A 230,686-nucleotide genomic window follows, 5' to 3' on the forward strand; every position below is an offset into this window, starting at 1 on the left:
CATGTTTGCACTGCCTGCTTTGTACGGGCCCATTCTTGTCGGGTGGTGTAGTTTGGTAGATAATGGATGCTACGGTGATGGATGGACCGATTTGTGGATCGTATTATGGACTTCAGCGGCTGCTCTAGTCGTTTTAATAATCGTTAGTGCAATAGCGATTTTCCAATATTCAGATACTGACTCATAGCTAGGCTCTGGAAACATAACAAGAAGATCACGGTTGCGACGAGAGCGATGGCCGAAAGGAAGACCTTGGGGCTTCGGTCGTAACGCGTGGCGACGCACCGCCAGTCCTTTAGACGTCCGAACATGATTTCGATCCGGTTGCGCTTTCTGTCGTTTCCTTTGCTGGGCGGTAGCAACGACTTCAAATTTCTTATCGCGAGACTTACTCGGGATTTTCTTGAATAAAATTCCTGTCATAAAGCTTGTTTGAGAGAGGACGGTCGAGGGAAACGACACCGGCAACCCCATCAATCGATGACGTTTGAAGTGTCGTCAGCCAAGGCAGGATATCAAGGATTTTCTGTGTTGTTGGTGTCTCATCAAGGACTTCGATCTCTACCCCCGTCAGCGCATACGCACCGTCTTTCTCTGGAAAAATATCATCTCGCTCTGCGCGTCGCACACTGAGAGGATCCAACGGATCTTCAAACACAACCAACTGCGGCCAAAATCGCTTTGGAACACTGCGTATTGAAAACAAGTCTGGTGTCTGGGCGAGCGCTTCGAGAGTGGCGGCCGGGTCTTTGTCATACTCTGCATCGAACGCCCCATATGCTACAACGTGGCCAATGCCTCGCGGAATTAAGGCGAACGTTGTGCGCTCTGGCCCGAAATCGATCACGATGGCCTCACCCCCGAAAGAGGACGTAAGTTCCGTGTTGGTAAGTGGCAGACGCTCCGAATAATATCTATACGTCTTAACGCCAACGCCGAAAGCCGTAGTCGGTCCATCAGGTGTTTGAAAGTGAAGGGTCAAGCGTTCATAAACACGATATGTCTGTTTGGGGAGACACCCTGCCAAAGTTGCAACCATTAAGATCAGAAGAAAGGCACTTATTATTTTCAATTTTCATACCGTATATTGGATATCGGGCTATTTGACGACAGTGTTCCATAATTTAGAAAATTACGCAGCAATAAATTTTCACGACCCCTTTACCTGTTATCCGCCACGAAAGAGGACATTCAGACGAAGTGCAGCATCCGACACTTTGGGCTCTGTGCGGACGAATGCACTGGCAGAGAAACAGGGTTCCAACAACTTCGGATAACGGCCATTCAGCTGGATGCTATGCTCTCTTTGTCAGCGCGGTGCTGATGTCTGGGTTTGGAGGGAGGATTGGAGGGCATATTATGCCAAGAGTCCAACTTCCCGCAGTTACCCCAAAACACAAAGCCTGGAACAAGGGCCGGATCATCGGCCAAAAACGTCCCCTTCTGCCTAAACAAGTGTGGGCCATCCGGGCGCGGCTTGAACTTTCGGGTTATCTTCGTGACCTTGCGCTGTTTAACGTTGCGATTGATAGCAAACTGCGCGGCTGTGATCTGGTCAAACTCGCTGTGGCCGATTTGGTCAAAGATGACCGCGTTCGCGAACGCGTTTCAATAGTCCAGAGTAAAACCAAGAAACCCGTTCAGTTCGAACTCACTGAAAACACAAGAGATACCGTCATTGCGTGGGTGCGATCACCTGAGATGATCGGGTGCCGGTTCATGTTTCCGAGCCGTTTCCACGACCGCCCGCATATCTCAACACGTCAATATGGTCGACTTGTTCGTGACTGGGTTACAGCGATTGGCCTGGAACCCAGCGGATACGGAACACACTCGATGCGCCGAACCAAAGCTGCGGAGATTTACCGCAAGACGGGGAACCTCCGCGCCGTGCAACTTTTGTTAGGCCATACGAAAGTCGATAGCACAGTGCGTTATCTGGGCGTTGAGCTGGAAGATGCGCTAAGCATTGCTGAACGGATCGACATCTGAACGAAGTTGGCGTGCGGCTATTGCCGTTCGCCAATCAAGACCAGGCCTTCATGGTTCCCGCAGCGGTCGGCAGGACGGAGCCCATATTGACCGATGCTGCACGCTGTGCGAATGGCGGCTTTTCGAAGAATGTACCATTTTTTGGGGATAACTAACCTTAGCCCAATTGTTGTTCAAATGTCTCCCTCTTTCTATACTGTAGGGGCATTCGGGTCGTCATAGAACTGAGCCAACCGACGTATAGTGGCTTGGCTCGCGCCGGGGCCAGGTTTGGGCTTCAAACGTTCCAAGGGAATTTCTACGTCGTCAGCATCAAAAAAGCGCAGGCTTTGTAGAGGTGATCCGGTCTCACCGTCTATCTGCAAGACAGGTTCCTTGCCTATGCCATACTCAAAGGCATTCGCCCACTGCCCCATGGCAACCATAACAGGTAGCAGCGCTTGGCCTTTTTTGGTCAAGCCGTATGCGGTCCTCTTCCCATGCACGCCCACGTCGCGCGTTTCAAAGATGCCGTTTTCGACAAGGACGCTCAGCCTGTCAGTTAGGATATTGCGCGATGCACCAGTGTTGCGTTGAAACTCAGTGAAACGGCTTGCGCCGTAGAAGGCTTCACGCACGAGCAGCCAAGTCCAGCGGTCGCCGAAAATGTTCATCATCGCCGCGATGCCGCAGGTTTGAGTATGTTGGTTCGCCATTCTCGGTTTCCATCTTTGATCCTTTCATCCGTCTATCACTATTTTGGTTGCCATTCGAGACCAAATAAGTTTAGTCTCGAAATGAGACTGAATGAATCTGGATACGCAAGGGAGCGAGCGATGTCACGCAAACAAACATGTTTGATCATTGGTGCGGGGGACGACACGGGCGCTGCCATCGCTCGGGCCTTTGCTCGCGAGGGCATGACTGTGTGCCTGGTGCGAAGGGAGCGGCATGCGAATGCGTTAGAAGCATTGGCGCAGTCCATCCGCGACAGTGGTGGTGATGCGGTTGCCATGCCTGCCGATGCGCGCGACGAGGACGAAATGATCGCCTTGATTGATCGGATCGAAACAGAAGTTGGCCCGTTGGAAGTAGCGGTGTTCAACATCGGAGCCAATGTGCGCTTCGGGATCAAGGAAACTACTGCGCGCGTTTATCGAAAAGTCTGGGAAATGGCATGTTTTGCGGGCTTTCTTATGGGGCGTGAGGCCGCCAAACGGATGGAGCCGCGCGAGCGAGGCACAATCATCTTTACCGGCGCGACTGCCAGCATGCGAGGCGGCGTCGGCTATTCCGCATTTGCAGGGGCCAAACATGCCCTGCGCGCTCTGGCGCAGTCCATGGGTCGCGAGCTTGGCCCCAAAAATATCCACGTCGTTCATACGTTGATAGATGGGGCAATCGATTCCAACTTTATCCGCGAAAACGTGCCGAACGTTGATGATCTACGCGATCAGGATGCACTGCTGAACCCTGACCATATCGCACAGACCTATGTGATGCTTCACAATCAACCCCGGACAGCTTGGACACACGAGCTGGACATGCGCCCCTGGACCGAAAAGTGGTAGGAGAACCTCATGCAAGATATTGAGTTTATTTTCGACTTCGCCAGCCCCAATGCATACCTCGCTCACAAGGTCTTGCCTGCGTTAGCGGCAGAAGCGGGTGCCAAAATCAGCTATACGCCATGCCTTCTCGGCGGCATCTTCAAGTTGACTAACAATCAGGCTCCCATGATTGCCTATTCCAACATCAACAACAAACTGAACTATGAACGGCTTGAGTTCGCACGGTTTGTCAAGCGGCATGCATTGACGGAGTTCGTTTTCAACCCGCACTTCCCCGTGACGACTGTATTGCTGATGCGTGGCGCTGTTGCGGCACAAGAAGAGGGAAAGCTGGACAGCTACATCGCAGCTGGACTTCGGGCCATGTGGGAAGAAGGTGAAAACATGTCAGACCCGGAAATTTTTGTAGCAGCCATGGACCGTCACGGTCTGGATGGTTCGCATTTCGTGGCCCGCGCGCAGGAGCCCAAGATCAAGCGAAAGCTCATGGAAAACACAGATCACGCGGTGGCACGGGGTGCTTTTGGCGTGCCTAAATTCTTTGTCGGTGATGAGATGTTTTTTGGGAAAGAACGGCTTGGGCAGGTCGAGGCGGCAGTTCGTGAAACTGTATAGAAGCAGCGTTGGTTTTTAACGACCGGCATTCATCAAGACCGGACCTTCAAGCATATGTGGTAAAAGAGTACTTTGTCCGCGTCTTTCGAGTTCAAGCAAAGCGCAGCGAAAGGACGGTTTAGTTCCCATCTATTTTTGCCCATTTGAATGGCCGGTTTGGTGGAAATTGCTGCACCGCTGAAATTCCTGTGCCGCGCGCGCGAGCAAATGCTGCATGAGCAAAAGCTGAGCCTGCACAAGTCCGGTTTGTCCCGCCACTCTGACGTTTCAGCCGCAAAATGCTGCTCAATGCACGAATGGCCGCAATGACGAGCTGCACTGCGGCATTTTGCAGTAGCGGTGAAAGGCCGGTTAGGGCCGAAAGTCACTCCGAGCGCCTCAAAGGCAGCCCGATCAAACCGAGCAAAGCGACGTATCTAAATCGATAGCAATCGATGGAGGTTTCAGATGTTTTCCCAACCCTTTAGTCTACCGAAGACCCCCCGCAACACGCAGACGCTGTTCTTCACTGCTTGGTTCGATTGAGCCATGGAACTGCAAGAAGGCACCGTGGTCGTCATCCACGCCTTTGACGACATCCCAGAGCACCTGTTTCGCATCTCGGAAGTCTATGAAGACTGCGTTGGCGGCTACTCGACCACCGGACCACTGGCAGGCGAATACGGCGAACCGTCGTTCGATCTGATCCTGAAGGTTCACGAGGGTTAGGCCCTTTCCCCCACAATCAAAACTGAAAAGGAGGAGACGCATGTCTGCTCAGATTAAGTATGCGTACTTGAAGGGTCACACGTGGCTCTACCGTCGCCACTACCCGCAGGACGTTGCTCTGGTTCTTGGCCAACCCGTCCTGAAACAATCCCTGAAGACGGGCGATCCGACTGCTGCGAGGGCGCGGGCCGCTGAACTGAACGCCCAGTTCGAGAAGACAGTATCTCAAGCCCGATCGGTGACCGAGTGTCTCGGAGTTGGCCCAGAGAGCGCCAGTGAGGTGTTGCCATGGGCTCAGTCGTCCACCGACGCAATAGGTCACCTACGGGCCGCTCTGGAGGCCTCTGGTGGCGTCACCTTTCAAGCCAAGGCGCGCCGACCCGTACCCGCCGTGAAGGAGGTGGGGCGCACCTATCTGGACCTGAGAAGCAATCAACTCAGACCCAGCGGGTTCAAGAGCGTTCGCTATTCAGTCGGGTTATTCCTTAGCAAGTATGGTCGACTGCCAGTGACCGACCTGAACCGCGACGTTGGCAAGGAGTTCCTAGGGCTGGTGGCGCAGTTGTCTCCAGTTATCGGGAAGTCCGAGACAACACGGGGGCTGACGCTGACCCAGTTGGTTATCTTCTCCAACCAAGCCAACGTAACGATCACGCCGCGCACCCAGCGCCGTATCTGGTCTCAGGTTAACCACTTCATCGACTGGCTGGTCTATGAAGGGCAGCTTGAGGTTAATCCGTTTCGTTCGGTCCGCTTCGAACCAAAGGTGCGCCAGCGACCCTACGCCGTGCCCACCGATGCCGAGGTGCGTCGCCTGCTGGACCACAATGACCCGGTGCTACAACCCGTGCTGCTGACCTGTCTCCTGACGGGAATGCGTGTGGGAGAGGCGGTCGGACTGCTTCGCGCTGATCTGGTGAACAAGGCCAACCTAGGGTCTTTCGTCCACATCAGACCCAACGCGGTGCGCCTGCTGAAGACCGATGCGGCGGAAAGACTGATACCGCTGCATTCTGCTCTGGACGCTGTGTTTGATCGGCTGCCCGCTGAGGGGCCTCTGTTTTCTGACTTGACCGTCAACCTTGTGACCAAGCGGTTCGCTCGGGTGCGAGGCTGGTTAGCTCTGGATCGGTTGGTTTTCCACTCTACCCGCAAGTGGTTTATCACTCAGTGCGAAAGAACAGGAGTACCTGAGCATTGGACGGCATCACTGGTTGGGCACAAGTCAGCCCGGTCAGAGAATGGGATCACCTACGGTATCTATTCCGCTGGCATCTCTGACGAGCAGAAGCGGGCCATCGTCGACCAGATACGGCTGCCGTCATGATCGTCCCCCCAGACATCGAGGCGTTTGAGGAGCGGGCAGCCATAGCGCAGTTTGACGGTGGGTTGACCCGTCGAGAGGCGGAGGACGTGGCCGCTCAAGATCAGGGGTTCATTAACGCGAACTACTACTGGCAGTGGCTTGCTGACTACGTCGTCAACCGGCGTTTCTCTTGACAAACCCCTCGGCTGGTTGATGCTGGCCGAGGCCCTTCCTATTAGAAAGGTACTTCAATTTGAAAAAGTTAAAATTCCTGGCTCTTGCCTTGGCGCTGCTGTCGTCGTTGGCGCTGAACGTTGCGACAGTGGCCTTTAGTACAGTAGCGTTGGCGCTTTCGACGGTGTTCGAGGCGGTAACAGGAGCTTCAGCAGTAGCCTCTGAACTTCGACGCAACAACGCTCTGAACGAGAAGAAGATCAAGAGCCTGACGACTGATCTGGATGTGAAGGACAGAAGAGCGGCTAAACTAAGCGGGGAACTGGCTCAGGAAAAGCGGCGCGTTTCGTCGTTATCTGATGATCTTGCTACCTCCAAAACAAAGCAAAAGGTCTCCGATAAAACGGTGGCTCAAAGCAGAGGGCGAATTTCCTCGTTGTCCGGCGACCTTGCCACTTCGGAGACAAAGCGAAAGGCGCTGAGCAACGATTTGACGGCCAAGACTAAACAGGTCTCATCCTTAACTGACGACCTCGCCGTTCGTGATCGACGTATTGCCAGTCTTTCAGCCACGATCAAGAACCCCAAGGTGACCTACCGGAACGAGACGAAACCGCTCAGTCATGCCGTCGAACATACGGTCGATCGGATAACCGCCCGGACCACTCTTGGAGCAAAGAGGAACGTGGCTGCGATGTTTGGTGAAAGTATTCCTTTCATTGGCGTGGGTGTTGCCGTCGCCGTCACTGGCTACGAGTTGAAGGACAACTGCGATAACCTGAAAGACCTCCGCGAACTCGAACTTTCGATAAACCCGTCACTTGCATACGCAGAGGGTTCGCATGAGGTCTGCGGCATGCAGGTCCCATCGAAAGCGGAAGTTTGGGGAACAGTTTATAACTCCCCCGCCGCTGCATGGGAAACGACCAGAGAATACATGCCCGACTTTGGAGAGTGGCACATTCCGGAGATGCCAGTCGGCGAGGCTTGGGATAAGGCGAAGGACGGTGGTGGTGTCCTTTGGGGAGCGACCAAGGAAACGGCTGACACGATGAAGCTCGGCTGGGACTATAACATGCAAATGCTGAGAGACGCGTTCGATCAAAGCGTCGACCCTGAATAATCGTCCTCAGCTGGCTCGCGCTGGCTGGGGGCCCCATGCTTTGCTTTTTTTATCTGGTTTTGTCTTGATCAGGTTTGCCGAAGAGCGGGGGAGCACTCTGGAATGGCCAATGCGATGCGGCCAAACATCTAGATCGCAGCGAACGGCAGCTACGAGCCCTCTTTGACCAATGCTGCATTGTGAACAAATGGCTGCTATCATCAGTGACGCAGAACCGTCCAACAGTTGCATGGGTTTTGAACTGGGCTTGTGGCAGCGTCAAACGCGGCGGTTTTTAGGTGTGCCAAAAACGAGCGTTTTAGCTCGCGTCCAAAGGTCTTTTGTGCGGATTAAGTTGTTTAGGTCCTTACCAGCAAATCATCCTTCATAACTTAACGCTGCCTTCCACTTGCAATGCCGAGAAATGTGCCCGCAACGATCAGCCCTGCACCGCAAAGCGCTGCCGGAGTGGCAGGTTCGGACAGAAGCGCCCATGCAAGTGCGAAACCGAACAACGGCTCGGTTCCCATCAGAAAACCGACACGCGTGGGGCTGGTGCGCCGCACCGCCATGTTTTGCACATAGAAAGCGCCAACGGTGCAAAACAGGGATAAAAAAGCCACCGAAGCCCAGCCATTTATATCTGCGCTGACCAAAAGCCCCTGCGGCCCAGACTGTGCCAGAAGAAGCGTCAAGATCACCCCCGCAACGGTGGCGGCCTGCACGGCAGTCAGTGCGGCGGAAGAAAGGCGGCTACCTTCCATCAGGCGTTTGGTTGATACCACCATCACCGCCCGCAAGCCTGCGGCGCAAAGAACCAGAAGATCTCCGAACCCGAGCGCGCCCATTCCACCTGACAGCACCATGACGCCAATCACCGCGACGACGCCGCCACACATAATTCCGGCAGGAGGTAGCCTGCGCTGAAGCCCGAATTCGAGAAAGGGCGTAAGGATCGTGCAGAGTGAGATGATCAGCGCCGTGTTCGTGGCTGTGGTCATCGACACACCCCATGTCTCAGCGAGGAAAATTGCGCTGAGAATGCCTCCAAGCAGCGCTCCTGCCCGAAGATCTGCAGGGCATGCCGCGCGCAGGTCGCGGAAAGCCACCGCACTCATGAGCAACGCGGTCAGAGTGAAGCGATAGAAGAGCAGTACGAGCACCGGCATATACTCCAGCGCTCCCTTGGCGACCGGGTAGCTTGCGCCCCATACCACAGCAACACCCAGCACTGCCAAATCCGCCCAAAGCGTCGTGCGCCGTGCCATGATACTTTCTGATACCGCCATCGTGGCCCCCGTATTCCGCATGAACTTACGGCGAGTTAGGCCATGCGGCGCATCGTGATATAGAATGAAAGTGCGGTGTCAGCTTTTCGCGAAAGCGGCTGGGGTGATGCCGACAATCGCCCGGAAATGGCGACCCATGTGGCTTTGGTCTGCGAAGCCCGCCTGCGCTGCGGCCTCCGCCAAGGGCATGCCCGCGCGAAGGAGGCGCTTCACGAGTAAAATTTTTCTTTGCAAATGCCAGGCATGAGGAGGCAGGCCAGTTGCTTGACGGAAAGCCGCGATGGTCTGCCTGCGGCGCAGGCCGGTAACCCGGCATAGATCTTCCAGCGAGACATCCTGTTCAACGCAGCTGTCAAGATAATCCATCGCATCTGCAATCCGCCCTCTTCCTTGCCGTTCGGGGGCGGAAAACTGAGGCATCAGTTCGCGGAAGAGCGCTCCAAGAAGTGTATCAAGCGCCACTTCGCGCGACAGCCGCTGAACCGATGCATGCAGAACCTCGTGCAGGATGGAAAATCTCCGTGTCAGGTCAGGGCGCGCGTGAAAGGCCGCGCCAAAATCAAGCGTTCCTGCGAGGGTATGCCCTGTCATGTCTTCCAAAAGCGTGACAATCCCCGCCTCGGGAATATAAAGCATTCGCTGCCGCCAGCCGATCTCACTTCCTGCGCCACCATGATGGATATCGCCCGGACGCATCGTGACCACCGTACCCAATGGCACTTGGTTCATCTCGCCACGACACCAGACAGCATGAGTGCCGCCTTCGATCACTCCGAAGATATATTCGTTATGAGCGTGGGGTTTGAACCTCTGCTTCAGATAAGATGCAGAGCTGGTTTCGATGCCATAGAAATCGGGCTGGGACCGTAGGGATACCTGTTCGCAGCTCAGTTGTAGATCTATTTTTTGCAAGCAGGGGTTCCTCAGTCGTCGGATTGACCCTTAGTGTCGAAACTATACCGCGTCAAATTAAGCAGTGTTATATTGGTCTCTAACATTGCTTTCGATATGCCGGTCCAAACCGTTCAAGGACCGCCGTTTGTTGAACGGTTCAATCCGAAAGCAGTCTTTGGGCTAGATTTAACGAACGGCGGCTAGGTCCGCACACCGGACCTCAATGCAAGACGCAGCGAAGGGCCGGTTTCCGCCCACACCGGTCACCCCCTCCGGAGCCAGAACCGCCAGCGACGTCAGCAGCCGTAGCCAGATGATGCAGGTGGCAGTGTGGTGGGGCGGTGACCTGTTGAAAGCGGACGGTGAACAGTGGCAGCCTACTGCCATCGGGAGCCACAGTGTTGCAGCAGGTGGAGCGCTGGGCACCGTCGTCTGCACCACTACAGCCGCACCCGTCGCACCCAGTCGCCCCAGAAGCTGCCCCAGTTTCGGTTGGTAGCGGAGAAAGTTGATAGAGATCAGGGGGAGGCAAGGTTTCCTACCATCCCAGCCACTACTCTTCTGACATTGTTGTAGGCACCCGAGCCACCCGCTCGCGCTGTTTCTGCCCCAGTTTTCGCCCCGGTTCGCCATCGCAACCTATGCGGGTGCATCGGGTGACCCCTCCCAAGGTCTGGGAGAGGTCGTGTGCATAGCCACAGGCCTAGAGCAGAGCCCTCCAGTCTACCCCGTTGGCCCTTCTATCGCGGTCATCGTTCAGATTATCCCTCCTGTCCCCAATAGCTAGGTGGCGCGGATTAACGCAGCGGCGATTATGGCAGAGGTGTCGGACGACCTGATCTCGATTGGTGGCTACTTGGCTTTGTTGCACAAATCCTCGGATGGGATTCACTGTATGAATCCAGCGTGATAACTGGAAGGCATGAGCAGTTGGACCCCTACCAAATATAAGACCACGAATTGGTCATCCTACAATGACAGCTTGAAGCAACGTGGATCGTTGTCGATCTGGTTTGATCCAGAGATGGTTTGGACGCCGCCGCCAAGCGGCAAGCGCGGTCGGCAGCAACAATTCAGTGACGCCGCCATTCAGACCTGCTTGACGCTGAAAGTCCTGTTTGGCCTGCCGCTTCGACAGACAACTGGGTTCGTCCAGAGCCTGCTGCGACTGGTCGGGCTGGATTGGGCCGCGCCGGATTTCAGCACCTTATGTCGACGTCAGAAAACACTGAACGTGAGCTTGCCGTATCGCGGGTCCAAAGGACCGCTGAACCTGCTCATCGACAGCACCGGTATCAAAGCCGAAGGAGAGGGCGAATGGAATGCCCGTAAGCATGGTGTCTCCAAACGACGCATCTGGCGCAAGATTCATATTGGAATCGATGAGGAAACACTGGAGGTTCGGACGGTTGAGGTCACCAGCAGCAACGTCGGAGACGCTCCCATTCTGCCCGAACTTCTGAACCAAATCCCGCCCGATCAAGACATCGGCAGCGTCACCGCAGATGGGGCGTATGACACGCGTAAATGCCACGAGGCGATTGCCGCCAGAGAGGCCCATGCAGTGATCCCGCCACGCAAGAATGCCAAGCCCTGGAAACCGACGAGCGCCGGAGCTATTGCCCGAAATGACGCGGTCAGTGCGCAGCGATACTTGGGTCGCACTCTGTGGCGACGCTGGAGTGGATACCATCGCCGAAGCCGCGTCGAAACGAAGATGCATTGTATAAAACTACTCGGCCAATCGCTAATGGCCAGGGACTTCGAAAGGCAGGTCGCGGAAATCCAAGTCCGTATCGCCGTCCTCAACCGCTACACCGCTCTTGGCATACCCATCACTGAGCCTGTAAGCTAAGTCCGTCTGGGGGAAGGGGAAAAACGTCCTTCACCCGATTTGTGCAACAAAGCCAATTTGAATAGTAAAATCACACAATCCCCGCCATTTCATCGCTTACATGAACAATCGCCCTATTCCCAGGCAAGGGGAAACACGGAAATTGGTTTAACCAAAGGACCTTTAGTTTTTTTTGTTGCACTATTGTCCGTCGTCAGACGGTTTTGGGACCAAAGGCAGCCTAAACCAAGAGAGAATCCGGCTCATCTTGTGGTTGCATTATGCAGCGCGCTGGCGATGTCGCACGCGGCGCGCTTCAAGGGTCTTTCGTTTGATTCTTTCTCTTTGCTGTAAAATGGCCCTGTGACGCCCCAAGTAGACGTCAGACAGACGAGGCATCAGTTAAGAACGTCCGGCCCCACCTGCCCCGCGCCGAAGTCGTAATTCCGATCGACACTTCAGTTTCGACTGCAACCGGTCCTTCTCGGGCACCGCATCGAGGATCTATTATTGTTTTTGGCTAAAACACACGTTCAATTCGGACTTAATCTAACAGAAACAATACCGAACATAAATTTTAATGACGTCAAGACGCTGATATGATGGCGGAAACCCCTACCACCCCGGCCAGTTATCTCAGAATTATCAAATGAACATGTCTGGCACGGTAAATCAGGCTATTCGAAGCCAACCCGCCTGACACCCTACAGAACCTTTCGTGCCGATTGATCAAAATCAACCCTTCCGCTTTGGAATGGGGCGAAAGTGAGGGTGCCCGATCAGAAAGCACAGCAATCGCTGTGATTAATTCGGGCGCGCTGGCCAGACACATCCCTGTTTTGGACTGACGCTTTGGTCTCGCAACCCGACAAAAGGAAAATGACATGAGAAAATATTTGGCTTTGATAGCCCTTATTGTACCGATTTCTGCCTGCCAAACCCAGCAAGACGCAACCATTGCAGGTGCGGCTACCGGGGCATTGATCGGGGCGGCCGTATCCGGCGACGATGACAAGGTGCTTGGCGCAGTCATCGGTGGCGCGGCTGGGGCTTATGCGGGCAGTTACATTGGCCGTACACAAAGCGGTTCCTGCGTTTATCAACGCACGGACGGCACGCGCTATGTCGCTGCCTGCCCCTAAATAGATCAGGCCGATCAAGACCATCTCGGCCCCGTTCACGCGGCTGACGTGGTTGTGCAGGGATCGGAATTTCAGGGCATTGGCAGGGGTTAAAGTAGGTGAAACCGGCTTTCGCTCAGCGCGCCCGTTTCATCCACGCCTGCTTGCATGATGTTCTTGTGCTGCGATGCTGCATCAAAGCGCATCACGCTCGTTATCAAAGCACCCCGCGCCACCCGTTTGGGCAGCGCGGGGTTATTATTTGGCGTTAGGCCGCGACGTCAAAGCGATCCGCGTTCATGACCTTGACCCAAGCCGCCACAAAATCCTTTACGAATTTTTCGGCGTTGTCGTCTTGTGCATAGACTTCAGCATAAGACCGCAGGATCGAGTTGGAGCCAAAGACCAGGTCCGCGCGTGTTGCGGTCCATTTTACGTTGGCCGTGCCCCGTTCCCGGATCTCGTAGATGCCACCGTCAACCGGATGCCACGAATACTGCATGTCGGTCAGGTTCACAAAGAAGTCGGTCGTCAACGCGCCGACCCGATCCGTAAAGACGCCATGCTTGGTGCCGCCATGGTTCGTGCCCATTGCGCGCATGCCGCCAACCAGAACGGTCATTTCATGGGCCGTCAGACCCATCAATTGCGTCCGGTCAAGCATCATTTCCTCTGGGCTGACAATATAGTCCTTTTTGGACCAGTTGCGGTACCCGTCGGCCAGGGGCTCAAGCGGCTCAAAGCTTGCTGCGTCGGTCATCTCGGCAGTGGCGTCGCCGCGGCCTTTCAGGAACGGTACTGACACATCAAACCCGGCTGCTTTGGCAGCTTGCTCAACGCCAAGGTTACCGGCCAGAACGATCACATCGGCAAGGCTCGCGCCTGTGTCATTTGCGATGCCTTCCAAGACGGACAATACCCGTGCCAGCTTTTGCGGCTCGTTGCCTTCCCAGTCTTTCTGGGGGGCCAGACGGATGCGCGCGCCATTGGCACCGCCCCGCATGTCGGAACCACGGAAAGTGCGCGCACTGTCCCAAGCTGTGGAAACCATGTCGCTCAGGGACAAACCGCTGGTGCTGATACGTGCCTTGACGGCATCGACATCGTAACCGGTGTTGCCCGCTGGTACAGGATCTTGCCACAGCAGATCCTCTGCCGGCACATCGGGGCCGATATAGCGGGCTTTGGGGCCCATATCGCGGTGCGTCAGCTTGAACCATGCCCGGGCAAAAGTATCCGAGAAATACGCAGGGTCAGCCATAAACCGTTCGCAGATTTCGCGATAGATAGGGTCCATTTTCATGGCCATATCCGCATCTGTCATGATCGGGTTGTGGCGGATCGAGGGATCGGAGGAATCGACAGGTTTGTCTTCTTCCTTGATGTTGATCGGTTCCCACTGGTTGGCACCTGCCGGGCTTTTCCTGAGCTCCCAGTCATAGCCGAACAACAGTTTGAAATAGCCCATGTCGAACTTCGTTGGCTCTGTGGTCCACGCGCCTTCGATGCCGCTGCTGATCGCCATGTTCGCAGCTTTGGTCCCTGCGGGATTGGTCCAGCCAAAGCCTTGCTCTTCAACACCTGCCGCTTCCGGCTCTGGACCCAGAGTGTTCGCATCGCCATTGCCGTGGCATTTGCCAACGGTGTGACCACCGGCGGTCAAAGCGGCAGTTTCTTCGTCGTTCATCGCCATACGCGCAAATGTTTCACGCACATGCAACGCAGACCGCAGCGGATCGGATTGGCCGTTCACACCTTCGGGGTTCACATAGATCAGGCCCATCTGCACAGCAGCAAGCGGGTTTTCCATGGTGGCCGGATTTTCAAGGTCGCCGTAGCGGTTGGTGCTATCTGCCAGCCATTCCTTTTCCGACCCCCAATAGGTGTCGATTTCAGGGGCCCAGATGTCTTCGCGGCCAAAGGCAAAACCAAATGTCTTCAGACCCATTGATTCATAGGCAATGTTGCCCGCAAGGATCATCAGATCGGCCCAGCTCAGCTTGTTGCCGTATTTCTTTTTGATCGGCCACAGCAAGCGGCGCGCTTTATCCAGACTGACGTTGTCGGGCCACGAGTTCAAAGGCGCGAAACGCTGGCTGCCTGTGCCGCCGCCGCCACGGCCATCGGCCAAACGGTATGTGCCTGCCGAATGCCACGCCATACGGATCATAAAGCCGCCATAGTGGCCCCAGTCGGCTGGCCACCATTCCTGGCTGTCTGTCATCAACGCGTGCAGGTCTTGCTTGAGCGCGTCGACATCGATTTTCTTGACCTCTTCGCGATAGTCAAAGTCAGCGCCCATCGGGTTGGTCTTTGTGTCGTGCTGGTGCAAAATATCCAGCTTCAGCGCGTTGGGCCACCACTCCATCACGGATGATTTATTGGCAGTGTTTCCGCCATGCATAACCGGGCATTTGCCCATTGAACCGTTATCGTTGCCGTCCATTTTGATCTCCCATCGTGGTTTCACGTATCATTATACTGCCGACTATATCCGAGTCCTACCTGCCATTTCGATATTGGCAGCAAGCAGCCTGTGACAATGCCTATGGCATCGCCCATTGGCTTGGGTCCTACACCATCAGCAGCATTAAGAAAAATTGCATTTTCTAATCGGCATGATAATCAAAGGTTATGGACTTTACACTGAAACACCTTCGATATTTCGAAGCTTTGGCCCGCCATCGCCATTTTGGCCGCGCGGCCGACGATTGCGGCGTTTCGCAGCCTGCCTTGTCGGTGCAGATCAAGGCATTGGAAGATCTGGTCGGGACGCGGCTGGTTGAACGATCCGCAAAACAGCTGCAACTGACGGGCTTTGGCGAAACCTTTGTGGCGCGCGCCCGCGAGATTTTGCAGTCGGTGGATGAACTGGGCGATCTGGCCCGCGCCTCGCATAATCCGTTGATCGGGCGCTTGCGGTTTGGCATCATTCCCACGGTCGCACCCTATTTTCTGCCCCGGTTTATCAAATGCCTGTCCCAGGATTATGCAGGGCTGGATCTGCGCCCGCGCGAAGCGGTCACACAAAAGCTGATCGAGGGGCTGTTGGGCGGGCAGCTTGATACCGCCATCGTCGCCTTGCCGATTTCCGAACCGACCTTGCACGAAGAAATGCTGCTGGACGAGGAATTCGTGTTGGTGCGCCAGATCGAAGATCAGGACAAACCCGTGCCAAATTCGAAATTGCTGCGCGAAATGCGTCTGTTATTGCTGGAGGAAGGGCATTGTTTTCGCGATCAGGCCCTGTCGTATTGCAGCATGTCATCCGCCATGCCCCGCGACCTGATGGAGGGCAGTTCCCTGTCTACATTGGTGCAGATGGTCAGTGCGGGGATCGGGGTTACGTTGATTCCCGATATGGCCGTTCCGATTGAAACCCGATCGGCTGCGGTATCGGTCGCGCGGTTGCCGGCACCGCGGCCCTCGCGGACAATCGGCATGGTCTGGCGAAAAACCAACCCGCTGGCCGGACAGCTGAAACAAATTGCGCAAACCGTCCGCGATACCTGCCTGACTGCGTGATCCTAGTGGGGCTTTGGCGGCGTGTTCAGCGCTGCCTCGGCCGCATCAATCGCGGCCTCTATGTCTTCGGGATCGCGGCTTGGCGTGGCATAGCTGCCATTGAACCACTTGGCCAAATCAATGTCGGCACAGCGTCGAGAACAGAACGGGCGGTAGGCAGGCGATGTTTCGTCAGAACAGATCGGGCAGCTCACTTTAGGACCTCGGCTATGGGCAGGCGGGCGCGTTTGCGTTGCAGTTCATAATGGCCCAAAGGGGTCCATCCGATCAAGGTGGTTTCAACGTCATCCGCACGGAACGCCTGACGCAAGGCGGTCTCGAAGGGGCGGCGGTCTTTCTTGGGCATGGGTGCCAGATCAAGGGTGATCTGCCCCCCCAAACCGCGCAGACGCAATGCACGGGGCAAGGCGCGCGCGCAGGACATATTGGCCTTGATACCCGCAGCAAGGGATACATCAGCGCCGGTGTTTACATCCACTGCCACCAAGGCGCGGGTCGGCTCGACATACATCGACGCCCCGCCCTCAAGCTGAACCCGGGCCTGTTGCAGCTCTTCGACAATATCCAGCACGCCGTGGGTTTCAAAGCTGCCGGGGTCGGTCACGACATCAGCGGGTGCCACCCAATCGCGCCATGCCATGATATGCGGGCCATCGCCTTCGGAAAGCAGTTCCATCTCTGTCGCTTCATCGCCCAACACCTTGTCGGCAAGCGTCAGCATGGCATCAATGTCATCGGCGATATCATCGCCATCAGCACCCGCACAAGACGACCGCAAGATCAGACCGTGGGTCGCCCCTTGGGCGGCTTCATGGGCGACCTCAAGCAGACGGTCGCGTTCTTCCTCGTCGCGGATGGAGCGTGAAATATTGGTGCCGGGCGCGCCGGGCGTGACGATCGCATAGCGGCTTTTGAACAATATCTTTTGCGTAACAGGGATCGCCTTGCCGGGTTCGGCATAGCCCGACACCTGAACCAGGATCGGCTGACCGGGGGCAAGCCCCTTGATCTGGCGCAGAAACGCGGACCCGTCGGGGGTTTTCAGAAACATGCCGCCCTGCCCTTTGACAGGCCGGTCAGCGATGGCGCGATAGATCGTACCGGGGCGCGGGCCGTCGCTGTCGATCAGCAGATCGTCCAGCTTGCCATCCACCATCAAAGCAGCCGCCTCGACCTCGCCCAAGTGGTCCAGAATGATCGTACGACCCTTCATGATGTCTCTCCGTCAAAAATATAGCCTGCTGCGCGCAGCAGGTTTGCGGTTTCGGCAAGGGGCAGCCCCACGATGCCGGTAAATGATCCGCTGATCCACGGGATCAACGCGCCTGCTGGCCCCTGAATACCATAACCGCCCGCCTTACCGTGCCAGTCGCCGGTGGCAAGATAGGCGGCCAGTTCGGCATCCGACAGCCGCTTCATGCGCACGGTGCTGACAACATCGCGTTCCCACAGCCTGTCACCGCGTTTTACCGCAACGGCCGTGATCACCTTGTGACGACGCCCCGACATCAGTCGCAAGAAACCCGCCGCCTCTTCGGCGCTTTCGGGTTTGCCCAAAATGCGCCGGCCAACAGCAACTGTGGTATCAGCGCAAAGCACGATATCATCAGGGCCAACCTGCACGGCGGCGACCTTTTCACGGGCCATGCGCGCGCAATAGGGGCGCGGCAATTCGGCTTTTTGCGGGGTTTCGTCAATATCGGGCGCACGAATTTCATCGGCCACAACGCCGATTTGCGCCAGCAATTCCTTGCGGCGCGGACTGCCTGATCCGAGGATAAAGGTCATATGCAAACCCAAAGCGCAGACCGAAGATCGTGAAACCTTCGGTAAAGCGCGTTATTTAAAGCGATAATTGATCCGGCCCTTGGTCAGATCGTAGGGGGTCATTTCCACCTGTACTTTGTCGCCTGCCAGAACACGAATGCGGTTTTTACGCATTTTGCCTGCCGTATGTGCGATAATCTCATGGCCGTTTTCAAGCTCGACCCGGAATGTCGCATTCGGCAGGAGTTCCTTGACGATACCGGGGAATTCGAGCGTGTCTTCCTTAGCCATGGTCTCTCCTTGAACACTTTGCCCTGCAAATGCAGAGCGCAGGCTTAAATGGGCGCAATTTTCCCCTTTTTCAAGACCTATTCACAGCAAAGACGTGTTTATCGCAACGCTATCGCGGCCTGCCTGATCTGCCCAATGGGTTCGGTTCAATACCACGCCCTGCGAACGCACATTGGCGATCTGCGCGATATCGACATCGGCATAGGTCCAGCCCGGCACGTTTATCTCCGCCGCAGCCAGCACACCCGTTGACGGGAAACCAATATCGGGCGGGCAAAAGATGCCCCCCGCCCCATAGGAATCGCCCAAAGCGTCCGACCAGTCGGCAGGCCCCACACAAGACGACATTGCCGTGATGCACTGATTCTCAAGCGCGCGGGCCATCGACCCGATGCGCACACGCCAGTATCCGGCCAGGGCTTCGGTCACGCTGGGCACGGCGATGACATCGCAATCAGCCAATGCGCGACCCAAAAGCGGGAATTCGCTGTCATAGCAGATCAGAATGCCGATCTTGCCAATCGCGGTTTCAAAGACCTGCAAGGCATTGCCGCCGATCACACCCCAAACCTCGCGCTCGAAACGGGTCATGATCTGCTTGTCTTGCACACCGATCTTGCCGTCGGGCGTGATCAGCCTTGCGCGGTTGACGGGACGCGTGGCTGTGGCCGCTGGCCCTGACGCCGCGACGATGTGCACTCCGTATTCTGCCGCCAGTCTTTGATGCACTGCATCTGCATCCGCCAACCGGTCCGACACCGCGAAAAGCGACGCCTCCAGATCTGCGGCAACGTCCAGACCGGCCAATGTCGCCAGCTCCATCGCGCCGTATTCGGGAAAGACCAGCAAATCGGCCCCATTGGCAGCGGCCGTTGCGACCCAACTGGCCAGTTTATCCTCGTAATGGGCCCAACTGGTCAGGATATCCTGGGTATAGGCGGCTGTGGCAATCTTCATCACTTGCGTCTCTGTCTGGTTTCGCGCCAATCGTGCGCTTGTTATGCGCCCGCTTCAATGGTCAAATAAGCAGGCACGCCCTATTTTGATTTGTTGAATCTATCGGCCGGACGGGGCCACCTGTGCGAAGCCGATCCAACCGTGATATTGAGAAACTGGAAACTGCCAAAAGGCGTCTGTGATGTTCAAAAAAGGTGTGACCCTGCGCGGGATCGAAGTGTTCGAGGCATTGGCGCGCTCCGGTTCAGTGGCGCAAGCAGCAGCGGCAACAGGGCTGAGCCAACCTGCGGTCAGCCAGCAAATGTCCAACCTTGAGGCCGCCATCGGCACCGACCTGATTGATCACAGCCGTCGACCGATGCGCCTGACCCCGCAGGGTGAAAACTTCTTGCGACACGCAACTGCGGCACTGGCCCAGTTGCGATTGGCGCAGACCGAACTGACGGTGATGGACCTTGCCAATCTGTCCGATCTGAGCCTCGGGGTGATTGATGATTTCGACAACGATCTTACCCCCCGTCTGGCGACGATACTGGCCGACAGCATGGCGGGGTGCCGGTTTCGGATGATCACCGATGGCAGCAAGGACTTGATACAAGCCGTTCAGGACAAGGCGCTGCACATAGCAATCGCAGCCACCGGCGGTGATGCCAAAAGCGGGCTGACCGAAATCCCGCTGGCCCGTGACCCGTTTATCATTGTCACACCCGTTGATACCGACCAGACGCCTGCTGTTTTGCTCTCCGGTCGGTCCGCCCTGCCATTCCTGCGGTACGAGGCCGACCAGATGATTGCCGGCCAGATCAACAATCACCTGACCCGAAACAACATCAATCTGGCCTCGCAATTCGAGATCGGCAGCCATCTGGCATTGATGGCGATGGTGGCGCGGGGCATTGGCTGGGCGATCACGACGCCCTTTGGCTATGGCCGCGCAGAGCGTTTTCACGCGGAGCTTACCGCGCACCCGTTGCCCGCGCCGGGGGTATCGCGGCAGATATCGCTGTTTGCAGGGGCTGATTGGACAGGCCCTGTGCCCCAAAACATCGCCACCACCATGCGCCAGCTGCTGCAAACCCATATGATCGCGCCAACGCTGGTGCAGATGCCGTGGCTATCGGGCAGTTTTCACACCCTTGAAGGGTAAGACATCACACAGACTTGGGAAGGCCGTAAACATGAGCAAGATTGTCATTCTGACCGGCGCAGGCATTTCGGCAGAAAGCGGGATCGAAACCTTTCGCGCCGCAGACGGGTTGTGGGCGCAGCACCGCGTCGAAGACGTCGCCACCCCCGAAGGATTCGCCCGCGACCCCAAGCTGGTCGTCGATTTCTATAATGCCCGCCGCAAACAGGCCGCAGAGGTCGCACCAAATGCGGCGCACAAGGCGTTGGCCAAGTTGCAAAGGCACTTTGGCGACCAAGTGGTGATCGTGACCCAAAACGTGGATGATCTGCATGAACAGGGGGGCGCGTTGGACGTGATGCATATGCATGGTGCCCTGAATTCGGCGCTATGTGCGGCCTGTGATCATCGCTGGCCCGCGCCAATGGTCATGGCCCCCGGTGATGCCTGCCCGAAATGCAGCGCACCTGCGGCCCGGCCCGACATCGTCTGGTTCGGCGAAATGCCCTATGACATGGATGTGATCTTTGACCATCTGGCCGAGGCGGATATTTTCGCTGCCATTGGCACATCAGGCAATGTTTACCCCGCAGCAGGGTTTGTCGCAGATGCGCGGCGCAACGGGGCGCATACGATTGAAATGAACCTCGAACGGTCGGCCGTGGGGAATCAGTTCGCAGAACACCGCACCGGCCCCGCCACACGCATTGTCACCGATTGGGTCGAGGAATTGCTGGGCAACAGCAGCGTGCCGCAGCGGCCAGAGCTTAGGTAGCGCCTTTGCCCTGACCGCCGATGATAGCTGCCTTATTCGGAGGCCTTGGTATCGTCCGAGCGTTTCATGCTGTCATGGCCCATTTTGCTATGATCCATGGTGCCGTGGTTCATCGCGCCCTCATCCGGCTGGCGTTCCTGATCCACGATGATGTCGATTTCGACCGCGCCGGCCTTTTCGAACTCAAGCGTCACCCTGATTACGTCGCCTTGGGTCAATGGCTGCTTGAGCCCCATGAACATCAGGTGATCGCCGCCACGTTCAAAGACATGAGCCTCGTCATTGGCGACCGGAACGCCGCCTTCGATCTCGCCCATGCGCATCACGCCATTGGCGTCTTCGGCGTGCTGGTGGAGTTCGACCTTTTCAGCCACATCCGACGATGCACCAATCAGGCGGTCATCGGCACCTGAATGGTTCATCAGCACCATAAACGCCGCGCCGGATGTCGATGACGCGGTGGAACTGCGGGCATAGGCGTCATGAACCACCATGCCTTGGGCCGCCAAAGGGCCAGCAGACAGCAGAAGGATCGCGCAGACCGCGCGGGTAAAAGAAGCAAGTTTCATTGGGTATTCCTGTGTTTTGATATGTCTAGAAAGGATTGGTTTTCAGACAGTCACAGGGGGCGCGCGCGTATCGGGGCGCAGCTTGGGCCGCGCGATTTCCTGCACCTTGGGGTGGCCCACAAAGCGGCGAAACACGATCAGGCGCGCAGGCGCATCAAGCAGGGCGACAGGACCCGCGACCGAAATGTTTAACGCAGAATCAGGGCAAATATGCGGGGCCGATGTCGGCTGCCCCTTGGCATCCAGATAGACCGCGACCGGCCCTGCCCCTGTACACAGAACCATCTGCCCCGTTGCCGCAGACGCGCCGCGCGCGACGGCCATGCTTTGGCTGGTCAGCCCCAATACCAAGGCAAGCAAGACAGCAATGAAGGAACGGTTCAACATATCGGCAATAATAACAAAGCTGCAAAAGAGTTTCGACAGGTTAAAACGACGCAACCCCGGCGGTTAAGCCAGGGTTGCGTGAATAAACTTTAGAAGGTCTTAGGAAAGAGCGTCAGCAGTCGCGCTGGACTTTGCAATCGCCTTTTTCACTTTCAAAGCGTTGCCGGACAGCTCTGTGTCCTTTGCTTTGGCCATGAACGCGTCCAGACCACCGCGGTGGTCGACTGTGCGCAAAGCAGCCGCAGAAATGCGGAACTTGAAGCTGCGACCCAGTGCTTCGGACTGCAAAGTCACATCGTTCAGGTTCGGCAAGAACCGGCGACGTGTGCGGTTTTTGGCGTGGCTTACGTTGTTGCCCGACATCGGGCCTTTTCCGGTCAATTCGCAAACGCGCGACATGGGTTCATCCTTTTGCTACAGAGGTGTAATCGGCGATCCGACCCAACACCCGAATGGGCTGCACAAGGGCAACCCTGAAATTGGTTGTCAGGCTTTAGGCGGAATCACAAGCGGGGTCAACCCAAGCCTAACCAGTTCCTTGCGCTTTTCCTTTTGCACTTACCAGAAAGATTTGGCATCTGTGATGAATGAGTATCCAGTCACGCGCCCTTCTTGTTCATTTGTTCACTGCAACCGGCGCGATATTTGCCATGTTGGCGATGCTGGCGGCTGTCGACCAGAAATGGGATTTGATGTTCCTATGGCTGGTTGTTGCCTTTTTTGTTGATGGTATCGACGGCCCATTGGCCCGCAAATACGACGTCAAAACAAATGCGCCGCAGTTTGACGGGGTCCTTTTGGACCTGATTATCGACTATCTTACCTATGTTTTCATCCCTGCCTTTGCCCTGTTCAAATCGGGCCTGATGGACGGCTGGAGCGGCTGGGTCATGATCATCATCATCACTTTCGCAAGTGCGATGTATTTCTGTGACACCCGGATGAAGACGAAAGACAATTCGTTCTGGGGCTTTCCGGGGTGCTGGAACATGCTGGTGCTGGTGCTGTTTGCATTGTCGCCGCCATGGTGGGTGTCGTTGATTTTGGTCACCTTCCTTGCAGTCACCATGTTTGCGCCGCTCAAATTCGTGCATCCCGTGCGCACCGAACGCTGGCGGCCGGTTACCTTGCCAATGGCGCTGGCGTGGACATTTTTCGCAGGATGGGCCGCCTGGGTCGATTTTCACCCTGAAAGCTGGGCACATTGGGGTCTGGTCCTGACCAGCCTTTACCTGACCTTTGCCGGTGTCGCGCAACAGTTTCTGTACGAACGGGATATATAGGGTAGGTTTCTAACCCACGCTTTGCGCCGCTCAACACAATTGCCCTATATCAACAATCCTGCCGCCCCTTCATGGCGCAGCAAGGCGATTTTCGTTTCGATCCCCCCTGCCCCTGAATAGCCGGTCAGGCCCTTGGCCCCCATCACGCGGTGGCACGGGATGATGACGGGAATCGGATTTTGCCCGCAGGCCTGCCCCACCGCCTGCGCGGGGGCATTCAGATCCTTGGCGATCTCGCCATAGGTGCGGGTTTCACCAAAGGGAATCGCGCATATCGCATCGCACACCGCCCTTAGAAAACCGCTGCCCCCGACCCGCAGGGGAAGCGTGAATTCGGTCAACGCGCCTGTGTCAAAGCTGGCAAGCTGACGGGTAGCGGCATCCAGAAGATCACTGCGGTGTTGATCCCGAGCAGCCCCCCAAGACAGGCGCGTGATTGCGCCTGCCTCTTCGGTCACCGTCAGCATCCCGAATTGCGTCTGGATGGACTGTTGCAGAGCCACCTAGACGCAACCGGGGTGCAACCCCGCCTTAGGACACTGCATCGTCACACCGCTTGCACACGGCCGGGTGCGCATGGGTACCAACGTCTGGCAGCACTTTCCAGCACCGCGCGCATTTCTCGCCCTCGGCCTTGGCAAAGACCACGGCAACCCCTGCCACATCATCAGATGTCCATGCGCCCTCGGGGGCATCCCCGGTCGTCAGGGTGATCTGGCTGGTGATGCACAAATCAGCAAAGGTTTCCGGGTCAGTGATGATCTCGGCATATTCGGGCGCAAGATAGACGGTTGGCGATGCTTCCAGCGATGAACCGATCACCTTGGCTGTACGCTGCTCTTCCAACGCCCCCGTTACGACGCGGCGCACGGCACGCAGCTTTTCCGCACGGGCGGCCAACACATCGTCGCGCCATGCGGCAGGCGTTTCGGGGAAGTCCTGCAAATGCACCGACGTGTTTTCATCTGCATGACGCTCCAGCCAGACTTCCTCCATCGTGAAGACAAGGATCGGGGCCAGCCAGATGGTCAGACGGTTGTACAGGTGATCCAGCACGGTCAAAGCGGCCAGTTTGCGGGTCGTGTCACCGTCGCAATACAACGCATCCTTGCGGATATCAAAATAGAAGGACGACAGATCAAGCGTCGCAAATTCGAACACCGCGCGGAAGACACCCTGGAAGTCGAACTTGGCATAGCCTTCGCGCACAACGCCATCCAGAACGGCCAGCTTGTGCAGGATCAGACGCTCCAGCTCGGGCATGTCCTCGATTGCGACAGCTTTGGACTTGTCGAAATCCGTGAGCGACCCCAGCATATAGCGCATCGTGTTGCGCAACCGGCGATAGCTGTCCGCGACACCTTTGAGGATCTCATCCCCGATCCGCTGGTCCGCCGTGTAATCGGTCTGCGCCACCCAAAGCCGCAGGATATCCGCGCCATATTGCTGCACGATCTTTTCCGGCACGATGGTGTTGCCGATGGATTTGGACATTTTCATGCCCTTGGCATCCAGCGTGAAACCATGCGTTACCACATTGCGATAAGGCGCGTGGCCCGTGGTGCCAACCGATTGCAGCAGCGACGAATGGAACCAGCCCCGGTGCTGGTCGGTGCCTTCCATATAGACATCAGCGATGCCGTCTTTGGTGCCGTCGGGGCGGTCGCGCAGAACGAATGCATGGGTCGAACCCGAATCAAACCAAACGTCCAGAATGTCGAACACCTGATTATAATCGTTAGGGTTCACGATCCCGCCCAGGAACCGCTCTTTCGCGCCATCCTCGTACCAGACATCTGCACCGTCTGCCTCGAAGGCCTCGACGACGCGCTTGTTAACGTCGGGGTTGCGCAGCAGGAAATCAGCATCAGTCGGCAGCGCACCTTTCTTGGTAAAGCAGGTCAGTGGCACACCCCACGCACGTTGACGCGACAACACCCAGTCAGGCCGTGCCTCCATCATCGAATACAGTCGGTTGCGGCCCTTTTTCGGCACCCAGTTTACGTTATCAATCTCGGTCAGGGCACGTTCGCGGATGGTCTTGCCAAAGGTATCCAACCCGTCACCAACGGGCTTGTCGATGGCGGCAAACCACTGCGGCGTGTTGCGATAGATCACCGGTGCCTTGGACCGCCAGCTGTGCGGATAGCTGTGCTTGATCTTGCCACGTGCCAGCAAACCGCCCACCTCGACCAGCTTGTTGATCACGGCGGTGTTCGCGTCACCTTCCTTACCATTGGGCTTCAGGATCGCCTTGCCGCCAAAGAACGGCAGGTCCGTGCGGAACGACCCGTCTTCGACCACGTTATAGGTGATCACCTGCTCCAACATGCCCAGATCGCGGTAAAGCTCATATTCCTCAAGACCGTGGCTTGGCGCGCAATGCACAAAACCCGTGCCTTCGGTATCGGTCACGAAATCTGCAGCGCGGAAGTCGCGCAGATCATCCCACTCGCCATTGCCGCCCTCAGCCCCGGCCAGCGGATGCTGCAAGCTGATCTTGGCCAGATCATCCTGCGTCACATCAGACAGGCGGCGCACCTGTGTCTCGTCCAGACGCGCACGCCCGAAAACCTCCATCGCCATAGCGTCGGACAGGATATAGCGATCCCCGACCGTGACCCAGGATTCCTCAGGGCAACCCGTCACTTCGTACAGGCCATAGGAAATGCCTTCGCCATAAACGACGGCCTTGTTGCTCGGCATGGTCCAGGGCGTCGTGGTCCAGATCACGACCTGCGCCCCGTCCAGCCCGGCATCGCCCGTGCCCACAACCTTGAACTTCACCCAGATGGTAAAGCTTTCCTTGTCGTGATACTCGACCTCGGCCTCGGCCAAGGCGGTCTTCTCAACTGGCGACCACATCACCGGCTTTGAGCCCTGATACAGCGTGCCGTTCATCAGGAACTTCATGAATTCCTCGGCGATCACACGCTCGGCGTGGAAATCCATCGTCAGATACGGATCGGCCCAATTGCCGGTGATGCCCAGACGCTTGAATTCCTCGCGCTGGATGTCCACCCAACCGGCGGCAAACTTGCGGCACTCGGCGCGGAAATCATTGATCGGCACGTCGTCCTTGTTCTTGCCCTTCTGGCGGTACTGTTCCTCGATCTTCCATTCGATCGGCAGACCGTGACAATCCCAACCGGGGATATAGCGCGCGTCAAAACCCATCATCTGGTGGCTGCGCACGATCATGTCCTTGATCGTCTTGTTCAGCGCGTGACCGATGTGCAGATGCCCGTTGGCATAGGGCGGGCCATCATGCAGCGTAAACGGCGTGCGGCCCTCTTTTTCACGCAACCGGTCATAGACGCCGATCTTCTCCCACCGCGCCAGCCACTCGGGCTCGCGCTTGGGCAGGCCCGCGCGCATCGGGAAATCGGTCTTGGGCAGGTTCAGCGTGGATTTATAATCAACTGTTTCAGGCGTGTCGGCGCACATGGTGGGCGTCCTTTGGCAAACGGAATTGGGGAATAGATGTTCAGGTGCGGTGCGAGTATCTCAAACACCTCTGCCCGGCGTCTCGTGCATTCAGAGCGCCGGGAAAATAATTCGAATAATGATCGCGGATATCCGGCTCATGACGCGCCTTATAAGCCCCCCACCCACAAGCGACAAGCCCCTACGCCCCTCGTTCTCTGGCTCTTAAATATCCCGGGGTTTGGGGCAGCGCCCCAATCCGTTGGTCCGATCACTCCTGCGCCTGCGCCCCCTTGCCAAACAACCCCGACAAGGCCCGCTTGATGATGCTGCGCACCTTCGGTCTGCGCCCTTGCGAAAACGGCATCGGGCGACAGACTTCCATCGCGGCAACACCGACCCGCGCCGTCAGCGCACCGTTCACCAGCCCTTCGCCAAAACGCCGCGACAGCTTGGCCAGCATCGTGCCGCCCAAAATCGGCTCCAGCATGTCGTCGCCCACCGCCACGGCCCCCGTCGCCACCAAATGCGACAACACCGCCCGCGTCAGCCGCCACGACCCGAAAAACCCCGATCGCCCGCCATAAATCTCGGCGACACGGCGGATCATGCGCAGGTTGCTGGTCAGGGCGGCGGCCACATCGGCCAGCGCCAAAGGCACCAGCGCTGTCACCGTTGCCACCTGCCGCGCGGCGGCTTCGACCTCGCGGCTGGCGGCGATGTCCAGCGGGCCCAGTAATTCGGCCTCGGCCAGCGCCAGCAAACTATGTGCGTCCAGTTGATCTTCGCGCAGCTCGGCCAGCCGGTCGCGGCCCCAGCGGGTATCTTCGCGCCCTTTGTACAGCGCGACCAGCCGGTCGGTCACCGACCGCGCCGCTTTCAGATCATCTTGCGCCAAGGCCTGACCAACGTCGTGGTGCAGGCCGTCCAGCCGCGCGAGCCTGCTGAACGCCGCAAGTTCTCGCAGGCACAGCAGGGCGACCACCACCAGCAACGCCCCCATCAGAACGCTCATTGCCAGCCCGATCACCGGATAGCTGGCCATCAATCCGGTGATGAAATTCCACGCGGTGATCGACACCAGCGCCCCGATAAAGGCCGTCAGCAGCCACCAGAACAGCCTGACCAGTTTCGACGGTTTACGCGCCGCCAGACGTGCCGCGATTTGCATCGCCTGACCTTGGGGGGCGACCATTCCGACATCCGGAACGGGCGGAGCCTCGGATACAGACGGGCGCGGTGCCGCGTCTTCTTCCAGATCAAACAATACCGGACCCTTAGCCATTACATCGCCCCCCGCTGCCATTCATATTTGATGTCCGGCAATTTCTCATCGCTGTTGCTGCCATCGCTACGCTGCACTTCTGCAAAGCCTTGGCGCAGATAAAACCGCTGGGCACCTGAATTGGCCTGAAACGTCCAAAGCGCCAGACGGTCCACCGCGTCTTGCGCATGGCGAAGCAACGCTGCCCCCACACCCTGCCCGCGATTTGCCGCAGCAACATAAAGCGCATCCATATCTTCGCCGTTCAATGCGTAAAACCCGACAATTGCGCCTTCCTGCTCGGCCACATGGACCCGCCCCAAATCAATCATACGCGCGGCATGGGCGATGTCTTGGGCGCGGCTGTGTATCCGCGGCATCCACGCCGTTGTATCCACGAATTCGGACAGGATCGCGCCAACAGTGCCGGCGTCCATATCCCGCGCCCTGCGTAGTTTTATCACAACCGGTCCCCGATCAGGAATTCAGCCGCCTTGTCCAACCGGATGTGCGGTGGCCCGTCACCGGGGCGCAGGTTCAGCTTGGCCGGGGCAAAGCGCATGATTTTGTAATCCTGATCCAGCCATTTTTCCGCCCCCGCCCGTGCGGGGCTCAGCAGATGCGCGGGGTCTTTGGGCAGCTCGCCGGGATAGAAAGCCGCTTCTTTACCGGTCTCAAGCAAGCTGCCGCGCACAACATCCAAGGTTTCGCCGTCATGCTCCATCGACGCCTCGGTCGTGGCGCGCAGCGATGCCAGCGACATCGCGGATGTGCCTGCCCCTGCGAACCGCGCACGGTCGCGGGCCTCGCGGGTCAATGCCTCCATGATCGCGGTCAGGCTGGCGTGTTGGGAATGGTGCAGATGGTCGGCCTTGGTCGCGGCGAACAATATCTTTTCGACCCGTTTGCCGCGCAGGAGCTGCGTCAGAAACCCGTTGCGACCGGGCTTGAAACTGCTGAGGATTTCGCTCATTGCGGCGCGCAGGTCCTCGACCGCACGGGGGCCCTGATTGATCGCGCCAAGCGCATCGACCAGCACAACCTGACGGTCGATCTTGGCAAAGTGGTCGCGGAAAAACGGCTGCACGACCTTGCGTTTATACGCCTCAAAGCGCCGCGCCATTTCACGCAGCAACGACCCGCGCGGGCCGTCGCCACCGGGCAAGGGCGCAAAGGTCAGCACAGGTGATCCCGCCAGATCACCGGGCAAAAGGAACCGCCCCGGCGTGCAATCGGAATAGCCATTGGCACGCGCCGTTTGCAGATAGTCAGCAAAGCTGGCGGCAAGGGTTTGGGCCGTGGGCTCGTTCAGGCTGGCCATGGGATCAGTGTCAGCGACCAATGCGCGATAGCCTGCCGCCTCTTCGCGGTTTCCGATCCGCTTGAGAACCTGCGCGGACCATTCTGCGTAATCGACATCCATCAACGCCAGATCCAGCAGCCATTCACCGGGGTAATCGACAATATCCAGATGGATCGTGCGCGGCCCCTGAAACCCCGCCAGCAGCCCGTTGGGACGCACACGCAACGAAAGGCGCAGTTCGGAGATCGCGCGGGTGCTGTCGGGCCAATGGGGTGTCGGGCCTGTCAACGCGGCTAGGTGGTTTTCATAATCAAAGCGCGGCACGGTATCATCAGGCTGGGGTTGCAGGAATGCGGCCTCTATCCGGCCCTCGGACGCGGCCAGCAGCCCCGGCATCCGGCCCCGGTCCAGCAGGTTCGCCACCAGTGAGGTGATGAACACCGTCTTGCCCGACCGCGCCAATCCGGTGACGCCCAGACGGATGACCGGCTCAAAGAACACCTCGGACACGCCGTCCTGTACATTTTCGACCTGCCGCCAAATACCATCGGCAATTTTTGAAAGTACCAAAGCCCGCGCCCGCCTTATCTTGCTGTTGAAACCGAACATAAGCATGGGGTGCAGGGATTGCCAGAAGCCACCGCCCGCGCTAAGCCCGCGCCATGTATCGCTATGCCCTGAAAATCGAATACCACGGCGGCCCGTTTCACGGCTGGCAACGTCAGAATGATGTGCCCTCGGTTCAGGGCGTGATCGAGGCTGCGCTGGCCAAAATCGAACCGCGCGACCACAATATCGCAGCCGCCGGGCGCACGGACGCAGGCGTTCACGCGATGGCGCAGGTCGCCCATTGCGAGATGGCGCGCGAGTGGACGCCCTTCCGGCTGTCCGAAGCGTTGAACTATCACATGAAGCCGCATCCGGTGGCGATCGTGGATTGCGTACAGGTCGACGAGACGTTTCACGCCCGTTTTTCCGCACAGGAACGGCGCTATCTTTTCCGCATCCTCGTGCGGCGGGCCCCTGTGACCCATCAGGCGGGGTTGGTCTGGAACGTCAAGAAACCACTGGATCTGGATGCCATGCGCGAAGGTGCCAGCCATTTGCTGGGCAAGCATGATTTCACGACATTCCGGTCAACGATCTGCCAGTCAATGACCCCAATCAAAACCGTTGACCGGCTGGACATGACATGGGTCGATACCCTTGGCGGGCCAGAGCTGCATTTCGATGTGCGTGCGCGGTCGTTTCTGCACAATCAGGTGCGCAGTTTCGTCGGCACACTGGAACGGGTCGGCGCAGGGTCGTTTCGCCCCGATGATGTGAAAACGATGCTTGAGGCGCGCGACCGTCAGGCCTGCGGCCCCGTGTCGCCGCCGCATGGGTTGTACCTGTCCCATGTCGGCTATCCGGTTGATCCCTTCGCGGGCTAGCTTTTTGCGGTTGCCCCCGACCCAAAAGCGGTTTTGTCAGGGTTGGTTTTGCGGCTAACCCTGCTTATGTAGTTTGTCAAAGACATGGTTTTATGGCCACAAGCACCGACCGGCTTGACCAGCCCGTGGGGGCCTTTCGGCTATGGAATTGATTTCTTTTGTAAAATCGTTTACTGATTACGCATAAAATCAAAAAACAGACCTATTTGGCAGGTGATCCAAGATGATGCACGTATTTAAACGCGCGTGGAGCGACATGTTCCTTCCTATGTGGCAACGGCCGAAACGGCTGCAGGTTGCCGCCCTATGCTATCGCGAAACCCCCAAGGGAAAACAGGTGTTGCTGATCACGAGCCGCGACACCGGACGGTGGATCGTGCCGAAAGGCTGGCCCGTAGACGGGCTGGACGGTGCCGAGGCCGCCTTGCAAGAAGCATGGGAAGAAGCCGGCGTTTCAAAAGCCGACATCGAGAGCGCACCGATGGGGTATTACGACTATAACAAGCGTCTGGACCACGGGCTGACCACGCCTGTGAATGCGCAGGTGTATCTGACGCGTGTGCGCAACCTCGAGGACGAGTACCCAGAGGTGAATGAACGCAAACGTAAATGGTTCGCACCCGCCGAAGCTGCCGAGTTGGTGGACGAACCCGACCTCCAAGAAATTCTGCGGTCGCTATAAACTGCACCCCGATAGCGGTCCGGTTTTTCCGGTCTGACTTGTATAGCTGCCGCGTTTCTGGCAGGACGCGCCAATTATCACGATTGGAGCAGCTATGAGTGACGCCCCCAAAGGCCAGCAGTGGAAGACCCTAGACACCGATTTGCACCGCATTTCCCGTGTTGAACAGGCCGCGACCTATGCCGCACGCCCGATGGTCGGTTTCGGGATAGCGCTGGCATTCATTGTGCTTGCTGCGCTCTCTGCTGGGATTTTCCTTGGCTATTCCTCCTCCAACTATGTGGTGATCGCCGCTGCGGCCTTTGGTGCCTATATGGCGGTCAACATCGGGGCCAATGACGTTGCCAACAATATGGGCCCTGCTGTGGGGGCCAAAGCGCTGAGCATGGGCGGCGCGATCCTGATCGCGGCGATCTGCGAAAGCGCGGGTGCCTTGCTGGCCGGGGGCGATGTTGTATCGACCATCTCAAAGGGGATCATTGACCCCAATTCGGTTGCGGATTCGCAGGTGTTTATCTGGGCCATGATGGCCGCGCTGATTTCTTCTGCGCTATGGGTCAACCTGGCCACATGGGTCGGCGCGCCCGTGTCCACGACCCATTCGGTCGTCGGTGGCGTTTTGGGGGCGGGCATCGCGGCCGCCGGCCTTACGGCCGTCAACTGGTCATCCATGAGCATGATTGCCGCAAGCTGGGTTATCTCCCCCGTCTTGGGCGGTGTTGTCGCCGCCGGTTTTCTGGCGCTGATCAAAGCTAAAATCCTGTACCAGGAAGACAAGATCGCCGCCTCGCGCCGGTGGGTCCCCATTCTGATCGGCGTCATGGCTGGCGTTTTCGCCACCTATCTGGCGCTGAAGGGTCTGAAAAAGATCGTTCACATCGATATGGGCATGGCCCTGTTCATCGGGCTGGTTCTGGGGCTTATCTCCTACGCTGTGTCGCGCCCGGCCATTTTCCGCGCCTCCGAAGGGCTGGAAAACCGCAACAAATCGGTCAAGGTTCTGTTTGGTCTGCCGCTGGTGTTTTCGGCTGGTTTGCTGAGCTTTGCCCACGGGGCCAACGACGTGGCCAATGCGGTTGGCCCCTTGGCCGCGATTGTGCACGCCTCTGAATTTGGCGGCTTCGAGGCCAAAGTATCAATTCCCACCTGGGTCATGGTGATCGGTGCCTTTGGTATCTCGTTCGGGTTGTTCCTGTTCGGGCCAAAACTGATCCGCATGGTCGGCAGCCAGATTACCAAGCTGAACCCGATGCGCGCCTATTGTGTGGCCTTGTCAGCGGCGATCACGGTGATTGTGGCGTCGTGGCTGGGGCTGCCGGTCAGTTCCACCCATATCGCCGTTGGTGGCGTGTTCGGTGTGGGCTTTTACCGCGAATGGCACATGGAACGCCGGTTGCGCAAACCTGATGCTACCGTTGGTAACGTCAAACGGATCGCCGTCGAGGAACGCCGCCGCCGCAAGCTGGTCCGGCGGTCGCATTTCATGACCATCATCGCTGCCTGGGTGATTACCGTTCCCGCAGCGGCAACCATGTCAGCGCTGATCTTTGTCTTGCTGACCTCGATCGTTACCTAAATTGATCATCCCCCAAGCCGCTTGCCCCTTCAAATATCAGTCGGGGATAGACAGGGCAGCCCCTGCCCTGCGGCTTGGGCTTGGTTAACGTGGTGCAGAACGCGGGCGCACAACGGTGTGGGCACCGACTTTTCCGCACCCATCGTGATGATCAGCCCTTGCAGGGCGTCAATCTCTGTCGGTTTTCCGGCCTCAAGATCATAGGACATCGAGGTGCGCGCCGTCGGGTCGATGGTCAACATCTTGGCGGCGATCCGTTGGAAGATCGGCGTAGGTAGGCGCAGCACCCAAGGGATCAACTCTGATGGCAAAGGCGTCGTGGATTGTGGCCGGATGCCATGCGCCTTTAGCACCTTCAATGCCTCGGTCATCTGTGCTGCCATCAGGCCGCGCCAAGGGCGGCTGAGCAGTTGCGCCTGAAGCGTCACTCCCGACAAGGCATTCAACGCATTGTTCAAGTTGATCAGCAGCTTGCCCCATTGGACGGCTGCAATATCACCGCTGTCCACAAACACCAGATCCGGTTGCGACAAGAGGTCGGCAAGGGGTTTCTGGCCCGCTTCGATCACGATGTCACCGCTGGTGGACCGGTGATAGGCCGCGGGGCCAACGGGTACCACGTTGAAAGGCACCATGCCCGCGCGCACATCGTGACCCGGCAAAATATCCCGCAGGGTTTGTGCCGCCTCCATCCCGTTTTGCAGGCTGATCACAACCGTATTCCGGGGGGTGTTTTTACGGATTTCCCGCGCTATCGCGGCTGTGTCTGATGTCTTGACCGTCACGAGTACAATCGCCGCCTGTTTCAGGCAGGCCGGATCATCTGTCAGCGTCAGGTCTTGTGCTGGAATACGGCGATCCATCCCGCCGAAATCGGTCAGCTGCAGGCCATGTTCGTTGATCTGGTCAATGACGCGGGCGCGGGCGAGCAGCGTCACATCATGCCCGCGCGCCGCCAAAAGCCCGCCCACAAAGCAGCCTATCGCCCCTGCACCTGCAACGACGACGGGCTGCTTGCCGGTCACTTGCCCAGACACCAGCGCATGATCGACTTTTGCGCGTGCAGCCGGTTTTCGGCCTCGTCGAAAATCACCGACCGCGGGCCATCCATGACCGAGCTTGTGACCTCGTCATCGCGGTGCGCAGGCAGACAGTGCATGAACAATGCGTCGGGCTTTGCCTTGTTCATCAGCGCATCATTGACCTGATAGCCGCGCAGCTGGTTGTGGCGGCGTTCGCGTGCGGATTGCGGATCATGCATGGAGACCCATGTATCGGTCACCACCAGATCGGCACCCTCGACGGCTTTGTTCGGGTCGCGCTCGATTGTGTAGAGACCATTCAAGGCGGCTTCGGGATCAAGGGTGGGCGGACCGGTGAAAACCAGATCGAAGTCAAAGCTCTTGGCCGCATGGGCAAAGCTGGCAAAGACGTTGTTGCCGTCACCGGACCACACGACTTTCTTGCCTTTGATCGGGCCGCTGTGTTCTTCGAAGGTCATGATATCTGCCATGATCTGGCAAGGATGGGTGCGGTTTGTCAGCCCGTTGATCACCGGAACCGAGGCGTATTCCGCCATCTCGAGAAGGGTTGCTTCCTCGAATGTGCGGATCATGATCAGATCGACATAGCGCGACAGGACGCGGGCGGTGTCGGCGATGGTTTCACCGTGGCCCAGTTGCATGTCGGCACCCGACAGCACCATGGTTTGCCCGCCCATCTGGCGCACGCCCACATCAAAACTGACGCGGGTGCGGGTTGATGGTTTTTCGAAAATCAGCGCGACCATGTGGTCTTTTAGCGGCTGGTCATCATCAGGCGCGCCGCGCGGGCGGCCGTTGCGCTGCGCCTTCATTGCGGCGGCATTGTCGATGATGCCGCGCAGATCGGCGGGATCGGTTTGATTGATGTCGAGAAAATGTTTCATAGGTAATTCTTCTGTTTGAAAGGACGGGGGGCCAGCCCCCCGAGCCCCCCGGAGTTTATTCTGCAAAATGAAGATCAGGCAGAGGTGAGGCTGCTTGCAGCTTTGTCGAGTCGTGCGACCGCTTCGGCGATTTCTTCATCGGTGATGGTGAGCGGGGGAAGCAGGCGGATCACATTGTCGCCAGCCGGGACGGTGATGACTTCGTGTTGATAACCCGCCGCGACCACATCGCTGTTGATTGCCTTGCATTTGAGGCCGAGCATCAGGCCGCTGCCGCGCACGGCTTCGAAGACATCGGGATGGCTGGCCACAAGGCCTTCGAGCTTTTGGCGGATCAGGCTGGCTTTGCGGTTCACTTCGGCCAGAAAGGCCGGGTCGCCGATGATGTCGATCACGGCATTACCGACGGCACAGCCCAGCGGGTTGCCGCCATAGGTCGACCCGTGGGTGCCCGCCGTCATGCCTGATGCCGCATCTTCGGTCGCCAGAACAGCGCCCAAGGGAAAGCCCCCGCCGATGCCTTTGGCGACCATCATGATATCGGGGGTGATGCCGGACCATTCATGGGCAAACAGCTTGCCCGTCCGGCCGACGCCGCACTGGACCTCGTCCATGATCAGAAGGATGCCATGTTCGTCACACAGATCGCGCAGACCTTTCAGGCATTGGTCGGGGACCGGGCGGATTCCGCCTTCGCCCTGTACGGGTTCAATCAGGATGGCAGCCGTGGTGTCGGTAATCGCGGCATGCAACCCGTCATGGTCGCCAAATTCCACATGCACGAAGCCGGGCAGCAACGGGCCAAACCCTTTGGTCATTTTTTCGGATCCGGCAGCGGCAATACCTGCTGACGAACGCCCGTGGAAGGAACCGGAGAAGGTTATGATATCAACCCGGTCCGGCTGGCCTTTTTCATAGAAATACTTGCGGGCCATTTTCACGGCCAGTTCACAGGATTCCGTGCCCGAGTTGGTGAAGAACACCGTATCGGCAAAGCTGAGGGCGACCAGTTTGTCGGCCAGCGCCTGTTGCTGCGGGATTTGATAGAGATTCGATGTATGCCACAATTTGCCGGCCTGTTCTGTCAGCGCGGCGACCAACGCAGGGTGGGCGTGGCCCAATGCGTTCACTGCGATACCCGCCCCCAGATCCAGAAATCGGCGGCCGTCTTCCTCGATCAGCCAGCTGCCTTCGCCTTTGACAAAGCTGAGGGGCGCGCGAGAATAGGTCGGCAGAACAGATGGGATCATCAGGATCATCCTTATGGGGTTGGCCGCATCAAAGCCACAAAAGGCCATGAGAGGCGGAGAGGGTCAATGGATTTCAGGGGGTTTTTGCGGATTATTACCGCATATGATCAGACACACCCCAAGAAGGGGTGCTTAGGCCAGGTCAGCTTTGGCGTCGTCGCGACAGATGGGCTGCGTTTTTGATCATGGGGTTTGGATACTGCCACAGTGCCGTTTTGCCTAGTACAAACTTTGCCCCACCGGGCGGTTTGCGGTCAGTTTATGCCAAAGCGATCAGTTTTGATGTGTTTTTAAGGCCCCGAATAGTACGACAACCCGCCCAATCGCTGCTTCGCGCCTTGCACCCAAGCTGTCAGTGATTAGTATAGGGCCTTGAGATTTTCCAAGGCGGTCCGGAATGGGGCCGCTTTTTAGCTAAGGACGCCAAATGTCTTGGACTGATGACCGCGTAGAGATTTTGAAGAAAATGTGGGGCGAGGGCCAATCTGCCAGCCAGATCGCAAAAGAACTGGGCGGCGTCACCCGTAATGCCGTGATTGGCAAGGTTCACCGTCTGGGCCTGTCAAACCGCACAACAACCGGTGCCGCGGCCCCCGCTGCCCCCAAGGCAGAGGCCAAGCCAAAGCCCGCCGCAAAGGCTGCTGCCAAGCCGAAGGCCGAACCGAAAGAGGAAGAAGTCGAAGCCGCCCCCGCGCCCCGGCCGAACCTGCCTGCACGTGCCAAGATCATTCCGGCGGGTCAGCCCCTGCCCCCGCAACCGTCGGCGAACGAAATCAGCCCCGAGGCCCTGGCAAAGGTCAGCGAGATCGAGAAGAAGTCGAAGAAGATCGGCCTGATGGATCTGACAGAGCGCACATGCAAATGGCCGGTCGGTGACCCTGCTACGGATGATTTCTGGTTCTGCGGTCTGCCCGTGCAGCAAGGCAAGCCCTATTGCGAGGCGCATGTTGGTGTCGCGTTCCAACCGATGAGCGCGCGTCGCGATCGTCGTCGGTAAAGATCGTATCGCATCGGTTTGAGATCAGGGGGCTTCGGCCCCCTTTCTTTTTGCCGATCAGGTTTCTGCGGGGGTGGGCCCGAAATCAACCAACGGCTGTTTTGCCACGTCTGTCATTGCGCAGCTGTGCATAAAGCACGTGATTGCGCCAGCGGCCGTCGATCTGCAAATAGCTTTGCGCGACGCCTTCGTATTTGAAGCCGGTCTTTTCCAACAACCCGCGAGAGGCGGCGTTTTCCGGCAGGCAGGCCGCTTCGATCCGGCTTAGGTCCAGCCGCGTGAACGCGTGGTGCACTGTCGCCTCGATCGCCTCGCGCATATAGCCACGGCGGGCAAAGCTTTCGCCAGTCCAATAGCCAAGCGTTCCAGCCTGCGCCGGCCCTCTGCGGATGTTATCAAGGGTGATGGCCCCGATCAGCGTATTGTCTTTGCGCCGGATCAGGAACAACGGTAACGCCGTGCCCCCCGAAACCGAGCGGGACGCCCAATAGACACGATTAGTGAAGGCCTTGCGCGAGAGATGATCGCTGGCCCAGGAGGGTTCCCACATCCTGAGGTAGTCGATGCTGTCGGCGCGCAATGCGGCCCAGGCGCGGAAATCCGAATGGATCGGAGCGCGCAAGGTGAGCCGCTCCGTCTCGATTGCGAGTTTCCGTCTGACCAGGATCATCAGGCGGCGCGACGCTCTTGCAGGGCTTCGAGGGTTGGTGCGGCGTCGACCGGGCCATATAGGGCCAAGGCTGCCGGTGCGGTGGCCGCCATTGTCTGGGCAAAATCGCGCACATCGCCTGTGGTCACGGCATCAATCTGCGCGATCGTTTCTTCCAGCGGCGGGATACGGTCCCAAATCTGGATAAGACGCGCCAGCCGTTCGGCACGGTTCGACGGGCTTTCCAGCCCCATCAACAATCCGGCTTTCATCTGCGCCCGTGCGCGGGCGACCTCGGCGGGTGACATGTCAGATGCCGCGCGCTTCATCTCGTCGATGGTGATGCCGGCCAGTTCAGGCAGCTGTTCGCCGCTGGTGCCCGCATAGATCGTCATCATGCCTGTGTCGGCATAGGCCCCCGCCTGGGCAAAGATCGTATAGCACAGCCCGCGGTTTTCGCGGATTTCCTGGAACAGGCGGCTCGACATACCGCCGCCAAGCGCCGAGGCGTAAATTTGAGCGACATAGATATCATCGGCGCGGTAGCCGGGGGATTCAAAGCCAAGCGCGAAATGGGCTTGCTCAAGCGGTTTGATCTGGCGGATTTCACCCCCCGAAAATTTTGCCGCATCCACATCGAACAACGGCTTTGGTGGCATGTCACCGAACAGCTTTTCCGCCAGCCGTACGATTTCATCATGATCCACCGCCCCTGCCGCTGACAGGATCATCTGTTCAGGGCCGTAATGCTGCGCGATAAAGCCCGACAGGTCTTCGCGGGTAAAGTTGGAAACGCGTTCATGGGGGCCCAGAATGGTGCGGCCCAGCGGCTGGTTTGGATACGCCTCTTCCTGCAACCAGTCAAAAATCACATCATCCGGTGTATCAAGCGCCTGACCGATCTCTTGCAGGATCACGCCGCGTTCGACCTCGATCTCGTTTTTATCCAGCACAGGGTTGCGCAGGATATCCGCGATCACATCCAGCCCAAGGGCCACGTCGTTTTCCAGCACACGCACATAATAGGCCGTCACCTCGCGCGAGGTATAGGCATTGATATAGCCGCCAACGTCTTCGATCGCTTCGGCAATTTGCAGCGATGTGCGTTTGGCTGTCCCCTTGAACGCCATATGCTCAAGGAAATGCGCGATGCCGTTCTGATTGGGTGTCTCGTGGCGCGCACCTGCGGTGACCCACACCCCGATGGAGGCAGAAGCCAGACCCGGCATGTGTTCGGTTACAATGCGAAACCCGTTGGACAGGCGATGTTGCTGCAGGCTCACTGGCTGATGCCCCCTTTGATCATGTCTTTGAGGGCTGCCAGATCGTTCGGCACACGGGTCATGCGTTCTTCGCGATCAAACAGGTCGGCCATATGGGCTGGCAATGGCGGGCGCACACCGGTTGCGGCTTCGACCGCATCGGGGAATTTTGCCGGATGCGCTGTGGCCAATGTGATCATCGGCGTCGCCGGATCACGCAGCGCTTGGGCCACACGGACACCGATGGCCGAATGCGGGCACAGCAGTTCGTTTGTATTGGCGTAAAATTCCTTGATCGTGGCCGATGTTTCCTCTTCCGAGACACGGCCGGACTTGTAGGTGTTTTTCAGATCGCGCAGGGCATTGTCGCCCACGTCAAAGCCACCTTTGGCCAGATCATCCATCAAGCCGTTGATCGCGTCACTGTCCTGCCCATAGGCGAAATACAACGCACGTTCAAAGTTGGAGCTGACCTGAATATCCATCGACGGGCTGATTGACGGATGAACCTCGCCCTTGTGATAGCCACCTGTGGTCAGGCAGCGGTGCAGGATGTCGTTCTGGTTTGTCGCCACCACGAGGTCGGCGATCGGCAGACCCATCTCGCGGGCGATGTAGCCTGCAAAGATATCGCCGAAGTTGCCGGTTGGTACGGTAAAGCTGACCTTGCGGTCCAGCGCGCCCATCGCCAGACCGGCGGTAAAGTAATAGACGACCTGCGCCAAAACGCGGCCCCAGTTGATGCTGTTCACTCCGGCCAGTTTCACGCCATCGCGGAATTCGTGGTCGTTGAACATATCCTTGAGGCGGGCCTGACAATCGTCGAAATCACCGTCCAGCGCCAAGGCGTGCACGTTGCTTTCGGATGGGGTGGTCATCTGGCGGCGCTGCACGTCGGACACGCGGCCATGCGGGTACAAGATGAACACATCGACATTGTCCAAGCCCCGAAATGCCTCGATCGCGGCGGACCCTGTATCGCCAGAGGTCGCGCCGACGATGGTCACGCGGTCGCCCTTGCGCGACAACACGGCCTGAAACATCTGGCCGATCAATTGCATCGCGAAATCTTTGAACGCAAGGGTCGGGCCGTGGAACAGCTCAAGCAGGAAATGCCCCTGATCCAGCTGCACCAATGGCGCGCGCACCGTGTGATTAAACCCTGCATAGGCATTGGCGATCAACTGCTTGAATTCGGCATCTGTGAACGTGTCGCCGATAAAGGGGCGCATGACTTTGAATGCAACGTCCTCGTAGGACATCGTTGCCATCTCGGCCAGGTCTTCGCGCGACAGGGTCGGGATGGTTTCAGGCACATACAGCCCGCCGTCACGGGCAAGCCCTGTCAGCAACGCTTCTTCGAAATTCAGAACGGGGGCAGATCCACGAGTAGAGACATAACGCATAAGAAGGTCAGCTTTCGGCTTTGGACGCGCCGCGGCGGCGCAGGAAAAAGAGGCTCATGCCGAGCCAGATGGCGGCAAGAGAAAACCAGGTGATGGCGTATTGCAGATGGTCATTCGGGATACGAGCAGTATCCACAGGCAAGGCGCTCACATTAGGGTCATCAGGTGAACTGGTCCGCGCCACCAGCAGAATCGGAAGGGTCTGCAAGGCACGGGCCATTGCATCGACATCGCGGGCGAACCAGATATTGGCGTTCATATCGGGTGCGGGCGTATAGCCGTCGGTTTCCTGGGGCCATTGCAAATTGCCGATGATGGTCACCGGACCAATGGCGCGGTCGGTGTCTTTGGTATCGGCAAGGGCAAAACCGCGGTCGACCATGATCTGGCGGCCGTCCTGCAAATCGAACGGGGCGATAATGCGGTAACCGGCCCCTACGTCCTTTTGCGAAACCAGCACGTGAATTTCGCCATCCCCGATGACACCGTCAGCAACAACCGGCAGATACGCATCAGATTGCGGATCGACAGTGTCGGGCAAAGCGACGGGTGTTGCGATGATCCGTGCATTGATGTCAGCGATGATCGCTTGTTTCCAAGCAAGCCGTTGAACCTGCCAGACCCCGAGCGAGATCAGGATTGCAGCCCCCCCAAGGCCGATAATCAGCAGGAATAGCGTGCGGCGCATAAGGCTCTCTTGAGGTTGGTTACAACGAGGTAACTTCAAGGCAAAGGCGCGCAAGGTTCCCCTAGCGCGCCCGTTGCTTTTAGTGATTGCGTGCAGGTTTGCAAGCAGGTGGGAAGCTTAGATGCCCCACATGTAGACGGCGAAGAACAAAAACAGCCATACCACGTCAACAAAGTGCCAGTACCATGCCGCCGCTTCGAAACCGACGTGCTGTTCTGGGGTAAAGTCGCCTCTGATCGCGCGGATAAGGCATACCGTCAGAAAGATCGTACCGATCAGAACGTGGAAACCGTGAAAGCCCGTTGCCATAAAGAAGCTGGAAAAGAACAGATCGCCGCCGAATGTCCAACCGGTATGGGCAATCAATTCGTAATATTCAAAGGCTTGAAACGCTGTAAACATCACACCCAGACCAATGGCAATCGCCAGACCCGAGATCAGGTCCTTGCGGTTGTTTTCATGTACCAAAGCGTGGTGCGCCCATGTGACGGCACAACCCGACAGCAGCAGAATCAACGTGTTGATCAGCGGCAGGTGAAAGGCGTCGACAGGGATGATGTCTGGCTGAACATAGGTGGAGCCGGGGAAGGCATCCATCGGGTACAGCGCTTCTTTGAAGAAGGTCCAGAACCAAGCAACAAAGAACATCACCTCGGACATGATGAACAGGATAAAGCCATAGCGCAGGCCGATCCGGACAACCTTGGTGTGATCGCCGATCTTGCTTTCCGCGACAACTTCGGACCACCAGCCAAACATGCAGTACAAAACGCCGGCCAAGCCCGCGAAGAACAAGAATGGCGTGATATCATGCATCCACAGGATGATGCCAACCAGCATGGCACAGCCAGCCAAGGAGCTGAGCAGCGGCCATGTGGAGGGCGCTAGAATGTGGTAATCGTGGTTCTTTTCATGGGCCATGGTGGCGTCCCTCACCTTTTTCTTAATTCAGGTTTGTCTGGCTGTCCTGATCAAGGGCGGCATAGCCCTCGGGCAGATCAATTTCATAGAACGTATAAGATAGTGTGATGGTATGTACATACTTGCCATCAACGTCTTTGACGATTTCCGGATCAACAAAGAAGCTGACCGGCATCTGAACACGCTCGCCGGGGGCAAGCACCTGCTCAGTAAAGCAGAAACATTCGATTTTCTCAAAGAACGGGCCAGCGGCATAGGGCGTCACATTATAAGACGCCTGACCGGCAATCGGCTTGTCCGTGGGGTTGTATGCTTCATAGAAAGCAAGCCCCGTCTCGCCGATGCGCAGTTCCATTTCAGTCACGACCGGCTTGAATTCCCACGCCATGCCCTGATTCAGGCTGCCATCAAAACGCACCTTGATCGTCTGATCCAGGATATCGCCGGCGTTTGCGCTGACCTGGCCAGGCGTGCCGCCAAATCCGGTGACCTGACAAAACCAGTTGTAAAAAGGCACGGAGGCCCAAGCAAGCCCGCCCATCAGCACCACGACTGACACGGTTTGCGCCACCGTTTTTGCCGGACCGGACATTGCCATTACTTGCTCTCCTGCGTCTGGATCGCGCCACCGGGGAGGTTGTTGAAATCGATGTTGGTAATCTTCACAAAGGTCAGCACCATGACCAAAAGCACGAATGCCCCCAGCATCAGACCGATACCCAGATTACGGCCACGGCGCCGTGTGTGAAGCTCGTGTTCAACTCGAATGCTCATGACCACCCTCCAAAGCCGTAGGGACGCAAGGTCGCCTCGGCCAGAATCGCACCGAAGTGCAGGAACAGATACCAAAGCGACAGCCGGAAGAACTTGCGCTCCACCAGGAAATTGTCGGCTTCGCTGTCGTCTTCGTTACGCTTCCAGATCCGCACAGCGCCGATCAGGAACAGGGCGTTCAACACCACTGCTGTCGCCAGATAGATCGGCCCACCGATCGAAGTGAAACCGGTGCCAATCGCAAGGATCACCAGCAAAACGGTATAGGCAAGGATATGACGGCGGGTGGAGGGGCGACCGTGGGTCACGGTCAACATCGGCACCTTTGCATCATCATAATCGTTGCGCATGAACAGCGCCAGCGCCCAGAAATGCGGTGGCGTCCACATAAAGATCAGCGCGAACATCAACCATGCTTCGACAGAGAAACTGCCCGTGGCGATAATCCAGCCGATGACAGGCGGGAACGCACCGGCGGCACCGCCGATAACAATGTTCTGCGGCGTCGCACGTTTTAGCCACATGCTGTAGAAAACGGCGTAAAACAGGATTGTGAAAAGCAGCATACCGGCTGCCAGCAAATTCGCGGCCAGCCCCAGCATCATCACGGACAAACCGGACAGCGCAACGCCAATGGCCAAAGCTTCGCCCGGTTGAACGCGGCCCGAAGGGATCGGGCGGCCTGCTGTGCGGCGCATGATGGCGTCGATGTCGGCATCCCACCACATGTTCAATGCCCCCGACGCGCCCGCGCCAATCGCAACAAACAGGATCGACGCGAAAGCGACGACCGGATGTACAGAAACAGGTGCGGCCAACATGCCAACCAGCGCTGTGAAAACGACCAACTGCATGACGCGCGGCTTCAACAGCGCGAAGTAATCGCCCAGTTGCGCCTCGTAGTCGCCAGAAGTTGTTGTACTGGTGTCTGCCATGTCAAAACTCATATACAAAGGTCGGGCCACGCAACGCGCGACCCGACGTTTTACATTTCGTTACTTCGAAGCGACGGTCAAAGGCTGCGCGATACCTGCGTATTCAGCTTTCGCTTTGCCCAGCCATTCAGCATAGGCCGCTTCGGATACGACTTTTACCGTGATCGGCATGTAAGCGTGTGCGTTGCCGCAAAGCTCGGAACACTGGCCAAAGTAAACGCCTTCTTTTTCGGCCTTGAACCATGTTTCAGCCAAACGACCCGGAACCGCGTCCTGCTTTACGCCGAATGCCGGCATTGCCCAAGCGTGGATCACGTCGGAGCCAGTCACCTGAACCACAATCGTTTTACCCACTGGGATCACAACGGATGTGTCGGTTGCCAAAAGGAACTGCTGCTCGGTGTAACCGGCTGCTTCCAGCTCCGCGATGACTTCGGGTGTTTTGCGGTTTTCGCCACCCAGTGCCGGGGCACCGATCATGTAGCTGTCAAAGCCGAAACCGTCGTCAACATATTCGTAGGACCAGTACCACTGGTTGCCTGTTGCCTTGATCGTCAGGTCAGCCTGCGGGATTTCCTGCTGGCGGAAAAGAATCGGCAGCGAATAGGCACCGATCAGAACAAGGATAAGGATCGGCACGATCGTCCAGGCGATCTCGACCGGGGTGTGATGCGTAAAGGACGCTGCGGTCGGGTTGCGTTTTTTATTGTAACGGAACGCGACCCAAAGGATCAGGGCCGTCACGAACAAGGTGATCAAGGTGATGATCACCAGGATCAAGTAATCGAGATCGTGAATATCCTGTGCAACACGTGTCACAGCAGGCTGAAAGCCCATCTGAGCGTCTACAGGTTCGCCGATGATTTCGAGACCATCGATGCGAAGGTTTTCCTGCGCCCACACGGGAGCTGCAGAGAAGGCGGCCATGAGACCTGAAAGTTTAAGAAGATGTTTCATATGTCGTCCTGATCTTGTGACCATTGATATCGAATCCTACCGGCATGTGCCGTTTCGGACCACGCGCCGTTGTAATCTGTACGCTTACAATCATATTCTAACTTCAAGATAAAGACTTCTGCTTGCGTCAAACAGACGCGAAGCGATCTTTTTAACACGATTCAGGGAACATCTTGATGAGCCAACCACCTTTTAACCCGTTTGAGGGTGACCTTGACCGTGACGCGGCCCTTTCAATTCTGAAAGATGCGGTCGCGGGCGCTGATGACGGAGAGCTGTTCTTTGAACGCCGCCGCTCCGAAGGGCTGATGTTTGATGACGGCCGCCTCAAGACCGCAAGCTATGATGCTTCTGAGGGGTTTGGCCTGCGTGCAGTACGCGGTGAAGTTGCGGGTTATGCGCATTCGTCCCAGATCACCGAATCTGCATTGCGCCGCGCTGCCGAAACGGCGCGACTGGCCGTCGGTGACGGGGGCGGCACATGGGCTGACGGGCCGGTTGCAACCAACCGTCACCTTTATACCGACGAAGATCCAATCGCCGGGGCAAGTTTTTCTGTAAAAGTCGAAACGCTTCGTGAAATCGATGATTTTGCCCGCAGCCTGGATAAACGGGTCGTCCAGGTCTCCGCTTCCATCTCGGCATCCATCCAAGAAGTCGAGATTTTGCGCCCCGAAGGCATTTCGGTGCGCGATATCCGCCCCATGACCCGCGTTAACGTGTCGGTGATTGTCGAACAAAACGGACGACGCGAAAGCGGGAGTGCCGGTGGCGGTGGACGTGTCGGGCTGGACGGGTTGATTGATCGCGCGGATTGGCAGGCCAAAACCCGCGAGGCATTGCGCATAGCCTGCGTGAACCTTGATGCTGTCCCTGCGCCTGCGGGCATGATGGACGTGGTGTTGGGCCCGGGCTGGCCCGGTATTTTGCTGCACGAGGCCATCGGCCACGGCCTTGAGGGTGATTTCAATCGCAAAGGGTCGAGTGCATTTGCAGGTCTCATGGGCCAGCAGATTGCCGCCAAAGGGGTGACAGTTCTGGATGACGGCACCATCCCGGACCGCCGCGGGTCGATCACCATTGATGACGAAGGGACACCTTCGGCCAAAAACACCCTGATCGAAGATGGCGTATTGGTCGGCTATATGCAGGACCGGCAGAACGCGCGCCTGATGGGGGTTCAGTCTACCGGCAACGGGCGGCGCGAATCTTATGCGCATATTCCGATGCCGCGCATGACCAACACATATATGCTGGGCGGCAATGTTGCGCCGGGTGATATCGTGGCCGACCTCAAGGATGGCATCTATGCTGTCGGATTTGGCGGCGGGCAGGTCGATATCACCAACGGCAAGTTCGTGTTCTCTTGTACCGAAGCATATCGCGTTCAAAACGGTATCGTCGGGGCACCGGTGAAAGGTGCAACATTGATCGGCGACGGCGCAACCGCGCTCAAGCAGATCCGCGCCATCGGCAATGATCCGACGCTGGACCCCGGCATGGGGAATTGCGGCAAGGCGGGGCAATGGGTGCCAGTCGGTGTGGGGCAACCGACACTGATGATCGGTGGCCTTACCGTTGGCGGTGCAGCGACATAAAAGACGGTCCCCGCCCTATTTGACAAAAATGGGCGGGGAAGCCTTCATCCGTTGTTAACCAGGTCTGCCTATACCTGATTCTAGCAACAGACGGAGATACGGGATGACTGACAAGGACCACAATCCTTCTTCCACTCACCCCCCAATCCCACCCACCTCGGAAGACGAATGTTTTGCCCGTCTTCGTTTGTTGCGCTCGCGCCGGGTTGGCGTTTCGACGTATAAACGACTGCTGACCGAACATGGCACTGCGCAGAATGCGCTGGCCGCGCTGCCGACGGTGGCGCGCGCCGCGGGCGTCGCGAATTACGAGGTTTGCCCCGAAGGGGTGGTGCGCGCCGAACTGCGTGCTGGCAAAGACGCAAGCGCGCGTCTGATCATGCATGGCACTGCGGAATACCCACAAACCCTTGCTGAACTTGACGATGCGCCCCCCTTCCTTTGGGTGATTGGCAATACCCAGCTGTTAAACCGCCCCACAATATCAATGGTCGGGGCGCGGAATGCATCCTCGCTGGGCACGCGCATGGCCAAGGCACTGGCCCAAGGCTTGGGCGAGGCCGGTTTCGTTGTCGTATCAGGGCTGGCGCGCGGTATTGATGCGGCGGCCCATCTGGCGGCGCTTGCCACTGGCACGATTGCGGTTCAGGCGGGCGGCGTTGACGTGATGTACCCCGCCGAAAACACCCAACTGGCCCAGGATATCGCCAAGACGGGCCTGCGCGTTTCAGAACAACCCATGGGCCTGCAACCGATGGCCCGCCATTTTCCGAGCCGGAACAGGATCATCGCCGGATTAAGCCGCGCAACCATCGTGGTAGAGGCCGCTGCCAGATCAGGCAGCCTGATCACCGCGCGCGATGCCTTGGATCAGGGCCGCGACGTGCTGGCCGTGCCCGGTCACCCCTTTGATGCGCCCGCAGCCGGATGTAACATGCTGATCCGCGATGGCGCGGCTTTGGTGCGCAATGCCGCAGATGTTATCGAGGTTCTGGGAAAAGCATGTTTGTCGGTACCCGCCCAGCCCGAGCTTGATCTTGCGGCAGCAGAAAAAGCCCCCGCCCCGCGAAGAACGCTTCGGGAAACTGCGGCGCTTCATCTGCAAATCCTGTCGCGGCTGGGGCCCAGCCCCATCGCCGAGGATCAATTGATCAGGGATTTAAACACCCCCTCCTCCAAGGTTGCGCCCGTCCTGATCGATCTTGAGCTGGAAGGCCATGTGCGACGCCAGCCCGGTGGTCTTGTCTCTCGTGCCTAAGGGCGGTTTTATCCAAAGCTCCTAACGCGCATTCCGCGAAACACCTCCCCCCGATTCTCCTAAAACGAACATTGGTACCGGGCAGTAGGTTTGGAATAATCCTGCCCCCCAAAGTCAGCCCGCCTTGTGCCACTGGCCGGCAAGCGGCCTAGTTTCGCCCGACCTGCGCATTGACAAAACAACCGCTACGCCACATGTCACAGCACAAGCAGACCTATTTCAATTGATCCAAGGTACGGAAATTTATGCCAGTTGTTGTCGTCGAATCACCTGCCAAGGCCAAAACGATCAACTCTTACCTGGGCAGCAACTACACTGTTCTAGCGTCTTACGGTCACGTGCGTGACCTTCCTCCGAAAGATGGGTCGGTTGATCCGGACAATGATTTTGAAATGCTTTGGGAGGTCGCTTCGACCAGCAAAAAGCACGTCAAAGCAATTGCCGACGCGTTGAAAGACGATAACGAACTGATCCTCGCGACCGACCCCGACCGCGAAGGGGAAGCGATCAGCTGGCACCTGCAAGAGGCGCTGACTGCCCGCAAATCGATCAAGAAGGATACGCCGGTCAGCCGGGTTGTTTTCAACGCGATTACAAAATCCGCCGTGACCGAAGCGATGAAAAACCCGCGCCAGGTCGACATGCCACTGGTCGAAGCCTATTTGGCCCGGCGTGCGCTGGACTATCTTGTCGGCTTTAACCTGTCGCCGGTTTTGTGGCGCAAGCTGCCCGGTGCGAAATCGGCAGGTCGCGTGCAATCGGTGACACTGCGGTTGATCGTAGAGCGCGAAATGGAAATCGAAGCGTTCCGCAACCGCGAGTATTGGAGCGTGAAAGCATTGGTCGCCACCCCGCGCGGCCAGGAATTCGAAGCACGCCTTGTCACCCTTGCCGGCAAAAAGCTGGATCGCTTTGATCTGGCGAATGGCACGCAGGCCGAAATGGCGGTGCAGGCGATCACCAGCCGCGATCTGACAGTCACAAGCGTCGAGGCAAAGCCCGCCAGCCGGAACCCTTCGGCCCCCTTCATGACCTCGACCCTGCAACAAGAAGCCAGCCGCAAATTCGGCATGGGTGCGCGCCAGACCATGAGCACCGCCCAGCGTTTGTATGAGGCCGGTCACATTACTTATATGCGGACCGATGGTATCGACATGGCCCCCGAGGCGATGACAATGGCCCGCGATGCGATCAAAGACCGGTTTGGCGCGGAATACGTGCCATCGGCCCCGCGTATCTATAAAAACAAGGCCAAGAACGCCCAGGAAGCGCATGAATGTATCCGGCCCACGGACATGTCCAAGGATGCCGCCGCGCTGAAACTGACCGAACCGGACCAGCGCAAGCTGTATGATCTGATCTGGAAGCGCACGCTGGCCTGTCAGATGGAAAGCGCCCGTCTTGAACGGACAACTGTCGAAATCGGCAGCAAGGATGAACAGGTCGGCCTGCGCGCCACCGGTCAGGTCGTGCAATTCGACGGCTTCTTGCGGGTCTACGAGGAAGGCCGTGACGATGTGGTGGACGAGGACGACAAGCGCCTGCCCCAGATCAATCAGGGCGACAAGATGGACAAGCGGTCGGTCACGCCCGAACAGCATTTCACACAACCGCCGCCGCGCTATACCGAAGCGACATTGGTCAAGCGTATGGAAGAGTTGGGGATCGGTCGGCCATCGACCTATGCAAGCGTCGTCACCACCATCCAGGACCGAGAATATGTCCGCAAGGAAGGCAACCGTCTGTTCCCCGAGGACAAAGGCCGGCTGGTTACCGCGTTTCTTGAAAACTATTTCCGCAAATATATCGGCTATGATTTCACCGCCGATCTGGAAGACCAGCTGGACAAGGTCAGTGCTGCTGATGCGAATTACAAAGACGTTCTAAGCCGTTTCTGGAAAGATTTTTCGGCAGCGATTGCCGAGACAGCCGATCTGCGCATCACCGAGGTGTTGGAAAAGATCAACGAGGTTCTGGAACCGCATCTTTTCCCGGCGACCGAAGATGGCAAAGACCCGCGTCTGTGCCCCAATTGCGAGGTCGGTCGTTTGTCGATGCGCACCGCACGCTCGGGCGGCGCATTCATTGGCTGCTCCAACTACCCTGAATGTCGCTATACGCGCCCCTTTGGCCCGCCAGACCCCGAAGCGGAAAAATCTGCGATCCCGCCGGATGGCAAGCTGTTGGGCGAAGACAACGGTGACGAAATTCGCGTGTTCAAAGGCCGCTTTGGCCCCTACGTCCAGCGCGGGCCCGTCACCGAAGAAAACAAAAAGCCGCCGCGTCAGTCTGTGCCAAAAGACTGGCCCGCAGAGGAGCTGGAGCTGGACCGCGCCTTGATGCTGCTTTCATTGCCGCGCGAGATTGGCCCCCACCCCGAAGACGGGATTATGGTTTGGGCCAACATCGGACGCTACGGCCCCTATATCAAACACGCGGCCAGCACATCGGATCGCGGCGGAACAAATGCCAACCTCGAAGGGTTGGACGAAGTGTTTACCGTTGGCATGAACCGTGCTGTGCAATTGCTGGCCGAAAAAGTCGCCAGCCGTGGTGGCCGTGGCAAGGCGGCGAAACCGATCCGCGAGATGGGCGAACACCCTGATCTGGGCGGCGACGTGCATATCATGGAAGGCAAATACGGGCCCTATGTGAAATGGGAAAAGGTCAACGCGACCCTTCCCAAGGAAATCGAGCCTGCCGATCTGACCATGGAACGCGCTGTCGAGTTGATCGAGGAAAAGCTGGCCAAGTCACCGGCCAAGCGCAAAGCGGCGACCAAAAAGGCACCGGTCAAGAAAGCGGCAGCCACAAAGCCCGCTGCAAAGAAGCCTGCTGCTAAAAAACCCGCTGCAAAGAAGAAAGCGCCGGCTAAAAAGGCCGCGGCCAAGGAAACAGAATAACCATTTCGTGAACGTATGGTAATTCATGAATATGTGAATTGCCGCGAGGCCATCCAAGTGTCACCTGTGCAGCGAATGCCACAGCATAAGGAGCACAAGGATGGCCGAGCAGAAGATTTCACGTCGCATGTTGATGACGGTGGCGGGTGCCACGTTATTCATGCCCTCTATCCTGCGCGCCCAAACGGCAGAGCCTGAACGGCAGGGCGCAGCGGTACGTCACAACACATCCAGCTTTACCCAACAGCGCTGGCAGGATCACTTTGACGATCTGGGCAAAGCGGCAATTGTTGCCGACACAACATCACGCGCCCTGCATTTCTGGAGCGGTGATGGCGAGACCTACAACATCTACCCCACCTCGGTACCGCGCAGCGACGAGCTGACCAAACGGGGGTACACCAAGATCATGCGCAAACGTGTCGGCCCCGACTGGACCCCGACCTCCAGCATGATCGAACGCGATCCCGACCTGAAATACATGCCCCCCGGCCCCGATAACCCGTTGGGCACGCACGCCATGTATCTGGGCTGGCCCGCCTATCTGATCCACGGCACCCACGACACCCGCAAGATCGGACGGCAAAGCTCGGACGGGTGTATCGGTCTGTATAACCACATGATCGAGGCACTGTTCCAGATCGCGCCGGTTGGGACGCAAGTGCGGATCATCTGACGAGAATCTGTGGCTGCATTGCGGTCTCGCGCCCTCCAATGGGAACACTGCGCGAGATTGGATTGATCAAGGGGCGCGGCCTGGCAGGTAAATTGGCCACGCCACAGCGGGGGTATTTACCGGCTTGATCACAAGCGGGATTCAGGGGCTGACCTTTGGCAACAAGGCACCCCCTGCCATCCGGATCGACGGCGCGGAAATACGCATCTGAAATGCCAGCATTCGATTTACAGCTATTTTCAGGCGCATCTTTACGGGTGCGCCTGAGGCCTATTTGACACCCGCCTAACGTGGCGTCATAGAAGTTGGCATGCATGTAGACGAGCGGGGTAACCCCGCGATCGAAAGGACCCGGAATGAAGAAAATATATGGAAGTGCTGCTGAAGCGCTGGATGGTGTGCTGCACGATGGCATGTTGATTGCGGCCGGTGGTTTCGGCTTGTGCGGCATCCCTGAACTGCTGCTTTCAGCGATCCGCGATGCGGGCACCAAGGACCTGACCTTTGCATCAAACAACGCTGGTGTTGATGATTTCGGGATCGGCATCTTGTTGCAGACAAAGCAGGTCAAGAAAATGATCAGCTCTTATGTCGGTGAAAACAAAGAATTCATGCGCCAGTATCTTGGCGGCGAGCTTGAGCTTGAATTCAACCCCCAAGGCACTTTGGCAGAGCGCATGCGTGCCGGTGGTGCGGGCATCCCCGGTTTCTATACCAAAACCGGCGTGGGTACCGTGATTGCCGATGGCAAAGAGCACAAGGATTTCAACGGTGAAACCTATATCATGGAAGAAGGCATCTTTGCCGATCTGTCCATCGTGAAGGCGTGGAAGGCTGATGCGACCGGCAACCTTGTGTTCCGCAAGACAGCCCGCAATTTTAACCCGCCCGCCGCGATGTGTGGCAAAATCTGCATCGCTGAAGTCGAAGAGATCGTCCCGACAGGCAGCCTTGACCCCGATACAATCCACCTGCCCGGCATCTATGTGCATCGCATTGTTCAGGGCGAACATGAAAAGCGGATCGAACAACGCACGGTAAGGAGCGCATAATATGTGGGATCGCAATCAAATGGCGGCGCGCGCCGCGTTGGAACTGCAAGACGGCTGGTATGTGAACTTGGGCATCGGGATTCCGACGCTGGTGTCGAACTACATCCCTGAAGGCGTCGAAGTGACCCTGCAATCCGAAAACGGGATGCTGGGCATGGGCCCTTTCCCGATTGAGGGGACCGAGGATGCCGACCTGATCAACGCAGGCAAGCAGACCATTACCGAACTGCCCCAGACCGCGTATTTCGACAGTGCGACATCCTTCGGGATGATCCGCGGTGGCAAGATCGCAATGGCGATCCTTGGCGCGATGGAAGTTGCCGAAAACGGCGATCTGGCGAACTGGATGATTCCGGGCAAGCTGGTCAAAGGTATGGGCGGCGCGATGGATCTGGTGGCCGGTGTTGGCCGCGTGGTTGTCGTGATGGATCACACCAACAAGCACGGCGAAAGCAAAGTGCTGAAAGAATGCACCCTGCCCCTGACCGGCAAAGCAGTGGTTGACCGCATCATCACCAACCTTGGTGTGCTGGATGTGGTCGAAGGCGGGCTGAAGATCGTGGAATGCGCCGATGGCGTGTCTGAGGAAGAGCTGCGCGCAGCGACCTTCGCCACCATCGTCTGACCGTTTCGCGATACGAAAGTGAAAGAGCACCCCCGTCAGGGTTGGTGCCCTTTTTCGTACCTTGAACCATTTGCGGGGCCACCAGAGCCCAAGAATGGATGCGCCGGCATACCAGACCGGAAAAAGCAGCAGCACAGCCGCCGTTTGTACCCGATGGCCTTATGGCGAATCGCCTGCGGGGCCGTTCCCTAATTCATTGCCGCAAAAACGCAGCCGTCGGAAATCAGTTCGGGCGGCGTCTGGCACAGCCCTTTGGCCACTTGAAAGGCCGCAAGAACCTTGGGCACATAATCGCGCGTCTCGGCAAAGGGCGGCACGCCCGCATGTTGGCGCACATTCCCTTCGCCGGCATTATATCCGGCCAGCACCAGAATGGGGTCGCTGTCGAACTGCCCCATCAACCAATCAAGATACTTTACGCCGCCCTGGATGTTCTGGGTCGGCATCATACTGTCATCGACACCAAAGCGCGCGGCCGTGTCCGGCATCAGCTGCATCAGCCCTTGAGCCCCTGCCCCGCTCACGGCATCTGCGCGCCCTGCGGATTCAACGGTGATCACGGCCAGAACCAGTGCCGGCGAAACCTTGGTCCCGATGGTTGAGCGCAAGATATCAACACCGTTGGCTTTCGCGATCTCTTGCATCTGCTGCATCCGGGGGGCGGGTACTTTGTTTGTTGCGGTGGCAAGCGTGATCATCGCCACCTCGAGCCTGCCGGGCCCTGATTTGGCGACCTCGGGCGATACGCGTTCCCAGAACCAGTCAAACTGACCGGGTGCTGCCGGGGCAATGGCACCCGATGGGGTCGCCACAACCTGAGGCAAGGACGCCTGTGGTTCAATGAACACGTCAATTCTGTTGACGCTGCCCGGCTTGGGCGGTTTCACCCGTTTTGCTTCGAACTTGGGAAAGGGTTTAGGCGCATCAGCATAGAGCATTGACCCCGCCAATGCCCCCGCTACCAGCGAGACCGTCAATAATCGAAACATCTTTGCCTGCTTTTTTATGCTTATTCTGCTCGATACGCGGAATATCACATGAAAACGGTCCCAAAACCAGCCAATCGTGGCATGGATTGTGTCCAAAACGCCTTAATTCAAGTTCAAACCGGCGCGCTTTATAATGATTTTTAAAAAGTTAAGATTTTTTAAGCATTAAAATCAAGGAGCTAGTGCCATTTGGCGGCCAATCCGCGAGAAAAGTACAAATGTCACAATTGTCGCCAAATTCATGCCCCATTCAGACGGCTATATAGCGTCATACCAAGTCGAACAGGCGCTTAATTGAGAGATACAGCGCTACACACGGTCGACAGGGTTGAGATTGAAAAACCTAATGATCCTTGGAGGGACATACCATGATGAACTTTATCAAAAACTTCAACAAAGACGAATCCGGCGCCGTAACAGTTGACTGGGTTGTTTTGACAGCCGCAGTTGTTGGCCTGGCCGTTGCAGCTTACTCGTCGATCGAAACTGGCGCGTCGAACCTGACAAGCAACACCAAGAGCTACATGGGCACCGTTACTCCTGGTTCCGTTTGATCCTAAGATCTTTAGCTAACTTAGCTTAGTCTTAGTTCGCTAAGATACGATTGGCCGCATTCTGCACGACAGGGTGCGGCCATTTTCAATGCAACCACCTTAACGCCGAAAGGCGCAAAGCATGTATCTAAAATTCAAAGAATTTATGTCCAAAGACGATGGTGCAATTACCGTTGACTGGGTTGTACTTTGCGCTGCCGTGGTTGGCCTCGCGATCGCTCTGGTGACTTCCACCCGTGACGGCGCTGTTGAACTGGCCGACCGGACAATTGTCTTCACCCCTGGTGAATTCTAATTGAGAATATCGCTTCCCGTCACGCGACAGGCCTTTGAGGCCCCCGAAAAGCTGCGCCGTGGATTTGGGCGTTACCTTGACTTTCCATCGGCCCGGTATTGACGCCGACGTTCCATATTCAGGCCATATTCGACCTGTAGGCTGGGAACTGAACAAGCGCCAGACACACTCTGGCGGATGAATACATGAGGTAAACAAAATGCGGATGTTATTTGGACTGGTCCTGTTGGCTGGCATCGCCCTCGCTGGTGGCGCTGTCTATCTCGCCAAAGATCGCATTGGTGAATATCAGATGGCGAACGCCCAGGCGCAAGCCGCTTTGGCGCAGATCGTCCCCACTGTGAATGTCTTTGTTGCCGACAAACCTTTGAAATACGGCCAGCAACTTAAACGTGATGATGTCCGTCAGGTGGCCTGGCCGCAGAATGCCATTCCAGAAGGGGCGTTTATTGATCCCGAAATCCTGTTCCCCGAAAATAACGACGAATTGCGCGTGGTCCTGCGCGCCATCGAAAAAGACGAAGCAATCATGGCCGTCAAGGTTACCGAACCGGGCCAAGACACCGGCCTGACATCACGGCTGGAACGCGGAACACGCGCCTTTACCATCAAGGTCGACGTTTCCAGCGGTGTTTCGGGCTTTTTGCGCCCCGGCGACCGGGTTGACGTCTATTGGACAGGCCGGATCAACATCGAAGGTGCCAGCCAGCGCGGATCTGGTGATGTTACCAAGCTGATCCAGGCAGGTATCCAGCTGATCGCGATCGACCAAAGTGCGGGCGGCGAACGCAGCGAGGCGGCGATTGCGCAGACTGTCACCGTTGCGGTCAAGCCAAACCAGGTTGCCGCATTGGCTCAGGCGCAATCCACCGGCAAACTGTCCCTGTCGCTGGTGGGTGCCGAAGACGACACCATCGCGTCCAGCATTGAAGTCGACCAACGCAGCCTTCTGGGCATTCAAAATGAAACCGTGAAGGTCGAAATCGAAAAAGAAAAGGTCTGTACGATCCGTACCCGCCGCGGTGCCGAGGTCATGGAAATTCCTATCCCCTGCACGAATTGACCCTTAAAACGTCACAAAAAAAGGCCGCACAGCAATGTGCGGCCTTTGGCGTAGATGTAATATGTTGCTCTTAATCCACAGGTTATCACCTGCTCGCTTCATTGATTCTTGCAAAAAAAGTCAATTGCACTCAAGGTGTTCCAAACGGCGGGCGCTAAGACCCTACCTTGAGGCGTGATCACAAAGGCAGGTCACATGAAAATCGATAGATTTCTTACAGCGGCCCTATTGGGGCTGACGTTAAGTGCAATGCCATTGATGATGGCCGCCCCGACTGCAGTGCAGGCTGATACCTTGCGCGTGGTCAAAAAGGGTACGAACCGCACGCTTGAGGTTCCGATGAACCGCGCGGTTGTTGTCGAAAGCGATATTCCCTTTGCTGAACTCAGCATTGCGAACCCCGGCATCGCAGATATTTCTTCTTTGTCCGAACGTACGATCTATGTTTTGGGCAAATCCCCTGGGCTGACGACGCTGACCTTGCTGGATGCAGCGGGCCAGTTGATCACCAACGTGGATGTCAGGGTCGCATCGGACATTACCGAGTTCAAAGAACGGTTGCGCCAGATTCTGCCCGGTGAAAAAATCGAAGTTCGCACGGCGAATGACGGTATTGTTTTGTCCGGCATCGTTTCATCGACACAGCGCCTGCAACGCGCGCTGGATTTGGCCGAACGCTATGCGCCGGAACGTGTGTCAAACCTGATGAGCGTGGGGGGCATTCAACAGGTCATGTTGAAAGTCCGCTTTGCCGAAATGCAACGGTCAGTGTCCAAGTCGCTTAGCGCCTCTTTGGCGTTGAACGGCTTGCTGGGCAGCGACCTTGCTTTGAACGGCGGTACGAACACCACCAACACATCCGGAGCGATTACAAATTCGCTTTCCGGATCAACCCCGGGGACCAACACCAACGCGGGTGCAATGCTGTTCGGCTTTAACGCCGGTTCCACTCAAGTCGGTCTGTTGCTTGAGGCGCTTGAACAAAAAGGCGCGGTTCGTTTCCTTGCTGAACCCAACCTTGTTGCCTTGTCCGGTCAGGAAGCAAAATTCCTGGCGGGTGGCGAATATCCTGTCCCTGTGTCCCAAACCGGCGATCGTATTTCGGTGGAATACAAACCCTTCGGCGTCGAGATGAGCTTTATCCCGCGTGTCGTGGACAAGGATTTGATCAATCTTGAACTGAACGCTGCCGTGTCTGCCATTGACCCGTCTAACGCGGTATCTTTGGGCAACGGCTTTAACATCTCCGCCTTCACCCGCCGCGAAACTTCAACCACGGTCGAGATGCGCGATGGCGAAAGCTTTGCGATTGCGGGTCTGTTGGAAGACGACTTTACCGACACGTCCAGCCAGTTGCCCTGGATCGGCGACGTGCCTGTTCTGGGTGCCTTGTTTCGCAGTGCTAATTACCAACGCAAACAGACAGAGCTTGTGATCATCATCACAGCCCATCTGGTGACCCCGACCCGTGGCGAAGCATTGGCATTGCCGACCGACCGGATCACCCCCCCTTCCGAGAAAGACCTGTTTCTGAGTGGTCGTGTAACTGCCGGCACGCGCGCGCCCACAAAAGGTGCTGCAGGCGAAGTTGCCAAGCAGGATTTCAGTGGCTCTTATGGCTATGTACTGGATTGATCAGATGAACACGCGGATCACAGCAAAAATCAGTTCTGCCGGCCTGATCGCAACCCTTGCGATGCTGGCAGCCTGCGGGCAAAGTTCAGATCCCGTCTATACCCAGTTTTACCGCGAAGCCGGTTCAATCACCGATGTCGGCACTTTCGGGGATGCGACCCTGAACAACCGTCTGGTTATGACGGGCGAGAAACAATATACCTTTGATTTGGCCAACCGCTTTGCGAGCGAAGTGCAGTCGACGGTAACATTCGCATTCAACTCGGCCCAGTTGGACGGAAACGCACAAGCCGTTCTGCGCCAGCAAGCCAGCTGGATTCGTCAATTCCCCGAAGTGCGTTTCCGCGTCTATGGCCACACCGATGCCGTAGGGTCGAACCGCTATAACAAATCCCTGGGTTTGCGCCGTGCGCAGGCTGTGGTCAGCTATCTGGCGACACAGGGAATCGGGCGTAGCCGTTTGGAAGCCGTTGTTTCCTTTGGTGAAACGCAGCCTTTGGTCGTTTCCCAAGGCCGCGAACGGGCAAACCGGCGGACCGTCACCGAAGTGAACGGTTTTGTGGAGCGCCATCCGACCGTTCTTGACGGAAAATACGCACAAATCATCTATCGTGATTATGTCGCCAGCGCCGTTCCACCGACTCAGCTGACAGGTAACGCGACCGCAATTGCGAGCGAATAACCCTATTTATTAACGACTTGCCCCGTTTTAAAAGTAAACGGGGCGGAAAATCCGTCGTTAATACCCAACGATCCGCAGTGATCGTTTCAAAAAATCCTACAATCGAAACTTTTTAGCCCCAATCCTGCCCCAGTTGACTGGGATATTCTTTGCAAGAGGACAACTGCGACTGGTCGTTTGACCCGCCGCACGCGACCGCAGAGATGCCTGTCTCGGCCATCGGCCCCGACAGCGTTCTGCCAAGCATCGAGTATTGAAGGAAGTTAAGGCTATGAGCAGCACAATGCCACAAATCGAAGCGCCACAAATTGTCGCTTGCACGGTAAGCCGTGATGTCCAGAATTTCGACCTTTTGATTGAAGATATGGAGGATGCCTTGGGCGAAAGCTGGGGTGATCTCAGCTTTGCCGAGGCGCTTTCGTTCTTTGGCCAACCCGAATCCCAATCGCTTGAACTGATCGCTTTGGCGGTCGATGCCACGGACGAGGAAAACCTTGTTCTGATGGGTGAAATCATCACCCAGGCCAAGGCGCAGGGACTCAAGGTGATCCTGATCGCAGAGGACATGAGCCCGGCTGCGCTTCACTCCTTGCTGCGCCAGGGCGCTGATGAATTTGTGCCCTACCCCCTTCCCGAGGGTGAGCTGTCAGCGGCCATCGACCGGTTGCGTGCCGACCCCGAGGAAACGCTAACACCCGCGCCACATGCCCCGCAGCTCAAATCCGGCACCAACAAAGATGGCGCGCTGATCGTTGTGCACGGGTTGGCAGGTGGCACAGGTGCGACAACAATGGCGGTGAACCTTGCTTGGGAACTGGCCAATGCCGACAAGAAACACCCGCCCAAGGTCTGTATTCTGGATCTGGATTTGCAGTTCGGGTCGATTGCGACCTTCCTTGATCTGCCGCGGCGCGAAGTCGTTTATGACATGCTGTCAGAGACAGAAACCATGGACGAAGAAAGTTTCGGGCAGGCGCTGCTGACCTATGAAGACCGGCTTCATGTCTTGACCGCCCCGCCGGAAATCCTGCCGCTTGATATTATCACCTCAGAGGATGTGAAACGGGTCCTGGATGTGGCGCGCAATCAGTTCGACTATGTGATTGTCGATATGCCGTCGACGCTGGTTCAATGGACCGAAACAGTGCTCAGCAACGCGCATGTCTACTTTGCCATGCTCGAACTGGACATGCGCTGCGCCCAGAATGCGTTGCGCTTCAAACGTGCTTTGCAATCCGAAGAGCTGCCTGTTGAAAAACTGCGCTATGTTTTGAACCGTGCGCCAAAGTTCACCGATCTGAACGCAAAAAGCCGCGTAAAACGTATGGCTGAAAGCCTGGGTCTCTCGATTGATGTGCACCTGCCCGACGGGGGCAAACAGGTGACTCAGGCAAATGACCACGGCACACCCTTGTCCGTTTCTGCACCCAAAAGCCCGTTGCGCCGCGAATTCGCAAAGCTGGCCGCCTCTATTCACGACCTGAAAAATGACGAAGCCAAAGCCGCATAAGACCTCCCAAGCGCAAGCTTAACCAGAAAGTTGCCACATGTTTTCCAAGTATAAAAAGTCTAACGCGGCGGTCCCTTCAAAACAGGCGGCCCCCGCAACGGTGACACCGATCAAACCGGCTGAGCCATCTGCAAGCAGACCCGTATCAATGCGCCGCGCCTCGCAGCCGGCGGCGGTTGCACCACTGGACAAGGAACTCAAGCGCAAGCAGCGGATGAGCGAGATCAAACTTGAACTCCACCGGTCGCTTCTGGACAACCTGAACCTGGCGGCGCTTGAACACGCGACCGAACAGGACCTGCGGCAGGAAATCAACGACATCTCGGCAGAAATCCTGTCCGAGAAATCCATCGTCTTGAACCGCGAAGACCGCATCCAGCTCAACTCCGAGCTTTATGACGAAGTCACCGGTCTGGGCCCGCTTGAGACATTGCTAAAAGACGACACGGTCAACGATATTCTGGTCAACGGCCCGCAACAGATCTTTGTGGAACGTGCGGGTAAACTGCAACTGACGGACATCACGTTCAAAGATGAAAAGCACCTGTTGCGGATCATCGACAAGATCGTTTCGGCCGTGGGTCGCCGCGTTGACGAAAGCAACCCCTACGTCGATGCGCGGCTGAAGGACGGGTCGCGTTTCAACGCAATGGTGCCGCCGATTGCGGTGGATGGCAGCCTCGTTTCCATTCGTAAATTCAAAAAGGACAAGCTGGGCATTGATGATCTGGTGTCCTTTGGCGCGTTTTCCGAAGAAATGGCCGCCTATTTGCAGGCAGCCGTTGCGACACGGCTGAACATCATCGTGTCGGGCGGTACCGGTTCGGGTAAAACGACCACGCTGAACGCATTGTCATCGTTTATCGACAACGATGAACGCATCCTGACCATCGAAGACACTGCCGAACTTCAACTGCAACAGACCCATGTGGGCCGGATGGAAAGCCGCCCGCCCAACGTGGAAGGCAAAGGCGAGGTTTCCCCGCGCGACTGTCTGAAAAACGCCCTGCGGATGCGCCCTGACCGGATTATCGTCGGCGAAACCCGTGGCGAGGAAGTTATCGACATGTTGCAGGCCATGAACACCGGCCACGACGGTTCCATGACCACGATCCACGCCAACTCTGCGCGCGATGGTGTCAGCCGTTTGGAAAACATGATCGCCATGGCCGGGATCGAAATGCCGCTCAAGGCGGTGCGGTCCCAGATTTCAAGCGCTGTGAACCTGATCGTGCAGGCCTCGCGTTTGCAAGACGGCTCGCGGCGCATGACGTCGATCACCGAAATCACCGGCATGGAGGGCGATGTGATTTCGATGCAGGAATTGTTCCGCTACCAGCGCGTCGGCCTGACGCCCGAAAACAAGATCATCGGCCATTTCACCGCCACCGGTGTGCGCAGCCATTATTCCGAACGGTTCAAGATGTGGGGCTATGATCTGCCAGCCTCCATCTATGATCCCATCGCAGCCCAGTAAGGATACCCCTCATGAGTATTGAACCGATTATCTATGGTCTTATCTTTATCGGCGTTCTTGTGCTGGTCGAGGGTCTGTATCTTGTCGCTTTTGGTAAATCCATCAGCCTCAACAGCCGCGTGAACCGCCGGCTCGAGATGCTGGAAAAAGGTACCCGCCGCGAGGAAGTGCTGGATAAGCTGCGCAAGGAAATGCAGCAGCATATGGATAGGAAATCCGTCCCCATCTATTCCTTGCTGGCTGAAAAAGCGCAAAAAGCGGCCATCGCCTTTACGCCCCAGCAGTTGATGATGATCATGGCCGGCCTGTCTGTTGTCGCGTTTTTGGGCCTGACCATCGGCACCAGCACCGAACCGCCGGTGCGCGCGGTGATTTCGATCGGGATCGGCATTGGTGCCGTCTATTTCTGGATCTCGGCCAAGGCGAAAAAACGCATGAGCATGATCGAAGAACAACTGCCCGATGCCGTTGAACTGATGGTGCGGTCGCTGCGTGTGGGTCACCCGTTCACCAGTGCCATTTCCATTGTGGCCAAAGAAATCCAGGATCCGCTGGCGTCGGAATTTGGCGTTATCGCAGACGAGGCCGCGTATGGTCGCGATGTGGGTGAGGCGCTCAAGGACATGGCCGAACGTCTGGACATGCAGGATTTGCGCTTTCTTGCCGTGGCCGTGACCATTCAGCAGCAATCAGGGGGTAACCTTGCGGAAATCCTGGCCGGTCTGGCCAAGGTGATCCGCGCGCGTTTCCGGCTGTTCCGCCGCGTGAACGCCATCACCGCCGAGGCGAAATGGTCCGGCAAGTTTCTGTCAGCCTTCCCGATTGTCGCATTGATCGTGATCAAGCTGGGTGACCCGCATTACTACGACGAGGTCATGTTGCATGAAATGTTCATTCCGGGTTGTATCGCAGTCGTCCTGTTTCTGGGGGCGAACCTGCTGGTGATGCGCAACCTTACAGACATCAAGGTTTAGGGGGATATCGTGAGTATTTTTTCTTCGATCAACGACATGATGGGGCCGCTTGGCTGGATTGTCTTGCTGGGCGTTATGGGGCTGACGATGATCGGCCTGACCATTCTGTTCATCGCGCGCCAGCCCGAAGACCCGCTGACCAAGCTCAAGCGCACCCAGTCGGGGGCGTCCGATGGCCGTCCGTCACAACAGCGCTTGCGCCAAACCGACCGCAACGAGCAGCTTCAGAAATTCGCAAAGTTCCTTGAACCCGAAAACATCGAGGAACTGAGCGCGAAAGAACTGATGCTGCGTCAGGCGGGCTATTCCTCGCGCGATGCGGTGCGGTTCTTCCACTTTGCCCAGATGATCCTTGGCATACTCGGCCTTGTGGTCGGTATTGTTTATGTCAACTTTCTGGGGGGCGGCGAAGGTCTGACCACACAAAAGATGATGATCTATACCGTTGGGCCGGGTGGCTTGGGCTATTACCTGCCGCGCTATTGGGTGAACAAACGCGTCGCAAAGCGCAAAGAGGAAATCACCCGCGGCTTTCCCGATGCGCTGGATATGATGCTGGTCTGCGTCGAAGCGGGGCAATCACTGGATCAATGTATCGTACGTGTTGCCCACGAACTTCACGCGTCATACCCGGCCCTGGCAGAGGAATTCGAAGTCGTCGCTTATGAAATGAAAGCGGGCAAAGACAAGATCAACGTCTTGAACGATATGGGTGAGCGCTGCGGCATTCAGGATATTTCGTCCTTCGTGACCGTTCTGGTTCAATCCGCTGCCTTTGGTACGTCGATTTCGGATGCGCTTCGGGTTTATGCGGATGAAATGCGGGATAAACGCGTGATGCGTGCCGAAGAAGCCGCAAACAAGTTGCCAACCAAGATGACCCTTGCCACAATGATGCTCACAGTACCGCCTTTGCTCATCATTCTGGTAGCACCGTCGGTCATTGGCATTACCCAGCTAGGTGAAGGTACAAGATGATCAAGCACCAAAGTCTCAAGCGTCTTCCAACGCTTGTACTTTGTTTGACAATCACCACCGGATTAACCGCCTGTTCAACAGGCGGTTTTCCCGCGTTCGGGGTATCGCGTACCGACGCCAACCCCTTTGCCCCCGGCGTGAACCAACGCAAGGACGCCGAAGACGGTGTCGAGGTCGCCCATCGCCTGATGAAGGCCGGTGAATACGAGCTGGCCATCCGCGCCTTTAACCGTGCGGCCCTGGCCACCGAATTGAACGCCGAAATCCTGTCAGGTCTGGGCAGTGCCAATCTGGGTCTGGGGCGTCTGGGTCAGGCGGAAAAGCTGCTTCGCGAGGCCGTGGCCAAAGACGATACACAGCCCGAAGTCTGGAACAATCTGGGCGTTGTTTTGATGGAACGTGGCAAATTAGCCGAGGCAAATCTGACATTTCGCAAGGCGTATGCGCTGGATAATGGCGAAAGTGACGCAATCCGCGACAATTTACGCTTAGCACTCGCAAAATCAGAAAACTCTGCTACGATCCCATCTCAAGAAGAAGATTATAAATTGGTACGGCGCGGTTCGGGTGACTACCTACTCCGGCCGGTACCATGACCGAGGCAGAGCAGTAAAAGGACGCAAAAATGCGCCACCCCATGATTTTGGCCGCCTGCATTGCAGGCGTCACCGCTGTTGCAGGCTGTGGAGACAAATCCGGTGACAACACCGTTTCACGCGCGTTTCAAGACGTGAACGTGATTGATGAAACAAATCTGAATGATGTCATGCTGACGGTCGCGGACCCGAACGAGGCGGTGAATTATTTCGCCCGCACCGAAAAGGAAAGCCCCGAGCGGATTGATATCAAACGTGGTTTGGCGAAATCTCTGGTCCGTGCAAAACGGTATACCGAAGCCGCCGCCGTCTGGGCAAAGATTGTAAAGATGGAAGACACCACCTCCGACGACAGCGTTGACTATGCCGATGCGCTGATCCGCTCTGGCGACTGGGCAAGGGCCGAAAAGACCCTTGATGCGGTGCCCCCGACCCATGAAACCTATAACCGCTACCGTCTCGAGGCGATCGTCGCCGACAGCAAGCAGGAATGGGAAAAGGCCGACAGCTTTTATGAAATCGCAATCGGTCTGACCACGAAACCCGCATCGGTTATGAACAACTGGGGCTATTCCAAGCTGACACGCGGCGAATACAAAGCTGCCGAATGGTTGTTTGGCGATGCGATCCGCCAAGACCCGACCTTGTTCACCGCCAAGAACAACCTGATCCTTGCCCGTGGCGCACAGCGTGAATACACCCTGCCCCCGATCGAGATGGACCAGACCGAACGCGCCCAGCTGTTGCACACGCTTGCCCTGTCCGCGATCAAAAAAGGCGATGTGGAAACCGGCAAGGGGTTGCTTCAAGACGCAATCAACACCCATCCGCAGCATTTTGAAACAGCCGTCCGGTCGCTTCGTGCGCTGGAAAACGCGGGCTGACGGGGGATGTCGATCACCGTCTATGCCGCGGTTTGGTTCTTACCCTTTGTCCTGCCACTGTGCCTTTATGCAGCCTACACCGATTTGGCATCCATGCGGATCACCAACCCGACAGTGCTGGCATTGGGTGCCGTCTTCTTGATCATCGGCCCGATTGCCCTGCCGCTCGAAACGTACCTCTGGCATCTGCTCGCCATGGTCGTCACCTTGATCATCGGCATCTTCTTGAATGCCGTCGGGGCGATGGGGGCGGGTGACGCGAAATTCATTGCCGCCGGCGTGCCTTTCATTGCCTTGGGTGATTTGCGGCTGATGATGGCATTGTTCATGGCGACGCTATTGGCGGCAGCCGTCACGCACCGCGGTGTAAAATATACCCCCCTGCGCAAACTAGCACCCGATTGGACCAGCTGGGATCAAACCAGGAAATTCCCCATGGGGCTGGCGCTCGGTCCTGCTCTTGCCATATATTTGATCCTCGGCGCGCTGTTCGGAGCCTGAATTACGCCATATTCGCCTGCTAGTTTGATCTCCAGTCAACGATCATTCGACCCAGAGGGCCTTTTCATGAACATGCAAAACTCTACCGTGCTGGCACCGCCGCCACCGCGCACCATCGAAGACATGAAACTGCCCGTCGTCATGATGCGCGATATCATGATCAAAACCATGTACCGCAAGAATGTCACGATGGTCAGCGAAGTCGCAAAAGCGATTTGTCTGCCCATTCAGGTCACCCAGGAACTGGTCGACATGGCCCGCGACCAACGCCTTCTGGAGGCAACAGGCACGCTGAACGCCAATAACGGCAATGAAATGGGCTATCAACTGACCGATTTGGGCAAGGCGCGCGCGCTTGATGCCCTTGCCCAGTCCGAATATTTCGGCCCCATGCAGGTCCCGCTCGAGGTCTACCGCGAGCAGGTTGAGCGCCAGTCGGTGCGCAACATGCAAATCACCCGCGCCCAGCTCGAAGGGGCAATGGGCCATCTGGTATTGCCCGACGCATTGATCGGCAACCTCGGGCCTGCCGTGTCTGCCGGCCGCTCGATCCTGATGTACGGCCCACCCGGCAACGGTAAATCCAGCATCTCGAATGGCATCCGCGACGCGCTTGGCGACAAGATATTCGTCCCCCGCGCGATCGAATATGCGTCGCAGGTCATCACCGTCTATGATCCCATCGTGCATTCCGCCGCCTCGGACGAGGAACAAGACCCCAATTCCCTGCGCCGCGTGACCCGCTATGACAGCCGCTATGTCAAATGCGAACGCCCCACGGTCATCACGGGTGGCGAATTGTCCCTTGATATGCTCGATCTGGTCTACAACCCCACGGCGCGCACCTATCAGGCCCCGCTTCAGCTGAAATCGACAGGTGGCATCTTCATCGTCGATGACCTTGGCCGCCAGAAGGAACCACCCCAAAGCATCGTCAACCGCTGGATCGTTCCGCTTGAGGAAAGCAAGGATATCCTGGCCCTGCAATCGGGCGAGAAATTCGAGGTGCCTTTTGACACGCTGGTGATCTTCTCGACCAACTTCCACCCGAACGAAATCTTTGACCAAGCCGCCTTGCGCCGCATCTTCTTCAAGATCAAGATCGACGGGCCGAACCAGAAAAACTTCCTCAAGATCTTTGCGATGGTTGCAAAAAAGCGCAAGATGCCCTTGGATGAACCAACCCTGATCCACCTGCTCAAGAATAAATACCCCACGATCGACAATACATTCGCGAACTATCAGCCGATCTTCCTGATCGACCAGATCATCGCAATCTGCGAATTCGAAGGAATACCCTACCAAATGACCCCCGAATTGATGGACCGCGCCTGGGCCAACATGTTCGTCAAAGACGAACACATCGTGAAATGATGCAATGCGGTCTTTGATCGGTGTCGCAGGCTGTGGCCGCATGGGCGCGCCTATGCTGGCCGCGCTGCGGGCGGCTGACCTGCCCGCGCGGGGCTATGACGTGGTGCCCTCCGATCTGGCACACATCACCGACGACATCGCCGTCTTCTCCGAAGACCTCCATACGCTGATCACCGTCGTGCGTGACATCGACCAGACCGATGCGGTGCTATTCGGCGATCAGAATTTCACCGCCATTCCCAGCCTGCGCCGGATCATCGTCTGCTCGACCCTCAGCCCGCGCTACGTGCTTGGCCTGCGCGACCGAGTGCCACCTCATATCACCCTGATCGACGCCCCCATGTCCGGTGCCCAGATCGCGGCCGAACAGGCGCGCCTCAGCTTCATGCTGGGCGGGGACAGCGATGATCTGGAAAACGCGCAACCCCTGCTCAACGCCATGGGCAAACATTTCCACCATATGGGCGACTTCGGTGCAGGCATGCAGGCCAAGGTTCTCAACAACCTGCTAGCCGCCTCAAACACCGCCATGACCCGCCTCGTGCTGGATTGGGCCGATCAGGCCGGACTGGATGAAAGAAAACTCCTCAAGCTCATTCACACATCCTCCGGCCAGAACTGGCTGGCCTCGGGCTTCAATGACATCGAATTCGCCCGCGACGGTTTTGCCGCCGATAACACCATCGGTATTCTTGTCAAAGACGTTGCCAGCGCCCTCGATGCCGCCCCGACGAATGCCGACACAGCGCTGCCCGAACTCGTTCAATCCGCGATTAGAAGCCTGACACCCCGCCCCTGATTTCATTTTGCCATGTAAACTCCGGGGGTTTGGGGGCTGGCCCCCAATCTTATTGCCGGGCCCGGGGCTGTTTCCTGCGCAATCGCACCCTATCTTACCTCCCATGCACATCCTTCCGCCCCAATTCACCACATGGTTCGACAGCAAAGGCTGGACAGTCCATCCGCACCAGCAAGCCATGCTGGACCGCGCAGACGCCCCCGCCCTTCTGCTGATCGCCCCCACAGGCGGTGGTAAAACCCTGTCCGGCTTCCTGCCCACGCTGGTCGATCTGGCCGATGGTGACCACAAGGGGATGCACACGCTTTATATTTCCCCGCTCAAAGCCCTTGCCGCCGACATCAAACGCAATCTCACGACGCCGGTCACCGAAATGGACCTGCCAATCCGGATCGAAGACCGCACGGGCGACACCTCACAAACCCGCAAACGCCGCCAACGGGCCGACCCGCCCCATATCCTGCTGACCACCCCCGAAAGCCTGGCCCTGCTGACCTCTTACGAGGACGCGCCGCGCATGTTCAAAGGCCTCAAACGGGTTGTGATTGATGAAATCCACGCCTTGGCAGAAAGCAAACGTGGCGACCAGTTGATGCTGGCGCTGGCGCGGCTGCAAACCCTTTGCCCCGATCTCAAACGGGTTGGCCTGTCTGCCACGGTCGAAGACCCGGCCGCCATCGCGCATTTCATGGCGCGTCACCCTGACCCCTGCCCGATCCTTCTGGCCGATCCCGGCCCGCCCCCCGACATCCAGATGCTGCGCACTGCTGAGGCCCCGCCGTGGTCGGGCGGCGGCGCGGCCTATGCAATTCCGGCAGTTCTTGATCAAATCCAGCAGCATAAAACGACGCTGATTTTCCACAACACCCGCGCCCAGGCCGAGATTTTCTTTCACAACCTGTGGCTGGCGAATGACGACAGCTTGCCCATCGGCATCCATCACGGGTCGCTGGACCGCACCCAACGCGAACGCGTCGAAGCCGCAATGGTGCGTGGCGACCTGCGGGCGATCGTCTGTACCGGCAGCCTTGATCTGGGCATCGACTGGGGCGATGTGGATCTGGTCATCCAGATCGGCGCGCCCAAGAATGTGAAACGCCTTGTTCAACGCATTGGCCGCGCCAATCATCGCTACAACGCCCCGTCCAAGGCCCTGCTGGTCCCCGCCAACCGCTTCGAAGTCGTCGAATGCGTGGCGGCTCTCGAAGCGGTCTTGGCCGGAGAGCTGGACGGCGACCCGCGCGGCCCCGGCCCCCGCGACGTGCTGTGCCAGCACATCCTGATCACGGCCTGCGCCGGCCCGTTTGATGCAGACACGCTCTTTGCCGAAGTCACCTCCGCCGGCGCATATGCGGCACTGACCCGCCCCGAGTTCGACGCCTGCCTCGATTTCTGCGCGACCGGTGGCTACGCTCTGCGGGCCTATGACAAATGGCAACGCCTGATGCTGCGGGACGGGCTCTGGACCCTGCGCGACCCGCGCAGCAGCCAACGCATCCGCATGAACATCGGCACGATCCAGGACACCGATACACTCAAGGTCCGCATGAAACGCAACCGGGGCGGCAAACCTCTGGGCGAAATCGAAGAAGCCTTCGCCGCGACCCTAACGGCAGGCGATACGTTTCTGATCGGCGGGCAGATCGTCAAATACGAAGGCCTGCGCGAAATGACTGTTGAAGTCAGCCGCGATTCCGCGAAAAAGCCGCGCATCGCATCTTTCATGGGCACGAAATTCGCGACCTCGACGCAGCTATCAGAACGGGTGCAACGGATGTTCACCCAAGAAAGCTGGCCCGACTTGCCCGAGCACACAGCGCAGTGGCTGGCCCTGCAACGCGAGGTCAGCCAACTGCCCCAACCCGGCCGCCTACTGGTCGAAAGCTTTCCCCACGACGGGCGCGCGCAAACCGTGATTTACGGCTTCGCAGGGCGCAACGGCCAGCAAACCCTCGGGCTTCTTTTGACCAAACGCATGGAAGAACTTGGGCTCAACCCGCTTGGATTTGTGGCAACCGATTATGCCACATTGATCTGGGGCCTGGACCCCGTGCAAGATCCGGCACCGCTTTTTGACCCAATCGCATTACACGACGGGCTGGATCTTTGGTTGGCCGGAAACGCCGTGATGAAACGTACCTTCCGCGCGTCAGCCACAATCGCCGGACTGATTGAACGCAACACGCCACAGGCCCGGAAATCCGGCAGACAAGCGACCTTCAGCTCTGACATTCTTTACGACACGCTCATGAAATACGACCCCGACCACCTGATGCTCGACATCACCCGCCAAGAGGCCCTGCGCGGGTTGGTTGATTTTGGGCGGATCGAAGAAATGTTGTCACGTATTGGCAGCCGGATCGACCACCGCGTCTTAGATAAAGTCACCCCCCTTTCGGCACCGCTTTTTCTGGAAGCAGGGCGTGTCCCCGTCAAAGGCGACGCCGAGGAACGATTGCTGGCGCAAGAAGCGGCGCGTCTGATGGAAGCCTCCGGATTGGCCAACATAACGCCCGCCCCCTCCAATACCCCACGGTGGAGGGTAGGCTGGTAACCACATCCGTCGCCTTTGGTTTCGATCGCGGTCTTTTTGAGTATTTTTAAAAGGGTGAAGCCAAAGTCGTTCATCCCTTGTTAACCAGGTGAGCCGTACAACGTTAAGGCGGTACAGGCTGGAGAGCCGATGGCCGTAAAGGGTGAAGGCGTTCCGGCTGGTTCAAAGACTTCTGCTGGGACGTCTTCCGTTCTTCACCCTTTTAAAAATACTCAAAATTCGAACATCTCTGCGAATGAAGCGCCTGCAAACCTCTTGCAGTCCATGCCTCTATACCCCATGAACGAAACATGAACTTAGGCCATAACTTCACATTGTTCGGGGCGCGGCTTACCGCGCTTGGCTCTGGCGCGCTATGGTGGGCCGAACACCGTTTGCTTTGTGTTTCTGACCTGCATTTGGGAAAATCAGAGCGCATCGCCCGCTGCGGCGGCACCCCGTTACCGCCTTACGAGAGCCAGGATACTCTGACACGGTTGGCGCATGATCTTGAACGGTGTAATGCGCAGACAGTGGTCGCTTTGGGCGATAGTTTTGATGACCTTGGGGCGGCCCAAGCATTGCCGGAGGCGGCGCGTCTGTGGATTGCAAAGCTGCAGGCGGGTCGAAAATGGGTTTGGATAGAAGGCAATCACGATCCCGGCCCTGTTGGCCTTGGGGGCGTGCATCTGGGCGAAATCGCATGCGATGCCTTAACCTTTCGACACATCGCGCAGCCCGGCGCACAGGGGGAGGTTTCTGGGCATTATCACCCCAAAGCATCCGTTTCCCTGAAGGGGCGTACGATATCGCGTCCGGCTTTTATCTATGACCACGCACGGCTGATCCTGCCGGCCTATGGCACCTATACGGGGGGCTTGCGGACAAGTTCGGAACCCATCCGGTCGCTCATGTCCCCCCAGGCGTGTGCAATCTTGACTGGACCAGCCCCTGTTGTCGTCCCGATGCCGCGCTAGGCATTTTCATGTGTTTTGAAATGTGCCAGCCTGACCAAAACAAGGAGCGCCCCATGGACGAAGCGAAACGGATCCGGATATACGACAGCTTTGCGGCGCAATCGATGATGGCGACCTTGGGGGCCAAGTTGTGCGATGTTTCAGATGGCAGCGTCAGGATCGAAGCCCCTATTCTGCCGGGGGCGCTGCAACAACAGGGGTTCGGCCACGCCGGCCTGACGTTTTCCATTGGCGACAGTGCGGCAGGGTATGCGGCTTTGACCTGTCTGTCGCTGGACATGGAAGTTGTCACAGCCGAGATCAAGATCAACCTGATGGCCCCCGCCCGCGGTGAGAAACTGATCGCGGTTGGCAAGCTGGTCAAACCCGGCAAAAGGCTGTGTGTCGTCACATCCGAAGTGTTTGCGGTCGAAAATGGCGAGGAAAAACTGATCGCGATCCTGCAAGGCACGATGGTGCCGGTCCCTGCCTAGATCAATCCGGCCTCTTGGACCAAGGGCCGGTAACTCCGGCTGACAGGAACCTCCTCCCCCGAGGCAAGTATCAGGAAATCGCGCCCCTGCACCCGCCGGTGCCGGACCACAGCCCCCGTTGCAACCCAATGCGAGCGGTGAACCTGCAAGCCATCCAAGTCCTTCAGCGCCTCGACAGCATCCTGAAGGCGCAGCAGAACAAGCGTGCTCCCGTTCTGCGTAACCACATTCAAATAGTGATCCTGCGCCTCGAGCCTGATCAGTTTTCCACGCCGGTCCAGGGGAAGCCGTCGCAGGAAGCTTGCCTCTGTATCCTCTGTCGATATTTCAGCAGGCGGCACGAATACAGTGCGGGCAAGCGCCAGCGTTCCATGCACAACGACCACCGTCATGGCGATGATCCCGATCAGATAGAGCAATTGCCCAACGCCCTGCCAGCCCGGAAACAGCCAGCTGTTTACGCCATGGATGATGCCAGACAGAACGAGTGTGAAACCGACCCAAAACAGCAGGGCCTTCCAGACATCCGCCTTTTTTGCCAGACGCAGGCTTAACGTCGTGCCAAACACTGACAGCGCTATGATGCCCGCCCAATAGAAAAACCTCGGCACTATCGTCAACGCATCATGGGTGCCAAACGGGCCCGCAAAGGTGCAGAACACAGTCGCCAGCAGCCAGACCGCCAGCAAGACCAACCCGCGTTTTCGTTCACGAAGCGTCGATGACATTCCCTGATCCGACCCCTGATCCAACCTGTTATTCACGAAGCCCCGGCGGCATTCGCGTAAACCCACTTGGGGGCAACCACCAAAGTTTGGCACGCATTGGGCGGTAAACACAACGGAGTTTCCCCATGTCCCTTTCCCCGCTTTTGAATGCCGCCCCGATCATCCAGATTCACGCTTTCATGGCGATTGCCGCCTCCATTTTGACCATCGCCATCTTCACCCTGCGACGCGGGACCATCGCCCATCGCTGGATGGGGTGGTCATGGGTCATCCTTATGGCGGTCGTAGCGCTTAGCAGTTTTGGCATTCACGGGATCGCGATGTTTGGCACCTTCAGCCCCATCCACCTTTTATCGGCCTTTGTTCTGTTCCAACTTGTGGTGAATATCCGCGCGGCCCGGTCGAAACGCATCCACACCCACGCCCGCAACATGAAGCTGCTGACGTTGGGCGCACTTGTCGGGGCAGGTGCGTTCACCTTCCTGCCCGGTCGCATCATGTATCAGGTGGTGACGGGGGGTTAGGCCGTTAGCCCCTCAGGCTCGTCCAGCCCATTGGCGCGACAGCAGGCGGTGACCGTGTTGGCCAACAGACAGGCAATGGTCATCGGCCCCACGCCGCCAGGCACCGGTGTAATCGCCCCGGCAACTTCCGAACAGCTGGCGAAATCCACATCGCCCACAAGGCGGGTCTTGCCCTCGCCGTTTTCAGGCGCATCCAAGCGGTTGATACCGACGTCAATCACGGTTGCACCGGGCTTGATCCAATCGCCCGGCACCATCTCTGGGCGTCCGACTGCGGCGACAACAATGTCGGCGCGGCGCACGACATCTGCCAGATCCTTGGTCCGCGAATGGGCAATCGTCACGGTACAGCTGTCATTCAACAGCAGCTGCGCCATAGGCTTGCCGACAATATTGCTGCGGCCGATGATGACCGCGTCCATGCCGGACAGACTGCCGTGATGATCCCGCAACATCATCAGACATCCCAGCGGCGTGCAGGGCACCATCGATTTTTGCCCGGTCCCCAACAACCCGACGTTCGAGATATGAAACCCGTCGACATCCTTGCCGGGATCAATCGCATTGATCACCAGATCCTCGTTCAGATGCTGGGGCAAAGGCAGTTGCACCAATATACCGTGAATTTCCGGATCAGCGTTCAGATCAGCAATCAACGTCAGCAAATCGGCCTCGGATGTATCCGCCTGCAACCGGTGCTCCACCGATTTCATGCCAACCTCGACCGTCATCTTCCCCTTGGAACGGACATAGACCTCGGATGCAGGATCAGCCCCGACCAGCACAACGGCCAGCCCTGGCGTAATGCCGTGCTCCGCCTTCAATCGGGCCACATGCTCAGCTACCTGCCCCCGCACGCGGGCTGCAAACGCTTTGCCGTCAATGATTGTCGCTGTCATGGGTTCCGTCCTTCATCTTCTCTGGCTCTTAAATATCCCTGCCAGAGGCAGGAAAGGGCGCGGGGGTCTTCCCCCGCGCCCTTTTCATACGCCCTTAGAACAGACCTTCAACATCCCCATTGGCATTCAGGCGAATATTTTCAGCCGATGGCACCCGTGGCAGGCCCGGCATGGTCATGATTTCACCGCAGATCGCCACGACGAACCCTGCGCCCGCTGACAAACGCACCTCGCGCACAGGGATGTTAAAGCCCGTGGGCGCGCCACGGCGTTCCGGATCGGTGGTAAAGCTGTATTGCGTCTTGGCCATACAGACCGGCAAATTGCCGTAGCCCTGATCTTCCCAATCCTTCAACTGGTTCAGGATTTTCTGATCAATCATCGCAGCATCCGCGCGGTAGATCTTGGTCGCAATGGTGTTGATCTTATCGGCAAGGCTCATTTCATCCGGATAGATCGGTGCAAAATTCGCCTCACCCTTTTCGATCACTTCCACAACCTTGGTTGCCAGATCGGCAGAGCCTTCGCTGCCCAGTTCCCAATGCCGGGACAGGACCGCTTCGGACCCCTGAGAGGCGACATAATCCTTTACCGCCTGCACTTCGGCATCCGTATCGGTGACAAAATGGTTAATCGCCACGACCACTGGCACGCCAAAGGATTTCAGGTTCTCGATATGACGGCCAAGGTTGGGACAGCCCGCCTGAACCGCCTCGACATTCTCGGCCCCCAGATCGGCCTTGGCCACACCACCGTTCATCTTCATGGCGCGCACGGTGGCCACAACGACCACGCAAGACGGTGCCAGACCGGCCTTGCGGCATTTGATGTTCAGGAACTTCTCGGCCCCTAGATCGGCACCAAAGCCCGCTTCGGTCACGACATAATCCGCCAGTTTCAGCGCTGTCGTCGTCGCAATAACCGAGTTGCAGCCATGCGCGATATTCGCGAACGGGCCACCGTGTACAAAGGCGGGGTTGTTTTCAAGCGTCTGCACCAGGTTCGGCTGCATCGCGTCTTTCAGCAGCACGGTCATCGCGCCGTCTGCCTTGATGTCGCGGGCATAGATCGGTTTGCGCTCGCGGGTATAGGCGACGATCATATCGCCAAGACGCTTTTGCAGATCGGTCAGATTGCGGGCCAGACACAAGATCGCCATGACCTCGGATGCTACGGTAATGTCGAACCCTGCTTCGCGCGGGAAACCGTTGGATACGCCGCCCAGCGACGCCGTGATCTGGCGCAGCGCGCGGTCGTTCATGTCAACGACACGGCGCCACACGACACGGCGCAGGTCGATCTCAAGCTCGTTGCCCCAGTAGATGTGGTTGTCGATCATCGCGCTTAGCAGGTTATGCGCCGAGGTGATCGCGTGAAAGTCGCCGGTGAAATGCAGGTTCATTTCTTCCATCGGCACGATCTGCGCATAGCCACCGCCAGCGGCACCGCCCTTCATGCCAAAGTTAGGCCCCAGCGATGCCTCGCGGATACACACGGCGGCGTTCTTGCCGATGCGGTTCAGACCGTCACCCAGACCGACGGTGGTGGTTGTCTTGCCTTCGCCCGCAGGTGTCGGGTTGATCGCGGTCACAAGGATCAGCTTGCCATCAGGGCGGTCCTGTACCGAGTTGATGAAGGACTGCGACACTTTCGCTTTGTCGTGGCCATAGGGCAGCAGATCGTCGCTGCTGATGCCCAGCTTTGCACCAATCTCTTGAATGGGTTTCTTGGACGCTTCGCGTGCGATTTGGATGTCAGTTTTAAAAGCCATGGTATCCCCCATTCAGTGCCGCTGCGGCATGTTGTAGCGGATTCATACAGCGATGCACTGCTAATCCGGGTCAGATTTACGACATTTCCAACGCGCCTTGCGGCGTAGCCCCGACACGCAGCTTTCTTTTAAGATACGGCGGGGTTCCTGATAGAGGACGGCCCTGCGCGACGCAGACCTCACATCCACGAATGCGCGCGGGACAAACGAACCGGCAGCGTCAGCTTGAACCGCGTAACTGCCCGTTCTTTTTCATTCGAAGAAAGCGAAGCGGGCCAAATCTGTCGGCAGTCTCTCGGCTCAGATCATCCCCGGTGCCCAAGGGCGCTGATCGGGCACATGCAGGCGCATCCGCTCTCCCAGCGTCAGGATGCCTTCACGCTCTACCCATGCGGTCACGCCGCGGCGGTCTTTGGCTGCCGGTTTGAACGCTTTGCCGCGCCCCGGCATATCGGCTTCGATCTCGCGCGCGGGCAAGGTGCAGGGGCGGTTTTCCATGTCGATCACAAGGGTCGCACCCGATTCAGCCTGAAGCCGCGAGGACGGCGGCACATGGGTGAAATCAGAAATCCCTTCAATCACCAGACTTGCCCCCAAATAGCTGGGGTCCAGCGCGTCAATGCCCATAGTGGCGGCGATGGCGGCGATTTCCTCGGCGCTCATCACGCACAGCTGACGGGTGTTCCGGATCACCGTGTCGCGCGGGTATTGTGACAGCACGCGGCTGCAAGACGGGCGCGTCAACCCGCCATGGGTTTCGCCTTCGGCACCGGCAAAGCTTAGGGCAAGGGACTGTCTCGCGTGGGCTTTGAGCCCGGCTGCGCGGTCGGGTACGGTACCAAGCCAGGTGATCGTGGCGTAATGGTCGGTCGGGACGAGGGCTGGCATAGGTTTTCTCCTTGTTGCGGCAACTTGCGCAAAACCGCCCAAAAAGAAAAGGCCCCGCAGATGCAGGGCCTTGTGATTTATTTTGATGGGTCCATCAGCGATGCTGATCAGGCCATTGGCTCCGGTTCCATATCACCAGAGGGGGGCGATTTCTTGCCCTTTGCCTTGGGGATCGCCGTTACACTTGGCTTGTCCATCCCGCTGGTGTCTTCACCATCGGGGTCCTGGGGTGGCTTGCCATCCATGATGCGCTGGATTTCTTCACCGGTGAGGGTTTCATATTCCAGCAGACCTTGGGCCAGACGCTCGAATTCGACCTCATGTTCGGAAATCATCTTGAAGGCCACATCATAGCCGGTGTCGATGATGGCTTTGACTTCGCTTTCGATCAGTTCCTTGGTCGCGGCGGAGACGCTAAAGCCTCCTGCCCCGCCATTGGCCTGATACCCGGCAGCCGCTTCGGAATAGTCGATGTTGCCGACCTTGTCCGACATGCCCATGCGCATCACCATACCGCGCGCCAGTTGGCTGGCTTGCATGATGTCACCCATTGGGCCGGAAGACACACTGTCAGGGCCGTATTTAAAGATTTCAGCCGCTTTGCCCGCCATGGTCATGGCGATCTTTTGTTCGGCTTCGTCCTTGAACATTTGCAGCTTGTCCATTTCAGGCAGGCTCATCACCATGCCCAAGGCACCACCGCGCGGGATGATTGTGGCCTTGTAGACGGGGTCACATTTGTCGAGCTTCATACCAACGATGGCATGGCCCGCTTCGTGATAGGCGGTCTTTTCTTTCTGGTCCTGGGTCAGAACCATCGAACGCCGCTCGGCCCCCATCATGATCTTGTCCTTGGCAGATTCGAAATCCATCATCGCGACGAAACGACGGCCGACACGCGCAGCCGTCAACGCGGCCTCGTTTACCAGGTTCGCCAGATCGGCACCCGAGAAACCGGGTGTACCACGGGCGATGATGCGCAGATCAACGTCGGGGCCCAGCGGTGTCTTGCGCGCATGCACGCCCAGGATTTTCTCGCGGCCTTTGATGTCGGGGTTGCCGACAGTCACCTGACGGTCAAAACGGCCCGGACGAAGCAAGGCAGGGTCCAACACATCTTTGCGGTTTGTGGCCGCGATGATGATGACACCTTCGTTGGCTTCAAAGCCGTCCATTTCGACCAGCAACTGGTTTAGCGTCTGTTCGCGTTCATCGTTGCCGCCACCATAGCCGGCCCCACGCGAGCGGCCCACGGCGTCGATTTCGTCGATAAACACAATACACGGTGCGTTCTTTTTGGCTTGCTCGAACATGTCGCGCACACGCGATGCACCAACACCTACGAACATTTCAACAAAGTCGGAGCCCGAGATGGTAAAGAACGGAACACCCGCTTCGCCCGCGATAGCACGCGCCAGCAGGGTTTTACCGGTACCGGGAGGGCCCTCAAGCAACGCGCCTTTGGGGATCTTGCCACCAAGACGGCTGAACTTTTGCGGGTTGCGCAGGAATTCAACGATCTCTTCCAGTTCTTCCTTGGCCTCGTCGATGCCTGCAACGTCATCAAACGTCACACGACCGTGCTTTTCGGTCAGCATCTTGGCCTTGGATTTGCCAAAGCCCATGGCACCGCCTTTGCCGCCACCTTGCATCCGGTTCATGAAATAAATCCACACACCGATCAGCAGCAGGATTGGCAACAGCGACATCAGAAAGGTCTGGAAACCGGACTGCTGCTGCGGCTCGGCGCGCACGGGCACGTCATTGGCCATCAGCATCGCAGTCACTTCGGCGTCTTGCGGCATGATCGTGACATAGTCGGAGCCATCAGCGCGACGGAAACGAACCTGTTCACCATCCAGCGTGACGTTGCGAACATCGCCCGCCTCAACCGCTGTTACAAATTCGGAATAGCTGATTTCGCGGCTTTGCAGACCGTTGGTTGACCCGCTGAACAGATTGAACAGCGCCAATACCAGCAGCATCAAAACGACCCAAAAGGCGAGATTACGCATATTACCCAAGGAAACTCTCCTAAATCCGGGGGACGACATCAAGACAATGTGCCCGTTGCCTATAAGATAGAGACGATGGGCGTATGTTCAATGCGTTATGTGTGCGGCAAAAAAGGTATCTTCACCGCGATTAAGCCGTGCTTGCCAGTTTTGCGGCCAACCAGCAAGGGGGGCAGCGACCAGGTGCGTGCCATTCCAGACAGCAGGTGTCGATAAAAGCGCGCCGCGCGGGATATCCAAGGCCCGCCAGTCTTTGCATTGGCTTAATCCTTTGGCACCCAGGGCCTGAACGGTCAGATGCCCCGTTTCACCGGTTTGATCAGGTGGTGGCGTCAGAACCCAACGGCCATCCCAGATATCGCCCACAGCGGCCTTTAGGTCTGCGATGGCGTTCAACTCTCTGAAAATCCAGAGGGTTTTCCCCTTTCGGCGCAATTCGCAGCCCTGCAAGGTCGCAGAAGGGCCATGTTCAAGCGCCTCGAATACGGATGCAATGGCGCTGCTGCGGGGGGCGTAATAGGCACCGTTCAGCCATTTCAGCGCATGTACGACCAGACGGCGGCGCAATTCGGGATGCTGGGCGGCCAAGCCTTCGGCGTCGATTGCGATGGCACCGGCACGCAGCGTGACAATGTTTCGCGCAATCTCCAGCATCTGATGGTTCAATGCGTCTTTTGCAGCGGAAAGGTTGTGCGAAACATCGCTTATGGCCTCTGCGTCGATCCCCAGATCCGACAGAATCGCAAGCGCCTTGCGGGTCCGGACACGGGCAAAACGGTCGTCCTCATTGCTGGGGTCATCGACCCAAGTGACATTCCGCGCGGTCAGATAATCGCGCAGCCCGGCCCTGCGGGCCTGCAAAAGCGGCCTGACCCACTGCATTCCTTCGCGGTCAAACCGGCGGGGCATGGCGGCCAAACCGTCAACGCCCGCACGCCGCCCGACGCGCATCAGAAAACTTTCGGCCTGATCGTCCATGGTGTGTCCAAGGGCGATGCAGTCCACGCCCAGATCGCGCCCCCATTGCGCCAACAACCCATAGCGCGCCTTGCGGGCTTCATCCTGCAGATTGCCGCTATGATCCCAGTTTTTCCAGTCGAGAATGCTGTGACCCACCCCAAGGCCTGCGCAAACGGAAGCTACCATTGCGGCCTCGTCTGCGGCCTCGGGGCGCAGGCCATGATTGACTGTCGCGACCGCAAGCGTGACGTCACGGGTTTGTGCAAACGCGTGCAGTAAATGCAGCAAAGCCATGGAATCGCTGCCGCCGGAAACGGCAACGCCCATGGTTTTCGGGGGATCAGCCGGAAACTGGTCAGCAATCAGCCGCGCCAGATCAGCCGTCATCGACTTACTGGCAGTTCAGCGCAGCACGCTCGTTTGCGGCTTGCGGCACAAAGGGGCTGGTCGGGAAACGGGTTGCGACCTCGCCCAAGGTCACACATGCCTCTTGGCGTTGTTCAAGCGCACCAAGGGATTTGCCCAGCTGGTACAAGGCTTCGGGGGCCACCGGGCCAACCGGATCAGAGCTGAAGCTGGCAAGATAGGCACGCGCCGCTTCGCGGGTGTCGCCCAGACCGCTGAGGGCATCACCGCGCCGCAGTTCTGCCTCGGGGCCTAGCGGGCCACCAGGGTAGGTCTGATTAAAGGTCGCAAACTGGTCAGCGGCGGTGCGAAAGTCACCGGTGGCGAGCGCCGCCTTCGCCCGCTCAAAATCATCCGCTTCACCGATGGCAAGTTCGGCCGTGTTGGTGGAAGGGGCCGTCGGGGCAATCGGGGCGGTGTTGGTGGCGGGCATATCACCGCCGCCAAGCGTCGAGGTTTCGCCAATAGCGCCCACATCGCCACCCTCAAGCTCCACAAGGCGGAACTCAAGATCGCCGATGCGGTTGGTGCCATCGGTGACAACACGGTTGATCCGGTTCTCAAGCTCTTCGGTTTTCGATGTCAGGCGCTGCAATTCGCTTTCCATTGCGTTCATACGGTCCAAAACGGAATTGCCGCTCAGGTTCAAGGACGCACCACCCGTTGTCGACAGTTCACGCCGCAGCTTTTGCACTTCGACGTTCAACACGGTCAGTTCCTGACGCACATCCGCCAGAGTTTGCGCATCCTGCGCCTGTACGGCGACCGGCCCAAAGGCCAGCCCCAGTACCATCATCATTGCAAACCGCATCATAACATTCCTAACCGTTTCGTTCTTTCTTAGCTCGACAGACCGCCAGCCAGTACGGTGACCGCACGGCGGTTTTTGGCATAGCATGCTTCTTGCGAACACACTTCGATCGGGCGTTCCTTGCCATAGCTGACGGTGCGCAGACGGTTGCCGGAAATGCCGCGCGACACCAGATATTCGCGCGCCGCGTTTGCGCGACGGGCACCAAGGGCGACGTTGTATTCACGTGTGCCTTGCTCGTCCGCATGGCCTTCGATGATGGCCTGATAGTCGGTGTTCTGGTTCAGCCAGTTGGCCTGACCGTCCAACGTCGCCTGACCTGCCGGGGTCAATGTCGACTGGTCGACCTCGAACAACACACGGTCGCCGATGGACTGCTGGAAATAGGCCGTCGATGCAGGGTCATTGGCGCTGCCGGGGATGATCCCGCCGTTCAGGTTTGCCATGTTGCCCGATCCGTCCATACCGTCCGCGCCAAAGCGGTTGGGGTTGGTACAGGCCGATACGGCGAGGGCGGCGATCAAAAGAGTGCTGGTCAGGATGCGGTTCATAGGGCTGCCTTTATAAAGCTGGCGTTAATTCTGGTTTCTTTGGTGTTAACACAGCGCCGTGGCCTTGGGAATCACCAAGGCGCTGCGGTGATCAGTTCTGAAGCGGCGACCACGACGGGTCGGACCCGCCTTCTTGGGTGCGTACGGGTTTCAGGTTCCGGCCCGAAATATCCACGGAATACAGCGAGGATGACCCGCCGGTCCCTTGGGTTTCGCGCGCAAACATGATGACGCGGCCATTGGGGGCCCATGTCGGACCTTCGTCCAGAAACGATGCGGTGAGCAGACGCTCTTCGGACCCGTCCAGACGCATGACACCGATATGAAAACGGCCCTTGTTCTGCTTGGTGAACGCCACCAGATCGCCACGCGGGGACCAGACAGGCGTGCCATAACGGCCTTCGCCAAAGGAAATACGCTGCGCTTCGCCGCCGCTGGCCGACATCACATACAGCTGTTGGCTGCCCGAACGGTCGCTTTCAAACACGATCCGGCTGCCGTCGGGTGAATAGCTGGGCGCCGTTTCGATCGCCGGTGTATTTGTCAGACGCACGGATTGCCCGCTGCCGATATCCATTGTGTAGATGTCGGTATTGCCGCCTTGGGTCAGCGAATAAATAACCGTGTTACCTGAGGGAGAGAAACGCGGCGCAAAGCTCATCGTGCCATCCGCGCTTTCCAACACGCGGCGCTGCACCGATCCGATATCCAGAACATAGATACGGGGGAAACCGCTTTCATAGCTGGTATAAAGGATGCGATCACCGGTGGGCGAGAAACGCGGTGCCAACACGATGGACGCACTATCCGTCAGATAACGGACATTCGCGCCATCATAATCCATCACGGCCAACCGCTTTTGACGGTTATCTTTCGGCCCGGTCTCGGACACATAGACGACGCGGCTGTCGAAATATCCGCCCTCGCCTGTGATCCGGGAGTAAACCGCATCGGAGACCTTGTGCGCCATGCGACGCCAGCCATCAACGGTACCCGAAAATTGCAACCCCGAACCAAGCTCGGCCCCCGAGAACACATCATACAGGCGGAATTTCACGTTCAATGTGTTGCCCGAAACGCTGACCGCGCCGGTAATCAGCGCTTGGGCGTTGATCGCTTTCCAGTCGGCATATTGCACAGGCGCGTTGAAATCGCTGACCGTGGAAATGAATGCGCTTGCCGGGATTTCGCGGAACAGGCCGGAGCCGACCAGATCTTCGGAAACCACGCGCGCCAGATCAACGGCCATCTGCCCCGCATCGCCGCTTTCGGGCTGAAAGCTGGGCACCGCAAAGGGCAAAGGTTCGATCACGCCTTCGGTGATTTCGATCCGCAACGGGCCCTGCTGGGCCTGAGCGGTTCCCGCGACGGCACAGATCAGCGCCAGACATATGCTCACTACTCTTAAAATCATTTGATGCGCATCCTTTCAGGATTGAAGGTCATCTCAATATTCTGCCATTGGCCAAATTTATCTACAGGAAGCTGGTATCCGCGCGACCCGCAGCGGATAATCGCCCGTCTGGCCGCCTCAAACGCCTGTCCTGCGGCCGCCTGTGAGCCACCTGAACTGCCCGTCAGGGTGATCGTATTGGTTTGCGGCGTGCCATCCTGGTTCATCTGAACGCTGACAACAACGGTGGTGCGCAACGCTTCTGACGACAACGAGCCGACGTTCCAACAGGCAGAAACCGCAAGCCGCAGCGATTCTTTTTCGCCGCTCGACAAAGGCGGTCCGGTGGGGGCTGCGGGCGCAGGTTTGGCGGGCTTATCTTCACCGCCCAATGCTTCGGCCAGGGCCGCGGCAACCGCATCCGTGTCAACCTTGGGTTCGGCTGGCTTTGGATCGGGTTTTGGCGTTGGTTTCGGATCGGGTTTCGGGGTCGGATCAGGCGTTTCAACCGCTTCGGCCACCTGCGGCGCAGGGGGCGTTGGCCTGCGCGCAGGCGGGCGGGCCGACTGGTTCGGCGCGGCCTTGGGGGCCTCGGCAGCTTCGGTCACGATCTCGGTTGTCGCTTCTTCCGGCGCGGTCGCCTCTTGCGCTTCGTCCACGACTTTCTCGGCGGGCGCATCGGGCGTTGCGGCTTCCTGCTCGACCACATCGGGGCGTGCCTCGGGGTCGGGCTGGGCCACGGCTTCGGGGGCGACACGGTCCACCGGACGCGGCACAGCGACAGGTGCCACTTCGGGCGCAATCACGGCGACCTCTGCCGGTGGTTCGGGCAATTCGGGTGCTGCTTCGCTGACCTCTGGCACGGGTGGCGGCGTTGGTGCGGGTTGCTCTGGTACAGGATCGGGCTCTGGTGCCTCAGGCTCGATCAGTTCGGGCTGCTGGATTTCGGGCTCGGGTGTTTCTGCGGGGGCTGGTGGTGTCTCGGACTGCACCGCTTCGCTCGGCGGTTCTGCCGATTGCGACGCGGCAACAAGCGCGTCAAACTCGGCTGCCGACAGCACCGATACTTCTTGCATCTCAAAGGGTTCAGGGTCCGGCCTGAAAACGCCGCCAAACAGCAAAAAGGCGATCAGCCCCAGATGCCCTGCCCCAGAAATGTAATGCCCCGTGTGCATGGTTAACCGCCCGACGTCCCAGTGCCGTCCAGCTTTGGGCCACCCGTTTCAGTCACCAAACCGATGTTGGAAAAGCCGCCGGCGTTCAGCGCGCCCATGACTTCCATGACCATCGCATATGACACAGCCCCGTCAGCACGCAGGAACACCCGATCACTTGCCCGCTCTGTCGCAATGGCTCGCAGCTTGGCAATCAGGTCGCCGCGCGCGGTTTCGGTCTTTTGAATCTGCACCGACCCGTCCGCCAACAGCGTAATGGTCAAAGGCTCTTCCTGCTCGGATGGCAATGCGGTCGCCGCGGTCTTCGGCAATTCGACCGGCACACCGACCGTCAGCAGCGGTGCCGCGACCATAAAGATGATCAACAACACCAGCATCACGTCCACGAAAGGCGTAATGTTGATCTCGGCCATCGGCTGCGCGCGGCCGCGACGCCGTCCGCGTCCGCCACCGCCCGATTTTTTTGCGATACCAGCCCCCATCGGTCAGCTATCCAACTGGCGGCTAAGGATGGTGGCGAATTCATCGGCGAATGCTTCGTAACCGCCAAGGATACGATCTGAATCCGCGCTCAGCTTGTTATAGAAGATCACCGCCGGAATCGCAGCCAGCAGACCAATGCCGGTCGCCAGCAGCGCCTCGGCGATGCCGGGGGCCACAACCACAAGACTGGTATTTTGCTGCGAAGCGATTTCGATAAACGAATGCATGATCCCAAAGACCGTCCCGAACAGCCCGACAAAAGGCGCTGTCGATCCGGTGGTCGCCAGGACGGGCAAGCCCTTTTGCAGCTTTTCCGCTTCCTTGGCGATGGCCACGTCCATCGACCGGTCAATGCGCGCAGTGGCACCGGGTATCAGATCACCATCCTCGCGGTGCGATCTGCGCCATTCGGTCATGCCAGCGGCAAATATCTTTTGCGCGGCCCCGTCAGGGTCCGACCCGATGGTGTCATACAACCCGTCCAAAGGTTCGCCCGACCAGAACGCCTGATCAAAAGCATCGGCCTCGGCCTTGGCCCGACGATATTGCAGCATCTTCTGCACAATGATCGACCATGACCAGAACGATGCAACGATCAAACTGATCATCACTAATTTAACGGTGAATGTCGCGCGCAGGAATAGACCCAAGAGCGAGAAATCAATCTCGCTCGCCGCCGCCAGCGTTTCTGCTTCCATCGGTTCTGCTCTTTACTAAGGGCCCCTCTCGGGGCTGTTCTGCCTCAACGGCCCTGTTTTCCAAGGCGCTATTTGGCACAAGCTTAGCCGAGTGCAATGTCGATTGCTAGGATTATGGCGTCAATCCGCGCGTCACAGAGGGATTGAGCGAAGTTTCGCTGGCAATCGGCACGGTTTCCCGCTGGCGCTGATACACACAATCGTGACTGCGGCGCGAAACAGCACCGTATCGCCGCGCCAGACCTCCTGGGCCATCTTCATGCGCGCAGGCCCGATGGACGTCGCCCATGTCCGCACCTCAAGCAGATCGTCGAAAACTGCGGGCGCGATATAGTCTGCTTCGACCCTGCGCACCGCGAAAACAACGCCATCCGCTTTCATCTCAAGCTGGTCGATCCCGATCTCGCGGACCCAATCGCTGCGCGCCCGTTCAATATAGCGCAGATAATTGGCGTAATAGACGATACCCGCCATATCGGTATCTTCGTAATAGACGCGGATCGGCAGGGTATGGGTCATTGGGGTTTGTTTAACCTCGCAAAAAGACGCAGCGCATGGGACGCATCCTGCGCAGCAGATGGCAGCACCGGATCATACGCCGCCCGCAAAAGCTCTGCTATGTCGGGGCGCAGGATGGTGGTTTGATCCGCAACAGCCAAAGGCGACCGGTCCTTGAAGGCCACATCAGACCAAAGCAGAAAGGACTGCACAATCTGGCTTAGCGCCAAGGTCTGCGCAGGCACCGAACTTAGATGTTCGTCCATGCGCAAAAACACAAAGCAGGCCTTGATCGCACCGGCCTCGTCAAACCGGAACAACCGGTACTGATTGGCATCCACCGCCTCCAGCTTCTCGACCAAAGGCCCCAAATCCGGCACCAGACGATCCAGCCCCGGCACCTCTGGCAGTTCGGCCCATTCCTTGAAGAAGAACATCATCAGATTGCTGCCCAGTTCCGGGTCCGTCTCGGCCATCTTGTGACCCGACAAAACACAAACCGCCTCCAGCGCGCCCTTGATGACAGACAGGGTCGCATCGTCCACGCCGAACACAACAGGCGAAAGGGGCCGCCCCCACCGCGCAAAGACAAAATCCCCACTGTCCCGCGTAAACAGTTTTTCGATATCTTGTGGTGTCATCACATTTTCCAAATGGTCTAAAATCCTCGCCGAAGGCTGCGCGACGTCAGCCAAACAGGTCCGCCCGTGGTTTTGGCGGTGCCATTCCCAAATGGGTCCATGCCTTTTGCGCCAGCATCCGGCCGCGCGGTGTGCGCTGGATCAAGCCCTGCTGCAACAAGAACGGCTCGATCACCTCTTCCAGCGCATCGCGTGATTCCGACAGGGCTGCTGACAGCGTTTCGATCCCGACCGGCCCGCCTTGGTAATTCTCGGCAATCAGCCGCAGATAGCGGCGGTCGGCACTGTCCAGACCCAAACGGTCAACACCCAACCGCGTCAGTGCCATATCGGCCAGTTCCTGCGTTACACGGCCGTTGCCTTCGACCACCGCGAAATCCACGACGCGGCGCAACAGACGCCCTGCGATCCGCGGCGTACCACGGGCGCGTTTGGCGATTTCGCGCGCGCCGCCCTCATCCGCCGGTGCGCCCAGCTTGCGGGCATTGCGGTCCACGATGATGAACAACTCATCCTCTGTATAGAACTCCAGCCGGGTCGGGATGCCAAAGCGGTCGCGCAGCGGCGTGGTCAGCAGGCCCATCCGCGTGGTGGCCCCCACCAGCGTAAAGGGCTGCAATTCAATCCGCACGGTGCGCGCGGCGGGTCCTTCGCCAATCACCAGATCCAGCTCAAAATCTTCAAGTGCGGGGTACAGCACTTCTTCGACGGCGGGGTTCAGACGGTGGATTTCGTCGATAAACAAGACATCGCGGGCTTCAAGGTTGGTCAGGATCGCCGCCAGATCACCGGCTTTGGCCAGCACCGGCCCAGATGTCATGCGAAACCCGACACCCAATTCGCGCGCCATAATCTGTGCCAGCGTCGTCTTGCCCAAACCGGGGGGGCCGTGGAACAGCGTGTGGTCCATCGCCTCTTTGCGTTGCTTGGCGGATTGGATAAATACCTTGAGGTTCGAACGCGCCTCGGCCTGGCCCACGAATTCATCCAGCATCTGAGGCCGCAAGGCGCGGTCAAAATCCTCTGGCAGCGGATCGGGCCGCAAGGTGGGGTCGCTGTCGATCATTCAATTTCCAAAACTTTGGGGCGCTTTATGCCGATGCGGCTACTCTACCCCTTGGGGGCCAGAAGTTTCAACGCCGCGCGGATCAGGGCCGGTGTTTCCGCATCGGGGTTTTCGCCGGCGGCTTGCGCCACCGCCCCTGCGGCATCCCCCGGACCATAGCCAAGGTTGCCAAGTGCAGACAGCGCCTCCGATTGCGCCGATTGATTGGGGGCCGGTACTGGCTTGCGCTTGGGCGCGGGGGATTCGATCACTTGCATCGCTTCAACCTCGCCGTGGGCTTCGGCCAGCGTGCCAGTCATCGCCATCACACCCGGTGCCTTGTCCTTGAGGTCAAGAACAACCCGCTGCGCAATTTTCGGGCCAACGCCTTTGGCCGCTTTGACGGCATTCCAGTCACCAAGCGCAATGGCACGGCTGACGCCATCAGGGCCAAGCGCGCCCAGAATCGCCAGCGATGCCTTGGCACCGACGCCTTGAACCGAGGTCAGCAGGCGGTGCCATTCCTTTTCAACAAGGGTCTGGAAGCCGAACAACTGCATCAAATCTTCGCGCACGACCAAGTCGGTGAACAGGGCGACTGCCTCCCCGACACCCGGAAGCGCTGCCAATGTGCGGTCTGAACAATAGACCAGATACCCGACACCGCGCACATCAATCAGCACATGATCGGGGGCGCGGTAATCAATACGGCCTGTAATCTTGCCAATCATGCGCTTGCCCTTGCGACCGCCTGGGCCAAGGTGCTGGCCCCGCCGTGATGCGCATGACAAATCGCAATCGCCAATGCATCGGCGGCATCCGGGCCTGCGATCTCGATCCCCGGCAGTTGCATACGCACCATGTGCAACACCTGCCCCTTATCCGCGTGGCCGACGCCCACGACGGTTTTCTTGACGGTGTTGGGCGCATATTCACCCACCGCCAACCCCGCCTGCGCAGGCACGAGCATCGCGATTCCGCGCGCCTGGCCCAGCTTTAGCGTGCCAGCACCGTCCTTGTTCACGAATGTTTGCTCGACCGCAGCGGATTGCGGGCGGTAGGTCACCATTATTCTGGTCAGCTGTGCATGAAGCGACAAAAGCCGCGAAGCCAGATCCGGCCCTTCGGACACACAAACCCCGTTTGCAACATGACTTATCCGGCTTCCGGCCACATCAATGACCCCCCACCCCATGTTGCGCAGCCCCGGATCAATCCCGATTACCCGTATCATGTGCTTTTTTACCTCAGTTTTTATCTTTTTCGACAATTAGCACAAAACACGAACATCCACCAAGGCCTTTTCCCATATGCCTTGAAATGGACACAATTGGCGCATTTGCCGCGCTTAACTGCGCGAAAGCGACGCTCGGACATCTGTTCACGGCAATCGCTGTGCCTTGGATTCGCCATATTTTACTACGGCTCCGGCGGATTATGCTGCTATGCAGCAAACGCAGATCACACATGCAAGTCTGCGTGTTGTGGCGTGTTTTCAAACTGCCTAGTTGCTGGGCACAACGACGCGACTACCAGTTTATTTGAAATTCAAGGATGGCTCTCATGGCTATGTTCTACACACCAACAACCAACTACGCGACGGCTTCCACAGTCAACCGCGCTTTCTCCCATCTGGGTGACATTGTTGCCAGCGTTATTGCCTGGAACGATGCACGCGTAACACGCAACGCTTTGTCTTCACTGACAGACCGCGAACTTGATGATATCGGCCTGACACGTGGCGATATCGAAAATGTCGCGCTGAACCACTTCATTCGCTAACGCGCAATGACAGACCCATGCCCCAAGGGCAGTCCATCGGACAAAAAATAGCCACGCCTACCAGACGGTAGCGTGGCTAAATTTTTTTCTAAATAGCAGATCAGGTGCGGTTAAAGCTTTGCAACATCGCCCCGCAAGACCGGACCGATCTTGTTGGCCAGCGCTTGCGTCACCGGATCCACTTGCAAAATCCAAGCACCGGCCCGCTCAATTGCCGTCCCCTCGCTCAGGGCATTGAGCCGGATCTGATATGTGCCCGGCCCGTTTGCCGACAGCATAAATGCCTTGAGCAAGACAAACAGAACCACCAGTGCCAGAATATATTTGACGGGCAGGCCTGTGTCCCGACGACGTGGCCTTGCAATGACCAGTCCGTCGTTACGAATTGTTGTATAATAACCATTCGCCAAAGCTTTGTGCTTGCGGTTCAAATTATTAACGCGCTTCCCAAATTGTTGATGTGTCTCAACCATGGTCGCCTCGGATTGCTTAAGGCCCCCACCTTTCACAAAACATACAATACAGGAAAAAAACGCCATTTTCCACAAAATCGCACCAAATGCGGCGCAAAAGCGGCTGTTATTGTGTCGATTTCTGGACCGTTAACGTTGTCCAGTCGCCAATCATCTCTCTGTTAACCAGATTGATGCCAGATCGTGCATAAACCTCAACCACGTCATCTGCTTGCTCGTTCAGGATTCCAGACAGAATCGCCATGCCGTTCGGGGCCAGCGCCTCTGCCATATCCGGGGCCAGCGCAACCAGCGGCCCTTTCAGGATATTTGCAAAGATCAGATCAAAGGGGGCCTTTGCGGCAAGATCGGGGTGATCAAACCCGGCTGCCTCTACGCAGATCAAACGATCGCTTAGCCCGTTCGCCGCAGCATTCGCCCGCGCCACGTCAACCGCAACCTCGTCGATATCGCTGGCCAACACGGGGTTCGGCCATATCCGCGCGGCAGCCATCGCCAAAACGGCAGTGCCACAGCCGATATCAGCCACGTTCTGCGCAACCATACCGCCATTGGCCAAGCGGTCCAGCGCCCGCAGGCAGCCCAATGTCGTGCCGTGATGCCCTGTCCCGAATGCCATCGCGGCCTCGATCAACAGCGGCTCACAGCCCTCGGGCACCTTGTCGGCGTCGTGGCTGCCATAAACGAAAAACCGACCCGCCTCGACGGGGGACAGTTCGCGGCGCACATGGGCCACCCAATCGGTCTCGGGCAGTTCGGAAACCACGAAATCTTTTGCGCCCATCGCAGCCGCCAGAATTGCCAAGGCAGTCTGGTCCGGGGCTTCCTCGAAATAGCCGCCCACTTCCCACAGGCCCGATCCGTCTTCCATCTCGAACACGCCAACCCCTGTTGGCTCCGGGGTCAAACTCTCCATCGCCTCGCCCAAAGCATAGGCTGGCGTGCGTCCTTCAAGGGTCGTCAGGGCTGTGAATGTGGGCATTGGTCTCTCCGCAGGTTGCTCGCGTCGCCTAAAGCAGGGGCGCGGGTCGGGTCAAGGCTTGGCTATTGGGCGGCCACGGTCTGTGGTCGCGAAAATATCGTCTCGTTGCCCGGCATGGGGTGGCGCGGGATCATCAAGGACAGGATCAGCGACACCCCCGCCATCGCCGCGGCCAGCACGAATACCGCAGCGGGCGACACCAGCCACAGCAGGCCAAGGCCGACAGGCAGGAACACCGCCGCAATATGGTTGATGGTAAAGGCAACCGCCGCAGTGGGCGCGATATCACCAGGATCGGCGATCTTCTGGAAATAGGTTTTCAAGGCCAGCGCCAGCGCAAAAAACATGTGGTCAATCACATACAGGCTCGCCGCCACGACCACACCCCAGCCCAGATAATAAACGCCGCCATAGGCCAGAAACACCATGATCAGCCCGACATATTCAAACGACAGCGTCCGCCGTTCCCCGAAAAACCCGACAGCCCGCCCCATAAGCGGCGCGAATATCATGTTGGCGATCAGGTTGACCAAATACAGCAGGGTGATTTCATGCACATCAAAGCCAAACCGTTCGACCATCATGAAGCCCGCGAACACCACGAATATCTGACGCCGCGCGCCCGACATGAACTGCAATGCATAATAGAGCCAATACCGCTTGCGCAGCACCATCTTTTTGACCTGCGGATGCGGTGCCTCGAACTGCGGATAGGCAAACAGCGCGAACAAGGCGACGACCACGGTGACACTGCCGCCAATCATGTAAACGATGTTATAGGACAGCGACAGCGTGTCCCACAGCGCCATAATCGCCAGGTAAGCCACCAAAGTCGCAGCAGACCCCGCCGCCATCAACCAGCCGATCATCCGCGGCGCATCTTCAATCTTGAGCCATTGCAACTGCAACGACTGGTTCACCGTCTCGTAATAATGAAACCCGATCGAGCTGAGCATGGTGATCGTCAAAATGCCGCCCATTGACGGGAACCAGGCCATGACAGCCGTGGCCGCCCCCAGCAAAACCAGCGACACCAATCCCAGGACCTGCTCGCGCACAAAGATGATGATCGCAATCACACCAACAGCCAGAAACCCCGGAATCTCGCGCACCGTATGCAACAGCCCGATATCCGAGCCGTCAAAATTCGCGACCTCGATCACAAAGTTATTCAGCAACGCCGACCACGTATTGAACGCCACCGGCATGGCCAAAGCCATCAGGAACAACAACGCCACCGGGCGGCGCCAAAACGGTTGATGCTTGGCATCCTCAAGGGTCACAAATTGGGTCATGGCAAATCCTTTACGCCCCATTCCCAACCTTGACGAGGTCAAATCAAACGAAGGCGGTGCAATGAAATCCCGCCGCCTCTTCCAAATGGAAATAAATCCTCGCCGAAGGCATGTTTTGCCGGTCAGGCAAAACCAATAAAGACTCAGTAAAAACTTTGCGGGTCAATATCGACGGCAATCCGTACATCCCCCTTCAAACGCACCTGCCCGACCCATCTGGCCAGCGCCTCTTGCAGGGGCACCGACTTGTCTGCCTTGACCAGCAACCGCACGCGGTGACGCCCGCGCACCCGTGCAATCGGCGCGGGGGCGGGGCCGTAAACCTGCGCACCAACCGCACGCAGCGGCCCGTCCTGCCGCGCCAGTTGGTTGCCCGCATCAAACAGCGCAGCCACATCCGGCCCGCTCAGAATGATCCCCGCCATGCGCCCGTAGGGTGGCACACCGGCCTGCCGCCGCTCTGCCGCCTCGGCCTTCCAAAAGGCTTCTTCCTCGCCCGCCAGAATGGCGCGGATCACCGGATGGTCGGGCTGGTAGGTCTGCAACATCGCGGCCCCCGGTGCCTCGGCGCGTCCGGCACGCCCCGCGACCTGCCGCATCAACTGAAAGGTCCGCTCGGCAGCGCGCAGGTCCGACCCCATCAGCCCAAGATCCGCGTCAATCACCCCCACCAATGTCAGGTTCGGAAAGTTATGGCCCTTGGCGACCAGTTGCGTCCCGATGATGATGTCTGCGGCCCCCTCGGCAATGCCCGCGATCTCGGCCTTCAGGGCGCGGGCCGATCCGTACATGTCCGAACTCAGCGTGGCGACCCGTGCGTCCGGCCACAGCTCGGCGGCCTCTTCGCCCAACCGTTCGACCCCCGGCCCCACGGCGGCCAACTTGCCTTCGACCTCGCAGGACGGGCAGGCATCGGGCATCGGTTTGCTTTCGCCGCATTGATGGCAGACCAGTCGCTTGAGGAACCGGTGTTCGACCATGCGCGCATCACAATGATCGCAAGCGATCTGGTGCCCGCAGGCCCGACACAACGTCACGGGCGCATAGCCGCGGCGGTTGATGAACAACATCGCCTGCTCGCCGCGCTCCAGTCGTTTATCGACCTCTGCACGCAAGGTCGGTGACACCCATTTGTCGCTTGGCAATCCTTCAGCGCGCATGTCGATTGCGCCCATTTCCGGCATGACGGCAGGCCCGAATCGCGAGGTCAGCTCGACCCGCGTGTATTTACCCGCCTCGGCATTGGCCCAGCTTTCCAGACTGGGCGTGGCCGAGGCCAGAACCACCTGCGCCCCGCAGATCGATGCGCGCAGCACCGCCATGTCGCGGGCATTGTACAGCACGCCTTCTTCTTGCTTATAGGAGGTGTCGTGTTCTTCATCCACGACGATCAGCCCCAGATTCTGGAACGGCAAGAACAGCGCCGACCGCGCACCGATCACCACTTGTGCCTGCCCCTGCCCGACCATGCGCCAGATGCGGCGGCGTTCGGTCATGGTGGCCCCTGAATGCCATTCGGCAGGCTTTGCGCCAAACCGTGCTTCGACCCGGTGGAGGAACTGTTCGGTCAGCGCGATCTCGGGCAGCAGCACCAGCGCCTGACGTCCGGCTTTCAGCGCGGCGGCCACGGCCTCAAGATAGACTTCGGTCTTGCCCGACCCCGTCACACCGCGCAGCAATGTCGTGCCGTATTTGCCTGAGTGCACCCCTTTGGCCAGCAGCGCCGACGCATCCGCCTGATCCTGTGTCAGATCTTTGCTGGGCAGGCTTGGGTCCATCCGCAAAAACGGCACATCGCGGGGGCTGTCCTGTTCAACCACGGCATCTTGCGCAACCAATCCCTTGATCACCGATGACGTCACCCCGGCCATCTCGGCCAGCTCCTTGAGGGTAAAGGACAGATCACCGTATTCCGCCAGGGTTTCCAGCACCCGACGCCGGGCATCTGTCATGCGGTCGGGCTCTGATGTGCCGCGCCGGTAAATCTTGCGCATCGAGGGCGGGTCGCCCAGCCCCGGCGCGCGGGTGGCCAGCCGCAACATCGCGGGCATCGGCGTCAGCGTATAGGCGGCGGCCCTGCTCAGGAACGCGCGCAACTCCTCGCGCATGGGGGCGGCGTCCATCACGCGTATGACGGACCGGATTTTCGACAATTCGTAATCGCCCTGCCCCGCGCCCCAGACAACACCCAGAACTTTGCGCGGGCCCAGCGGCACCTCGACAAACGCCCCCAGATGGCAGCCGCCTTCGGGGGCCTTGTAATCAAGGGCGCGACCCAAGGGTTGGGTTGTCAGAACGGCGACCAAATCACCTTGGTGAAAGAATTCAGGGGATGTCACCAGCGGCTCCGGCCTTGGGTTACGGGAATTAGGGTTTCAGCAGCGCGGATCATGCGCTAAAGCGTGTGGCAACAGACATAGCCATTAGGCCACTCTATTCCAACCGGAAGGAAGCAATATGAAATTCTTTGTAGATACAGCTGAAATCGACGCGATTGCAGAACTGAACGATCTGGGCATGGTCGACGGGGTTACAACCAACCCGTCGCTGATCCTGAAATCGGGCCGTAACATTCTGGAAGTCACAAAAGAGATTTGTGATCTGGTAGACGGCCCCGTGTCGGCCGAAGTTGTCGCCCTCAAGGCAGACGACATGATCGCCGAAGGCCGCAAGCTGGCCGAGATCGCGGAAAACATCGTTGTCAAACTGCCCCTGACATGGGACGGCCTGAAGGCCTGTAAGGTTCTGTCGGGCGAAGGCAAGATGGTGAACGTGACGCTTTGCTTCTCGGCAAATCAGGCGTTGATCGCGGCCAAAGCCGGCGCGACATTCATCTCTCCGTTCATCGGTCGTTTGGATGACATCAACCTTGATGGCATGGAACTGATCCAGGATATCCGCATCATCTATGACAACTACGGTTTCGAGACTGAAATTCTGGCCGCATCGATCCGCACGGTGAACCACGTTCTGGAAGCCGCGCGTATCGGTTCCGACGTGATGACCGCCCCACCAGAAGTGATCAAAAAGCTGGCCACGCACCCGCTGACCGACAAAGGTCTTGAGCAGTTCATGGCCGACTGGGCCAAGACCGGTCAGAAGATTCTGTAAAACATTCTGGCGTGCGCTGTTCTTGGGCATCGCACGCTACATGCCCGGGTCTGGCAGGAAAATCCGGCTGAATGACGGTGCGGTCTGGAGCTCCGGCTTTCTTTGGTCCCCTGATTCTGCCCTCATTCGACACCGCAATGACCCTATCAACGCCAAAGTTGCATTGGCGCACGGGGCCGAAAAACATCAATCTGCGAAAAAACCGGCGCGTTGCCGAAAGAAAAAAGCAGATTTTGGGATTCCCGCGTGTTATTGCATTAAAAAATAAAAACGAGACGAGCATGAGCAGTAGCCACAAAATCGAAGATTCCCTTCGGGAAGCGATCATTTCGCAGCCAGATGTCATCCTTGACGACAATGACGTGATGCAGGCCCTGATCGCCGCCAACGAACGTGCGATGGGCGGCAATATCGTCGATCTACGCGGAATCGCGATGGACCGGCTGGAAACACGCCTGGACCGGCTGGAAGACACCCATCGTAATGTCATCGCCGCTGCCTATGAAAATCTGGCGGGCACCAATCAAATTCACCGCGCCATTCTGCGGATGCTTGACCCTGTCGAGTTCGAAACATTCTTGCGCGATCTGGGCGGCGATGTTGCTGACATCCTGCGGGTCGATGCCGTCAGGCTGGTTCTGGAATCTGTCCAGAACGACAATGATCCGGCGGTAAAGCGACTGGGCGATGTACTGAACGTGGCTGAACCCGGCTTTATCGATGATTATCTCACCTCCGGGCGCGGCGGCAACGTGCGTCAGGTGACCCTGCGCGGCGTTCAGGACAGCCCCGCAAGCGTTTATGGCGATAACGCCGACTGGATCAGATCCGAAGCCTGCCTGAAACTGAACTTTGGCGATGGCCGCCTGCCCGGTCTGCTTATTCTGGGGTCGGAAGACCCGCATATGTTCGGGCCGCAACAAGGCACAGACCTGTTGGGCTTTTTCACCGGCGTGTTCGAGCGGGCGATGCGCCGCTGGTTGTCTTGAGCACGGGTGTAAATGCTCTTCTGATCAGCCCCGCCGCGCGGGATGCGCTGCAAACCTGGCTTGACCACCAACGTGCCCTGAAAGGTGCCGCCGAAAATACAATCACCGCCTATCAAGGCGACGTGATCGATTTTCTGGCGTTCATGACCTTGCACAAGGGCGACAGTCAGGGCTTGGGCGCATTGGCCAGGCTGACCATCTCGGACATGCGCAGCTGGATGGCCAAAACACGCGGGCCGGATGTCGGGCCGCGGTCTTTGGCGCGCAAGCTGTCATCGGTCAAAGCCTTCTATCGGTGGCTGGCCGAACGCGAGGGATTCGAGCCCACCGCCGTTCTATCGACACGGTCCCCAAAATTTTCCAAAAAGCTCCCCCGCCCCTTGGCTGTGGATGCCGCCAAAGCGATGATCGACTGCGTTGAATTGCAATCGCGCCATGCATGGGTGGCTGCGCGCGATGTGGCCGTGCTGACCCTGCTGTGGGGCTGCGGGCTGCGCATATCAGAGGCGCTTGGCCTAAAGGGCGCTGACGCACCGTTGCCGGATGTGTTACGCATTGTCGGTAAGGGCGGCAAGGAACGGGTTGTTCCGGTGTTGCCAGCCGCCAAAGACGCCGTAGACGCCTATCTGCGCGCCTGCCCCTTTCCACAGGAACGCGACGCCCCCCTGTTCAAGGCGATGCGGGGCGGCCCGTTGGCAGCGCGGGCGATTTCACAGGTAATGATGGATGCGCGGATGCAACTGGGGCTGCCCGCAACAGCGACGCCACACGCCATGCGCCATAGCTTTGCCACCCATCTGCTGGACGCGGGCGGCGATCTGCGTGCCATTCAGGAGCTGTTGGGTCACGCATCTCTGTCGACCACCCAAGCCTATACTGCGGTCGATACGGCGCGTTTGATGGAAGTCTACAACAGCGCCCATCCCAAAGCCGCCAGATAGCCCCTGCCCTTTCGTCCGGTGCCGATTTTTTGTAAAAAAATCGTGCCGGAATTTTTCAAAAATTCCGCCGCGATCCTAACGGTCGAGCTGCATAACGAAATCCTGAGCGGCCTTTGTCGGGTCTTCAAGCCCCTCTGCCACGCGGTCGCCCAGAACCTTGAGCGCGGCTTTCGCCTTTGGGGTTTCAAGCTGGGCCAGTAATTCCTGCTTCACCGATTGTTCGAACCAGTATCGCGCCTGCGACGCACGCGTGCCTTGCCAAAATCCGTTGTCGCGGCGCCATTCGATCAACTTCTGGACCTCGTCCCATGTCTCGGCCAATCCGTCTTCTTGCAGCGCAGACACCATCATCGCTTTGGGGAAACCATCAGGGTCCTGGGGCCGCTTTCGCATCAACCGCAACGCCCCTGCGTAATCCGCACATGTCCGCGAAGCTGCGAGTTTCAGATCCCCGTCGGCCTTGTTGACCACGATGATGTCCGCCATTTCCATGATCCCGCGTTTCACGCCTTGCAATTCGTCCCCCCCGGCAGGGGCCAAAAGCAGCAAGAACAGATCGGACATTTCCGCCACAACGGTTTCAGATTGTCCGACCCCCACCGTTTCAATCAACACCACATCAAAACCTGCGGCCTCGCACAGGCTGACCGCCTCACGGGTGCGGCGGGCCACGCCACCCAGATGGGTCTGGCTGGGCGACGGGCGAATAAACGCGGCCTTTTCGCGCGACAGCAGATCCATGCGGGTCTTGTCCCCCAGAATAGAGCCGCCCGAGCGCGACGAGGACGGATCTATCGCCAGAACCGCCACGCGCAATCCGCGCCCGATCAGCATCATGCCAAAGCTTTCGATAAAGGTTGATTTGCCAACCCCCGGTGTGCCCGACAAACCGATCCGCAGGGCTTCGCGGTCTTTGGGCAACGCAGCCAAAAGGGCTGTGGCCTGCGCGCGGTGGTCCTCGCGGGAGGATTCGACCAGCGTGATCCCCCGTGCCAATGCCCGCCGTTCGCCTGCAATGATACCCTTGGCCAATTCATCAATATTCATGCGCCGTCCCCATGCCTTGGCCTGCATCTTTCAAGCGATGCGGCGCAAATGTCCAGACCAACGCAAGGGTTGGCGGCGCAAGCCATTTGTCCCATAAGCTGACGCATGGCCTATGACCTTCCTATTGATGATGTGATGCCGCAGGTGATTGACGCCCTGCGCGCGTCCGGCCGTGTCGTTTTGCAAGCCCCGCCCGGTGCCGGTAAAACCACGCGCGTTCCTTTGGCAATGCTGGATGCGGGCCTGACCAAGGGCAAAATCATCATGCTGGAACCCCGCCGCCTTGCCGCGCGGGCGGCTGCCGAACGGATGTCGACCACCCTGGGGCAGGATGTCGGCCAGACGGTCGGCTTTCGCGTGCGCGGGGCATCCGCCATCAGCGCCCAGACCCGTATCGAGGTGGTGACCGAAGGCATTCTGACCCGCATGTTGCAGCAGGACCCCGATTTGCCCGGTGTCGGTGCCGTGATCTTTGACGAATTCCACGAACGGTCGCTGAACGCCGATCTCGGGCTGGCGCTGTGTCTTGAGGTGGCGGGCGCGTTGCGCGACGATCTGCTGTTGGTGGCCATGTCTGCCACCCTGGATGCAGCCCCCGTTGCGGCCTTGATGGAGGCCCCGATTGTCACCTCTGAGGGGCGCAGTTTTCCTGTGACATCGCATTGGCTGGACCGGCCGACCGGCAAACAATGGTTCGAACAGGCTGTTGCCGATCTGGTGATCCATGCGCTGCATACCTCTCCGGGGTCGGCGTTGGTGTTCCTGCCCGGCGAAGGCGAAATCCGCCGGGTCGAGGCCGCATTAAGGGACCGCATACCGTCAGACTGCACCTTGGCCCCTTTGTTTGGTGCGATGGAATTCAAGGCGCAGCGGGCCGCCATTGCGCCGGCGGAAACAGGGCGGAAGATCGTTCTTGCGACCTCGATCGCCGAGACGTCTTTAACCATCGAAGGCATCCAGATCGTCGTGGATGGTGGCAAGGCGCGGCGTGCCCGGTTTGACCCAGCATCGGGCATGTCACGGTTGGTGACGGATCGCGTCACGCGGGCCGAGGCCACCCAAAGGGCGGGTCGCGCGGGCCGAACCAGCGAAGGGGTGGCCTACAAGCTGTGGACGAAGGGAGAGGAAGGCGCGTTGGCCGCCTTTCCTCCCGCCGAGATCGAGGTTGGCGATTTGTCATCCTTTGCGCTGGAGCTTGCGATCTGGGGGGCTCAGGCCACTGATCTGGGCTTCGTCACCCCGCCCCACGAAGGCCGTCTGGCAGAGGCCCAAGCTGTGTTGCAGATGTTGGGGGCCTTGGATGGTAACGCGCGGATCACCGAACACGGGCGCGCTCTGGCAAAGCTGCCCTTGCATCCCAGACTGGCGCATATGGTGGCCAAAGGCGGGCGCAGCGCGCCGACGCTTGCTGCCATTCTGGCGGAGCGTCACCCGCTGCGCGGTGCCCCCGTTGATCTGTCGCTGCGCATGGACGCCGTTGCAGGCAAACGCACCTTGGGAGAGGTCAACCACGCCACCCTCGCCCGCATCCGCCAAGAGGCCAAGCGCCTTGCGCGGGGTCAGAAAACCGACGGGCCTGACACATTGGGCGTGCTTGCCGCGCTGGCCTATCCCGACCGTGTAGCCTTGCGCCGCAAGGGCGACAGCCCGCGTTTTGTGATGTCAGGCGGAAAGGGGGCGGTGATGCCTGATGGCGACCCGATGGCCAGCGAGCGGTTGCTGGTTGCGACCGATCTGGACGGTGACCCCCGCGAGGCGCGCATCCGTCAGGCCGTGCGCCTGTCTGACGCGGATTTACGGGCAACATTTCCCGAACAGATCGGCTGGCATGATGTTTGCATCTGGTCCCGCCGCGAAGGGCGGGTTCTGACGCGGCAACAAGAACGGTTCGGTGCCTTGGTGCTGGATGATCGTGCGTGGTCAGACGCCAGCCCCGATGAAATCGCGCTGGCGATGCTGGACGGTGTGCGGCAGCTTGGGTTAATGCCCGGTAAGGCCGCGAAACTGTTCCTTGCCCGTGCCCGGTTGATGGGCAGCGATTTCCCCGATTTCTCAGAGGCGCATCTGATGGCGACGCTGGAGGACTGGCTGCTGCCGCATCTGACCAATGTCCGCAGCACCGGCGACTGGAAGGGGTTTGATCTGCATCCGGCGCTTGTGGCGCGGCTGTCGTGGGATGAACAACAAATGCTGGACAAGGCAGCACCGGCGCATTTCACCACCCCTCTGGGGCGCAAGCTGGCAATTGATTATGACGGCGCGCAGCCGCAGATATCGTTGCGCCTGCAAGAGGTGTTCGGTGTCACCCGCCACCCGATGATCGCCGGCCAACCGCTGCAAATCACCTTGCTGTCCCCCGCCCAGCGCCCGGTTCAGGTGACCACGGATCTGCCGGGGTTCTGGACAGGATCATACGCCGATGTCCGCAAAGACATGCGCGCCCGCTATCCGCGCCACCCGTGGCCCGAAGACCCGACACAAGCCGACCCGACCTTGCGGGCGAAACCGCGTGGAACCTGAAATGCTGTTTGTTTAAACCAAGGAACGGTTTGGGTTTTTGCCCAGATTGTTAACCAAGACGGGCCGCCCTTTACAGGCGGCCCGAAGATATGGTGACATTGACCTAGCGGTCGATCATGCGGCTTATGTGTTTAAACAGCTGGCTTAAACGTCAGTGCGACGCCGTTGATGCAGTGCCGCTGGCCTGTCGGTTTTGGCCCGTCATCGAACACATGGCCCAGATGCCCGCCGCAGCGGTCGCAATGCACCTCGGTGCGCACTGAAAACAGGCGGCGGTCTTCCATCGTGGCAACGGCATTTTCCAATGGTGCATAGAAGCTGGGCCAGCCGGTTCCACTGTCGAATTTTGTCTCGGAGCTGTAGACAGGTTGGTCGCAGCCTTTGCATTGAAATGTCCCAGCGCGTTTTTCGTCGTTCAGAGGGCTGGAAAAAGCCCGCTCCGTCCCCGCTTCGCGAAGCACGTCGTAAGCAGCAGGGTCCAGGCGCGCACGCCATTGTTCGGGGGTAAAGCTCACCTCGAAATCACCTTTTGCCACGTTAGCCGCCTGCGCGGCCCCGACGAAAGCAAACGGAGATGCAGCCGCAACAACACTGCCAAATTTTATAAAATTCCTACGTTTCATGGGAGGCCCCTTTCGACCGGATCATTCTTGATACCTGATAGAATTGAACTGCCGAGCGCCCTGAATATCAGGGTCGTTCGGCAGATACTCGTTACCATGCGCCATGCGCTTACACTGATTAAACTTACTCAAGCGGCAAAGAGTTCCGTTATACCTTAAGACTCATTAACGTTGCACCGGTCTGAACCCGCTTTCCCACCGATCGATGCCCCCGTTTGCAGGCGGCACAGATACGATCGAAAACACCACGTTGCAGCATCAATGAACGCCAAACATGCTGCCGCTTCTTTATTCACAAAGTTGGATGACAAACCGTTGCCACGGCTGACCAAAAAACAAACAGTTTTATCCGCATTGTCTGGATGGCCGCCAGGTCGCCCATCCCCGCCAACAATCATTTCCTGACATCAGGCCGTCACAGCGTTGTCATGGGCCCCGCGGCCAAGACATCACCCGTTGGCCCGCCCGTCGGTGAGCCGCCCAAAGGTTCATCCGTGATCGCCAATGTAAACTGCGCCGCCTGACTGCGTAGCGCGGCCGGCACCAAAATGCGTGCGGTTTCACTGTCAGGCAACACCCCAAGCGAAATAGGGGCCTGTCCGGGCAGAATGGCCCACAGTTCCAACGATCTATCCGTCCGGGCCTCGCCTGCGATCCGCCGCAGCGCAATTTCATGGCTTACCGGTTCAATCACGGCCAAAACTTGCAAGGGGCCTGTGTCGCTCACCAATTGCGCGGCCAGAACTGCCGGTTGTTGGTTCGGTTGCGTATTGATCGTCAATAGCTGAACGCCCAGATAGCCCGCAAACAGAAGGGCAGCCACACTGATCCCCTGCCAGAGCCACACCCGCTCAAGGATGGAAACCCGCTTGGCCGGGAACACCTGCGCAAGCATCCGCTGTTTCAACCTTGCAGGCGGGGCAACCGGATCAATGCTATCGGCCATCGCCGCCAGACGCTCTTGCCAGAACACGACATGGGCGGCAAAGGTCGGGTCCGTGGCCATCCGCCGACGTCCCGCAGTCCGATCATCATCCGAGGCAAGCCCCAATACCAGCTCTGCGGCATGAATGTCGTCATTGTCGGGAAACTCTGTTTGATCGGTCATTGGCTCATACACTCCCGCAGGGCGATCAATCCTCGGCGCAGCCATGTGCGCATTGTGTTCAACGGCACGCCAAAACGGTCCGCAAGATCGGCATAGGTTTCACCATCCAGATAAGCGCCCCGAATGGCATTGCCGCGGTCTTGCTCAAGAGTGTCGAGGCAGCCTGACAGACGCAGCGCCTCTGAGGATGCGACGGCGGCTTGTTCGGGGTTGGGACCGGGGGCAACCAGTTCAAAACCGGGGGTATCAATATCCTGATGGCCCTTTTTGCGTGCCCTTAGCCGATCGATGGCCGTGTTGCGCGCAATCGTGATCAGCCATGTCATCGGGCTTAACCCGTTGGCATTATACCGGTCTGCGTTTTTCCAAATCTTTACAAAAGTATCCTGCATCGCATCCTCTGCTGCAGCGCGCTTGTTCAACACACGCAGGCATACCCCAAAAAGTTTCGCGGAAACACGATCATAAAGCTGCTCAAACGCCGCGCGATCCCGAAGTGCTACCCGCGCGATAAGGTTTTCAATTTCGTTCCGGTCCATGTGCACGGGTCCGTTCTCCAAAAGATCGAAAGTATACTATAGCGTAATCAACTAACTAAAGTTTGGCATGGATTTTTCCAATGAAAATACTGTCAGCCGGTTTGATACCATGCACATGCGGTGCAACCTAATTTCTATTGCGGCTGTCTTACAAATAGGGTCGATATTGGCAGATGCTTACCCTCAAGCGAAACACCACCCATGAAAGGCCCTTGATATGACCCATTTGCGTTCGTCCTATGACGTGGTGATTGTGGGCGGTGCGATATTTGGATCATCCCTTGCGTGGTGGCTGACGCAGACTTCGGGCTTTGACGGGACCGTTCTGGTGATTGAACGTGACCCCACATATCAATTCGCGTCAACAAGCCACACGAACAGCTGCATCCGGCAACAGTTCAGTTCTGCGATCAACATCAAGGTGTCGCAATTCGGCGCAAAGTTCATCAAGAATTTCCGCGCCTTCATGGGCAACGATCCGGAGGTACCGCATCTTGCGCTGCAAAGCTTTGGCTACATGTATCTTGCCGATGATCCCGAGTTCGCGCAGACCCTTTTGCGCAACCAGCAAATACAGGCGTCTCTTGGCGCAGGCACAAAACATCTAACCCGTGACGAGATTGCCGCCGCCTATCCGTTCTATCAGCTGGACGATATTCTGGCGGGCAACCACAACCTGATCGACGAAGGCTATTTCGACGGCGGCACGATGTTTGACTGGTTCAAACGAAAGGCCAAACGCGGCGGGGTCGAGTTTATTCACGACGAGGTCGTCGCGATGACCAAATCACCCGACGGCAAATCGGTCACATCCGTCACGCTGAAATCCGGCTGCATTGTTGCCTGCGGCACCGTGGTGAACGCATCAGGCCCCCGCGCCCTTGCCACTGCGCAGATGGCAGGGGTTTCCCTGCCCGTTGAGCCGCGCAAACGCTATACCTTTGTCTTTGATGCCGCCGACCCGTTGGACCGTGATCTGCCACTGACGATTGACCCGTCCGGCATCCATGTTCGCAGCGAGGGCAAATATTACATGGCAGGATCGCCGCCTGACGATGATCCGGCCGTTGCCTATGACGATTTCGGGTTTGATCACAGCCTGTGGGAAAACAAGGTCTGGCCAGCCGTTGCCACCCGCATACCCCAGTTTGAACGGGTCAAGGTGATCAATGAATGGGTCGGGCATTATGCCTATAATACACTGGACCAGAACGCGATTCTGGGGGCCCATAACGAGGTCGGGAATTTCATATTCATGAACGGCTTTTCCGGGCATGGCTTGCAACAATCCCCTGCGATCGGGCGCGGGATTGCTGAACTGATTGCCTATGGGGAATATCGCAGCCTCGATTTGACGCCTTTTGATTACGCCCGGATAGAGTCACAAAGCAAGATGATCGAACAGGCCATCATCTAAAGAAAAACAAGGAGACGACGAATGTTGAAGAAATTGGTTTTGACCGGCGCTGCGGGGCGTCTTGGGTCTTATCTGCGCGAACCTTTGTCGAAGATGTGCGAGGAGTTGATCAGCACCGATATCGCGGATGACATCGGCACCTTGTACCCGAACGAGCGTTTCGCCCAAGCCGACATCGCGGTCTACGACCAGATTGCGCCGCTTTTGGAAGGCGCTGATATGGTTGTCCATTTCGGCGCAATCGTCGATGAAAAACCGTTCGAAGAATTGCTGGGCCCGAATTTTGTCGGCTCCTATAACATCTGGGAAGCCGCCTATCGGCACGGGTTGCAGCGCGTTGTTTACGCGTCGTCGATCCATGCGGTCGGGATGCATAAAAAGGCGGATTTCATCGGCATTGATGCGCCCCACAAGCCCGATACGTTCTACGGTCTGGCCAAATGTTTCAGCGAAGACCTTGCCAGCATGTATTGGGACAAGCGCGGCCTAGAGGCGGTTTGCCTGCGCATCCTGAGCTGCGCACAGGTCAATAACCCGCGCGCCTTGGGGTCTTGGCTGTCTTATGATGACCTGATCCAGCTTGTTACCCGTGCCATCGACACGCCGTCGGTCGGGTTCAGCGTGGTTTACGGTGTGTCAAACAACGACCGCGCACCGGTCGACAATGCCAAAGCCTCGTTTCTGGGGTACCGCCCCAAAGACAACGCCGAACAATTCGCCGAGACCATTCTGGCGAATGCAGCACCGGCAGACCTGAAAGACCCCGGCGAAATGTGCCACGGCGGGCCGTTTGCATCTGTCGATCTGGGGCAAAGCGGTGTCGCGTCGATGAACATCGTCAACGATAAAAAGAAGACCTGAAACGGGTCAGCGGCGGTGGTTCGGTTTTTTGCCCTGATCCACCGCTGAACCACTCCACATGCAGTTAGTCAGCCAGTTCCTGCCAGCGATGGCAGGCGACCTTGTGTTCGATGCCTGCGGCTTCCAACGTCGGTTCCTCCACGCGGCACCGGTCAATCGCCACGGGGCAGCGGGTTTGAAACTTACAGCCTGGCGGCGGGTTGGTGGGCGACGGGATTTCCCCCTCAAGCTTTTGCGCCTTGCCCCGGTCATCGGGGTCCAGCGACGGGATCGCCGACAGCAATGCCTTGGTATAGGGATGGCGCGGCCCCGAAAACAGCGTGCGCGTCGGCGCGGTTTCGACAATGCGACCCAGATACATGACGGCCACATGATCGCAGACATGCGCGACGACGCTTAGGTCGTGGCTGATGAACAGGAATGTCAGCCCCATATCCTGCTGGATCGCCTTGAGCAGGTTCAAAACATCCGCCTGAATGGACACATCCAACGCCGCGACGCTTTCATCGGCCACGATAAACTTGGGGCCGGACACCAGGGCGCGCGCGATAGAAATACGCTGGCGCTGACCACCTGAAAACGCATGGGGAAACCGGCGCAGGTGTTCGACGTTCAACCGGCATTTGGCGGCGATTTCGCGAACCCGCGCGTCGGTCTCAGCGCGGTTGCGGGTCAGGCCCATCACCTCGAGCGGTTCGGCGATGATGTCGCGCACGGTCATGCGGGGGCTGAGCGCGGCATAGGGATCCTGAAAGATCAGTTGTGCGCGTTTGCGGTAGTCTTTCAGCTCTTTCTTGCCGAGCTTTTTGAGCGAATAGGCGACTTCGCCATCGTCAAACACCACGTCGCCCCGGCTGATCGGTGCCGCGCGCAGCATGGCGCGGCCCAATGTTGTCTTGCCGGAACCGGATTCGCCAACCAGCCCGAAAAAGCTGCCCGGCGCGATTTCGATATCGACGTTTTCGACGGCACCGACATAGGGTTTCGGGCCGATCAATTTGCCACGCAAGGCATAGTGGACCGACAGGCCCTTGGCTGCGATCAAGGGTTTGTTGGTCATGTCGTCCCCTCTTGCGGATCATAGAGATGGCAGGCGGCAAAGTGATCCGCATCGACGTTGTGAAACGCGGGCACCTGCGCGGCACAGCGCGGGCCGATCACCTCTTGGCAGCGGGTGTGATAGACGCAGCCCGAAGGGCGTTCCAACGGCGAGGGAATATCGCCGGGGATAGGCGTGAGCGGTGCGTCAATATCATCAAGTGTTGGCAAGGCAGCCAGCAGCCCGCGGGTGTAGGGATGCGCAGGTTTGCGGATCACATCCCGCACGGTGCCCTGTTCGACCAAACGGCCCAGATACATCACCGCCACCTTGTCAGCGGTCTGCGCAATCACCCCCAGATCATGGGTGATAAAGACGATCCCCATGCCAAATTCTGACACGAGGTCCTTCATCAGGTCAATGACCTGCGCCTGAATGGTCACGTCCAGCGCCGTTGTGGGTTCGTCCGCGATCAGCAGCTTGGGCTTGGTCGACAGTGCCATCGCGATCATCGCGCGCTGCCGCATCCCGCCGGACAGTTCGAACGCATATTGACCAAAGCGTGTGGAAGGGTCGGAAATGCCAACGCGGTCCAGCATCTCGATCGACACCTCCTTGGCCTGCGCCTTGGAGAAATTCGTGTGGATCAAAAGCTGTTCCACCATCTGGTCCCCGATAGAGATCGCAGGCGCGAAACTGGCCATCGGTTCCTGAAAGATCAGCGATATCGCCCCGCCGCGCACGATCTTCATCTCGCGGTCGGTTTTCAACGACAACACATCCACCGGGCCGTCATCCAGATGCAAGGTGATCTTGCTGTCGGGGCCATAGACCGCATTGCCGGGGTTCAGCTTCATCAGCGACTTGGCGGTCACGGATTTACCCGACCCGCTTTCGCCGACCAGCCCCATGACCTCGCCCGCCTCAAGGCTGAAGGACACGTTATCGACAGCGGTGATGCGGCCTTCGTCTGTGTCGAATTGCAAGGTCAGGTTTTCAACGTCGATCAGTCGGCTCATTTCTTGGTATCCCCATACGGATCAGCCGCATCGCGCAACCCGTCCCCCACAAACACAAATGCCATCACAAGGATGATGAAAAACACCACCGGAATGAAATACCATTGATAATTCAGCAAAACATCGGCGCTGGTGACGTTTTGCAACATGACACCCAGCGAATTGACAGGGTCCTTGAGGCCAAGCCCGATAAAGCTGAGCGCGGTTTCGGACAGCACCATATACGGAAAGGAAATGACCAGATCGACGATGATGTAGCTGGTAAAACTGGGCAGCAGATGTTTGCGGATGACATGCCCGCTGGAGGCCCCGCAGAGCCGCGCGGCCAGCACATATTCCTGATTACGTTCGGTCAGGATGTGGGTGCGTACGCGCCGCGCCAATGTGGGCCAGCCGATAAAGCCCAAGATGATCGAGATGAAGAAAAACCTTTCCTCCGCGCTCCAGGTGTCGGGGATAAAGGCGGCCAGCGCCATGAACAGCGGGATCGCCGGAATGGTACGCACGGCATCGGTCGCCATTTGAATGACGGAATCCGCCCAGCCCCCATAGAACCCCGATATGCCCCCGATCACCAAGGCAAGCACAAAGGCGATCAGCACCCCGATGGTCCCCACCGCAAGCGATGTGTTGATGGCATGGAACGTGCGCGAAAAGATGTCCTTGCCGGTTGAATCGGTCCCGAACAGGTGGATGTACCCTTCGTCCACGCCAAACAGATGGGTGTTGAAGGTCATGAAGAACAAGGAATATTCGGACCCTTCGACAAAGAATTTCAGGTAATGCCGTTTGTCTTTGTTGACGGTCGTGACCCACCTGAAGTTCGTTTTGATCGATCGCTCACGCTCTAACGCGTAAATGAACGGCCGGAACGAACATCCGTTGTCATCGCAGAAATGCGGGACGGTGGGGGCACCGTTCAGATAGTCTTTGTCGCGGCCCGCGATGGTCGGGTCATAAGGCGTTAGGAACGGCGCAAATATCCCCGACAGGATCAACACCACCAACACCCAAGCCGCGACCATCGCCGCTTTTTGTTTCTTGAAACGGGTCCAGATCAATTGCCCTTGGGACGCCGTAAAATAGGCATCCTTGGCGGTTTGGTCGATCGCGGCGTCATAGCTATTGGTATCTGCCATTTTCATTACCCCAATATGCTGCGGCGGATGCGCGGATCGACCAAGGCCAACACGATGTCCGTGATAAAGTTGATGGCCACGATGCTGCCCGTCAGGAAAAAGATGATCGCGCCTGCAAGCTGTTGATCGTTCGATCGCGCCAATGCCTCGATCAGCAGCGACCCCGCCTCGGTCAGGGTCAGGATCAGGGCCACGATGGGCAGTTCGTTAAAGATGCGGTTCAAGTCGAACCCCAGCGAATTGATGATCGGGCTTAGCGCGTGGCGTGCGGGGTAGCGCAGCAACAAGCGGCGGCCCGACACCCCGCGCGCCGCAGCGGCGGTGACATAAAGCTTGCTGATCTCGTCCGACATCAGCGCGCGCACCGTCTGGATCGCGAATGCCGTGGCCGACCAGCCAAGGATAAAGACCGGCAGCCAGACGTGGCTCAGGAAATCCCTGACCTTGGCGGCGTCCCACGGTGCATCGCGGTACTGGGGTGAAAACAGCCCCGTCAAACTGTCGCCGAACATCACCGTTGAAAACAACATGATCATCAGCGCCAGCAAGAAGTTCGGCAATGCCAGACCCAGATAGCTGACCAGACGCAGCCCGTTGTTTAGAAACGGGTTGCGCGATGTGGCGGCGATGATCCCAACAGGGATCGCGATGATATAGGCCAGCAAAAGGGAGCCAAGGCAGATGCCGATGCTCAACCAGACCTTCTGACCCAAGAGTTGATTGATGTTCAGGCGCAAGATGCAACTGTCGCCAAATTCGCCTTGGAAAGCGTTGAATATCCAGCCGGTCCAACGTTCCAGAAAGGGGCGGTCCAGACCAAGGCGCACGCGCTCTGCCTCGATGTCAGCGATCGAAATCTGCGCGCCCTGGCTGTTTTTGAACGCCAGATAGCGTTCTGCACAATCGCCCGGGACCATTTCCATCAGGGAAAAAACGATAAAGGACACAAGGCACAGCGTGATAAACGCAAGCACCAAGCGGATGAACGCAAACCTTAAAAATTGCACCATGAATGTTTTTGCCCCGCAGCAGATGACGACCCATTTGGGTTCGCTGTTATAAAGGTTGCGGGCCAACAACGCTGGCCCGCAACCCGGTTCATTTCAACAAGCGATGATTACTCGTCAAAGAACCACTGCGACGGACGGTAAGGGTAGGTCCGGTAATAGGCATAGGACGCTGTCTTGAACTCGGGGAAGTTCTTGAGCGCATTGGAGTGGTAGATCGGCTTTTGCTCTTTCACCGTACCGATGAAGAGCAGGTTGCCGGTCATTGCCTCGACCAGTTTCAGACCCAAGGCATCCGATTCAGGGGTGCCAACGGGCGTTGCCTGAAACGCTTTGACGTCTTCCATCATCTGCTTGGCATAGGCGGGCGGCTCAACACCGGATGCGCCATTTGAGTCAACATATTCGCCCCACAGCATCGCCGTGCGCATGTTGAAATAGTTGTCATAGGGCGGAATAAAGATTTCCGCGTTCCCCAAGACAACGGCCAAAGGTACCGATTTCTCCCAAAGCGTCACATCCAGCTGGTTGGACGATTGCGAGGACCGGTATTCATCCGATGTCACTTCCTTGACCGTGTTGTTGACCCCCACATCGCTCCAGCTTTGGCCGACAAGTTCAACAATCTTGATCGATATCCCTTGCGTTGCGACTTGCAGGTTCAGGATCAAAGGATCGCCATTTGGCAATTCGCGCATACCGTCGCCGTCAACATCGACAACGCCGATTTCATCCAGCAGCGATTTTGCCATTTCAGGATCGAACTGCGCGTAATGCTGTTCCCATTCCGGTGTGACAAAGCCGGGCGTGGGCGAAAAGCCGACATATTGCTGCGGCGTACCCAGACCGAACATCGCGACTTCGTTGATTTCGTCGCGGTTCATTGCCACAGACATGGCCTGACGGAACTTCAGATCGCCGAACACCTTGCGTTTTTCCAGATCTTCAGACGTCACGTTGAACGCAAAAGTCGGCATGGTGATGTCGGGTTTCAGATCGACGGTAAAGCCGGCTTTCTCTTGGTTTTCCATCAACAGCGGGACGTAGTCGATTTGCAAAGCCTGCGCTTTATAATCCACTTCGCCGTTCACTAGCTTGAGCAGACGCACTTCGCTTTCGCCGACAAAGATTTCGTCCATTTCGTTGATATAGGGCAGTTGATGGCCGGCTGTATCGACCATGTAGTAATAGGGGTTCGCCACGAATTGACGGCCCTCGGTCGTCTCGGAAATCACGATGTGGCTTTCCAATGTCGGTGCTGCATCCAGCGGCAGGTTTGCGACCTTGTCGGGATGTGCCAGCATCGGTGTTGGCGTGTCCATCCAGTCAGAGCTGCCGTAATAGGCTTTGATCAGGTCATAGCCGCCTTCAAACCCAAGCGATTGTGCCAATGTATCGGCGTCGGGGTTGATGGCCGGGTGATACTGGCCAAGGAAATGCTTGGGCTGAAAGCCTTGGGCATAGTGGTTGGCGAAATGGGCCAGAAACCCGGGCTTGGGCGATGGCATGGTGAAACGCACCGTCAGCGGGTCAATGACCTCGACCTTCATCGGCTCGCCACCGGCAAGAACGTAATCCTTGGGGCTTTCGATCACCTTGGGATCAAGCGCAAGGTTCTCGTACCAGAACGCGACATCCTCGGCACCAAAGGGCTGGCCGTCGGACCATTTATGGCCTGCGCGCAGGACAAATGTCAGCTGGGTATAGTCGTCATTCCATGACCAGCTTTTTGCGACGTTGGGCACGATGGTGGTCAGGTCATCGGCATAGCGCACCAGATTGACGTGGCGCACCGACATAAAGTCGGATGTGCCCGCCTCGGTCGCGTTGGACAGGGCATTGAACGTCCCGCCATAGCTGCCGATCATGTCATAGGGGGCGACGACCAAAGGCTCGGACGGCAAACGGTCGGCCAGTGCGGGCATTTCGGGGTTGCCGCGAATGCGGCCGTTCAGGGCGGCGATATCCGGGTTCTCGGACATCTCGAGGGTGCAATCGGCCAGGCCTTGAAATTCGGCCAGTTCATATTGCTGCGGAAATGCGCCAGCGGCGACGCCCATCGGATCGGAAACGGTGACAGCCGGACAGGCCGCCATCGCAGCACCCGCCATAAGCGTCATCGCCGCGCTGGATAAAAGTACCTTCTTCATTCGTCTCTCCTTGTTGGTCGTGATGTGCGTATCCTTTTCCGGACCGCTGGGCTTTGTGCCCTTTTGCGCCTGCAATGCGTTTGCCGCATTATGTTGGTTTTATGGGTTGGATGTAAAAACGGTGTGACACGGTCCTTCGGCAACGCACCCCGTTTTTGTGCATCGGTGTAAGATTATCTTTGGATTTGAAAGAAATGCCCTGGCATTAGGCATAAACGATATAAAACGAAGCGTTTGGACGGACAGGAGCCCATGCCAAACGATTTGGCCGTGGCGCTTCACGGCAGTCGTTAATTGTCTTGGATTTGCATTGGTCGATGCCACATCTAAGGGCGCGCACAATGTTTTTGGCATGAAAAATTCCCAGCAGATACCCAGAGTAGCGGCTATTCTATGGCACCTGTCAACAATTTCCATTCAGGCCAAAGTGCTGTCGATTGGCGCAAGAGACCGTTTAACCGCGCAAAAATCGTCTATTTTCAGCCCAAAAACCGGCATGTCCGGCCCATTCCCCCCACCCCGAAAGCAGGTTGCTTTCCCCCGATGCCGCCTTTGGCGCATGGGGTTCACCCAACCGTCAGCCGTTTTCTAAATCACTCGTTTTATACCGTTTTTGAACGCGCGGCCCTGCGTCTGTGATCGTGGCCAGTGACAATGTGTGGTCCATGTTCTTCATCCAGTGCTGCAACATCAACCGGGTCATCCGGTACAGTTCCGCCGCGAATTCGGGTTTATGTGCGACGTTCTCGGCCTCTCCGTCGCCGTGATGGTCATAGAGGATCGGCGGCAGATCGGCCGCGAACGTAACAAGGGTAAAACGGTCTTCGCGCAGGATCGACAAAGATGAATCACTTGGCCCCGTCCCCAAGGATTGCTCCCACAGGGTTGGGGTTTCGGGTTCTGAAAAGTCGAGTTCCGAAAACGAATAGCGCCGCCAATCGGCGGGTGTCTTTCCCGCCAACAACGGCAACAGCGATCTGCCATCCATGGAATTGGGAATATCTTGGCCCACCCAATCGAGGATCGTGGGCGTGATGTCTATCGTCTCGACCGGGGTTGTCACGACAGTACCGGCACGATCCGCATTGCCCGGCTGGCGGATGATCAAGGGCGTATGAAAGGCCGCGTCATGCGGGGTGAATTTGCTCCAGCAATGACGGTCGCCCAACATTTCACCGTGATCTGCGGTGACGATCAGCAAGGTGTCTTCATATTGGCCGCTGTCTTTCAGAAACTGCACCACCCGCCCGATATGCGCATCCACTTCGGTGATCAGCCCGAAATAAATCGCGCGCAAGGTTTGGATGTTTTCGTCGGAAGGGTCCAGATCGGGAAAGCCCACGACATTCCCCGCCGGTGTTTTCTGCGCAATCGTCGGGTCAAAGAACGGGTGCTGCGCGATTTCGGTTGCAGGATCGGCGTGACGTATGGGCAAAGGGATACTGCCAGCGTCGTACATGTCGTTATAGGGTGCAGGAGCCACGAGCGGCGGATGGGGCCGGATATAGGTCAGATGCGCGAACCAGTCCTGATCGTGATAGGCGGGCATGGTCGCAAGAAACCGGTCGGTCAGAAACGCAGTGTCACTGTCGGCATGGGAATAAAGCGCCGGATCATTGATCCTCGGCACCCCGCCCGTCGGCGAAACAGGCCGAAACACGTCTTGATAGGTGTCGAATTCATAACCCTGCGCCATCAAATGCGACCGCCACGGGTACGACATTTCAAACCGCATTTCGACGGCTTCCTGAAACCCGTTCATCGGGTATTCATAGCTGTGCATCGCCGGATCATTGGCGGGAAATACGCGCGGGTCTTGCGAGGTATCCGTGTACCCGAACAGCATCGGAACATAGCCCGATTTTCGCATTTCGGTTGCGACATTGGGCACGTCGTGGCGCAGCGGCGTGCCATTGCGCACCGACCGGTGGTTCATCGCATATTGCCCCGTCAACAAAGAGGCCCGCGAAGGCCCACAGGGCGACACGACCGAAAAATGGCGCTGAAAGGTCACCGCATCCGCCATCAGCGCGCGCAGGTTGGGGATGTCGATATGGTCTGCCATCGGGCCAAACACACAATCGGCGCGCAATTGGTCGATAACGATAAACAGAACGTTTTTGGTGCTGCCCATGACGCCACTCCCTTTTGATCCGGTTGCCCCATTAGGCTTAAAAAGCGTGCCGGTGGAAAGAGTGTTTCTTTGACAATGGGTTCGGGCAGATCGGCTGCGGCATGCGCGGCTTGCCAAGTCGGTATTTTCTGTAAATGTTCGTCAAACGGAACCGATCACGGCCCGCCCCCTCCTGCGCCCAGCCCCGAAAGACCCAGATGTCGCCCTTTATTATTGCAATCATCCTGTCGGCGGCCATACTTCATGCGGTCTGGAATGCCATCGTAAAGACAGCCGTCGACCGGACAACCACCCTTGGCCTTGTGGCACTAGGGCACGTCATTCCGGGGCTGGTGATGGTGCTTTTGCTGCCCCTGCCAAATCTGCAAAGCGCGCCCTATATCGCGATGTCTACGATCGTGCATTTCGGATATTTCTACCTGCTGGGGCGTGCCTACCAACATGGCGATCTAAGCGTCGTCTACCCGATTGCACGCGGGATCGTGCCGGTGCTTGTGTCGCTTTGGGCATATCTTTTGCTGGGCGAAGTCCTGTCCTGGGCCGTTTTGGCCGGGATCGGGCTGATCGCCGCCGGAATTATCCTCAGCAATTGGGTCGCTCTGCGGTCAGGCATTGGCAAGACGGCCCTGCTTTTTTCACTGGGGACGGGGTTCTTTATCTCGGTCTATTCGCTCGTTGACGGTGTCGGCGTCCGGATTTCAGGCAACACCCTGAGCTATTGGGCGTGGGGCGCATTTTTGCATCTGTTCATTGCGGGCTTTATCGGATGGCGCAAACGCGACACGCTGGCCCGGCTGCCGATGAAGGTCTGGCTTGTGGGCATTGCAGGCGGCATGGTTTCGATCACCGCCTATGGTCTGGTGCTTTACGCCAAAAACTTTGCGCCTTTGGGGGCCGTTTCAGCGCTGCGTGAAACATCCGTTATTTTCGCAACGCTTATCGGCTTCATCATCCTGAAAGAGGGCAATTGGAAACGCCGTTTAGGCGCTGCCGTTCTCATGACAATCGGCATCATCGTGATCGGGCTGAATGCCTGACGGGCAGCACTGAAAGCCGGCGGCGGCTTGCCCGATACATCGGGGTCTTGTCCGGCAAATCGCGGCATTGTTTCAGAGAGCGTGCTGCCCCCTCAAACAACCCGCCCCCATAGATCATACTCGCCCGCTTCCTCGACCTCGACCGTGACGATGTCGCCCACCGACAACCCCTCAAAGCCTTCGTCGATGAACAGGTTCCCGTCGATCTCGGGCGCGTCGGCCTTGGTACGGCAGGTTGCAGCATCGCCGTCGATCTCGTCGATGATCACATCCATGCGGCGACCGACCTTGGCCTCCAGCTTGGCCTCGGAAATCGCCTGCGCTTTCTCCATAAACCGGTTCCAGCGGTCTTGTTTGACCTCATCGGCCACGTGATCCGGCAACGCATTTGACCGCGCACCATCGACGTTTTCATATTGGAAACACCCCACGCGGTCCAACTGCGCCTCGTCCAGCCAATCCAGCAGGGTCTGGAATTCGGCCTCCGTCTCGCCGGGATAGCCCACGATAAAGGTCGACCGCAGGGTGATATCGGGACAGGTGTCGCGCCAGGCGGCGATTTCGTCGAGCGTTTTGGCAGCCGCAGCAGGGCGCGCCATCCGTTTTAGAACATCAGGATGCGCGTGCTGGAAGGGGATATCCAGATAGGGCAGCACCAGCCCTTCGGCCATCAGCGGGATCAGGTTGCGCACATGCGGATAGGGATAGACGTAGTGCAGCCGCACCCACGCGCCAAGCGAGCCCAGATCACGCGCCAGATCGGTGATATGGGCGCGGTGGCCGCGATCTTCGGCATGTTTGATATCAACCCCGTAAGCCGAGGTATCCTGCGAGATCACCAACAGTTCTTTCACGCCGCTTTGCACCAGCTTTTCAGCCTCGCGCATGATCGCATGGGCGGGGCGCGATTGCAGGCGGCCGCGCATGTCGGGGATAATGCAGAACTTGCACTTGTGGTTACAGCCTTCGGAGATTTTCAGATAGCTGTAGTGGCGCGGCGTCAGGCTGACGGCTTGGGCGGGCAGCAGGTCAATGAAAGGGTCTGGCGACGGCGGCACGGCGGCGTGCACGGCATCCAGCACCTGTTCGTATTGATGCGGGCCGGTGACGGCCAGAATGCGCGGATGGTGTTCGCGGATGTAATCGGGTTCGGCACCCAGACACCCCGTCACAATCACGCGGCCATTTTCCTTGAGCGCCTCGCCAATCGCCTCGAGGCTCTCGGCCTTGGCAGAATCAAGGAAGCCGCAGGTGTTCACGATCACCGCGTCGGCACCGGCATAATCTGGCGACACGCCATAGCCTTCGGCGCGCAGACGGGTCAAAATCCGTTCGGAATCGACCAAAGCCTTGGGGCAGCCAAGCGATACCATGCCAATGGTTGGCTGGCCGGGGCGGGACGGGTTGCTGATTTTTGCTTTGGGGGCAAGATCAGGGCGTAGATTGGGTGGGTTTGTGCTCATGAAATGCGCTATAAGCCATGCAAAGGGTCTGGGAAAGACCCCGTAACGGGCAAGGAGACGGGCAATGAAATGGATTATCAGAATTTTCGGGGTGCTGCTGCTGATCATAGCCGTTGCAATCGGGTCCTTGTTTCTGCTGCCCGCAGACCGGATCGCGCGGATTGCGGCGGATCAACTGCGCAATCTGACGGGGCGTGACGTCAAAATCACCGGCGATGTCGGCATCACCTTTTGGCCCATCCTTGGGGTCAGCGCCGGTGGGCTTGAGGTCGGGAATGCGTCATGGGCCAAGGATGGCGCGATGTTGTCCGCCGCAAACGCGGCAATTGGCGTCGATGCGCTGGCGTTCATCCGCGGCGAAATCAAGATCACCAACATCGAAGCCCAAAGCCCGACGATCCGGCTGGAGCACCGCAAGGACGGGCGCGCAAGCTGGCAGTTCAGCGATGGCGGCAGCGATGCACAAATTGAAACGGCACCGACCGCACCCGCAAGCACACCGCGCCCCTTGACCATCCAGCGGCTGAACATCACCGACGCCACCTTGATTTACGATGCCGAAGGGTCCGATCTGGTCAGATACGAAGGCGTTGATCTGTCCCTCGATTGGCCCGAGCGTGCAGGCGACGCGGTGATCAACGCGGCGCTGCGGCCAGCGGGCGACCGCGTGTCGGTTCAGGCCAATATCTCGCGGTTCGACCAATTTCTGAACGGTGACGTGCGCCCAATCACGGCGCGACTGGACACCAAAGGCGGCGGCTTTACCCTTGCGGGACGGGCCGGGCTGAATGGTGCGGTCGCGGGCGATCTGGTGTTCAAGACGCCGGACACCGGACGGTTTCTGGCCTCCCTTGGCGCAGGCACAGTTGAGCTGCCCCAAGGTTTGGGCCGCAGCGCCGATGTAAAGCTGCAACTGACCCTGACCCCTGACCGCCGCCTTGCCCTGCGCGAAATGACGGCTGATCTGGGCGGGAACACCCTGCGCGGTGCTGCCGATATCACATTGAACGGCACACCCAACATCAACGCGCAACTAACCACCGGCTTGCTGAATCTGGCCGGATTTGCAGGCAGCAGCGAAAGCGCGGCAAGCGCTGGCACAACGGCGGCGGCGCAGGCGGGCTGGTCCACGTCGCGGATTGATGCCGCCGCTCTGGCAGGTTTCAACGGCGAAATCGCCCTGCGGGCCGAGGGCGTGGAACTGGGGACTTTGACCTTGGGTGCCACGCGGGTCTTGCTGCGCAATGACAACGCGCGGATGGTGGCCGAACTGCGCGAAATCAACGCCTATGGTGGCATCGTCAGCGGTGAGTTCGTGGTGAACAACCGCAGCGGCCTGTCTGTCGGCGGCAAACTGGCAGCACGCGGCATCCAGATGCAGCCCTTGCTGGTGCAAACGGCGGGCCTGTCGCGGTTCAAAGGGACCGGCGATGCGGATCTGAGCTTTTTGGGGGTCGGGCAATCCATTGACGCCATCATGCGGTCCCTCAAGGGGGATGGCGCTCTCAATGTCGGGCGCGGCAGCATCGACGGGATCGATCTGGATGCCTTGATGGGCAATTTCGATGTCAAAGGCGGGACTACCGTATTTGATTCCCTTGGCGCGACTTTCACGATGGATCAGGGCGTGCTTGCCAACAGTGATCTGCTGATGCTCTTGCCCAACTTTACCGCAACGGGCGTGGGCAAAGTGGGCATTGGCGCGCAAACGGTCGATTACACCGTCACCCCAAAAGCGTTGCGGGTGAACGGTGATCGGGGGTTTGCGGTGCCGGTGCGGATTTTCGGGCCTTGGGCCTCCCCGCAGATCAAACCCGATTTGCAGGCCGCAATCGATTTGAACTTTGCCGCCGAGAAAGAAAAAGCCCAGCAAAAACTGGAAAATAAATTGCAGGAAAAGCTGGGGGTGGCGCGTGAAGACGGGCAATCAGTCGAAGACGCCTTGAAAGACCGCGTGGAAGACGAACTGAAACGTAAATTGTTCAAGATATTCGAGTGAGGGCGCGGCGGAATTTTTCAAAAATTCCGGACCGGAAAATTCGAATTTTCCGTCTGACGCGGTGGGCGTTAACCATAAGTGTCAAATCGTCGCCGCGTCCTTGTCTTTACCTGCCTTAGCTGGGGCGCTATGGCTATGCCAAGCGCAAGGAGCACCTCATGTCCAATGATCTTTTCAACTCTTTCATGACCGGACCCGACGAAAACGGCCGGTTCGGCGATTTCGGTGGGCGGTTCGTTTCAGAAACCCTGATGCCTCTGATTCTCGAGCTGGAAGAGCAATATGAAAAGGCCAAGACCGACGACAGTTTCTGGGCCGAAATGAATTTCCTGTGGAAGCACTATGTTGGCCGTCCCAGCCCCTTGTATTTCGCCGAGCGTCTGACCGACCATCTGGGCGGTGCCAAGGTGTACATGAAGCGCGACGAGCTGAACCACACCGGTGCGCATAAGATCAACAACGTCTTGGGCCAGATCATTCTTGCCCGCCGCATGGGTAAAAAACGGATCATCGCTGAAACCGGTGCCGGCCAGCACGGCGTGGCAACGGCAACGGTTTGTGCCAAGTTCGGTTTGCAATGTGTGGTCTATATGGGCGCGCATGATGTTGAACGTCAGGCACCCAACGTGTTCCGCATGCGGTTGCTTGGGGCCGAAGTGATCCCCGTCACCTCTGGCCGGGGCACATTGAAAGATGCGATGAACGACGCCCTGCGCGACTGGGTGACCAATGTCCGCGATACGTTCTATTGCATCGGCACGGTCGCGGGTCCGCACCCCTACCCCGCCATGGTGCGCGATTTCCAAAGCATCATCGGCAAGGAAGTCCGCGAACAGATGATGGAGGCCGAAGACCGCCTGCCCGACACCTTGATCGCGGCCATTGGCGGCGGGTCCAACGCGATGGGTCTGTTCTATCCTTTCCTGGACGATAAGCAGGTCAACATCATCGGCGTCGAAGCCGGCGGCAAAGGCGTGAATGAAAAGATGGAGCATTGCGCGTCGCTAACCGGCGGGCGTCCGGGTGTCTTGCATGGCAACAGGACCTATCTGTTGCAAGATGACGACGGGCAGATCCTCGAAGGGTTCTCGATCTCGGCCGGCCTTGATTACCCCGGCATCGGGCCTGAACATTCGTGGCTGCATGATATCGGCCGCGCAAAATATGTGTCGATCACCGATGTCGAAGCTCTCGAAGCCTTCCAGCTCAGCTGCAAGCTTGAGGGGATCATCCCCGCGCTGGAGCCCTCGCACGCCTTGGCACATGTCATGAAGATCGCGCCAGACCTGCCGAAAGACCACATCATCTGCATGAACATGTGCGGGCGTGGCGACAAAGACATCTTTACAGTCGCCAAGGCGCTGAAATTTGAAATGGGTGCCTTTGCCTAAACGACAAACGCTAGGATGCGGGTCGCCTGCATCCTAGCCACCTGACGCCTGACGGTCACCTAACGCGTCAACTCCAGTATATCGAAATCGCTTTCGACGACGGGTGCGGGAAACATCAGCCTTGCCCGTTGGTTGCTGACCCGTTCGAACACGGCGATGTCGGGCTGAATTTCCCCGTCCCCTTCGAAATCGGCGGCCAAATCTGCGTAAGCTGGCGGAATGCTGCCCGCGACATACCCCACACCGACATAGACAGCCCGTCCGTCACGCAAGGACAAAAAACCGCTGGTGCGTTGTGATCCGCTCAGTTTCTCGAACGTGTATCCGTTGCCCTGAAACGTAAGGCGGCATTTGAACGGGGTATAAACGATTAGCCCGGATATCCCGCCCAGCTTCACGGTGCGGCAGGTCCAGTCGCCCCCCAGCCCTTCGTCAAATGCCACCAACGGGGTGCCCGAAAGCGCAACCGTCAAGGCGGCGATGTCACTTGGCGCACCGGTTTGAAAGGCCTGCAGCAGGGCTTCTCCTGCCGTCTGCTCGAACCGGTCAAGGCGGCGCATTTCCTGAGGGCGCAAGACATCCTGCGCAGCGGCAGGCAATGCCGTCAAACAAAGGTAAGCAGCGATCAAAGCACGGATCACGATGCATAGCCTTGGCCAGTTACGACCGCATGATCCTTCAGCACGTCCATCGGCACGATCTCAAGCGCGCGTTTATGGGTTGCCTCAAGGTGGACCAGCGGGCCGCAGCCCTCTTCGGCGGCTTGCAGAAAACGCGCGGCGCACAGGCACCACGGATCGCCCGGTTCCAATCCGACAAAGCCGAATTCGGGCCGTGACGTGCTCAGGTCGTTGCCGACATATTTGGAAAAGGCCAGAAATTCAGCGGTCATTACGGCGCAGACTGTATGGCTGCCCTGATCTGCGTCACAGGTGTTGCACATCCCGTCGCGGAAAAATCCGGTCACAGGATCGGTGCCGCAGATCACAAGGGCGGTGCCCAGAACATTGATGCTGTCATCAGGTGTCATCACTTGCCCCCCAAAGTCGCGCTGATCAGGCGAAAGATTTCGACGTTTTGCTCCGACACGCCGTCGTTGCGAAACTTGCGGTCGGCAGCATTGGTGGCGATCACAACGCCATCCGTCTGGTTGATATAGATATACTGCCCATAGACGCCGCGCGCCATAAACTCGCCTTTGGCGGCCCCTTTGGGGACCCACCACTGATAGCCATAGCCGATGGCATCGGCTTGGGTGGGGGCCGTGGGCGCGGTGGATGCCGCAACCCATTCGGCAGGTATGATCTGGGTGCCGTTATACATCCCGTCTTGCAAAAACATTTGCCCCATTCGGGCAAAGTCGCGGGTGGTCAGGTTCAGCCCGCCCAGCACAAAGGCCTCGCCAGAGCCGTCGGTCAGATAATAGGGTTCAAATTCCAGCCCCATCGGGGTGATGATTTTCTCGCTCAGCAGGTCGGGGATGGTGCGGCCCGTTGCGCCCCGGATCACCATGCCGATCACATGGGTATCAATCGACACATACTGCCACTGATCCCCCGGCCGGGCAAAACTGTCCTTAAGCGCGGCGGTGAATTCGTCCAACTTCCCGCCAAGCGCGATAACGCGCCCCATACGGTTGATGTCGGAATTCTTGTCGAGGTAATCCTCGTCAAAGGTGACGCCGCTGGCCATGTTCAACACATTGCGGATCGTAGCCCCCTCGTAGGCAGTGCCCATCAGGTCGGGTGCGTATTGGGTCACCTGATCGTCCAGCGATGCGATCTTTCCCTCGTCCAGCAGGACACCGACCAAGGCAGACAGATAGCTTTTGGCGACAGACCAGCTGATCCGACGGTCATCGGGTTCGGTGCCCAAAAAGTAGTTTTCGTAAACGATTTCGCCGTCTTTGAGGACAACCAGCGCTGTTACGTCCCGCTCGGCGATCCAATCATCGACCTGCGGCATCGGGGTGAATTCGGGCCCATAGGAAAATTCGGTCGTGGGGCCGTCGCCGCGCGGTACAGGCGTGGACAGGAAAGCCTGATCCATATGGCTGAAGTTAAAGACAATCTTGTCTTGCGCGAACAGCGAATTCACAGCCATCAGGCGTGCGATCTCGTCTCGTTTCCAGACCCCGACGACCAGCGCCGCCAGCACAAAGGCCAGCAAAATCCGCCCGAGCCACTTACCGAATGTCCGCATGTTCAGTCCCCCTATTTCAAGGCATCCAATCACAGCGGCCAACAGCTTGCCAGCCCCAGATGGGGTCAGCCTTTGTACTGCCAGTCGATCCAGCGGCCATGGAAATCGGCCCGCCCGAGGTTCAGGGTGATATCGCCCGGCCACATGCGCAAAGTCAGAGCGGCCCCTTTGTTGCTTTCACCATCGTTTTCCATCGACAGCCACGCCAAGGGCCGGTTGGGAGTAGCGCGTTTGCCAGCGGCCTCGATCAATGCTTTGCCACGGGCCTGCGCATCGGCGGGGAAATACTGCCAGGCGACCGTATGCTGGATCAGGTGCAGGCACCCTTGGGGCTGTTCGGGCAAATGCTTTGCCAGCCAATCAATGGCATCCCCTTGTTGAACTTTCACATCCATCACCGACGCGGCAGACCGTGTCAGGCTCAACCGTTCGGGCTGGTCGGCCCAAAGATACGCCATAAGCCGCATCAGATGATCAGGGCGCGTCGGGTCCAGCGGGTTCAAATCCACGCCGCGCCGTTTTTCGATGCGCGGTTGCACCGACGGCGGCATGGCACCGATCCATTCGGGCGACAGCAGGATCGTTGACATGTTGGGCCCGAAATGGTGGCCCTCGATCTCGAGCGCGTAGTGATCCCACATCAGGTTCAGGCCGCCACTTGCGCCCAGTTCTGACAGGTGGAACGGCATGTTGAAGCGCTGTGCTGCGACACGCGCCCCCGCGATCAGGGCGGCAGACCGGCGCACTTCGTTTGTTTGTGGCGCGTGGTTCGTCCAGTCCATCAGGAACGCTTCGTGGGTCTGCATAGCGTCAAGCACGGCAGCAGACAGATCGGCATCTGACGCGCTGTTGGGCGGGTACACTGCGGCCAGTTGCGGCGATTTTCGTTGTAACACAAGGGCATGCAACCCGCCCGCGATGCGCAAGGGCAAGGATGCCCCCATCGGGCCGACGTCGCCCGCCACGCTGGCAAACTTGCGGCCAAGGGCGCTGTCGGCAGGCCAGTCGCGCGCCAGTACATTCATCAACTGCCCCATAAAGGGAGAGCCCAACGCGACACAATGGCCCGCCTGATCTTCGAAAGCTTGTTTCAACGTCATTTAAAGCGGTCCATTAATTTTTGCAGGGATGACCGGTCGTCCGGTTGCGGCTCTGCAGGTGTTTCGGGCGTGCTGGCAGGTGCTGCCTTTTGGGGTTGGGTATCCGGTTTCGCGGGCTTTTTCGTCCCTGTGCCGGACCGTGGCGGAGAGACACGCAGTGCCACCGCGTTCATGAATTTCGCCGTGTCCCCGCGGACCAGTTCGGGGGCCCCATCGCTGATGCCGCGCAACACGTCCTCAAGCCAGTTTTCATCGGCCTTGGCGAAATCGCGCAGGACATAGCCGGGCACGGCGTCCTTGTGACCGGGGTGGCCCACACCAAGCCGGACACGGTCATAATCCGGCCCGATATGCGCGTGAATGGATCGCAGGCCATTATGTCCGGCATGGCCACCGCCGGTTTTGCATTTGACCTTGGCAGGGGCAAGGTCGATCTCGTCGTGCAGCACGATGACATCGGCGGCGTCGATCTTGTAAAACCGCATGGCGGCCTGAACCGATTGACCGGACAGGTTCATGAATGTTTCGGGTTTCAGCAGAACGGCGCGTTCCGATCCCAACCGGCCTTCGCTGACCAGCCCTTGATGCTTGGCCTTCCACGGGGAAAAGCCGTGATCCTCGGCGATGCGATCCAGTGCCATAAAGCCGATGTTGTGACGGTTTCGGGCATATTTCGCGCCTGGATTGCCAAGCCCTACGATCAGTTTCATGTGCCATATCCTCTTGTTTGGGCCAGCATATCAAACAGATAGGCCAAACGAAATACGGGGCCGCCAATGGCGACCCCGTTTCGTCTCAACCAAACCCGAGTAAGGTTGAACGGTTTTATCAGTCTTCTTTGACTTCTGTTGCTGGCACTTCGTTTGCTGCAACATCTTCGTCTTCGTCGTCTTGGCTGGCAAGACCGGAAGGCGCGGACACCTGAGCGATCACGAAGTCACGGTCGATAACCGGCTTGGAACCCTCTGGCAGAACCACGTTCGCGATTGTCGCGCTATCGCCGATTTGCAGACCGGAAATGTCGACTGTGATGTGATCAGGAATATCGCCTGCGGTCACAACCAGTTCAACTTCGGGACGTACCAGCGTCAGAACGCCACCTTTGCGCAGGCCTGGGCAATCTTCTTCGCCCGAAACCTCAACCTGAATGAACAGGTTGATCTTGGTGGTGCGCTTGAGGCGCATGAAATCGACGTGCGTTGGCAAGTCTTTTACAACGTGACGCTGAACATCGCGGCAGATAACGCGAACGTCGTCGTGGCCTTCGACCTTCATGTTGAACAGCGTAGCGCGGAAACGACCGGCGCGCAGCTTGGTCAGCAGCTTGTTGAAATCAAGGTTGATCGGCAGTGGATCGACGTCGCCGCCAAATACAATACCCGGTACCATGCCGTCGCGACGTGCTTGACGAGCGGCGCCCTTGCCTGTCCCCGTGCGTACGAAAGCTTCAAGATCAGGAATCTCTCCAGCCATGTTATTCTCCAATATGTTTAGGGCGGACATCCTCCAAGGCTGTATGTCCGCGTGAAGTCGCGCGTATAGACCGGTTTTACCGCTGTGAAAAGGCTAAAAAGCCCGGATCGGCAGGCGGCATTGACCACAGTTGTGACGTGGCTGCCTTACCGGCTCCGGTTATTTTGACCCGATACGCCAACCCCGTTGGGAGTTGGCGTATCCAAACCGGTCAACCGCGCGGGATCAATCCTGCCAGACGCCTTCGAAACCTTTGGGGATCAAAAGGTTATGCTTACCCAACGCCTGGACCGAGGTTTCACCACACAGCGCCATGGTCAAATCCAGTTCCTTGTGGATCACCTCAAGGGCGGTTGTGACACCCTTTTGGCCCATTGCACCCAAGCCGTAGATAAAGGCGCGGCCGATATAGGTGCCCGATGCCCCCATCGCCATCGCTTTCAAGACGTCCTGACCCGACCTGATTCCGCTGTCCAGATGCACTTCGATCTGATCGCCAACCGCATCAAGGATCGACGGAAGCGCGCGGATCGAACTGATCGCACCGTCCAGCTGCCGGCCCCCGTGGTTGCTGACGATGATTGCATCAGCCCCGACCTTGAGCGCCATCTTGGCGTCCTCGGCATCCAGAATTCCCTTGAGGATCACCTTGCCGCCCCATTGTTCTTTCAGCTTGGCGATTTTGCCCCAATCAAGCGAGGGGTCGAATTGTTCTGCCGTCCAGGCGCCAAGGTTGGCGGTGTCATCAACGCCCTGAACGTGGCCCACAATATTGCCGAACGTCCGGCGTTTTGCGCCCAGCATCTCGATCCCCCAGGACCATTTCGTCGCAAGGTTCGCGATGGTTTTCGCGGTCAGCTTGGGCGGGGCGGACAGGCCGTTTTTCAGATCCTTATGGCGTTGGCCCAGAATTTGCAGGTCAAGCGTGATGACCAAGGCCGAACATTTGGCATCCTTGGCCCGCTGGATCAAACGCGCCACATAGTCTTCGTCGCGCATTGTATAAAGCTGGAACCAGAACGGCTTGGTTGTCGCCTCGGCCACGTCTTCGATGGAATTGATCGACATGGTGGACAGGGTAAAGGGCACGCCAAAGGCTTCGGCGGCGCGGGCGGCTTTGATCTCTCCGTCGGCGTGCTGCATCCCGGTCAACCCGACAGGGGCAAGCGCCACGGGCATCGCGACGTCCTGGCCGATCATCTGGGTCTTGGTTGTCCTGCCGCTCATGTCGACGGCGACACGCTGGCGCAGACGGATCTGGTCAAAATCGGATGTATTCTCGCGGAAGGTCTGCTCTGTCCAGCTGCCTGATTCGGCGTAATCATAGAACATGCGCGGCACGCGGCGTTCATGCAGGCGCTTGAGGTCTTGTATGGTCGTGATTACGGGCATCGGCGGGCATCCTATTTATTGGTCAGATTATCTAACCAATAGACGCCGCCGAAAGCAATGCTTTGAACCGTCTGTTTTCAGGCGCGGTGCGCACCGTCCGAAAGGGTTTTCACAAAGGCAAGCACGTCTTTCACCGACGCGCCGCCTGCAATCTTGGACACAATCGCAGAGCCGACAACGCAGCCGTCAGCAACGGCGGCAATGGCTTCGGATTTTTCCGGCGTGTTCACACCAAAGCCCACGATCACGGGCAATCCGCTGGCCTTTTGAATGCGCACGACTTCGGGGGCGACATCGCTGGCTTCCGCCTCGGCAGAACCGGTGATCCCTGTGATCGAAACATAGTACACAAAGCCCGATGTGTTCTGCACGACCCGTGGCAAGCGCTTGTCGTCGGTTGTGGGCGTTGCGAGACGAATAAAGTTCAACCCGGCGGCCTGGGCGGGAATGCACAGTTCGGCGTCTTCCTCTGGTGGCAGGTCGACAACAATCAACCCGTCGACCCCGGCAGCCTTGGCCGCAACCAGAAACTTATCGACGCCTTTGGAATAGATCGGGTTGTAATACCCCATCAAAACAATCGGCGTGGTGTCATCCTGTTCGCGAAAGGCGGCGGCAAGGGCGAGGGTCTTGTCCAGTGTCATCCCACCCTCAAGCGCGCGCTGTCCAGCCAGTTGGATGGCAGGGCCGTCGGCCATTGGATCCGTAAAGGGCAAGCCGAGTTCGATAATATCGACGCCAGCAGCGGGCAGACCACGCACGATTTCAAGCGAGGTGTCAAAATCGGGATCGCCAGCCATGACATAAGACACAAATGCCTTTTTGCCCTGCGATTTCAGATCAGCGAATTTGGCGTCGATACGTGTCATAGGTGCAGCCCTTGTTAGGTGGTCCCGTTGCAATGCCGAATATAACGACAGAAATCAATGCGGCACATCACAGTCGGGCGGCGGAATTTTCCAAAAATTCCGGTCCGAAAAATTTGAATTTTTCGCCGCCGCAACTGGCCGCCCCCTTTAACTCGGGGCGTCCGACCCTATTTATCCGCTATGAATTATGTACTCGCGCTTTTGCTCCCGCCGCTTTCAATCCTGCTGACAGGTCGCATTTTCACGGCCATCGTGGTGCTTTTGCTCTGGATCCCCGCGATCATCTTTTCGGGCGGATTGACCCATCCCATGTTTATCCTTCTTGCGTGGATCCTGATTTACCAAACGCGCAATCACCCCTGATTTCGCTAAGACTTGCGTAAACCCCGGCAAAACCCTAGGACAGCGCCAAGTCATAAAGGATGGACGTCATGGGTTTCAAAATGGGTATCGTGGGTCTGCCGAACGTCGGCAAATCAACCCTGTTCAATGCGCTGACACGCACAGCGGCTGCGCAAGCGGCGAATTTTCCGTTTTGCACGATCGAACCCAACGTCGGCGAAGTGGCGGTTCCGGATGCGCGCCTTGATAAGCTGGCTGAAATTGCCGGGTCCAAGCAGATCATTCCCACACGGATGACATTTGTTGACATTGCGGGCCTCGTCAAAGGCGCGTCCAAGGGCGAAGGTCTGGGCAACCAGTTTCTTGCCAACATCCGCGAGACCGATGCCATTGCCCATGTGCTGCGCTGTTTTGAAGACAGTGATGTGACCCACGTCGAAGGCCGCGTTGACCCGGTCGCCGATGCCGAAACCATCGACACCGAACTGATGCTTGCCGATCTCGAAAGCATCGAGAAGCGCCGCGCCGGTCTGGTGCGCAAGATCAAAGGCAACGACAAGGACGCCATCCAGCAGGACCGTCTTTTGGCGCTGGCCCAGGCCGCCATCGAAGATGGTCAGCCTGCCCGCACCGTCAAAATCGACGAAGACGACGCCAAAGCCTGGCGCATGTTGCAGCTTCTGACCACCAAGCCGGTTCTCTATGTCTGTAACGTAGGTGAATCCGAGGCCGCAGAAGGCAATGCACTATCTGCAAAAGTTGCTGAAATGGCGGCGGCGCAAGGCAACTCTGCCGTTATTATCTCGGCTCAGATCGAGGAAGAAATCAGCCAGCTTGAAGCCGACGAAGCCGAGATGTTCCTGACCGAGATGGGCCTGGACGAAGCCGGTCTCGATCGTTTGATCCGTGCAGGATACGAGCTGCTGCATCTCGAAACATATTTCACTGTCGGCCCTAAAGAGGCCCGTGCCTGGACAATCAAGCAAGGCACGTCGGCCCCCAAAGCCGCCGGTGTGATCCATGGTGATTTCGAAAAAGGTTTCATCCGCGCCGAGACGATTGCCTATGATGATTTTGTCAATCTCGGCGGCGAAGGCCCTGCGAAAGAAGCCGGCAAAATGCGTTCAGAAGGCAAATCCTACACCGTCAAAGACGGCGACGTTCTACACTTCCTGTTCAATACCTGACTTGGGGACAAGCGGGAAAAACCGCTTGCCGATTTTCCCGCCCCACCGGTTTTCTGACCCTTTGGCACTTGCCAAGGGGCCGATTGCGGCCTTTCCACACGAAACCGGCCAAGCCCCCGCTTCCGGGTCCGCCAGAGACCCCGTCAGGTCCGTTTCAAGGGCCCGCTTGGGTACTCTGGGGGACGCTGATACTAACCACTCACAGGGAAGAAACGCTCCATGACCGAAACCAGTCCGATAACGCTCAGGCTCTGGTTGAGATCGGGTGTTAATCGCATACAGGTCATGGAGCATCTTGGTATCAGTAAAGCGCCCTAGTTCAGATATCTAAGTACAGATAATATCCGCGAAATCTAATCTGGGGCCTTCATGTTATGATCAGACAGGTTCCCTGAAGGTAAAGGCTGGCTCGTCAAACTTGCCTGTTGATTGAAGGCCAATGTAACCTTCCAAACCACCAGAGAGCCAGACGTCAGCCCCGACGACGACATGATTTGAATTCACCCCTCCAACGGCAAACACGCCAGAATTTACGAAGCTGTATCCAAAGCCCAATTCTACTTGCTTGTCAGTTTGCCCGACAATGCCTGTGAGCTTGACCTTGCTTGGAGAGAACGCGTTCAAAAGGTTGAAGTGCAGGCTGGCCTTCATGCCCCTTAAATCGCCTGAGCTGTCGGTGTTGCCGTGAGCAACGCCGAGTACGGCCTCAGGCTGGACGCCCGCAGACCCAAAAACGAGATTGAAACCGACGAATGCCGTCGTTTTATCTGCCCCTGTCGCCATTGTTAAAGGACGGTCTGCATAAGAGGCGCTGCTCGTCGCGGCAAAAGCCACCAATGCGAGTATTGAGAGTCTCTTCTTCATGTGGTTGCCATTCTGCGTTGGTATGCTTTGAATTTTAGCTATGCACAGATTGGGTGGAAAATACTACTGGGATATTTTTCGACATCATACAGCCAGCCGATAGTGGGGTTCTGAATCGTGGTTGATGTGCCACGATAGACTTGTTTCGCACTTGCGGCAGCATTGCACAGGTCGCGTCCGCAAGGTGTTCTCCGGAGCCAGATGTTTACTTTGCCGTCATTGCTACAGCATCACCCATACCAGCCGATCAGAGCCGCGCTATGACCGTATGTTGAGGCGCGTAAACAAGCTACGCACCACGCTGGGCGGCGAACCCGGAACTGCGCATTGAATATCACCCAAGCCCAAGGGCATGTGGGAACAGGCGTACCAAAGAAAGCGGTTCGAGATTCGGTGGCACGAGGACCGAGCAGACTGCCATTTTCTCAGCGAATTTACCCACCTTCTCAGCGCGGAAGAACGTGAGATGTTTTTCGGAAACTAATACAGGGGGGCAACTGAAACTTGCCGTGATAGGTTTGGGACCGCATCGAATGGTCGTTTTCTTGCACCGTCAGTCTGAAGGTAAATAGGTCGCCATGCAAATTTAAATTGAGGGTCAAACTGGGGGGCGACAGAAACGCAATACACCTTAAATCCTTGATATAAATCACTAATTTAAGATGTAATGGCGGAGACGAAGGGATTCGAACCCTCGAGACCCTTCCGGGCCTACTCCCTTAGCAGGGGAGCGCCTTCGACCACTCGGCCACGTCTCCGCTGACCCGTTTAGCGATAGGTTCCAAGAGGGGCAAGAGACAAAAGCGTAGAAATTATATGCGTGGAACAGAGCTTTAGGTTTCAGCCCCACAGGTCATGCGGTCACGGCAAGACCCAAGCGGCGGCGTTCGACGGAACTTGCCAGAAGGCAGACTGAGCCTGCCAGATTAATGACCGGATCTGCTGACCCGATCGAAGTTCCAGACCGCCATTCGAAATCCCCCGTTTTTTGACCTCAATCAGACGGTTTCAATCGGCTGACTGCGTGGTCGCAGGTTGCAAACGACGTCGACCCGATGTTCCCCGCCGCCATCGGCCAAAAATAGCCTATGTAGTTGCCGATTCAAACTTTAGCACCACATATACCTCATACAGCAGGACGATCACACACCGACCTTGCATATGTTCCGTTAATGTTCTATATATGTTCCATAACAGAATACAGGGGGCTTCCCGAATGTCCTACCAACCGCAATTTCCCGGATTATTCTCGACCGATCAGGGGGCCGTACCGGCGCATGATCATGAAGACGGTCATGTTTTGCCCGCAACGCCAAAGCAGATGCAATATGCCACGTCGCTGGCCTCAAAAAGCGGTGTGCCATTGCCCGAAGGCATCGGCGCGGATCGGGTGGCTTTGTCGGCATGGATCGACAGCCACAAGCCGAAACCGCTGGACGGGCGTTTTGCCAATTATCCGTCTTCCAAACAGGTGGCGTTTGCCGAAAGGATTGCGCGGGTCAAACGCCGCGACATCCCGCAGGAATGTTTCCGTGACAAAACCATGATGTCACGCTGGATTGATGGCAACAAACCGCGCTGATTGTTGGAAACCCCGTCATGGCGGGCTAGATCGCTGGCCATGACGGATGAAATTCAAGTTCTTTATAACGGCTCTTGCCCGGTTTGCCGCCGAGAGATCAGGCATTACGAGCGCCTGAGCCAAAGTCAGGCTTTGGAAATCGACTATGTCGATCTGGCCGATCAGACAAAGCTGGATGATTGGGGGCTTGATGCGGATCAGGCTGCCAAACGTCTGCATCTGCGCAAAGACGGTGAGATCTATTCGGGGATACCTGCCTTCATCCTTCTTTGGCAGGAGATCCCGCAAATGCGCTGGCTGGCCAAGGTCGTAGGCTTGCCGGGCGTGTATCAGGTGGCCAGTGCCATGTACGATTCTGCATTGGCCCCTCTGCTGTACCGCTGGCACCTGTCGCGGCAACGCCGGCGCAAGGCCCGGTGATACGCCGCAAGGATCAGCGTTCAGGGCGCTCGTCCAGATAGGCACGCACGCAGGTTTGCACGTGGCGAAACCGGTCGCCGCCCAGATGTTTGCCGCCATACCACCGCGTGACGACGATCAGATGATCGAACAGACCTTCGCGTTCCAGCATCCGGATAATGACCATTCCGGCCCCTGCCTCCCCGTCGTCGCCCTTGAGCGGGCCACCGTCGGACAGCAGAACAGCCCATGTGTTATGGGTTGCCTTGGCATAGGATTTGTCACGCTTGAGGGCCTTGAGCGCGGCATCGACTGCCGCGCGATCCTTGACCCCCCCGCCGGAAACCGCATATTTCGACCCGCGGTCTGTCAGAATTTGGCCAAGCTGCTGCAAAGCGGTTACATGCCCGCGACGGTACGGCGCACAGTGTCAAGTCGGGAGGAATTGGGCGGATGCGTGCCCAGGAACCTGTCGCCGGGATCAGGGATGCGGGTAAAGAATTCGGCCCCGCGCAAAGGATCATACCCCGCACGTTTCGTGATCACGGTGCCAAGGGCATCTGCCTCAAGCTCGAAGTCTTTTGAATAGGTCCGCGCGCCCACCTGCGCGCCCAGGCGTTGTGCGGTTTCGACTGCGGTTGCATCGCCACCGCTTAGCGTCGCCAATCCTGCAAATATCACGGCACCGGCGACAGCGTTTTGTTGCTGGCGGGCGATGTGTTCCGCGATGTGATGCGAAGCCTCGTGGCCAAGCACAAAGGCCAGTTCGTCGTCATTCCGGGCATCTGCGATCAATGCCAGCGTGAACGCGATCACCGGTCGTCCGGCGCGGTCTTCGGTCTGATAGGCGTTGGCGGGTTGATCGGGGCGATCATCCACGACGATGTTGAAATCACAATTGATGCCGGATGTGCGCGCCCGACATTCGCGTTCCGCAACAGGTTCAACCGTCTGGACAACACGCAAAAAGCTGCGCGCAGACTGGGATGCCGACAGATTTGTCTGTTGCGACTGAACGGCTGGCTGCGAGACCGGTCCGGTATCCATCATGGGTTCGCAGCCTGCCACCAATGCAGCAACGCCAACTATGCCAAAAAACTTAATCATAGAGCGGCAATTCCTTGTGACCTTGCACGATACTATCTTTGCGCACCTGTTTAACGCGGTGCTGCCCCATTGAACATACTGCGCAGGCACGCCCTTGCAATGATCCGCCGAAAGAATATTGTGCAGTTTATGTTTACCATTGAACACGAATTTGATGCCAGTGTGATCACGCTGGTCGACGAAGGCAAATCACCCTTGCGCGAAGACGTAATCGTGCAGGCCTTTGCCAGCGTCGTCACGTTTGAACAATGGGATCCGCGCACCAATACGGTCAGCAAAATCAACCTTTCGCCCGAGCAATTGCGCGATCTGACTATTGCGTTGAATTTGCCCGAGGGCATATATCGCACCAGTCCCAAAAGCTGACCAAAGGAACATAACATGGCCACCGGCACAAAGATCAAAACATATTATGACGGTGCGTGGCACGACGGCGATGTGTCGGTGATCAAAGCGGCCGATCACGGGGCATGGCTGGGCACAACGGTGTTCGACGGCGCGCGCATGGTTGACGGGCTGACCCCTGACCTTGACGCCCATTGCGCCCGGATCAACAGGTCTGCCAAGGCGTTGATGATCACCCCCACTGTCGATGCCGCCGATATGGTCGAAATGGTCCGCGAGGGGCTCAAGGGCTATGACAAGACCGATGCGGTTTATATCCGCCCCATGTACTGGGCGCTTGCAGGCGACGAGCTGGGGATCGTCCCGCTCAAGGACGCGACCGGCTTTGCCATTTCGCTCGAGCAGATTCCGATGGCCGCACCTGACGCGGCAACGACACTGACCCGCACCCGCTTCCGCCGCCCGGTTCTGGAGGACAACGTGGTCAATGCGAAAGCCGGCTGCCTCTATCCCAACAACGCGCGCATGATGGTCGAGGCGCGCTCCAAGGGTTTTGGCAATGCGCTGGTGGCTGATGCCATGGGCAACGTCGCGGAATCCGCATCCGCCAACGTGTTTATGGTCAAGGACGGAGAGGTCTTTACCCCGATCCCCAACGGCACGTTCCTTGCCGGGATCACCCGTGCGCGTCACATGGAAAACATGCGTGCCGACGGGATCAAGGTACATGAAACCGTCTTGGGGTTTGACGATTTCCATGCCGCAGACGAGGTATTCCTGTCTGGCAACATGATGAAGGTCACCCCGGTCAAAGCCTTTGATGACACACAATACCAGATCGGCCCGATCACCCGCAGGGTACGCGAAATGTATTGGGATTGGGCCGCATCAGAGCGGGGTTAACCCGCGCCCGGAAAATCACGATTGCCAGCGGCATGTGCAAACGGCATGATCGCCGAGGCCCCAGATGCCCGATCGGAGAAAACGATGCGTAAATTTATGGTGGTTCTCGATGACAGCCGCGAATGCCTGAACGCGATGCGTTTCGCTGCAATGCGTGCATCAAATTCCGGCGGCGGCGTTGTTGTTCTGTCGGTCATTCCGCCGGATGAGTTCAATCACTGGATCGGCGTTGCCGAAGTCATGCGCGACGAAGCCCGCGAGCGGATCGAAGTGCATTTCGAGGTGTTTGCCAAGTGGATGCGCGACCGGCTGAATGTCGAACCCGAACTGGTGATCCGCGAGGGTGTCGTGGTCGACGAGATCATCGCGCAGCTTGCCGAAGATCCCGATGTCGGCGTGTTGGTGCTGGGGGCCGGAACCGACAAGAAATCCGGTCCGGGGCCCTTGGTCACGCAATTGTCGCGCAATGCCGGCAGTCTGCCCGTTCCGATCACGATCGTCCCCGGAGATTTGAGCAAGGAACGCCTTGAGGCGATCACGTAATACCGCCGCGCCGCAGTTTTTAGAATCGTTCCAAACCTTGACTTGGGGCCTGCCAACCCGCATATCAATGGCAACCCGTTATCAGGAGCATGTCATGTTTATTCAGACCGAATCCACGCCGAACCCCGCCACACTGAAGTTCCTGCCCGGACAGACCGTGCTTGAGATGGGCACCGCCGATTTCCCTGCCCCCGAGGCTGCCAGCGCATCGCCGCTTGCCACGCGGTTGTTCGCAGTTGACGGTGTGACCGGTGTCTTTTTCGGGACCGACTTTGTGACCGTGACCAAGGCCGACGCGATCGAATGGGACCACCTGAAGCCTGCGCTTCTTGGTGCCATCATGGAGCATTTCCAATCCGGCCAGCCGGTCATGGAAACCGACCACAAACACGTTTCCGGCCATGCCGAACACACCGGCGAAGACGGTGCGATTGTGGGCCAGATCAAAGAACTGCTGGACAGCCGCGTGCGCCCTGCGGTGGCCCAAGACGGCGGCGACATCACGTTCCACGGCTTTGAACGCGGCGTTGTTTACCTGCATATGCAAGGGGCTTGCGCGGGCTGCCCGTCGTCGACCCTGACGTTGAAGATGGGTATCGAAAACCTGCTGCGCCACTACATCCCCGAAGTAACCGAGGTACGCCCGGTTGCCTAGAAAGCCGCTCATACTGGCATTTGACACATCGGCCGCACATTGTGCGGCCGCTTTGCTGTCGGGCGACCGGATCATTGCAAGCATCATCGAACCTATGGCCAAGGGGCAAGGCGAACGCCTGCTGGGTCTGTGTGGCGACGTTCTGGCCCAAGCCAATGTGGCATATGATGATTTGACGGCCATTGCCGTGGGCATCGGGCCGGGCAATTTCACCGGCATCCGGATTTCCGTTTCTGCCGCGCGCGGGCTGGCCTTGGGGCTTGGCATTCCGGCCATCGGCGTGTCCCAGCTCAAGGCATTGGCCTATGGGACCGATGGCGTGGTGATCGCCAGCGTCGATGCCCGCCAAGACAAGATGTTCGTTCAGGTCTTTGGGACACTGGATGACCGAGCCCCTGAAATGTGCAGCGCTGACGACCTGCCGACGATCCCGTCACGGGCTGATCCGATATGTATCGGCTTTCAGGCCGACATGATCGCCGCGCTGTGCAACGGCACCGTTTCCGCCCCCCGGATGCCGCTGGCTGATGCCATTGCGCATATCGCGGCGGGCCGTGCATCCCATGACAACCCGCGCCCTGCCCCGCTGTATCTGCGCCCTGCCGATGCCGCCCCTGCACGCGATGCGCCCCCCACCATCCTCCCGTGACCCCGGACCAGATGGCCCGCATCCATGCCGCCGCGTTTGTGCAGGATCGCAGCTGGAGCGCGGAGGAGATTGCGGACCTGCTTGCGTCGCCCCTGATCACGGCATTCCATGAAACCGGCGGCTTTGCCCTGACCCGGCTGATCGCGGGCGAAGCGGAACTGCTGACGATTGCCGTTGATCCCGCCCATCAGAAACAGGGCATCGGCCGGCGTTTAATGGAGCGGTGGATTGCCAGCAGTGCCGACACCGCTTTTCTTGAGGTCGCCGCCGACAACGCCCCTGCAATCGCGCTGTACCAAAGCCTTGGTTTTGAACAGATCGGCGTCAGACACCGCTATTACCTGCGCAAAGATGCGGCGGCCGTTGACGCCCTGACCCTGTCAAAAGACTTAACGCGTGGTCATTCGCGCGATTCTGCCCCCTAAAGCCTAGAATCCGGTTGACCCCGGCCACCCGCTACGCAGTATCGTATATCTGATCGACGGGCGTAGACCCGCGACCGGGTATGGCACTGCGCCAAACCCCAACACAACAAAACCTGGGAGACACTCCATGACCCTAATGACCAAATTTCTTGGTGCCGCTGCTGTCACTGCCCTAACCGCCGGTGCTGCACTGGCCGAACCTGCGCTGATTTTCGACCTTGGCGGCAAGTTCGACAAATCCTTTAACGAAGCTGCATTTTCGGGCGCACAGCGTTGGGCCGAAGAAACAGGTGAGACATTCCGCGAAATCGAATTGCAGTCCGAAGCGCAGCGCGAGCAGGCTTTGCGCCGTTTTGCCGAAGCGGGTTCCAACCCGATCGTCATGACCGGCTTTGCCTTTGGTGACGCGCTTGGCCAGGTTGCAGGCGATTACCCTGAAACCGATTTTGTCATCATCGACATGGTTGTTGATGCGCCAAACGTACGTTCGGTTGTCTTCAACGAACACGAAGGCTCGTATCTGGTTGGCATCATGGCTGCGATGGCGTCGAAGTCCAACACAGTCGGCTTTATCGGCGGCATGGATATCCCGCTGATCCGCAAATTCGCCTGTGGCTATGCCCAAGGTGTGCTGGCAGCGAACCCGGACGCGACGATTGTTGCCAACATGACAGGCACAACGCCTTCCGCATGGAATGACCCGGTAAAAGGCTCCGAGCTGACCAAGGCACAGATCAGCCAGGGCGCTGACGTCATCTATGCCGCCGCGGGTGGTACAGGCGTTGGCGTTCTGCAAACCGCAGCTGACGAAGGCATCCTGTCAATCGGTGTGGACAGCAACCAGAACTACATGCACCCGGGCAAGGTTTTGACCTCCATGCTCAAGCGTGTTGATAATGCTGTTTACCAAGCCATGAAAGACGGCCCCGGCATGGAAAAAGGCTTTAACGTGATGGGCATCGCCAATGGCGGCGTTGGCTATGCGATGGACGAATTCAACAAAGACATCGTCTCTGCTGACATGAAGGCCGTTGTCGATGAAGCATCTGCACAAATCGCGGACGGCACATTGATGGTCCACGACTATATGTCCGACGACACCTGCCCAGCGTTGAGCTTCTGAACGTGAACGACACGACAAACATGGAGCGGCAGGCAACTGCCGCTCCAGCCATTGAGCTAAAGGGTATTTCCAAAGCCTTTGGCCCGGTGCAGGCCAACAAAGACATTTCCATCCGCGTTATGCCCGGCACGATCCATGGGATCATCGGTGAAAACGGCGCGGGCAAGTCCACGTTGATGAGCATCCTTTACGGTTTTTACAAAGCCGATAAGGGCGAGATTTTCATCAGTGGCAAAAAGACGGATATCCCTGACAGTCAGGCCGCGATTACCGCAGGTATCGGGATGGTGTTCCAGCACTTTAAACTGGTTGAAAATTTCACGGTGCTCGAGAATATCATTCTGGGTGCCGAAGACGGGCGGTTGCTGAAACCGTCACTGGCCAAGGCGCGCAAAAGCCTTTTGAAGCTGGCGGATGATTACGGCCTGAAGGTCGATCCGGACGCATTGATCCAGGATATCGGCGTCGGCATGCAGCAACGGGTCGAAATCCTCAAGGCCCTGTACCGGCAGGCCGATATCCTGATCCTCGATGAACCCACAGGCGTGTTGACCCCCGCCGAGGCAGACCAGTTGTTCCGCATTCTGGGGCGTCTGCGCTCCGAAGGGAAAACGATCATTCTGATCACGCATAAACTGCGCGAAATCATGAATATTACCGATACCGTATCGGTCATGCGCCGGGGCGAGATGACAGCGACCGTCAAGACCGCTGAAACATCTCCCGCTGAACTGGCCGAACTGATGGTCGGGCGCAAAGTCTTGCTGCGCGTGGATAAAAAGCCAGCCCAACCCGCCGAGGTAGTTTTGGACATCAAAGGGTTGCGCGTCGTTGACGAAAAAGGTGTCGAACGGCTGCGCGGCATCGACTTGCAGGTGCGTGCCGGTGAAATTCTGGGCGTGGCAGGTGTGGCGGGCAACGGCCAGTCTGAACTGCTTGAGGTGTTGGGCGGATATCAAACCGGATCAGGATCGGTGCAGGTCAAAGGCCAGGCGCTGGACCTGACGGGCAAACACTCCGACGGTCAGTCACGGCGCAACCGCGGCATCGCCCATGTGCCCGAAGACCGCCAGCGCGAAGGTCTGATAATGGATTTTCAAGCCTGGGAAAACACCGCCTTTGGCTATCACAAAGACCCGGCCTATCGCCATGGCATCCTGATGGACAATGCCGCGATCAAGGCTGATACCGTTGAAAAGATGGAACGTTTCGACGTGCGCCCCCCGAACCCGAGGCTGGCCGCCAAGAGCTTTTCCGGCGGCAACCAGCAAAAGATCGTTCTGGCCCGCGAGATCGAACGCAACCCCGACCTGCTGCTGATCGGCCAGCCGACGCGCGGTGTCGATATTGGTGCCATCGAATTCATCCACCAGCAGATCGTCGCCCTGCGCGATCAGGGCAAAGCGATCCTGCTCGTGTCCGTCGAGCTTGAGGAAATTCTGGCCCTCAGCGACCGCGTCGCGGTGATGTTTGACGGGCAGGTCATGGGCGTGCGCGACGCGTCGGCGACGGATGAAAAAGAGCTGGGCCTGATGATGGCCGGGATCACCGACACTGAAGCTGATGCAAAGATAGGGGCCTAGAATGGACGTCATGCCAAAATGGGCCGAGGTCGTTCTTGTGCCCCTCATCTCGCTTGTGTTGGCGGCGATCCTGTCGGCGCTGGTGATCCTGGGCATCGGCGAAGACCCTGTTGCTGCGGTAAAGCTGATGGTCACAGGCGCTTTGGGCAGCACCTATGGCTGGGGCTATACGCTGTATTACGCGACGAATTTCATGTTCACCGGCCTGTGCGTATCCATCGCGTTTCATGCGCGGCTGTTCAACATCGGTGGCGAAGGTCAGGCGATGCTGGGCGGTTTGGGCGTGGCGCTGGCCTGCCTGTATATCCCTTGGCTCCACTGGTCGCTGGCCCTGATCGGTGCCACCGCGATGGCGGCACTTTTTGGCGCGGCTTGGGCCGCGATCCCTGCGTTTTTGCAGGCCAAGCGGGGCAGCCACATCGTCATCACCACGATCATGTTCAACTTTATCGCAGCAGCGGTGCTGAACTATATCTTGGTAAACATGATGCGCCCGAAAGGCAGTATGGACCCGGCAACCGCCCGTTTTCCCGACGCCACCAAACTGCCAACGCTGCATGATCTGCTGGCCCCCATCGGGATCAACTTTTCCAAAGCAGCCCCTGCGAACATATCGCTATTGGTTGCGGTTGCAGCCTGTATTTTCCTGTGGGTGCTGATCTGGCGCACCCGGCTGGGCTATGAAATCCGTGCTTATGGCCAATCGGAATCCGCTGCGAAATATGCCGGTATCTCGCCCGTAAAGATCACCATGATCGCGATGGTCATTTCCGGTGCGCTTGCGGGGATGATGGCGATCAATAACGTCATGGGCGAAGCCGAGCGGCTGGTTCTGAACGCGACCGAAGGCGCAGGTTTCATCGGGATCGCCGTGGCGCTGATGGGCCGCAGCCATCCTTTTGGCGTCTTTCTGGCCGCGATCCTGTTTGGGTTTCTGTATCAGGGCGGCGCTGAACTGGCGCTTTGGACGTCGATCCCGCGTGAATTGATCGTGGTCATTCAGGCGCTGGTCATCCTGTTCACCGGTGCATTGGACAACATGGTACGGATGCCGCTCGAGAAAATCTTCCTTGGCATCCGGAATGCCCGTGCGCCCAAACCAGCGGAGCCAGCAGAATAATGGATTACATGACCCTTATCCAACTGCTGGACAGTACGGTGCGCCTTGCCACGCCATTGCTGCTGGCCTGTCTGGCTGGCCTGTTTTCCGAACGTGCCGGGATTTTTGACATCGGCCTTGATGGCAAAATGCTGGCGGCTGCGTTCTTTTCGGCGGCCATTGCTGCGATGTCGGGCAATGTGTGGCTGGGCCTGCTTGCCGGGATTGCAGCCTCGCTCGCGCTAAGTTTGCTGCACGGGCTGGCGTCGATCACATTTCGCGGCAACCAGCTGATCTCGGGTGTGGCGATCAACTTTCTTGCTGCGGGGCTGACGGTGCTGATTGCCCAGGACTGGTTCCAACAGGGCGGGCGCACCCCGTCGCTGATCGGGGGCGCGCGGTTCAATCCGATCACCCTGCCCTTTGCCGACACGATTGAACCGATGCCCATCATAGGGCCGCTTTATGCCGAACTGATCTCGGGGCATTCGATCTTGGTTTATGCGGCATTTGCTGCTGTGCCGCTGACCTGGTGGCTGCTGTATCGCACACGGTTCGGCCTGCGCCTGCGCGCCGTGGGGGAAAACCCCGCCGCCGTAGATACCGCAGGGGTTTCTGTCATCGGGCTGCGTTATGCCGCCGTGTGCATCTGTGGCGTCTTGTGCGGCATTGCCGGTGCGTACCTTAGCACCGCCTTGCAGGCCGGGTTCATCAAGGACATGTCGGCGGGCCGCGGCTATATCGCGCTGGCAGCGTTGATCTTTGCCAAGTGGCGGCCGTGGTACGCGCTGTGGGCGACGTTGCTGTTCGGGTTGTTCGGTGCCCTTGAAACCCGCCCCGATGTGATCGAAGCGTTGATCGGCATCAAGGTCCAAGGCCAGTTGTTGGGGGCCCTGCCCTATGTCATGACGGTCATCATCCTTGCCGGTTTTGTCGGCAAGGCCATCCCGCCCCGCGCCGGCGGAGAGCCTTACGTAAAAGAACGCTGACTTGCCCTGCGCTGCTGTAAATCTTTCGGCAGCGCAGCATCCACAATTGATTTCAATCCGCAAATCAGGATAACAGCCTATATGCAAATATACCTGCCCATTGCCGAGATTTCGGTTAACGCGTTCCTGCTTTTGGGACTGGGCGGTATTGTGGGCGTGCTTTCAGGCATGTTTGGCGTGGGCGGCGGGTTTCTGATTACGCCGCTTTTGTTCTTTATCGGCATTCCGCCTGCTGTGGCTGTGGCCACCGGGGCGAACCAGATTGTCGCCTCCTCCGTATCGGCCTTGCTGGCCCATCTTAAACGCAAAACCGTAGACCTGAGGATGGGCACCGTTTTGCTGATCGGCGGGCTGGTCGGCGCTGCCGCGGGTGTCAGCATCTTCAACCACCTGAAATCTCTTGGCCAAGTCGATTTGCTGGTGAACCTTTGCTATGTGATCTTTCTGGGGATCATCGGCGCATTGATGTTCATTGAATCGCTCAACGCGCTTTACAAAACCCGGTCGGGCAAACGTCAGCCCCGCAAGAAACACACCTGGATTCAAAAGCTACCGTTCAAGATGCGGTTTCGGGTCACGGGGTTGTACATCTCGGTCATTCCGCCGCTGTTGGTGGGGGCATTCGTGGGTCTGCTGGCGGCGATCATGGGGGTTGGCGGCGGCTTTATCATGGTTCCGGCGATGATCTATCTGCTGGGGATGCCGACCAAAGTCGTTGTCGGGACATCGCTGTTCCAGATCCTGTTTGTGACCGCTTTCACCACATTGCTGCACGCGACGACCAACTATACCGTTGATATTGTCCTCGCCGTTCTGCTGCTGATCGGTGGGGTGATCGGCGCGCAATTCGGCACAACGCTCGGCACCAAGCTCAAGGCGGAACAATTGCGCATTCTGCTGGCCCTGCTGGTTCTGGCCGTATGCGGCAAACTGGCGCTGGATCTCTTGCTGCAACCGAATGAACTGTATTCAATCGGGTTCGCCTCATGATCCGGCAATGCATGGCGATAGCGCTTGCCTGTCTGGCCTTTGCGTCAATCGCACAGGCCGAAGAAGACATCGTTTTGGGGCTGAACCAAACCCAAGTGTCCATTTCCACCAATTTCAACGGGTCCGAGATCATCATCTTCGGGGCCGTGAAACGCGAAACGCCGATCCCCAATACGTCTCAATTGCAGGTGGTTGTGACCGTGTCCGGCCCCTCAAAGCCGGTCGTGGTCCGCCGCAAGGAAAAGAAATTCGGGATCTGGGTGAACACCGACGCGGTCGAGGTTGACCGCGCGCCCAGCTTTTACGCCGTGGCCACCAGCGGCCCGTTGCGCGATGTTCTGAGCCGGGTCGAGGACCTGCGCTATAAAATATCGGTCCCGCGCGCGATCAGGTCAGTTGGCGCGCCAATGGACATCAGCGATTCCGCCGCCTTCACCGAAGCGCTGATCCGTATCCGTACCAAAGCCAACCAGTATCAACTGAACGAAGCAGGCGTGAGCGTCGACCAGCAGACGCTGTTTCGCGCAAATGTCCAACTGCCTGCCGCCTTGGTCGAAGGCGATTACGACACCCGGATTTTCCTGACACGCGAAGGCAAGGTCATCGCGCAGTACAACACCCTGATCGACGTGCGCAAAGTCGGCCTGGAACGCTGGCTTTACAACCTGTCGCGCGAGCAGTCGTTGATCTACGGCCTCTTGTCGCTGGCCATCGCCATTGCGGCCGGCTGGCTGGCCTCGGCTGCCTTTGCGATGATCCGCCGCTAACCGCGGCCGATATACGGCATTTTCGTCGCCATCACTGTCATGAATTGCACGTTCGCTTCGGGTGGCATTTGCGCCATGTGCAGCACCGATGATGCCGCGTGTTTGACATCCATCGTGTCCATGTCGGGGTTAGCAGCCTTGAGGTCTGCAACCAGTTCGCTTTCTGCATTGCCAATGTCGATCTGCCCACATGCGATGTTAAACGGCCGTCCATCCAGCGACAGCGTGCGCGTCAGGCCCGTCACCGCATGTTTGCTCATGGTATAGCAGACCGATCCGGGCCGCGGCACATAGGCGGACAAAGACCCGTTGTTGATGATGCGCCCGCCGTCTGCCTGTTTGCGCATCTGCTCGAACGCCAATTGCGCGGCGATGAACATGCCGTTGATGTTGACCTGCATCACCTCGGTCCAGACCTCGAGCGGGATTTCGTCGATGGGGCCGGACATACCGAACAGCCCCGCGTTATTAAACAACACGTCGATGTGGCCAAAGCTTTCGAAGGCGGCGCGCATTGCGGCTGCATCTGTCACATCCGCAGGCAGTGCGACAGCATTGGGATGTGCATCGGCGATTTCAGCCAGACGCTCCGCACGGCGCGCAACCAAGCCGACGCGCCACCCCTGATCCAAGAACAGCTCTGCCGTGGCGCGCCCGATGCCGGAACTCGCCCCTGTGATCAAAATGGTGTTCATGTTTCTTCCTCCTCAGTCTGAATATCCAGGCTTAATGGCGCTGCCGCAACAGCGCGCAGATCATCCACACGCAACACGCCGGTCGGTTTTGAGAGGCGGTTGCGCACCACCCAAATCAGCCGCTCCTGCGCCCGCGTGATCGCGACATAGGCAAGACGCTTCCACAAGGGTTGCCCCGCCTCTGACCGCCCCATACGCGCCGCTGCGTAGAGATCGGGCGCAAACACCTGAACGGTGTCCCACTGGCTGCCTTGCGCCTTGTGAATGGTGACCGCCGCCCCATGCAGGAACGTGGCCCCCATCCGTGCGGCAAAAGGGATAAAGGGCTCTTCCTCGTCCGGCTTTTCAATCTTTACGATTGATGCCGCTGAAATCTGCGGGTCTTCGGCCCCCATCACATGCAAGCGGCTGAACCCCGGTTTGCGCCCATTGCCCAGATAAATCACCTGCGCACCCTTGATCAGGCCGCGCGCTTCCAGATCCAGCCGCTTCTTGCGATGTTTCACCGGCAGTTCGATCCCGTCACAAATCAACGGCTCGCCCTCAAGCAGCGCGTCTTCGGGCGCACCGTGAACAGCGCGAAAGGCGTTGATCAACCGGATGCGCGTCGCGTTGCGCCACACCAGCACGGGGGACCGCGCCATCAAATCAACCTCGACCCGTTGCCCCCAGACCACGCGATCATCCTTCTTCGAGGCCGCCTCAACCATCCTCTCGAACTGCTCGAACGTCAGTTCAGGGTCTGCCAGCGCATGGGCCAGATCAAGGATGGGGTTATCGGCCTGCTGGCGGTGGATGCGGCTCAGGTTCAAAACGCGGTTTTCCGGCAGTTTCTCAAACACCATGGTGCCGGATTGGCCGACAGGGGCAAGCTGCGCGGGATCACCAAACAACAGCAACGTCGGAAAAATCTCTTTCAGATCCTCAAACTGCTTGTCATCCAGCATCGAACTTTCATCAACCAACCCGATATCCAACGGCTCTTCGCGGCGCTTCCAGCCTGTGATGAAATCACTGCCCCGCAAACCCGCCGCAGCCAACGCGCCCGGGATCGATTTGTTATTGGCGTAAAATGCCTCGGCCCGATCAAGCGACACCTCGTTCATGCCCTCGATCACCGGACGCTCGCCATTGCCGGCCAGCCATTCGGCGATGCGTTCATATTCGGGGTCGTAAACGGGGGTGTACAAGATGCGGTGGATCGTCGTCGCCGGAACACCGCGCAAGCGCAACACGGACGCAGCCTTGTTGGTGGGGGCCAAAATCGCAAGCGACCGCTTGTCCTTGCGTTTGCGGGATTCATAATCGCCCGATACGATATCAACACCCGCCGCTTCCAACGCTTTATAAAGCTCCGCCAGCAGCAGCGTTTTGCCTGACCCGGCCTTTCCGGTCACAGCCATGACCTGATCCTTGCCCCCGGCGGGGGGCATCAGCAGGCTGTCTTCCAGATTGATCCCGGCAAGACGCAACATTTCGGCGATGCTGTCGAAAGCAGCGGCCTGATCATCTGAAAAGGTAAGCAAAGGTGTTGTCATGGCGCGACCCTAAATCAGGGCCGCGCCGGGGGCCAGACAGCTTAGCCGTTAATCGCTGCCTTCCTGCGCAAATCAGGGCCAAAGCGCTGCTGGAACCATGCCCCGGATTGCTGCGGCGAAACGCCAGCCCTGTCCGCCACACAGGCCTGCGCACTGGCGTCAAAACTCCAAAGCCCCACGCTGATCTTCGATAGCCCCGCGCCACTGCTGCCAAGAATTTCGGGCGACGATCCCGTCATCCGGTAAATCCGCACCATCCGCGCATCAAAGACCCCCGCAAAATGCGCGATGCCGAACCCTTGCATGATTTCGCCTCCGCCCAACATCAATGCTGCGGCGACATGCGCAGACGCTTGCGCGCCCAGGCAGAACCGTGTGCATTCCCAGATCAACGGGCTGCAAATCGGCCCCGTCAACAGATCGGCAAAATGCTCGTTCACCATCGTGCGTCCGGTGGTGGGTAGAAACCGCATTGACCCGCCATGCATCCCTCCGGGCAGTTCCCACATCACATAAAGCGGATTCAGGTCGTCATATTCATCCCTTTCAAACCCGTCCGCATCGACCCGAACATCCCATTTCAACCGATCCTTGAATTGCACGGCCCTGTCCCGGAACATGCTTGCGGCAAGTTTCGGATGGTCGCCCAGTTCGTCGCCGTAAATATATCTCAACATGAATTGCCGCGCCCCCAGTGATCATCAGGGGTGGCAATACATCTGGCTTATTTAACGGCTCCCGTTATCAACGCCCGCTCAACCGGTAGAAGGTGCAACTTTTTATTCCAAATGGGATCAAATCCCGGGGGAGCCTGAAAGGCGGGGGCCGGCCCCCTTGCACCTTCCGCTATACGACGATCAGCCCGCGGCTCAATGCGCGCGCCACAGCATGGGTGGTATTCAGCGCACCCAGCTTGAAACGCGCACTCTCAATATAGACGCGCAAGGTATGTTCTGAAATCGACAATGTCTGCGCAACCTGCGCGCGGCTAAATCCAATCGCAATCAACGTCATTGCGTCAATTTCCCTTGGCGATAGCGCTTGGGCAATTTCCGGTGTGCGGGCGGGCTCAATCTCCAACGCCTTTTCATTAAAGTAATGCGCAATCAAAATAAGATCACGGCGGTTGGCTTCGGCAAAACCTTCCCATTCGGCATCGCTGCATGAATGGTTCACGGTAAAAAGCGCGAATTGCCCGTTCGGCCCGCGTATGGGCACGCTAAAGCCCTGATTGCCAACCCCGTATTCAATTGCCTCCAAAAGCAGGGCGCGCGCGGCTTTGCTGGTCCAGTCCAGTCGTTTCCAGTCGACCGGATGAAACCGCTGATAACAACCCGAAACGACCGGATCGATGCGCAGATAATTCTGCGCTAGATACCGTTCCTGCCAGGCCACCGAATAGGTGCCGCAGCCGTATTGATCCCCCGCTGAATCGACCCAGTGATAGACGATGTGATTAACCCCATAATGGTCGCGCAGGGCCTCGCTCGCGGTTTGCAGCCCCTCAAGCGTGGCGGCCTGTTCCAGCGCCTCCAATATCTGGTCGAGCTTTGGAGAGATCGTTACCATATGGTTTTCTTCCAGTCCCTTCTTCACGGGCGGAGATCTCGGCCATTGCTACAATCGCGGTATCATCAAGCTGTTCTGCCAAAGCAGGAAAGCCATTGATTGTCGCGAAAGTTTTAAGATCGGTGAGAACGTCCAATATCCAGTCACTTTGCATGTTAAGAATCTCACCTTTTTGGTTAATTTTTGATTAATACAACCATAACATGTGCCGATATTTCCGTAAATTCGCGTTTTCCAACTCCCCAATTCTGGTGGGTTGACCCCGAGACAAGACACTGTTTCCCCAAGAGGTGCCCCTAGAACGCAAATCGCCCGCGAACCGGATGAACGATTCGCGGGCGATTGGGCCAACAATCTAAACTGTTTGCTTATTTTCCGGCTTCCAGCGCGTCTTCCAAAGTCCGCAGACCGGTCGTTGGCGACTGGACCAGAACCGACATGTTCCCCGGCTTATGCTCGTTGGCCAACATTTTCATGTGCGCATCGGGCAAGTCATTCCATGTGAATACTTCCGACATGCAAGGGTCCAAACGGCGCTCGAGCATCAGTTTATTCGCCGAAGACGCCTGCTGCAAATGCGCAAAGTGGCTGCCCTGCAAGCGCTTTTGGTGCATCCACATATAGCGCACGTCAAGCGTCAGGTTGAAACCGGATGTACCGGCGCAGATCACAACCATGCCGCCTTTTTTACAGACGAATGTGGACACGGGGAATGTCGCCTCGCCGGGGTGTTCAAACACCATATCAACGTTGACGCCCTTGCCGGTGATTTCCCAGATCGCCGCGCCAAACTTGCGGGCCTCTTTGAACCAGGCGGCATATTCGGGCGTGTTCACCGTGGGCATCTGCCCCCAGCAGTTAAAGTCCTTGCGGTTCAGAACGCCCTTGGCCCCCAGATCCATGACGAAATCACGCTTGGATTCATCCGAGATAACGCCAATCGCATTCGCACCCGCTGTGTTGATCAGCTGGATCGCATAAGATCCCAAACCACCCGATGCGCCCCAGACCAACACGTTCTGACCGGGCTTCAGGTCATGTGGTTCGTGACCGAACAGCATGCGATATGCCGTGGCCAGCGTCAGCGTATAGCAGGCGGATTCTTCCCAGGTCAGGTGCTTGGGCCGCGGCATAAGCTGCTGGGCCTGCACGTTTGTGAACTGGGCAAATGACCCGTCGGGGGTCTCGTAGCCCCAGATGCGCTGGCTGGGCGAATACATCGGGTCGCCGCCGTTGCAGTGCTCGTCGTCGCCGTCATCCTGGTTGCAGTGAATCACCACTTCGTCGCCGATTTTCCAGCGCTTCACCTTGTCACCAACCGCCCAGACGATCCCCGAGGCATCGGAACCGGCGATGTGAAAGGGTTGTTTGTGGCCATCGAACGGGCTGATCGGTTTGCCCAAGGCAGCCCAGACACCGTTATAGTTAACGCCCGCAGCCATCACCAGAACCAGCACTTCGTGGCTGTCGAGCGTTGGAACATCGACGACTTCTTCCAGCATGGCGGTGTTCGGGTTGCCATGACGTTCACGGCGAATGGTCCATGCGTACATTTGCTTGGGGACATACCCCATCGGAGGGATCTCACCGATTTCGTACAGGTCTTTTTCCGGTGCGTCGTATTGCGCGATATTGGTGTCCAGGGCCATGCGTGCCTCCACTATCAGAATTCGTTTGTGCCGCAGTGCAGAATCGCGGCGTCTAAAAGTGAGATATTGCCCACGGCGCAACAATGCAACCGTATTTGGGCATTATTTGTAATTTTATAACTTTGCAGTCGCAGCAAATCCCAAGACCTGCGGCCTCAGATGAAAAAATGTGCGATCGAGTTGGCATAGTAGTTCAGGATAGGCAGCTCATCAGGGTCGGCGGCAAAGCCCCCGTCGACTGCAATCACCATGCCGCGCTGCACCATATGTTCGCGCGCTTTTTGAACGGCCCCGTCAAAATCCGTATGGGGAATGTCGATCGTCGGCTTCGCCTTTTTCAACAGCCGCGCCATTTCGGCCCTCAGGGCATCCTCTGTCAGCGGCGTCTTGGTCGACAGCATGAGATGCGCCATCAGTGGCACAAACAGCAACGGCATCTCGTCTGCGATCCGCCCCATCAGATCCTGGGCCAACCGGTCAACATCCGGCTTGTCACCATAGTCCCGCAAAGGGACCGGTTCGCCAAAAACCACGGCCGCCTCGCCAAAACGCATAAACCTGCCACGTATCCGCAGCCACGTTTTGCGCAAAATAAAGATCAGGATCACCGATATGCGCGCCTTGAATCGCCGCGTCCCGGCAAGATCTGCTTCGATCAGAACCCGATCTTCCAAAACCCGATCATAGTTGATGGCGACTGGCACAAACACCACGTCACGGTCGGTCAGGTCAGCACCGACAACATAGCCCAACAACCCCATCTTTGGCGGCATCAACTTGCCATCAAGGCTGAGCCCGCCTTCGGGGAACACCGCTTGGGTCACGCCGCCCTCGGTCGCCTTTTGCACATAGCGCGCCAAGACTTTGCGATACAGCGCACCGCGTGATTTGCGCCGGATGAAATAAGCGCCCATTGATCTGATCAACCCGCTCAGCGGCCAAACCCGCGCCCATTCCCCCACCGCATAGCTCAATGCCGATGCCTCGCCCGCCAGATAGGTCACCAGCATATAATCCATGTTGCTGCGATGGTTCATGACAAAGATCACCGTCGCGTCGCCGGGTATTTTTTCGATAACGGCAGCGTTGTCCTTGCCGGTGCGTACCTCGTACAGGGTATTTGCCAGAAACCGCGCAAGCCGGATGCCAAAGCTGAAATAGGCGAAGGCGCTGAAACTGGGCACGATCTCGCGGGCATAGCGGCGGGCCTGCTGGAACGCGACGTTTTCGGGAATGCCCTCTTCGCGGGCGTGATCGGCAATCGCCTGGCTGATTTGCGGATCATAGATCAGCCGCTGGATCATGTCGTGACGCCGCGCCAGTTTGAACGGTTCAATCGGGCGCGTCAGGCGTTTGTTCAGACGGGCAACCGCACGTTCAAGGCGCAGCCGGAAAAACCAGCGTACCGAGGGCAATAAAAAATGGCTTAATGCCGTGACAGTCGCAAAAAGCAAAATCACGACGAATAGCCAGATAGGAAGTTCAATGGTCTGCGTCATCGGCCCACACTTGCAGAAGGAAAACGGACTGGGCAATGAAAATCTATGAATTCGCCGTTTGGCTGAACGCGGCCTGCGAATAAGATTTGACCAAATTTTCTACAATAACGGGTCATTCGCGGTCGCCTTTGCAAATAATGTGGACCCTGCCCCGAAATCAATGCGATAATGCCGCAATGCAGCGAATTGACACCGCCTGATTATTTCAAGTATCAGTCTTTCAACGCAATATTATTACCCTACCGATTCACGAGAGGCCGCACCATGTCGCAACAAACAAAAGACCGCCCCTGGCTGATCCGCACCTATGCCGGACACTCTACCGCCGAGGCATCCAATGCGTTGTATCGCAGCAATCTGGCCAAAGGTCAGACCGGCCTTTCCGTCGCCTTCGATCTGCCGACACAAACCGGCTATGACAGCGATCACATCCTTTCGCGGGGCGAAGTGGGCAAGGTCGGTGTGCCTGTCGGCCATCTGGGCGACATGCGGATGCTGTTCAAGGATATCCCGCTTGAGCAGATGAACACCTCGATGACCATCAACGCGACGGCACCGTGGTTGTTGGCGCTTTATATTGCCGTAGCCGAAGAACAGGGTGCGGATGTATCGGCCCTGCAAGGCACGGTTCAGAACGACCTGATCAAAGAATACCTGTCGCGCGGCACCTATATCTGCCCGCCTGCCCCGTCGCTGAAGATGATCGCCGACGTCGCCGAATATTGCTATACCAACGTGCCGAAATGGAACCCGATGAATGTGTGTTCCTACCACCTTCAAGAAGCCGGTGCGACGCCCGAACAGGAATTGGCCTTTGCCCTGGCCACCGCGACAGCTGTCTTGGATGCCCTGCGCCCCCGCGTGCCTGAGAAAGATTTCCCGACACTGGTTGGTCGCATCTCCTTTTTCGTGAATGCCGGTATTCGTTTCGTGACCGAGATGTGCAAGATGCGCGCCTTTGGCGATCTGTGGGATGAAATCTGCCTTGAGCGTTATGGCGTCGAAGACCCCAAGTTCCGCCGGTTCCGCTATGGGGTTCAGGTGAACTCTCTTGGCCTGACCGAACAGCAGCCGGAAAATAACGTCTACCGTATCCTGATCGAAATGCTGGCCGTCACGCTGTCTAAAAACGCCCGCGCCCGTGCCGTTCAATTGCCCGCCTGGAACGAAGCTCTTGGCCTGCCGCGCCCGTGGGATCAGCAATGGTCGATGCGTATGCAGCAAATCATGGCGTATGAAACCGACCTGTTGGAGTTCGACGACCTGTTTGATGGCAACCCCGCCGTCGACCGCAAGGTCGAAGCGTTGAAAGAAGGCGCACGTGCCGAGCTTGCCAATCTTGACGGCATGGGCGGCGCTATCTCTGCGATCGATTACATGAAATCGCGACTGGTCGAAAGCAATGCCGACCGTCTGGGCCGGATCGAACAGGGTGAAACGATCGTTGTCGGCGTGAATAAATGGCAGCAGGGCGAACCCTCGCCGCTGATGACCGGCGACGGCGGGATCATGGTCGTTGACCCCGCCGTCGAGGCTGACCAGATCAACCGTCTGAATGCGTGGCGCGACACCCGTGATCAGGCCGCCGTTGACAAAGCTCTTGCCGATCTGCGCGCCGCCGCCGCCGAAGGGCGCAATGTGATGGAACCGTCAATTGCCGCCGCCAAGGCCGGTGTAACCACAGGCGAATGGGCCGCGCAAATGCGGGCCGTACACGGCGAATACCGTGGACCGACAGGGGTTGCCGCAGGGCGGTCGAACAAGACCGAAGGTCTGGATGAACTACGCGAGGCCGTGGATGCCGTCAGCACCCGTCTGGGTCGCCGGCTTAGCTTTCTGGTTGGGAAGCCCGGGCTTGATGGCCATTCGAATGGTGCAGAACAGATTGCAGTGCGCGCCCGCGATTGCGGCATGGATATTACCTATGAAGGTATCCGCCTGACCCCGTCAGAAATCGTCAAAGCCGCAAAAGACGGCAATCACCATGTTGTGGGCCTGTCTATTCTTTCCGGCTCCCATATCCCACTGGTCCAAGACTTAATGAATGAAATGCGTCAGGCAGGGCTTGGACATATCCCTGTGGTTGTGGGCGGTATTATTCCAGAGGATGATAAAATCCGGATACTCGGAATGGGCGTTGCCCGCGTTTATACGCCTAAAGACTTTGAGTTGAACACAATAATGCAAGATATCGTAATACTTGCAGACCCCGATACAATTGCAGCGGAATAAAATCTTTAGAATTTTTATTCTTTGTTTCATCTCTATATTCGCATAAGGATGGAATGTAGTTAAATATTAGGGACTGGTATAATGAGCATTAATCTGGACGCCATGTCTCACAAGCAGCTTGAGACCTTGCTGGAAGATGTAAAGATCGCAATCAAATCGGCCTATGACCGTGACCGTGTTGAGGCCCGTAAAGCGGCTGAAAAAGCGGCAGCCGAATTTGGTTTTTCTTTGGACGAAGTATCTTCGGGTGCAAAAAAATCCAAAGGGGTTAAGGCGGCCGCCAAATTTGCGAACCCGGCTGACAAGACCCAGACATGGACTGGCAAAGGTCGCCAGCCGAATTGGTTCCGTGAATTGACAGCCAAGGGTGTCTCCCCGGATGATCTGGCGATTTGAACTTTACCTTTAACGAAAAAATAGGGTGTCCCAGGATTGGGGCACTTTTTTTACTTAGAGCGGTAGTTATCAAAAATGACGATTCATATTGGTGCCAAAGAAGGTGAAATCGCTGAAACGGTTCTGATGCCAGGCGACCCTTATCGGGCAAAGTGGGCGGCAGAGACGTTTTTAACAGACGCGACACTTGTGAATGAAGTACGCGGCATGCTTGGCTTTACCGGCACTTGGAATGGCCACCGTGTGACCATTCAAGGATCAGGAATGGGAATGCCTTCGCTTTCCATCTATGCGAACGAATTGATTACCAACTACGGGGCCAAAACATTGATCCGCATCGGATCATGTGGCGGTATGCAACCCCATGTGGGAATTCGCGATATTATTATCGCAATGACGGCGACCACAATAACATCTCCTTCCTCCGGTATATTCCGCGAAATGAATTTCGCACCTTGCGCCGATTGGTCATTGTTGCAAGCAGCCGTTATCGCAGCAAAAGCAAAAGGCACCAATACCCATGTGGGCGGCATCTATTCGTCTGATGTGTTTTACGCCGAACGCCCCGATCTGGATGAACAGATGGTGCGTCACGGGATTCTGGGTGTCGAAATGGAAGCAGCCGAGCTTTATACCTTGGCGGCCCGTCACAAACGCCGCGCTTTGGCGGTGCTGACGGTCAGCGACCACCTGCAAACCGGCGAGGCGCTGCCTGCATCGGAGCGTGAAAAATCCTTTGGCGACATGGTCGAGATCGCTTTGCAAGCAGCCTTTGCCGACGCATAAAATTATCTAAACGGCTTGAACCCTGCCAAGGGGTTCAAGTGCCGTGTGACCTGTCATAACCATTGGGCGCAGGTTGCGAAGCCGCGCCAAGGTAATCTGCATCAGGGGCAAAGATTTCGACCAGCAGCGGATAGCAGGCAGCGGCATCAGACGAATGTTCTGCCGAACAATCGCCCCCCGGACATGCGCTTAGCGCCCCCAACAGATCAATCTCGGCATAGAACTCAAGATAATCACCGGGCCGAACGGGGCTTGCCTTCATAAAATACTGGCCGGTGTCGCGGGTAAAGCCTGTGCACATAAACACGTTCAACACGTCATGCACATGTGGCTCAGCCTCCGCTACAGACACACCCAAGTGGTTTGCCAAAGCGCGGGTCAGGTTGGAATGGCAGCAATGGTGATACTGCCCCCCTGCCAGCAAGTTATGCGTATAGGGGTCGCAGCGGGTGCCGATGACGTCATGCACCGAACCGCCAAATGCGTCCTTGCCGTACCAGCCAAGCGTGTCATGGGTGATGGTCGCCATCGGTCGCAGATACGGAAAGCTTGTCCACATCCGCTGGCCCGTTGTGATATGCGTGCCGTGCAGCGCGCGGGTTTTCCCGGAATAGAAACGTTCGTTAATATTGTCGCGCGCCCACAGGTTCAAATCACCGACCTGCGGCCCTTCGACACTGACAATTCGAAAGAAGTGCCCCGCCGGCACGGTAAAGCACCCTGCTTCGCGTGGCGGCACTAGCAACTCGTCTACCTTGGTCATCGTGTCCCGCGCAGCGTGGTACGCCGCCATATCCGGCACCGGCAGCGTATCCACCGGATAACAGATTACCGGTTTGACCGCACGCCGTGCTGCCGCGTCTTTGGGTTCGTTCATACGTTTTGTCCTGCAATGCGGCCCGAAAATAGACACCCGCCCAGGAATGTCCCCTCAAGCGCGTTATACCCGTGATACCCGCCGCCGCCAAAGCCGCAGACTTCACCAGCGGCATACAACCCCTGCAAAACGTCGCCCTCTGGCGTAAGGACCCTGCCCTGCAAATCAGTGTGCAAACCGCCCAGACTTTTGCGTGTCAGAACATTCAGCCTGACCGCAATCAGCGGGCCGTTTTCCGCGTCCAGAATGGCGTGGGGTTTGGCGGTGCGGATCAGTTTATCACCGCGATAGGCACGTGCCCCACGGATCGCCGTAATCTGGGCATCCTTGGAAAACGGGTTATCCAACTGCCCGTCCCGCGCTGCGATCTGGTTGCGCAGATGGTCCAGATCAAGCGGTTGGTCCGGCGTCAGTTTGTTCATACCGGCGACCAGTTCGTCCAACCGATCCGCAACAATGAAATCCGCACCTTTTTCCTTGAATACCTCGACTGCGGGCGTAGCCCCTTTGCCAAGCCGCGCTTTCAATACATCGCGCCATCCACCATCGGTAAGGTCGGGGTTCTGCTCTGACCCGGACAGGGCGAATTCTTTTTCGATGATCTTTTGAGTCAGGATAAACCAGCTGTGGTCCCCGGCCCGCAAGATCCGCTTGAGCGTCGATAGGGTATCGAAACCCGGCATGCAGGGAGCCTCCATCCGGTCGCCCTTGGCATCCAGCCAGATCGAAGACGGCCCGGGCAAAATGCGAATGCCGTGATTGGGCCAGATCGGGTTCCAGTTCTCGACGCCCTCGCAATAATGCCACATCCGGTCTTCGTTGATCAGACCCGCACCTGCATTGGCAGCAATACCGTGCATCCTTCCGTCAACATAGTCCGGCACGCCCGACACCATGCGACTGGGGGGCTGGCCCAGCCGACCTGTCGGCCAGTGCTGCCGCACCAGATCATGGTTGGCACCGATGCCACCTGTCGTCAAAATCACCGCTTCGGCCTGATGGTGAAAAGTGCCGATGGGGGCACGGCTTGTGCTTTCGCCGCGCTGTTTGGTGGTCGCCTCAAGCACCTCACCGGATACCCCCGTCACGGCACCGTTTACGACCTCGAGCGCGTTAACCCTGTGGCGGAACGCCATGTGCAACCGCCCTGCAACAGCATGGTCCTGGATCAGCTTGGCAAAGGGGGCGACCACACCGGTGCCGGTTCCCCAAGTAATGTGAAAACGAGGAACCGAATTCCCGTGCCCGCCTGCCATCGCGCCGCCACGTTCGGCCCAACCCACAACAGGGAACCACCGCATGCCCAGCCCGTGCAGCCATCCGCGCATGTCGCCCGCAGCCCATTCGACAAAACGGGTGGCATAGGCACGCGGGTTCGCATCCTCGGGGCGGTCAAATTGCGCTGACCCCATCCAGTCGCGCAGTGCCAGTTCGGGGCTGTCGCGAATGCCCAGCCGGCGTTGTTCGGGGGTGTCGACCATGAACAGCCCGCCAAGCGACCAGAACGCCTGACCGCCCAGACTTTGCGGGCCTTCCTGGTCAATCATCAGCACCCGACGACCGCGCAGGATTGCCTCATGTGCGGCCACCATCCCGGCAAGGCCGGCACCAACGACAATCACATCAGCTTTGAAATTTTTATCTGTCATGGATCCCCCTGTCACAGAACAAAGGCTATTCGACGATCAATGGTTCTGTCGAGGACCCTGATCAAAGCGGTCGCGAGGTCACTTTGGATTTGCAGTCTTTCGGGGTGCCGTTTGTGGCGGTGTAGGCTTCGGCACCGCAGGCAACGCAGTGGTAAAAGCTCAAGCTGCCCTTGTCGCGGGTGTTATCTTTGCGCCAGCGGCAGCCGCGCCCGGGGCTTTTGCGCCGCCAGAAGTACGAGGCGACCAAAAACACGACAAAAAAGGCAAGCAATAAAAGGGGCATGAAAAAATCGCCGACCCACCCCGACAAAATCGGGGTGGGTCAATCTGATCAGATGGTGCGTTCGACCATCATCTTTTTGATATTCGCAATCGCCGCTGCCGGGTTCAAACCCTTGGGGCAGGTCTTGGCGCAGTTCATGATTGTGTGGCAGCGGTACAGCTTGAAGGGGTCCTCAAGCTCGTCGAGACGTTCGCCTGTCGCCTCGTCGCGGCTGTCGATCAACCAACGATAGGCATGCAGCAATGCGGCTGGTCCAAGATAGCGGTCGCCGTTCCACCAGTAGCTGGGGCAGGATGTCGAACAGCACGCACACATGATGCATTCATACAGACCGTCCAGCTTGGCGCGGTCATCGATCGACTGCTTCCATTCTTTCGCAGGAGCCGCTGTTTTGGTTTCAAGCCATGGCTGGATCGACGCGTGCTGCGCATAGAAATGCGTCAGGTCGGGGATCAAATCCTTGACCACAGGCATGTGCGGCAACGGGTAAATCTTTACGGTGCCCGAAACCTCGTCCACGCCGTAGGTACAGGCAAGCGTGTTGATCCCGTCGATGTTCATCGCGCAAGATCCGCAAATACCTTCGCGGCACGAACGGCGGAAGGTCAGGGTGGGATCAATCTCGTTTTTGATCTTGATCAGCGCGTCCAGGATCATCGGGCCGCAGGTATCCATATCGACGAAATATGTGTCGATGGCAGGGTTCTTCCCGTCATCCGGATTCCAGCGGTAAATCTGGAACTGCTTGAGGTTTTTTGCACCCTCTGGTTTTGGCCATGTCTTGCCGGATGTCATCCGGGAATTCTTTGGGAGCGTGAGTTGAACCATATCGCCTCTCCTGGTCTGCCGGGCAGTTACCCGTTTTCAATAATTTCCAGCGCTTACTTCTTCAAAAGGTAAAGCGCATTTCCTTCGGCCTGCATCGTTTCTTCGAAACCGCTGGCCAGTATTTTTGCACATAGATCGGTCTGCCACTGCTGGGCATGCCGCACTTCGATAAGGATTGCATCAGGCAGCCATCCGCCGGATTTTGCCTCGTCCAGAATGGGGTCAAGAACCAAGGCTTCGGCCCCTTCGACATCAATCTTGAGCAGGGTGAAATCGTGGTTTTCAGACGCAGATGTGAAATGACGCAACGGGCGCGTCGGGACCAAGGTTCCGCCATTGCGCATCCGGCCTTGCACCTCTTTCAAGGACGCCTGCCCATAGTTGTGCCCGCGAAAATTAAGCATCGCCTCTCCGTCGCGATCAGACAATGCACAGCCTTCTATTCTGACAACTTCGGTCAAATCGTTGATCTGCACATTCAGGCCAAGGCGGCCAATCATGATCGGGTTCGGTTCAAAGGCGATTACGCGCGACCCTTTCCCGCTGGCCAACGCCAGAGGAATGGTAAACGCGCCGCAATTCGCACCAATGTCCAAAACCAGGGCATTGCGCTGCTCGACCAGTTTGACCAATGCCAGCAGGGATTTCAGCTCGGGAGGGTGCCCCTCAAGCCAAATGCAGGTTTCTGTATAGTTGTCCCGCGGATCGACAACCATTCTGATATCGGCAAATTCAATCTCGACCGGGCCCAACATTGCGTTGATCTTGGCCCGCTCTTGGGGCGACCCTGTCCGGAAACGAGCCCGCAAGCTGTCCATTTCAGCTTTTTTGATCTGGTCAGCCATCATGCTGCTTCCCCGCTCAAGCCCCATCAGCCAAGTGTTCCTGTCAGGCCCAGGCTATTTTGCGACAAACAGCGTACTGTTTCAGGGCGTGCCAACACGGTGCGCACTGTCGCAACGGTCGTATCATCTACGCCGATAACTGCCGATTTCGCAAATACCCGTATCTCGGCCGCGTCGGAATTGTCGATGATACAATCGGTGAACGGCGTGATCAGCTGCTTTGGCACCTGGGGAAACCGCGTGGCGATGGTTTCGGTAACCACACCTTTCGCGCCTTCGCGGGCGATCGCATCAACCCGCTGGGATGCCTCTGTACAGGCAGACAGCCCAACAGCCATCAGCACCACCCCAAACACAGCCGGACGGGCCGCGCGATGACGCAGACCTTCAACGATATTATGGAATGTGGTTCCGGCTCGTGTCACAGGGGGCTCCTTTGGTTCGTGTATGCCCCGCCCCAGTGAGTACCAGAGCGGAGCAAGAGTTTTAGTAAACGCGTGCTTTTGGTGCGATTTTCTTGAGGTCGATGCCGCCTTCTTCTTCGGTGGTCAAAGGATCAAGATGCACGCCACGATAGCCCAGGGTCGCTTCGTTCCCTTTGAACCAGACAAGGCTGTGCTTGCGCCAGTTCTTGTCATCGCGATCAGGATAATCCTCGTGGGCGTGTGCCCCGCGGCTTTCCTTGCGCGCAGCCGCTGCGGTAATCGTGGCCACAGCGTTTGGCATAAGGTTGGTCAGCTCAAGCGTTTCCATCAGGTCAGAGTTCCAGACCAGCGACTTGTCCGTCACCTTAAGGTCAGCGACCTTGCCTGCGACCTCGTCCATTTTCACTTTGCCTTCGTTCAGCGTCTTGTCGGTGCGGAACACGGCAGCATCGGCCTGCATGGTTTTCTGCATCTCAAGGCGCAATTCGGCGGTGGCGATGTCGCCCTTGGCGTAACGCAGACCGTCAAACCGGTTGAACGCCGCGTCGATCGACCGCTGGTTTGGCGTCGGCACGGGTGTCGACGGATCAACAATATCCTTGGCGCGGATCGCGGCAGCGCGACCGAAGACAACCAAGTCGATCAGCGAATTCGACCCAAGACGGTTTGCACCGTGAACAGAGGCACAGCCCGCCTCGCCCACAGCCATCAGACCGGGTGCGATGTTGTCAGGCTTGTCGGCGGTGGGTGCCAACACTTCGCCCCAATAGTTCGTGGGAATGCCGCCCATGTTATAGTGCACCGTCGGCAGAACCGGGATCGGTTCCTTGGTCAGGTCAACACCGGCAAAAATACGCGCGGATTCAGAAATGCCCGGCAGGCGCAAATCCAGCGTTTCTTTGGGCAGGTGGTTCAGGTGCAGGTGAATGTGGTCTTTGTTTTCGCCCACACCGCGCCCTTCGCGGATTTCCATCGTCATGCAGCGCGAAACAACGTCACGGCTGGCAAGGTCTTTATAGGTCGGCGCATACCGCTCCATAAAGCGTTCGCCTTCGGAGTTGGTCAGATACCCCCCCTCGCCGCGTGCGCCTTCGGTGATCAGGCAGCCGGCACCATAGATGCCGGTCGGGTGGAACTGAACGAATTCCATGTCCTGCAGGGGCAGACCTGCACGCGCGGTCATACCGCCACCGTCACCTGTACAGGTGTGCGCCGATGTTGCGCTGAAATAGGCGCGGCCATAGCCGCCCGTTGCCAGAACAACCATCTTGGCGCTGAACAGGTGCATGGTACCGTCATCCAGCTTCCAGCACAAAACGCCCTGACACACGCCATCATCGGACATGATCAAATCAATGGCGAAATATTCAATGTAGAATTCAGCGTTATGCTTCAGCGATTGGCCGTAAAGCGTGTGCAAAATCGCGTGGCCGGTACGGTCAGCAGCCGCACAGGTGCGCTGAACGGGGGGGCCTTCGCCGAATTCTGTGGTGTGGCCACCGAACGGACGCTGATAGATTTTGCCAGCTTCAGTGCGCGAGAATGGAACGCCGTAATGCTCAAGCTCGTAAACCGCCTTGGGCGCTTCGCGGGCAAGGTATTCCATCGCATCGGTATCGCCCAGCCAGTCGGACCCTTTGACGGTGTCATACATGTGCCACTGCCAATTGTCGGGGCCCATGTTCGACAGGGATGCCGCGATGCCGCCCTGCGCCGCAACAGTGTGCGACCGTGTCGGGAAAACTTTGGTGACGCAGGCTGTTTTCAGGCCCTGTTCGGCCATGCCGAGGGTCGCGCGCAGACCTGCACCGCCGGCCCCCACAACAACCACGTCATATTCATGCGTTTCATATTCGTATGCAGCCATGTTTCGGTCTCCCGTCCTGCGAAATCTGTGTTAAAGCGCGATGCGTGCGATGGCAAAAAGCCCAACCGCCGCCGCGCCGTAGCTGAGGCAAGTCATCAGGATGATGGCAATCTTTTGCGCCAAACCGTGAACGTAGTCCTCAATCAGCACCTGCACACCATCGTTAAAGTGCTTGAACCCAACGGTCAGTGTCAGTGCTGCAATAATTGCGGGGAAAGGCTTGGCGTAATAGGCCAACACCTCTTCGTAGGTGCCGCCCAGTGCCGCACCAAAGGTAAAGACGAAAAGCGGGATCAGGATCAGCAGCGCAACCGAGCTGACTTTCATCGCCCAGAAATGTGCAGTGCCGGATTTTGCCGACCCCATACCGAGCGCGCGTTTGCGGTCTGTCAAATAAGCCATGTCTGTTCCCCTTAAATGATCAGCGCGGTGATAATGGTCAAAACGACCGAACCGACCAATGCCGCCCAGCCCATTTTTTCAGCTGTCGGGATATCCAGCCCATAGCCGTTGTCCCAGATCAGATGCCGGATGCCTGCAAGGGTGTGATACCAAAGGCCCAGCAATGAAAAGAACATCACAAGGTCGCCGAACCAGCTGGTGATAAATCCGTTGGCTGTTGCAAATGCTTCGGGCGATGTTGCCGCGGCCAGAAACCACCACACGATCAGCAGCGCTGCGACCAGCATCGCGTTGCCAGTGATCCGGGTAAGGATCGACGACATTGAGGTTAGTTGCGGGCGGTAGATCGTCAGGTGTGGTGACAGCGGGCGGTTGCCCCGGTTCACATCAGCCATGATGGATTCCTTTTCTCGTCTCGTTCAGCTTATAGATAGCGGTATTTTCGATACTGTCACGCACAGACGTCCGTTTCGGGTCATGTTTGCGCACCAAAACCCGCAAAAAATTCGAATTAATCAAAAGTTTTTAGATTTGTGATCACGGAATTTTTTCATGTGATCACAACGGGGCCAGGCTTCCGCTGATCTTCGCGCTTTTGGCGAATACCGTGACGGAGGGTGCAAATCAGCATGTCCATTGAATTGGGATAGACGGCCCGTGTCGGATGGCGCGCAACAGCAAACAGGTGGGAAAAATTGGCGGGGCGGCTGATTTCAGCGCCCCGCCAGTAAAGATTTAGCTCAACGAGCCGTCGATACCTTTGCAAGCATCAACCAGGCCTTTGACGGCATTGACAGAATTATCGAACATCGCCTGCTCGTCTTTATCCATCGAGATTTCGACAACACGTTCGATGCCGCCGGCACCAATCACGGTTGGAACGCCAACATAGAAACCGTTCAGACCGTAAGCACCGTCGACATATGCCGCACAGGGCAGCACGCGCTTTTGGTCTTTCAGATAGGCTTCGGCCATCTCGATCGCCGAAGTCGCTGGCGCATAGAACGCCGAACCGGTTTTCAGCAACCCAACGATTTCCGCGCCGCCATCACGGGTGCGCTGAACGATCGCGTCCAGTTTATCCTGTGAGGTCCAACCCATTTTCACCAGATCAGGCAAAGGAATACCCGCAACTGTCGAATAGCGTGTCAGTGGCACCATTGTATCGCCGTGGCCGCCCAGAACGAACGCGGTAACGTCCTTCATCGACACGTTGAATTCGGCGGCAAGGAAGTGACGGAAGCGTGCCGAATCAAGAACGCCAGCCATGCCGCAAACCATGTGGTGTGGCAGACCGGAGAATTCGCGCAGAGCCCAAACCATCGCATCAAGCGGGTTTGTGATACAGATCACAAAGGCGTTTGGCGCGTGGGCTGCGATGCCTTCGCCAACGGATTTCATCACTTTCAGGTTGATGCCCAGCAGATCATCACGGCTCATCCCGGGCTTGCGGGCAACACCGGCTGTAACGATGCAAACGTCAGCACCAGCGATATCAGCATAGTCATTTGCACCTGACATGGTCGCGTCGAACTTTGCCGATGGACCGGATTCGGCGATATCAAGCGCCTTACCCTGAGGAACACCTTCGGCGATGTCGAACAAAACGACGTCACCTAGTTCCTTGATTGCTGCGAGATGGGCAAGCGTGCCCCCGATCTGCCCAGCGCCGATAAGCGCAATTTTGGGTCTGGCCATGTGGTTTTCTCCGACAAGGTTAAGATTGGCCACGGGATAACGAAATGCATCGCACCGTGCAAGTTGCCTGTCGATCATGGCCGATGGAAGATGAATAAACGCATAAAAAAGGGCCACTTCCAGTTGGAAATGGCCCTTTATTCAGGTCAAGAAATACAAATTTCCCGAATATTCATACGCGGTTTCGACTTAGTTCCGGTATTCGGGCTGTGCTTCAAGGGCTTCCTTGCTGCTGTCGATGTAGATGCGGAAATCATCGCCTTCAGCGTTTTTCAGGACCTGCAATTCATCCCATGTCACCGCGACCGGCTTTTCGCCCAAGCCAAGGAAACCGCCAACATTGATCACGACTTCTTTCACCTGGCCGTCGTCACCCAGGATCAGGCTGCCAACTTCGCCGACTGTTTCATTGTCGGACCCATAGACATAGGCCCCGTCCAGGTCTTCAGCTGTCAGAGCTTGCATTTGCTCGACGTTGGCTTCTGCATAACCTTCATATTCGACAGCCGGACGGGTCAACATCGGACGATCATTTGCGGGCTCGTCTTTGGCCATCTCGGCAGATGTCGCTGTGTCGGACATTTCGGTCGTTGCAGCAGCTTCGGCTTTTTCCATGTCGTCGTCCATGTCACGGTCAAACTCGGGGGCCTGCTCCAACATCTCTTTCGATGTTGTCACCACCAGAAAACGGTCGTCCGAATCGCCTTCGGCCTTCAGCACCTTGATGCTGTCCATGCTGACACTCACGTCACGTTCGCCCATGCCAAGGAAGCCGCCAACACCCAGAATAACAGCTTTTACATCGCCGTTTTCATCCAGCAGAATATCATTGATCTCGCCGATATCGTCCCATTCGGTTTCAGCACCGGTGACGACAGTCATGTTGGCGTCGATTTCAGTTTCGGCGTTATAGATGCGCATGCCGATCAGGTCGGATGCAAAGAAATCAGACGGCTGCGCAACAGTGCTGCCAATGCCGTTTGTGGCATGGGACGCAGCAAATGCCGGGCCGGTCAAAGAAAGAATAATTGCGGTTGTTCCAAGAAAACGTTTCATTACTATTTACTCCTATTAAGGTACTGTACTTTCCGCCAAGCGAACATCGCTCGGTTGCAAGGATAACCAGCATCTCGCCAATCAGTTCCAACTCGGATCAACAAACTGTCACTTTAATCAATCCATGACATAGCTGTCCGAAAGCGGTGCCCCGATGACCTTTGATATTTGGTTCTTGCTGATCGCCGGGCCTGCCGTTCTTTTTGCAGGTGTCTCGAAAGGCGGGTTCGGATCGGGCGCGGCTTTTGCAAGTTCCTCCATCCTGGCTGTGGTCATCGAACCGGGGATGGCCCTGGGGATCATGTTGCCACTGCTGATGCTTATCGACGTCACAACCCTGAAACCCTATTGGGGAAAATGGAGCCTGCACGACGTCAGGTTGCTGGTCCTTGGTGCCGTACCGGGCGTTGTTTTGGGCGCGGCACTGTACAAGATCGCATCGCCGGATTTCTTCCGCCTGATGATCGGCAGCATTTCGGTCGGGTTTGTGTTCTGGCAATGGGGCCGCAGTTCGGGCTGGATTCGCGCCGCACAACACGCGTTGCCAGATTGGGCGGGTGTGTTTTGGGGCGGTGTTGCTGGCCTTACCAGTTTTATCAGCCACGCAGGCGGCCCACCTGCCGCGATCTATCTTTTGTCACGCGGTTTGACGAAAACCCAATTTCAGGCCTCTACCGTGTTGCTGTTCTGGACAGTCAACATCGTCAAATTCGTGCCCTATGCTTTTTTGGGTATCTTCACTCTCGATACGTTGAAAGCGGACCTGGTGCTTGCGCCCTTTGCCATTCTCGGCGCGTGGGTCGGGGTCAAAGCGCATCGGTTCATCTCTCAAAAGCAGTTCTTTGCGATCACCTATGTTTTGTTGCTGACAACAGGGACCAAGCTGATCTGGGATGGTTTGACCTAGTGTCTGGCAGTGCGCATCAGGGAATATCAACCATAACGGCAAAGGAATATGACGCTATTGGCCCCGCCATTGGATCGGCTGACAAATCCTGCGTTGCTGCAATCATGATCGCCCCTGCGGCGGCAAGCCCCGCCAGGTGAAAAACCTTATGGAAATTAGTCATTATCGCGCCTTCCTTTTCTGACCAGTTCACAGGAAAACCGGTCATGATGGATATCGGGGCACGCTGGCATTTTCCCCCTGACGACACAGAGCCGCGATGCCGACGCATGCCCTGCAACAGTGCTCCATCCAGCTGAACAATCCGTTAATTCCCGCCATTCGAAGAATTATTCGCCCAATTTGCTGCGCTGCGGCGGGATTGCGCTTGAAGTATTCGTTAAAAAATGCAGACCTGCGCGCAACATTATTTCTTCGGAGGTTCATATCATGTCGAAAATCACCCGCCCGCTCCGCTCTGTTCTCTATATCCCCGGCTCGAAAGACCGTGCCCTGGACAAAGCCCGCGGGCTGCCAGCCGACGCGATCATCTTTGACCTTGAGGATGCCGTTATCCCCGAAGAAAAAACCGCCGCCCGCGATACGCTGGCACAGGCGCTCAAGGACGGCGGCTATGGCAGCCGTTTCAAAGTGATCCGTATCAACGGGTTGGACACGGAATGGGGTGCCGACGACGCCCGCGCCGCCGCCAAGATGGACTGCGACGCGATTCTGTTGCCCAAAGTCGGCAGCCCCGCCGATCTGGACGCCCTTGCCGCCATCACCGATGACATCCCGCTTTGGGCGATGATGGAAACCCCCGGTGCCATGCTGAACGCCGCCGCCATCGGCGCGCACCCGAAGCTGCAATGCATGGTCATGGGCACCAACGACCTGAACAAAGACCTGCAAACCCGCGTCCGCCCCGACCGCCTGCCGCTGCTGACCGGTCTTGGCCTGTGCGTGCTGGCCGCCAAGGCCAACGGGATTGCGATCATCGACGGGGTGTATAACGCGTTCAAAGACGACGAAGGCCACCGCGTCGAATGTGACCAGGGCCGCGATATGGGCTTTGACGGGAAAACCCTGATCCACCCCGCACAGCTGGATGTGGCAAACGAAGCATTTTCCCCATCCGAGGCCGAAGCAGACCTTGCGCGCCGCCAAATCGCAGCGTTTGACGAAATGCAGGCAACAGGTCAGGGTGTGGCAGTCGTGGACGGCCGCATCGTAGAGAACCTGCATGTTGCAACCGCGCGCGAAACATTGGCAAAACTGGACGCAATCGCGGCCCTACAAACGGAGTAAGCCCCATGATGGCACTTTTGATCCTCGGCATGATCCTTTGGGTCGGTGCACATTACTTTAAACGGCTGATGCCCGACCAACGGGCCGCCCTTGGCGACAAAGGCAAAGGCGTGATTGCCGTGGCGCTTGTCGTATCCCTTGTGCTGATCATCATCGGCTATCGCGGTGCGGCATTCATTGATGTCTGGTATCCGCCCAGCTTCCTCACCCACATTAACAACCTGCTGATGGTGCTGGCCTTCTGGGTCTATGGATCAAGTGCCGCCAAAGGTGCCAAAGCATGGCCCGCCAACAAGACCCGTCACCCGCAACTGATGGCCGTCAAGATCTGGGCTACAGCGCATTTGCTGGTGAACGGCGATCTTGCGTCGATCATCCTGTTCGGTGGCATGTTGGCCTGGGCCGTCGGATCGGTGATCCTGATCAACAAAGCCGAACCTGATTGGACCCCGCCGCCAGCCGCAGGCAAGGCGACCTATATCCGCCTTATCGTGATCACGGCTGTCGTTTTCGTCATCGTCGTCGGCATCCATAGCTGGCTCGGCGTCTCGCCGTTCTCCTAACGCCGTTCCTTTGAAATAATCTGCCATTAACCTGAGAGTATCTGCATGAAACTTTACCGTTTCCTGTCCGAAGAGGACACCTCCGCCTTTTGTCACAAGGTCACCGATGCCCTGAACAAGGGGTGGGAACTGTACGGCACGCCGACCCAGACATTTGACGCCGCCGCTGGTATCATGCGCTGCGGTCAGGCCGTCACGAAAGAAGTCGAAGGCACCTATACCCCTGACACCAAACTGGGGGAGCACTGATGGTTGCCACGAAAACAAACGCCGGTCGCTTCTTTGAAGACTACACTGTCGGCCAAACGCTGCACCATGCTGTACCGCGCACGGTAAAGGGCGGCGAACGCGCCTTGTACCATGCGCTGTATCCGGCACGTCACGCGCTTTATTCCTCCGATCAATTCGCCCAAAGCTGCGGCCTGCCGTTTAGCCCGATGGATGATATGATCACCTTTCACATCGTCTTTGGCAAAACCGTGCCTGACGTATCGCTGAACGCGGTGGCAAATCTGGGCTATGCCCAAGGGCGCTGGCTCGCCCCCGTCTGGCCCGGTGACACGCTGCGGTCTGTGTCCGAAGTGATCGGGCTGAAACAGAACTCCAACGGCAAAACCGGCGTGGTCTATGTGCGCACCTCGGGCTTTAACCAAGACGATACCAAAGTGCTGGAATATGTCCGCTGGGTGATGGTGCGCAAACGCGATGTCAACGCCCCTGCCCCCGCCGAAGTGGTGCCAAACCTGCCCAAAGCGCTAAGCGTCGGACAGCTGCATATCCCTGACGATCTGGATTTCAGCACCTATGATTTCACCTTGGCCGGCGAACCGCACCGCTGGGGCGATTACGAGGTCGGTGAAAAGATCGACCACGTTGACGGCGTAACGGTGGAGGAAGCCGAACACATGATGGCCACGCGCCTGTGGCAGAACACCGCCAAAGTTCATTTTGACACCTCTGCCCGCCCCGACGGGTCGCGGCTGATCTATGGCGGTCACGTAATTTCGATGGCGCGGGCGCTGTCGTTCAACGGTTTGGCCAATGCGCAAATGATTGTCGGGCTGAACGGCGGGGCACATGCGAACCCGTGCCTGTCAGGCGACACCATCCGCGCGTGGTCCGAAGTGTTGGACAAAGCCGACACATCCGCCCCCGGCGTTGGTGCGATCCGCTTGCGTCTGGTGGCCACCAAGGGCGGCGATCCGTTCAAGCTGAAGGGCGACGATGGCAAATACCTGCCCGATGTTCTGCTTGATCTGGATTATTGGGCCTTGATGCCAAAGTGAAATCGCTGATTTTTGCCCTGACGTTGCTTTTGCCCCTCGGCGCTTGTGCTGATGAGGCCGAGGATAATTTTGTCTCTGCAAATCTTATCTCGATCTTTTATCACGAGATGGGCCATGCGCTGATCGACATCATGCGCTTGCCCGTTTTCGGACAGGAAGAAGACGCCGCCGACATGGCCTCTGTCCTGTTTCTGGAAAATACGTTCTCGGAAGAAGACGCGGTGTCCATCGCCTATGACAGCGCGTTGGGGCTTTATGCCGAATCACAAAACGAAACCGATCCGAACGAAACGGCGTGGGGGGTACACGGGGCCAGTTTGCAGCGGTTCTATAATCTTGTGTGCCTGTTTTACGGGGCAAATGTCGACACGCGCGATGATTTTGCCGACGACATGGGTTTGCCTGCCGCGCGCGCAGAAACCTGCGAGGCTGAATATCAACTGGCAGATGACAGTTGGGGGCCGATATTTGATGAATTATTCGATGCAGGCCCCGGCGACAGCATCATCTATACCGGATCGGACAAAGGCTTTGCCCAAGAGATCATCAGCGGCGAAGTGGCCACGTTGAATGAACTATTGGCCTTGCCCGAAGACCTGGAAGTCACGGTCGAGCCGTGCGGCCAGCCGAATGCCTTTTACGATTCTTCTTTGGTCAGGGTCATAATCTGCACCGAATTTGAGCCCTATTTGCGTAAACTTGCCCCCTGACGTCCAACGTCACCGCACACGAAATGCCGATTTCCGGACTGCTGTCCAATTTTTGTGATCACACGATAAATACGTGTGATCACAAATGTCGCTTTTGTTTGAAAAATCCTGTATTTCTGAGAAAAACTGTTTACCCAATATCAAGACTCAATCGTATACCGCGATTTGACTGGAACAAAAAACGGGACCGTTTTTCATGAACATCCACGAATATCAGGCGAAAGCCCTTTTGCGCACATATGGCGCGCCAGTATCTGACGGCCGCGTCGTACTGAAAGCCGAAGATGCAAAAACAGCCGCTGGCGAAATGGACGGCCCCCTTTGGGTGGTCAAGGCGCAGATCCACGCAGGTGGACGCGGCAAGGGTTCGTTTAAAGAATCCGACGCTGGCGACAAAGGCGGTGTACGCCTGACCAAGTCGGTCGAAGAAGCCGCAGAAGAAGCCAAAAAAATGCTGGGCCGCACTTTGGTCACGCATCAGACCGGCCCTGCTGGCAAGCAAGTGAACCGCATCTACATCGAAGACGGTTCCGGCATTGAAACCGAACTGTACCTTGCCCTGCTGGTCGATCGCCAGACATCGCGCGTCGGGTTCGTTTGCTCGACCGAAGGCGGCATGGACATCGAAGAGGTCGCCGCATCGACCCCAGAAAAAATCATCAGCTTTTCGGTAGACCCTGCAACAGGCTACCAGGCATTCCACGGCCGTCGCATCGCGTTCACGCTGGGCCTTGAAGGCAAGCAAGTGAAACAATGCGTGGCCCTGATGGGCCAGCTGTACAAAGCCTTTGTCGAAAAAGACATGGAAATGCTGGAAATCAACCCGCTGATCGTCACAGACAGTGGTGACCTGAAGGTGCTTGATGCCAAGGTCAGCTTTGATGGCAACGCCATGTACCGTCACCCCGATATCGCCGAATTGCGCGACACCACCGAAGAAGATGCGAAAGAGCTTGAGGCGTCCAAGTACGACCTGAACTACATCGCGCTTGACGGTGAAATCGGCTGCATGGTGAACGGTGCCGGTCTGGCGATGGCCACAATGGACATCATCAAACTCTACGGTGCCGAGCCGGCGAACTTCCTTGATGTTGGCGGCGGTGCCACCAAAGAGAAAGTGACCGAAGCGTTCAAGATCATCACCTCTGACCCGCAGGTCAAAGGCATCCTGGTCAACATCTTTGGTGGGATCATGCGCTGCGACGTTATCGCCGAAGGCGTTGTTGCAGCCGTAAAAGAAGTCGGTCTGAAAGTGCCATTGGTTGTTCGCCTTGAAGGGACAAACGTTGCCGAAGGCAAAGCGATCATCAACAACTCCGGTCTGGACGTGATTGCAGCGGATAACCTGAAAGATGGCGCACAGAAGATCGTGAAAGCCGTTAAGGGTTAATCAAAGTGACGCAGCGCCTTCTGAGCATGTGTTTGAAGTCTTGCAACCGGTATCGCGTTGGCGATGCCGGTTGTGGCGCATGTTACAGTGGCCGCGACGTCACAAACGCCCCCGGCGCGACATATTTTCAAACTGGAGTGGCCTAAGTCAGCCCCGCAATATCGACGGGGCTACGCCCTCTCAGACAACAATGCTGATCCGTCAGCATTTCGAACCACAGATAGGAAATTACAATGGCCGTACTTGTCGACGAAAATACCAAAGTGATCTGTCAGGGCCTAACAGGGTCCCAGGGCACGTTCCACACAGAGCAAGCCATCGCCTATGGCACCAAGATGGTTGGCGGCGTGACACCTGGCAAAGGTGGGCAAACCCATCTCGACCTGCCCGTGTTCAACTCTGTCCACGAAGCGCGTCATGTGACCGAAGCAAACGCAACCGTCATCTATGTTCCACCGCCCTTCGCAGCCGATTCCATCCTCGAGGCGATTGACGCCGAAATGGAACTGATCATCTGCATCACCGAAGGTATCCCGGTTCTGGACATGATGCGCGTAAAGCGCGCGCTGGACGGGTCCAAGTCGCGCCTGATCGGGCCAAACTGCCCCGGCGTCATCACACCTGACGCGTGCAAAATCGGCATCATGCCGGGCCACATCCACAAGCGCGGCACCTGCGGCGTTGTCTCGCGCTCGGGCACGCTAACCTATGAAGCAGTGAAACAGACATCCGATCTGGGTCTGGGCCAGTCCACAGCTGTTGGCATCGGCGGCGACCCCATCAAAGGGTCCGAACATATCGATATCCTCGAGATGTTCCTGGCCGATCCGGAAACGCAGTCGATCATCATGATCGGTGAAATCGGCGGTTCCGCCGAAGAAGAAGCCGCACAGTTCCTGGCCGATGAAAAGAAGAAAGGCCGTTGGAAGCCAACAGCCGGTTTCATTGCCGGTCGCACAGCCCCTCCCGGCCGTCGCATGGGCCACGCCGGTGCCATCGTTGCTGGTGGTAAAGGCGACGCAGAAAGCAAGATCGAAGCGATGAAAGCCGCTGGTATCGTTGTTGCTGACAGCCCCGCAACACTGGGCGAAGCTGTTCAAGAAGCCATCAACAAGGGCTAAACCCCTTTCGGTCAGGCGAGGCTTTCCCTGCCTGACCCCTTACATTCAAACGTCGCGCTCTCATCAGAGGTATCGCCATGACCGACCAACCGCAAAACGAACAGTTCCACGACACCTCGTTTCTTGAGGGGCAAAACAGTACGTACCTTGAAGCCATGTATGCGCGCTATGCCAATGATCCGACGGCGGTCGATGCCGCGTGGCAGGCGTTTTTCAAGGCGATGGATGATGATGACGCCGACGTAAAAGCCGAAGCCGCTGGCCCGTCATGGGCACGCAGCGACTGGCCACCGATGCCGCAGGACGATTTGACCGCCGCGCTGACAGGCCAATGGCCTGCCCCGGTCGAAACCAAAGCCGCCGGCCAACGGATCGTCGAGAAAGCCGCCGCCAAAGGCATCGAGCTGTCGGATGCACAAGTGCAACGCGCCGTGCTGGACAGCATCCGCGCCCTCATGCTGATCCGCGCCTACCGTATTCGGGGCCACTTGGCCGCCGACCTTGATCCGCTTGGCATGCGTGAACAATCGCTCCACCCCGAGCTGGACCCCGCCGCCTATGGCTTTGGTCCCAAAGACATGGACCGCCCGATTTTCATCGACAACGTGCTGGGCCTGCAAATCGCCACGATGAAGCAGATCGTCGACATCGTGAAAAGCACATATTGCGGCACATTCGCCTTGCAATACATGCACATCTCGAACCCCGAGGAAGCTGCCTGGCTGAAAGAGCGGATCGAAGGCTATGGCAAGGAAATCCAGTTCACCAAGAATGGCCGCAAGGCCATCCTGAACAAGCTGGTCGAAGCCGAAGGTTTCGAGAAATTCCTGCACGTCAAATACATGGGCACAAAACGCTTTGGCCTCGATGGCGGTGAATCCCTGATCCCTGCGATGGAACAGGTCATCAAACGCGGTGGCCAGCTGGGCGTTCGCGATATCGTCATCGGTATGCCGCACCGTGGCCGTTTGTCGGTTCTCGCCAATGTGATGCAAAAACCGTACCGCGCGATCTTTAACGAATTCCAGGGCGGCAGCTTCAAGCCCGAGGACGTCGATGGATCGGGCGATGTGAAATACCACCTTGGCGCATCGTCTGACCGTGAATTTGACGGCAATACCGTTCACCTGTCGCTGACCGCCAACCCGTCCCACCTAGAGGCCGTGAACCCCGTTGTTCTGGGCAAGGTACGCGCCAAGCAGGACCAGTTGAACGACAAGGAACGCACAGCGGTAATGCCGATCCTGCTGCACGGCGATGCCGCTTTTGCGGGCCAGGGCGTTGTGGCTGAATGTTTCGCCCTGTCCGGATTGCGCGGTCACCGTACCGGCGGCACCATGCATATCGTGGTGAACAACCAGATCGGCTTTACCACCGCGCCGCATTTCAGCCGCTCCAGTCCTTATCCGACCGATAACGCGCTGGTGGTTGAGGCACCGATTTTCCACGTCAATGGTGACGATCCCGAAGCCGTCGTTCACGCGGCCCGCGTCGCGACCGAATTCCGCCAGAAGTTCCACAAAGACGTGGTGCTGGATATCATCTGTTACCGCCGCTTTGGTCACAACGAGGGCGACGAGCCCATGTTCACCAACCCGGTGATGTACAAAAAGATCAAAAAGCAAAAGACCACGCTGACGCTGTACACAGATCGCCTTGTCAAAGACGGTCTGATCCCCGAAGGCGAGATCGAGGACATGAAAGCGGCGTTCCAAGAGAAAATGAACACCGAATTCGAAGCCGGCAAAGAATACCGCCCCAACAAAGCCGATTGGCTGGATGGCAAGTGGTCGCATCTCGATAAGGCCAAGGAAAAGAAATACCAGCGCGGCAAAACGGCAATCGCGCCCGAAACCATGGCCGACATCGGCAAGGCGCTGACAACTGCACCGGATAACTTTCCGGTACATAAAACAGTGACGCGCCTGCTGGATGCCAAGGCAGAGATGTTCAAATCCGGCACCGGTTTCGACTGGGCCACAGCCGAAGCCCTGGCATTCGGCTCGCTTCTGACCGAAGGCTACAAGGTCCGCCTTGCCGGTCAGGATTCCGCACGCGGCACATTCTCGCAACGCCATTCCGCCCTGATCAATCAGGAAAACGAAGACCGGTATTATCCGCTGAACCATATCCGCGAGGGGCAGGCCGAATACGAGGTCATCGATTCCATGCTCTCCGAATATGCGGTTTTGGGCTTTGAATACGGCTATTCGCTGGCCGAACCAAATGCGCTGACCTTGTGGGAAGCGCAGTTCGGCGATTTCGCCAACGGCGCGCAGATCATGTTCGACCAGTTCATCAGCTCGGGTGAAAGCAAATGGCTGCGGATGTCCGGCCTCGTCTGCCTCATGCCGCACGGCTATGAGGGGCAAGGGCCTGAACACTCCTCCGCGCGTCTGGAACGTTTCCTGACCATGTGCGGCGGCGACAACTGGATCGTGGCAAACTGCACCACGCCTGCGAACTATTTCCACCTGCTGCGCCGCCAATTGCACCGCAGCTATCGCAAGCCGCTGATGTTGATGACCCCGAAATCCCTGCTGCGCCACAAAATGGCCGTCAGCAAGACCGAGGAATTTACCACCGGCTCCAGCTTCCACCGCGTTTTGTGGGATGATGCCCAGCAGGGCAATTCGGACACCACGCTGGTTGCAGATGACAAGATCAAGCGCGTCGTGATGTGTTCGGGCAAGGTGTACTATGACCTGCTCGAAGAACGCGATGCCCGCGGTATCGACGATATCTATCTGCTTCGGTTCGAACAGTTCTACCCCTTCCCCGCGCAATCGGCGGTCAAGGAACTGGAACGCTTCAAGAACGCTGAAATGGTCTGGTGTCAGGAAGAACCCAAAAACCAGGGGGCCTGGACCTTTATCGAACCCAACATCGAATGGGTTCTTGGCCGGATCAATGCCACGCACACCCGTCCCGTTTACGCAGGTCGCGCCACATCGGCGTCGCCCGCAACGGGTCTGGCCTCTCAACATAAAGCACAACAAGCAGCCCTCGTTGACGAAGCGCTGACCATCGAAGGAAAATAACCATGACAAGCGAAGTACGCGTCCCGACACTGGGTGAATCCGTTACCGAAGCGACCGTGGCAACATGGTTCAAGAAACCAGGCGACACCGTCGCGGTTGACGAAATGCTGTGCGAACTGGAAACCGACAAGGTCACCGTCGAAGTACCCAGCCCCGTGGCAGGCACCCTTGCCGAGATCATTGCCGCCGAAGGTGAAACCGTTGGCGTTGATGCCCTGCTGGCCAATATTTCCGAAGGCGGTGAAAAACCTGCCGCGAAGGATGCTAAATCAACACCTGCGGCGAAAGCCGACGCACCTGCTGCCGGTGGTGACACTGTCGATGTGATGGTCCCCACCCTTGGCGAATCCGTGACCGAAGCGACAATCAGCACCTGGTTCAAGAAAGTCGGCGACACCGTCGAAGCCGACGAGATGCTGTGCGAACTGGAAACCGACAAGGTCAGCGTCGAAGTCCCCGCACCCGCGGCAGGCATCCTGACCGAGATCCTGTTCGAAGAAGGTGCAACCGTCGAGGCCAATGGCAAACTTGCGGTCATCACCGAAGGGGCCGCCGGGGCCTCTGCCCCAACAGCCAAGCCAGCGGCCCAAGCGGCACCCTCCGCTGCCCCCGCCTCCGGTGATATCGAAGATGCGCCATCCGCGAAAAAAGCGATGGCCGAGGCCGGCATCTCTCGGGATCAGGTCATCGGCACGGGCCGCGATGGCCGCGTGATGAAGGATGACGTCGCCAAGGCCGTCGCCGCCGGAACCTCCGCTGCAAAGCCGGCACCGGCTGCCGCCCCCCGCGCGCCCTCTGCCCCACAAGATGCATCGCGTGAAGAACGGGTAAAAATGACCCGTCTGCGCCAGACAATTGCGCGCCGCCTGAAAGACAGCCAGAACACCGCCGCGATGCTGACCACCTATAACGAGGTCGACATGACCGAGATTATGGCCCTGCGGAACGAATACAAAGACCTGTTCTTCAAGAAGCATGGCGTGAAGCTCGGCTTTATGTCCTTCTTCACCAAGGCCTGTATCCACGCCCTTCACGAAGTCCCCGAGGTGAACGCCGAAATCGACGGCACCGATGTGGTGTACAAGAACTACGTCAACATGGGCATCGCGGCCGGCACACCCACAGGTCTTGTGGTGCCTGTGATCAAAGACGCACAAGACATGTCTTTCGCGACCATCGAAAAGACGATTGGCGAAATGGGCGCGAAAGCCCGTGACGGCAAGCTGTCGATGGCCGAAATGCAAGGCGGCACCTTCACCATCTCCAACGGTGGTGTTTACGGCTCGCTGATGTCCTCGCCCATCCTGAACCCGCCACAGTCCGGGATCTTGGGCATGCACAAGATCCAGGACCGCCCGATGGCGATCAACGGTCAGGTCGTGATCCGTCCGATGATGTATCTGGCGCTCAGCTACGATCACCGTATCGTCGACGGCAAAGGCGCGGTAACCTTCCTTGTACGGGTGAAAGAAGCCCTCGAAGATCCACGCCGCCTGCTGATGGATCTGTAATAAACGGCGCGCGGGCATTTTGTCCGCGCGCCCCTTTGCAAAGGATATACCATGACAGAGACAACGATCCTCGCGACCTATGGCTTGCTTGTTATGCTGACGATCCTGCTTCAGGTTCTGGGCGGGATGCAGCAACTGAGCCTCGGCTATCTGATCTCGTCGCGCGACGAAACGCGCACTGTCAGCGGGATGACCGCGCGTATTGAACGCGCGCTTGCCAACTCCATCACGGCCATGGCGCTCTTTGCGCCTGCGGTCCTGATCCTGGTGATCCTCGACCGCACAAGCCCCGCCACCCTATTGGCAGCGCAGGTGTTTCTCGTCGGCCGCATCATCTATCTGCCGGTCTATGCCCTTGGTATCCCCGCACTCCGCACCCTTGTCTGGCTCGTCGGGTTTGCAGCAACCGCAATGCTGTATCTTCTGGCGCTTTAAACCGTGAGCGCTGCGATGATGCCCCCTGAACTGACGGTCCTCGTTCTTGCAGCACTGGTGCAGGTGGTGACCTTTGTCGCCTACGCCATCCCCGCCAATATTGAGCTGGGGTCGGGCTATACCATGTCCGCCCGCGACCGCGAACCGACGCGCCAGATGTCGGATCGCACCGCACGGCTGGGGCGCGCCATGACCAACATGTTCGAGGGCCTGATCCTGTTCGGCATCGCGGCGCTCGTCATTCATACCACAAACCAAAGCACCGGCTACACAACGCTTCTGGCCTGGATATTCCTCGCCGCCCGCATCGCCTATGTCCCGGCCTATGCCTATGGGCTGCGCCCGGGGCGCTCGATCATCTGGGTCATCGGCTTCGGGGTAACGGTTCTTATGTTGATCGCCGCCCTGTTCTGAATTTCCAAATGGCCCAAAATCCCGGGGAGTGCGCTTGCGCACGGGGGCAGCGCCCCCTAGCCTCCCCCTCAACCGGCACACCGCCTGACCACATTAATCACTGCCCCATCAAGGAGACCTTCCATGTCCAGCTACGATGTCATCATCATCGGCTCCGGCCCCGGCGGCTATGTATCCGCCATTCGTTGTGCCCAACTGGGCCTCAAGACCGCCTGCGTTGAAGGCCGTGAAACCCTTGGTGGCACCTGCCTGAACGTCGGCTGCATTCCGTCCAAGGCGCTGCTCCACGCCACCCATATGCTGCACGAGGCGGAACATAATTTCGCAGATATGGGCCTCAAGGGCAAAAGCCCGTCTGTCGACTGGAACCAGATGCTGGCCTATAAACAGAACACCATCGACACCAACACCAAAGGGATCGAATTCCTGTTCAAGAAGAACAAGATCGACTGGATCAAGGGCTGGGCCACCATCCCAGAGGCCGGCAAGGTCAAGGTCGGTGATGACATTCACGAAGCCAAGAACATCATCATCGCGACAGGCTCCGCGCCTGCATCGCTGCCCGGCGTCGAGGTCGACGAGAAAATCGTTGTGACATCCACCGGCGCTTTGACACTGAACAAAGTGCCCAAGAAGCTGGTCGTGATCGGGGCCGGCGTCATCGGTCTTGAACTTGGCTCCGTTTACGCGCGCCTTGGGTCCGAAGTCACCGTTGTTGAATATCTTGATGCGATCACCCCGGGTATGGACAGCGAAGTGCAAAAGAACTTCATGCGGCTGCTGAAAAAGCAGGGCATCGACTTTGTCATGGGGGCCGCCGTGCAAAGCACCGAAGCTTCCAAGACCAAGGCCAAAGTCACCTACAAACTGCGCAAGGACGACAGTGAACACACGCTTGATGCCGATGCTGTTTTGGTTGCCACAGGCCGCAAACCCTATTACGACGGCTTGGGCATCGACGCCCTTGGCGTTGAGATGACACAGCGTGGCCAGATCGCGGTGAACGATCATTGGCAGACCTCGGTCAAAGGCATTTATGCCATCGGTGACGTGATCGAAGGACCGATGCTGGCCCACAAGGCCGAAGACGAAGGCATGGCCGTGGCAGAGGTCGTGGCGGGCAAGCATGGTCACGTGAACTATGGCGTGATCCCCGGTGTGATCTATACCCACCCCGAGGTCGCCAATGTCGGTGCCACCGAAGAGCAGCTCAAGGAAGTGGGCCGTGCCTATAAGGTCGGCAAGTTCAGCTTTATGGGCAATGCGCGCGCCAAGGCCGTTTTCGCCGGCGAAGGGTTTGTCAAAATCCTGGCCGACAAAGACACTGATCGCATTCTGGGCGCGCATATCATCGGGCCAGCGGCGGGTGATCTGATCCACGAAGTCTGTGTCGCGATGGAATTCGGCGCATCAGCCGAAGATCTGGCGATGACGTGCCACGCGCACCCTACCTATTCCGAAGCCGTGCGCGAGGCAGCGCTGGCCTGTGGTGACGGTGCAATCCACATGTGATGAAACGCAGGTGGGGTTCACGCCCCACCTGACCCACCACCGACTTTTTTGAAAACTGTTTTGAAAATGTCCGGCGCGCGAAAAATCTCCGCACGCCCCTTGGCCCAACCGCCGGTTTACCGGCCTTTGTTGGCGGCCTGTGCCTCTAGCAGCAATTCATCCGACCGCGCCTCGACCATGTTTTCAAGGCGCGCCATGAATTCATCCCGCGGCAAACCGGGCGGGATCGGGTCCAGAAATTCGACGACTGCGACACCGGGGCGGCGATACAGCCCGCGGCGCGGCCAGAAATAACCGACATTCGTGGCGACGGGTATGCAGGTTTGCCCCATCTGTTCGTACAAGGCCGCCGTGCCTTTTTTATAGGGCGCGGATACGCCGGGGGCCACGCGTGTCCCTTGGGAATAGATAATCAGCTGACCGGCCTCGAGATGCCCGGTTTTGACATCCTCCAGCATCTTGGTCACCGCGGCACCGCGCTTGCCACGGTCAACCGCATACATTTTCATGCGTTTTGCGTATTGTCCCACGACGGGCGTCCACAGGATTTCCTTTTTCATGATGAACTTTCCCAGCGGGATCGCCTGAAAGATCATCAAAATATCAAGAAAGGATTGGTGCTTTGCGGCGATCAATACCTCGCCTGTGGGGGGCGTACCGCGCACTTCGCAGCGCATCCCCACCAGATGTTCCGCCAGCCACATGACAAAGCGGGAATAGCTTTTGCAACACACATAGGCACCGCGCAACGAAAACATCGCCCAAGGGGCAAAGGCCAATCCGATAATCGGCATCGAGATGGTGGCGATTGCAATGAATGTGAGGGACCGGATCCACTGGATCATCAGGCAAGTTCCTTCAACGTACGGCGCGCGGCGGCACCTGTGGCGGCAAAGGCAACAGCCCCTGCCAGAAACGGGATCAGCAATGGAACCAGCCAATGCCACCCCTGAAAGCCAAGCCCTGTCAGAAATCCGCCTGCGTCATCCGTGCTGGGCAACAGCAGTACCGCAAGCATCCCCAGCACCATCCCGGCAGCAGCCCCCGACAGGGCGCGCAAGGTAAACCGGCGAATGAAGGCTTGGGCGATATAGCCATCGGTGGCACCCACCAGTCGCAGAACCGCGATCACCTGCGCATTTGCGGATAGCGCTGCATTCGCGGCCAGCGTGACCATCGCCGCAAGGGTTGCGGTAATCAGGATGGTCGATATCCAGCCCAGCAGTTTCAATCTGGATGCGGCCTTGACCAGGGGGGCGCGCCAGCGGTTGTGGTTGTCCAGAACGGCACCGGGCACCTCTGCGGCCAGACGCAAGCGCAGGCCTTCGGGGTCCATGCCATCGCTGTCTTCGATAATTTCGATCAAACGCGGCACGGGCAGCGCGTCGATGGCCAGTTCAGGCCCGAACCATGGGGCCAGCAAGGATTGCTGTTCGGCATCCGTCAGGGCGCGTGCCGAGGCGACGCCTTTGGTTGTCTCAAGAATGCGCAGGGCGGCTTGGGTCTGGGCTGCGCGTTGATCAACAGGGGCTACCACGCGGATCGTGGCGGTACGCGCCAGTTCCTGCCCCCAAATCGTGGCAAGCCGACCCGATGCCAGCGACAGCGCCAGCGCAAACACAGCCAGAAACGCCATCGTCCCTGACGCGAACAAGGTCAGTTGCGCGGTAAAACCGGATGGCGGCACCACGCGGTCGGCATGGCGGTCCCCGGTCCACAGGGCGGCAATGGCAACTTGAAGCGCGCTCACAAATCTGCCCCCGCCAGTTGGATGCGCCGGTTGGCGATCCGCAAGACCCGTGCCTGCACCTGCGCTTTGGTGGCGCGGATCAGACCCAGATCATGGGTCGCGATCAACACGGTCTTGCCCATCTTGTTCAACTCGACCAGCAGCCTGAGCAACCGCTGCGACATTTCCCAATCTACGTTGCCGGTGGGCTCATCAGCCAGCACCACATCGGGCGACATGATTACCGCACGGGCCAGCGCCGCTCGCTGGCGTTCACCGCCCGACAGTTCCGGCGGCAATGCATCTGCGCGGTTGCTCAGACCCACCCATGACAGCAGTTCGGACAGATCTTCGCCACCGGTTTCGTCATGCCTGCCAGAGACGGTCAGCGGCAACCCGATGTTTTCGGCAACCGGCAAGTGATTAAGAAACTGGCAATCCTGATGCACGACACCGACGCGGCGGCGCACCATGGCAATATCGTCGCGGTCAAGGCTGCGCACATCGTTGCCAAACAGCGTCACATGCCCCGCCGTTGGCAGCAGCGCGCCATAACACAGCTTCATCAAGGTGGTTTTCCCGGACCCGGATGGCCCTGTCAGAAAGTGAAACGACCCCGGGGCCAGCTTGACCGAGATATCGGACAAAAGTTCGCCGCCGCCATAACTATAGGCCACGTTTTCAAATTCGATCACAGGCTTATCCCACTTGGTTTGGACTGTTGTGCCTCAGCACCGCATGGGTTTCAATGCACCCCAACACAGCGATACATCGAAGTTTGCACTTTTCCTGCGGTTTTCTAGAACATAAGGTAACAGTCACGCGCAAACGATGGAGTTTTCAATGGGTACGGAAGAAAGATGAGACTGATCTGTCCCAATTGTGATGCACAATATGAAGTGCCCGATAGCGTGATGCCAACAGCCGGGCGTGACGTGCAATGCTCCAACTGCGGGCAAACATGGTTTCAACACCACCCCGATTACATGCCTGCCGAAGACCCCGAAGGGTTGGGTGACAACACTCCGACCCCGGACGAGGAAACGGCAACCCCGCCCCCGGCTTCGCACGCCAAACCCGCGCCCGAACGCAAACAGCTTGATCCGTCGGTCGCCGATATTCTGCGTCAGGAAGCCGAAGCTGAAAAGCTGGCCCGCCGCACCAAGCAGGCCGAGGTATTGGAAAGCCAGCCCGATCTGGGTCTGGATGACAGTGCGGATGAGCCCACCCCCGACCAGCGGGCCCGCCTTGCCAAAGCCCGCACGGCGCGTATGCGTGGCGAGGAAACAGAACACGAAGCGGTACCTGCCGGGGCAAGTGCTGCCGCACTGGCATCGCGGCGCGATCTGTTGCCCGATATCGAAGAAATCAATTCGACCCTGCGCACCGGTAACGAACGCCGCTCGGCGGACCCCGATCTCGAAGATTCAACCGTTACCCCGGCGGCAAAACGCGAGGGTGGATTTAAGCGCGGGTTCACAATCATTGTGGTCTTGGCGCTGCTGATGTTGCTTGCCTATGTTTTTGCGCCGCAACTATCGGCTGCTGTTCCGCAGCTTGAGCCTTTTCTGTCCAGCTATGTTGCCACGATCAATCAGGCACGCGTCTCGCTTGATAGCGGATTGCAAAACATGTTGCAGTGGCTTGACACAAAGGCGAGCCAATCCGGCAGCTAGCGGCTGCCCGATTGGCGGCTATCTCAACCTAGAAACGATCCAGAAGCCTATTCAGGTAATCGCGCTCCACCTCGGGGCGCTCAGCCTCTCCTGAACGGCGGCGGATTTCATCCAGCAATTCGCGCGCGCGGCCATAGGCATCATTGTCCAGCGCCAGATCACCTTCGGTGCTTTCGCCCCCGTTAGAGGATTGGTTGCGCCCCAAGGGATCACGGTTGTCGCCCTTTTGGGTGCCTTCGGCTGTCCCCTGACCAGCCTCTTGCTGCTGTTCTTGCGCCATCGCATCGCCAAGCGCACGCATGCCCTCACGCAGGGCCTCCATCGCCTGGGCCTGGTTGTCGATGGCATCTGCCAGATCGTTCTGGCGCAAGGCTTCCTCTGCCCCGTCCATCGCACGACCCGCACGATCCAATGCGTCACGCGCGGCCTTACCTTCGGGCGACCCACCACCTGGCAAGCGGCCTTCCTGGCGGCTCAACTCGTCGCGCAAGGCTTGCTGGCGTTGGGCGATTGAGCCCTGATCCTGACCCTGCTGGGATTGCCCGTCATTCTGGCCGGGTTGCTGACCCTGCCCTTGTTGTTGCCCCTCGCCCGGTTCTTGGCCCTGCTGCTGGCCCTGCCCTTGCTGCTGGCCGGGGGCCTCCCCGGGCTGGTTTGGCTGGCCGCCCTGATTGAACTGCTCCTGAAGATCACGAAACGCCTGATCGCTCAGCTCTTGTTGTTCACGCAAGGTATCGGCCAGACCTTCCATGGCCTCTTGTCCGGGGCTTTTGCCGCCCTGACCGGGCTGGCCTTCGGTCACGCGCATGTTTTCCATCATCTCTTGCAGCTCGCGCAACGCTTGCTCGGCCTCGGCCATGCGCCCTTGCTCCATCAGCTCCTGGATACGGTCCATCATGCGTTGCAAATCGTCTTGGGTCATCTGCATCGTTTCGCCCTGCTGACCCTGCTGCTGCTCGCCGTCTTGCCCCTCTTGGGCCTGCTGACGCTGCAATTGCTGCAGGTAATCCTCGGTTGCGCGGCGCAATTCGTCCATCAGCTCGGCGATCTCTTCTTTGGAGGCACCGTTTTTCATGGCTTCGGTCAGGCGCTCCTGCGCGCGCCGCATCCGCTCCAACGCATCTGCCAGCACCCCTTCTTCCAGCTCGATCGCCAGATCCCACAGATCATCCGCAATTTCGGCCTGTAGCTCATCCGTCAGCCCGTATTTGGCACGGATTTCCAGCCGTTCAATCTGGCGGCGCAACCGCAAGGCCGAGGTATCGGAGCGGAACACATCCTGGGGGCGGTAAGACACCGCTTTCAACAGCGGTACCAAACGCGATGCATTCGCTTTGGCCCACAACAGATCGCGCCGCTGTTCGATCACGGCCGCCGCAAGCGGATCGAAAAACCGCCGCCCCGGCAGGATCATATCGCTGGGTTCAGTGGCAAATTGCTGCTCTGACGCGTCTAGAACGCTCAGGCTGATTTTGACGGGCAGGTTCGCCCAGGGGTGCTTGGAAAAATCGTCGATCAGGTTTTCTTCGAAATTGGTCCGGTTGCCCGAGATCGGCATGGGCAGCGGAATGATCAGTTCGGGCCGCGCATCCGGTTCAATCGCCAGACCATAGCCCCGGTCAACCGACGCCAGATCAAGCGATATCCGCGCCTCTCCGGCCTCGACGCCGTAATCGTCGCTGGCGGCAAAGGGCAGACGCATTTCGCCCAAGGCCGCGACCTTCGGTTCACCGGTGATTTCAACCCGAGGGGCCGCATCGGGCAGCATGGTCACACGCCAATTGCGCCCCCCGGGCCCGTCAATGCTGATCTCTCCGCTTTGATTGACCTTGAAATCCAACACCAAGGCCGGTTCGGCATCGGCGGGTGCGGCCCGCCCCGACACGGTCTCGGCCACTTGCAAAGCACCCACCTCGCCATAAAGCCGCAAGGTGATCAACGTGCCGCTTGGCAGGCTCAGCGGCCCTTCCTCAAGATCGGCCAGATATAACGTGGGCCGTCCAGTATAGCGCGGCGGCTCTGCCCAGCCTTCCCAGACCGGACCATTCGCCAGATCGCCGCCCCCCGGCACCATCCCCGCAACGGACCCCACACGCCAAACAGACCCGAATACCAGCGCACCCCGAAAAACAGCACAGCGACATAGCGCAAGGCATAGGGGTCGCGGCGGCTGACCCGCAGATCCGCAGGGATCGCCCGCGCCGTCGCGGCACGATCTGCCATGCGCTTTTGATGGGCTTGCCACACAGCCATCGACGCGGCATCGCCAGCGCCAATCACCTGATCATCCATCAGCGCCTGAATGGGCCGGCCCGGCAAACTCGCATCCAGCCGCGCCAATGCCTCGGTGCGGTGGGGCAGGCGGAAAACCTGCACGGCATAGACCACGGCCCCAAGAACAGCGATGCCAACCGCAGCGGCAGCACCATACACACCCTCAACCGGGAAAGTTTCGTGAAACCCCAGCATCAAGGCCGCAAGCACCACCAAAACAACGCTCAGCAACGGCCACAGCGCCTGAACAAGGCTCTCCGCCCACATTCCGGCCCAGGTCAGCCTCAGGGGCCAGCGAATTTCCGCAAGCCCGCGGCGCTGATCATCGGTTGTGAAAAGGGTCATCGCTACCGTTCTCCCGCATGGCTGACACGCGGCGCGCGGTCAAAGCCATTCAGGGATGGTATCGCGATTTATCATTTCGTCAAAGGTCGGGCGTGGGCGAATAACCGCAAATTGATCATCCTTGACCAATACCTCGGGAATAAGGGCGCGCGAATTGTATTCGCTGCTCATCACGGCACCATATGCGCCAGCACTTCTGAACGCGACCAGATCACCGGCAGCCAGCTTGGGCATCATGCGCTGCTTGGCAAAAGTATCACCGGATTCGCAAACCGGGCCAACAATGTCATAGGGCTGCTGCTCCGCCCCTGCGGCCGGTTCAACCACAGGGACGATATCATGATGCGCCTCGTACATCGCAGGGCGGATCAGATCATTCATCGCGCCGTCAAGGATCAGGAAATCGCGCCCCTCGCCGGACTTCACATAGATGACTTCGCTCACCATCAACCCGGCATTGCCTGCAATCAGACGGCCCGGTTCAATCTCGATCTCGCAGCCCAGATGGCCCAGCTTGCGCCGCACCATCGCACCATAGTCACTGGGCAAGGGCGGCGCTTCGTTGCTGCGCTCGTACGGGATACCCAGACCGCCGCCCAGATCAAGCCGCTGGATCGTATGGCCGTCGGCCCGCAAGACTTCGGTCAGTTCTGCCACCTTCTCATAGGCCTGCTCGAACGGGGCCAGATCAGTCAACTGGCTGCCGATATGCACATCAATGCCGATGACCTGCAAACCGGCCATACCAGCGGCCATCGCATAGACCTCGCGGGCGCGCGCAATGGGAATGCCGAATTTATTCTCGGATTTGCCAGTGGCAATCTTGGCATGGGTCTTGGCATCGACATCAGGGTTCACGCGAATGGTGATCGGGGCGACCTTGCCCAGCGACCGCGCCACAGCATCCAGCACTTCCATCTCCGGCTCGGATTCAACGTTAAATTGGCGAATGCCACCCTCAAGCGCCAAGCGGATCTCGGCAGCGGTTTTGCCTACGCCGGAAAACACGATCTTGTCGCCCGGAACACCCGCCGCCTTGGCGCGCAGATATTCACCGGCTGACACCACATCCATGCCCGCGCCCGCCTGTGCCAACGTCCGCAATACCGCCTGATTGGAATTGGCCTTCATGGCATAACACACCAGATGCTCCATCCCTTCCAACGCATCATCGAATGCTTTGAAATGCCGCAAAAGCGTCGCCGTCGAATAGACGTAAAACGGTGTTCCCACCGCAGCCGCGATCTCGGCAATTGCGACATCCTCAGCGAACAGCGCACCGTCGCGATACAGGAAATGATCCATCTTCTCTGGCTCCCAAATATCCCCGCCGGAGGCTCCGGCGCTATTTTACAGGGGCCGACCGCAGGAAAAGGTACAATGGCAGGCCACAGCTTACCCCAATACCAAAGGTTGCGGGAATGGCAATCAGCGCCTGCCAATTTCGCCGCACAGCGACTTCGGCGATGATCCACACGGTCAAGGTGACGGCCGCAATGGTCAAATCCCAGACCAACCCGCTGGCAGCGGCATTCGCATGCCACGCGTCAACCATGCCCATGATATCAACGCCATTGGCCCGAAACCACGTGACAAAATAATACATCGGATGGATCGCGCCCCAGATCGCCAGCGCCAGATAGATCATCCGCAGCATCGACATCTCAGAAACTCTTGATCACGCCGACTGTGGCGTAGCCTGAAACAGTCAGGCCTGACGCTGTCGGTGTCGGTTGCTGGCGTGCATTCTGCGCGTCATCCGCCTCTTTTGGCGACGGTTTGGTACAGGCCCCAACCGCAGCACACATAACGAGGATACATGCCAACCGCATCATGACGACAGCCCAAGCCCCAACCGGAACGGCCCGCGGCCCACCGACACGGAGGACCCAAGCGACACGCCCGAAGTTGACAGGGTCACAGCGGTGTTCACGTGCGGCGGGGTCGGTTCACCATCTGCGCCGCATGCGGCCAAGCCGAGAAGGGCAATGATGGCAAATGCGCGTTTCATCCAAGAATTCCTTTCCAGCGGGCAACCTGCGCACGCACCTGCGCGGGCGCGGTACCCCCGTAAGACATACGCGAATTGACGGAATTTTCCACACCCAGCACGTCGAATACGTCTGCGGTAATCCCGTCATGGGCGGTTTTCATCTGGTCCAGCGTCAGATCAGGCAGGTCACAGCCGTTCTTTTCAGCCAGCGCCACCAGCGATCCGGTGATGTGATGCGCATCGCGGAAAGGCAGACCCAGCACCCGCACCAGCCAGTCGGCCAGATCGGTCGCGGTCGAGAAACCCGACCCCGCCGCCGCAGCAAGGCTGTCGCGGTTGGCGGACATGTCTTTAACCATGCCTTCCATCGCGGCCAACGCCAGCATCAGGTTGTCGGCGGCGTCGAATACCTGTTCTTTATCTTCCTGCATGTCCTTGGAATAGGCCAGCGGCAGGCCCTTCATCACCATCATCAACGCCACGTTGGCCCCCATGATGCGACCGATCTTGGCGCGGATCAGTTCTGCCGCGTCAGGGTTTTTCTTCTGCGGCATGATGCTGGACCCGGTCGAAAACCGGTCCGACAGGGTCACGAAACGGAATTGCGCCGACGACCAGATCACCAGTTCTTCCGCGAAACGGCTCAGGTGCATCGCACAGATGGACGCCGCCCCGAGGAATTCGAGGGCGAAGTCGCGGTCGCTGACCGCATCCAGCGAATTGGCCGACGGACGGTCAAAGCCCAACGCCTGCGCCGTCATGTCGCGGTCGATGGGAAAGGACGTGCCGGCCAGCGCAGCAGCACCCAGGGGCGATTCATTCATCCGCACCCGCGCATCGCGCATCCGGCCCAGATCGCGGCCAAACATCTCTACATAGGCCATCATGTGATGGCCCCACGTGACCGGCTGTGCGGTCTGCAAATGGGTGAAACCGGGCATGACCCAATCGGCCCCGGCCTCTGCCTGGCCCAACAATGCCTGGATCAAAGCCAGCAAACCACTTTCGGCGGCGTCGAATTGATCGCGCACCCACAGCTTGAAATCTGTCGCCACCTGATCGTTGCGCGACCGGCCTGTGTGCAGGCGGCCCGCAGGTTCGCCGATGACCTCTTTCAGGCGCGCCTCGACGTTCATGTGGATGTCTTCCAGCGCGGTCGAATAGGCAAAGGTGCCGCCTTCGATCTCTGACAAGACCGTGAGCAGGCCTTTCCGAATGGCGTCAGCATCGCTATCACTGATGATGTCTTGTGCAGCCAACATGGCCGCATGGGCGCGCGACCCGGCAATGTCCTGGGCGGCCATGCGCTGGTCAAACGAGATCGAGGCGTTGATCGCCTCCATGATCGCGTCTGGTCCGGCGGCGAAACGGCCACCCCACATTTTGTTCGAAGTCGTATCGGTCATCAGGCAACCCCTCGGAGGGAAAATGAAAAAGATAATGCTCGCGCTCGTTTATACGGCCCTAGCGGTCGGTGCAAACCCCAGCTTTGCGCAAACTGCCGATATCACGGCGCTGCGTGACGGTGACATGAAAAAACTGGTGGCGCATGACGCGCCTGTGGCAACGTCTACGGCTGCGTTTGATCTGGCTGATGGCGCGGGCACGGCCACGCTTGAGGATTGGCGCGGCAAATATGTGCTGGTCAATTTCTGGGCGACCTGGTGCGCGCCCTGCCGCAAGGAAATGCCACAGCTGAACGCCTTGCAAAAAGAATTCGGCGGCGATGATTTCGAAGTGCTGACACTCGCTACGGGCCGCAATTCGCCCGAAGGGATCAAACGGTTCTTTGAGGAAGCGGGCGTTGACAGCCTGCCCCGCCACCAAGACCCCAAACAGGCGGTTGCCAGCCAGATGGGTATCTTTGGCCTGCCGATCACCGTGATCATGGACCCTGAGGGGCGCGAAATTGCGCGGCTGCGGGGCGATGCGGATTGGTCAAGTGACAGTGCCAAGGCGATTATCAAGGCGTTGGTCGACAGCCGCGCCGGCGGCTAAAGGGGTTCGGGCCGCTGATTGCGCGGCCCGACCTGATTATGCGGCGTGTTTAAGGATCGCGGCCTCGGACACCGAGAGATTCCGGCGCGCATAGCTGCCATAGGTATGCGGATCAAAGCTGAGGCTTGGATAGTTCTTGATCAAACGGGCGCGGTCGCTGGCATCCAGACTTTCCAGCGCGGCAGATGCCGGGTGGAAGCTTTCGGTTTCGACACCATTCGCCCACATGATTTGATGGCTATCCAACAACACATGGATATACGTCACCTCGCGCGCATGTGCATCGACCGTCACACTTGAGCCGTTGATCAGATCGCGCGCCGTGACCAAAACCTCGTTGGTGTTGAACAGGCTTTGTGCGACATCACCCTTGATCAACATGCGGTGGCTTGGCGACACCAGCAAATCCCGGTCCGGCCTTGCCAGACCCAGCGAATTTGCGTGGAATCTGACGGGGCGCAAATGTGGCATCGCAAACAGGCGTGCACCGCTCATCCGGCGTTTGCCGATCCAGCGGACAGGCTGCATGCCGTTGTCTTTGGTTTGAACCAGATCGCCCTCGCACAAATCCTCTATCCGGTTCAGGCCGTTGTCTGTGCGGATCAATGTGCCGGGCGTAAAGCAGATCACGCCGCCGTTTTGCTGCGCGACCTTATCCAGTGACGTGGTGCCCAATGTGTGGTGCACAATCCAAAGGTCGCTGTTGCGTGGCGGAATTTCGTCGTGGAACATCAACAACGGCTGGCTACCGCCGCCGACTTCGATCAACGTCACGGTATAGCTTTTGCCGCCGTCCGTGACGACGAAACTGTTATCCATCAAGTTTGCGAATTGGTCGTCGCCATAGTTCTTGCGCGGCACCGCGACTTCTTTTTCCAAAGCCGTCCCGACAAGCCGATGCACCATACGTGACGCCCGTTTGCGAAGTTCTTCTGCTCCATCTGCCTGATCCAGTCGCAATACGTCAGAAGGGCCGTCGACGCGTACCACGTCGCCCCGCCATGCCCATGCCGCCCCTACCTCAAGAGATCGCACCGGCGCGGCGTCTAGCCCATCTATTTCTGTTTGCGACCAGCTTATGACAAACGTGCCCCGAAAGCCCGTTTTCACCACTGTTCTGCTGCCTCGTCGTTTTTTTATTAGTTTTAGAGTAGCAAAAAGCCGCGCATCTGCAAAGGCCATTTCTTTCAGTCAATTCAACGCGTTGCAAAAAGTCTTAATTTTTCCCCAGGTACCGCCGGATATCCCCCATGTAGGGCAGCAAGGGCATAAGCCCGCTAGATGTAGCGCCTTCAGAACGATAAATTGATACGCAACGATCCTACGATCTGATCGTCCGGTTGGGTTTCATATTCCTTGCCCAGCCACGTAACCCCGTAAAACGCCGACGCATCCTTGCCTTGCCAATGCATGCCAAGACGCACGCGGTCGCGGTGATCGGTCAGGGTATATCCACGGCTTTCGGGCAAAAACGTACTTTCGCGGACATAGGCAATATCGGCACCGGCAACAAAGCTGAAACCGGTATTGCGGGTGTTCTGGATCACGCGGTAGCGGTGGCCCGACGTGCCGTCGCGCACCAAAAGGGCATCCGTTCCGACCGATCCGAACGTCAAATCAAACCCGGCGCGCATCATTGTTTCAATGCCTGCCTGCCCTTGGATAAAGGGGCGGAAAGTCCGGTTTTCGCCCAACCCGACGCTGCGCCCCGCCTCGATCAGCACCGTGGGGTGAAACCCGTTGCCGATCTGGTTGTTCAATGTCAGCGCCGTCGGGGGGGTATCCCCGATCAAGTCGTGAAATTCGCGCTGCAACATCCCCAGACGCGTCTGCGGCCCGGTCACAAAAAGCGACGCGCCCACTGCAAATTCTGTGCCTTTGTGCTGGAAATGGCTGTGCATCCCGACAGACAAGGCCCCGGCCCAAGGGCGCGACCCGGCGGCAGGGGTGGTCAGATTATCGGGTGCCAGCACCTCGATCCCCAAACGCAATTCGATCAGTTTGCCAAATTGCCGGGGCAGCGTGCCGGTCCATTCCGGCCCCCAAACCCGCGAAGAGGTCACGGAACCGGTGCGTTCACGGTCTTGAAGATCGCCCAGAAAGTCGTTGGTGATCAACCGGCCATAGCCAAGATATGCGCGCGCCTCCGCTGCCGTTGCCTGAGGGAGCGAAAACAGCAAAACCGCGGCGGCGGTAAGGACCTTGAGCATGGGTGTCTCTCCAGGATTAGCCCCAATTAGACGCCATGGCCGAGGGGGAGGATCAGATTCGGAATTGCGCGGCGGCAACCCGCTCAGACCTATGCGGCAAATACGACCATTTTTGGACCGCCGAATGTTCGAAACGTTGCATGACGCACACAAATCGCTAACGTAACGACAACAATAATCAGCCGTGGATGCCTTATGTCAGAACCGAAATCACAGCCTTCCCGCCGGATTGTATCATCACGCCACCTGGCCGAGGGCGAAGGCTGGGAGGCATCCGAGCTCGAATACGGGATGATCATTGCCTATAACGCCTTTAGCCGCTGGATGTCGCGCTGCATGACGGCGGCGGGCAATTCCGATCTGACGCCTCTGGAAATTCTGGTGCTGCACAACACCAATCACCGGGGCCGTGAAAAACGGCTTACCGATATCTGTTTTATGCTGAACATCGAAGATACCCATACGGTGAACTATGCGCTGCGCAAGCTGCTGAAATCAGGGCTGCTTGAGGCCGATAAACGGGGCAAGGAAGTATTTTACAGAACGTCACCCAAAGGTGCCGAACTGATTGAGGCTTACCGCGCCGTGCGCAACACCTGCCTGATCGACAATCTGGACCGCACAGATATGAAAGGCGACGACCTACGCGAGATCGCCGCCCGTTTGCGTGCTATTTCAGGCCAATATGATCAGGCCAGCCGCGCTGCCGCGTCGCTTTAGCGCCCCAGCTTGCTTGCCGCGCGGGCCAGTTCGGTGATTGCGGCCCAGTCGCCTTGGCGCACCAGCGCATCGGGGGCGACCCAGCTGCCACCGGCGCAAACCACATTGGGCAAAGACAGATAGCTTTCGGCATTGGCAGGGCTGACGCCGCCTGTCGGGCAGAACCGGATCTGCGGCAGCGGTGACGCCAGGGATTTCAACGCAGGTGCGCCCCCCGAAGCTTCGGCCGGAAAAAACTTGAGCATGTCATAGCCGCGTTCCAGCAGGCGCATCGCCTCAGATGCGGTAGCGGCACCGGGCAACATCGGCAGGCCAAGGTCTTCGGCGGCTTGCAGCAATTTGTCGGTCGCCCCGGGCGAGACGCCGAATTTCGCGCCTGCATCCACCGCACGTTTGACATCATCCGGCGTCAGCAATGTGCCTGCGCCTACAACGCCGCCCTCGACTTTGGCCATTTGCGCGATCACGTCCAACGCACAATCGGTGCGCAAGGTTACCTCAAGCGCAGGCAGGCCACCGGCGACCAGCGCCTCGGCCAGCGGGCGGGCATGGGCCACGTCATGAACAACCAGAACCGGCACGATGGGGGCCAGTTTGCAGATGTCATAGGCGGCGGCGCTTGCTTGTTGTGGGGTCATGGAAATCGTCCTTTATTCAATTCAAATACTGCTGGCACCGGTATCGGCAGCCCCGACAGTCCTGCGGAAATTCGCGAACAGTTCGCGCCCCTGACCGTATTCATTCCCCGACAGGTCAGCGGTCGTGACGGGGCGGTCAAGCGCACCGGGGGTTATGACCTCAAGCACACCATCACGGGCATCCACACGGATAATGTCACCATCCTGAATGCGGGCAATCGGGCCACCATCCAGCGCTTCGGGGCAGACATGGATCGCGCTGAGAACCTTGCCCGATGCACCGGACATCCGGCCATCTGTCACCAACGCGACCTTCAGCCCCTTGGCTTGCAGGTTCGCCAGTACCGGCGTCAGGCTGTGCAATTCGGGCATCCCGTTGGCTTTTGGCCCCTGAAACCGGACAACAACAACGACATCGCTGGTGAATTCACCTTTCTTATAGGCTTCTTTCACTGATTCCTGATCGTGAAACACCCGTGCCGGTGCTTCGACAATATGGTGCTCGGGCTTGACCGCTGAAACTTTGGTCACGGCGTTGCCCAATGATCCTGACAACCGCTTGAGCCCGCCTGTCGGCTGGAAAGGGTCACCCACCGGACGCAGGATCTTGTCGTTCAAGGTCTCGGTCGGGCCATCGACCCATTCAACCGCGCCGTCTTTCAGCTTGGGGTCGCCGGTATAGCGGGCAAGCCCGTCACCGGCGATGGTTTTCACATCCTCATGCAGCAAACCGCCGCTCAGCAATTGACCGATCATATACCCCAAACCGCCTGCGGCATGGAAATGGTTCACATCCGCCAGACCGTTTGGATAGACCCGCGCCAGCAATGGCGTCACCTCGGCCAGATCCGAGAAATCCTGCCAGTCCAGAATGATGCCACCGGCACGCGCCATCGCAACCAGATGGATCAGCAGGTTCGTCGATCCGCCCGTCGCGTGCAAGCCGACGATGCCGTTTACATAGGCCTTTTCATCCAGCACATCGCAGACCGGCGTATAGCTGTCGCCCAAGTGGCTGATCGCTAGAGCGCGCTGTGCGCCCGCAACAGTCAGCGCATCGCGCAGCGGTGTGTTTGGGTTCACAAAGGATGCGCCGGGCAGGTGCAGGCCCATGAATTCCATCAACATCTGGTTGGTGTTGGCGGTGCCGTAAAACGTGCAGGTTCCCGGACCATGATAGGCCGCCATTTCCGACGCCATCAGCTCTTCGCGGGTTGCTTCGCCTGATGCGAATTTCTGGCGCACAACGGCCTTTTCATCGTTCGAGATGCCCGAGGTCATCGGCCCCGCTGGCAAAAACACCGCAGGCAAATGGCCAAACGCCTGTGCGGCAATCACCAGCCCCGGCACAATCTTGTCGCACACCCCAAGGAAAACCGCGGAATCAAACGTGTTGTGGCTAAGCCCGACACCCGCTGCCATTGCGATGATATCGCGCGAAAACAGGCTCAGTTCCATCCCCGGCGTGCCTTGGGTGACGCCGTCGCACATCGCAGGAACCCCGCCTGCAACCTGTGCCGTGCCCCCTGCCGCGCGGGCGGCATCGCGGATGATTTCGGGAAACCGTTCAAACGGCTGATGCGCCGACAGCATGTCGTTATAGGTGGTGATGATACCGATATTGCCGGCGGATTGCGTTGCCAACGCGTTTTGATCCGGCCCCGCGCCCGCATAGGCATGTGCCTGCCCGCTGCACGACAAATGCGCCCGTGCTGGCCCTGCTTCGGCGGCACCGCGCATCCGGCCCAGATATGCCTGACGGCCAGCGGCGCTTCTTTCGATGATGCGGTTGGTGACGCGCGCGACGGTTTCGTTCAGCATAATAATCCCCTTGTGATCAGTTCAGGCTACCACAATTGTGATTGCTCGACTAATGTTAGCGCTAACTTAGCATTGAGGCGGGCAATTTGTAAATGGATTTGCGCGAACGCTTTTACTCCAACAGGGAAAATATCCTTTCCCCGACAAAACAGGTATCTTAGACAAGCCCTATGATGGATCAATACCCCCCTATTCTTATTGGCGTCGACGGCGGCGGGACCGGCTGTCGCGTTGTGGTTGGCACCGCCCAAGATGGCATTCTGGCAGAGGCCAAAGGCGGCCGCGCCAACGTCAGTACCAATTTCGACGAAGCAATCGCCCATATTCTGGAAGCGACCCGCGCTGCCGTAAAAGATGCCGGTCAGGATCTGGAACAGATGAACCATGCTGTCGCCCATCTGGGGCTGGCCGGGTTCACAGGGCCGGAAATTGGCAAGCGGGTCACAGATGCGCTGCCCTTTGCCAAAAGCATTGTCACCGAAGACACGACAACCACCATTGTCGGGGCCATCGGCGCGGATGACGGATATGTCGTGGCGCTTGGAACCGGCACGATCATTGCACGGCAACGCAGCGCCGTTCAGACCTGCATCGGCGGTTGGTGTTATCAGGTGTCGGATCAGGCGTCGGGCGCATGGCTGGGGCATGGCGCGCTAGAACAGACGTTGCTGGTGGTCGATGGGATCGTCCCGCCAAGCGCCCTGTCTGACCGGATGCTGGAAAAGCTCGGCGGGGCGGCGGGGATCGTGCAGTTCAGCCTCAAGGCGCGCCCCGGCGATTTCGGCACCCTTGCACCGGACGTTGTGGAAACGGCGGCGGCGGGCGATGCCATTGGCACGATGCTGATGCAGCGCGGTGCGGATTATCTGAAAAACGCGATCGGCGCGCTTGAGTATCAGACCAATGACATCCTGTGCCTGTCGGGCGGGGTCGGGCCACATTACGCGCCCTATCTGCCCGAACATATGACCGCCAATCTGGTCTCGGCAAAGGGGCGCGCCGTCGATGGTGCCTTTGCCCTGGCGATGACCGCTGCGGTCGAATGACCCGCGCCGTGACGGCCTATGTCGGGGCGCGGATTTTTGATGGCACCGCCATGTGGGACGCTCACGCATTGCAGGCGCTTTCAAATGGCGAAACCCGCATCGTCAAACCGCAAGACCTGCCCTCCGACTGCGAGATAAACGCGCTGGACGGCGGCACCCTGTCACCCGGATTTGTGGATTTGCAGGTCAATGGCGGCGGCGGTGTGATGTTCAACGATGCCCCCACTGTCGAAACCCTTGCCACCATCGCAGCGGCGCATCGGGGGTTGGGCACATTGGCGATCCTGCCCACACTGATCACCGACACCCCCGATCAGACCGCCGCAGCGATCAGCGCCGTTACGACCGCGCTGGATCAGAAAATACCCGGCATCGCTGGCCTGCACCTTGAGGGGCCGCATCTGAGCGTTGCCCGCAAGGGCGCGCATGACGGTACGCTGATCCGCCCGATGCAAGACAGTGATCTTCGCGGGCTGTTGGATGCCGCCAACCACATTCCCAACCTGATGATGACGGTCGCCCCCGAAAGCGTGACAAACGCGCAGATCAGGGCGATGGCAGATGCGGGCATCATCGTATCGCTTGGCCACAGCGATTGCGATTACGATACCGCGATGGCCGCCTTTGACGCTGGCGCACGCTGCGCCACCCATCTGTTCAACGCCATGAGCCAGGCCCAGGGCCGCGCGCCCGGTCTGGTCGGTGCCGCGCTGGATCATGGCGGGGCGGCCAGTGGTTTGATTGCAGATGCTGTGCATGTTCATCCCGCGATGATCCGCACCGCGCTCGCTGCCAACATGGGCCCAAGCGACGTGTTTATGGTGACCGATGCGATGGCCACGGCGGGGTCGGACATCACCAGCTTCACACTAAACGGCCGCGAAATTCTGCGCCGCCAGGGCAGGCTTACCCTTGCCGATGGCACCCTCGCCGGCGCTGATCTGACAATGCCACAGGCGATCCGCGTGCTGGTCGAGCAGGTCAAGGAACCGCTGGAAAAGGCGCTGGCCCGCGCGACGACGATCCCTGCGCAGATGTTGCGCCGCGCACCGTCGCTTGACCGCGTCGATGATCTGGTGTGGCTTGACAACGACCTGTCCAAAGCGTGCTGGGTCACTGAATTATAAAGCGGCCCAAGGTTTCCCCTGCGCCGCTTTTTTCGTTATTTATCGCTTAGCGCTGCCATGATCTGGTCATAGGCTTCGCGGGCTTTGATGCGCATTTCGTCGTCGGTGGCATCCTGAATGGGATGCGGCACCAACACGTATCTTGCGCCCTCCATACCTAACGCTTTGCGCTGCGTTTCCGCAGCTTGGCCAAACGCGCTCGAGGCGACGGAAACGGACGGGATCCCCTGGATTTCAAACCAGACTGTATCGTGCATACTGCACGTGGTACATGATCCTCAGTCCGCCAATGCCTCGATCATAAAATCGCATTCGTCGCGAATTTGATGGCGCAATGCGTCGGGGCACGGCTTGGCGAAGGTCGGTTTGGTATAGCGGCGGATTTCAACGCCCGGCGCGCCTTCGGCTATCAAACGGTCCAGTTCGTCCAGCAGGATATTGCCGCGCGGTTTGCTGATGTTCAGCAGCCCTACGACACCCTGCACCGATCCGGTTCGTTCGGTAATCTGACGCACGACCGGGACGCGTTCATCCGTCGGGTCGAGAATTATGGTCATTCATGTCCTCCTCTAAATATAATGCTAGCCCAGATCGATCTTTCTGGAAACGGAAATTGACCCGACCGCCCCCGTGGCCCAGCCATGGAAGGCCGACGAAAACTTGCCGGCCTCGCCGCCTGCGACAACGATATGAATATATTCCTTGCCGGCGAATTTGGGGGCCAGCTGCGCCAGTTTTTCCGGCCCCATCTTTTCGGCATCTGCAACAGGGATCCCCGCGCCGGAATGATCATTCTGGACCATTTCACGCAGGGGGCGCGATGTGACTTCCTGAATGCGGTCGCGCAGACGGTCCTTGGAATAATCACCCTCAACGGTCAGCGTGTTGATATGTTCAGGGCACACCACCAGCAGTGCGTCGACGGGCAGGTTGTGCAGTTTGGGCATGAACACCCCTTCCAGCCCCTGCCCCAATGATCCGGCAATCTGGTCCGGCTTGCGCGAGGTCTGGTCGACGATATGCACCGGGCCACCTGTCATGGCAAAGACGGTGACGACGGAATCTTCCGCCTTGAAACCGCGCTCGACATGCAGCGGCTCCCACGGCGACACGGCTTCGTTTTCGGCAAAGCACATGGTGTATTTCATCGGATTGCCAAGCGTCGACCGTTCAACGCCCCCTGTCGTCGCACCGCCCACATTGCGGATCACCAGACGCAGCGCGCGCCCGATGGTGGCGTTGGCACGGTTGCCGGCCCCCATCGCGCCAAGGCCCGCATTCATCCCGATTTTCTCGACCACGGGGCCGTTGACGACCATCACCGTCGCGGCCCCCATCGTGGTTGCCGTCACCCCGTGAATGTTGAATTCATCGGTACAAACGGCTTCGACTGCCGCGATGACTACGGGCAGATATTCAGGCTTGCAGCCCGCCATCACCGCGTTGATCGCGATCTTTTCAACCGTGGCGACACCCATGTTGGGCGGCACGGTCGCGATCACCTCTTGCGGGTCGCGGTGGGTCCCGGCCAGCATCCGCATCACCCGTTCGGGCGTCGGTGGCACCAGCGGCAACCCGTCCGAAAAGCCCTGATCGAACATGAACTCTGCCACGTCATCGCCGCTGGCAACCTCGACCTTGCGGGCGCGCAAGACGCTGCCGTCCGCTTCGGCGCGCAGCTTGTCGTAAATCTCGGGGTCAAAGTGTTTGGACCCGCAACCGGGCCGCCACGGCGGCAGACTGTCCCAGTCGATCTGCGCATTGGGTTGACCTGTTTCGGCCGCGATCTGATCGGACAACGCTTGCCAGTCGTCGCGCACGAAGCCTTCGAACTTGGTGACGACCTTGCCAGCCTCATCAATCCAGAACACGGCGGGCACGATTTCGATGTCCCAATCAAACGACGCCTTGCATCCAGCATCCGCCAGCACGGGCATGGTCAGGCCATGACGCCGGGCGAACACCGCGTTATTGTCACCGGACTGCCCCAGCACAACCATGTCGATGCCGCTGCCATAGGCCTTGAACATTCCCTCGATCACAGGGCCCGCGATGTTGCAGGTCTCGCAATCCTCTTTCACGAAACAAACCAACGCAGGGCCTGTGCCATCAAAGGCATGTGCCACCCCGTCCAGATTAGTCAGTGTGAAAGAACGCGCTGCATCTATCATCGGCCACCCTCCCAAGTATGCATTTGCATATTGATGGCGATTGCAGCGCAATGTCCAGCCGCTTGGCGGAGGTGGATGGGAATCGAACCCACCACACGCCTTTTCGGCGCGTCCATGGTTTTGAAGACCAGGGAAGCCACCAGACTCCAGTCACCTCCGTCCGGCGACCCTAGCGGGGGGCGCGGACAGGTGAAAGATCAATCAGCAAGCGGTGCCATCTGGCGAGTGTCACCTTGCCGCTGCGTGACCCCGATGGTGTCGAAATGCTCCAACAGCGGCACGATGAACTTGCGACTGGTGTGCAGCGCCGCGCGCGCCTGTCCCGTTGTGAAAGACATCGGCGGCGGGAACGCATCGCGCAGGGTCTGGGCCGATTGCACAAGGGTCCGGCTGTGAAAAACCACCTGCTGATTAAGCGCGACATTGGTCAGCGCGACCAAGGTCTCGTCCGCCATCAAAATCGCAAGCAGGTCAGGATCGTCGCCGGTTTCCAAGACGGTGCCAAGACCGGGCGGCACGGTGCCCCCTTCTTTGAACTGGCTTTCGATCTGCCCCAGACGGTCGCGTTGGGTTTGGGTCAATGCGGCGGCGGGGTCATGGCTGGCCAAGGCGATCTGATCACCGGCCAAGCGGATCGCGCCTTCGTTGGCCAAACTCTGCTCCACATAGTGCGAGAGCCACGGCGATTGCTTGCGGTTCGCCCACATGCCGCGCGGTGCAAACCGCTTGATCGGGTGTTCTGCATGAAACGTTTTCAGGCTTTGCAACAGGTCAGCCTGTGCTGTCTGGATGGTGTCGGACAAGGCGATCCATCCGGGGGCGATCTGCGTGACTTCGGCCCCGAGCGCTGCCAAAACGCTTGCCGGGTTCTGCCGTGCAATCCGCGCTGCCTCAGACAGATCAGCACAGCCCCTGCCCTGAACACAAAGCGCAGCAACGATGTCGCCTGTCCTTCCACCTGCCGCCGCCTGCATCACCGCCAGACGCGCAGCATCGCCAGATTTGACCCCAAGCGAATGCGGATCAAGCACCACGGCCCCGCCAATCGTCTGGGCCGGTGACAAGGCGCGCAAGATCATGCGCTGGCCTGCAAATGCCGCAACCGGCTTGTCGAAACGCAGCTGCGCAAAGGCTGAATTGCCTTGCACGACCTGCCCGCCGCCCATCAGGCGCAGGGTCGCGACAGTATGGGTTGTGCCGAACAGAACCCTGACGTCCGACATATGTTTCAGGGGGGACGGCGCATCATCAAGCAAGCTCAACCGGACATCCATGCAGCGCGCCGCCGCAAAGTCAGCGCCAGCACAGAGCACATCCCCCCGCGTGATATCATCGGCTGCAATGCCCCGCAGATTGACCGCCGTCCGTTCACCGCGGGTGGCATGGTCCCGCGCGGTGCCGCGCACCTGCACGCCTCGGAGGGTCACAGGCCGATCTTGCGGCAGCAGTTTCACCGCGTCAGACAGCGACAGGTTGCCGCCCAGCAGTGTTCCGGTCACGACCGTCCCCAGACCCGGCATGGTGAAAACCCGGTCGATGGGCAGAAAGCCGGCTTTCGGATGTTGCGCGACAGGGACGTCGCCCAGCAGGCCCTCCAACCCCTTGTGCAGAGTCTGCATACCAGTCTCTAAGTGGGTAGAAACGGGTATCAACGGCACATCCCCAAGGCCCAACCCGCGCAGAGTTTCACGGATCGCCTCAAGCCGCGTTTCCAGATCACCGGCGGGCAGTAAATCGACCTTGGTCACCGCGACAAAACGCACAGGGACGCCCAGAAGTCTCGCAATGCGCAGATGCTCTATCGTTTGGGGGGCGACGCCATCGACGGCGGAAACGACCAACAGCGCCGCCTGCGCACCGCTGGCACCGGCGACCATCGCGCGGATGAAATCCTCGTGGCCGGGCGCGTCGATCAGATCAACGGTGCCGGACGGATAACGGCAATAGGCAAAGCCAAGGTTGATCGACAAACCGCGTTGCTTTTCCTGCGGCAAGGTATCCGTTTCCATGCCGGTCAAGCCCCGTACAACTGTGGTTTTGCCATGATCCACATGCCCGATCACAATGACGCAAGCCGATGTCATGTGGCGCAGGCTTGGCCGATTGCATCCACGATCGGCGGCAGTTCTGTGTCGGCCACGGTGCGCATGTCGAGCAGTAACTGCCCTTGGTGCAGGCGACCGATCACCGGCACAGATGCAGACCGCAACGCAACAGCAAGCGCATCAGCCGTCATTGCAGGGGGTTCAACACGCACGCAAAAACTGGGCAGTTCCTGTTGCGGCAAGGACCCGCCCCCGACAAAAGCCGCCGACGGAACAACAGACGCGGCAGCCACCCCGTTTAGCAGCGCGACAAGCCTATTGGCCCGCGTTTGCACATCGTCCAGGGGTTCGGACAGCATCTGAAGCACAGGGATCGTTTTGAACGGATCATGCGGGGCACGGTACAAACGCAACGTCGCCTCGAGTGCTGCAAGCGACAGCTTGTCGATCCGCAAGGCCCGCAGCAACGGATGGGACTGCAGCTTGGCGATCACATCGGCTTTGCCCGCGATAATCCCGGCTTGGGGGCCACCCAGCAACTTGTCGCCGGAAAACATCACCACATCAACGCCCGCCTTGAGGATATCACTGACAACAGGTTCATCGGTCATCCCATAAGGCGACAGATCAATCAGGACACCACTGCCCAAGTCCTCCATCAGGATCAGGTTCCGGTCTTTGGCCAGCTTCGCCAGATCGCGCCTGTCGGGTGCGGAGGTAAATCCCACGATCTTGAAATTGCTGGTGTGGCTTTTCAACAAAACGGCAGTGTCGTCATCAATCGCATCGGCATAATCGCTTAGCCGGGTTTTGTTGGTCGCGCCGACCTCGCGCAGGATGGCACCGCTTTGGGCAATCACATCCGGCAGGCGGAACGATCCGCCGATTTCGATCAGCTCGCCCCGTGACGCGACAACCGTGCGGCCCATCGCCGTCCCCATTAACCCCAACACAACGGCGGCGGCGCAGTTGTTCACAATCAACGCGGCCTCTGCCCCCGTCAGTTCGCAAATCAGCGCCTCGGCATGATCATACCGAGAGCCGCGTTTGCCCGTGGCCAAATTCAGTTCAAGGTTGGACGCGTTCGCGCCGACATCCTGCATGGCCTGCACTGCCTGAGGGGCAAGACGCGCACGGCCAAGATTGGTGTGGATGATGATGCCCGTCGCGTTCACCACGGGTCGCAAATTCATATGACGCGCTCGGTCTATCGCCAGCCGGATACCGTCAGCAAAGCCGCCCCCCGCGAAATCAGGCAGGTCCACCTCAGCGCCTTTGCCGATCGCGTTGCGCAAGGCGTCCAGCGCCGCGCGAAGAGCGCCGATGACCTCTGGCCGGCTATAGGTTTCAACGCATGCCTGAATGCTGGGAAAGGTCAGCATCACCTCGATCTGGGGCAGTTGCCTAAGTTGGTCTTTCACGGAAATCCCTGCCTCTTGCTGGACGGTCAGTCTATCCCCGTGGCGGGCAAGGGCAAGCGTGATCAGACACCAAACATCACTCGCCGCACCTGTCAGTCAGATGCGGCGGCGCGCAGGTCGCAGCGGCTCAGGCTTTTTCTGCGTCACTGACTGCCAAACCCGCCATCTCGAGCGCGGCTTCGCGGGTGGCGGCGACGGCGATGAACAAACCGTTGTGGCAGAATTTTGCGCCCGTCACGCCACATGCTTGCTCAAGCTCGGCATCGGTCAGGCCCGCCCATGCGGTGGGCAGATCGGCGCGCTGGTCAAAGCTGTCGCCGCTCAGCCGAATGCCCGTGATCGCCCAATCGGTGTCGCGCGGGTGCACGACGAACAACAGATGATCGGCACCGGCAGTTTCGATGGCGCTGCGAAACGGCATCCCCATCGGCAGTTCCAGAACGCGCGCAGGGCCGGCAGTTTCGATGGCCCCCATCACAACGGCTTCGGCGCGGCGCTTGGCGGCTTTGCCAGCCAGCGACCCTTCGATAAAGGCGCGCGCAATTGGCAGCGCTGCGGCAAAGGCTTGATCGTCGGCATCGGGGCTGCGGTCATCAAAAACCGGCTTGAGCGTGCCGAGGAGTGTCGGCAAGGTCAGCCCCGCCAGTTGGCCAGCCGTTGCCGGGGCCAGATCGCCATTATCCACCAGATCAATCGGCACAACAAAACCGGTATCAAAGCTTTTGTGGATGCCTTCCACATCGACCTCAGGCACCCCGAAGGCGCGCAGATAGTCGCGCCCGTAATGCGCCCAGATCAGCCCGAACGAACTGTAGGGCTGGCCATCTTCCCGCAGGGGGTTGGGGCGTTGGTGGTGGTCGAATATCTGCGCGTCGGCATCGAAATGGCGGCCGACGTCATAGATGATTTTGTCTGGCGCAGGGGTGGTCCATGCCGCATCGCGGGTGCGCACCAGTTCGGCATCGGGAAACAACCGCGTCAGGATCACAGAGGACAGCAATTCATCTGCATGAAAACCGCCGGAATGTGTAACAAGATGGGTGATGGTCATGAAAAGCCCCTGACAAATATGAAAAAGGCGACCTGTTCAGCCGCCTTTGGAAAGCCAGATTTTCTGTTATATTCATCCGACGCGTCGCGGTGATGTACAGTGAGTTCGCCCCGCAATCAAGCAAGCGGTTGACCGCCAAGGTCAACCGTTATCCGCAAGGCGAGGCGCGCAATATATCGCTGCGGCCAAGGCGCGGCATGGCCCCCGATGGAGCGGGCGTTTGAGGATGTGATACCAAAGATCAGCGGCTCATGAGGTCGGGCAGGAACAGGGTGATCTGGGGGAAGGCGAGCAACAGAACGAGGATGATGATCTCCATCCCGAGAAAGGGCAGTATCCCCCTGAAGATCGTGCCGAGCGGAACCTTGGTTTGGGCGGCGGCCACATAGGCGTTCAACCCCAGCGGCGGCGTCAAAAGGCCGATCTCCACCGTTTTGGTCACCACGATGCCGAACCACACCGGGTTACATTCGAGCGCCATCGCCGTCGGAAAGGCCAGCGGCATGGCCAGTGACAAAATGGCAAGCTGGTCCATGAACATGCCCATGACCAGCAGGGCGACAATGATGATGCCGATGATGACTTCGCGCGGCATGTCTGTTGTTGCCACGAATTCCAGCAAGCTGTGCGTGATACGGGTAAAGGCCAGGTAGTTCGAGAAAATCGCCGAACAGGCGACGATCGTGACGATCATCACCGTGGCGCGGATGGCGCTGCTGACCGATCTGTTGAACTGCACAAAGTTTAAGGTGCGCTGCGCCAGAACGATGACCAGCGACCCCATGACCCCAAGGGCCGCCGCCTCGGAGGGCGATGCGATACCGCCGTAGATTGCACCGATAACGGCGATCATCAGCAACACCATCGGGATCACGTGCCGGCTTTGCTTGATGGCTTTGTTAAGCACAAAGGGTTCGCCTTTGGGAGCTTGGTCCGTGGTCTCGGCAATGATCTTGATCACCACGCCCAGACCGACAGCGGTCAAAAGGCCGGGGATGATCCCCGCGATGAACAGCTTGCCGATCGAGGTTTCTGTCAAAACGCCATAGACCACCAGCACGATAGAGGGCGGGACGACCACGGCCAATGTGCCGCCGACGCTGACAACCGCCGCCGCAAGACGATCAGAGTAGTTATGTCGACGCATCTCGGGGAATGCAGAAGCCGCCATCGCAGCCGTCGACGCCGTGGAGCTGCCAACCAGCGCCGCCAGAAGAACCGAAGCCGCGACAGTAGCGATGGCCAGTCCGCCTTTGACGTGGCCGATCCAGGACTGGCAGGCAATGATGGCCCGGCGGGTCACATCCCCTGCGGTCAGCAATTCGGCCATCAGGATAAACAGCGGGATGGCAACCAATATAAACGAGGAAGACGAGTCAAAGAAGGTACGTTCCAACACCGCCAATGCAGGTTTGAACCCAAGCTGCGCCGCAAGACCAAGCGTGCCGGTGATACCCATCGCAAAAGCGATTGGCACGCGTGCCGCCATGAGAACGGCAAGAATAATAAGTATGATACCGAATGTAAGCATCTGATGAATTTCCGCTCCGTCTGTGGCAGGCGGCCGCCGCAGCGACCGCCCGGATAAGTGTTTCGGAACGCGATGTTATTCGCGGGTCAGCGCGCTGTAGCTTTCAAGAACGGCGGCAGCCTTGTCATCTTGCAGGCGCTCTGCCCAATCGACGCTGACAGCCACCAAAGCATCCGTGATCGTCGCAAGCTCTTCTTCGGTGAACGTATAGGTGTCGATGCCTTCCGCTTTCCAGCTTTCGATCAGCCCTTCGACGGACGCGTCTTGTGCTTGTGCGACGTGAACGGCGGTTTCATTTCCAAGCGCAAGCATCTTGGCCTGAACGTCCTCAGGCAGGCCGTCGAAAAGATCGGTACGGACCACCATGATAAAGCTGTAGCCGCCAAACGACCCGTTGATTGAAATGTGGCTAACGACTTCGTTCAGCTTGTAGCCGGGTACCGATGCCAGCGGGAACAACACCGCATCCAGACGGCCACGCTCCACGGCGGTATATACCTCTGGCCCCGGAATTGAGATGCCAACACCGCCAAGCGCACGCGCGGTCATCGCTTGCGTCGACCCCGAGGTGCGCACGTCAAGCCCGTCCCAATCCGCTGGCATCCCAAGCCGCTTTTTGGCGAGCACCTGATAGGGCGGCAAAACGAAACCAAAGACCGGTGTAACACCCGACGCCAGAATTTCGTCGCGCAGCGGGCCGTCTTGCAGCATCGTTTGCAGCGCAACTGTGCCCTGTTCAGCCGAGCCATAATAGCCGGGCAGCCCCACGACAGAGTTCAGCGGCAAGACGTCCGCGTGATAGGACGCGCCAAGCAATGCGGCGTCCAGAATGCCGTTGTTGACAGCATCCAGCTGGGCTTTGGATTTTGCCGCCTGCTGTGATGGAAAATGCTCGAAGGTGATCGCGCCATCTGTGGCTTCGGTCACAGCGGCCATCCACTTGGTCGTGCCTTCGACAGAAACGATGTGGCTGGTGGATTGAAAATCACCAAGGCGCAGCGCTTCCGCGTGGGCAGCCATTCCGGCAAATACAAACGCGCTTGCCACGGCTGAAATCAGTTTATTCTTATGTTTCATTTGGTTTTCCTCCCATTGGGTTTGTTGTGGGTACTGACCACGGCTTTCGCGTGAAAGCATCGTGGAGCAGCCGCAGAACCAGAACGCTGCATCCCAAAGGGATCACGGCGTAGGCCCACCCAAGCGGCCAATCGATTGCTCCGTATTCGACATCCCCATTCGAGATGGCTTTGAAAGCAAATTTCCCCGACATCCATGTGACCGCGCCAAAGAACAGCGCAGGCAAGAGCAATCGCAATTTGGCGACAACCCTTCCAAAAACTCCGGGTAGATGTTCGGGCACAAAATCCAGCGCCAGATGCCCGCCGTCACGGAAAACCCGCGACAAGGACAACGTGGCAAGTGCCGGCATCAAGTACAGTTCGGTCAATTCGAACTGGATCTGCACCGGCCTGTTAAAGAAAAGCCGGAGCAGAATATCTGCATTGATCAACGCCGCCACGGCGACGAGGCCGAGGCACCCTCCGATATGAAGGGTGTCCTCTATCTTGGTCAGAAGTTTTCCCGGAAATTTCAACGAAGCCTCCCCAGCTGTTGAAGCGTGGTGGACCTCAGCGTTTGGGCAATTCCACGATGGCAGACCCAACAGCCGACATTTCGCCGTCTTGCTGTTCCGCACGTTGCTTGATTTCCAGCAAGAAGCGGCCGTCTTCCTCGAACTTGCGAACAACGGTGCCGTGGATCAGGATGATGTCGCCTTCGGGGTTGTGACGGCGGACTTCGCATTTCGACTTGGCAAGGAAACCGTCATCGCCCATCCAGTTGGTGATCTGGTGCGTCAGCCACGACGTCCGCTCGGGGCCATAGTCATAGGCACCCGGCGCACCGACTTCGAGGGCAAATTCTTCTTCCCAATGCACGCGCTCGGGGCAGTCGGGAATGCCGAACTTGTTCTTGATCCCCGCGCTTGGGTGTTTTTGCTGCAATTGCCAGGCCAACTTGTTGGCACGGATGTACAAACCACCCCAGCCCTGCGCGTAAGCAATAAAACCGGTCGCCGTCATCGGGCCCTTGACCATTGTGGGCAGTTCGTCGCCTTCGTTGACGTCATCCCAATAACGGGTTTCGGCACCGCGGATCGTTTCCTGCTCGTAATACTTATAGTATTTATCCAGTTCTTCCTGCGTATAGACCTTGCGACCGTTCTTTTTGGCCTCGGTGTATTTGGTGCCGTTTTCGCGGGCCTGATCGCGGTCGGTGCGGAAACACCAGCTATCGGCCTCGGCCAGCATCTCGCCGGTCTTCGCGTCATAGAAATCAACGTGATAAATCTGCTGGATCGCCTTACCTGCAAAGCGGGTGTTATGCTCGATCAGGTCTTTCAGATAAGCCTCGGTGCGGAACTCCGTGTTGCGCAGGATCGGCTTGTGCCATGTCCAGTTTGCGCCCGACCACATGGCGTGAACGCCCGGCAGACCGCCCACATACCCCGAGATGATCCGGCTGGTGGCAAACAGGAAGCTCGGCAGTGCCAGAACATCACCGTATTTTGTGGTTTTGCCGTACTCAGGGTCGCACCACAGCGGATTGTCGTCGCCGATGCCGTGGGCATAGTGGCGGATGTTGTCGCGGGTCGCCTCATAGCACCATGGCTCGACCGTTCTTTCGATTTTTACGCCGACGCGCTTGCGCAGGTCTTCCAGACCTTCATCCGTGATCTTCGGGAATTTACGTGTCATCTCGTTCATTTCGTTCTCCTTGAAAATATTGGGCCGGCGTCGCGGATCATTCCGCAGCAGCCAGTTTTTCGGCTTCCTGATCTCTCAGAATTTTTCGGTTCACTTTTCCCGCCGGCGTCTTCGGAAGCTCCGTAACGAACGCGATCTGGCGGGGGTATTCATGGCGGGCCAATCTGGCGCGCACGTGATCTTGGATGCTTTTGGCCAAGCCGGGTGTTTCGGGGCCTTTGAGGATGATGAAAGCTTTGACCACCAAACCGCGAAGCTCATCGGGGGCACCGATGACGGCACATTCGGCAACTGCCGGATGGCTCAGGACGGCGTCCTCGACCTCGACCGCACCAATTGTCCAGCCGGCGGAAATGATCACATCGTCGGCCCGGCCACCGTGGTAAAAATAGCCATCCTCATCCACACGGCCCAGGTCTTTGGTTGGGAACCATTCGCCGCGCTTCTTGACCATCAGTTCGCCGGTCTCGCCCGGATCAGCCGGTGTTCCATCGGGGCGTTGCACTTCGACCTCGACACCCGGAACTGCTTTGCCCATCGCGCCTTCGCGGACCTCAAGATCATCGGCACCCGGATAGTTTGCGATGATCACGCCGATTTCGGTCGTGCCGTACATCGAACGCACCTTGGTCCCGAAAACCTGTTCGACGTAATTCGCGGTTTCAGAGTCAATCGGCTCGCCGGTGAAAGACAGCTTTTCAAAGCAATAGGAAAAACTCTCGGCCTTGCCGGAATTCCGCATCATCCGGTAATGCGTCGCTGCTGCCGTCAGGTTGGTGATGCGGAAATCATGCAAGGCGCGCAGCAGGCGGACAGCATCGAATTTGCCGCTGAATGTCCCTGTCGACACCCCCATCGCCAGCGGCGCAAGCGTGCCATGCCAAAGGCCGTGCCCCCAGGCGGGTGATGACGGGCAAAAGAACCGATCGTTCGGGCGAATACCTGTGGCATAAAGCGCGGCAACCATCAGCGTCACGATCGACTGGTGGCTGTGTTTGACAGCAGCAGGCAGGGCGCGGGTCGTCCCCGAGGTATATTGCAAAACCGCCAGATCGCGGCCCGACGTATCCCAGTCATAGGTGGCGGGCAGGTCATTTAGCCCCTCGAGGAAATCGTGATCGACCACCGTCACATTGCTGGCACCCCCCGATATCGCGTCAGGGGCCTTTTCAGCATTGGTAAAGAACACCACAGGTTTGCAGTCGCCCACCCGCAGCTGAATTCCGTCCGGCCCGAAAAGCGAAAACATGGGCACCGCAACGGCACCGCTTTTGATTACCCCGAACATGGCACTGTAAAAGGCCAGCGAGGGTTCGATCATCACCGCGACCCGGTCGCCTTTCTTGACACCTTTCGCATCCAGATAATGGGCGATCTGCGAGGAGCGCCGCGAGACTTCCTCAAAGGTCAGCACTTCGTCGGCACCGTCAGAATGCGCGATCCGAAGCGCTATGTTTTGTCCGTCTACATGCCGGTCAAGGCATTCATGCCCGATATTGAACCGCGTCGTCTCGCCGTCGAACAGCTCCCAAAGCTTCTCTTTCGAGTAGTGCTTTTGAGCGTCCGCGTAGGACGTGAATTCCGTCAACCGGGTCATTCCCGTCTCCTCCCCAAAGTTTCTGGCGGGCCGCTCTGAAGGTGTGGCCTGCATCGTTGACAATGGTAGGGATCACAATCAATTGTTGTCAATATGATTCCTTTATTGTATATGTACAACAATATCCGAGTCAGACAGGGGACTGAAATGACCAGCGAAGACAAGAAATCAGCCACCAAGCGACAGGTGCCGGCAGTGACCCGCGCCCTTGCTATATTGAGGCTTCTGGCACGATCGAACGAACCGATCGGGGTCAATCCCATCGCGAGGGAGCTTGATCTGATCCCAAGCACCTGCCTGCATATTCTGCGTGTTCTCGAGGATGAGGGGCTGGTGGAATTTGATTCGAATCTGAAACGCTACACGATCGGAATCGGCATTCTGCCCCTCGCCAGAGCAGCACTTCAGCGCAACACTTTCTCGACGTTGATCCAGCCCAAACTGTCCGAGCTGTCGCAGAAATTCGGTGTGACCGGGATCGCCACCCAGCTTTCCGAGCCGGGGCAAATGGTGGTCGTTGCGCTTTCTCAATCAGACATACCGTTTCGGCTTCAGGTCGATCTGGGCAGCCGTTTTCCCGCCCTGATCAGCGCCAGCGGACGCCTGTTCGCCGCCTTCAACATGACGGACGAAGACGAGCTGAAAACCGCGTTTGACAAGCTGGCATGGGATCACCCGCCCTCGCACGAGTTGTGGCGCGAACAGGTCAGGCAGGCGCGCGAACTTGGCTATGCAGTTGATCAGGGCAGCTATATTTCCGGCGTTACCGTTGTTGCGGTTCCGGTCTTTGGCGCAAACGGCAAGATGACCCGTTCAATCGTCGCCATTGGCATATCGGAACGCCTGAAAGACAAGGAAATCCCGAAACTGGTCAAGGCGATGAAGGCCATTCGGGAACACATCGAAAACATTCAGATCGATACCGGGAGTTAGATCGTGACGGCACATCGCACTGCACCAGACGGCTGGCGGGCATTGAAGATTGACGGGTTTATGGCGCTGATCGGCCCGCTGTTGCGGTCGGCGCAAACGGCGCAAAAACACAGCTATGCGCTGCAAACCAACGAGACCCATAAAAACCATCTGGGCATTGTTCATGGCGGCGTCATCACCAGCCTTCTGGATCAGGTGATCGCGCTTAGCGCATGGAACGCCGCAGACCGGCGACCAACGGTCACCGTCCAGATGGAGACGCGTTTTCTGGGTGCTGCCCGCGTTGGTGATTTTCTGGAAATCCGCCCCGTGATCCGTCAGGCAACGCGGTCTTTGATCTTTGTCGATGCGGATATCACCTGCGGTGACAAGGCGATCGCAAGCGCGTCCGCCGTCATGAAGATTTCAAAACAATCGGGAGAAAACCATGAGTGACACCCAAGAGCAGACCCCGACTGGGCCGCAGGCAGGCCCTTTGGCAGGGATCAAGGTCCTCGACTTTTCACGGATCCTGTCGGGCCCTTACGCAAGCATGGTGCTGGCCGATCTGGGGGCCGAAGTCATCAAGATAGAGCCGATTTCAACCGGCGACGAGACCCGTAACTTCCCGCCTTTCCAACACGGGATGAGCCATTATTACATGGCACTAAACCGGAGCAAGAAAAGCATTTCCCTTGATCTGAAATCCCCCGAAGGGATGCAGATCGCAAAGGATCTGGCGCAGCAAAGCGACATCGTTCTCGAGAACTTCCGCCCCGGCGTGATGGACCGGCTGGGATTGGGGTATGACGCTTTGCGCGCCGTGAACGAACGGGTGCTCTATTGCTCGATCACCGGGTTTGGCACCGACAGCCCGCATGGCGACAAACCCGCCTTTGACATTGTGGCCCAAGCGCTGTCCGGGGTGATGAGCGTGAATTGCGAACCGGGTCAGGCACCAAACAAGCTGGGCATTCCCTTGGGCGATCTGGCCGGAAGCATCTTTTCGCTTTTCGGATTGCTCGCAGCGCTGCACGAACGCAACACAACCGGGCGCGGCAGGCATATCGAGGTGGCGATGCTCGACAGTCTCATCGCGTTGCAAGGGTATTTGTCGCAGATCTATTTCGTCACCGGAAAAAGCCCCGAACCCGTTGGCACCCAACATCCCAGCATCGTACCCTATGGGTCGTTCCCGACATCTGACGGGCATGTCATCGTGGCCTGCCTGACCGAACGTTTCTGGCATAATTTCGCACGCAGCCTGGACCGCGAAGACCTGATCAAAGACGCCCGTTTTGCCCTATACGAAGCGCGACTGGCCAACCGCACCGCATTGCAACCGATCATCCATGCGCGCATGACCCAAAACACCACCGAATACTGGCTTCAACGGCTCGAAGAATTCGACGTGCCCAGTGCGCCGATCCTGTCCATCGGTGAAGCGCTGGAACAGGATCACGTTGCCAAGCGCGGCCTTGTGGAAACGGTGGTGCATCCGGAAATCGGTGAAATGCGGCTGGTGCGCGGGCCGATCCGATTTGACGGGGCAGGACCAAACAAGGCCGCAGCCCCCGCCCTCTTGGGCGAAAATACGATAGAGGTTCTGACCGAACGCCTGAACCTTACCACCGCCGAAATAGCCAAGCTTGTTTCGGATGGCATCGTGGGATCAGCCCGCTAACATAGCGGCGTGGCGAGACTGTGCCCGTGAACCTGTCGGAAGAGAGATTGGCACCGGTGCACAGTGACGCCGGGCAATTGGTTCTGGCGACGCGGATTGCATTGAAACAAGAACCGCCCGCGTTTTCCCTCGATGCAATAAACATCAGGGAGACCCCGCCGGGCCGGTTTACCCGTTGAAAACCACAATGGTATGTTCTTTGCGTATATGGGGCCGGTGTCCGAGTTTTCCGTTGAGAACATCGCCCTGCCCCCGTTTGACTTGCACTGGTACCGGTCAACCGCAAACGATCAAACAGACCTGAGCAGGATTCCGGTCACTTCATACTCCAGCAAGACCCGCCCCTACCGCGCGCTGATGGCCGAGCTATCGCGCAGGATTGCTGGTTTGCAGGGTGGGTCTGGTACAAGCCAATATCGCAACGGCGACAATGTTTCTGCCACACCGCAGCCATGCCCCAAGCCGGCAAACTGGGATATGACCCCAAGCTGTTTTCGGGCGCAATTGCGGCAGGGCGCGCGCAAACCGGGAAGCCTGAACGAGGTCATGTTAGGTGCCTTGCCCTACTGCCTGACCATGCTGTTGATGGCCTTCTAGCTGATCGCCTTTCCGGGTATCCCGCTCTTCTTGCCGGCGTATCACAGGGCAGACGCGCGAAATGCGGTGCTTGCATCGCTGGCCGCGCGCCGCATAATGCAACCGAACGGATGACCTGACGCATCCCCTACTTCAGGCTGACGGTGATCCGAAAAACATTAAACGGATATTATTTAACGGTCACGAAAGCTGCCAACATTAGGATCATAACCAAGATTGAAAGCCCTTTTTAACTATTGGCAGGCGCGGGAACCCGCATCTGCAAAGCCAACAAAATCCGGACCTTCAGAAGCAATTGAAACGCTCGAACACGGTCTCTCTGAAAAGGTGAAACTGGCGACTGGTTTTCAGGGGCAGGTTTTCTGGCGCGCTGACGACAGCCTTATTCCCGGTCTGGACGTGCGTATCGCGCGTGACGGCCATGATTATGTCCTGCATGTCCCTAAAATGGGGCCGCAGGACGATCGGCGACGCCTGATCGTTGAAAGGGCACCAACTGCGATTGGATGGATGTATCTGGCCGGATCGGACATGACCGAAGTCAGGTTTCATCTTTCGGACGGGCAGCTTCCCTCGCTTGCGCAATGTTCGTTTTCATCCTGCGACCCGACCAAAGTTCTGGTCCCGGATTTCTATTTCTTCCGCGACCATGGCTATCAGAATATTCGCGACTGGATGGCGCGGGGGCAGACACCCTGGAAGGACCGCAGCGACGACCTGGTCTGGAGAGGCCGTTTGACGGGGGCCGGGATATTCTCGGTTGATCCTGCGCAGAAAGACAATCCCCTGATACGCCAGCGGCTTCGCATGGCGATGCACGCAAAAGACACCGCGCTTGATTTTCGCTTTGTCAGCGCGATCACACCGCTCGAAAAACATATCCTTGGCACTGCGGGTTTTATGGCCGACCGGATCGAGGCGCGGACATGGGGCGGACGGAAATTCGCCATCGACATCGACGGATTTTCCAACACCTGGGACAACATGTTTCATCGGCTTTTGATGGGGAATTGCGTGCTTAAGGTGGAAAGCCAAATGGGGTTTCGCCAGTGGTATTATGACCGGCTGCGACCTTACGAAAACTTTGTTCCGGTGAAAAAGGATTTATCCGATCTGGCAGGGCAAATCGACTGGGTTCTGGCGAATGACGACAAAGCCCAAGAGATTGCGCGCGCAGGACAACAGCTTGCCGAAAGCATGACTTGGGACGCCGTGGTCGGCGAAACCACAGACCGTCTTCGCACGCTTGCGGGGCTGCCTGCATGATGTCGCTTGCGGGGAAGAAATGCATCGTGACGGGCGGTGCCGGATTTGTCGGCACGCATCTGACAAGGGCACTGCTGCTTCAGGGCGCTATTGTCACTGTGGTGGACGATCTTTCAACGGGGCACCACGACATTGCTGCGCAGCCCACGGGCGGTCAAGACAACGCGTGTTTTATCAAGCATGATATTTCCAGCCCCATAGATCTGCACGGCGATGTCTTGTTTAATCTCGCCTGCCCCGCATCGCCGAAACATTACCAGCGTGATCCGTTGCAGACCTGGAAAACCTCTGTTCTGGGGGCGATGCATCTGGGCGAGATGGCCGTCGAAAATGGTCTGATCTTTGTCCAGGCGTCGACCAGCGAAGTGTACGGCGACCCCCAAGTACATCCCCAGTCAGAAACATATTGGGGGAATGTCAGCACCCAAGGTATTCGCGCCTGTTATGACGAAGGCAAACGCGCCGCCGAAACCTATCTGACGGACCTCGCGCGGGTTAAAGGTCTTGATCTGCGCATTGCGCGTATTTTCAACACTTATGGCCCGGGAATGGCGTTCGACGATGGGCGTGCGGTATCGAATTTTGCGATCCAGGCGCTGCAAGGCAATCCGCTTACGGTGTTCGGTGACGGCACCCAGACACGGTCGCTTTGCTACGTTGATGATCTGGTCGACGGGCTTATCGCCATGGCGCGAACCCCAAGCGCGCGCGGCGAGATCATGAACCTGGGCAATCCTCGCGAATATACCGTGCGTGAGATTGCAGAGATGGTTTTGGACGTGGCCGGCCTTGATGGCGCTTTGGAGTTTGGGCCGTTGCCCCAGCATGACCCAATGCGGCGCTGCCCTGATATTGCCAAAGCAAGGCGTACCCTTGGATGGGGTCCGAAGATCGAAATTCACGAAGGGTTGTCGATGCTGATCGCCGATTTCAAAGCCCGCCTGGCCGCCGGAGAAACCCTAGCCCCGCTCTGAAGGTGGGGCATTGCGCACCTGAAACCGGAACGGTTGATTGATTTTCGCGCGCAGCCGCCAAGGCAGGATTGCCAAACATGCCAACCCCAAGCGAAATGTCCACGGAAAGTTGATTTCGCTTTTTCCGCGCCTGATGCCTGTGACGATCCGGTCTGCCGCGACCTCGGCTGGGATCAGACCGGGCATCGCGCCGATATGTTGCTGCGCCTGCCGCGTGGCGATGTGGCCGGGGTGAACAAGGGTCACGCGCACCTTGGACGGCGCAAGATCCTCGCGCAATGCGCGCGCGAAAGTCGTGACACCGGCCTTGCTTGCGGAATAGGTCGGCGCGTCTGCATGGGCCGCAAAACTTGCCAACGAACTGACAAAGACAATGTGACCATGGTTTTGGTCGCGCATCTTCTGGGCGACCGTCAGGGCGGTCACAACGGCGCTGGTTAAATTCGTCCCTATCAGAGCAGCGGCGCGGGCAGGCGTTTCCAACGCGCCATCCTCACCCTTACCGTCAAAAATGCCCGCATTGAGAATAAGCATATCAATTGGCGATTGCGCGTAAATGGTATCGATCCATTCTGTGACGCTTGGGGTGTCAGCCACATCGACGCCTGCCCAGGCAACGGTGCTTCCCAAAGCGATCAACGCCTCTGAAAGCGCGCTCACCTCCGAGATATCGCGCGCGCATAGATCAAGGTGGATGCCCTGACCCGCCAGCCGCCTTGCAAGGGCCGCGCCAAGCCCGCGTGATGCGCCGGTGATCACAATGTGCTGCTGTGGTTTCATGATGCGGGTTTCCAGTCAGGGCTGTCAGACAGGTCGATCCCCAACGCCCTTGCCCGCGCCAGACGCGGTGGCGGGGAGACATAGAGGCCGGCTTCGTGCAGCTCAGGGGCCTCAAGACGGGCGACGGCATTTTCAACGAATGCGGCGCGCCCGCTGCGCCCATAGACAGTACCGCGCACATGGATGCCCTTGCCGATCGCGCGAATAAAAATTTCCAGAAAAGCAGGATCAGGTGGCACCGGATTTTCCCAAAAACCGTCTAGCGCCCCTTGGTACGTCAGCCCGTCGATATCATATACCGCGACGCCCATGACCTTGGTCGGGACGTTTTCTTTTATCGCCCGCAGCCCCATGGTTGAGTTGATGACAACGCAGCCTGAAACCATCCCGAACAAAGCCGTCAGATCCCCGCCATCCAGAAAATGCACCCGATCAGCCAGCCCGAGAGAGCGGGCCATTTCGGGTATCCGCCGCCCCCAATTCTCAAGCCCGTTGTCCATGGGATGCAGCTTGAAGATCAACCGGGCGTTTGCGGGGGCCGCATTTTGAAAGCTCTCCATCACCTCGCGGATAAAGCCATGCTGATACCCCGGCGGGGCGTTGTCGCGCAGTTGATAGTCATTTTGCATTTGCAACGGGACCAGAAATTTCGGCGCATCGACTCCGCGCAGGTGGTTAGTCAACCTGTTTGCCGGTTTCGCTGCAAATGCGCGGCGGATCAGACGCGGGACATAGGAAGAAAATTCGCGGATCACCGGATAGTACCGATCAGGGGCGTAATTCGGTGTCAAAAGCCATGCAAGAAACGCATTTGAAAGATGGAAACCGGTTTCCAAGACTGCCTCTGTCACTTCGGGGATTTCGTGAAGCTGCGCCATCTCGAAACCGGCAATCGCTTTGGCACGGTCGCGGATGAACTGGTTCGAGTTCGGGAAATGCGAATAGGTCGATTGCCCCCCTTCTTCGAGGATAAGCCAGTCCGGCCGCAGATAGCCGTATTCCATCGACACGGGCCGCACGCCCATCCCTCGCGCCACGTCCTGCGCGATGCGGTGATATGGAAAGCGGTCTGCGAAATAGACGATATCGGTTGCGCCTTGCGCTCTCAGATGTGCTGCCAGAAACGCGGGCCATTGTGCCAGACTGCCCCTGTACATCAACGTGTCGCGTCCGTGCCAAAACAGTAAGTCCCCCGGACACAGGTTTATTTTCAATACCCTATGCCCGCGCGCCATCAATGCCTGACCAAGATCACGCATCACCGGGGACGTTGGCCCCTGTAAGAAAACAAAGCTGCGCTTTGACTGTGACACCCCCTCGGATTTGAACTCGGTAACCATGTGGCCTTCTCATTGCGAGCTTCCCGGCTTGAAGCTATTGAAGGGGTAGTAATCATGAAAAGAGCTTTGGATGCCAGACTTTCTTCGCGCGCAATCGACCCCGATCAAGCGACTTTTCGGCTTTGGTTTTCACCTTTTTGATCTGGTTGCGTATGAGGTTTTATACCGCCTGTCGCCCGCACGAAAACACTGGTTCTTTAACGGGGGCTACCTGCCTTTTGATCCGGATTTTGTTGAATATCCCGAATTTCCCGGCGAAGCACATTGCGCGATGATGTATCATCAGGCCGGAAGAACCCAGATCAAAGAGCTGGGCATTCACCCCAAAGATATCCTTGATGTCGGGTGTGGCCAGGGCGGTGGTCTGGTTCTTCTTTCACGCCTGTTTCCTGAGGCAAACCTGACGGGAACCGAGCGTAGCCCGTCCGCCCTTGCCCGCAAACGCACCGCGCCACTGGTCACGGCAGATATCCAAAGAGGCAAATCAAATCGCATCGCGTTTGAACCGGAAAGTTTTGATCTGGTGATAAGCGTCGGCGCACCGACCTATTTTGGATTGACGACTTTTGTTCAAGAAGCGGCAAAAGTGCTCCGCCCTGGCGGGGTCATCTCGTTGAGCGGAGGATACCGGCAGGGCAATCACAGGGAAATCGAAGACGAATTGCGCACAGCCGCTTTGGCTTCGGGGCTGGATTTCATCAGCTACAAAGACATTACCCCCAACACCTTCGCATCCCTCAAGGCAGACCTGCCCAGACGTGAAATCGTGCTTGCAAAAGTACCGTGGCCGTTCAGCCTTTATGCGCACAAATGGGCGGATATGCCGGGCAGCCGAGAATACGAAGAATATGAAACCGGATTGCGCGCAGATTTTGCAGCTGTCTTGAAAAAGCCCGATAGCTAATGGGTCGCATCAGGGCTGATCAATGCCAAAAACCTTGCGCCACGTCTCTTGGCTGCGCAGGCTTTCAAGCTGGGCAGCATAGGTTGTTGTCATTTCCTTGTGCCGCAACTGGTGTCGCAAACACACGTACAGGGTTTTGAAAAACAGACGCCAAAGCTCAAACAGGTTGCTTTGGTAAAGGGTAAATTCGGTGCCATCGGGATTGCGACAGGCCAGATAGTCGCGCGCACCGACCGCCGTGGCCTGCGGCATTGTCTGAAACCGCAGCGGCTTGCGACGTGGCAAAAGCCGCGACAGGTGCAAGGTGACAAAACCCTTCACAGACATTTTGACCATCGCCAGAACCGATGGATCAAGTGGCACCAATGTCCCTTCCTCGCTTTCCGGCATCGCCTCGGCCGCATAGACCTTTGGCTCAGGAATACCCTTGAGCCAGGATAGCAAGGCTTGGTGGCGGGTGGTTTCATCAACGGCAAAAGACACGCGCGGGTCTTCGATGGCATCCGAAATAGCCTTGAGCAAGGTCTCCACCGACCGGTATTGGTGCTTGAGCAAAACGCTCAGGCAGTACCCCAGCAGATAAAGCGTGTCGGGCGGGGCCGCAGTGTGCGGGTGCAAAACTCCCAGCAAAAGACGGTTGCGCAGGTCGTAATACAGCAACCAATCGCTTTGCTTGTAGGCAAAGCTTTCGTGCCAGACCACGCACCCCGGCAACGGGATCGTTTTGACACCTGCCGCGGCCATGCGGCTGCCATATTCGATGTCGTCACCACGAATAAAAAGCCGCGGTGGCAGGCCGATGGCGCGGATCACATCGGTGGGAATGGTACAAAACCACCATGCATTATAGTCGATCAACGGAGTTTCGTTGAAAAACGCCAGCCCTTGGGGGGTATCCATCCGAAGGTGATGGCCAAGGGATTCCACAAACCAAAGCGGATGCAACCGCCCGCCAGCCTCGTGCAACCGGGTCGGGGCCTCAATCTCCAGCATCTGCCCGCCAAGCGCCAGAGCCTCGTGACAATACCCCAAAAACAGCGCGATCCGGTCGAGCATTCTGGGATCAAGGACGATATCGTCATCCATCAATACATGATGCGTCGTCGGATTTTCTGCGGTTATGCTTTCCAGCATACTGCGCGCAAAACCACCGCAACCGCCCAGGTTGGGTTGCTCAAGAACGTTCACAAAGTCCAGATTGGCATTCTCTAGCAGGTCCGGATCGGTAAACGAGGCCCCCTGATTGATGACCCAAATGCGATCAATGGCGGGCGTTTTTGCGCGCTGCTGAACCAGCGCTTCAACCGTCCGCGCCAAAAACGGTTCACGGTTGAATGTACACAACCCGATCGAAAGCGTCGCGGTGCGGAGCGGGGCGGTGTCCGTGACCCAGCCAAGCATCGAAATGCGCGTCTTGGTATCGGCCTTGAGCGTGAAAGTCAGCCGCACCGTGTCTTCGGGCAGGTCGTTCAGCCAGATGATATGCTGCCCTGAACCCGACCACCGTGCAATTTGCACCGGCCCTTGTTCAGCGTGGACCGCAAAGATTTCAATCGAAACTGCCGCATCCGACTGAACCCTAAGGCCGATATTGCCGATGCTTGTGTGCTGGCCCCAGACATGGGTGAACAGCGCGTTAAGGTATGTGTCGGTTGAAAGCAGTTCATTTGCCTTCAGGGTCCACGGCAGGTCGCCCCGACACCCCGGCGCGGTGTCCGGTTCGTTCAGATACAGCGTTGGCGGGCGATCAAAGTCAGGCGCGATAACATTCTGGATGGCATAGGCTTCAACGTTACTCATCAAATCAAGTTTACTCATTAAATTACATTTCGTGTACGAATGCGTCGGGTTTTCTATCCTGCGCAAATGCAGTTTCGATATGTTCTGCTACATCAAATGCGCGTGCGATTGAAACATCCATATCGAGATACGCATAGGTCCCCAATCGCCCCGCAAAGGTAACGCCAGACGTCGCGTTTGCGAGGCTGACATAGCTGTCGAGCATCGCCATATCATCGACCAGACGCACAGGATAATAAGGGATATCTCCGGCTTTGGCAGTCTCGCTGAACTCCGTGTAAATCACCGACTTGTCAAATTTCCCGGCCTCCCAAGGGGCGAAATACATATGCTCTGTAATGCGGGTGAACGGCACGTCCACATCGCAATAATTCAGCACAGCGGTCCCTTGATAGGGCGCATCCTTTACCTCTTTTTCGAAGCGCAAAGTCCGATATGCCAGCCGCCCAAGCGTGTGATCAAAATACCGGTCCAAAGACCCGGTATAGACAACGTGATCATACCCCGCATCGCCATCAAGATTTTCAGCAGTCGTAGACAGACGGACAACGATGTTCGGGTGATCAAGAATGGAGTCCACCGCCGCTGTGTATCCGTCGCGCGGGATGCCCTGAAACCCGTGGGCGAAATAGTTGTCGTCATAGGTAAAGCGCAGCGGCAGGCGTTTGAGGATGGAAGCAGGCAGGCGTTTGGGTTCTAGCCCCCACTGCTTGAGCGTATAGCCCCGGAAAAATGCTTCGTAGATATCACGCCCCACAAATTTGAGCGCCTGTTCTTCAAATGTTGTGGGGTCGTCGACATCGCATTCGGCAAGCCCCTGAACAAAGGTTTGCGCCTCTTTGGGGGACATCGAAGTCGAAAAGAACTGGTTGATCGTGTGCAGATTGATCGGCATCGAAAAGATCTTGCCGCCGACATTTGCACGCACTTGATGGCGGTAGGGCATCATCTCGCAGTGATGGTTGATGAACTCCCAGACGCGCGCATTATCCGTGTGAAAAATATGCGGCCCATAAACATGGACCATCACACCGGTTTCTTCATCACGCGCGGTATGGCAATTGCCGGCAACATGGCCCCGCTCGTCAATCACCGTCGCCATATGCCCCGCTTCGGCCAGTTTGCGTGCGACCACCGCGCCGGTAAACCCCGCACCAACAATCAGGATATTCTTCGGCTTAAGCATTCAGGCTTTCCTCCATCAATCGTGCGGCAAAGCTTCCCTTGGGAAGGCCGGCGTTGAACCTGCGTTTGAAAGCGCTGTTCCACAGGTGAATTGCACCGGTTTCCGGCGATAAAGAGGCCACAAAAGCCGCGTCCTGCTCTCCGAACCGGTCGACGTCTTGAAAGAATACCGGATAGAAATGATGGCTGGGTCTCACGCTTGGAAAGACCTTCCGCTTTTGCGCGTAGTAGGTTAGCGCGACCGGCCCCACAGTTGCATAGGTGACCGCGCCGGGGAAAAATGGTTTGCCTTGCAGTTTTTCCAACACCCGTCTTTCAAGGTCTTTCGAAATCCAGGGCGGCATTTTATAGGGCCGCGAAGTCAGCTTTACGAGATCTTTCGTGAGCGGCGATTTCGGCGGAAGCTTCATCAAGGCATTGCCGACAAGGTTTTTTTGCCACGTCGCCAGCGGGTCCGGGTTTTCGGGCGTTTCCCAAGCCAGGATCATGGGCGGCGACAGGTCCATCTCGCGCAGGAAATACATATCGCTATCCATCCACACGCCGCGCTGTTGTTGCTGGGAACGGTAACGGAAAGCATCCGAAAAGGGCGCAGAAGACCCAAAGCGGCCGGGCTGGTCCACGCCATCGTAGAAAAAGATTTCATCTTCGGGGACAACCGTGCGCGCATCTTTATGCACCACGCCTTGGGGAAGGTTTGGAACCTCGCCATAGCTGTACAGATGCACCTCGTGACCGCAGCGCACCGCCGATTTAAGGCAGGCAACCGAAAGCCAATCAAGGTCTCCGGACATCCAAAGTGTCAGAAGGGGGGGACTTGTTCCAACCATATCGTATTTATTGAACTTCCTAATTGATGTCAGCCAAAGGGCTGTTGCGCAGCTGCGCCATGAGATTGGCGGTTTCCGCCAGCGCATGGGAAATCTGCGCCTCGGTGTGGTCGCAGGTCAGAAAAAACCGCAATCGCGCGGCGTTCATCGGCACGCCCGGAAAGGCGATGGGCAGCACATGTATGCCGCGCTCCAACAGCTTCATGCTGAGCGTCACGGCGATGGCCGAATTGCCTATGATAACGGGGATGATAGACGATCCGATACTTGTCCCCGTATCGAGCCCGTGGGCGGCGGCACTTTCCAAGAAAAACCTGCCGAGCGCATGGAGTTTCGCGACCCTCTCGGGCTCTGCCGTCATGATCGAAAGGGAACAGGCTGCCGCAGCAGCAAGCGGCGGCGACAGGGCCACAGAATACACCGACCCCGGTGCCTCGTATTTGATGATGTCAATCAGTGCGGCACTGCCCGCCACGTACCCGCCTGTCGATCCTAGCGTTTTGCTTAGCGTGCCCATCCAGATATCAACTTCGGTTCCGGCCACGTTGTAAACTTCACGAATGCCTTTTCCCGTGGCTCCGACACAGCCAAGACCATGGGCCTCGTCCACCATCAGCCAGAACCCGAACTGCGCCTTCAGGGCAAGCAAACGCTTAAGGTCGGGGATGTCGCCATCCATCGAATAATGGCCTTCAACCACAACCAGCGTTGCGCGGTATTGGCCTGCATTTTCCTCCAGCAGGGCTTCTAGTGCATCCAGATCATTGTGAGGAAAGCTGCGGCGGGACGCGGCGGATAATTCGGCCCCCACCGAGGCACTGTTGTGAATATACGCGTCATAGATAATCAGGTCGTCTTTTTGCGTGATTGTCGAAATGACCGACACATTGGTCGCGTGCCCCGACACAAAAGTCATGGCATCTTCGACGCCGTAATGACGGGCCAGCGCCGTTTCCAGTTCCCGGTGTATCGGGCGTTGCCCCCCGGCAAGACGGCTGGCCGAAGCAGAGACCCCATAGCGGTCAATCGCATCCTTGGCGGCATTGCCGGGCCGGGGATCAGCATTAAGTCCGAGGTAATCGTAGGACCCGAAGTTCAAGACGTCCCTGCCCTCAAAATCGCTGACCACAGACGGTCGCCCCTCAAGCTGGCGGAACGTCGGGTCCCCGATGCCATGTGCCGAAGACATCTGGCGCAGAACCTGACGCTCTTTATAGCCCGCCGCCGCATCAAAGGCGGGGCTTTTGGTCGGGCTGGGGCTTGCTTGGCCCATGCCACGGACAGCGCTAAGCGCGCGGGCACGGTCGGCAGCAGAAAGGGGAGGTTTACGGGATCTCATTGGGCCCCACCGCTTGCTTTGATGTGGTCCACAAGCATGGTGGCGATCCCCTCAATCGTAGAGTCGTCCCCCAAGGCCGACATCGGAAGATCGTCCCCCAACGTGTCCTGCGTCGCAAGGCCCAACTCGACCCCCATCAGCGAATCCATCCCGTATTCTGCCAGTGGCCGCGTGGAAGAAAGAGATTTGGCCGAGACCCGCAAAATCCCCGCGATTTCGGCCTTGAGAAACTCGGTTGTTCGTTTCACCGCTTTCGCATGGCTTAGTGTCAACAAATCAGCACGCAGGGTGCCCGAGTTTTGCCCCTGACCGGATGACACGGCCAGTCTGTGCAGGCGCTCGTGACTTGGATGACCCAGCACGGAGAGCTGACCCAAAGCGCTTGCCCACCCCATCTACGCAAGGGTCAGGCAAGGGCTGCTCCAGAAGGCGCGTTAATGCGCCCAACGCCACTGCCGCCGGGAACCGTAGCTTGCCCGTTACCTGATACAGCATCTTCGACAGTGCCTCGTCCCGAGCCACATATCCAACATCCGTAATCGCGCCAAAGCCCACGGCGAGCCCTGCCAATCCATCCGCCACCCGCCGTTTGATCACCGCCTCTTGATAGGCATTTGCCGCGACATAAGCGGATTGCCCAATGTTCCCGACAAGCGTCGCCAGCGACGTAAACGCAACAAAGGCCTGAAGATCGTCCGACCGGGTCGCCCGATCAAGGTTATCCGTCCCAAGGGTTTTCACCGTTAGCACCTGATCCAGATAGGCGGCGTCGATGTCCTGAAGCCGACGATCCTCCAAGACCATCGCGGTATGATAAACGCCTGCCAGTGGTGCATCGCGGCGCAATGCGTCCAGAGCCGACAACAGGGTCGGCTTGTTTGTGATATCACATGCAATAATCCGCACTTCCGCACCATCGCTGCGCAATTTTTCGATGCGCGTGGCGACGTCGTCAGCAGGGTTGCCAGACCGGCTGAGCAGCGCCAACCGCTTGGCACCCCGTTGCCGAAGTATTTCAGCCCATTCAAAGCCAAGACCACCCAAGCCGCCCGCGATGACATGCCACCCGTCGGGGCGTGCCATAAACATTGGAGATTGAGCAGGTTCCGATGACGCCAGACTGCCGACGTTTGGCGGGGTCACGACAACCTTGCCGATCTGCCCCGACCGTTGCATGAGCCGGAAAGCCTCTGCCACATCCTCCGCCTCAAAAACCGTCATCGGCAAGGGGGGATACTGGCCATCCGCCACATGGGCCATCACATCTTTCAGGACAGCCTTTGCAATCTCCGGACGGTCGGCCAGCAAGCTGTCGACGTCAATCCCGTGGTAGGAAATATTGTCCTTGAGGGCGCGTAAACCGACAGATGTATTTGCATAATAGTCCTGTTTGCCAAGCTCCAGAAAGCGTCCGTAGGGCCGCAGCAATCCCAGACTTGCCTCCATCGCGGGGCCGGCAAGCGAATTCAGGACAACGTCCAAACCCCGACCATCGGTGATTTCGCGGATCTGGCTGACAAAGACCATGTCCCGGGATGACAAGACATGATCCACCCCCAGTTCAGCCAATAGGTTTTGTTTCACAGGGCTGCCCGCCGTCGCGATGACGCGCGCCCCAACGCGTTGCGCCACGGCAATGGCGGCAAGGCCAACACCACCGGCACCACCGTGGATCAAGACCGTTTCGCCCTCCCCAAGTCGCGCGAGATAGTCCAGCGCGTATTGGGCGGTGAAATATGAAACCGGCAATGTTGCCGCCTGATCAAGGGGCAGATCAGGCGGGACGGCGGTAACCCAACTGTCTTCGATCACCAGATGCGTGCCAAAGGACGATGGCCCGAAAGCGATCACAGGGTCCCCGACGGCCACCTTTGAGACGTCAGCACCAACGCGCACCACTTTACCCGCACATTCCAACCCAAGGGTCGCGCCGACAAATCCGGCCTCCAAGGCTTCTTCGGGCAGCAAGCCCAATGCCCACATGACATCGCGATAGTTCAACCCGGTTGCCGCGACTTCGACCTCGACCTCATTCGCACCCAGCTTTGCCCGCCGGGTTTGTTGCCACGACAATCCGTTCAGACGCCGCGAACCGAGGCACGCCAGTGTCAGGGATGTATCCTCGTCCGAAGCGCGGCCAGGCGCGGGCTTTGGCAGCCCCAGTTCAACACGCAAGCCCAGTGTGGTGTCGGACCTCAAAACAATCTCGGTTTCAGCTGGTGCAGATCGGGCAAGCGCGCGAAGCGCTTTCAACAGACCTGTCGCATCATCCAGATCGCACGCATCAATCACAGTGATCTTGAGCGCAGGATATTCGTTCGATATGGTGCGCAGGCTGCACCACAATGCAAATTGTTCCGGATCGGCAGGCTGCGCGCCATGAAACTGCGCCCCGTTGGGCAAGGCAACAATGACCGGACGGCCAGCTTGGGCAGCTTCCAGAACCACCGCCTTCAAACACAGCAAACTTTCAGCCAGCGTGGCTTTTGCGCCCTGTGATCGTTTCACCAACACAGGTGCAGTGTCATCGGCGGGGGTAACCTGCTCAAGACTGTGCCAAGCCGTTTGACACGGGCCATAAAGGCTTTGCCAAACATCGAGCCACGGGTCGGCCCCGCTTGCCAGATCAATCTCGTCATCGGCGGCAGCGGCAGGCAATCGCGCCAACAAAAGATCGCCACCGGCTGCGTCATCAGGAAGCGCAAAACGCTGCATTGGCACCCCGAGGTGCTGTTCATACCGCTGCTGAAGGCGCTCTGTCCTTGGTGCCTGATCGGCGGGGTGCAGCGTGGTCACGCATGCGGCCTTAGCAAGTGCGGGCAGGCTTTGGTTCAGGATCAAGACTGCGCCGCCTGCATTGACCGCGCTTCGAAGCCAAGCTTCCGCATCCGGTTTCACAAGGGTTGCAGGGGCCAGCACGACGACGATATCAAAGCCCGCCGCGCTATCCCATGGGACCGACGCGAATTCAGTTTGTTCCGAAGCCCCCTCAAAAGAGGGTCTGCGGATTTCAACGATTTCCAGACCCGGATGGGAGCCCTGCACCGCATGTAACGCCGAAAGGTCATGACCCACGACGCCGACACGCACACGGTTTTCACAAGGCACCGAGCCTATCAGCCCTTTCACCGCAATCCTCAATATCCGGGCGGCCTTTGGGTGCATGTTCCCCAAGGTTTTCAGCGCTTCACGTCCATAAAGCGTTTCAGGTTCGGGCAAGGCCCCTGCCCCGGTCGCCAAGACCTGTCGCAGTGCATCCGGGAGACGCAACAAAACGGAAAGGTCGGAGACCAGATCAGGGCGTTCTTCCAATAGGCCATGGGCAATGTCGTTGGATTCCGGAAGCTCGGATACCTTGGACAGGTGCCACTGGTCAGGCACATCGTCAGGAACGGCAAGATCCAAGGCGGCCAGCATTCCCAGTAACGTTTGCTCTGCCCGATGCTGAGGGTGGGCGATTTTGTAAACGCCGTCGTCGTCTGCGTGTTCACGCATCACAGACCAGATTGCCTGATGCGTTGCTGCGGTCAAAAGCAGATTACTATCGTCGGCCTCTGCCTGAGGTGTCACTGCCTGCGCAATCGACGCCACAACGGCCCCGTCATCCAGTGCTGCGACACAAGGTAGGATCGGGCGGGCCGTGACATGATAGGCGTGCTGGTCAAATTCGACGGGTGCCAGCAAGAACGAAGCTTGCAGGCGCAAACCTTCAAAACACACAACCGGCTGCCCATCGGCGTTAAAACCGGTGACGTCCACAAGCGCAGACTTGGTGCCGACCGTGCGCACCTCAATACGTCCTGTGCTGAGCGCTTCGCCGGGCGCAAATACTTTTATCCGCTCCACACGGATCGGCACAAATCCCATCGCGGCGCGGTCGAAATCCGACCCCCGGCCAATCCCGCTGATCTCAAGAATGCCATGAAGCAAACAATCCATCTGGACAGGATCGACCCCGATCGGGACAAAACCGGGACGCAGGGTTAATCCCTCCGCCAAGACCACCTCGGCCATGCCATTGCCGACACGCACAGCAGCGATGCCTTGAAAGGCGGGGCCATAATTCAGACCACACCGCGCCGCGTTTTCATAGATAAAACGGCCCCGGTTCTCGGCGTCTGTGACGGGCAACGGCGCGCGCGCGCTTGGTGGCGTGGGTGCGGTAGAAAGCACAGAAAACCGCGCCCGCATATTTTCCCTGAACGGTTCCTGACTGAACCGTGCCCGAGAGTGCAGCGCGATCTGACCTGTGGAGCGGTTGGCGGTCGTTTGCAGTTCAATCCCTTGGCCACCTGACAAAATCACGGGCGCAACCAGATCCAGATCCGTGATCTCAACCAAGGAATTGCCCGAAACCTGACGCGCTGCGGCAATGGCCATCTCTGCCATGGCAGTGGCTGGTAACAAAACGGTCTCGCCCAGTTTATGATCCTTCAAGGCGGGTATGACGTGTTCATCCAGATCACGTCGCCACACCCCGATATCAGACGCAACCGAAGCCCCGAGAAGGGTGTGATAGCTGCTGTTCAACCCCAGCTGCCGTTGGATTTCAGGGCTGTCGGTCGCCCTGAGCTGGGTGTTTTGCCAAGGATAGCGTGGCAGGTCGATGGCCGGACCCTTGGGGGGCGCAAAGCTTTTGCTTTCGTCAAACGCGCAGCCGCTCAGGACCGCGCGCGCAAAGGCCCGCGCAACGGGGTTCACCCCCATAGGATCTGTTTTTGAAAGCGTGCGGGTGACCACGACATCGCCTGTCGCAGCTTTTGCGCTATCGCTGATGTAGCTTGCCAAAACAGGGCTGGCACCGATTTCAAGGAAACAATCAAAGCCAGCCGCAATCGCGCTTTCAACAGCGGATTGGAACAAGACGGGTTGCCGCAGATTGTCACACCAATATCCGGCCCCCAAGTCGGCTCCGGCCACTTCGTACCCTCTGGTGCACGAGAAATAGCGGACCAAAGCGTCCGACGGCTGAAAATCCCCCAAGGCATGACGAAACTGCGCCTCGTAAGGGTCCAGCAAGACCGAATGGTAAGGGGAATCCAGATCAAGCTGTACACAAGCAAAACGATAGGTTTTTCTTACCCATTTGCCAAAGCGCTGTAGCTCGGGTTTCGGTCCGGTCAGTGTGACGCTGCGCGCGCTGTTGATGGCCGCAATCGCAATCGGAAAATCAGGGTCGGCGTGATCGAAGACTGCCAAAGCCGCCTCGGCCTCGGCAGCACCTGCCTGCAAGGCGGCCATGCTCCCTTTGCCTTGGATATGTTTTTGATTGGCGCAACGATGGACAATCAGTGAAACTGCTTGCCCCAGCGATAGCGCACCGCTTGCGTGAGCCGCCGCAATCTCACCGCCACTATGGCCCATCACGGCAGCAGGCTTTAGCCCTTTTTCGGCCAAGGATTCAGTCTGGGCGATTTGATCTGCGAACAACAGGCATTGTGCGATATCACCGCTGGGGGTGGTCAGCGCATCCCCGTTTACGCTGTCCATAAGCGACCAACCGGCGATCTGGTTGAATTCCGCGTCGATACGTTCGAACACACGGCGATAGGTCGGGTCGGTTTCCAATGCCAGACGGCACATGCCCCCGTATTGGGCACCGTTGCCAGAATAGGCAAACACCGTTGGCAGACCAGCGCGCCGCGACTCCACCTGCACAAGCCTATGGTCCGGTTGCCCTTTTGCGAAAGCTTGCAGCGCTTCCTTCATAGCCTCCGCCCCGTCGGCCAGAACCGCGAGGCGCTTTTGGTGCAAGCCCCGTCCGGCCCACATCTGATCAACCAGCCCGCCTTGGCAAAATGCCTGCGGGTGATCTGATTTCTCAGCATAGGCTGCGGCAAGCTCTTTCAACCCGCCCTCGCAAAATGCCGACGTCACCACCAGCCTGTCTTGCCGTACCGGGCCCGCAGCTTCGGCAGGCGCTTCGACCGATTGCACAATGCAATGCGCATTCACGCCACCGAAACCAAAAGAACTGACCCCCGCAAGCAGAGTTCCCGTCTCTGGCAGCTTTAGCGCGTCGCGAACGACGACAAGGTTCAACGCGTCAAAATCAATATTCGGGTTCAGTTTTTCCGCGTGCAACGACGCAGGCAGAACCCGATCTTCAAACGCAACCAACGTCTTGAGCAGCCCCACAAGACCCGAAGCGGGTTCAAGATGCCCGACGTTGGACTTGGACGACCCGATTGGCAAAAGCGCGTCGCGCTGTTGCGCAATCGCACGGCTCAATGCGCGCGCCTCGATCGGGTCCCCCACAAGCGTACCTGTGCCATGTGCCTCGATGAAGGACAGCGCGTTCGGGTCAAGCCCGGCCCGCTGATACAGTCCTGACAGCAAACTGAACTGCCCCTCCTCTGAGGGGAGTGCGACGTTCATCGTCTGACCATCTGCGTTTACGTCTGTATCCAGCACAACCGCGCGGGCGCGGCGCGGCACAACATCGGAACGCTGCAAAACAACGGCAACGCAGCCCTCTGCGCGCACATACCCGTCTGCACTGTCGGAAAATGACTGGCACCTGCCCACCTGCGACAACATATGAGCGGCGGAAAAACCGACAAAGCTGCTGGGGTTCAGCAAAAGGTTAACCCCGCCAACAATCGCGGTATCGATCTCGCCCGAGGACAACGCCTTGCTTGCGACGTCCAGCGCAACAAGAGACGATGAACACGCCGTATCGACGACAAAGCTTGGGCCGCGCAAATCAAAAGCGTGCGAAATCCGGTTCGCCACCAAAGACAGGGTGTTGCCCGTCATCATATAGGCGTCTGTCAAGGAAGGATCGCGGCCCAGGATGGTGCCGTGGTCCATGCTGGATGCGCCGACATAGACCCCGACCCGCTGCCCCGCCAAACTTGCAGGATCAATATGGGCATCCTCAAGTGCTTCGAACACAACTTGCATCAACAGGCGCTGCTGCGGGTCTAGTAAGATGACCTCGCGGGGCGAGAGGTTGAAGGCAGACAGGTCAAAGCCCCAGATATCGTCCAATACACCTGCGGCGAAAGTATAGGATTTGCCCTGCGTCCCGGGCTTGGGATGAAGGAAAAGATCATGGTTCCAGCGGTCCTGTGGAACAGAGGTAACAGAACACTTTCCTTCACGCAGAAGCGACCGAAAAGCTTTGGCATCTTTTGCGCCCGGCAGACGACAAGCCTGGCCAATCACATATGTACTCGTATCCACAATAATGATCTCTTTGATGGTTGCCGCTTTTGTCTGTGCCGCCCTGAGTTGCCGAAAGGTTAACTAACTGTCAGCAAGTGGATAACCCCATGGAACGCAAGCAGCAAACAGTTAACGCCGCGCTTACGCTTCATTGCGCAGGTCATGCCGTCAATACCCCATATCGGTTCGCGGGTCGCTGCGTCGCGCTGTTTTTTTTCAGCTCTCTTTTCAGAAACCCTACCGCAGAAATTCCAGCTTTGAACGCCGCTGATTTCAGGGCCCTGCATATGGACAAGCAGCACAGGCAACCTTTCAGATGCGCCAGATTCCCCTTGCGCCAGTCGGTCAATTATTTGACTGTCTCCCTCACAGCGGCGACTATCGCTAGAGCCGCTTGTCAAATGCCCGTTTTCGCAACACGTTAGTGAGACAGATGTCGCCACTCGTCACTCATATTAGCGTCATATTTGCACTGGTGCTCCGAGAAGCGCGTGTAAGGCATGGGCGGGCACGCATCGGCTATACTTGGGCGATCATTGAACCGGTCTTGCTGATCTCCATTCTGACGTTTCTGTTTCAACTGATCGGAACCGGAGGGCGCAGCGACTTTGCGCTCTTCTTTGCCACGGGCGTCTTATCCTTCCAGCTCTTCCGAAATACCTCGAGCTACATCAGCATGTCGTTCGATCAAAACCGCCCCTTGTTCAACTATCCGATGGTCAAGCCGATGGATGCGGCATTGGCGCGGCTGGTCCTTGATGGGTCGACCCATGCTGTTGTCATTACCCTGGTTCTTTGTTTCCAGATTTTCGCGCTTGGCGCTCCGCCACCCGACAATATTCCGCTGATGTTTCTGACGTTGTTTTTTCTGCTCATGATGGCGTTTGGAGCAGGTGTAAGTCTGGCCGTCATCCGCCGTTTCATGCCCTCCATTTCAAATGTTTACATGGTCATCATGGGGCCTGCGTTCTTTGTATCATGCGTTTTCTTTTCGATTTCCACTGTACCGACACTTTATCGAAGTGTTCTGGTCTGGAACCCGCTCGTACATGGTATCGAAGGGTTCCGCTCAGGGTACTATCATGGCTATCATGATGCCGATGTTGACTTGTTTTACCTGTTTACATGGGTTGTTGTGTTGAACTTTTTTGGATTGGTGGGTGAATGGCTGACACGTTTTCGGAGCGTATGATTGACCTAAACAACGTGTCCAAGACCTATCCCTTGCGGACCGGAAGAAAGGTCATCCTGAAGGGGGCGACCATTTCGCTTCCCTGGCGCAACACCGCGATACTTGGCCGCAACGGTGCAGGAAAATCGACGCTTCTGAGGCTGATTTCGGGCATCGAAAAGCCCGACACCGGCACAACATCCCGCCACAAAACGATTTCCTGGCCGATCGGTTTTAGGGGCAGCTTTCACCACGAGCTAAGCGGCATCGAAAATGTCCGCTTTGTCGCCCGTATCTATCGCCAGAACACCGAAGAGGTCATTGATAAAGTAGAAAGCTTTGCCGAACTCGGGCAGTTTTTCTATGAACCGTTCAAGACATACTCTAGCGGTATGGGGGCGCGCCTTGCCTTTGGATTAAGCATGGCGATCAATTTCGAAGTGTTTTTGATTGATGAAGTGATGGCGGTTGGTGACGAGCGGTTTCAACGCAAGTCAAAGCGCGCCTTCAGTGACCGGCTACCGACGGCAAGGGTGATCATGGTGTCCCATTCGATGCCGGCCCTGCGCGAGCACTGCCAATCCGGTCTGATTGTCGATGACGGCAATCTTATCTACTATGAAGAACTGGAAGGCGCGATCGAACATTACCGGGCACTCAACGCCTAAGACCTCTCACTTTGCGGACCATTGCTCAAATTGGCATTTTCGCATATATTAATCTTACTCTACTTTTGGACGATAACATGTCAGCGGATGCGCCATCATTAGAAGCAGCTTCACCCAAGGATAAGTCCGCTCAGAAAATCCACGTTTTGAACGCCGGAGAGATCAATAGACGGTCACATCGGGCGCAGCGTTTCAGGCGACTTCTGACAATTCTCAGTTTTGTACTGTTTGTAATCCTGCCAACGGGGGTTGTGACCTATTACTACCTCGCAGTTGCTGTTGACCGCTATGTGGTGGAAAGCAAATTCGCGATCAAATCACCGGGGGCATCGGCCCCGACGGACTTGCTCGGCATCGTGTCGAGCGTGTCGACCGCGTCTTCGACAATCAGCGACAGCTACATGATCGTGGATTTCATCGAAAGTCGCGATCTGGTTGACCAATTGGAAGCCCGGCTGGATCTGCGCGCCATGTACAGTCAGGAAACAATCGACCCGTTGATGCGCCTTGAGGCAGACAGCACCAAAGAAGATGTGGTGAAATATCTGGCACGGGTTATTTCGATATATTTTGATACGTCTTCGCAAATTATGACGTTGCAGGTGCAGGCATTCTCGCCCGAAGACGCCCAACGGATATCTGCTGCGATCCTCGATATCTGTGATGAACTGGTGAACACCATTTCGGAACGCGCGCGTCAGGACACGATGCGCAGCGCCGAAGGTGAAGTCGCCCGTGTTGAACTGCAACTTGCCGCACACCGTGAAAAGATCGCAGCCTTCCGCCAATCCCAACAGGAGGTAGACCCGACTGCGGCCGCAGGTCAACAGATCCAGCTTTTGGGCAATCTCGAAGGGAAAATGGCAGCCACGAGGGCGCAATTGGGCGCGTTGGCAGGCGTGCTTGACGACGAATCGCCAAGTGTGAAAAGCCTGAAAAGACAGATCGCAGCGATGGGGCAAGAGCTGGAAAGCCAGCGCGCGAAAATGGGATCAGGAACACAAAACGGAGGAGCGACACAAGGCACCGGCCCCACGCTTACCTCCCAGATCGGGGTCTACGAAGACTTGGTCGTGGACCTGGATTTCCTGCAAAGGGCTTATTTTACGGCACTAGCATCACGAGAGGCCGCCCGGATCGAGGCAGATCGTATGCAGCGTTACCTGGCCGCGTTTGTTCAGCCCAGCCTGCCGGAAAAATCGCTCTATCCCAAAAGAACCTCAAATATCTTAATCTTCATTGCGTTTGCGACAATGCTCTGGTCGATTGGCGTCATGCTTGTGTACGTCGTCCGCGAACATAGCTCGTAGAAACTGGAACAGACGTGAAATACCCGACCCTTTGTATATGCCAAACCTCAGTGAGGTATCTCGCGCTGGCGTTAGGTTTGACCGTTTTGGCGAACTGTTCGTTGCCGGCACAAGGCCCGTCTGCCCAAGAGGTTCTGGAGCAAGCAGAAGTGCAGGGCTACGAGCTTGTCCCTATCACGGATGATGTTGCCAAACGCCTTTCAGCTGCGGGACGTCACGGATTTTCAGCCGCCTTTTTGAACGCACCGGTGCTGACGTCCAACCTTGTTGTTGGCGTAGGGGACCGGCTGAACATCCGTATCTTCGAAGCGGGCCGTGGCGGGCTTTTCAGCAACGATACCGGCAACGGTACCGTCAGCTTGCCAAACGTGACGGTTGGACCGGACGGGCTGATATCGCTGCCCTATGTCGGGACGATCCAGGCCAGAGGTCAAACACCCCGAAAGATCGAGCAAGAGATCGTTGCGTCACTTCAGGGCAAGGCAATTGAACCACAGGCAACCGTCGAGATAGCGCTGAATGCCAACAACAGCGTTACGGTCATGGGGGCTGTCGTACGTCCCACCAAACTACAGATGAACCTGCGCGGAGAGCGGCTTTCTGCGGCACTGGTTGCTGCCGGCGGCGCACGCAACCCTGCCCACGAGATTTCGGTGAAAATCACGCGCAGGGGGCAAACGTCAACGGCCTCGTTGGAGCGCATCCAAACGGATTCACGCCAGGATATCGCGTTGCGCAGCGATGACACCGTCACCGTTCTGCACAATCCGGAAAGCTATACCATAATGGGATCGGTCAACCGCCCCGGTGACGTCCCCTTCAGCGAACCGTCGATCACGTTGCTCGAAGCGATTGGCAAGGCAAGCG

The 230,686-nt window shown here is 58.0% G+C and carries 222 protein-coding genes, 2 tRNA genes and 2 pseudogenes (1 of these 226 only partly in view); 99 read left to right on the forward strand and 127 right to left on the reverse strand.

Translation table 11 applies throughout. The annotated features are described in order from the left end of the window. Positions 1-143: 143 nt before the first annotated feature. Positions 144-332 (reverse strand): annotated as a pseudogene (locus tag ACSQ13_RS13215) (transposase); the annotation flags it as partial. 56 nt (positions 333-388) lie between these two features. Beyond that, positions 389-847: a hypothetical protein gene (locus tag ACSQ13_RS13220; protein ID WP_295511066.1), complete on the reverse strand. Its 459-nt coding sequence runs from the start codon at positions 845-847 to the stop codon at positions 389-391. 512 nt (positions 848-1,359) lie between these two features. On the opposite strand from ACSQ13_RS13220, the gene ACSQ13_RS13225 reads away from it, so the two are divergent. Continuing rightward, complete coding sequence (locus ACSQ13_RS13225; protein ID WP_114877653.1) at positions 1,360-1,992, forward strand: tyrosine-type recombinase/integrase; 633 nt, start codon at positions 1,360-1,362, stop codon at positions 1,990-1,992. Positions 1,993-2,183: 191 nt separating this feature from the next. Here the strand turns inward: ACSQ13_RS13225 and ACSQ13_RS13230 are convergent, their stop codons facing one another. After that, positions 2,184-2,687 carry a winged helix-turn-helix transcriptional regulator gene (locus ACSQ13_RS13230; RefSeq protein ID WP_295511061.1) on the reverse strand — a complete coding sequence of 168 codons (504 nt, stop codon included), beginning with the start codon at positions 2,685-2,687 and terminating at the stop codon, positions 2,184-2,186. A gap of 120 nt (positions 2,688-2,807) precedes the next feature. Here ACSQ13_RS13230 and ACSQ13_RS13235 point away from each other — a divergent pair, with 120 nt between their 5' ends. From ACSQ13_RS13235 to ACSQ13_RS13260, 6 genes are all read left to right on the forward strand, one after another. Continuing rightward, positions 2,808-3,542: an SDR family oxidoreductase gene (locus tag ACSQ13_RS13235; RefSeq protein WP_295511058.1), complete on the forward strand. Its 735-nt coding sequence runs from the start codon at positions 2,808-2,810 to the stop codon at positions 3,540-3,542. Positions 3,543-3,551: 9 nt separating this feature from the next. Beyond that, a complete protein-coding gene (locus ACSQ13_RS13240; RefSeq protein ID WP_295511055.1) occupies positions 3,552-4,157 on the forward strand; it encodes a 2-hydroxychromene-2-carboxylate isomerase in 606 nt (201 codons plus the stop codon). A gap of 528 nt (positions 4,158-4,685) precedes the next feature. Then, positions 4,686-4,865: a hypothetical protein gene (locus ACSQ13_RS13245; RefSeq protein WP_295511053.1), complete on the forward strand. Its 180-nt coding sequence runs from the start codon at positions 4,686-4,688 to the stop codon at positions 4,863-4,865. 40 nt (positions 4,866-4,905) lie between these two features. Continuing rightward, positions 4,906-6,192 carry a DUF6538 domain-containing protein gene (locus ACSQ13_RS13250; RefSeq protein WP_295511050.1) on the forward strand — a complete coding sequence of 429 codons (1,287 nt, stop codon included), beginning with the start codon at positions 4,906-4,908 and terminating at the stop codon, positions 6,190-6,192. After that, positions 6,189-6,365 (forward strand): hypothetical protein, encoded by a 177-nt coding sequence (locus ACSQ13_RS13255; protein WP_295511048.1) that lies wholly within the window; start codon positions 6,189-6,191, stop codon positions 6,363-6,365. Before ACSQ13_RS13250 ends, ACSQ13_RS13255 begins: the two co-directional genes overlap by 4 nt. Positions 6,366-6,424: 59 nt before the next feature. Continuing rightward, on the forward strand, positions 6,425-7,468 hold the full coding sequence (locus tag ACSQ13_RS13260) for a hypothetical protein (protein WP_295511046.1): 1,044 nt from the start codon (positions 6,425-6,427) through the stop codon (positions 7,466-7,468). 371 nt (positions 7,469-7,839) lie between these two features. Here the strand turns inward: ACSQ13_RS13260 and ACSQ13_RS13265 are convergent, their stop codons facing one another. From ACSQ13_RS13265 to ACSQ13_RS13275, 3 genes are all read right to left on the reverse strand, one after another. After that, a complete protein-coding gene (locus ACSQ13_RS13265) occupies positions 7,840-8,757 on the reverse strand; it encodes a DMT family transporter (protein WP_435988113.1) in 918 nt (305 codons plus the stop codon). 57 nt (positions 8,758-8,814) lie between these two features. Continuing rightward, positions 8,815-9,648, reverse strand: a complete 834-nt coding sequence (locus tag ACSQ13_RS13270) for an AraC family ligand binding domain-containing protein (RefSeq protein WP_435988114.1) — start codon at positions 9,646-9,648, stop codon at positions 8,815-8,817. A gap of 685 nt (positions 9,649-10,333) precedes the next feature. Next, positions 10,334-10,591: a hypothetical protein gene (locus tag ACSQ13_RS13275; protein WP_435988253.1), complete on the reverse strand. Its 258-nt coding sequence runs from the start codon at positions 10,589-10,591 to the stop codon at positions 10,334-10,336. Here ACSQ13_RS13275 and ACSQ13_RS13280 point away from each other — a divergent pair. Next, positions 10,553-11,485 (forward strand): IS5 family transposase, encoded by a 933-nt coding sequence (locus tag ACSQ13_RS13280; protein WP_435988115.1) that lies wholly within the window; start codon positions 10,553-10,555, stop codon positions 11,483-11,485. The two genes, ACSQ13_RS13275 and ACSQ13_RS13280, sit on opposite strands and share 39 nt — an antisense overlap. 863 nt (positions 11,486-12,348) lie before the next feature. Next, complete coding sequence (locus ACSQ13_RS13285; protein WP_176248226.1) at positions 12,349-12,606, forward strand: glycine zipper 2TM domain-containing protein; 258 nt, start codon at positions 12,349-12,351, stop codon at positions 12,604-12,606. Positions 12,607-12,853: 247 nt separating this feature from the next. Here ACSQ13_RS13285 and katG read toward each other — a convergent pair whose 3' ends face one another. Then, positions 12,854-15,031 carry a catalase/peroxidase HPI gene (gene katG, locus ACSQ13_RS13290; protein ID WP_295511400.1) on the reverse strand — a complete coding sequence of 726 codons (2,178 nt, stop codon included), beginning with the start codon at positions 15,029-15,031 and terminating at the stop codon, positions 12,854-12,856. A gap of 188 nt (positions 15,032-15,219) precedes the next feature. Between katG and ACSQ13_RS13295 the strand changes: the two genes are divergently transcribed. After that, positions 15,220-16,110: a LysR substrate-binding domain-containing protein gene (locus tag ACSQ13_RS13295; RefSeq protein ID WP_295511401.1), complete on the forward strand. Its 891-nt coding sequence runs from the start codon at positions 15,220-15,222 to the stop codon at positions 16,108-16,110. A gap of 2 nt (positions 16,111-16,112) precedes the next feature. On the opposite strand, the gene ACSQ13_RS13300 is transcribed toward ACSQ13_RS13295, so the two are convergent. The 5 genes from ACSQ13_RS13300 to ACSQ13_RS13320 all read right to left on the reverse strand — a co-directional run bounded on the left by ACSQ13_RS13300 (position 16,113) and on the right by ACSQ13_RS13320 (position 19,125). Then, entirely contained in the window at positions 16,113-16,304 is a 192-nt protein-coding gene (locus tag ACSQ13_RS13300) for a DNA gyrase inhibitor YacG (protein ID WP_176248223.1), read from the reverse strand. Next, on the reverse strand, positions 16,301-17,323 hold the full coding sequence (locus tag ACSQ13_RS13305; RefSeq protein ID WP_176248222.1) for a ribonuclease E/G: 1,023 nt from the start codon (positions 17,321-17,323) through the stop codon (positions 16,301-16,303). Before ACSQ13_RS13305 ends, ACSQ13_RS13300 begins: the two co-directional genes overlap by 4 nt. Beyond that, positions 17,320-17,898 carry a Maf family protein gene (locus ACSQ13_RS13310; protein WP_176248221.1) on the reverse strand — a complete coding sequence of 193 codons (579 nt, stop codon included), beginning with the start codon at positions 17,896-17,898 and terminating at the stop codon, positions 17,320-17,322. The genes ACSQ13_RS13305 and ACSQ13_RS13310 overlap by 4 nt, the downstream gene beginning before the upstream one ends. 51 nt (positions 17,899-17,949) lie before the next feature. Beyond that, positions 17,950-18,168 carry a translation initiation factor IF-1 gene (gene infA, locus ACSQ13_RS13315; RefSeq protein ID WP_008228280.1) on the reverse strand — a complete coding sequence of 73 codons (219 nt, stop codon included), beginning with the start codon at positions 18,166-18,168 and terminating at the stop codon, positions 17,950-17,952. Positions 18,169-18,249: 81 nt separating this feature from the next. Beyond that, entirely contained in the window at positions 18,250-19,125 is an 876-nt protein-coding gene (locus tag ACSQ13_RS13320; RefSeq protein ID WP_176248220.1) for a carbon-nitrogen hydrolase family protein, read from the reverse strand. A gap of 181 nt (positions 19,126-19,306) precedes the next feature. Here ACSQ13_RS13320 and ACSQ13_RS13325 point away from each other — a divergent pair, with 181 nt between their 5' ends. Both ACSQ13_RS13325 and ACSQ13_RS13330 read left to right on the forward strand, forming a co-directional pair. Then, positions 19,307-20,272 carry a LysR family transcriptional regulator gene (locus tag ACSQ13_RS13325; RefSeq protein WP_295511410.1) on the forward strand — a complete coding sequence of 322 codons (966 nt, stop codon included), beginning with the start codon at positions 19,307-19,309 and terminating at the stop codon, positions 20,270-20,272. A gap of 31 nt (positions 20,273-20,303) precedes the next feature. Then, entirely contained in the window at positions 20,304-21,026 is a 723-nt protein-coding gene (locus tag ACSQ13_RS13330; RefSeq protein WP_295511411.1) for an NAD-dependent deacylase, read from the forward strand. 32 nt (positions 21,027-21,058) lie between these two features. Here the strand turns inward: ACSQ13_RS13330 and ACSQ13_RS13335 are convergent, their stop codons facing one another. From ACSQ13_RS13335 to rpmB, 3 genes are read right to left on the reverse strand one after another with little or no spacing between them, the layout of a single operon-like run. Next, positions 21,059-21,595, reverse strand: coding sequence for a copper chaperone PCu(A)C (locus ACSQ13_RS13335; RefSeq protein ID WP_176248217.1), 537 nt, complete (start codon positions 21,593-21,595; stop codon positions 21,059-21,061). A 42-nt stretch (positions 21,596-21,637) separates the two neighbouring features. After that, a complete protein-coding gene (locus ACSQ13_RS13340) occupies positions 21,638-22,036 on the reverse strand; it encodes a hypothetical protein (protein WP_255200056.1) in 399 nt (132 codons plus the stop codon). A gap of 45 nt (positions 22,037-22,081) precedes the next feature. Beyond that, complete coding sequence (gene rpmB, locus ACSQ13_RS13345) at positions 22,082-22,381, reverse strand: 50S ribosomal protein L28 (RefSeq protein WP_176248216.1); 300 nt, start codon at positions 22,379-22,381, stop codon at positions 22,082-22,084. 188 nt (positions 22,382-22,569) lie between these two features. Between rpmB and ACSQ13_RS13350 the strand changes: the two genes are divergently transcribed. After that, a complete protein-coding gene (locus ACSQ13_RS13350; protein ID WP_176248215.1) occupies positions 22,570-23,265 on the forward strand; it encodes a CDP-alcohol phosphatidyltransferase family protein in 696 nt (231 codons plus the stop codon). Between the two features lie 44 nt (positions 23,266-23,309). Here ACSQ13_RS13350 and ACSQ13_RS13355 read toward each other — a convergent pair whose 3' ends face one another. The 5 genes from ACSQ13_RS13355 to ACSQ13_RS13375 all read right to left on the reverse strand — a co-directional run bounded on the left by ACSQ13_RS13355 (position 23,310) and on the right by ACSQ13_RS13375 (position 29,828). Further along, positions 23,310-23,732 carry a methylated-DNA--[protein]-cysteine S-methyltransferase gene (locus ACSQ13_RS13355; RefSeq protein WP_176248331.1) on the reverse strand — a complete coding sequence of 141 codons (423 nt, stop codon included), beginning with the start codon at positions 23,730-23,732 and terminating at the stop codon, positions 23,310-23,312. A 64-nt stretch (positions 23,733-23,796) separates the two neighbouring features. After that, positions 23,797-26,712, reverse strand: a complete 2,916-nt coding sequence (gene ileS / locus ACSQ13_RS13360) for an isoleucine--tRNA ligase (RefSeq protein ID WP_295511417.1) — start codon at positions 26,710-26,712, stop codon at positions 23,797-23,799. 250 nt (positions 26,713-26,962) lie between these two features. Then, on the reverse strand, positions 26,963-27,976 hold the full coding sequence (locus tag ACSQ13_RS13365) for a YcjF family protein (protein ID WP_295511421.1): 1,014 nt from the start codon (positions 27,974-27,976) through the stop codon (positions 26,963-26,965). After that, on the reverse strand, positions 27,976-28,392 hold the full coding sequence (locus ACSQ13_RS13370) for a GNAT family N-acetyltransferase (RefSeq protein WP_295511423.1): 417 nt from the start codon (positions 28,390-28,392) through the stop codon (positions 27,976-27,978). Before ACSQ13_RS13370 ends, ACSQ13_RS13365 begins: the two co-directional genes overlap by 1 nt. 23 nt (positions 28,393-28,415) lie before the next feature. Further along, on the reverse strand, positions 28,416-29,828 hold the full coding sequence (locus tag ACSQ13_RS13375; RefSeq protein WP_295511426.1) for a YcjX family protein: 1,413 nt from the start codon (positions 29,826-29,828) through the stop codon (positions 28,416-28,418). A gap of 92 nt (positions 29,829-29,920) precedes the next feature. On the opposite strand from ACSQ13_RS13375, the gene truA reads away from it, so the two are divergent. From truA to ACSQ13_RS13390, 3 genes are all read left to right on the forward strand, one after another. Beyond that, a complete protein-coding gene (truA, locus tag ACSQ13_RS13380; RefSeq protein ID WP_176248210.1) occupies positions 29,921-30,691 on the forward strand; it encodes a tRNA pseudouridine(38-40) synthase TruA in 771 nt (256 codons plus the stop codon). 223 nt (positions 30,692-30,914) lie between these two features. Beyond that, positions 30,915-31,373: an NUDIX hydrolase gene (locus ACSQ13_RS13385; RefSeq protein WP_176248209.1), complete on the forward strand. Its 459-nt coding sequence runs from the start codon at positions 30,915-30,917 to the stop codon at positions 31,371-31,373. A gap of 94 nt (positions 31,374-31,467) precedes the next feature. Continuing rightward, on the forward strand, positions 31,468-32,949 hold the full coding sequence (locus ACSQ13_RS13390; RefSeq protein ID WP_176248208.1) for an inorganic phosphate transporter: 1,482 nt from the start codon (positions 31,468-31,470) through the stop codon (positions 32,947-32,949). 29 nt (positions 32,950-32,978) lie between these two features. Here ACSQ13_RS13390 and ACSQ13_RS13395 read toward each other — a convergent pair whose 3' ends face one another. The 3 genes from ACSQ13_RS13395 to ACSQ13_RS13405 form a co-directional block, all read right to left on the reverse strand. Next, complete coding sequence (locus ACSQ13_RS13395) at positions 32,979-33,986, reverse strand: 2-dehydropantoate 2-reductase (protein WP_295511430.1); 1,008 nt, start codon at positions 33,984-33,986, stop codon at positions 32,979-32,981. After that, a complete protein-coding gene (argF, locus tag ACSQ13_RS13400) occupies positions 33,971-34,876 on the reverse strand; it encodes an ornithine carbamoyltransferase (RefSeq protein ID WP_176248207.1) in 906 nt (301 codons plus the stop codon). Before argF ends, ACSQ13_RS13395 begins: the two co-directional genes overlap by 16 nt. A gap of 74 nt (positions 34,877-34,950) precedes the next feature. After that, entirely contained in the window at positions 34,951-36,126 is a 1,176-nt protein-coding gene (locus ACSQ13_RS13405) for an aspartate aminotransferase family protein (RefSeq protein WP_295511432.1), read from the reverse strand. Positions 36,127-36,553: 427 nt separating this feature from the next. Between ACSQ13_RS13405 and ACSQ13_RS13410 the strand changes: the two genes are divergently transcribed. Continuing rightward, entirely contained in the window at positions 36,554-37,123 is a 570-nt protein-coding gene (locus ACSQ13_RS13410) for a GcrA family cell cycle regulator (RefSeq protein WP_176248205.1), read from the forward strand. 85 nt (positions 37,124-37,208) lie between these two features. Here ACSQ13_RS13410 and ACSQ13_RS13415 read toward each other — a convergent pair whose 3' ends face one another. The 9 genes from ACSQ13_RS13415 to coxB all read right to left on the reverse strand — a co-directional run bounded on the left by ACSQ13_RS13415 (position 37,209) and on the right by coxB (position 44,715). Continuing rightward, positions 37,209-37,793 (reverse strand): GNAT family N-acetyltransferase, encoded by a 585-nt coding sequence (locus ACSQ13_RS13415; protein ID WP_176248204.1) that lies wholly within the window; start codon positions 37,791-37,793, stop codon positions 37,209-37,211. After that, entirely contained in the window at positions 37,793-39,055 is a 1,263-nt protein-coding gene (locus tag ACSQ13_RS13420; protein WP_295511435.1) for a M16 family metallopeptidase, read from the reverse strand. Before ACSQ13_RS13420 ends, ACSQ13_RS13415 begins: the two co-directional genes overlap by 1 nt. Continuing rightward, positions 39,052-40,440, reverse strand: a complete 1,389-nt coding sequence (gene thrC, locus ACSQ13_RS13425) for a threonine synthase (protein ID WP_176248202.1) — start codon at positions 40,438-40,440, stop codon at positions 39,052-39,054. Before thrC ends, ACSQ13_RS13420 begins: the two co-directional genes overlap by 4 nt. Before the next feature lie 7 nt (positions 40,441-40,447). Next, entirely contained in the window at positions 40,448-41,128 is a 681-nt protein-coding gene (locus ACSQ13_RS13430) for an SURF1 family protein (protein WP_295511438.1), read from the reverse strand. A 117-nt stretch (positions 41,129-41,245) separates the two neighbouring features. Next, positions 41,246-42,049 carry a cytochrome c oxidase subunit 3 gene (locus ACSQ13_RS13435; protein ID WP_176248200.1) on the reverse strand — a complete coding sequence of 268 codons (804 nt, stop codon included), beginning with the start codon at positions 42,047-42,049 and terminating at the stop codon, positions 41,246-41,248. A 22-nt stretch (positions 42,050-42,071) separates the two neighbouring features. Next, entirely contained in the window at positions 42,072-42,647 is a 576-nt protein-coding gene (locus tag ACSQ13_RS13440) for a cytochrome c oxidase assembly protein (protein WP_176248199.1), read from the reverse strand. Beyond that, positions 42,647-42,823 (reverse strand): cytochrome C oxidase assembly protein, encoded by a 177-nt coding sequence (locus tag ACSQ13_RS13445; protein WP_176248198.1) that lies wholly within the window; start codon positions 42,821-42,823, stop codon positions 42,647-42,649. The genes ACSQ13_RS13440 and ACSQ13_RS13445 overlap by 1 nt, the downstream gene beginning before the upstream one ends. Then, the gene (gene cyoE, locus ACSQ13_RS13450; protein WP_176248197.1) at positions 42,820-43,758 is read right to left on the reverse strand and encodes a heme o synthase; all 939 of its coding nucleotides are present in this window, start codon (positions 43,756-43,758) and stop codon (positions 42,820-42,822) included. The genes ACSQ13_RS13445 and cyoE overlap by 4 nt, the downstream gene beginning before the upstream one ends. A gap of 60 nt (positions 43,759-43,818) precedes the next feature. Continuing rightward, a complete protein-coding gene (gene coxB, locus ACSQ13_RS13455; protein ID WP_176248196.1) occupies positions 43,819-44,715 on the reverse strand; it encodes a cytochrome c oxidase subunit II in 897 nt (298 codons plus the stop codon). A gap of 176 nt (positions 44,716-44,891) precedes the next feature. Here coxB and tldD point away from each other — a divergent pair, with 176 nt between their 5' ends. The 6 genes from tldD (at position 44,892) to ACSQ13_RS13485 (ending at position 52,827) form a co-directional block, all read left to right on the forward strand. Continuing rightward, on the forward strand, positions 44,892-46,313 hold the full coding sequence (tldD, locus tag ACSQ13_RS13460) for a metalloprotease TldD (RefSeq protein WP_176248195.1): 1,422 nt from the start codon (positions 44,892-44,894) through the stop codon (positions 46,311-46,313). A 103-nt stretch (positions 46,314-46,416) separates the two neighbouring features. After that, positions 46,417-47,571, forward strand: coding sequence for a DNA-processing protein DprA (gene dprA, locus ACSQ13_RS13465; protein WP_295511446.1), 1,155 nt, complete (start codon positions 46,417-46,419; stop codon positions 47,569-47,571). Between the two features lie 245 nt (positions 47,572-47,816). Beyond that, positions 47,817-50,474 (forward strand): type I DNA topoisomerase, encoded by a 2,658-nt coding sequence (topA, locus tag ACSQ13_RS13470; protein WP_176248193.1) that lies wholly within the window; start codon positions 47,817-47,819, stop codon positions 50,472-50,474. Positions 50,475-50,574: 100 nt separating this feature from the next. After that, complete coding sequence (locus ACSQ13_RS13475) at positions 50,575-51,150, forward strand: L,D-transpeptidase (RefSeq protein ID WP_295511450.1); 576 nt, start codon at positions 50,575-50,577, stop codon at positions 51,148-51,150. Between the two features lie 356 nt (positions 51,151-51,506). Then, on the forward strand, positions 51,507-52,202 hold the full coding sequence (locus ACSQ13_RS13480; RefSeq protein WP_176248191.1) for a CoA transferase subunit A: 696 nt from the start codon (positions 51,507-51,509) through the stop codon (positions 52,200-52,202). Position 52,203: 1 nt separating this feature from the next. After that, the gene (locus ACSQ13_RS13485) at positions 52,204-52,827 is read left to right on the forward strand and encodes a 3-oxoacid CoA-transferase subunit B (protein WP_176248190.1); all 624 of its coding nucleotides are present in this window, start codon (positions 52,204-52,206) and stop codon (positions 52,825-52,827) included. A gap of 188 nt (positions 52,828-53,015) precedes the next feature. Here ACSQ13_RS13485 and ACSQ13_RS13490 read toward each other — a convergent pair whose 3' ends face one another. Continuing rightward, positions 53,016-53,816 (reverse strand): lytic transglycosylase domain-containing protein, encoded by an 801-nt coding sequence (locus ACSQ13_RS13490; protein ID WP_176248189.1) that lies wholly within the window; start codon positions 53,814-53,816, stop codon positions 53,016-53,018. 368 nt (positions 53,817-54,184) lie between these two features. On the opposite strand from ACSQ13_RS13490, the gene ACSQ13_RS13495 reads away from it, so the two are divergent. The 17 genes from ACSQ13_RS13495 (at position 54,185) to ACSQ13_RS13575 (ending at position 71,121) form a co-directional block, all read left to right on the forward strand. After that, complete coding sequence (locus tag ACSQ13_RS13495; RefSeq protein WP_435988116.1) at positions 54,185-54,370, forward strand: hypothetical protein; 186 nt, start codon at positions 54,185-54,187, stop codon at positions 54,368-54,370. A 121-nt stretch (positions 54,371-54,491) separates the two neighbouring features. After that, the gene (locus ACSQ13_RS13500) at positions 54,492-54,665 is read left to right on the forward strand and encodes a hypothetical protein (RefSeq protein ID WP_176248187.1); all 174 of its coding nucleotides are present in this window, start codon (positions 54,492-54,494) and stop codon (positions 54,663-54,665) included. Positions 54,666-54,864: 199 nt separating this feature from the next. Continuing rightward, on the forward strand, positions 54,865-55,728 hold the full coding sequence (cpaB, locus tag ACSQ13_RS13505) for a Flp pilus assembly protein CpaB (protein WP_176248186.1): 864 nt from the start codon (positions 54,865-54,867) through the stop codon (positions 55,726-55,728). A gap of 195 nt (positions 55,729-55,923) precedes the next feature. Next, positions 55,924-57,363, forward strand: coding sequence for a type II and III secretion system protein family protein (locus tag ACSQ13_RS13510; protein WP_295511456.1), 1,440 nt, complete (start codon positions 55,924-55,926; stop codon positions 57,361-57,363). Beyond that, positions 57,350-58,045, forward strand: coding sequence for an OmpA family protein (locus ACSQ13_RS13515; RefSeq protein WP_176248329.1), 696 nt, complete (start codon positions 57,350-57,352; stop codon positions 58,043-58,045). The genes ACSQ13_RS13510 and ACSQ13_RS13515 overlap by 14 nt, the downstream gene beginning before the upstream one ends. 271 nt (positions 58,046-58,316) lie before the next feature. Beyond that, complete coding sequence (locus tag ACSQ13_RS13520) at positions 58,317-59,555, forward strand: AAA family ATPase (RefSeq protein WP_176248184.1); 1,239 nt, start codon at positions 58,317-58,319, stop codon at positions 59,553-59,555. Between the two features lie 37 nt (positions 59,556-59,592). After that, entirely contained in the window at positions 59,593-61,032 is a 1,440-nt protein-coding gene (locus ACSQ13_RS13525; RefSeq protein ID WP_176248183.1) for a CpaF family protein, read from the forward strand. 11 nt (positions 61,033-61,043) lie between these two features. Further along, positions 61,044-62,006, forward strand: a complete 963-nt coding sequence (locus ACSQ13_RS13530; protein WP_176248182.1) for a type II secretion system F family protein — start codon at positions 61,044-61,046, stop codon at positions 62,004-62,006. Positions 62,007-62,015: 9 nt separating this feature from the next. Then, entirely contained in the window at positions 62,016-62,984 is a 969-nt protein-coding gene (locus ACSQ13_RS13535; RefSeq protein ID WP_255200054.1) for a type II secretion system F family protein, read from the forward strand. Continuing rightward, positions 62,981-63,580, forward strand: a complete 600-nt coding sequence (locus ACSQ13_RS13540; RefSeq protein WP_176248181.1) for a tetratricopeptide repeat protein — start codon at positions 62,981-62,983, stop codon at positions 63,578-63,580. The genes ACSQ13_RS13535 and ACSQ13_RS13540 overlap by 4 nt, the downstream gene beginning before the upstream one ends. A gap of 29 nt (positions 63,581-63,609) precedes the next feature. Further along, positions 63,610-64,464, forward strand: a complete 855-nt coding sequence (locus ACSQ13_RS13545; protein ID WP_295511464.1) for a tetratricopeptide repeat protein — start codon at positions 63,610-63,612, stop codon at positions 64,462-64,464. 6 nt (positions 64,465-64,470) lie between these two features. After that, on the forward strand, positions 64,471-64,965 hold the full coding sequence (locus ACSQ13_RS13550) for an A24 family peptidase (RefSeq protein ID WP_176248179.1): 495 nt from the start codon (positions 64,471-64,473) through the stop codon (positions 64,963-64,965). Positions 64,966-65,031: 66 nt separating this feature from the next. Then, positions 65,032-66,339 carry an ATPase gene (locus ACSQ13_RS13555; RefSeq protein ID WP_295511467.1) on the forward strand — a complete coding sequence of 436 codons (1,308 nt, stop codon included), beginning with the start codon at positions 65,032-65,034 and terminating at the stop codon, positions 66,337-66,339. Between the two features lie 4 nt (positions 66,340-66,343). Next, a complete protein-coding gene (locus ACSQ13_RS13560; RefSeq protein ID WP_176248177.1) occupies positions 66,344-67,138 on the forward strand; it encodes an NAD(P)-dependent oxidoreductase in 795 nt (264 codons plus the stop codon). A 103-nt stretch (positions 67,139-67,241) separates the two neighbouring features. Then, positions 67,242-69,692, forward strand: a complete 2,451-nt coding sequence (locus ACSQ13_RS13565; RefSeq protein WP_176248176.1) for a ligase-associated DNA damage response DEXH box helicase — start codon at positions 67,242-67,244, stop codon at positions 69,690-69,692. A gap of 290 nt (positions 69,693-69,982) precedes the next feature. After that, positions 69,983-70,648: a ligase-associated DNA damage response endonuclease PdeM gene (gene pdeM / locus ACSQ13_RS13570; RefSeq protein ID WP_176248175.1), complete on the forward strand. Its 666-nt coding sequence runs from the start codon at positions 69,983-69,985 to the stop codon at positions 70,646-70,648. A 53-nt stretch (positions 70,649-70,701) separates the two neighbouring features. Then, entirely contained in the window at positions 70,702-71,121 is a 420-nt protein-coding gene (locus ACSQ13_RS13575; protein WP_176248174.1) for a PaaI family thioesterase, read from the forward strand. On the opposite strand, the gene ACSQ13_RS13580 is transcribed toward ACSQ13_RS13575, so the two are convergent. Further along, the gene (locus tag ACSQ13_RS13580; RefSeq protein WP_176248173.1) at positions 71,118-71,849 is read right to left on the reverse strand and encodes a LytTR family DNA-binding domain-containing protein; all 732 of its coding nucleotides are present in this window, start codon (positions 71,847-71,849) and stop codon (positions 71,118-71,120) included. The genes ACSQ13_RS13575 and ACSQ13_RS13580 overlap by 4 nt on opposite strands. A 125-nt stretch (positions 71,850-71,974) precedes the next feature. Here ACSQ13_RS13580 and ACSQ13_RS13585 point away from each other — a divergent pair, with 125 nt between their 5' ends. Continuing rightward, positions 71,975-72,373 carry a DUF2306 domain-containing protein gene (locus tag ACSQ13_RS13585; RefSeq protein WP_295511472.1) on the forward strand — a complete coding sequence of 133 codons (399 nt, stop codon included), beginning with the start codon at positions 71,975-71,977 and terminating at the stop codon, positions 72,371-72,373. Here the strand turns inward: ACSQ13_RS13585 and folD are convergent. The 16 genes from folD to ruvC form a co-directional block, all read right to left on the reverse strand. After that, positions 72,370-73,272, reverse strand: a complete 903-nt coding sequence (folD, locus tag ACSQ13_RS13590) for a bifunctional methylenetetrahydrofolate dehydrogenase/methenyltetrahydrofolate cyclohydrolase FolD (protein WP_176248171.1) — start codon at positions 73,270-73,272, stop codon at positions 72,370-72,372. The genes ACSQ13_RS13585 and folD overlap by 4 nt on opposite strands. Before the next feature lie 94 nt (positions 73,273-73,366). Further along, positions 73,367-75,043, reverse strand: coding sequence for a formate--tetrahydrofolate ligase (locus ACSQ13_RS13595; protein WP_295511475.1), 1,677 nt, complete (start codon positions 75,041-75,043; stop codon positions 73,367-73,369). A 300-nt stretch (positions 75,044-75,343) separates the two neighbouring features. After that, on the reverse strand, positions 75,344-75,931 hold the full coding sequence (locus ACSQ13_RS13600) for an MOSC domain-containing protein (protein WP_176248169.1): 588 nt from the start codon (positions 75,929-75,931) through the stop codon (positions 75,344-75,346). A 107-nt stretch (positions 75,932-76,038) separates the two neighbouring features. After that, a complete protein-coding gene (ftsH, locus tag ACSQ13_RS13605; RefSeq protein ID WP_176248168.1) occupies positions 76,039-77,955 on the reverse strand; it encodes an ATP-dependent zinc metalloprotease FtsH in 1,917 nt (638 codons plus the stop codon). Positions 77,956-78,033: 78 nt separating this feature from the next. Further along, a complete protein-coding gene (gene tilS, locus ACSQ13_RS13610) occupies positions 78,034-79,293 on the reverse strand; it encodes a tRNA lysidine(34) synthetase TilS (protein ID WP_295511478.1) in 1,260 nt (419 codons plus the stop codon). A gap of 4 nt (positions 79,294-79,297) precedes the next feature. Next, positions 79,298-80,122, reverse strand: a complete 825-nt coding sequence (gene ybgF, locus ACSQ13_RS13615; RefSeq protein ID WP_176248166.1) for a tol-pal system protein YbgF — start codon at positions 80,120-80,122, stop codon at positions 79,298-79,300. A gap of 29 nt (positions 80,123-80,151) precedes the next feature. Then, a complete protein-coding gene (gene pal / locus ACSQ13_RS13620; protein WP_176248165.1) occupies positions 80,152-80,673 on the reverse strand; it encodes a peptidoglycan-associated lipoprotein Pal in 522 nt (173 codons plus the stop codon). Positions 80,674-80,764: 91 nt separating this feature from the next. Further along, a complete protein-coding gene (gene tolB, locus ACSQ13_RS13625; RefSeq protein ID WP_295511481.1) occupies positions 80,765-82,087 on the reverse strand; it encodes a Tol-Pal system beta propeller repeat protein TolB in 1,323 nt (440 codons plus the stop codon). Then, positions 82,084-83,241, reverse strand: coding sequence for an energy transducer TonB (locus ACSQ13_RS13630; protein ID WP_295511484.1), 1,158 nt, complete (start codon positions 83,239-83,241; stop codon positions 82,084-82,086). Before ACSQ13_RS13630 ends, tolB begins: the two co-directional genes overlap by 4 nt. 2 nt (positions 83,242-83,243) lie before the next feature. Further along, positions 83,244-83,723 (reverse strand): protein TolR, encoded by a 480-nt coding sequence (gene tolR / locus ACSQ13_RS13635; RefSeq protein WP_295511486.1) that lies wholly within the window; start codon positions 83,721-83,723, stop codon positions 83,244-83,246. 3 nt (positions 83,724-83,726) lie between these two features. Beyond that, entirely contained in the window at positions 83,727-84,422 is a 696-nt protein-coding gene (gene tolQ, locus ACSQ13_RS13640; protein ID WP_176248161.1) for a protein TolQ, read from the reverse strand. A gap of 132 nt (positions 84,423-84,554) precedes the next feature. Continuing rightward, complete coding sequence (gene ybgC, locus ACSQ13_RS13645; protein ID WP_295511490.1) at positions 84,555-84,941, reverse strand: tol-pal system-associated acyl-CoA thioesterase; 387 nt, start codon at positions 84,939-84,941, stop codon at positions 84,555-84,557. Beyond that, on the reverse strand, positions 84,938-85,561 hold the full coding sequence (locus tag ACSQ13_RS13650) for a hypothetical protein (RefSeq protein WP_295511491.1): 624 nt from the start codon (positions 85,559-85,561) through the stop codon (positions 84,938-84,940). Before ACSQ13_RS13650 ends, ybgC begins: the two co-directional genes overlap by 4 nt. A 46-nt stretch (positions 85,562-85,607) precedes the next feature. Then, positions 85,608-86,627: a Holliday junction branch migration DNA helicase RuvB gene (gene ruvB / locus ACSQ13_RS13655; RefSeq protein ID WP_176248158.1), complete on the reverse strand. Its 1,020-nt coding sequence runs from the start codon at positions 86,625-86,627 to the stop codon at positions 85,608-85,610. Between the two features lie 44 nt (positions 86,628-86,671). Beyond that, positions 86,672-87,337, reverse strand: a complete 666-nt coding sequence (ruvA, locus tag ACSQ13_RS13660) for a Holliday junction branch migration protein RuvA (RefSeq protein WP_295511494.1) — start codon at positions 87,335-87,337, stop codon at positions 86,672-86,674. Next, the gene (gene ruvC / locus ACSQ13_RS13665; protein ID WP_176248156.1) at positions 87,334-87,840 is read right to left on the reverse strand and encodes a crossover junction endodeoxyribonuclease RuvC; all 507 of its coding nucleotides are present in this window, start codon (positions 87,838-87,840) and stop codon (positions 87,334-87,336) included. The genes ruvA and ruvC overlap by 4 nt, the downstream gene beginning before the upstream one ends. Before the next feature lie 329 nt (positions 87,841-88,169). On the opposite strand from ruvC, the gene ACSQ13_RS13670 reads away from it, so the two are divergent. Beyond that, entirely contained in the window at positions 88,170-88,388 is a 219-nt protein-coding gene (locus tag ACSQ13_RS13670) for a DUF1127 domain-containing protein (protein ID WP_176248155.1), read from the forward strand. Between the two features lie 110 nt (positions 88,389-88,498). On the opposite strand, the gene ACSQ13_RS13675 is transcribed toward ACSQ13_RS13670, so the two are convergent. From ACSQ13_RS13675 to ACSQ13_RS13690, 4 genes are all read right to left on the reverse strand, one after another. Then, a complete protein-coding gene (locus ACSQ13_RS13675; RefSeq protein WP_295511497.1) occupies positions 88,499-88,927 on the reverse strand; it encodes a hypothetical protein in 429 nt (142 codons plus the stop codon). A gap of 40 nt (positions 88,928-88,967) precedes the next feature. Further along, positions 88,968-89,843 carry a 50S ribosomal protein L11 methyltransferase gene (locus ACSQ13_RS13680; RefSeq protein ID WP_176248154.1) on the reverse strand — a complete coding sequence of 292 codons (876 nt, stop codon included), beginning with the start codon at positions 89,841-89,843 and terminating at the stop codon, positions 88,968-88,970. Positions 89,844-89,905: 62 nt separating this feature from the next. Then, on the reverse strand, positions 89,906-91,138 hold the full coding sequence (locus ACSQ13_RS13685; RefSeq protein WP_295511500.1) for an MFS transporter: 1,233 nt from the start codon (positions 91,136-91,138) through the stop codon (positions 89,906-89,908). Between the two features lie 143 nt (positions 91,139-91,281). Continuing rightward, positions 91,282-93,477: a primosomal protein N' gene (locus ACSQ13_RS13690; RefSeq protein WP_295511502.1), complete on the reverse strand. Its 2,196-nt coding sequence runs from the start codon at positions 93,475-93,477 to the stop codon at positions 91,282-91,284. Between the two features lie 118 nt (positions 93,478-93,595). Here ACSQ13_RS13690 and fsa point away from each other — a divergent pair, with 118 nt between their 5' ends. From fsa to ACSQ13_RS13705, 3 genes are all read left to right on the forward strand, one after another. Continuing rightward, positions 93,596-94,249 carry a fructose-6-phosphate aldolase gene (gene fsa, locus ACSQ13_RS13695; protein ID WP_295511503.1) on the forward strand — a complete coding sequence of 218 codons (654 nt, stop codon included), beginning with the start codon at positions 93,596-93,598 and terminating at the stop codon, positions 94,247-94,249. A gap of 281 nt (positions 94,250-94,530) precedes the next feature. After that, positions 94,531-95,238, forward strand: coding sequence for a DUF484 family protein (locus ACSQ13_RS13700; protein ID WP_176248150.1), 708 nt, complete (start codon positions 94,531-94,533; stop codon positions 95,236-95,238). Further along, positions 95,235-96,179, forward strand: a complete 945-nt coding sequence (locus ACSQ13_RS13705; protein ID WP_176248149.1) for a tyrosine recombinase XerC — start codon at positions 95,235-95,237, stop codon at positions 96,177-96,179. Before ACSQ13_RS13700 ends, ACSQ13_RS13705 begins: the two co-directional genes overlap by 4 nt. Before the next feature lie 75 nt (positions 96,180-96,254). On the opposite strand, the gene meaB is transcribed toward ACSQ13_RS13705, so the two are convergent. Continuing rightward, positions 96,255-97,226, reverse strand: a complete 972-nt coding sequence (meaB, locus tag ACSQ13_RS13710; RefSeq protein ID WP_295511509.1) for a methylmalonyl Co-A mutase-associated GTPase MeaB — start codon at positions 97,224-97,226, stop codon at positions 96,255-96,257. 105 nt (positions 97,227-97,331) lie between these two features. On the opposite strand from meaB, the gene hrpB reads away from it, so the two are divergent. Next, positions 97,332-99,746, forward strand: coding sequence for an ATP-dependent helicase HrpB (gene hrpB, locus ACSQ13_RS13715; protein ID WP_295511512.1), 2,415 nt, complete (start codon positions 97,332-97,334; stop codon positions 99,744-99,746). 131 nt (positions 99,747-99,877) lie between these two features. Here hrpB and msrB read toward each other — a convergent pair whose 3' ends face one another. From msrB to ACSQ13_RS13730, 3 genes are all read right to left on the reverse strand, one after another. Beyond that, entirely contained in the window at positions 99,878-100,369 is a 492-nt protein-coding gene (gene msrB / locus ACSQ13_RS13720) for a peptide-methionine (R)-S-oxide reductase MsrB (RefSeq protein WP_176248146.1), read from the reverse strand. Positions 100,370-100,784: 415 nt separating this feature from the next. Next, a complete protein-coding gene (locus tag ACSQ13_RS13725; protein WP_295511516.1) occupies positions 100,785-101,477 on the reverse strand; it encodes an anti-sigma factor in 693 nt (230 codons plus the stop codon). Then, positions 101,474-102,016 carry a sigma-70 family RNA polymerase sigma factor gene (locus ACSQ13_RS13730; protein WP_176248144.1) on the reverse strand — a complete coding sequence of 181 codons (543 nt, stop codon included), beginning with the start codon at positions 102,014-102,016 and terminating at the stop codon, positions 101,474-101,476. The genes ACSQ13_RS13725 and ACSQ13_RS13730 overlap by 4 nt, the downstream gene beginning before the upstream one ends. 217 nt (positions 102,017-102,233) lie before the next feature. On the opposite strand from ACSQ13_RS13730, the gene ACSQ13_RS13735 reads away from it, so the two are divergent. Together ACSQ13_RS13735 and ACSQ13_RS13740 are read left to right on the forward strand one after the other, a co-directional pair. Beyond that, on the forward strand, positions 102,234-103,433 hold the full coding sequence (locus tag ACSQ13_RS13735; protein WP_295511519.1) for an NAD(P)/FAD-dependent oxidoreductase: 1,200 nt from the start codon (positions 102,234-102,236) through the stop codon (positions 103,431-103,433). Between the two features lie 21 nt (positions 103,434-103,454). After that, complete coding sequence (locus ACSQ13_RS13740; RefSeq protein WP_176248142.1) at positions 103,455-104,294, forward strand: NAD-dependent epimerase/dehydratase family protein; 840 nt, start codon at positions 103,455-103,457, stop codon at positions 104,292-104,294. A 64-nt stretch (positions 104,295-104,358) separates the two neighbouring features. Here ACSQ13_RS13740 and ACSQ13_RS13745 read toward each other — a convergent pair whose 3' ends face one another. The 6 genes from ACSQ13_RS13745 to ACSQ13_RS13770 all read right to left on the reverse strand — a co-directional run bounded on the left by ACSQ13_RS13745 (position 104,359) and on the right by ACSQ13_RS13770 (position 112,782). After that, the gene (locus ACSQ13_RS13745; protein WP_176248141.1) at positions 104,359-105,354 is read right to left on the reverse strand and encodes an ABC transporter ATP-binding protein; all 996 of its coding nucleotides are present in this window, start codon (positions 105,352-105,354) and stop codon (positions 104,359-104,361) included. Then, on the reverse strand, positions 105,351-106,352 hold the full coding sequence (locus tag ACSQ13_RS13750) for an ABC transporter ATP-binding protein (protein ID WP_176248140.1): 1,002 nt from the start codon (positions 106,350-106,352) through the stop codon (positions 105,351-105,353). Before ACSQ13_RS13750 ends, ACSQ13_RS13745 begins: the two co-directional genes overlap by 4 nt. Then, the gene (locus ACSQ13_RS13755) at positions 106,349-107,491 is read right to left on the reverse strand and encodes an ABC transporter permease (protein ID WP_176248139.1); all 1,143 of its coding nucleotides are present in this window, start codon (positions 107,489-107,491) and stop codon (positions 106,349-106,351) included. The genes ACSQ13_RS13750 and ACSQ13_RS13755 overlap by 4 nt, the downstream gene beginning before the upstream one ends. 5 nt (positions 107,492-107,496) lie before the next feature. After that, on the reverse strand, positions 107,497-108,501 hold the full coding sequence (locus ACSQ13_RS13760; RefSeq protein ID WP_176248138.1) for an ABC transporter permease: 1,005 nt from the start codon (positions 108,499-108,501) through the stop codon (positions 107,497-107,499). Positions 108,502-108,608: 107 nt separating this feature from the next. Beyond that, positions 108,609-110,648 (reverse strand): ABC transporter substrate-binding protein, encoded by a 2,040-nt coding sequence (locus ACSQ13_RS13765; RefSeq protein ID WP_295511527.1) that lies wholly within the window; start codon positions 110,646-110,648, stop codon positions 108,609-108,611. 577 nt (positions 110,649-111,225) lie between these two features. Continuing rightward, complete coding sequence (locus ACSQ13_RS13770) at positions 111,226-112,782, reverse strand: sulfatase-like hydrolase/transferase (protein ID WP_295511528.1); 1,557 nt, start codon at positions 112,780-112,782, stop codon at positions 111,226-111,228. 197 nt (positions 112,783-112,979) lie between these two features. On the opposite strand from ACSQ13_RS13770, the gene ACSQ13_RS13775 reads away from it, so the two are divergent. Further along, positions 112,980-113,819, forward strand: a complete 840-nt coding sequence (locus tag ACSQ13_RS13775; protein WP_295511530.1) for a DMT family transporter — start codon at positions 112,980-112,982, stop codon at positions 113,817-113,819. Positions 113,820-113,911: 92 nt separating this feature from the next. Here ACSQ13_RS13775 and rimO read toward each other — a convergent pair whose 3' ends face one another. Further along, the gene (rimO, locus tag ACSQ13_RS13780) at positions 113,912-115,282 is read right to left on the reverse strand and encodes a 30S ribosomal protein S12 methylthiotransferase RimO (protein WP_176248134.1); all 1,371 of its coding nucleotides are present in this window, start codon (positions 115,280-115,282) and stop codon (positions 113,912-113,914) included. A gap of 64 nt (positions 115,283-115,346) precedes the next feature. Between rimO and ACSQ13_RS13785 the strand changes: the two genes are divergently transcribed. Next, complete coding sequence (locus tag ACSQ13_RS13785; protein ID WP_295510736.1) at positions 115,347-117,281, forward strand: AsmA family protein; 1,935 nt, start codon at positions 115,347-115,349, stop codon at positions 117,279-117,281. Between the two features lie 158 nt (positions 117,282-117,439). After that, the gene (gene trpB / locus ACSQ13_RS13790; RefSeq protein ID WP_176248132.1) at positions 117,440-118,672 is read left to right on the forward strand and encodes a tryptophan synthase subunit beta; all 1,233 of its coding nucleotides are present in this window, start codon (positions 117,440-117,442) and stop codon (positions 118,670-118,672) included. Positions 118,673-118,731: 59 nt separating this feature from the next. On the opposite strand, the gene ACSQ13_RS13795 is transcribed toward trpB, so the two are convergent. From ACSQ13_RS13795 to trpA, 8 genes are all read right to left on the reverse strand, one after another. Continuing rightward, positions 118,732-119,313: a DUF4893 domain-containing protein gene (locus ACSQ13_RS13795; protein ID WP_255200052.1), complete on the reverse strand. Its 582-nt coding sequence runs from the start codon at positions 119,311-119,313 to the stop codon at positions 118,732-118,734. Then, positions 119,310-119,702 (reverse strand): DUF2237 family protein, encoded by a 393-nt coding sequence (locus tag ACSQ13_RS13800; RefSeq protein ID WP_176248131.1) that lies wholly within the window; start codon positions 119,700-119,702, stop codon positions 119,310-119,312. The genes ACSQ13_RS13795 and ACSQ13_RS13800 overlap by 4 nt, the downstream gene beginning before the upstream one ends. Continuing rightward, positions 119,702-120,874 carry a serine hydrolase domain-containing protein gene (locus ACSQ13_RS13805; protein WP_295510741.1) on the reverse strand — a complete coding sequence of 391 codons (1,173 nt, stop codon included), beginning with the start codon at positions 120,872-120,874 and terminating at the stop codon, positions 119,702-119,704. Before ACSQ13_RS13805 ends, ACSQ13_RS13800 begins: the two co-directional genes overlap by 1 nt. Positions 120,875-120,939: 65 nt before the next feature. Continuing rightward, on the reverse strand, positions 120,940-121,974 hold the full coding sequence (locus tag ACSQ13_RS13810; protein ID WP_295510743.1) for a DUF2332 domain-containing protein: 1,035 nt from the start codon (positions 121,972-121,974) through the stop codon (positions 120,940-120,942). Next, positions 121,971-122,684, reverse strand: coding sequence for an aminoacyl-tRNA hydrolase (pth, locus tag ACSQ13_RS13815; protein ID WP_176248128.1), 714 nt, complete (start codon positions 122,682-122,684; stop codon positions 121,971-121,973). Before pth ends, ACSQ13_RS13810 begins: the two co-directional genes overlap by 4 nt. Positions 122,685-122,802: 118 nt before the next feature. Further along, the gene (locus ACSQ13_RS13820; RefSeq protein ID WP_176248127.1) at positions 122,803-123,447 is read right to left on the reverse strand and encodes a 50S ribosomal protein L25/general stress protein Ctc; all 645 of its coding nucleotides are present in this window, start codon (positions 123,445-123,447) and stop codon (positions 122,803-122,805) included. A 225-nt stretch (positions 123,448-123,672) separates the two neighbouring features. Next, positions 123,673-124,839: an alpha-hydroxy acid oxidase gene (locus tag ACSQ13_RS13825; RefSeq protein ID WP_176248126.1), complete on the reverse strand. Its 1,167-nt coding sequence runs from the start codon at positions 124,837-124,839 to the stop codon at positions 123,673-123,675. 77 nt (positions 124,840-124,916) lie between these two features. Next, a complete protein-coding gene (gene trpA / locus ACSQ13_RS13830; protein WP_176248125.1) occupies positions 124,917-125,708 on the reverse strand; it encodes a tryptophan synthase subunit alpha in 792 nt (263 codons plus the stop codon). A gap of 180 nt (positions 125,709-125,888) precedes the next feature. Between trpA and ACSQ13_RS13835 the strand changes: the two genes are divergently transcribed. Together ACSQ13_RS13835 and ychF are read left to right on the forward strand one after the other, a co-directional pair. Then, complete coding sequence (locus ACSQ13_RS13835) at positions 125,889-126,071, forward strand: hypothetical protein (RefSeq protein ID WP_255200051.1); 183 nt, start codon at positions 125,889-125,891, stop codon at positions 126,069-126,071. A 68-nt stretch (positions 126,072-126,139) separates the two neighbouring features. Continuing rightward, complete coding sequence (gene ychF, locus ACSQ13_RS13840; RefSeq protein WP_176248124.1) at positions 126,140-127,237, forward strand: redox-regulated ATPase YchF; 1,098 nt, start codon at positions 126,140-126,142, stop codon at positions 127,235-127,237. A gap of 378 nt (positions 127,238-127,615) precedes the next feature. Here ychF and ACSQ13_RS13845 read toward each other — a convergent pair whose 3' ends face one another. Both ACSQ13_RS13845 and ACSQ13_RS13850 read right to left on the reverse strand, forming a co-directional pair. Further along, positions 127,616-128,101, reverse strand: coding sequence for a hypothetical protein (locus ACSQ13_RS13845; protein ID WP_176248123.1), 486 nt, complete (start codon positions 128,099-128,101; stop codon positions 127,616-127,618). Positions 128,102-128,769: 668 nt separating this feature from the next. Further along, positions 128,770-128,859: transfer RNA gene (locus ACSQ13_RS13850), tRNA-Ser, on the reverse strand. A gap of 458 nt (positions 128,860-129,317) precedes the next feature. Here ACSQ13_RS13850 and ACSQ13_RS13855 point away from each other — a divergent pair. Together ACSQ13_RS13855 and ACSQ13_RS13860 are read left to right on the forward strand one after the other, a co-directional pair. After that, complete coding sequence (locus ACSQ13_RS13855) at positions 129,318-129,683, forward strand: hypothetical protein (protein WP_176248122.1); 366 nt, start codon at positions 129,318-129,320, stop codon at positions 129,681-129,683. Between the two features lie 39 nt (positions 129,684-129,722). Continuing rightward, on the forward strand, positions 129,723-130,103 hold the full coding sequence (locus ACSQ13_RS13860) for a thiol-disulfide oxidoreductase DCC family protein (protein WP_295510754.1): 381 nt from the start codon (positions 129,723-129,725) through the stop codon (positions 130,101-130,103). A gap of 13 nt (positions 130,104-130,116) precedes the next feature. Here the strand turns inward: ACSQ13_RS13860 and ACSQ13_RS13865 are convergent, their stop codons facing one another. Then, a complete protein-coding gene (locus ACSQ13_RS13865; protein WP_295510756.1) occupies positions 130,117-130,476 on the reverse strand; it encodes a YigZ family protein in 360 nt (119 codons plus the stop codon). Between the two features lie 5 nt (positions 130,477-130,481). After that, positions 130,482-131,189, reverse strand: coding sequence for a M48 family metallopeptidase (locus tag ACSQ13_RS13870; RefSeq protein WP_295510758.1), 708 nt, complete (start codon positions 131,187-131,189; stop codon positions 130,482-130,484). Between the two features lie 129 nt (positions 131,190-131,318). On the opposite strand from ACSQ13_RS13870, the gene ACSQ13_RS13875 reads away from it, so the two are divergent. The 12 genes from ACSQ13_RS13875 to ACSQ13_RS13930 all read left to right on the forward strand — a co-directional run bounded on the left by ACSQ13_RS13875 (position 131,319) and on the right by ACSQ13_RS13930 (position 141,260). Continuing rightward, a complete protein-coding gene (locus ACSQ13_RS13875; RefSeq protein WP_176248118.1) occupies positions 131,319-131,555 on the forward strand; it encodes a hypothetical protein in 237 nt (78 codons plus the stop codon). Between the two features lie 15 nt (positions 131,556-131,570). After that, the gene (locus ACSQ13_RS13880) at positions 131,571-132,437 is read left to right on the forward strand and encodes a branched-chain amino acid aminotransferase (protein WP_176248117.1); all 867 of its coding nucleotides are present in this window, start codon (positions 131,571-131,573) and stop codon (positions 132,435-132,437) included. A gap of 84 nt (positions 132,438-132,521) precedes the next feature. Continuing rightward, on the forward strand, positions 132,522-132,980 hold the full coding sequence (locus ACSQ13_RS13885) for a universal stress protein (protein WP_295510761.1): 459 nt from the start codon (positions 132,522-132,524) through the stop codon (positions 132,978-132,980). A gap of 94 nt (positions 132,981-133,074) precedes the next feature. Beyond that, positions 133,075-133,635: a NifU family protein gene (locus tag ACSQ13_RS13890; protein ID WP_176248115.1), complete on the forward strand. Its 561-nt coding sequence runs from the start codon at positions 133,075-133,077 to the stop codon at positions 133,633-133,635. Next, the gene (gene tsaB, locus ACSQ13_RS13895; RefSeq protein WP_295510765.1) at positions 133,628-134,284 is read left to right on the forward strand and encodes a tRNA (adenosine(37)-N6)-threonylcarbamoyltransferase complex dimerization subunit type 1 TsaB; all 657 of its coding nucleotides are present in this window, start codon (positions 133,628-133,630) and stop codon (positions 134,282-134,284) included. Before ACSQ13_RS13890 ends, tsaB begins: the two co-directional genes overlap by 8 nt. Then, the gene (locus ACSQ13_RS13900) at positions 134,281-134,709 is read left to right on the forward strand and encodes a GNAT family N-acetyltransferase (RefSeq protein WP_295510766.1); all 429 of its coding nucleotides are present in this window, start codon (positions 134,281-134,283) and stop codon (positions 134,707-134,709) included. The genes tsaB and ACSQ13_RS13900 overlap by 4 nt, the downstream gene beginning before the upstream one ends. A gap of 127 nt (positions 134,710-134,836) precedes the next feature. Beyond that, entirely contained in the window at positions 134,837-135,832 is a 996-nt protein-coding gene (locus ACSQ13_RS13905; RefSeq protein WP_295510768.1) for a BMP family lipoprotein, read from the forward strand. A gap of 20 nt (positions 135,833-135,852) precedes the next feature. Continuing rightward, positions 135,853-137,415: an ABC transporter ATP-binding protein gene (locus tag ACSQ13_RS13910; RefSeq protein ID WP_373029410.1), complete on the forward strand. Its 1,563-nt coding sequence runs from the start codon at positions 135,853-135,855 to the stop codon at positions 137,413-137,415. 1 nt (position 137,416) lies between these two features. Then, positions 137,417-138,535, forward strand: a complete 1,119-nt coding sequence (locus ACSQ13_RS13915; protein WP_295510772.1) for an ABC transporter permease — start codon at positions 137,417-137,419, stop codon at positions 138,533-138,535. Continuing rightward, the gene (locus ACSQ13_RS13920; RefSeq protein ID WP_176248109.1) at positions 138,535-139,503 is read left to right on the forward strand and encodes an ABC transporter permease; all 969 of its coding nucleotides are present in this window, start codon (positions 138,535-138,537) and stop codon (positions 139,501-139,503) included. Before ACSQ13_RS13915 ends, ACSQ13_RS13920 begins: the two co-directional genes overlap by 1 nt. Before the next feature lie 81 nt (positions 139,504-139,584). Next, positions 139,585-140,493 (forward strand): sulfite exporter TauE/SafE family protein, encoded by a 909-nt coding sequence (locus ACSQ13_RS13925; protein WP_176248108.1) that lies wholly within the window; start codon positions 139,585-139,587, stop codon positions 140,491-140,493. After that, on the forward strand, positions 140,490-141,260 hold the full coding sequence (locus tag ACSQ13_RS13930) for a TIGR02186 family protein (RefSeq protein ID WP_176248107.1): 771 nt from the start codon (positions 140,490-140,492) through the stop codon (positions 141,258-141,260). Before ACSQ13_RS13925 ends, ACSQ13_RS13930 begins: the two co-directional genes overlap by 4 nt. Here ACSQ13_RS13930 and ACSQ13_RS13935 read toward each other — a convergent pair. From ACSQ13_RS13935 to ACSQ13_RS13960, 6 genes are all read right to left on the reverse strand, one after another. Continuing rightward, positions 141,257-141,955: an SDR family oxidoreductase gene (locus ACSQ13_RS13935; RefSeq protein ID WP_176248106.1), complete on the reverse strand. Its 699-nt coding sequence runs from the start codon at positions 141,953-141,955 to the stop codon at positions 141,257-141,259. The two genes, ACSQ13_RS13930 and ACSQ13_RS13935, sit on opposite strands and share 4 nt — an antisense overlap. Next, positions 141,952-143,493 carry an ATP-dependent DNA helicase gene (locus ACSQ13_RS13940; RefSeq protein WP_176248105.1) on the reverse strand — a complete coding sequence of 514 codons (1,542 nt, stop codon included), beginning with the start codon at positions 143,491-143,493 and terminating at the stop codon, positions 141,952-141,954. The genes ACSQ13_RS13935 and ACSQ13_RS13940 overlap by 4 nt, the downstream gene beginning before the upstream one ends. A gap of 41 nt (positions 143,494-143,534) precedes the next feature. Further along, positions 143,535-144,170: an acyl-homoserine-lactone synthase gene (locus tag ACSQ13_RS13945; RefSeq protein WP_176248104.1), complete on the reverse strand. Its 636-nt coding sequence runs from the start codon at positions 144,168-144,170 to the stop codon at positions 143,535-143,537. 169 nt (positions 144,171-144,339) lie between these two features. Continuing rightward, positions 144,340-145,062: a helix-turn-helix transcriptional regulator gene (locus ACSQ13_RS13950; RefSeq protein WP_295510780.1), complete on the reverse strand. Its 723-nt coding sequence runs from the start codon at positions 145,060-145,062 to the stop codon at positions 144,340-144,342. A gap of 368 nt (positions 145,063-145,430) precedes the next feature. Then, positions 145,431-146,711: a crotonyl-CoA carboxylase/reductase gene (gene ccrA / locus ACSQ13_RS13955; protein WP_176248102.1), complete on the reverse strand. Its 1,281-nt coding sequence runs from the start codon at positions 146,709-146,711 to the stop codon at positions 145,431-145,433. A 155-nt stretch (positions 146,712-146,866) separates the two neighbouring features. Then, positions 146,867-148,210, reverse strand: a complete 1,344-nt coding sequence (locus tag ACSQ13_RS13960) for a 1-acyl-sn-glycerol-3-phosphate acyltransferase (RefSeq protein ID WP_295510783.1) — start codon at positions 148,208-148,210, stop codon at positions 146,867-146,869. Between the two features lie 168 nt (positions 148,211-148,378). Between ACSQ13_RS13960 and ACSQ13_RS13965 the strand changes: the two genes are divergently transcribed. From ACSQ13_RS13965 to deoD, 3 genes are all read left to right on the forward strand, one after another. Then, positions 148,379-150,442, forward strand: coding sequence for a methylmalonyl-CoA mutase family protein (locus tag ACSQ13_RS13965; protein ID WP_435988117.1), 2,064 nt, complete (start codon positions 148,379-148,381; stop codon positions 150,440-150,442). Positions 150,443-150,523: 81 nt separating this feature from the next. Further along, positions 150,524-150,838, forward strand: coding sequence for an H-NS histone family protein (locus ACSQ13_RS13970; protein WP_176248099.1), 315 nt, complete (start codon positions 150,524-150,526; stop codon positions 150,836-150,838). Positions 150,839-150,913: 75 nt separating this feature from the next. Continuing rightward, positions 150,914-151,624, forward strand: a complete 711-nt coding sequence (deoD, locus tag ACSQ13_RS13975; RefSeq protein WP_176248098.1) for a purine-nucleoside phosphorylase — start codon at positions 150,914-150,916, stop codon at positions 151,622-151,624. 34 nt (positions 151,625-151,658) lie between these two features. On the opposite strand, the gene ACSQ13_RS13980 is transcribed toward deoD, so the two are convergent. The 11 genes from ACSQ13_RS13980 to ACSQ13_RS14030 form a co-directional block, all read right to left on the reverse strand. Continuing rightward, on the reverse strand, positions 151,659-152,501 hold the full coding sequence (locus tag ACSQ13_RS13980) for an urea carboxylase-associated family protein (RefSeq protein WP_295510787.1): 843 nt from the start codon (positions 152,499-152,501) through the stop codon (positions 151,659-151,661). Further along, entirely contained in the window at positions 152,498-154,150 is a 1,653-nt protein-coding gene (locus ACSQ13_RS13985) for an FAD-binding dehydrogenase (protein ID WP_295510790.1), read from the reverse strand. The genes ACSQ13_RS13980 and ACSQ13_RS13985 overlap by 4 nt, the downstream gene beginning before the upstream one ends. A 61-nt stretch (positions 154,151-154,211) precedes the next feature. Continuing rightward, a complete protein-coding gene (locus ACSQ13_RS13990) occupies positions 154,212-154,433 on the reverse strand; it encodes a hypothetical protein (RefSeq protein WP_176248095.1) in 222 nt (73 codons plus the stop codon). 48 nt (positions 154,434-154,481) lie between these two features. Continuing rightward, the gene (locus tag ACSQ13_RS13995; RefSeq protein WP_176248094.1) at positions 154,482-155,261 is read right to left on the reverse strand and encodes a succinate dehydrogenase iron-sulfur subunit; all 780 of its coding nucleotides are present in this window, start codon (positions 155,259-155,261) and stop codon (positions 154,482-154,484) included. A gap of 53 nt (positions 155,262-155,314) precedes the next feature. Next, the gene (locus tag ACSQ13_RS14000) at positions 155,315-156,109 is read right to left on the reverse strand and encodes an FkbM family methyltransferase (protein WP_295510793.1); all 795 of its coding nucleotides are present in this window, start codon (positions 156,107-156,109) and stop codon (positions 155,315-155,317) included. A 23-nt stretch (positions 156,110-156,132) separates the two neighbouring features. Beyond that, positions 156,133-156,531, reverse strand: a complete 399-nt coding sequence (locus ACSQ13_RS14005; RefSeq protein ID WP_255200050.1) for a hypothetical protein — start codon at positions 156,529-156,531, stop codon at positions 156,133-156,135. A gap of 61 nt (positions 156,532-156,592) precedes the next feature. Beyond that, positions 156,593-158,398 carry a succinate dehydrogenase flavoprotein subunit gene (sdhA, locus tag ACSQ13_RS14010; protein WP_176248092.1) on the reverse strand — a complete coding sequence of 602 codons (1,806 nt, stop codon included), beginning with the start codon at positions 158,396-158,398 and terminating at the stop codon, positions 156,593-156,595. Between the two features lie 30 nt (positions 158,399-158,428). Next, positions 158,429-158,800, reverse strand: coding sequence for a succinate dehydrogenase, hydrophobic membrane anchor protein (gene sdhD / locus ACSQ13_RS14015; RefSeq protein WP_176248091.1), 372 nt, complete (start codon positions 158,798-158,800; stop codon positions 158,429-158,431). Positions 158,801-158,811: 11 nt separating this feature from the next. Beyond that, positions 158,812-159,195: a succinate dehydrogenase, cytochrome b556 subunit gene (gene sdhC / locus ACSQ13_RS14020; RefSeq protein ID WP_176248090.1), complete on the reverse strand. Its 384-nt coding sequence runs from the start codon at positions 159,193-159,195 to the stop codon at positions 158,812-158,814. A gap of 340 nt (positions 159,196-159,535) precedes the next feature. After that, on the reverse strand, positions 159,536-160,498 hold the full coding sequence (gene mdh / locus ACSQ13_RS14025) for a malate dehydrogenase (RefSeq protein WP_176248089.1): 963 nt from the start codon (positions 160,496-160,498) through the stop codon (positions 159,536-159,538). 189 nt (positions 160,499-160,687) lie between these two features. Next, complete coding sequence (locus ACSQ13_RS14030; RefSeq protein WP_295510798.1) at positions 160,688-161,554, reverse strand: PRC-barrel domain-containing protein; 867 nt, start codon at positions 161,552-161,554, stop codon at positions 160,688-160,690. Positions 161,555-161,708: 154 nt separating this feature from the next. Between ACSQ13_RS14030 and ACSQ13_RS14035 the strand changes: the two genes are divergently transcribed. After that, positions 161,709-162,461 (forward strand): sulfite exporter TauE/SafE family protein, encoded by a 753-nt coding sequence (locus ACSQ13_RS14035; protein ID WP_176248087.1) that lies wholly within the window; start codon positions 161,709-161,711, stop codon positions 162,459-162,461. A gap of 16 nt (positions 162,462-162,477) precedes the next feature. On the opposite strand, the gene ACSQ13_RS14040 is transcribed toward ACSQ13_RS14035, so the two are convergent. Next, positions 162,478-162,624 carry a hypothetical protein gene (locus tag ACSQ13_RS14040; RefSeq protein WP_176248086.1) on the reverse strand — a complete coding sequence of 49 codons (147 nt, stop codon included), beginning with the start codon at positions 162,622-162,624 and terminating at the stop codon, positions 162,478-162,480. A 266-nt stretch (positions 162,625-162,890) separates the two neighbouring features. On the opposite strand from ACSQ13_RS14040, the gene ACSQ13_RS14045 reads away from it, so the two are divergent. From ACSQ13_RS14045 to lpdA, 12 genes are all read left to right on the forward strand, one after another. Continuing rightward, a complete protein-coding gene (locus ACSQ13_RS14045) occupies positions 162,891-163,748 on the forward strand; it encodes an HpcH/HpaI aldolase/citrate lyase family protein (RefSeq protein WP_176248085.1) in 858 nt (285 codons plus the stop codon). Between the two features lie 5 nt (positions 163,749-163,753). Further along, positions 163,754-164,311 carry an NnrU family protein gene (locus ACSQ13_RS14050; RefSeq protein WP_176248084.1) on the forward strand — a complete coding sequence of 186 codons (558 nt, stop codon included), beginning with the start codon at positions 163,754-163,756 and terminating at the stop codon, positions 164,309-164,311. A gap of 45 nt (positions 164,312-164,356) precedes the next feature. Next, positions 164,357-164,560, forward strand: a complete 204-nt coding sequence (locus ACSQ13_RS14055; protein WP_176248083.1) for a DUF1737 domain-containing protein — start codon at positions 164,357-164,359, stop codon at positions 164,558-164,560. Next, on the forward strand, positions 164,560-165,597 hold the full coding sequence (locus ACSQ13_RS14060) for a MaoC family dehydratase (protein WP_295510802.1): 1,038 nt from the start codon (positions 164,560-164,562) through the stop codon (positions 165,595-165,597). Before ACSQ13_RS14055 ends, ACSQ13_RS14060 begins: the two co-directional genes overlap by 1 nt. Next, positions 165,594-166,307, forward strand: coding sequence for a DUF4344 domain-containing metallopeptidase (locus tag ACSQ13_RS14065; RefSeq protein WP_295510805.1), 714 nt, complete (start codon positions 165,594-165,596; stop codon positions 166,305-166,307). Before ACSQ13_RS14060 ends, ACSQ13_RS14065 begins: the two co-directional genes overlap by 4 nt. A 196-nt stretch (positions 166,308-166,503) precedes the next feature. Next, positions 166,504-167,697 (forward strand): ADP-forming succinate--CoA ligase subunit beta, encoded by a 1,194-nt coding sequence (gene sucC, locus ACSQ13_RS14070; protein ID WP_295510808.1) that lies wholly within the window; start codon positions 166,504-166,506, stop codon positions 167,695-167,697. Positions 167,698-167,930: 233 nt separating this feature from the next. Continuing rightward, a complete protein-coding gene (gene sucD, locus ACSQ13_RS14075) occupies positions 167,931-168,818 on the forward strand; it encodes a succinate--CoA ligase subunit alpha (RefSeq protein WP_176248079.1) in 888 nt (295 codons plus the stop codon). Between the two features lie 77 nt (positions 168,819-168,895). Further along, positions 168,896-171,859, forward strand: coding sequence for a 2-oxoglutarate dehydrogenase E1 component (locus ACSQ13_RS14080; RefSeq protein WP_176248078.1), 2,964 nt, complete (start codon positions 168,896-168,898; stop codon positions 171,857-171,859). Between the two features lie 2 nt (positions 171,860-171,861). Beyond that, the gene (gene odhB, locus ACSQ13_RS14085; RefSeq protein ID WP_295510812.1) at positions 171,862-173,370 is read left to right on the forward strand and encodes a 2-oxoglutarate dehydrogenase complex dihydrolipoyllysine-residue succinyltransferase; all 1,509 of its coding nucleotides are present in this window, start codon (positions 171,862-171,864) and stop codon (positions 173,368-173,370) included. 51 nt (positions 173,371-173,421) lie between these two features. Continuing rightward, on the forward strand, positions 173,422-173,805 hold the full coding sequence (locus tag ACSQ13_RS14090) for an MAPEG family protein (protein WP_295510815.1): 384 nt from the start codon (positions 173,422-173,424) through the stop codon (positions 173,803-173,805). Positions 173,806-173,823: 18 nt separating this feature from the next. Then, a complete protein-coding gene (locus ACSQ13_RS14095; protein ID WP_295510942.1) occupies positions 173,824-174,219 on the forward strand; it encodes an MAPEG family protein in 396 nt (131 codons plus the stop codon). A gap of 123 nt (positions 174,220-174,342) precedes the next feature. Further along, positions 174,343-175,731, forward strand: a complete 1,389-nt coding sequence (lpdA, locus tag ACSQ13_RS14100) for a dihydrolipoyl dehydrogenase (protein WP_295510818.1) — start codon at positions 174,343-174,345, stop codon at positions 175,729-175,731. A gap of 116 nt (positions 175,732-175,847) precedes the next feature. Here the strand turns inward: lpdA and ACSQ13_RS14105 are convergent, their stop codons facing one another. The 3 genes from ACSQ13_RS14105 to ACSQ13_RS14115 are packed head-to-tail and all read right to left on the reverse strand — an operon-like array spanning position 175,848 to position 178,155. Next, positions 175,848-176,576 (reverse strand): lysophospholipid acyltransferase family protein, encoded by a 729-nt coding sequence (locus tag ACSQ13_RS14105; protein ID WP_176248074.1) that lies wholly within the window; start codon positions 176,574-176,576, stop codon positions 175,848-175,850. Further along, a complete protein-coding gene (locus ACSQ13_RS14110) occupies positions 176,576-177,481 on the reverse strand; it encodes a cell division protein FtsX (protein ID WP_176248073.1) in 906 nt (301 codons plus the stop codon). The genes ACSQ13_RS14105 and ACSQ13_RS14110 overlap by 1 nt, the downstream gene beginning before the upstream one ends. After that, on the reverse strand, positions 177,478-178,155 hold the full coding sequence (locus tag ACSQ13_RS14115; RefSeq protein ID WP_176248072.1) for a cell division ATP-binding protein FtsE: 678 nt from the start codon (positions 178,153-178,155) through the stop codon (positions 177,478-177,480). The genes ACSQ13_RS14110 and ACSQ13_RS14115 overlap by 4 nt, the downstream gene beginning before the upstream one ends. Positions 178,156-178,320: 165 nt before the next feature. Here ACSQ13_RS14115 and ACSQ13_RS14120 point away from each other — a divergent pair, with 165 nt between their 5' ends. Next, a complete protein-coding gene (locus tag ACSQ13_RS14120; protein WP_176248071.1) occupies positions 178,321-179,136 on the forward strand; it encodes a zinc-ribbon domain-containing protein in 816 nt (271 codons plus the stop codon). 28 nt (positions 179,137-179,164) lie between these two features. On the opposite strand, the pseudogene ACSQ13_RS14125 reads toward ACSQ13_RS14120, so the two are convergent. The 6 genes and pseudogenes from ACSQ13_RS14125 to argH all read right to left on the reverse strand — a co-directional run bounded on the left by ACSQ13_RS14125 (position 179,165) and on the right by argH (position 185,154). Further along, positions 179,165-181,755 (reverse strand): annotated as a pseudogene (locus ACSQ13_RS14125) (TIGR02302 family protein). 39 nt (positions 181,756-181,794) lie between these two features. After that, positions 181,795-183,060 (reverse strand): diaminopimelate decarboxylase, encoded by a 1,266-nt coding sequence (gene lysA / locus ACSQ13_RS14130; protein ID WP_295510826.1) that lies wholly within the window; start codon positions 183,058-183,060, stop codon positions 181,795-181,797. Positions 183,061-183,100: 40 nt separating this feature from the next. Then, a complete protein-coding gene (locus tag ACSQ13_RS14135; RefSeq protein ID WP_176248068.1) occupies positions 183,101-183,418 on the reverse strand; it encodes a DUF2834 domain-containing protein in 318 nt (105 codons plus the stop codon). A 1-nt stretch (position 183,419) separates the two neighbouring features. Continuing rightward, the gene (locus ACSQ13_RS14140; protein WP_176248067.1) at positions 183,420-183,590 is read right to left on the reverse strand and encodes a hypothetical protein; all 171 of its coding nucleotides are present in this window, start codon (positions 183,588-183,590) and stop codon (positions 183,420-183,422) included. Next, positions 183,587-183,766: a hypothetical protein gene (locus ACSQ13_RS14145; RefSeq protein ID WP_295510829.1), complete on the reverse strand. Its 180-nt coding sequence runs from the start codon at positions 183,764-183,766 to the stop codon at positions 183,587-183,589. Before ACSQ13_RS14145 ends, ACSQ13_RS14140 begins: the two co-directional genes overlap by 4 nt. After that, entirely contained in the window at positions 183,763-185,154 is a 1,392-nt protein-coding gene (gene argH / locus ACSQ13_RS14150) for an argininosuccinate lyase (protein ID WP_295510832.1), read from the reverse strand. The genes ACSQ13_RS14145 and argH overlap by 4 nt, the downstream gene beginning before the upstream one ends. A gap of 22 nt (positions 185,155-185,176) precedes the next feature. Here argH and ACSQ13_RS14155 point away from each other — a divergent pair, with 22 nt between their 5' ends. Then, positions 185,177-185,746 (forward strand): TlpA disulfide reductase family protein, encoded by a 570-nt coding sequence (locus ACSQ13_RS14155; RefSeq protein WP_295510835.1) that lies wholly within the window; start codon positions 185,177-185,179, stop codon positions 185,744-185,746. 36 nt (positions 185,747-185,782) lie between these two features. On the opposite strand, the gene ACSQ13_RS14160 is transcribed toward ACSQ13_RS14155, so the two are convergent. Then, positions 185,783-186,856: a Hint domain-containing protein gene (locus ACSQ13_RS14160; protein WP_255200049.1), complete on the reverse strand. Its 1,074-nt coding sequence runs from the start codon at positions 186,854-186,856 to the stop codon at positions 185,783-185,785. Positions 186,857-187,038: 182 nt separating this feature from the next. Continuing rightward, on the reverse strand, positions 187,039-187,956 hold the full coding sequence (locus ACSQ13_RS14165; protein ID WP_295510838.1) for a lipid A-modifier LpxR family protein: 918 nt from the start codon (positions 187,954-187,956) through the stop codon (positions 187,039-187,041). Between the two features lie 195 nt (positions 187,957-188,151). Between ACSQ13_RS14165 and ACSQ13_RS14170 the strand changes: the two genes are divergently transcribed. After that, entirely contained in the window at positions 188,152-188,676 is a 525-nt protein-coding gene (locus tag ACSQ13_RS14170; RefSeq protein WP_176248061.1) for a winged helix DNA-binding protein, read from the forward strand. Here ACSQ13_RS14170 and ACSQ13_RS14175 read toward each other — a convergent pair. Both ACSQ13_RS14175 and edd read right to left on the reverse strand, forming a co-directional pair. After that, a complete protein-coding gene (locus ACSQ13_RS14175; protein ID WP_176248060.1) occupies positions 188,673-189,314 on the reverse strand; it encodes a bifunctional 4-hydroxy-2-oxoglutarate aldolase/2-dehydro-3-deoxy-phosphogluconate aldolase in 642 nt (213 codons plus the stop codon). The genes ACSQ13_RS14170 and ACSQ13_RS14175 overlap by 4 nt on opposite strands. 21 nt (positions 189,315-189,335) lie before the next feature. Next, positions 189,336-191,135: a phosphogluconate dehydratase gene (gene edd / locus ACSQ13_RS14180; protein ID WP_295510842.1), complete on the reverse strand. Its 1,800-nt coding sequence runs from the start codon at positions 191,133-191,135 to the stop codon at positions 189,336-189,338. Between the two features lie 170 nt (positions 191,136-191,305). Between edd and ACSQ13_RS14185 the strand changes: the two genes are divergently transcribed. Continuing rightward, positions 191,306-192,181 carry a BadF/BadG/BcrA/BcrD ATPase family protein gene (locus tag ACSQ13_RS14185; protein WP_295510844.1) on the forward strand — a complete coding sequence of 292 codons (876 nt, stop codon included), beginning with the start codon at positions 191,306-191,308 and terminating at the stop codon, positions 192,179-192,181. Next, positions 192,178-193,308, forward strand: coding sequence for an N-acetylglucosamine-6-phosphate deacetylase (nagA, locus tag ACSQ13_RS14190; RefSeq protein WP_295510846.1), 1,131 nt, complete (start codon positions 192,178-192,180; stop codon positions 193,306-193,308). Before ACSQ13_RS14185 ends, nagA begins: the two co-directional genes overlap by 4 nt. A 35-nt stretch (positions 193,309-193,343) precedes the next feature. Here nagA and ACSQ13_RS14195 read toward each other — a convergent pair whose 3' ends face one another. From ACSQ13_RS14195 to ACSQ13_RS14245, 11 genes are all read right to left on the reverse strand, one after another. Then, complete coding sequence (locus tag ACSQ13_RS14195) at positions 193,344-193,865, reverse strand: UGSC family (seleno)protein (RefSeq protein WP_295510849.1); 522 nt, start codon at positions 193,863-193,865, stop codon at positions 193,344-193,346. A 24-nt stretch (positions 193,866-193,889) separates the two neighbouring features. Then, entirely contained in the window at positions 193,890-195,479 is a 1,590-nt protein-coding gene (locus ACSQ13_RS14200) for a TlpA family protein disulfide reductase (RefSeq protein WP_295510850.1), read from the reverse strand. A 63-nt stretch (positions 195,480-195,542) separates the two neighbouring features. Continuing rightward, positions 195,543-195,637, reverse strand: a tRNA-Sec gene (locus ACSQ13_RS14205). 39 nt (positions 195,638-195,676) lie between these two features. Then, a complete protein-coding gene (gene selB / locus ACSQ13_RS14210) occupies positions 195,677-197,563 on the reverse strand; it encodes a selenocysteine-specific translation elongation factor (protein WP_295510852.1) in 1,887 nt (628 codons plus the stop codon). After that, on the reverse strand, positions 197,560-198,945 hold the full coding sequence (gene selA, locus ACSQ13_RS14215; protein ID WP_295510854.1) for an L-seryl-tRNA(Sec) selenium transferase: 1,386 nt from the start codon (positions 198,943-198,945) through the stop codon (positions 197,560-197,562). The genes selB and selA overlap by 4 nt, the downstream gene beginning before the upstream one ends. Positions 198,946-199,072: 127 nt before the next feature. Continuing rightward, positions 199,073-199,996, reverse strand: a complete 924-nt coding sequence (locus ACSQ13_RS14220; RefSeq protein ID WP_295510856.1) for an MYG1 family protein — start codon at positions 199,994-199,996, stop codon at positions 199,073-199,075. A 241-nt stretch (positions 199,997-200,237) separates the two neighbouring features. Next, positions 200,238-201,527, reverse strand: coding sequence for a TRAP transporter large permease (locus ACSQ13_RS14225; RefSeq protein WP_295510858.1), 1,290 nt, complete (start codon positions 201,525-201,527; stop codon positions 200,238-200,240). Between the two features lie 75 nt (positions 201,528-201,602). Next, on the reverse strand, positions 201,603-202,604 hold the full coding sequence (gene dctP / locus ACSQ13_RS14230; protein WP_295510860.1) for a TRAP transporter substrate-binding protein DctP: 1,002 nt from the start codon (positions 202,602-202,604) through the stop codon (positions 201,603-201,605). Then, the gene (locus ACSQ13_RS14235) at positions 202,594-203,121 is read right to left on the reverse strand and encodes a TRAP transporter small permease (RefSeq protein ID WP_295510862.1); all 528 of its coding nucleotides are present in this window, start codon (positions 203,119-203,121) and stop codon (positions 202,594-202,596) included. The genes dctP and ACSQ13_RS14235 overlap by 11 nt, the downstream gene beginning before the upstream one ends. A 34-nt stretch (positions 203,122-203,155) precedes the next feature. Next, entirely contained in the window at positions 203,156-204,292 is a 1,137-nt protein-coding gene (locus ACSQ13_RS14240; RefSeq protein ID WP_176248048.1) for an FAS1-like dehydratase domain-containing protein, read from the reverse strand. A gap of 37 nt (positions 204,293-204,329) precedes the next feature. Next, a complete protein-coding gene (locus ACSQ13_RS14245; protein ID WP_295510866.1) occupies positions 204,330-205,889 on the reverse strand; it encodes an acyl-CoA synthetase in 1,560 nt (519 codons plus the stop codon). A gap of 147 nt (positions 205,890-206,036) precedes the next feature. On the opposite strand from ACSQ13_RS14245, the gene ACSQ13_RS14250 reads away from it, so the two are divergent. From ACSQ13_RS14250 to ACSQ13_RS14275, 6 genes are all read left to right on the forward strand, one after another. Beyond that, positions 206,037-206,822 carry an IclR family transcriptional regulator gene (locus ACSQ13_RS14250; RefSeq protein ID WP_176248046.1) on the forward strand — a complete coding sequence of 262 codons (786 nt, stop codon included), beginning with the start codon at positions 206,037-206,039 and terminating at the stop codon, positions 206,820-206,822. 3 nt (positions 206,823-206,825) lie between these two features. Continuing rightward, complete coding sequence (locus ACSQ13_RS14255) at positions 206,826-207,257, forward strand: PaaI family thioesterase (RefSeq protein ID WP_255200047.1); 432 nt, start codon at positions 206,826-206,828, stop codon at positions 207,255-207,257. Then, positions 207,250-208,485, forward strand: a complete 1,236-nt coding sequence (locus tag ACSQ13_RS14260) for a CaiB/BaiF CoA transferase family protein (RefSeq protein ID WP_295510873.1) — start codon at positions 207,250-207,252, stop codon at positions 208,483-208,485. The genes ACSQ13_RS14255 and ACSQ13_RS14260 overlap by 8 nt, the downstream gene beginning before the upstream one ends. Positions 208,486-208,677: 192 nt before the next feature. Next, positions 208,678-209,082 (forward strand): hypothetical protein, encoded by a 405-nt coding sequence (locus ACSQ13_RS14265; protein ID WP_295510875.1) that lies wholly within the window; start codon positions 208,678-208,680, stop codon positions 209,080-209,082. 216 nt (positions 209,083-209,298) lie between these two features. Beyond that, positions 209,299-210,348 carry a glycosyl transferase family 90 gene (locus tag ACSQ13_RS14270; protein ID WP_295510878.1) on the forward strand — a complete coding sequence of 350 codons (1,050 nt, stop codon included), beginning with the start codon at positions 209,299-209,301 and terminating at the stop codon, positions 210,346-210,348. Then, positions 210,345-211,322, forward strand: a complete 978-nt coding sequence (locus tag ACSQ13_RS14275; RefSeq protein ID WP_295510880.1) for an NAD-dependent epimerase/dehydratase family protein — start codon at positions 210,345-210,347, stop codon at positions 211,320-211,322. Before ACSQ13_RS14270 ends, ACSQ13_RS14275 begins: the two co-directional genes overlap by 4 nt. On the opposite strand, the gene ACSQ13_RS14280 is transcribed toward ACSQ13_RS14275, so the two are convergent. Next, the gene (locus ACSQ13_RS14280) at positions 211,308-212,102 is read right to left on the reverse strand and encodes an SDR family NAD(P)-dependent oxidoreductase (RefSeq protein WP_176248042.1); all 795 of its coding nucleotides are present in this window, start codon (positions 212,100-212,102) and stop codon (positions 211,308-211,310) included. The two genes, ACSQ13_RS14275 and ACSQ13_RS14280, sit on opposite strands and share 15 nt — an antisense overlap. Continuing rightward, complete coding sequence (locus ACSQ13_RS14285) at positions 212,099-213,259, reverse strand: capsular polysaccharide export protein, LipB/KpsS family (protein WP_373029956.1); 1,161 nt, start codon at positions 213,257-213,259, stop codon at positions 212,099-212,101. Before ACSQ13_RS14285 ends, ACSQ13_RS14280 begins: the two co-directional genes overlap by 4 nt. A gap of 253 nt (positions 213,260-213,512) precedes the next feature. On the opposite strand from ACSQ13_RS14285, the gene ACSQ13_RS14290 reads away from it, so the two are divergent. Further along, entirely contained in the window at positions 213,513-214,346 is an 834-nt protein-coding gene (locus ACSQ13_RS14290) for a class I SAM-dependent methyltransferase (protein WP_295510885.1), read from the forward strand. Positions 214,347-214,355: 9 nt separating this feature from the next. Here ACSQ13_RS14290 and ACSQ13_RS14295 read toward each other — a convergent pair whose 3' ends face one another. The 6 genes from ACSQ13_RS14295 to ACSQ13_RS14320 are packed head-to-tail and all read right to left on the reverse strand — an operon-like array spanning position 214,356 to position 226,688. Continuing rightward, entirely contained in the window at positions 214,356-216,146 is a 1,791-nt protein-coding gene (locus ACSQ13_RS14295) for a glycosyltransferase (RefSeq protein ID WP_295510887.1), read from the reverse strand. Positions 216,147-216,168: 22 nt separating this feature from the next. After that, a complete protein-coding gene (locus ACSQ13_RS14300) occupies positions 216,169-217,332 on the reverse strand; it encodes a UDP-galactopyranose/dTDP-fucopyranose mutase family protein (RefSeq protein ID WP_176248038.1) in 1,164 nt (387 codons plus the stop codon). Beyond that, entirely contained in the window at positions 217,325-218,125 is an 801-nt protein-coding gene (locus tag ACSQ13_RS14305; RefSeq protein ID WP_295510892.1) for a hypothetical protein, read from the reverse strand. The genes ACSQ13_RS14300 and ACSQ13_RS14305 overlap by 8 nt, the downstream gene beginning before the upstream one ends. 55 nt (positions 218,126-218,180) lie before the next feature. Then, complete coding sequence (locus ACSQ13_RS14310) at positions 218,181-219,500, reverse strand: aminotransferase class I/II-fold pyridoxal phosphate-dependent enzyme (RefSeq protein WP_295510894.1); 1,320 nt, start codon at positions 219,498-219,500, stop codon at positions 218,181-218,183. Beyond that, positions 219,497-219,748 (reverse strand): acyl carrier protein, encoded by a 252-nt coding sequence (locus ACSQ13_RS14315; RefSeq protein ID WP_295510898.1) that lies wholly within the window; start codon positions 219,746-219,748, stop codon positions 219,497-219,499. The genes ACSQ13_RS14310 and ACSQ13_RS14315 overlap by 4 nt, the downstream gene beginning before the upstream one ends. A 28-nt stretch (positions 219,749-219,776) precedes the next feature. After that, the gene (locus ACSQ13_RS14320) at positions 219,777-226,688 is read right to left on the reverse strand and encodes a type I polyketide synthase (protein WP_295510901.1); all 6,912 of its coding nucleotides are present in this window, start codon (positions 226,686-226,688) and stop codon (positions 219,777-219,779) included. Positions 226,689-227,064: 376 nt separating this feature from the next. Between ACSQ13_RS14320 and ACSQ13_RS14325 the strand changes: the two genes are divergently transcribed. The 4 genes from ACSQ13_RS14325 to ACSQ13_RS14340 all read left to right on the forward strand — a co-directional run. After that, positions 227,065-227,862, forward strand: a complete 798-nt coding sequence (locus tag ACSQ13_RS14325) for an ABC transporter permease (RefSeq protein ID WP_435988118.1) — start codon at positions 227,065-227,067, stop codon at positions 227,860-227,862. Next, entirely contained in the window at positions 227,835-228,509 is a 675-nt protein-coding gene (locus tag ACSQ13_RS14330) for an ABC transporter ATP-binding protein (RefSeq protein WP_295510906.1), read from the forward strand. The genes ACSQ13_RS14325 and ACSQ13_RS14330 overlap by 28 nt, the downstream gene beginning before the upstream one ends. Before the next feature lie 251 nt (positions 228,510-228,760). Then, positions 228,761-229,819: a hypothetical protein gene (locus tag ACSQ13_RS14335; RefSeq protein WP_295510908.1), complete on the forward strand. Its 1,059-nt coding sequence runs from the start codon at positions 228,761-228,763 to the stop codon at positions 229,817-229,819. 50 nt (positions 229,820-229,869) lie between these two features. Then, a protein-coding gene (locus ACSQ13_RS14340; RefSeq protein WP_373028983.1) for a polysaccharide biosynthesis/export family protein crosses the window boundary here: on the forward strand, positions 229,870-230,686 show its 5' portion. Its footprint extends 305 nt past the window's final position; only the first 817 of its 1,122 coding nucleotides appear in the window; its start codon is at positions 229,870-229,872; its stop codon lies beyond the right edge, outside the window.

The sequence above is a fragment of the Sulfitobacter sp. SH22 genome, from assembly GCF_965641905.1.
Lineage (GTDB): Bacteria > Pseudomonadota > Alphaproteobacteria > Rhodobacterales > Rhodobacteraceae > Sulfitobacter.

Coding starts and splice junctions, on each gene's coding strand:
- ACSQ13_RS13885 (WP_295510761.1), top strand. CDS start 132,522: ATGCGTAAATTTATGGTGGTTCTCGATGACAGCCGCGAATGCCTGAAC.
- ACSQ13_RS13320 (WP_176248220.1), bottom strand. CDS start 19,125: ATGAAGATTGCCACAGCCGCCTATACCCAGGATATCCTGACCAGTTGG.
- ACSQ13_RS13510 (WP_295511456.1), top strand. CDS start 55,924: ATGAAAATCGATAGATTTCTTACAGCGGCCCTATTGGGGCTGACGTTA.
- ACSQ13_RS13250 (WP_295511050.1), top strand. CDS start 4,906: ATGTCTGCTCAGATTAAGTATGCGTACTTGAAGGGTCACACGTGGCTC.
- ACSQ13_RS13255 (WP_295511048.1), top strand. CDS start 6,189: ATGATCGTCCCCCCAGACATCGAGGCGTTTGAGGAGCGGGCAGCCATA.
- ACSQ13_RS13585 (WP_295511472.1), top strand. CDS start 71,975: ATGTCCCTTTCCCCGCTTTTGAATGCCGCCCCGATCATCCAGATTCAC.
- ACSQ13_RS13515 (WP_176248329.1), top strand. CDS start 57,350: ATGTACTGGATTGATCAGATGAACACGCGGATCACAGCAAAAATCAGT.
- ACSQ13_RS13415 (WP_176248204.1), bottom strand. CDS start 37,793: ATGATCCTGGTCAGACGGAAACTCGCAATCGAGACGGAGCGGCTCACC.
- ACSQ13_RS13950 (WP_295510780.1), bottom strand. CDS start 145,062: ATGGTAACGATCTCTCCAAAGCTCGACCAGATATTGGAGGCGCTGGAA.
- ACSQ13_RS14275 (WP_295510880.1), top strand. CDS start 210,345: ATGATGTCGCTTGCGGGGAAGAAATGCATCGTGACGGGCGGTGCCGGA.
- trpA (WP_176248125.1), bottom strand. CDS start 125,708: ATGACACGTATCGACGCCAAATTCGCTGATCTGAAATCGCAGGGCAAA.
- ACSQ13_RS14175 (WP_176248060.1), bottom strand. CDS start 189,314: ATGACCCCACAACAAGCAAGCGCCGCCGCCTATGACATCTGCAAACTG.
- ACSQ13_RS13630 (WP_295511484.1), bottom strand. CDS start 83,241: ATGCACACGGGGCATTACATTTCTGGGGCAGGGCATCTGGGGCTGATC.
- ACSQ13_RS13965 (WP_435988117.1), top strand. CDS start 148,379: ATGCCGCAATGCAGCGAATTGACACCGCCTGATTATTTCAAGTATCAG.
- ACSQ13_RS13805 (WP_295510741.1), bottom strand. CDS start 120,874: ATGCGGACATTCGGTAAGTGGCTCGGGCGGATTTTGCTGGCCTTTGTG.
- ACSQ13_RS13990 (WP_176248095.1), bottom strand. CDS start 154,433: ATGCCCCTTTTATTGCTTGCCTTTTTTGTCGTGTTTTTGGTCGCCTCG.
- sucC (WP_295510808.1), top strand. CDS start 166,504: ATGAACATCCACGAATATCAGGCGAAAGCCCTTTTGCGCACATATGGC.
- katG (WP_295511400.1), bottom strand. CDS start 15,031: ATGGACGGCAACGATAACGGTTCAATGGGCAAATGCCCGGTTATGCAT.
- folD (WP_176248171.1), bottom strand. CDS start 73,272: ATGACAGCGACAATCATTGACGGCAAAGCGTTTGCAGCCCGCGTGCGG.
- fsa (WP_295511503.1), top strand. CDS start 93,596: ATGAAATTCTTTGTAGATACAGCTGAAATCGACGCGATTGCAGAACTG.
- ACSQ13_RS13575 (WP_176248174.1), top strand. CDS start 70,702: ATGGACGAAGCGAAACGGATCCGGATATACGACAGCTTTGCGGCGCAA.
- cpaB (WP_176248186.1), top strand. CDS start 54,865: ATGCGGATGTTATTTGGACTGGTCCTGTTGGCTGGCATCGCCCTCGCT.
- mdh (WP_176248089.1), bottom strand. CDS start 160,498: ATGGCCAGACCCAAAATTGCGCTTATCGGCGCTGGGCAGATCGGGGGC.
- ACSQ13_RS13845 (WP_176248123.1), bottom strand. CDS start 128,101: ATGAAGAAGAGACTCTCAATACTCGCATTGGTGGCTTTTGCCGCGACG.
- ACSQ13_RS13490 (WP_176248189.1), bottom strand. CDS start 53,816: ATGTTTCGATTATTGACGGTCTCGCTGGTAGCGGGGGCATTGGCGGGG.
- ACSQ13_RS14140 (WP_176248067.1), bottom strand. CDS start 183,590: ATGATGCGGTTGGCATGTATCCTCGTTATGTGTGCTGCGGTTGGGGCC.
- ACSQ13_RS13310 (WP_176248221.1), bottom strand. CDS start 17,898: ATGACCTTTATCCTCGGATCAGGCAGTCCGCGCCGCAAGGAATTGCTG.
- ACSQ13_RS14105 (WP_176248074.1), bottom strand. CDS start 176,576: ATGATCCAGTGGATCCGGTCCCTCACATTCATTGCAATCGCCACCATC.
- ACSQ13_RS13330 (WP_295511411.1), top strand. CDS start 20,304: ATGAGCAAGATTGTCATTCTGACCGGCGCAGGCATTTCGGCAGAAAGC.
- sdhC (WP_176248090.1), bottom strand. CDS start 159,195: ATGGCTGATGTGAACCGGGGCAACCGCCCGCTGTCACCACACCTGACG.
- ACSQ13_RS13295 (WP_295511401.1), top strand. CDS start 15,220: ATGGACTTTACACTGAAACACCTTCGATATTTCGAAGCTTTGGCCCGC.
- truA (WP_176248210.1), top strand. CDS start 29,921: ATGTATCGCTATGCCCTGAAAATCGAATACCACGGCGGCCCGTTTCAC.
- ruvC (WP_176248156.1), bottom strand. CDS start 87,840: ATGATACGGGTAATCGGGATTGATCCGGGGCTGCGCAACATGGGGTGG.
- ACSQ13_RS13940 (WP_176248105.1), bottom strand. CDS start 143,493: ATGACAACACCTTTGCTTACCTTTTCAGATGATCAGGCCGCTGCTTTC.
- ACSQ13_RS13305 (WP_176248222.1), bottom strand. CDS start 17,323: ATGAAGGGTCGTACGATCATTCTGGACCACTTGGGCGAGGTCGAGGCG.
- ACSQ13_RS13355 (WP_176248331.1), bottom strand. CDS start 23,732: ATGCTGACGGTGACCGAAGAGGCAGGCGCAATCACGCGCCTGTCTTGG.
- ACSQ13_RS14250 (WP_176248046.1), top strand. CDS start 206,037: ATGACCAGCGAAGACAAGAAATCAGCCACCAAGCGACAGGTGCCGGCA.
- ACSQ13_RS14290 (WP_295510885.1), top strand. CDS start 213,513: ATGCCAGACTTTCTTCGCGCGCAATCGACCCCGATCAAGCGACTTTTC.
- ACSQ13_RS14265 (WP_295510875.1), top strand. CDS start 208,678: ATGTTCTTTGCGTATATGGGGCCGGTGTCCGAGTTTTCCGTTGAGAAC.
- ACSQ13_RS13430 (WP_295511438.1), bottom strand. CDS start 41,128: ATGCGCCGCACGCTATTCCTGCTGATTATCGGCCTTGGGGGGGCTGCA.
- ACSQ13_RS14145 (WP_295510829.1), bottom strand. CDS start 183,766: ATGAAACGCGCATTTGCCATCATTGCCCTTCTCGGCTTGGCCGCATGC.
- ACSQ13_RS13500 (WP_176248187.1), top strand. CDS start 54,492: ATGTATCTAAAATTCAAAGAATTTATGTCCAAAGACGATGGTGCAATT.
- ACSQ13_RS14060 (WP_295510802.1), top strand. CDS start 164,560: ATGGTTGCCACGAAAACAAACGCCGGTCGCTTCTTTGAAGACTACACT.
- ACSQ13_RS14050 (WP_176248084.1), top strand. CDS start 163,754: ATGATGGCACTTTTGATCCTCGGCATGATCCTTTGGGTCGGTGCACAT.
- ACSQ13_RS13935 (WP_176248106.1), bottom strand. CDS start 141,955: ATGAACACCATTTTGATCACAGGGGCGAGTTCCGGCATCGGGCGCGCC.
- ACSQ13_RS13825 (WP_176248126.1), bottom strand. CDS start 124,839: ATGCCCGTAATCACGACCATACAAGACCTCAAGCGCCTGCATGAACGC.
- ACSQ13_RS13225 (WP_114877653.1), top strand. CDS start 1,360: ATGCCAAGAGTCCAACTTCCCGCAGTTACCCCAAAACACAAAGCCTGG.
- sdhA (WP_176248092.1), bottom strand. CDS start 158,398: ATGGCTGCATACGAATATGAAACGCATGAATATGACGTGGTTGTTGTG.
- ACSQ13_RS13875 (WP_176248118.1), top strand. CDS start 131,319: ATGTTTACCATTGAACACGAATTTGATGCCAGTGTGATCACGCTGGTC.
- ACSQ13_RS13245 (WP_295511053.1), top strand. CDS start 4,686: ATGGAACTGCAAGAAGGCACCGTGGTCGTCATCCACGCCTTTGACGAC.
- ACSQ13_RS13680 (WP_176248154.1), bottom strand. CDS start 89,843: ATGCCCACATTCACAGCCCTGACGACCCTTGAAGGACGCACGCCAGCC.
- ACSQ13_RS14300 (WP_176248038.1), bottom strand. CDS start 217,332: ATGCTTAAGCCGAAGAATATCCTGATTGTTGGTGCGGGGTTTACCGGC.
- ACSQ13_RS13915 (WP_295510772.1), top strand. CDS start 137,417: ATGGACGTCATGCCAAAATGGGCCGAGGTCGTTCTTGTGCCCCTCATC.
- ACSQ13_RS14280 (WP_176248042.1), bottom strand. CDS start 212,102: ATGAAACCACAGCAGCACATTGTGATCACCGGCGCATCACGCGGGCTT.
- pdeM (WP_176248175.1), top strand. CDS start 69,983: ATGAACTTAGGCCATAACTTCACATTGTTCGGGGCGCGGCTTACCGCG.
- ACSQ13_RS13410 (WP_176248205.1), top strand. CDS start 36,554: ATGTCTTGGACTGATGACCGCGTAGAGATTTTGAAGAAAATGTGGGGC.
- ACSQ13_RS13750 (WP_176248140.1), bottom strand. CDS start 106,352: ATGAGCCGACTGATCGACGTTGAAAACCTGACCTTGCAATTCGACACA.
- ACSQ13_RS13760 (WP_176248138.1), bottom strand. CDS start 108,501: ATGGTGCAATTTTTAAGGTTTGCGTTCATCCGCTTGGTGCTTGCGTTT.
- ACSQ13_RS13785 (WP_295510736.1), top strand. CDS start 115,347: ATGAAATGGATTATCAGAATTTTCGGGGTGCTGCTGCTGATCATAGCC.
- sdhD (WP_176248091.1), bottom strand. CDS start 158,800: ATGGCTTATTTGACAGACCGCAAACGCGCGCTCGGTATGGGGTCGGCA.
- argF (WP_176248207.1), bottom strand. CDS start 34,876: ATGAAACATTTTCTCGACATCAATCAAACCGATCCCGCCGATCTGCGC.
- ACSQ13_RS13755 (WP_176248139.1), bottom strand. CDS start 107,491: ATGGCAGATACCAATAGCTATGACGCCGCGATCGACCAAACCGCCAAG.
- ccrA (WP_176248102.1), bottom strand. CDS start 146,711: ATGGCCCTGGACACCAATATCGCGCAATACGACGCACCGGAAAAAGAC.
- ACSQ13_RS13740 (WP_176248142.1), top strand. CDS start 103,455: ATGTTGAAGAAATTGGTTTTGACCGGCGCTGCGGGGCGTCTTGGGTCT.
- ACSQ13_RS14185 (WP_295510844.1), top strand. CDS start 191,306: ATGATGGATCAATACCCCCCTATTCTTATTGGCGTCGACGGCGGCGGG.
- ACSQ13_RS13670 (WP_176248155.1), top strand. CDS start 88,170: ATGGCTATGTTCTACACACCAACAACCAACTACGCGACGGCTTCCACA.
- ACSQ13_RS14055 (WP_176248083.1), top strand. CDS start 164,357: ATGAAACTTTACCGTTTCCTGTCCGAAGAGGACACCTCCGCCTTTTGT.
- ACSQ13_RS14080 (WP_176248078.1), top strand. CDS start 168,896: ATGACCGACCAACCGCAAAACGAACAGTTCCACGACACCTCGTTTCTT.
- selB (WP_295510852.1), bottom strand. CDS start 197,563: ATGACATCGGCTTGCGTCATTGTGATCGGGCATGTGGATCATGGCAAA.
- ACSQ13_RS14045 (WP_176248085.1), top strand. CDS start 162,891: ATGTCGAAAATCACCCGCCCGCTCCGCTCTGTTCTCTATATCCCCGGC.
- ACSQ13_RS13765 (WP_295511527.1), bottom strand. CDS start 110,648: ATGAAGAAGGTACTTTTATCCAGCGCGGCGATGACGCTTATGGCGGGT.
- ACSQ13_RS13890 (WP_176248115.1), top strand. CDS start 133,075: ATGTTTATTCAGACCGAATCCACGCCGAACCCCGCCACACTGAAGTTC.
- rimO (WP_176248134.1), bottom strand. CDS start 115,282: ATGAGCACAAACCCACCCAATCTACGCCCTGATCTTGCCCCCAAAGCA.
- ACSQ13_RS13980 (WP_295510787.1), bottom strand. CDS start 152,501: ATGAACGAACCCAAAGACGCGGCAGCACGGCGTGCGGTCAAACCGGTA.
- ACSQ13_RS14030 (WP_295510798.1), bottom strand. CDS start 161,554: ATGAAACGTTTTCTTGGAACAACCGCAATTATTCTTTCTTTGACCGGC.
- nagA (WP_295510846.1), top strand. CDS start 192,178: ATGACCCGCGCCGTGACGGCCTATGTCGGGGCGCGGATTTTTGATGGC.
- ACSQ13_RS13995 (WP_176248094.1), bottom strand. CDS start 155,261: ATGGTTCAACTCACGCTCCCAAAGAATTCCCGGATGACATCCGGCAAG.
- ACSQ13_RS13365 (WP_295511421.1), bottom strand. CDS start 27,976: ATGGCTAAGGGTCCGGTATTGTTTGATCTGGAAGAAGACGCGGCACCG.
- lpdA (WP_295510818.1), top strand. CDS start 174,343: ATGTCCAGCTACGATGTCATCATCATCGGCTCCGGCCCCGGCGGCTAT.
- ACSQ13_RS14155 (WP_295510835.1), top strand. CDS start 185,177: ATGAAAAAGATAATGCTCGCGCTCGTTTATACGGCCCTAGCGGTCGGT.
- ACSQ13_RS14245 (WP_295510866.1), bottom strand. CDS start 205,889: ATGACCCGGTTGACGGAATTCACGTCCTACGCGGACGCTCAAAAGCAC.
- ACSQ13_RS13835 (WP_255200051.1), top strand. CDS start 125,889: ATGAATTATGTACTCGCGCTTTTGCTCCCGCCGCTTTCAATCCTGCTG.
- rpmB (WP_176248216.1), bottom strand. CDS start 22,381: ATGTCGCGCGTTTGCGAATTGACCGGAAAAGGCCCGATGTCGGGCAAC.
- ACSQ13_RS13700 (WP_176248150.1), top strand. CDS start 94,531: ATGAGCAGTAGCCACAAAATCGAAGATTCCCTTCGGGAAGCGATCATT.
- ACSQ13_RS13960 (WP_295510783.1), bottom strand. CDS start 148,210: ATGACGCAGACCATTGAACTTCCTATCTGGCTATTCGTCGTGATTTTG.
- ileS (WP_295511417.1), bottom strand. CDS start 26,712: ATGTGCGCCGACACGCCTGAAACAGTTGATTATAAATCCACGCTGAAC.
- ACSQ13_RS13880 (WP_176248117.1), top strand. CDS start 131,571: ATGGCCACCGGCACAAAGATCAAAACATATTATGACGGTGCGTGGCAC.
- dprA (WP_295511446.1), top strand. CDS start 46,417: ATGACTGACAAGGACCACAATCCTTCTTCCACTCACCCCCCAATCCCA.
- ACSQ13_RS13685 (WP_295511500.1), bottom strand. CDS start 91,138: ATGACCCAATTTGTGACCCTTGAGGATGCCAAGCATCAACCGTTTTGG.
- ACSQ13_RS13480 (WP_176248191.1), top strand. CDS start 51,507: ATGAAGAAAATATATGGAAGTGCTGCTGAAGCGCTGGATGGTGTGCTG.
- ACSQ13_RS13810 (WP_295510743.1), bottom strand. CDS start 121,974: ATGACGTTGAAACAAGCTTTCGAAGATCAGGCGGGCCATTGTGTCGCG.
- ACSQ13_RS13580 (WP_176248173.1), bottom strand. CDS start 71,849: ATGTCATCGACGCTTCGTGAACGAAAACGCGGGTTGGTCTTGCTGGCG.
- cyoE (WP_176248197.1), bottom strand. CDS start 43,758: ATGGCAGACACCAGTACAACAACTTCTGGCGACTACGAGGCGCAACTG.
- ACSQ13_RS13565 (WP_176248176.1), top strand. CDS start 67,242: ATGCACATCCTTCCGCCCCAATTCACCACATGGTTCGACAGCAAAGGC.
- tolB (WP_295511481.1), bottom strand. CDS start 82,087: ATGATTTTAAGAGTAGTGAGCATATGTCTGGCGCTGATCTGTGCCGTC.
- ACSQ13_RS13240 (WP_295511055.1), top strand. CDS start 3,552: ATGCAAGATATTGAGTTTATTTTCGACTTCGCCAGCCCCAATGCATAC.
- ACSQ13_RS13970 (WP_176248099.1), top strand. CDS start 150,524: ATGAGCATTAATCTGGACGCCATGTCTCACAAGCAGCTTGAGACCTTG.
- ACSQ13_RS13675 (WP_295511497.1), bottom strand. CDS start 88,927: ATGGCGTTTTTTTCCTGTATTGTATGTTTTGTGAAAGGTGGGGGCCTT.
- ACSQ13_RS13855 (WP_176248122.1), top strand. CDS start 129,318: ATGTCCTACCAACCGCAATTTCCCGGATTATTCTCGACCGATCAGGGG.
- ACSQ13_RS13520 (WP_176248184.1), top strand. CDS start 58,317: ATGAGCAGCACAATGCCACAAATCGAAGCGCCACAAATTGTCGCTTGC.
- tldD (WP_176248195.1), top strand. CDS start 44,892: ATGAGCCAACCACCTTTTAACCCGTTTGAGGGTGACCTTGACCGTGAC.
- ACSQ13_RS13265 (WP_435988113.1), bottom strand. CDS start 8,757: ATGCGGAATACGGGGGCCACGATGGCGGTATCAGAAAGTATCATGGCA.
- ACSQ13_RS14165 (WP_295510838.1), bottom strand. CDS start 187,956: ATGCTCAAGGTCCTTACCGCCGCCGCGGTTTTGCTGTTTTCGCTCCCT.
- ACSQ13_RS14330 (WP_295510906.1), top strand. CDS start 227,835: ATGGCTGACACGTTTTCGGAGCGTATGATTGACCTAAACAACGTGTCC.
- ACSQ13_RS13280 (WP_435988115.1), top strand. CDS start 10,553: ATGAGCAGTTGGACCCCTACCAAATATAAGACCACGAATTGGTCATCC.
- ruvA (WP_295511494.1), bottom strand. CDS start 87,337: ATGATTGGCAAGATTACAGGCCGTATTGATTACCGCGCCCCCGATCAT.
- ACSQ13_RS14285 (WP_373029956.1), bottom strand. CDS start 213,259: ATGTACAGGGGCAGTCTGGCACAATGGCCCGCGTTTCTGGCAGCACAT.
- ACSQ13_RS13920 (WP_176248109.1), top strand. CDS start 138,535: ATGGATTACATGACCCTTATCCAACTGCTGGACAGTACGGTGCGCCTT.
- ruvB (WP_176248158.1), bottom strand. CDS start 86,627: ATGATCGACAGCGACCCCACCTTGCGGCCCGATCCGCTGCCAGAGGAT.
- ACSQ13_RS13230 (WP_295511061.1), bottom strand. CDS start 2,687: ATGGCGAACCAACATACTCAAACCTGCGGCATCGCGGCGATGATGAAC.
- ACSQ13_RS14305 (WP_295510892.1), bottom strand. CDS start 218,125: ATGTCCGGAGACCTTGATTGGCTTTCGGTTGCCTGCCTTAAATCGGCG.
- ACSQ13_RS13475 (WP_295511450.1), top strand. CDS start 50,575: ATGGCCGAGCAGAAGATTTCACGTCGCATGTTGATGACGGTGGCGGGT.
- ACSQ13_RS13390 (WP_176248208.1), top strand. CDS start 31,468: ATGAGTGACGCCCCCAAAGGCCAGCAGTGGAAGACCCTAGACACCGAT.
- ACSQ13_RS13485 (WP_176248190.1), top strand. CDS start 52,204: ATGTGGGATCGCAATCAAATGGCGGCGCGCGCCGCGTTGGAACTGCAA.
- msrB (WP_176248146.1), bottom strand. CDS start 100,369: ATGAAACGTAGGAATTTTATAAAATTTGGCAGTGTTGTTGCGGCTGCA.
- ACSQ13_RS13285 (WP_176248226.1), top strand. CDS start 12,349: ATGAGAAAATATTTGGCTTTGATAGCCCTTATTGTACCGATTTCTGCC.
- ACSQ13_RS13350 (WP_176248215.1), top strand. CDS start 22,570: ATGAGTATCCAGTCACGCGCCCTTCTTGTTCATTTGTTCACTGCAACC.
- ACSQ13_RS13945 (WP_176248104.1), bottom strand. CDS start 144,170: ATGTTGAGATATATTTACGGCGACGAACTGGGCGACCATCCGAAACTT.
- ACSQ13_RS13540 (WP_176248181.1), top strand. CDS start 62,981: ATGATCAAGCACCAAAGTCTCAAGCGTCTTCCAACGCTTGTACTTTGT.
- ACSQ13_RS14170 (WP_176248061.1), top strand. CDS start 188,152: ATGTCAGAACCGAAATCACAGCCTTCCCGCCGGATTGTATCATCACGC.
- ACSQ13_RS13525 (WP_176248183.1), top strand. CDS start 59,593: ATGTTTTCCAAGTATAAAAAGTCTAACGCGGCGGTCCCTTCAAAACAG.
- ACSQ13_RS14310 (WP_295510894.1), bottom strand. CDS start 219,500: ATGAGATCCCGTAAACCTCCCCTTTCTGCTGCCGACCGTGCCCGCGCG.
- ACSQ13_RS13735 (WP_295511519.1), top strand. CDS start 102,234: ATGACCCATTTGCGTTCGTCCTATGACGTGGTGATTGTGGGCGGTGCG.
- ACSQ13_RS13435 (WP_176248200.1), bottom strand. CDS start 42,049: ATGGCCCATGAAAAGAACCACGATTACCACATTCTAGCGCCCTCCACA.
- ACSQ13_RS13530 (WP_176248182.1), top strand. CDS start 61,044: ATGAGTATTGAACCGATTATCTATGGTCTTATCTTTATCGGCGTTCTT.
- ACSQ13_RS14220 (WP_295510856.1), bottom strand. CDS start 199,996: ATGACCATCACCCATCTTGTTACACATTCCGGCGGTTTTCATGCAGAT.
- pth (WP_176248128.1), bottom strand. CDS start 122,684: ATGAAACTGATCGTAGGGCTTGGCAATCCAGGCGCGAAATATGCCCGA.
- ACSQ13_RS14000 (WP_295510793.1), bottom strand. CDS start 156,109: ATGATGGCTGACCAGATCAAAAAAGCTGAAATGGACAGCTTGCGGGCT.
- ACSQ13_RS13600 (WP_176248169.1), bottom strand. CDS start 75,931: ATGCCAGCCCTCGTCCCGACCGACCATTACGCCACGATCACCTGGCTT.
- tolQ (WP_176248161.1), bottom strand. CDS start 84,422: ATGGAAGCAGAAACGCTGGCGGCGGCGAGCGAGATTGATTTCTCGCTC.
- ACSQ13_RS13930 (WP_176248107.1), top strand. CDS start 140,490: ATGATCCGGCAATGCATGGCGATAGCGCTTGCCTGTCTGGCCTTTGCG.
- ychF (WP_176248124.1), top strand. CDS start 126,140: ATGGGTTTCAAAATGGGTATCGTGGGTCTGCCGAACGTCGGCAAATCA.
- ACSQ13_RS14135 (WP_176248068.1), bottom strand. CDS start 183,418: ATGTCGATGCTGCGGATGATCTATCTGGCGCTGGCGATCTGGGGCGCG.
- edd (WP_295510842.1), bottom strand. CDS start 191,135: ATGCTGAACGAAACCGTCGCGCGCGTCACCAACCGCATCATCGAAAGA.
- ACSQ13_RS13385 (WP_176248209.1), top strand. CDS start 30,915: ATGATGCACGTATTTAAACGCGCGTGGAGCGACATGTTCCTTCCTATG.
- ACSQ13_RS13905 (WP_295510768.1), top strand. CDS start 134,837: ATGACCCTAATGACCAAATTTCTTGGTGCCGCTGCTGTCACTGCCCTA.
- ACSQ13_RS13730 (WP_176248144.1), bottom strand. CDS start 102,016: ATGGACCGGAACGAAATTGAAAACCTTATCGCGCGGGTAGCACTTCGG.
- ACSQ13_RS14035 (WP_176248087.1), top strand. CDS start 161,709: ATGACCTTTGATATTTGGTTCTTGCTGATCGCCGGGCCTGCCGTTCTT.
- ybgF (WP_176248166.1), bottom strand. CDS start 80,122: ATGCGGTTTGCAATGATGATGGTACTGGGGCTGGCCTTTGGGCCGGTC.
- odhB (WP_295510812.1), top strand. CDS start 171,862: ATGACAAGCGAAGTACGCGTCCCGACACTGGGTGAATCCGTTACCGAA.
- ACSQ13_RS13325 (WP_295511410.1), top strand. CDS start 19,307: ATGTTCAAAAAAGGTGTGACCCTGCGCGGGATCGAAGTGTTCGAGGCA.
- ACSQ13_RS13870 (WP_295510758.1), bottom strand. CDS start 131,189: ATGATTAAGTTTTTTGGCATAGTTGGCGTTGCTGCATTGGTGGCAGGC.
- ACSQ13_RS13445 (WP_176248198.1), bottom strand. CDS start 42,823: ATGAGCATTCGAGTTGAACACGAGCTTCACACACGGCGCCGTGGCCGT.
- ACSQ13_RS14120 (WP_176248071.1), top strand. CDS start 178,321: ATGAGACTGATCTGTCCCAATTGTGATGCACAATATGAAGTGCCCGAT.
- ACSQ13_RS13555 (WP_295511467.1), top strand. CDS start 65,032: ATGAACATGCAAAACTCTACCGTGCTGGCACCGCCGCCACCGCGCACC.
- ACSQ13_RS14095 (WP_295510942.1), top strand. CDS start 173,824: ATGCCCCCTGAACTGACGGTCCTCGTTCTTGCAGCACTGGTGCAGGTG.
- ACSQ13_RS13560 (WP_176248177.1), top strand. CDS start 66,344: ATGCGGTCTTTGATCGGTGTCGCAGGCTGTGGCCGCATGGGCGCGCCT.
- ACSQ13_RS13550 (WP_176248179.1), top strand. CDS start 64,471: ATGTCGATCACCGTCTATGCCGCGGTTTGGTTCTTACCCTTTGTCCTG.
- ybgC (WP_295511490.1), bottom strand. CDS start 84,941: ATGACCCATACCCTGCCGATCCGCGTCTATTACGAAGATACCGATATG.
- ACSQ13_RS13650 (WP_295511491.1), bottom strand. CDS start 85,561: ATGACACCACAAGATATCGAAAAACTGTTTACGCGGGACAGTGGGGAT.
- meaB (WP_295511509.1), bottom strand. CDS start 97,226: ATGAATATTGATGAATTGGCCAAGGGTATCATTGCAGGCGAACGGCGG.
- ACSQ13_RS13770 (WP_295511528.1), bottom strand. CDS start 112,782: ATGGGCAGCACCAAAAACGTTCTGTTTATCGTTATCGACCAATTGCGC.
- tilS (WP_295511478.1), bottom strand. CDS start 79,293: ATGACGGCTGATCTGGCGCGGCTGATTGCTGACCAGTTTCCGGCTGAT.
- thrC (WP_176248202.1), bottom strand. CDS start 40,440: ATGCGTTATGTCTCTACTCGTGGATCTGCCCCCGTTCTGAATTTCGAA.
- coxB (WP_176248196.1), bottom strand. CDS start 44,715: ATGAAACATCTTCTTAAACTTTCAGGTCTCATGGCCGCCTTCTCTGCA.
- ACSQ13_RS13745 (WP_176248141.1), bottom strand. CDS start 105,354: ATGACCAACAAACCCTTGATCGCAGCCAAGGGCCTGTCGGTCCACTAT.
- ACSQ13_RS14225 (WP_295510858.1), bottom strand. CDS start 201,527: ATGCTTACATTCGGTATCATACTTATTATTCTTGCCGTTCTCATGGCG.
- ACSQ13_RS14040 (WP_176248086.1), bottom strand. CDS start 162,624: ATGACTAATTTCCATAAGGTTTTTCACCTGGCGGGGCTTGCCGCCGCA.
- ACSQ13_RS13820 (WP_176248127.1), bottom strand. CDS start 123,447: ATGGCTGGAGAGATTCCTGATCTTGAAGCTTTCGTACGCACGGGGACA.
- lysA (WP_295510826.1), bottom strand. CDS start 183,060: ATGGATCATTTCCTGTATCGCGACGGTGCGCTGTTCGCTGAGGATGTC.
- ACSQ13_RS13910 (WP_373029410.1), top strand. CDS start 135,853: ATGGAGCGGCAGGCAACTGCCGCTCCAGCCATTGAGCTAAAGGGTATT.
- ACSQ13_RS13775 (WP_295511530.1), top strand. CDS start 112,980: ATGTCGCCCTTTATTATTGCAATCATCCTGTCGGCGGCCATACTTCAT.
- sucD (WP_176248079.1), top strand. CDS start 167,931: ATGGCCGTACTTGTCGACGAAAATACCAAAGTGATCTGTCAGGGCCTA.
- tolR (WP_295511486.1), bottom strand. CDS start 83,723: ATGGGGGCTGGTATCGCAAAAAAATCGGGCGGTGGCGGACGCGGACGG.
- ACSQ13_RS13370 (WP_295511423.1), bottom strand. CDS start 28,392: ATGGACGCCGGCACTGTTGGCGCGATCCTGTCCGAATTCGTGGATACA.
- ACSQ13_RS14295 (WP_295510887.1), bottom strand. CDS start 216,146: ATGAGTAACGTTGAAGCCTATGCCATCCAGAATGTTATCGCGCCTGAC.
- ACSQ13_RS14090 (WP_295510815.1), top strand. CDS start 173,422: ATGACAGAGACAACGATCCTCGCGACCTATGGCTTGCTTGTTATGCTG.
- ACSQ13_RS13335 (WP_176248217.1), bottom strand. CDS start 21,595: ATGAAACTTGCTTCTTTTACCCGCGCGGTCTGCGCGATCCTTCTGCTG.
- ACSQ13_RS14240 (WP_176248048.1), bottom strand. CDS start 204,292: ATGAACGAGATGACACGTAAATTCCCGAAGATCACGGATGAAGGTCTG.
- ACSQ13_RS13925 (WP_176248108.1), top strand. CDS start 139,585: ATGCAAATATACCTGCCCATTGCCGAGATTTCGGTTAACGCGTTCCTG.
- pal (WP_176248165.1), bottom strand. CDS start 80,673: ATGAACCGCATCCTGACCAGCACTCTTTTGATCGCCGCCCTCGCCGTA.
- ACSQ13_RS13595 (WP_295511475.1), bottom strand. CDS start 75,043: ATGGCTTTTAAAACTGACATCCAAATCGCACGCGAAGCGTCCAAGAAA.
- deoD (WP_176248098.1), top strand. CDS start 150,914: ATGACGATTCATATTGGTGCCAAAGAAGGTGAAATCGCTGAAACGGTT.
- ACSQ13_RS13545 (WP_295511464.1), top strand. CDS start 63,610: ATGCGCCACCCCATGATTTTGGCCGCCTGCATTGCAGGCGTCACCGCT.
- ACSQ13_RS13235 (WP_295511058.1), top strand. CDS start 2,808: ATGTCACGCAAACAAACATGTTTGATCATTGGTGCGGGGGACGACACG.
- ACSQ13_RS14200 (WP_295510850.1), bottom strand. CDS start 195,479: ATGATAGATGCAGCGCGTTCTTTCACACTGACTAATCTGGACGGGGTG.
- argH (WP_295510832.1), bottom strand. CDS start 185,154: ATGACCGATACGACTTCGAACAAAATGTGGGGTGGCCGTTTCGCCGCC.
- ACSQ13_RS14260 (WP_295510873.1), top strand. CDS start 207,250: ATGAGTGACACCCAAGAGCAGACCCCGACTGGGCCGCAGGCAGGCCCT.
- ACSQ13_RS13985 (WP_295510790.1), bottom strand. CDS start 154,150: ATGACAGATAAAAATTTCAAAGCTGATGTGATTGTCGTTGGTGCCGGC.
- dctP (WP_295510860.1), bottom strand. CDS start 202,604: ATGAAACATAAGAATAAACTGATTTCAGCCGTGGCAAGCGCGTTTGTA.
- trpB (WP_176248132.1), top strand. CDS start 117,440: ATGTCCAATGATCTTTTCAACTCTTTCATGACCGGACCCGACGAAAAC.
- ACSQ13_RS13495 (WP_435988116.1), top strand. CDS start 54,185: ATGATGAACTTTATCAAAAACTTCAACAAAGACGAATCCGGCGCCGTA.
- ACSQ13_RS13860 (WP_295510754.1), top strand. CDS start 129,723: ATGACGGATGAAATTCAAGTTCTTTATAACGGCTCTTGCCCGGTTTGC.
- hrpB (WP_295511512.1), top strand. CDS start 97,332: ATGGCCTATGACCTTCCTATTGATGATGTGATGCCGCAGGTGATTGAC.
- ACSQ13_RS13440 (WP_176248199.1), bottom strand. CDS start 42,647: ATGGCAATGTCCGGTCCGGCAAAAACGGTGGCGCAAACCGTGTCAGTC.
- topA (WP_176248193.1), top strand. CDS start 47,817: ATGCCAGTTGTTGTCGTCGAATCACCTGCCAAGGCCAAAACGATCAAC.
- ACSQ13_RS13405 (WP_295511432.1), bottom strand. CDS start 36,126: ATGATCCCATCTGTTCTGCCGACCTATTCTCGCGCGCCCCTCAGCTTT.
- ACSQ13_RS13725 (WP_295511516.1), bottom strand. CDS start 101,477: ATGACCGATCAAACAGAGTTTCCCGACAATGACGACATTCATGCCGCA.
- ACSQ13_RS13800 (WP_176248131.1), bottom strand. CDS start 119,702: ATGACACCTGATGACAGCATCAATGTTCTGGGCACCGCCCTTGTGATC.
- infA (WP_008228280.1), bottom strand. CDS start 18,168: ATGGCTAAGGAAGACACGCTCGAATTCCCCGGTATCGTCAAGGAACTC.